The 230,686-nt window shown below is 58.3% G+C and carries 197 protein-coding genes and 3 tRNA genes (1 of these 200 cut by a window edge); 96 read left to right on the top strand and 104 right to left on the bottom strand.

Annotated features, from left to right (window positions below; genetic code table 11):
* The first annotated feature begins 5 nt into the window (after nt 1–5).
* From minC to GAL01_RS04250, 4 genes are all read left to right on the top strand, one after another.
* Nucleotides 6–734, top strand: coding sequence for a septum site-determining protein MinC (minC, locus tag GAL01_RS04265; protein ID WP_099253091.1), 729 nt, complete (start codon nt 6–8; stop codon nt 732–734).
* A 149-nt stretch (nt 735–883) separates the two neighbouring features.
* On the top strand, nt 884–1,696 hold the full coding sequence (minD, locus tag GAL01_RS04260; protein ID WP_062027254.1) for a septum site-determining protein MinD: 813 nt from the start codon (nt 884–886) through the stop codon (nt 1,694–1,696).
* Between the two features lie 4 nt (nt 1,697–1,700).
* Complete coding sequence (gene minE / locus GAL01_RS04255) at nt 1,701–1,982, top strand: cell division topological specificity factor MinE (protein WP_062027252.1); 282 nt, start codon at nt 1,701–1,703, stop codon at nt 1,980–1,982.
* Nucleotides 1,983–2,036: 54 nt separating this feature from the next.
* Complete coding sequence (locus GAL01_RS04250) at nt 2,037–2,396, top strand: YidB family protein (protein ID WP_062027250.1); 360 nt, start codon at nt 2,037–2,039, stop codon at nt 2,394–2,396.
* 73 nt (nt 2,397–2,469) lie between these two features.
* On the opposite strand, the gene GAL01_RS04245 is transcribed toward GAL01_RS04250, so the two are convergent.
* Nucleotides 2,470–3,666, bottom strand: a complete 1,197-nt coding sequence (locus tag GAL01_RS04245) for an SMP-30/gluconolactonase/LRE family protein (RefSeq protein WP_062027247.1) — start codon at nt 3,664–3,666, stop codon at nt 2,470–2,472.
* Nucleotides 3,667–3,842: 176 nt separating this feature from the next.
* Here GAL01_RS04245 and GAL01_RS04240 point away from each other — a divergent pair, with 176 nt between their 5' ends.
* Nucleotides 3,843–6,362: a TonB-dependent receptor plug domain-containing protein gene (locus GAL01_RS04240; protein WP_373317647.1), complete on the top strand. Its 2,520-nt coding sequence runs from the start codon at nt 3,843–3,845 to the stop codon at nt 6,360–6,362.
* A 53-nt stretch (nt 6,363–6,415) separates the two neighbouring features.
* Here GAL01_RS04240 and holA read toward each other — a convergent pair whose 3' ends face one another.
* From holA to GAL01_RS04215, 5 genes are all read right to left on the bottom strand, one after another.
* Nucleotides 6,416–7,417 carry a DNA polymerase III subunit delta gene (gene holA, locus GAL01_RS04235; protein ID WP_062028070.1) on the bottom strand — a complete coding sequence of 334 codons (1,002 nt, stop codon included), beginning with the start codon at nt 7,415–7,417 and terminating at the stop codon, nt 6,416–6,418.
* Nucleotides 7,418–7,420: 3 nt separating this feature from the next.
* Nucleotides 7,421–8,092 (bottom strand): hypothetical protein, encoded by a 672-nt coding sequence (locus GAL01_RS04230; RefSeq protein WP_062028066.1) that lies wholly within the window; start codon nt 8,090–8,092, stop codon nt 7,421–7,423.
* Nucleotides 8,092–10,689 (bottom strand): leucine--tRNA ligase, encoded by a 2,598-nt coding sequence (leuS, locus tag GAL01_RS04225; protein ID WP_062028063.1) that lies wholly within the window; start codon nt 10,687–10,689, stop codon nt 8,092–8,094. The genes GAL01_RS04230 and leuS overlap by 1 nt, the downstream gene beginning before the upstream one ends.
* Nucleotides 10,690–10,696: 7 nt before the next feature.
* Complete coding sequence (locus GAL01_RS04220) at nt 10,697–11,215, bottom strand: DUF3576 domain-containing protein (RefSeq protein ID WP_062028062.1); 519 nt, start codon at nt 11,213–11,215, stop codon at nt 10,697–10,699.
* Between the two features lie 132 nt (nt 11,216–11,347).
* Complete coding sequence (locus GAL01_RS04215) at nt 11,348–13,456, bottom strand: AfsR/SARP family transcriptional regulator (protein ID WP_174694438.1); 2,109 nt, start codon at nt 13,454–13,456, stop codon at nt 11,348–11,350.
* Nucleotides 13,457–13,994: 538 nt separating this feature from the next.
* Here GAL01_RS04215 and GAL01_RS15645 point away from each other — a divergent pair.
* Both GAL01_RS15645 and acs read left to right on the top strand, forming a co-directional pair.
* A complete protein-coding gene (locus GAL01_RS15645) occupies nt 13,995–14,135 on the top strand; it encodes a hypothetical protein (protein ID WP_156476371.1) in 141 nt (46 codons plus the stop codon).
* Nucleotides 14,136–14,358: 223 nt separating this feature from the next.
* A complete protein-coding gene (gene acs / locus GAL01_RS04210) occupies nt 14,359–16,266 on the top strand; it encodes an acetate--CoA ligase (RefSeq protein WP_062028058.1) in 1,908 nt (635 codons plus the stop codon).
* Nucleotides 16,267–16,286: 20 nt separating this feature from the next.
* Here acs and GAL01_RS04205 read toward each other — a convergent pair whose 3' ends face one another.
* Complete coding sequence (locus tag GAL01_RS04205) at nt 16,287–16,598, bottom strand: hypothetical protein (protein ID WP_062028056.1); 312 nt, start codon at nt 16,596–16,598, stop codon at nt 16,287–16,289.
* A 162-nt stretch (nt 16,599–16,760) separates the two neighbouring features.
* Here GAL01_RS04205 and GAL01_RS04200 point away from each other — a divergent pair, with 162 nt between their 5' ends.
* From GAL01_RS04200 to GAL01_RS04190, 3 genes are read left to right on the top strand one after another with little or no spacing between them, the layout of a single operon-like run.
* Nucleotides 16,761–17,741, top strand: a complete 981-nt coding sequence (locus GAL01_RS04200; protein ID WP_062028054.1) for an AEC family transporter — start codon at nt 16,761–16,763, stop codon at nt 17,739–17,741.
* Nucleotides 17,738–18,211, top strand: coding sequence for a low molecular weight protein-tyrosine-phosphatase (locus tag GAL01_RS04195; protein WP_062028053.1), 474 nt, complete (start codon nt 17,738–17,740; stop codon nt 18,209–18,211). Before GAL01_RS04200 ends, GAL01_RS04195 begins: the two co-directional genes overlap by 4 nt.
* A 30-nt stretch (nt 18,212–18,241) precedes the next feature.
* Nucleotides 18,242–19,174, top strand: a complete 933-nt coding sequence (locus GAL01_RS04190; RefSeq protein ID WP_062028052.1) for a 2-hydroxyacid dehydrogenase — start codon at nt 18,242–18,244, stop codon at nt 19,172–19,174.
* 2 nt (nt 19,175–19,176) lie between these two features.
* Here the strand turns inward: GAL01_RS04190 and GAL01_RS04185 are convergent, their stop codons facing one another.
* From GAL01_RS04185 to edd, 13 genes are all read right to left on the bottom strand, one after another.
* Nucleotides 19,177–19,935 carry an NAD kinase gene (locus GAL01_RS04185; RefSeq protein WP_062028050.1) on the bottom strand — a complete coding sequence of 253 codons (759 nt, stop codon included), beginning with the start codon at nt 19,933–19,935 and terminating at the stop codon, nt 19,177–19,179.
* A gap of 257 nt (nt 19,936–20,192) precedes the next feature.
* Nucleotides 20,193–22,328, bottom strand: coding sequence for a flagellar biosynthesis protein FlhA (flhA, locus tag GAL01_RS04180; protein ID WP_082790633.1), 2,136 nt, complete (start codon nt 22,326–22,328; stop codon nt 20,193–20,195).
* Between the two features lie 38 nt (nt 22,329–22,366).
* Complete coding sequence (fliN, locus tag GAL01_RS04175) at nt 22,367–22,660, bottom strand: flagellar motor switch protein FliN (protein WP_373317657.1); 294 nt, start codon at nt 22,658–22,660, stop codon at nt 22,367–22,369.
* A 16-nt stretch (nt 22,661–22,676) separates the two neighbouring features.
* On the bottom strand, nt 22,677–23,354 hold the full coding sequence (locus GAL01_RS04170) for a hypothetical protein (protein ID WP_062028047.1): 678 nt from the start codon (nt 23,352–23,354) through the stop codon (nt 22,677–22,679).
* On the bottom strand, nt 23,354–24,367 hold the full coding sequence (locus GAL01_RS04165) for a flagellar motor switch protein FliG (protein WP_082790632.1): 1,014 nt from the start codon (nt 24,365–24,367) through the stop codon (nt 23,354–23,356). The genes GAL01_RS04170 and GAL01_RS04165 overlap by 1 nt, the downstream gene beginning before the upstream one ends.
* On the bottom strand, nt 24,364–26,043 hold the full coding sequence (fliF, locus tag GAL01_RS04160; protein ID WP_062028043.1) for a flagellar basal-body MS-ring/collar protein FliF: 1,680 nt from the start codon (nt 26,041–26,043) through the stop codon (nt 24,364–24,366). The genes GAL01_RS04165 and fliF overlap by 4 nt, the downstream gene beginning before the upstream one ends.
* A gap of 176 nt (nt 26,044–26,219) precedes the next feature.
* Nucleotides 26,220–26,954, bottom strand: coding sequence for a flagellar hook assembly protein FlgD (locus GAL01_RS04155; protein WP_082790634.1), 735 nt, complete (start codon nt 26,952–26,954; stop codon nt 26,220–26,222).
* 16 nt (nt 26,955–26,970) lie between these two features.
* A complete protein-coding gene (locus tag GAL01_RS15440; RefSeq protein ID WP_145995603.1) occupies nt 26,971–28,230 on the bottom strand; it encodes a hypothetical protein in 1,260 nt (419 codons plus the stop codon).
* Nucleotides 28,231–28,356: 126 nt separating this feature from the next.
* A complete protein-coding gene (locus GAL01_RS04145) occupies nt 28,357–28,707 on the bottom strand; it encodes a hypothetical protein (RefSeq protein ID WP_062028039.1) in 351 nt (116 codons plus the stop codon).
* The gene (gene purH, locus GAL01_RS04140; protein ID WP_062028037.1) at nt 28,704–30,281 is read right to left on the bottom strand and encodes a bifunctional phosphoribosylaminoimidazolecarboxamide formyltransferase/IMP cyclohydrolase; all 1,578 of its coding nucleotides are present in this window, start codon (nt 30,279–30,281) and stop codon (nt 28,704–28,706) included. Before purH ends, GAL01_RS04145 begins: the two co-directional genes overlap by 4 nt.
* Nucleotides 30,278–30,841 (bottom strand): metal-dependent hydrolase, encoded by a 564-nt coding sequence (locus GAL01_RS04135; protein WP_082780216.1) that lies wholly within the window; start codon nt 30,839–30,841, stop codon nt 30,278–30,280. Before GAL01_RS04135 ends, purH begins: the two co-directional genes overlap by 4 nt.
* A gap of 107 nt (nt 30,842–30,948) precedes the next feature.
* The gene (eda, locus tag GAL01_RS04130) at nt 30,949–31,572 is read right to left on the bottom strand and encodes a bifunctional 4-hydroxy-2-oxoglutarate aldolase/2-dehydro-3-deoxy-phosphogluconate aldolase (RefSeq protein ID WP_062028035.1); all 624 of its coding nucleotides are present in this window, start codon (nt 31,570–31,572) and stop codon (nt 30,949–30,951) included.
* Nucleotides 31,573–31,584: 12 nt separating this feature from the next.
* The gene (edd, locus tag GAL01_RS04125; protein WP_099253087.1) at nt 31,585–33,432 is read right to left on the bottom strand and encodes a phosphogluconate dehydratase; all 1,848 of its coding nucleotides are present in this window, start codon (nt 33,430–33,432) and stop codon (nt 31,585–31,587) included.
* A gap of 389 nt (nt 33,433–33,821) precedes the next feature.
* On the opposite strand from edd, the gene GAL01_RS04120 reads away from it, so the two are divergent.
* Nucleotides 33,822–34,505 carry a YfdX family protein gene (locus tag GAL01_RS04120; protein ID WP_062029009.1) on the top strand — a complete coding sequence of 228 codons (684 nt, stop codon included), beginning with the start codon at nt 33,822–33,824 and terminating at the stop codon, nt 34,503–34,505.
* Between the two features lie 84 nt (nt 34,506–34,589).
* Here the strand turns inward: GAL01_RS04120 and GAL01_RS04115 are convergent, their stop codons facing one another.
* From GAL01_RS04115 to aroQ, 4 genes are read right to left on the bottom strand one after another with little or no spacing between them, the layout of a single operon-like run.
* Nucleotides 34,590–35,159, bottom strand: a complete 570-nt coding sequence (locus GAL01_RS04115) for an NIPSNAP family protein (protein WP_062029007.1) — start codon at nt 35,157–35,159, stop codon at nt 34,590–34,592.
* Between the two features lie 14 nt (nt 35,160–35,173).
* Entirely contained in the window at nt 35,174–36,526 is a 1,353-nt protein-coding gene (gene accC, locus GAL01_RS04110) for an acetyl-CoA carboxylase biotin carboxylase subunit (protein ID WP_062029005.1), read from the bottom strand.
* Nucleotides 36,526–36,978, bottom strand: coding sequence for an acetyl-CoA carboxylase biotin carboxyl carrier protein (locus tag GAL01_RS04105; protein ID WP_062029003.1), 453 nt, complete (start codon nt 36,976–36,978; stop codon nt 36,526–36,528). The genes accC and GAL01_RS04105 overlap by 1 nt, the downstream gene beginning before the upstream one ends.
* On the bottom strand, nt 36,975–37,424 hold the full coding sequence (aroQ, locus tag GAL01_RS04100) for a type II 3-dehydroquinate dehydratase (RefSeq protein WP_041112562.1): 450 nt from the start codon (nt 37,422–37,424) through the stop codon (nt 36,975–36,977). The genes GAL01_RS04105 and aroQ overlap by 4 nt, the downstream gene beginning before the upstream one ends.
* A 153-nt stretch (nt 37,425–37,577) precedes the next feature.
* Here aroQ and GAL01_RS04095 point away from each other — a divergent pair, with 153 nt between their 5' ends.
* A complete protein-coding gene (locus GAL01_RS04095; protein WP_062029002.1) occupies nt 37,578–38,228 on the top strand; it encodes a septal ring lytic transglycosylase RlpA family protein in 651 nt (216 codons plus the stop codon).
* Nucleotides 38,229–38,250: 22 nt separating this feature from the next.
* On the opposite strand, the gene GAL01_RS04090 is transcribed toward GAL01_RS04095, so the two are convergent.
* A complete protein-coding gene (locus tag GAL01_RS04090; RefSeq protein WP_062029000.1) occupies nt 38,251–39,300 on the bottom strand; it encodes a YihY/virulence factor BrkB family protein in 1,050 nt (349 codons plus the stop codon).
* Nucleotides 39,301–39,683: 383 nt separating this feature from the next.
* On the opposite strand from GAL01_RS04090, the gene GAL01_RS04085 reads away from it, so the two are divergent.
* Complete coding sequence (locus GAL01_RS04085) at nt 39,684–40,823, top strand: type III PLP-dependent enzyme (RefSeq protein WP_062028998.1); 1,140 nt, start codon at nt 39,684–39,686, stop codon at nt 40,821–40,823.
* Between the two features lie 38 nt (nt 40,824–40,861).
* Here GAL01_RS04085 and GAL01_RS15640 read toward each other — a convergent pair whose 3' ends face one another.
* From GAL01_RS15640 to GAL01_RS04050, 7 genes are all read right to left on the bottom strand, one after another.
* Nucleotides 40,862–41,002, bottom strand: a complete 141-nt coding sequence (locus GAL01_RS15640; protein ID WP_156474564.1) for a hypothetical protein — start codon at nt 41,000–41,002, stop codon at nt 40,862–40,864.
* Between the two features lie 74 nt (nt 41,003–41,076).
* The gene (locus GAL01_RS04075) at nt 41,077–41,667 is read right to left on the bottom strand and encodes a hypothetical protein (RefSeq protein WP_062028994.1); all 591 of its coding nucleotides are present in this window, start codon (nt 41,665–41,667) and stop codon (nt 41,077–41,079) included.
* Between the two features lie 113 nt (nt 41,668–41,780).
* On the bottom strand, nt 41,781–42,275 hold the full coding sequence (locus GAL01_RS04070; protein ID WP_062028992.1) for a molybdenum cofactor biosynthesis protein MoaE: 495 nt from the start codon (nt 42,273–42,275) through the stop codon (nt 41,781–41,783).
* Nucleotides 42,272–43,111, bottom strand: coding sequence for an NTP transferase domain-containing protein (locus GAL01_RS04065; RefSeq protein WP_062028990.1), 840 nt, complete (start codon nt 43,109–43,111; stop codon nt 42,272–42,274). Before GAL01_RS04065 ends, GAL01_RS04070 begins: the two co-directional genes overlap by 4 nt.
* Nucleotides 43,108–43,590: a cyclic pyranopterin monophosphate synthase MoaC gene (moaC, locus tag GAL01_RS04060; protein WP_062028988.1), complete on the bottom strand. Its 483-nt coding sequence runs from the start codon at nt 43,588–43,590 to the stop codon at nt 43,108–43,110. Before moaC ends, GAL01_RS04065 begins: the two co-directional genes overlap by 4 nt.
* Nucleotides 43,591–43,621: 31 nt before the next feature.
* A complete protein-coding gene (moaA, locus tag GAL01_RS04055) occupies nt 43,622–44,647 on the bottom strand; it encodes a GTP 3',8-cyclase MoaA (RefSeq protein WP_082790672.1) in 1,026 nt (341 codons plus the stop codon).
* Nucleotides 44,637–45,833, bottom strand: coding sequence for a molybdopterin molybdotransferase MoeA (locus GAL01_RS04050; RefSeq protein WP_062028986.1), 1,197 nt, complete (start codon nt 45,831–45,833; stop codon nt 44,637–44,639). Before GAL01_RS04050 ends, moaA begins: the two co-directional genes overlap by 11 nt.
* 169 nt (nt 45,834–46,002) lie before the next feature.
* Between GAL01_RS04050 and GAL01_RS04045 the strand changes: the two genes are divergently transcribed.
* Both GAL01_RS04045 and GAL01_RS04040 read left to right on the top strand, forming a co-directional pair.
* Complete coding sequence (locus tag GAL01_RS04045) at nt 46,003–46,974, top strand: XdhC family protein (protein WP_062028984.1); 972 nt, start codon at nt 46,003–46,005, stop codon at nt 46,972–46,974.
* Nucleotides 46,971–47,567 (top strand): nucleotidyltransferase family protein, encoded by a 597-nt coding sequence (locus GAL01_RS04040; RefSeq protein WP_062028982.1) that lies wholly within the window; start codon nt 46,971–46,973, stop codon nt 47,565–47,567. Before GAL01_RS04045 ends, GAL01_RS04040 begins: the two co-directional genes overlap by 4 nt.
* Before the next feature lie 37 nt (nt 47,568–47,604).
* Here GAL01_RS04040 and GAL01_RS04035 read toward each other — a convergent pair whose 3' ends face one another.
* The 3 genes from GAL01_RS04035 to rplM form a co-directional block, all read right to left on the bottom strand.
* Nucleotides 47,605–48,684: a branched-chain amino acid aminotransferase gene (locus tag GAL01_RS04035; protein ID WP_062028981.1), complete on the bottom strand. Its 1,080-nt coding sequence runs from the start codon at nt 48,682–48,684 to the stop codon at nt 47,605–47,607.
* Nucleotides 48,685–48,928: 244 nt separating this feature from the next.
* Nucleotides 48,929–49,420 (bottom strand): 30S ribosomal protein S9, encoded by a 492-nt coding sequence (gene rpsI, locus GAL01_RS04030; protein ID WP_062028979.1) that lies wholly within the window; start codon nt 49,418–49,420, stop codon nt 48,929–48,931.
* Nucleotides 49,421–49,430: 10 nt separating this feature from the next.
* Nucleotides 49,431–49,904 carry a 50S ribosomal protein L13 gene (gene rplM, locus GAL01_RS04025; RefSeq protein ID WP_062028977.1) on the bottom strand — a complete coding sequence of 158 codons (474 nt, stop codon included), beginning with the start codon at nt 49,902–49,904 and terminating at the stop codon, nt 49,431–49,433.
* A gap of 327 nt (nt 49,905–50,231) precedes the next feature.
* On the opposite strand from rplM, the gene GAL01_RS04020 reads away from it, so the two are divergent.
* Entirely contained in the window at nt 50,232–51,638 is a 1,407-nt protein-coding gene (locus tag GAL01_RS04020) for a hypothetical protein (protein ID WP_062028975.1), read from the top strand.
* Nucleotides 51,635–52,558 (top strand): SDR family oxidoreductase, encoded by a 924-nt coding sequence (locus GAL01_RS04015; RefSeq protein WP_062028973.1) that lies wholly within the window; start codon nt 51,635–51,637, stop codon nt 52,556–52,558. The genes GAL01_RS04020 and GAL01_RS04015 overlap by 4 nt, the downstream gene beginning before the upstream one ends.
* A gap of 30 nt (nt 52,559–52,588) precedes the next feature.
* On the opposite strand, the gene GAL01_RS04010 is transcribed toward GAL01_RS04015, so the two are convergent.
* Nucleotides 52,589–54,010, bottom strand: coding sequence for a mannose-1-phosphate guanylyltransferase/mannose-6-phosphate isomerase (locus tag GAL01_RS04010; protein WP_062028971.1), 1,422 nt, complete (start codon nt 54,008–54,010; stop codon nt 52,589–52,591).
* Nucleotides 54,011–54,252: 242 nt separating this feature from the next.
* Between GAL01_RS04010 and GAL01_RS04005 the strand changes: the two genes are divergently transcribed.
* On the top strand, nt 54,253–55,182 hold the full coding sequence (locus GAL01_RS04005) for a DMT family transporter (RefSeq protein WP_062028970.1): 930 nt from the start codon (nt 54,253–54,255) through the stop codon (nt 55,180–55,182).
* 29 nt (nt 55,183–55,211) lie between these two features.
* Here the strand turns inward: GAL01_RS04005 and GAL01_RS04000 are convergent.
* Nucleotides 55,212–55,287, bottom strand: a tRNA-His gene (locus tag GAL01_RS04000).
* 101 nt (nt 55,288–55,388) lie between these two features.
* Nucleotides 55,389–56,252, bottom strand: coding sequence for an SDR family oxidoreductase (locus tag GAL01_RS03995; RefSeq protein ID WP_062028968.1), 864 nt, complete (start codon nt 56,250–56,252; stop codon nt 55,389–55,391).
* Between the two features lie 177 nt (nt 56,253–56,429).
* On the opposite strand from GAL01_RS03995, the gene GAL01_RS03990 reads away from it, so the two are divergent.
* Together GAL01_RS03990 and GAL01_RS03985 are read left to right on the top strand one after the other, a co-directional pair.
* Nucleotides 56,430–57,884, top strand: coding sequence for a SulP family inorganic anion transporter (locus GAL01_RS03990; protein WP_062028966.1), 1,455 nt, complete (start codon nt 56,430–56,432; stop codon nt 57,882–57,884).
* 106 nt (nt 57,885–57,990) lie between these two features.
* A complete protein-coding gene (locus GAL01_RS03985) occupies nt 57,991–59,154 on the top strand; it encodes an OpgC family protein (protein WP_062028965.1) in 1,164 nt (387 codons plus the stop codon).
* Between the two features lie 5 nt (nt 59,155–59,159).
* Here the strand turns inward: GAL01_RS03985 and hflX are convergent, their stop codons facing one another.
* From hflX to dusB, 6 genes are read right to left on the bottom strand one after another with little or no spacing between them, the layout of a single operon-like run.
* On the bottom strand, nt 59,160–60,473 hold the full coding sequence (hflX, locus tag GAL01_RS03980) for a GTPase HflX (RefSeq protein WP_062028963.1): 1,314 nt from the start codon (nt 60,471–60,473) through the stop codon (nt 59,160–59,162).
* The gene (hfq, locus tag GAL01_RS03975; protein WP_062028961.1) at nt 60,470–60,721 is read right to left on the bottom strand and encodes an RNA chaperone Hfq; all 252 of its coding nucleotides are present in this window, start codon (nt 60,719–60,721) and stop codon (nt 60,470–60,472) included. Before hfq ends, hflX begins: the two co-directional genes overlap by 4 nt.
* A 48-nt stretch (nt 60,722–60,769) precedes the next feature.
* Complete coding sequence (ntrX, locus tag GAL01_RS03970; RefSeq protein ID WP_062028959.1) at nt 60,770–62,182, bottom strand: nitrogen assimilation response regulator NtrX; 1,413 nt, start codon at nt 62,180–62,182, stop codon at nt 60,770–60,772.
* On the bottom strand, nt 62,172–64,577 hold the full coding sequence (locus GAL01_RS03965; protein ID WP_062028957.1) for a sensor histidine kinase NtrY-like: 2,406 nt from the start codon (nt 64,575–64,577) through the stop codon (nt 62,172–62,174). Before GAL01_RS03965 ends, ntrX begins: the two co-directional genes overlap by 11 nt.
* Nucleotides 64,574–65,299, bottom strand: a complete 726-nt coding sequence (locus GAL01_RS03960; protein ID WP_062028955.1) for a sigma 54-interacting transcriptional regulator — start codon at nt 65,297–65,299, stop codon at nt 64,574–64,576. The genes GAL01_RS03965 and GAL01_RS03960 overlap by 4 nt, the downstream gene beginning before the upstream one ends.
* Nucleotides 65,300–65,314: 15 nt before the next feature.
* Nucleotides 65,315–66,430: a tRNA dihydrouridine synthase DusB gene (gene dusB / locus GAL01_RS03955; RefSeq protein ID WP_062028953.1), complete on the bottom strand. Its 1,116-nt coding sequence runs from the start codon at nt 66,428–66,430 to the stop codon at nt 65,315–65,317.
* A 132-nt stretch (nt 66,431–66,562) separates the two neighbouring features.
* Here dusB and GAL01_RS03950 point away from each other — a divergent pair, with 132 nt between their 5' ends.
* Together GAL01_RS03950 and GAL01_RS03945 are read left to right on the top strand one after the other, a co-directional pair.
* Nucleotides 66,563–67,372 carry an alpha/beta fold hydrolase gene (locus GAL01_RS03950; protein WP_062028951.1) on the top strand — a complete coding sequence of 270 codons (810 nt, stop codon included), beginning with the start codon at nt 66,563–66,565 and terminating at the stop codon, nt 67,370–67,372.
* 4 nt (nt 67,373–67,376) lie between these two features.
* Nucleotides 67,377–68,228, top strand: a complete 852-nt coding sequence (locus tag GAL01_RS03945; RefSeq protein ID WP_062028949.1) for a sugar phosphate isomerase/epimerase family protein — start codon at nt 67,377–67,379, stop codon at nt 68,226–68,228.
* A 17-nt stretch (nt 68,229–68,245) separates the two neighbouring features.
* Here GAL01_RS03945 and GAL01_RS03940 read toward each other — a convergent pair whose 3' ends face one another.
* A complete protein-coding gene (locus tag GAL01_RS03940; protein WP_062028947.1) occupies nt 68,246–68,485 on the bottom strand; it encodes a hypothetical protein in 240 nt (79 codons plus the stop codon).
* A gap of 113 nt (nt 68,486–68,598) precedes the next feature.
* Between GAL01_RS03940 and GAL01_RS03935 the strand changes: the two genes are divergently transcribed.
* The 3 genes from GAL01_RS03935 (at nt 68,599) to GAL01_RS03925 (ending at nt 72,822) form a co-directional block, all read left to right on the top strand.
* Nucleotides 68,599–69,672 carry a quinone-dependent dihydroorotate dehydrogenase gene (locus tag GAL01_RS03935; RefSeq protein WP_062028946.1) on the top strand — a complete coding sequence of 358 codons (1,074 nt, stop codon included), beginning with the start codon at nt 68,599–68,601 and terminating at the stop codon, nt 69,670–69,672.
* Between the two features lie 144 nt (nt 69,673–69,816).
* The gene (locus GAL01_RS03930; RefSeq protein WP_174694437.1) at nt 69,817–72,243 is read left to right on the top strand and encodes a DUF3772 domain-containing protein; all 2,427 of its coding nucleotides are present in this window, start codon (nt 69,817–69,819) and stop codon (nt 72,241–72,243) included.
* Nucleotides 72,244–72,336: 93 nt separating this feature from the next.
* Nucleotides 72,337–72,822, top strand: a complete 486-nt coding sequence (locus tag GAL01_RS03925) for a hypothetical protein (RefSeq protein ID WP_062028944.1) — start codon at nt 72,337–72,339, stop codon at nt 72,820–72,822.
* Nucleotides 72,823–72,870: 48 nt separating this feature from the next.
* Here the strand turns inward: GAL01_RS03925 and ubiM are convergent, their stop codons facing one another.
* Both ubiM and GAL01_RS03915 read right to left on the bottom strand, forming a co-directional pair.
* Entirely contained in the window at nt 72,871–74,055 is a 1,185-nt protein-coding gene (gene ubiM, locus GAL01_RS03920) for a 5-demethoxyubiquinol-8 5-hydroxylase UbiM (RefSeq protein WP_062029013.1), read from the bottom strand.
* Nucleotides 74,056–74,059: 4 nt separating this feature from the next.
* Nucleotides 74,060–74,662, bottom strand: a complete 603-nt coding sequence (locus GAL01_RS03915) for a nitroreductase family protein (protein WP_062028942.1) — start codon at nt 74,660–74,662, stop codon at nt 74,060–74,062.
* A 224-nt stretch (nt 74,663–74,886) separates the two neighbouring features.
* On the opposite strand from GAL01_RS03915, the gene hisB reads away from it, so the two are divergent.
* From hisB to GAL01_RS03875, 8 genes are all read left to right on the top strand, one after another.
* Complete coding sequence (hisB, locus tag GAL01_RS03910; protein ID WP_062028941.1) at nt 74,887–75,483, top strand: imidazoleglycerol-phosphate dehydratase HisB; 597 nt, start codon at nt 74,887–74,889, stop codon at nt 75,481–75,483.
* On the top strand, nt 75,480–75,881 hold the full coding sequence (locus GAL01_RS03905) for a hypothetical protein (RefSeq protein ID WP_062028938.1): 402 nt from the start codon (nt 75,480–75,482) through the stop codon (nt 75,879–75,881). The genes hisB and GAL01_RS03905 overlap by 4 nt, the downstream gene beginning before the upstream one ends.
* Nucleotides 75,866–76,504, top strand: coding sequence for an imidazole glycerol phosphate synthase subunit HisH (gene hisH / locus GAL01_RS03900; RefSeq protein WP_062028936.1), 639 nt, complete (start codon nt 75,866–75,868; stop codon nt 76,502–76,504). The genes GAL01_RS03905 and hisH overlap by 16 nt, the downstream gene beginning before the upstream one ends.
* Complete coding sequence (gene hisA, locus GAL01_RS03895) at nt 76,501–77,859, top strand: 1-(5-phosphoribosyl)-5-[(5-phosphoribosylamino)methylideneamino]imidazole-4-carboxamide isomerase (RefSeq protein WP_062029011.1); 1,359 nt, start codon at nt 76,501–76,503, stop codon at nt 77,857–77,859. The genes hisH and hisA overlap by 4 nt, the downstream gene beginning before the upstream one ends.
* Nucleotides 77,853–78,614, top strand: a complete 762-nt coding sequence (gene hisF / locus GAL01_RS03890) for an imidazole glycerol phosphate synthase subunit HisF (RefSeq protein WP_062028934.1) — start codon at nt 77,853–77,855, stop codon at nt 78,612–78,614. Before hisA ends, hisF begins: the two co-directional genes overlap by 7 nt.
* A 4-nt stretch (nt 78,615–78,618) precedes the next feature.
* Complete coding sequence (locus GAL01_RS03885; protein ID WP_062109905.1) at nt 78,619–79,020, top strand: phosphoribosyl-ATP diphosphatase; 402 nt, start codon at nt 78,619–78,621, stop codon at nt 79,018–79,020.
* Between the two features lie 14 nt (nt 79,021–79,034).
* Nucleotides 79,035–79,403, top strand: a complete 369-nt coding sequence (locus GAL01_RS03880) for a histidine triad nucleotide-binding protein (RefSeq protein WP_062109904.1) — start codon at nt 79,035–79,037, stop codon at nt 79,401–79,403.
* Between the two features lie 48 nt (nt 79,404–79,451).
* Nucleotides 79,452–79,527, top strand: a tRNA-Glu gene (locus tag GAL01_RS03875).
* A gap of 167 nt (nt 79,528–79,694) precedes the next feature.
* Here GAL01_RS03875 and GAL01_RS03870 read toward each other — a convergent pair.
* Nucleotides 79,695–80,663, bottom strand: coding sequence for a carbon-nitrogen hydrolase family protein (locus GAL01_RS03870; protein ID WP_062029341.1), 969 nt, complete (start codon nt 80,661–80,663; stop codon nt 79,695–79,697).
* A gap of 98 nt (nt 80,664–80,761) precedes the next feature.
* Here GAL01_RS03870 and GAL01_RS03865 point away from each other — a divergent pair, with 98 nt between their 5' ends.
* A complete protein-coding gene (locus GAL01_RS03865; RefSeq protein ID WP_082790688.1) occupies nt 80,762–81,670 on the top strand; it encodes a LysR substrate-binding domain-containing protein in 909 nt (302 codons plus the stop codon).
* Nucleotides 81,671–81,687: 17 nt separating this feature from the next.
* On the opposite strand, the gene GAL01_RS03860 is transcribed toward GAL01_RS03865, so the two are convergent.
* A complete protein-coding gene (locus tag GAL01_RS03860) occupies nt 81,688–83,103 on the bottom strand; it encodes an FAD-binding oxidoreductase (protein ID WP_197458976.1) in 1,416 nt (471 codons plus the stop codon).
* A 343-nt stretch (nt 83,104–83,446) separates the two neighbouring features.
* Here GAL01_RS03860 and GAL01_RS03855 point away from each other — a divergent pair, with 343 nt between their 5' ends.
* Both GAL01_RS03855 and GAL01_RS03850 read left to right on the top strand, forming a co-directional pair.
* Complete coding sequence (locus tag GAL01_RS03855; RefSeq protein WP_062029343.1) at nt 83,447–85,840, top strand: TonB-dependent receptor; 2,394 nt, start codon at nt 83,447–83,449, stop codon at nt 85,838–85,840.
* Nucleotides 85,841–85,845: 5 nt separating this feature from the next.
* On the top strand, nt 85,846–87,099 hold the full coding sequence (locus GAL01_RS03850) for an MFS transporter (RefSeq protein WP_062029345.1): 1,254 nt from the start codon (nt 85,846–85,848) through the stop codon (nt 87,097–87,099).
* Here GAL01_RS03850 and GAL01_RS03845 read toward each other — a convergent pair.
* The 8 genes from GAL01_RS03845 to GAL01_RS03810 are packed head-to-tail and all read right to left on the bottom strand — an operon-like array spanning nt 87,089 to nt 94,332.
* Nucleotides 87,089–87,742 carry an aspartate/glutamate racemase family protein gene (locus GAL01_RS03845; RefSeq protein ID WP_062029348.1) on the bottom strand — a complete coding sequence of 218 codons (654 nt, stop codon included), beginning with the start codon at nt 87,740–87,742 and terminating at the stop codon, nt 87,089–87,091. The genes GAL01_RS03850 and GAL01_RS03845 overlap by 11 nt on opposite strands.
* The gene (locus GAL01_RS03840; protein WP_169926401.1) at nt 87,732–88,568 is read right to left on the bottom strand and encodes an ABC transporter substrate-binding protein; all 837 of its coding nucleotides are present in this window, start codon (nt 88,566–88,568) and stop codon (nt 87,732–87,734) included. Before GAL01_RS03840 ends, GAL01_RS03845 begins: the two co-directional genes overlap by 11 nt.
* Nucleotides 88,569–88,579: 11 nt before the next feature.
* Complete coding sequence (locus tag GAL01_RS03835; RefSeq protein ID WP_062029352.1) at nt 88,580–90,037, bottom strand: amidohydrolase family protein; 1,458 nt, start codon at nt 90,035–90,037, stop codon at nt 88,580–88,582.
* On the bottom strand, nt 90,034–90,918 hold the full coding sequence (locus GAL01_RS03830; RefSeq protein WP_062029354.1) for a polysaccharide deacetylase family protein: 885 nt from the start codon (nt 90,916–90,918) through the stop codon (nt 90,034–90,036). Before GAL01_RS03830 ends, GAL01_RS03835 begins: the two co-directional genes overlap by 4 nt.
* 36 nt (nt 90,919–90,954) lie before the next feature.
* A complete protein-coding gene (locus GAL01_RS03825; protein WP_062029357.1) occupies nt 90,955–91,737 on the bottom strand; it encodes an amino acid ABC transporter ATP-binding protein in 783 nt (260 codons plus the stop codon).
* Nucleotides 91,734–92,570, bottom strand: a complete 837-nt coding sequence (locus GAL01_RS03820; protein WP_062029359.1) for an amino acid ABC transporter permease — start codon at nt 92,568–92,570, stop codon at nt 91,734–91,736. The genes GAL01_RS03825 and GAL01_RS03820 overlap by 4 nt, the downstream gene beginning before the upstream one ends.
* Nucleotides 92,567–93,379, bottom strand: coding sequence for an ABC transporter substrate-binding protein (locus GAL01_RS03815; protein WP_062029361.1), 813 nt, complete (start codon nt 93,377–93,379; stop codon nt 92,567–92,569). Before GAL01_RS03815 ends, GAL01_RS03820 begins: the two co-directional genes overlap by 4 nt.
* Nucleotides 93,379–94,332, bottom strand: a complete 954-nt coding sequence (locus tag GAL01_RS03810; RefSeq protein ID WP_062029363.1) for an N-carbamoyl-D-amino-acid hydrolase — start codon at nt 94,330–94,332, stop codon at nt 93,379–93,381. The genes GAL01_RS03815 and GAL01_RS03810 overlap by 1 nt, the downstream gene beginning before the upstream one ends.
* A gap of 150 nt (nt 94,333–94,482) precedes the next feature.
* Here GAL01_RS03810 and GAL01_RS03805 point away from each other — a divergent pair, with 150 nt between their 5' ends.
* A complete protein-coding gene (locus GAL01_RS03805) occupies nt 94,483–95,376 on the top strand; it encodes a LysR family transcriptional regulator (RefSeq protein WP_062029366.1) in 894 nt (297 codons plus the stop codon).
* 3 nt (nt 95,377–95,379) lie between these two features.
* Here GAL01_RS03805 and GAL01_RS03800 read toward each other — a convergent pair whose 3' ends face one another.
* Complete coding sequence (locus GAL01_RS03800) at nt 95,380–96,696, bottom strand: dihydroorotase (RefSeq protein ID WP_062029368.1); 1,317 nt, start codon at nt 96,694–96,696, stop codon at nt 95,380–95,382.
* A gap of 202 nt (nt 96,697–96,898) precedes the next feature.
* On the opposite strand from GAL01_RS03800, the gene GAL01_RS03795 reads away from it, so the two are divergent.
* The 3 genes from GAL01_RS03795 to GAL01_RS03785 are packed head-to-tail and all read left to right on the top strand — an operon-like array spanning nt 96,899 to nt 99,104.
* Nucleotides 96,899–97,774 (top strand): D-amino-acid transaminase, encoded by an 876-nt coding sequence (locus GAL01_RS03795; RefSeq protein WP_197458977.1) that lies wholly within the window; start codon nt 96,899–96,901, stop codon nt 97,772–97,774.
* A 33-nt stretch (nt 97,775–97,807) separates the two neighbouring features.
* Complete coding sequence (locus GAL01_RS03790; protein ID WP_062029370.1) at nt 97,808–98,161, top strand: RidA family protein; 354 nt, start codon at nt 97,808–97,810, stop codon at nt 98,159–98,161.
* Nucleotides 98,162–98,201: 40 nt separating this feature from the next.
* Nucleotides 98,202–99,104: a delta(1)-pyrroline-2-carboxylate reductase family protein gene (locus GAL01_RS03785; protein WP_062029372.1), complete on the top strand. Its 903-nt coding sequence runs from the start codon at nt 98,202–98,204 to the stop codon at nt 99,102–99,104.
* 94 nt (nt 99,105–99,198) lie between these two features.
* Here GAL01_RS03785 and GAL01_RS03780 read toward each other — a convergent pair whose 3' ends face one another.
* The 3 genes from GAL01_RS03780 to GAL01_RS03770 all read right to left on the bottom strand — a co-directional run bounded on the left by GAL01_RS03780 (nt 99,199) and on the right by GAL01_RS03770 (nt 104,014).
* Nucleotides 99,199–100,455, bottom strand: coding sequence for an ArsB/NhaD family transporter (locus GAL01_RS03780; RefSeq protein ID WP_062029375.1), 1,257 nt, complete (start codon nt 100,453–100,455; stop codon nt 99,199–99,201).
* A 68-nt stretch (nt 100,456–100,523) separates the two neighbouring features.
* Complete coding sequence (locus GAL01_RS03775; RefSeq protein WP_062029377.1) at nt 100,524–101,360, bottom strand: polyphosphate kinase 2 family protein; 837 nt, start codon at nt 101,358–101,360, stop codon at nt 100,524–100,526.
* 29 nt (nt 101,361–101,389) lie between these two features.
* Nucleotides 101,390–104,014 (bottom strand): plasma-membrane proton-efflux P-type ATPase, encoded by a 2,625-nt coding sequence (locus GAL01_RS03770; protein ID WP_062029379.1) that lies wholly within the window; start codon nt 104,012–104,014, stop codon nt 101,390–101,392.
* 431 nt (nt 104,015–104,445) lie between these two features.
* Here GAL01_RS03770 and pgm point away from each other — a divergent pair, with 431 nt between their 5' ends.
* A complete protein-coding gene (gene pgm / locus GAL01_RS03765) occupies nt 104,446–106,092 on the top strand; it encodes a phosphoglucomutase (alpha-D-glucose-1,6-bisphosphate-dependent) (protein WP_062029381.1) in 1,647 nt (548 codons plus the stop codon).
* A 95-nt stretch (nt 106,093–106,187) separates the two neighbouring features.
* Here the strand turns inward: pgm and GAL01_RS03760 are convergent, their stop codons facing one another.
* On the bottom strand, nt 106,188–109,067 hold the full coding sequence (locus GAL01_RS03760; RefSeq protein WP_062029382.1) for an outer membrane beta-barrel protein: 2,880 nt from the start codon (nt 109,065–109,067) through the stop codon (nt 106,188–106,190).
* Nucleotides 109,068–109,513: 446 nt separating this feature from the next.
* Here GAL01_RS03760 and GAL01_RS03755 point away from each other — a divergent pair, with 446 nt between their 5' ends.
* Entirely contained in the window at nt 109,514–110,806 is a 1,293-nt protein-coding gene (locus GAL01_RS03755) for an NAD(P)/FAD-dependent oxidoreductase (RefSeq protein ID WP_062029383.1), read from the top strand.
* A 61-nt stretch (nt 110,807–110,867) separates the two neighbouring features.
* Here GAL01_RS03755 and GAL01_RS03750 read toward each other — a convergent pair whose 3' ends face one another.
* Nucleotides 110,868–111,944: a zinc-binding metallopeptidase family protein gene (locus GAL01_RS03750; protein WP_062029389.1), complete on the bottom strand. Its 1,077-nt coding sequence runs from the start codon at nt 111,942–111,944 to the stop codon at nt 110,868–110,870.
* Nucleotides 111,931–112,809, bottom strand: coding sequence for a transglutaminase family protein (locus tag GAL01_RS03745; protein ID WP_082790691.1), 879 nt, complete (start codon nt 112,807–112,809; stop codon nt 111,931–111,933). The genes GAL01_RS03750 and GAL01_RS03745 overlap by 14 nt, the downstream gene beginning before the upstream one ends.
* 300 nt (nt 112,810–113,109) lie before the next feature.
* On the opposite strand from GAL01_RS03745, the gene GAL01_RS03740 reads away from it, so the two are divergent.
* Both GAL01_RS03740 and GAL01_RS03735 read left to right on the top strand, forming a co-directional pair.
* The gene (locus tag GAL01_RS03740) at nt 113,110–114,636 is read left to right on the top strand and encodes a circularly permuted type 2 ATP-grasp protein (RefSeq protein WP_062029391.1); all 1,527 of its coding nucleotides are present in this window, start codon (nt 113,110–113,112) and stop codon (nt 114,634–114,636) included.
* On the top strand, nt 114,633–115,667 hold the full coding sequence (locus tag GAL01_RS03735; protein ID WP_231865291.1) for an alpha-E domain-containing protein: 1,035 nt from the start codon (nt 114,633–114,635) through the stop codon (nt 115,665–115,667). Before GAL01_RS03740 ends, GAL01_RS03735 begins: the two co-directional genes overlap by 4 nt.
* On the opposite strand, the gene GAL01_RS03730 is transcribed toward GAL01_RS03735, so the two are convergent.
* Together GAL01_RS03730 and GAL01_RS03725 are read right to left on the bottom strand one after the other, a co-directional pair.
* The gene (locus tag GAL01_RS03730) at nt 115,654–116,475 is read right to left on the bottom strand and encodes a DeoR/GlpR family DNA-binding transcription regulator (protein ID WP_062029393.1); all 822 of its coding nucleotides are present in this window, start codon (nt 116,473–116,475) and stop codon (nt 115,654–115,656) included. The genes GAL01_RS03735 and GAL01_RS03730 overlap by 14 nt on opposite strands.
* The gene (locus GAL01_RS03725) at nt 116,472–117,260 is read right to left on the bottom strand and encodes a triose-phosphate isomerase (RefSeq protein WP_373317651.1); all 789 of its coding nucleotides are present in this window, start codon (nt 117,258–117,260) and stop codon (nt 116,472–116,474) included. Before GAL01_RS03725 ends, GAL01_RS03730 begins: the two co-directional genes overlap by 4 nt.
* 324 nt (nt 117,261–117,584) lie before the next feature.
* Between GAL01_RS03725 and GAL01_RS03720 the strand changes: the two genes are divergently transcribed.
* From GAL01_RS03720 to GAL01_RS03710, 3 genes are all read left to right on the top strand, one after another.
* On the top strand, nt 117,585–118,073 hold the full coding sequence (locus GAL01_RS03720) for a YbaK/EbsC family protein (RefSeq protein ID WP_062029396.1): 489 nt from the start codon (nt 117,585–117,587) through the stop codon (nt 118,071–118,073).
* Nucleotides 118,070–119,269, top strand: coding sequence for a DUF2075 domain-containing protein (locus GAL01_RS03715; RefSeq protein WP_062029397.1), 1,200 nt, complete (start codon nt 118,070–118,072; stop codon nt 119,267–119,269). Before GAL01_RS03720 ends, GAL01_RS03715 begins: the two co-directional genes overlap by 4 nt.
* A 75-nt stretch (nt 119,270–119,344) precedes the next feature.
* Nucleotides 119,345–120,469 carry an SMP-30/gluconolactonase/LRE family protein gene (locus GAL01_RS03710; RefSeq protein ID WP_062029400.1) on the top strand — a complete coding sequence of 375 codons (1,125 nt, stop codon included), beginning with the start codon at nt 119,345–119,347 and terminating at the stop codon, nt 120,467–120,469.
* 337 nt (nt 120,470–120,806) lie between these two features.
* On the opposite strand, the gene GAL01_RS15435 is transcribed toward GAL01_RS03710, so the two are convergent.
* Both GAL01_RS15435 and GAL01_RS03700 read right to left on the bottom strand, forming a co-directional pair.
* Nucleotides 120,807–122,048, bottom strand: a complete 1,242-nt coding sequence (locus tag GAL01_RS15435) for a hypothetical protein (protein WP_145995602.1) — start codon at nt 122,046–122,048, stop codon at nt 120,807–120,809.
* Between the two features lie 914 nt (nt 122,049–122,962).
* Nucleotides 122,963–123,048, bottom strand: a tRNA-Tyr gene (locus GAL01_RS03700).
* A 68-nt stretch (nt 123,049–123,116) separates the two neighbouring features.
* On the opposite strand from GAL01_RS03700, the gene rlmB reads away from it, so the two are divergent.
* Entirely contained in the window at nt 123,117–123,965 is an 849-nt protein-coding gene (gene rlmB, locus GAL01_RS03695; RefSeq protein ID WP_174694436.1) for a 23S rRNA (guanosine(2251)-2'-O)-methyltransferase RlmB, read from the top strand.
* A 44-nt stretch (nt 123,966–124,009) separates the two neighbouring features.
* Here the strand turns inward: rlmB and GAL01_RS03690 are convergent, their stop codons facing one another.
* On the bottom strand, nt 124,010–125,095 hold the full coding sequence (locus GAL01_RS03690) for an alkene reductase (protein ID WP_062029404.1): 1,086 nt from the start codon (nt 125,093–125,095) through the stop codon (nt 124,010–124,012).
* A 96-nt stretch (nt 125,096–125,191) separates the two neighbouring features.
* Between GAL01_RS03690 and GAL01_RS03685 the strand changes: the two genes are divergently transcribed.
* Nucleotides 125,192–125,491, top strand: a complete 300-nt coding sequence (locus GAL01_RS03685; RefSeq protein ID WP_062029406.1) for an ArsR/SmtB family transcription factor — start codon at nt 125,192–125,194, stop codon at nt 125,489–125,491.
* An 8-nt stretch (nt 125,492–125,499) separates the two neighbouring features.
* On the opposite strand, the gene GAL01_RS03680 is transcribed toward GAL01_RS03685, so the two are convergent.
* Nucleotides 125,500–125,976, bottom strand: coding sequence for a TspO/MBR family protein (locus tag GAL01_RS03680; RefSeq protein ID WP_062029408.1), 477 nt, complete (start codon nt 125,974–125,976; stop codon nt 125,500–125,502).
* 64 nt (nt 125,977–126,040) lie between these two features.
* Nucleotides 126,041–126,415, bottom strand: coding sequence for a hypothetical protein (locus tag GAL01_RS03675; RefSeq protein WP_062029410.1), 375 nt, complete (start codon nt 126,413–126,415; stop codon nt 126,041–126,043).
* Between GAL01_RS03675 and GAL01_RS03670 the strand changes: the two genes are divergently transcribed.
* The gene (locus tag GAL01_RS03670; protein WP_062029413.1) at nt 126,414–127,382 is read left to right on the top strand and encodes an RluA family pseudouridine synthase; all 969 of its coding nucleotides are present in this window, start codon (nt 126,414–126,416) and stop codon (nt 127,380–127,382) included. The two genes, GAL01_RS03675 and GAL01_RS03670, sit on opposite strands and share 2 nt — an antisense overlap.
* A gap of 244 nt (nt 127,383–127,626) precedes the next feature.
* A complete protein-coding gene (rpoH, locus tag GAL01_RS03665) occupies nt 127,627–128,520 on the top strand; it encodes an RNA polymerase sigma factor RpoH (RefSeq protein ID WP_062029416.1) in 894 nt (297 codons plus the stop codon).
* A gap of 322 nt (nt 128,521–128,842) precedes the next feature.
* Here rpoH and GAL01_RS03660 read toward each other — a convergent pair whose 3' ends face one another.
* Nucleotides 128,843–130,057, bottom strand: coding sequence for a phosphoglycerate kinase (locus GAL01_RS03660; RefSeq protein WP_062029418.1), 1,215 nt, complete (start codon nt 130,055–130,057; stop codon nt 128,843–128,845).
* Nucleotides 130,058–130,060: 3 nt separating this feature from the next.
* The gene (gene gap / locus GAL01_RS03655; RefSeq protein ID WP_099253085.1) at nt 130,061–131,083 is read right to left on the bottom strand and encodes a type I glyceraldehyde-3-phosphate dehydrogenase; all 1,023 of its coding nucleotides are present in this window, start codon (nt 131,081–131,083) and stop codon (nt 130,061–130,063) included.
* A gap of 106 nt (nt 131,084–131,189) precedes the next feature.
* On the opposite strand from gap, the gene GAL01_RS03650 reads away from it, so the two are divergent.
* Entirely contained in the window at nt 131,190–131,723 is a 534-nt protein-coding gene (locus tag GAL01_RS03650; RefSeq protein WP_231878089.1) for a hypothetical protein, read from the top strand.
* Between the two features lie 131 nt (nt 131,724–131,854).
* Nucleotides 131,855–132,154: a hypothetical protein gene (locus GAL01_RS03645; protein ID WP_062031057.1), complete on the top strand. Its 300-nt coding sequence runs from the start codon at nt 131,855–131,857 to the stop codon at nt 132,152–132,154.
* 12 nt (nt 132,155–132,166) lie between these two features.
* On the opposite strand, the gene GAL01_RS03640 is transcribed toward GAL01_RS03645, so the two are convergent.
* Nucleotides 132,167–133,141: an exodeoxyribonuclease VII large subunit gene (locus GAL01_RS03640; RefSeq protein WP_231865382.1), complete on the bottom strand. Its 975-nt coding sequence runs from the start codon at nt 133,139–133,141 to the stop codon at nt 132,167–132,169.
* 153 nt (nt 133,142–133,294) lie between these two features.
* Here GAL01_RS03640 and GAL01_RS03635 point away from each other — a divergent pair, with 153 nt between their 5' ends.
* Both GAL01_RS03635 and GAL01_RS03630 read left to right on the top strand, forming a co-directional pair.
* Entirely contained in the window at nt 133,295–133,693 is a 399-nt protein-coding gene (locus GAL01_RS03635) for a DUF4186 domain-containing protein (protein WP_062031053.1), read from the top strand.
* A gap of 138 nt (nt 133,694–133,831) precedes the next feature.
* Nucleotides 133,832–134,935, top strand: coding sequence for a linear amide C-N hydrolase (locus GAL01_RS03630; RefSeq protein WP_062031051.1), 1,104 nt, complete (start codon nt 133,832–133,834; stop codon nt 134,933–134,935).
* A 4-nt stretch (nt 134,936–134,939) separates the two neighbouring features.
* On the opposite strand, the gene GAL01_RS03625 is transcribed toward GAL01_RS03630, so the two are convergent.
* Both GAL01_RS03625 and GAL01_RS03620 read right to left on the bottom strand, forming a co-directional pair.
* Nucleotides 134,940–136,238, bottom strand: coding sequence for an amino acid permease (locus tag GAL01_RS03625; RefSeq protein ID WP_062031050.1), 1,299 nt, complete (start codon nt 136,236–136,238; stop codon nt 134,940–134,942).
* Between the two features lie 37 nt (nt 136,239–136,275).
* Entirely contained in the window at nt 136,276–136,737 is a 462-nt protein-coding gene (locus GAL01_RS03620; protein WP_062031049.1) for an Lrp/AsnC family transcriptional regulator, read from the bottom strand.
* Nucleotides 136,738–136,860: 123 nt separating this feature from the next.
* On the opposite strand from GAL01_RS03620, the gene GAL01_RS03615 reads away from it, so the two are divergent.
* Together GAL01_RS03615 and GAL01_RS03610 are read left to right on the top strand one after the other, a co-directional pair.
* The gene (locus GAL01_RS03615) at nt 136,861–138,336 is read left to right on the top strand and encodes an aminotransferase class V-fold PLP-dependent enzyme (protein WP_062031048.1); all 1,476 of its coding nucleotides are present in this window, start codon (nt 136,861–136,863) and stop codon (nt 138,334–138,336) included.
* Between the two features lie 80 nt (nt 138,337–138,416).
* Nucleotides 138,417–139,151 (top strand): T2 family ribonuclease, encoded by a 735-nt coding sequence (locus GAL01_RS03610; RefSeq protein ID WP_062031047.1) that lies wholly within the window; start codon nt 138,417–138,419, stop codon nt 139,149–139,151.
* Between the two features lie 2 nt (nt 139,152–139,153).
* Here the strand turns inward: GAL01_RS03610 and GAL01_RS03605 are convergent, their stop codons facing one another.
* Both GAL01_RS03605 and GAL01_RS03600 read right to left on the bottom strand, forming a co-directional pair.
* Complete coding sequence (locus GAL01_RS03605; RefSeq protein ID WP_062031076.1) at nt 139,154–140,044, bottom strand: transporter; 891 nt, start codon at nt 140,042–140,044, stop codon at nt 139,154–139,156.
* Between the two features lie 78 nt (nt 140,045–140,122).
* A complete protein-coding gene (locus tag GAL01_RS03600; RefSeq protein ID WP_062031046.1) occupies nt 140,123–142,594 on the bottom strand; it encodes a membrane-bound PQQ-dependent dehydrogenase, glucose/quinate/shikimate family in 2,472 nt (823 codons plus the stop codon).
* 429 nt (nt 142,595–143,023) lie between these two features.
* Between GAL01_RS03600 and GAL01_RS03595 the strand changes: the two genes are divergently transcribed.
* Nucleotides 143,024–143,929 carry a helix-turn-helix domain-containing protein gene (locus tag GAL01_RS03595; RefSeq protein WP_062031045.1) on the top strand — a complete coding sequence of 302 codons (906 nt, stop codon included), beginning with the start codon at nt 143,024–143,026 and terminating at the stop codon, nt 143,927–143,929.
* On the opposite strand, the gene GAL01_RS03590 is transcribed toward GAL01_RS03595, so the two are convergent.
* Entirely contained in the window at nt 143,904–144,284 is a 381-nt protein-coding gene (locus GAL01_RS03590; RefSeq protein WP_082790754.1) for an ArsC family reductase, read from the bottom strand. The two genes, GAL01_RS03595 and GAL01_RS03590, sit on opposite strands and share 26 nt — an antisense overlap.
* 17 nt (nt 144,285–144,301) lie before the next feature.
* Nucleotides 144,302–145,033 (bottom strand): SDR family NAD(P)-dependent oxidoreductase, encoded by a 732-nt coding sequence (locus GAL01_RS03585; protein WP_062031043.1) that lies wholly within the window; start codon nt 145,031–145,033, stop codon nt 144,302–144,304.
* 135 nt (nt 145,034–145,168) lie between these two features.
* On the opposite strand from GAL01_RS03585, the gene GAL01_RS03580 reads away from it, so the two are divergent.
* Nucleotides 145,169–146,848: a SulP family inorganic anion transporter gene (locus GAL01_RS03580; RefSeq protein WP_062031041.1), complete on the top strand. Its 1,680-nt coding sequence runs from the start codon at nt 145,169–145,171 to the stop codon at nt 146,846–146,848.
* Here the strand turns inward: GAL01_RS03580 and GAL01_RS03575 are convergent.
* Entirely contained in the window at nt 146,835–147,185 is a 351-nt protein-coding gene (locus GAL01_RS03575) for a zinc ribbon domain-containing protein YjdM (RefSeq protein ID WP_062031039.1), read from the bottom strand. The two genes, GAL01_RS03580 and GAL01_RS03575, sit on opposite strands and share 14 nt — an antisense overlap.
* 151 nt (nt 147,186–147,336) lie before the next feature.
* On the opposite strand from GAL01_RS03575, the gene GAL01_RS03570 reads away from it, so the two are divergent.
* The 4 genes from GAL01_RS03570 to ppk2 all read left to right on the top strand — a co-directional run bounded on the left by GAL01_RS03570 (nt 147,337) and on the right by ppk2 (nt 152,014).
* Nucleotides 147,337–148,266 carry a Dyp-type peroxidase gene (locus GAL01_RS03570; protein WP_062031037.1) on the top strand — a complete coding sequence of 310 codons (930 nt, stop codon included), beginning with the start codon at nt 147,337–147,339 and terminating at the stop codon, nt 148,264–148,266.
* A gap of 76 nt (nt 148,267–148,342) precedes the next feature.
* Nucleotides 148,343–149,332, top strand: coding sequence for a phosphate ABC transporter substrate-binding protein PstS (gene pstS, locus GAL01_RS03565; protein WP_062031035.1), 990 nt, complete (start codon nt 148,343–148,345; stop codon nt 149,330–149,332).
* Nucleotides 149,333–149,537: 205 nt separating this feature from the next.
* Complete coding sequence (locus GAL01_RS03555) at nt 149,538–150,995, top strand: carbohydrate porin (RefSeq protein WP_062031031.1); 1,458 nt, start codon at nt 149,538–149,540, stop codon at nt 150,993–150,995.
* A gap of 101 nt (nt 150,996–151,096) precedes the next feature.
* The gene (gene ppk2 / locus GAL01_RS03550) at nt 151,097–152,014 is read left to right on the top strand and encodes a polyphosphate kinase 2 (RefSeq protein WP_062031029.1); all 918 of its coding nucleotides are present in this window, start codon (nt 151,097–151,099) and stop codon (nt 152,012–152,014) included.
* Nucleotides 152,015–152,075: 61 nt separating this feature from the next.
* Here ppk2 and GAL01_RS03545 read toward each other — a convergent pair whose 3' ends face one another.
* Both GAL01_RS03545 and GAL01_RS03540 read right to left on the bottom strand, forming a co-directional pair.
* Nucleotides 152,076–153,221: an acyltransferase family protein gene (locus GAL01_RS03545; RefSeq protein WP_062031027.1), complete on the bottom strand. Its 1,146-nt coding sequence runs from the start codon at nt 153,219–153,221 to the stop codon at nt 152,076–152,078.
* Nucleotides 153,222–153,340: 119 nt separating this feature from the next.
* Nucleotides 153,341–154,615: a hypothetical protein gene (locus tag GAL01_RS03540; RefSeq protein ID WP_062031025.1), complete on the bottom strand. Its 1,275-nt coding sequence runs from the start codon at nt 154,613–154,615 to the stop codon at nt 153,341–153,343.
* 428 nt (nt 154,616–155,043) lie between these two features.
* On the opposite strand from GAL01_RS03540, the gene GAL01_RS03535 reads away from it, so the two are divergent.
* A complete protein-coding gene (locus GAL01_RS03535; RefSeq protein WP_062031023.1) occupies nt 155,044–156,108 on the top strand; it encodes a glycosyltransferase family 4 protein in 1,065 nt (354 codons plus the stop codon).
* 157 nt (nt 156,109–156,265) lie between these two features.
* The gene (locus GAL01_RS03530) at nt 156,266–157,801 is read left to right on the top strand and encodes a lipopolysaccharide biosynthesis protein (protein WP_062031021.1); all 1,536 of its coding nucleotides are present in this window, start codon (nt 156,266–156,268) and stop codon (nt 157,799–157,801) included.
* A 46-nt stretch (nt 157,802–157,847) separates the two neighbouring features.
* Here the strand turns inward: GAL01_RS03530 and GAL01_RS03525 are convergent, their stop codons facing one another.
* From GAL01_RS03525 to GAL01_RS03495, 6 genes are all read right to left on the bottom strand, one after another.
* Nucleotides 157,848–158,915: a tetratricopeptide repeat protein gene (locus GAL01_RS03525; protein ID WP_082790753.1), complete on the bottom strand. Its 1,068-nt coding sequence runs from the start codon at nt 158,913–158,915 to the stop codon at nt 157,848–157,850.
* 31 nt (nt 158,916–158,946) lie between these two features.
* Nucleotides 158,947–159,573: a phosphatase PAP2 family protein gene (locus tag GAL01_RS03520; RefSeq protein WP_099253084.1), complete on the bottom strand. Its 627-nt coding sequence runs from the start codon at nt 159,571–159,573 to the stop codon at nt 158,947–158,949.
* Nucleotides 159,566–160,969, bottom strand: a complete 1,404-nt coding sequence (locus tag GAL01_RS03515) for an O-antigen ligase family protein (RefSeq protein WP_082790752.1) — start codon at nt 160,967–160,969, stop codon at nt 159,566–159,568. Before GAL01_RS03515 ends, GAL01_RS03520 begins: the two co-directional genes overlap by 8 nt.
* A gap of 1 nt (nt 160,970) precedes the next feature.
* Nucleotides 160,971–162,119, bottom strand: coding sequence for a glycosyltransferase (locus GAL01_RS03510; protein WP_062031015.1), 1,149 nt, complete (start codon nt 162,117–162,119; stop codon nt 160,971–160,973).
* A 229-nt stretch (nt 162,120–162,348) separates the two neighbouring features.
* Nucleotides 162,349–162,939 carry a polysaccharide biosynthesis/export family protein gene (locus GAL01_RS03500; protein ID WP_231865381.1) on the bottom strand — a complete coding sequence of 197 codons (591 nt, stop codon included), beginning with the start codon at nt 162,937–162,939 and terminating at the stop codon, nt 162,349–162,351.
* Nucleotides 162,940–162,952: 13 nt separating this feature from the next.
* Nucleotides 162,953–164,338 (bottom strand): outer membrane beta-barrel protein, encoded by a 1,386-nt coding sequence (locus GAL01_RS03495; RefSeq protein ID WP_082790751.1) that lies wholly within the window; start codon nt 164,336–164,338, stop codon nt 162,953–162,955.
* Nucleotides 164,339–164,539: 201 nt separating this feature from the next.
* On the opposite strand from GAL01_RS03495, the gene wbaP reads away from it, so the two are divergent.
* The 7 genes from wbaP (at nt 164,540) to GAL01_RS03460 (ending at nt 172,580) form a co-directional block, all read left to right on the top strand.
* Nucleotides 164,540–166,027, top strand: a complete 1,488-nt coding sequence (gene wbaP / locus GAL01_RS03490; protein WP_062031006.1) for an undecaprenyl-phosphate galactose phosphotransferase WbaP — start codon at nt 164,540–164,542, stop codon at nt 166,025–166,027.
* Nucleotides 166,028–166,043: 16 nt separating this feature from the next.
* Nucleotides 166,044–168,221, top strand: a complete 2,178-nt coding sequence (locus tag GAL01_RS03485) for a GumC family protein (RefSeq protein ID WP_062031004.1) — start codon at nt 166,044–166,046, stop codon at nt 168,219–168,221.
* A gap of 14 nt (nt 168,222–168,235) precedes the next feature.
* Nucleotides 168,236–169,318, top strand: coding sequence for a glycosyltransferase family 4 protein (locus tag GAL01_RS03480; protein ID WP_062031002.1), 1,083 nt, complete (start codon nt 168,236–168,238; stop codon nt 169,316–169,318).
* Entirely contained in the window at nt 169,312–169,683 is a 372-nt protein-coding gene (locus tag GAL01_RS03475; protein ID WP_062031000.1) for a hypothetical protein, read from the top strand. The genes GAL01_RS03480 and GAL01_RS03475 overlap by 7 nt, the downstream gene beginning before the upstream one ends.
* A gap of 111 nt (nt 169,684–169,794) precedes the next feature.
* Nucleotides 169,795–170,712, top strand: a complete 918-nt coding sequence (locus tag GAL01_RS03470; protein ID WP_231865380.1) for a glycosyltransferase family 2 protein — start codon at nt 169,795–169,797, stop codon at nt 170,710–170,712.
* Nucleotide 170,713: 1 nt separating this feature from the next.
* On the top strand, nt 170,714–171,589 hold the full coding sequence (locus tag GAL01_RS03465) for a glycosyltransferase family 2 protein (protein WP_062030997.1): 876 nt from the start codon (nt 170,714–170,716) through the stop codon (nt 171,587–171,589).
* Nucleotides 171,590–171,623: 34 nt separating this feature from the next.
* Nucleotides 171,624–172,580: a hypothetical protein gene (locus GAL01_RS03460; RefSeq protein WP_062030995.1), complete on the top strand. Its 957-nt coding sequence runs from the start codon at nt 171,624–171,626 to the stop codon at nt 172,578–172,580.
* A gap of 47 nt (nt 172,581–172,627) precedes the next feature.
* Here the strand turns inward: GAL01_RS03460 and GAL01_RS03455 are convergent, their stop codons facing one another.
* Nucleotides 172,628–174,079 (bottom strand): phosphomannomutase, encoded by a 1,452-nt coding sequence (locus tag GAL01_RS03455; RefSeq protein WP_174694445.1) that lies wholly within the window; start codon nt 174,077–174,079, stop codon nt 172,628–172,630.
* A 63-nt stretch (nt 174,080–174,142) separates the two neighbouring features.
* Here GAL01_RS03455 and GAL01_RS15635 point away from each other — a divergent pair, with 63 nt between their 5' ends.
* The 10 genes from GAL01_RS15635 (at nt 174,143) to GAL01_RS03410 (ending at nt 185,578) form a co-directional block, all read left to right on the top strand.
* Nucleotides 174,143–174,304 carry a hypothetical protein gene (locus GAL01_RS15635; protein ID WP_156476386.1) on the top strand — a complete coding sequence of 54 codons (162 nt, stop codon included), beginning with the start codon at nt 174,143–174,145 and terminating at the stop codon, nt 174,302–174,304.
* Nucleotides 174,305–174,423: 119 nt separating this feature from the next.
* On the top strand, nt 174,424–176,043 hold the full coding sequence (locus GAL01_RS03450) for an FGGY-family carbohydrate kinase (RefSeq protein WP_062030991.1): 1,620 nt from the start codon (nt 174,424–174,426) through the stop codon (nt 176,041–176,043).
* Nucleotides 176,040–177,749, top strand: a complete 1,710-nt coding sequence (locus GAL01_RS03445; RefSeq protein ID WP_062030989.1) for a glycerol-3-phosphate dehydrogenase/oxidase — start codon at nt 176,040–176,042, stop codon at nt 177,747–177,749. Before GAL01_RS03450 ends, GAL01_RS03445 begins: the two co-directional genes overlap by 4 nt.
* A 3-nt stretch (nt 177,750–177,752) precedes the next feature.
* Complete coding sequence (locus tag GAL01_RS03440; protein WP_062030987.1) at nt 177,753–178,736, top strand: beta/alpha barrel domain-containing protein; 984 nt, start codon at nt 177,753–177,755, stop codon at nt 178,734–178,736.
* 185 nt (nt 178,737–178,921) lie between these two features.
* A complete protein-coding gene (locus GAL01_RS03435) occupies nt 178,922–179,731 on the top strand; it encodes a triose-phosphate isomerase (protein ID WP_082790750.1) in 810 nt (269 codons plus the stop codon).
* A 35-nt stretch (nt 179,732–179,766) separates the two neighbouring features.
* Nucleotides 179,767–180,249: an RpiB/LacA/LacB family sugar-phosphate isomerase gene (locus GAL01_RS03430; protein WP_062031069.1), complete on the top strand. Its 483-nt coding sequence runs from the start codon at nt 179,767–179,769 to the stop codon at nt 180,247–180,249.
* A 54-nt stretch (nt 180,250–180,303) separates the two neighbouring features.
* On the top strand, nt 180,304–181,236 hold the full coding sequence (locus tag GAL01_RS03425; RefSeq protein ID WP_062030985.1) for a substrate-binding domain-containing protein: 933 nt from the start codon (nt 180,304–180,306) through the stop codon (nt 181,234–181,236).
* A gap of 33 nt (nt 181,237–181,269) precedes the next feature.
* Nucleotides 181,270–182,775, top strand: a complete 1,506-nt coding sequence (locus GAL01_RS03420) for a sugar ABC transporter ATP-binding protein (protein WP_062030983.1) — start codon at nt 181,270–181,272, stop codon at nt 182,773–182,775.
* The gene (locus tag GAL01_RS03415; RefSeq protein WP_077803267.1) at nt 182,765–183,784 is read left to right on the top strand and encodes an ABC transporter permease; all 1,020 of its coding nucleotides are present in this window, start codon (nt 182,765–182,767) and stop codon (nt 183,782–183,784) included. The genes GAL01_RS03420 and GAL01_RS03415 overlap by 11 nt, the downstream gene beginning before the upstream one ends.
* Before the next feature lie 36 nt (nt 183,785–183,820).
* Nucleotides 183,821–185,578: a dihydroxyacetone kinase family protein gene (locus tag GAL01_RS03410; RefSeq protein ID WP_062030981.1), complete on the top strand. Its 1,758-nt coding sequence runs from the start codon at nt 183,821–183,823 to the stop codon at nt 185,576–185,578.
* A 68-nt stretch (nt 185,579–185,646) separates the two neighbouring features.
* On the opposite strand, the gene GAL01_RS03405 is transcribed toward GAL01_RS03410, so the two are convergent.
* The 4 genes from GAL01_RS03405 to GAL01_RS03390 form a co-directional block, all read right to left on the bottom strand.
* Nucleotides 185,647–187,068 (bottom strand): arylsulfatase, encoded by a 1,422-nt coding sequence (locus GAL01_RS03405; protein ID WP_231865379.1) that lies wholly within the window; start codon nt 187,066–187,068, stop codon nt 185,647–185,649.
* 29 nt (nt 187,069–187,097) lie between these two features.
* Nucleotides 187,098–189,446 carry an arylsulfatase gene (locus GAL01_RS03400; RefSeq protein ID WP_062031063.1) on the bottom strand — a complete coding sequence of 783 codons (2,349 nt, stop codon included), beginning with the start codon at nt 189,444–189,446 and terminating at the stop codon, nt 187,098–187,100.
* Nucleotides 189,447–189,463: 17 nt separating this feature from the next.
* Nucleotides 189,464–191,983 carry a TonB-dependent receptor gene (locus GAL01_RS03395; protein ID WP_062030979.1) on the bottom strand — a complete coding sequence of 840 codons (2,520 nt, stop codon included), beginning with the start codon at nt 191,981–191,983 and terminating at the stop codon, nt 189,464–189,466.
* A 181-nt stretch (nt 191,984–192,164) separates the two neighbouring features.
* Nucleotides 192,165–193,607, bottom strand: coding sequence for a sulfatase family protein (locus GAL01_RS03390; RefSeq protein WP_062030977.1), 1,443 nt, complete (start codon nt 193,605–193,607; stop codon nt 192,165–192,167).
* Between the two features lie 178 nt (nt 193,608–193,785).
* On the opposite strand from GAL01_RS03390, the gene GAL01_RS03385 reads away from it, so the two are divergent.
* The gene (locus GAL01_RS03385; RefSeq protein ID WP_062030975.1) at nt 193,786–195,150 is read left to right on the top strand and encodes an aryl-sulfate sulfotransferase; all 1,365 of its coding nucleotides are present in this window, start codon (nt 193,786–193,788) and stop codon (nt 195,148–195,150) included.
* Between the two features lie 48 nt (nt 195,151–195,198).
* Here the strand turns inward: GAL01_RS03385 and GAL01_RS03380 are convergent, their stop codons facing one another.
* The 3 genes from GAL01_RS03380 to GAL01_RS03370 all read right to left on the bottom strand — a co-directional run bounded on the left by GAL01_RS03380 (nt 195,199) and on the right by GAL01_RS03370 (nt 199,714).
* Nucleotides 195,199–196,596 (bottom strand): sulfatase family protein, encoded by a 1,398-nt coding sequence (locus GAL01_RS03380; protein WP_062030973.1) that lies wholly within the window; start codon nt 196,594–196,596, stop codon nt 195,199–195,201.
* A gap of 86 nt (nt 196,597–196,682) precedes the next feature.
* Complete coding sequence (locus GAL01_RS03375) at nt 196,683–198,707, bottom strand: sulfatase family protein (RefSeq protein ID WP_062030972.1); 2,025 nt, start codon at nt 198,705–198,707, stop codon at nt 196,683–196,685.
* A gap of 2 nt (nt 198,708–198,709) precedes the next feature.
* On the bottom strand, nt 198,710–199,714 hold the full coding sequence (locus tag GAL01_RS03370; protein WP_062030970.1) for a formylglycine-generating enzyme family protein: 1,005 nt from the start codon (nt 199,712–199,714) through the stop codon (nt 198,710–198,712).
* A gap of 268 nt (nt 199,715–199,982) precedes the next feature.
* Here GAL01_RS03370 and GAL01_RS03365 point away from each other — a divergent pair, with 268 nt between their 5' ends.
* Genes GAL01_RS03365 through GAL01_RS03350 form a run of 4 tightly spaced genes read left to right on the top strand, consistent with a single transcriptional unit; the run spans nt 199,983 to nt 203,765 of the window.
* Nucleotides 199,983–201,017 carry a sulfate ABC transporter substrate-binding protein gene (locus GAL01_RS03365; RefSeq protein WP_062030968.1) on the top strand — a complete coding sequence of 345 codons (1,035 nt, stop codon included), beginning with the start codon at nt 199,983–199,985 and terminating at the stop codon, nt 201,015–201,017.
* Between the two features lie 11 nt (nt 201,018–201,028).
* Complete coding sequence (cysT, locus tag GAL01_RS03360; protein ID WP_373317659.1) at nt 201,029–201,889, top strand: sulfate ABC transporter permease subunit CysT; 861 nt, start codon at nt 201,029–201,031, stop codon at nt 201,887–201,889.
* Nucleotides 201,886–202,704, top strand: a complete 819-nt coding sequence (locus GAL01_RS03355; protein WP_062030966.1) for a sulfate ABC transporter permease — start codon at nt 201,886–201,888, stop codon at nt 202,702–202,704. The genes cysT and GAL01_RS03355 overlap by 4 nt, the downstream gene beginning before the upstream one ends.
* Entirely contained in the window at nt 202,701–203,765 is a 1,065-nt protein-coding gene (locus GAL01_RS03350; RefSeq protein ID WP_062030964.1) for a sulfate/molybdate ABC transporter ATP-binding protein, read from the top strand. Before GAL01_RS03355 ends, GAL01_RS03350 begins: the two co-directional genes overlap by 4 nt.
* Nucleotides 203,766–203,774: 9 nt before the next feature.
* On the opposite strand, the gene GAL01_RS03345 is transcribed toward GAL01_RS03350, so the two are convergent.
* Both GAL01_RS03345 and GAL01_RS03340 read right to left on the bottom strand, forming a co-directional pair.
* On the bottom strand, nt 203,775–204,995 hold the full coding sequence (locus GAL01_RS03345; RefSeq protein WP_062030962.1) for a sensor histidine kinase: 1,221 nt from the start codon (nt 204,993–204,995) through the stop codon (nt 203,775–203,777).
* Nucleotides 204,996–206,204, bottom strand: a complete 1,209-nt coding sequence (locus GAL01_RS03340) for a sigma-54-dependent transcriptional regulator (protein ID WP_062030960.1) — start codon at nt 206,202–206,204, stop codon at nt 204,996–204,998. It lies immediately after the preceding gene.
* Between the two features lie 157 nt (nt 206,205–206,361).
* On the opposite strand from GAL01_RS03340, the gene GAL01_RS03335 reads away from it, so the two are divergent.
* The 9 genes from GAL01_RS03335 to GAL01_RS03295 all read left to right on the top strand — a co-directional run bounded on the left by GAL01_RS03335 (nt 206,362) and on the right by GAL01_RS03295 (nt 221,941).
* Complete coding sequence (locus tag GAL01_RS03335) at nt 206,362–207,681, top strand: efflux RND transporter periplasmic adaptor subunit (RefSeq protein WP_231865377.1); 1,320 nt, start codon at nt 206,362–206,364, stop codon at nt 207,679–207,681.
* Nucleotides 207,682–207,707: 26 nt separating this feature from the next.
* Complete coding sequence (locus GAL01_RS03330; RefSeq protein WP_062030958.1) at nt 207,708–208,391, top strand: ABC transporter ATP-binding protein; 684 nt, start codon at nt 207,708–207,710, stop codon at nt 208,389–208,391.
* Nucleotides 208,392–208,430: 39 nt separating this feature from the next.
* Nucleotides 208,431–210,863, top strand: a complete 2,433-nt coding sequence (locus GAL01_RS03325; RefSeq protein ID WP_062030956.1) for an ABC transporter permease — start codon at nt 208,431–208,433, stop codon at nt 210,861–210,863.
* Between the two features lie 5 nt (nt 210,864–210,868).
* A complete protein-coding gene (locus GAL01_RS03320) occupies nt 210,869–213,325 on the top strand; it encodes an ABC transporter permease (protein ID WP_062030954.1) in 2,457 nt (818 codons plus the stop codon).
* A 5-nt stretch (nt 213,326–213,330) separates the two neighbouring features.
* Entirely contained in the window at nt 213,331–215,766 is a 2,436-nt protein-coding gene (locus GAL01_RS03315; RefSeq protein WP_062030952.1) for an ABC transporter permease, read from the top strand.
* A 52-nt stretch (nt 215,767–215,818) separates the two neighbouring features.
* Nucleotides 215,819–217,231: a TolC family outer membrane protein gene (locus GAL01_RS03310; protein ID WP_099253081.1), complete on the top strand. Its 1,413-nt coding sequence runs from the start codon at nt 215,819–215,821 to the stop codon at nt 217,229–217,231.
* Nucleotides 217,232–217,242: 11 nt separating this feature from the next.
* Entirely contained in the window at nt 217,243–219,672 is a 2,430-nt protein-coding gene (locus GAL01_RS03305) for an ABC transporter permease (protein ID WP_062027299.1), read from the top strand.
* Nucleotides 219,673–219,898: 226 nt separating this feature from the next.
* On the top strand, nt 219,899–220,882 hold the full coding sequence (locus tag GAL01_RS03300; RefSeq protein ID WP_062027301.1) for a DUF1852 domain-containing protein: 984 nt from the start codon (nt 219,899–219,901) through the stop codon (nt 220,880–220,882).
* A gap of 30 nt (nt 220,883–220,912) precedes the next feature.
* Nucleotides 220,913–221,941: a methionine synthase gene (locus tag GAL01_RS03295; protein ID WP_062027303.1), complete on the top strand. Its 1,029-nt coding sequence runs from the start codon at nt 220,913–220,915 to the stop codon at nt 221,939–221,941.
* A gap of 53 nt (nt 221,942–221,994) precedes the next feature.
* Here the strand turns inward: GAL01_RS03295 and GAL01_RS03290 are convergent, their stop codons facing one another.
* The 5 genes from GAL01_RS03290 to GAL01_RS03270 all read right to left on the bottom strand — a co-directional run.
* The gene (locus GAL01_RS03290; protein ID WP_062027305.1) at nt 221,995–222,906 is read right to left on the bottom strand and encodes a LysR family transcriptional regulator; all 912 of its coding nucleotides are present in this window, start codon (nt 222,904–222,906) and stop codon (nt 221,995–221,997) included.
* Between the two features lie 66 nt (nt 222,907–222,972).
* Entirely contained in the window at nt 222,973–224,739 is a 1,767-nt protein-coding gene (locus GAL01_RS03285) for an amidohydrolase family protein (RefSeq protein WP_197458950.1), read from the bottom strand.
* Between the two features lie 49 nt (nt 224,740–224,788).
* A complete protein-coding gene (locus GAL01_RS03280; protein ID WP_099253098.1) occupies nt 224,789–227,293 on the bottom strand; it encodes a zinc-dependent metalloprotease in 2,505 nt (834 codons plus the stop codon).
* A gap of 97 nt (nt 227,294–227,390) precedes the next feature.
* Nucleotides 227,391–230,168, bottom strand: coding sequence for a TonB-dependent receptor plug domain-containing protein (locus GAL01_RS03275; protein WP_062029830.1), 2,778 nt, complete (start codon nt 230,166–230,168; stop codon nt 227,391–227,393).
* A 437-nt stretch (nt 230,169–230,605) separates the two neighbouring features.
* Nucleotides 230,606–230,686 carry the 3' portion of a M20 family metallopeptidase gene (locus tag GAL01_RS03270; protein ID WP_062029724.1) on the bottom strand. Its footprint extends 1,056 nt past the window's final position, so the window shows 81 of its 1,137 coding nt (coding positions 1,057–1,137); its start codon lies beyond the right edge, outside the window; the stop codon is at nt 230,606–230,608.

The following is a 230,686-nucleotide window of genomic DNA, read 5'->3' as shown; positions in this document are numbered from 1 at the left end:
TCACGATGCCCGATCCCGTTTCCGCACCCTCTTCGACTGCCCCCATGCGCATCCGCGCACGCGGCCGCTCCTTCCTCGCGCTCGTCCTGTCCCCCGAGGCGCCCCTCCCCCTCTGGCTGAACGGCCTCGACTATCAGGTCGCCCGATCCGGCGGACTGTTCACCGGAAAACCGATCATTCTGGATCTCGGCCTCCTCAACGAAAACACGCCGGGTCTGGGCACGCTTCTGGACGATATCCGGGGCCGGGGTGTCCGGATTATCGGTCTTGAGGGTGGAAGCCGGCACTGGCCGGCTGTCGCGCACTGGGACTGGCCGGAAATGCTGGATGGTGGCCGGCCGGCCGGGGAAGTCGAGATTCCGGAAGATCCTTCTACCAGTGCAGCGGGGCCGGTTTCAGGCGGCGGGACCCTCATTATCGACCAGACTGTGCGGTCGGGTCAGAGCATCCAGCATATGCAGGGCGATGTGATTATCCTCGGATCGGTGTCTTCTGGCGCTGAAATCGTGGCTGCGGGTTCAATCCACGTTTACGGAACCCTGCGTGGACGAGCGATTGCGGGCGTGGGCGGGCAGTCCCAGAGCCGTATTTTCGCAAGCCGCATGCAGGCCGAGTTGCTGGCTCTTGATGGCTATTATGCCGTTACGGAAGACATTGATCCCGCGCTTCTGGGGCACGCTGCGCAGGCCGCTCTGGATGAGGACCGGGTCCGCGTGCTGCCGCTGCCTGCGTGATCCGGGCAATAACGTGACGTAGGCTGCCATGAAAGCACCCCTATTCGCAGGTTGCCGCGGGGTGTAAAACATTCATAGAATAAGAAATCGGCCCGCGTTGACCTGTTACAGGCAGGCGCAGACCGAAGAGACGTTTTTCTGGAGTATTCATGTCCAAGGTTCTGGTTGTCACTTCCGGCAAGGGTGGCGTCGGCAAGACGACATCAACCGCCGCGCTCGGCGCCGCTCTCGCTCAGAGCGGGCAGAATGTGGTGGTGGTTGATTTCGATGTCGGGCTGCGGAACCTTGACCTGGTCATGGGCGCCGAGCGCCGGGTGGTTTTCGATCTCATCAACGTCGTACAGGGCGATGCCCGCCTGTCGCAGGCGCTGATCCGCGACAAGCGTTGTGAGACGCTGTCGATCCTTCCGGCCTCCCAGACCCGGGACAAGGACGCTCTGACCTCCGAGGGCGTGGCCCGCGTGATGGACGAGCTTCGCGAGAAGTTCGACTGGGTGATCTGCGACAGCCCGGCCGGCATCGAACGTGGCGCACAGCTTGCCATGTATCATGCCGATATGGCCGTGATCGTCACCAATCCCGAAGTCAGCTCGGTGCGTGACTCCGACCGGATCATCGGCCTGCTCGACAGCAAGACCAAAAAGGCCGAACAGGGCGAGAAGGTCGACAAGCACCTGCTTCTGACCCGCTACGACCCGGCCCGCGCTGCGCGCAAGGAAATGCTGAGCGTCGAAGACGTGCTCGAAATCCTGTCCATCCCGCTACTGGGCATTGTTCCGGAAAGCGAGGATGTGTTGAAATCCTCCAATGTCGGCGCACCTGTCACTCTGGCTGCGCCCACGAGCCTTCCTGCCCGCGCCTATTTCGAAGCAGCCCGTCGCCTGAGCGGCGAGAAGCTCGAAGTCTCGGTTCCAGTCGAAAAGCGCGGTTTCCTTGACTGGCTTTTCAAGAGGGACGCATGAGTTCATGAGTTTTCTCGCAAATATTTTCGCACGACGCCAGCAGTCCAGCAGCGTCGCCAAGGATCGGCTCCAGATCCTGCTCGCTCATGAACGCAGTTCGGGGGGAGAAAGCGGTGAGTCCGACCTGATCCGTCAGCTTCACAAGGAAATCATGGAAGTCATCGCGCGCCATGTCGCCGTCGATCAGGACAAGGTCCAGATCAAGGTTGATCGTGGCAGTGGCTGCTCCATGCTCGAAATCGACGTCGAGGTTCCGCAGGAACTCAGCGGCAAGCGGACTTCCTAACACTGGACCAACTGCGGCCCGAAACGCCGCGCCTGAAAGAACGGAACAACACGGATGAGCGGCTTTCTTGGAAACCTCATGAACCAGGCTGTGGGCGCGATCGGCGGCCAGCTTGGCGATAAATTCGGCGGCAGCATCGGCGAATTCCTCAAAGGTGACGGCCTTAACATGCTGCTGAGCCAGGCCCAGAGCGCCGGGCTGACCGACAAGATCCACTCCTGGATCGGCAATGGCGAGAACCTGCCCATCACCACTGACGAGTTGCGCAGCCTTCTGACGGACCAGCAGATCCAGACGATCGTGGCCAAGACGGGCCTGCCCGCCGGGACAATCCTTCCTGCGCTGGCACAGCTTCTCCCGGCTGCCGTGGACAAGCACACTCCAGAAGGTCAGGCACCGTCAACAACGGCCTGATATCCGGTTCAGACATACAGGTCTGCAGACGCCCCGGTGGATGAATTCTGCCGGGGCGTTTTGCGTTTCGGGTTCAGGCTTTCTGCCCTTTTGGAACCGCATCATAGGGCTGCGGCTGTTCGATCGGGAAGCGGACCAGCAGGTAGGGCGTGACCCGGCGATCCTTGCCGCCATTGAACGACGCCAGACGGTTCCACTGCCCGAACGTGCAATAGACATGATCCGCCGTTGCGAAAATTCCGTCCGGTGACAGGGCGCGTGGATCACGGAGCATCATTGTGAAAGAGCCATCCTGATCGCGTCTCAGGATGCAGTCATGTTCGTAATTGGTCGTGTAAAGACGGTCATAGTCATCCAGCGCCAGTCCGTCCGCCACTCCTTTTTCGCCTTCGTCGCGGATGGCAGGCGCCAGGACGGTATCGTCTGACGTCGGGTCTGCCAGAAGGTCCACAGGCAGGCTGTAGAGCCGACGGCTGGTCAGGGGCGAGAAATAGAGATTTTTTTCGTCTTTTGTCAGGGCAATGCCGTCCACGCCTCCAGAGACCAGTTGCGGATGTCCGGGGAGGTAACGGCGCGGCTCGCCCTCGACAATGGCCATGAACCCGGCTTCCGGAAGAATGGCAGGATGGGTGGTCAGAACCCGCCGCGCCTGCTGGGTGGCGACATCAACGATTACGAGGGCAGGTTTTGTGCCGAAAGACGAGTCCGTCACGAAAACGGTCCCCTGAACGCCGTGCGACAGTGAGACCCGCAGGTCGTTCATGTGACTGTCCGGCAGCAGGGCGGGCGTCTTGAGGAGGATGTTGTGAGCGATCCGGTTTGTCGTCGGGTCAATACAGACGATCTTGGCAGCTCCGGGCTGCAGTGGATGTCCGGCGCGCTTGCCGTCATCAATCACCCAGAGCCGTCCCTGACGGTCTGTCGTCATGCCGTGGACAGAAACAAGGCACTTTGCCGGAACGGCCCCCGGAAGGCTCATCTCGGGACTTGGATAAGGCACGACCTTTCCGTCCACCAGTTCGCCGAGCGTGGCACCCTTGTGATCCACGGCGTGGCGGGGAAAGCCGACAAAGGTCCGGCCGTCCGGAAGCACCACGATCCCGGACGGACCGGGGCCATCGAACCTGGCCACAATGTCGAGTTCTCCGTAGGGGCCGGTTCCGTTGTCCTCGTTTCCGGCCGCCTGTGCCTGAGCAGCCGGCAGGGCCGCCGAAACCGCAAGAGACGCTGGGGCTGCCGAAGCTGCCCGCAGGAAATGACGTCGTTTCATGCGTACTCTCCGAAATTCATTTTCAAAACAAACCGTTTCCATAACGCCCGAACCGTGTAAGGAACGCCACAGGCCTTGCAAAATGTGATCGGAATTTTTCCGGAACCGGAAAATTATGTTGACCTTGCGCAAATACGAACCAATTTTGTGGCTCATATAAAATACTAACTTATTGCGTGGTAAAAGTGCTGACCCAGCTTTCCCTTCGTCATCTGACCCTTCTGGGGACCTCCCTTCTCGGCTCTACGTTCCTTCTCGTCACTTCTGAAAGCCGTGCTGCCACGCCGCAGCCGGCCCCGGCGCATTCTGCTCCGAGCGCGCACAAGCCGGTCCGCGCCACTCCGGTGACCAGAAAAGCGAAGCCTGCCCAGACCCCACGGCCTGAAACCGAGGTTGCGGGGGGTACGGAAGCGGTCGTTGTGACGGGAACGCGCGAGTTCGGCAAAAAGGCGCGGGATTCGATCGCCCCGGTCGATATTGTGACGAACCGTCAGTTGACGGGGACGGGTCAGCCCACGCTGCGTGACTCCCTGGCGCTGCTGCTACCTTCCCTGACCGTTCCGACAGGGGGCTTCGATGCCGGTGCCTTGACCGACAGCATTTCGCTGCGTGGCCTCAACCCCAACGAGACGCTCGTCCTCGTGGATGGCAAGCGGCGACACACCACGGCCAATATCTACGCAGATGGCGGACCGGCGCAGGGGTCCACACCTGTCGATATCGACATGATCCCCATGGCCATGATCGACCATATCGAAGTCCTGCGCGACGGTGCGTCTGCCCAGTATGGCTCCGACGCCATTGCGGGGGTGGTCAACATCATCCTCAAGAAGCAGAATCATGGTCTGACCATGCGTTCGAACACCGGGATCACGAGCGAAGGCGACGGTTTCCAGCAGGGCGTGTTCATTGATGGCGGCCTGAACCTGAACAATCGCGGTTTTGTTCATATCGGTGGCGATTTCGTCCATCAGGACCACACCTTCCGGTCCGGGAATGACAACCGCACCCACACCGACGTCAACCAGCTTCTGGGACAGCCCGAACAGACACGCGAGAGCGTCGCCGTCAATGCGGGCTATGACATTACCGATAATGTTCAGGCCTATGCCGGTGCGACCTATGCGCATCGTCATGCGGAATCCTACCAGAACTACCGCCTGCCTTCCTCGCTCGCCAAATATCCCGGCTATGCGGCGATCTATCCTTATGGCTATTCGCCCATCGAGGCTCTGGAAGAAGACGATTACGAACTCACGGCTGGTCTGAAAGGCACGCTGGCGGGCTGGCACTGGGACGTGTCGTCGGTCTTTGGTCGGGACTATGATGCCGTGAATGCCGAAAGCACCACGAATGTGGGGCTATACACAGCCACGGGCGAGACACCAACGTCGTTCGCTGCACAGTCCTTTAACAACACGCAGTGGACAAACAGCGTCGACCTCAGCCGCAAGTTCCACACGTCGTTCTGGCCGTATGCCATCAATGTCGCGGGCGGCGCGTCCTATCGCTATGAAGCCTATGCGATCGGAACCGGCTCTCCGGCCAGCTACAACTATTCCAGTTCGGACGGTTTTCCCGGCACCAACCCGGCCAATGCCGGGAAATGGTCCCGTGATGTTGCGGCGGGCTATCTCGACATCTCCACCAACCTGATGAAACACTGGCAGGTCGATCTGGCCGGACGCCTCGAGCATTACACGGATGTCGGCAACACCAAGACTGGCAAGGTCTCTACCCGTTACGATTTCAGCCCACGCTTTGCGATCCGCGGCACATTCAGCAATGGCTTCCATGCCCCGACGCTGGCGCAGGAACATTATTCCGCGCTGTCTGTCTCGCCGACCGCTGCCAGTGGCATCATCGCGGCAAACTCTCCTGGCGCACTCGCCAACGGCGCATCAGCATTGAAATCGGAATCCTCCACGAGCGCCGAAGGCGGCATCATTGTCGAGCCGGTCAAGAAGCTGCACGTCACTGTCGATGTGTACCAGATCGACCTGCGGGACCGGATTATGCCGGGTGGGTCCATCTACGGATCTCAGGCTCATAGCGCGCTTGAAATGGACGGGTTCAATCTGCCCCCGGGATCTGAAAACTGGACGGGCAGCCAGCTTGCCACGCACTGGTTTGCCAATGTCGCCAATACGCGGACGCAGGGACTTGACCTGACGGCGACTTATCCGACCAATTTCGGGCGTTATGGCCATGCGGACTGGGATGTTGCGATCAATCTGAACCGGACGCGCCTGCGCCATCAGGCAACCAGCACGACCGGAGCGCCGCTTCTGACCGCGCAGTATATCGCTTACATCACCACCGCGTACCCACGTAGCAAGATCATCTTCGGCGGTACCTGGCATTCCGCGCGCAACAAATGGGCGGTTTCCGTCCATGAGATCCGTTATGGCGAGACGACGTCTCAGCTCACCTATTATACCGGGCCGTATACCTACTCCACGAGCCACTACCTGGAGTTCCAGAATGTGCCGAAATGGACGACGAACGCCTCCGTGACCTACAATATCAGTCCCAAATGGAGCGCCACGATCGGGGGGAACAACATTTTCGCCAAGTTCCCGTCGGTTGTTCCTGAAGGAAACCGCTATCTCGGCGTGCCCAAGTACTACATGAGCACGTCGCAGCTCGGCATGAATGGCGGGTATTATTATCTGGACGTTTCAGCACGCTTCTGAGCAGGTCGGGGGAATGCGGAAAGAATGCCGCATTCCCCGATCCAATACCTAAATCAGGCTTTCCGCACCGTACAAAGCGACGCGATATGGCGTCTGCATAGTGCCAGATCAGGCGAAGCACTCTGTTTGCATGCCAGTTCGAAAGCCTGCGTTTCCCGTGCTGCCAGTGTGAGCGCCGGGAGCGACCAGCGATCCAGTGCCTGACCGAAAGTCGCTGTACGTTTGAAGAATACAGGCGGCTTCAGGGATTTCATGGCTTCGGCCCGTCCCTGACCATCCTGCACAGCCTGCGCGACTTTCTGAAGCCGTACCAGCACACCCAGAACCGTTCGCGCCACCGCAACGGGGTTTGCGCCGTCAGCCAATGCCCGCTCGAGGGCCTGATCGGCCATCATGCGATTTCCGCATAAAGCTGAAAACGCTGCATCTTCCAGTGAATTTCCCCCGGCATCGCCAACACAGTCCTGAACGGCCGGCAGATCAAGACGGCCATTCGGACCGGCATACAGCAGAAGTTTTTCGACTTCGCCTCGCACCCCGCTCCGGTCGGCCCCCAGTACGCCCAGAAGCCAGATGAGGGCATCACGGTCGATAGTAACGCCCGCCTGAGCGAGCGCTTCCGTCACGGTCTGGGAAAGGGCCCGCCCCTCTTCCGGATAGCAGGCAATGGACGCCACCTGTTTGTGGGCCTCCGCCAGAGCACGCAGCTTCGAGCGCGCCGTCACTCCCGGAGCCTCGATAACGACCAGAGCATCCGTACTGGCGTCCAATACCCGCTTGAACAGGGGAGCGAGGCTGTCCTGCCCGTCCCGCACCCAGACGACGCGTCGCCCCCCGATCAGGGAGAGCGCAGTGGCTTCTTCTTCAAGACGATCCTGCGTTTCCCGATCAAGTTGCGCCACCTGAAACGGATCATCTGTCGTTCCGGCAACCAGCCTGACCGCCTGCGCAGCCCGCTCCCGGATGAGGCCGGTATCGTCTCCATGAAGCACGATAGCCCGCCATGAGCCGGCATCGTCCAGTGTCCGCCCGATATTCCGTGCGTCGATTTTCACCACTTACTGGGCGGATGTACTGGTCGTGCTACGGGACAGACGGCCAGTGGCAGAGGCGGGGAAGCCGTCAACGCCAGTCCGGTCCGTAGCCGCATTCCCGTTGTCGTCAGGCATACGGTCGGTGTTCAGATAACGCGGCAGTTCATCAGGCGCCGCTTTCTCTGGCATGTTGTGACTGCGGAACCAGATCGCCAGCTGCTGCGTCACGGTCTGTGCCAGCGTGTCGGAAACACGCGCCTGAAGGGTTTCATCATTCAGGGTCTGGGCGAAATACTGCTCGAAGCTCGTATTGAAACCATCCAGCGTCGTCGCATCGCCCTGCGCCAGCATGCGCGGGTTCTGCTCCACCGTGATGAGAACCCAATGCGCCGAGCCCGTGCTTCGCGTCCGGCCTGACGTATTGTCCTGGTGGATGTCGACTGCTTCCTCATTCATGCCGGAATAGACTTTCAGCATGTATTTATGAGGATCTTCCGGCCCGGCGCCTGCCAGGTTTTTCTGCAAGGCCAGACGCAGCAGCTGGCCGTAACGCCCCGGAATGTTGTCCACATAAACCTGGGCCAACTCTTCCGACATGTCGGATTTCGGGGTCAGCTTTCCGTAGAGGGGTGAGAAACCACACCCCCCCAGCAGAAGAAAAGCCGTGAGCAGAAAAGTGCCGCGCCGGTCTGACATCACCCGGCCACCACGAAGTTGACGATCCGGTTCGGAACATGGATTTCCTTCACCAGACGCTTCCCTTGCAAAAGACGGGCCACGTTCGGCTCGCGTTTGGCAGCAGCAAGCACATCGTCCTTCGGTGCATCCGGCGGAACCTCAATGGTCCCACGCAGCTTGCCGAGGATCTGTACACCGATCGTCACACTCTGGACGGCAAGCCACTGGTCCTCGGCTTCAGGCCAGGGGCGGTCCACAACCAGCGCACTTCCCGGCTCGAGAACTGCCATCATGTCTTCGGCAAGATGCGGCATCATCGGTGCGGTCAGCAGACACAGAACACGCGCTGCCTCACGACGGGCCGCCGCAATGCCGTCTCCTTCGAGACGCTCGGCCTCCGCCAGCGCCGAGGTGAGTTCATGCAGGCGCGCCACAGCAACATTTGGTGTAAAAGCCTCAAGAGCTTCACCAACCGCAGCGATTGTCCGATGCGTGATGCGGCGCAGGTCTTCACCGGTCGCACCGTGGACGCTCTCGGCGGCATCGCGAGCCGCGACCGAGGCGACAAGACGATGCAATCTCTGACCGAAACGGGCAGCAGCCGCGACGCCGGAAGCTGTCCACTCCATATCCCTCTCGGGCGGGCTATCGGACAGAACAAACCAGCGGGCCGTGTCGGCGCCATAGTGCTCAATGATATCGACGGGCGACACCGTATTGCGCTTGGATTTGGACATTTTTTCAGAGCGGCCGATCTGCACCGGCGCTCCGGTATCCCGCCGCACCACCGTGTCACCACGACGTTCGACTTCCTCGGGATATAGCCAGCCGCTCTCGTCGCGGTAGCTCTCATGCGTCACCATGCCTTGCGTGAAAAGACCGGCAAACGGTTCGTCCACATCCAGATGGCCGGTTTCATGCATGGCCCGGGTGAAGAACCGTGCGTAGAGCAGATGCAGGATCGCGTGTTCGATACCGCCGATATACTGATCAACGGGGAGCCATCCGTTCGCTGCCGCCGGCACTGTTGGGGTCTCGGCATGAGGGCTGGTGAAGCGGGCGAAATACCACGAGCTATCAACGAAGGTATCGAATGTATCCGTTTCCCGGACAGCCGCCTTTCCGCAATGCGGGCAGCTCACATGCTTCCAGGTCGGATGATGGTCGAGCGGATTCCCCGGACGGTCAAAGGTCACGTCTTCGGGCAGGATGACGGGAAGCTGATCGTCGGGAACGGGAACCGGACCACAGGTCTCGCAGTGAATGATGGGGATCGGGCAACCCCAGTAGCGCTGACGTGAAATGCCCCAGTCGCGCAGACGCCAGTTCACGACGCCCTTTCCGGCCCCCAGACCTTCAAGGCGTTCAATAACTTTCGTACGCGCTGCTGCGGGGTCCAGTCCATCCAGGAAGCCTGAATTGAACAGGGTTGCATCGCCCGAAACGGCCTTTTTGCCCAGAACAAAGGTTTCGGCATCCTGTCCGGCAGGCAACAGGACCTGCGGAACCGGCAGGTCGTATTTACGGGCAAAATCAAGGTCGCGCTGATCGCCACAGGGACAGCCGAAAACCGCGCCAGTCCCGTAATCCATCAGGACGAAATTGGCGATCCAGACGGGAGCCGTCTTTTCGGGATCGAGAGGATTGGCAACGCGCAGTCCGGTATCAAAGCCACGTTTTTCAGCAGCTTCGATCACCTCTTCCGAGGTCCCGAGACGACGGCACTCCTCAATAAAGGCGGCGGCCTGCGGGTTGGTTTCTGCAACATTGCGAGCAAGCGGATGCTCAGCCGAAATACCGACAAAGCTCAGACCGAACAGGGTGTCAGGGCGCGTGGTGAAGACCTCGATGCTGTCGAGATCCGCGTCATAGCCGACGGGAGGCTGATGAAGAGCAAAACGCACCCGTGCGCCCTCGGAACGTCCGATCCAGCGCTCCTGCATTGTCCGGACACGCTCGGGCCAGCGGTCCAGCGTTTTAAGGTCATCCAGCAGAGGCTGGGCAAATTTCGTAATCTTCAGGAACCACTGGGAGAGCTTTTTTTTCTCGATCAGAGCTCCCGAGCGCCAGCCCCGGCCCTCAACGACCTGTTCATTTGCAAGAACCGTCTCATCGACCGGATCCCAGTTGACCAGTGAGTCCCGGCGTTCAACCAACCCGGCCGCCAGCATGTCGACGAACAGCTTCTGCTGTTTGCCGTAATACTCGGGAAGACAGGTCGCGATTTCACGGTCCCAGTCCAGAGAAAAACCGAGACGCTGAAGTGTGCCCCGCATGGTTGCGATGTTGTCCATCGTCCATTTCCCGGGATGAACATTGCGCTCACGCGCAGCATTTTCCGCGGGAAGGCCGAAGGCGTCCCAGCCCATCGGATGCATGACAGCAAATCCGCGGGCCCGCTTGTAGCGTGCGACTACGTCGCCAAGCGTATAGTTCCGGACATGCCCCACGTGAAGCTGCCCGGATGGATACGGGAACATCTCCAGCACATAGTACTTCGGACGATCGGCGGGAGGAACATCAGGAACTGCAAAAGTATTCCGGCGCTTCCATTCATTCTGCCAGAAGGGTTCGCGGTTCTGGAAATCGAATGCGGGGGCTGGGGTATCGTTCATGTCTGGCTCAGTTGTCCCGCTCGCCATTTTCGGCACGCAGCTGACGTGCACGCGTCAGGATACGGGTGGTGATATCGGAGGTTGTGGTAGCGGAAACGGGGGTGTCTTCCCACTGTCCATCCTGAAGAACCTGCCGGAAGACGGAAACCCGCAGGGCATCCGAACGCAGGCGCCGGTCCAGGACGTAGGCCGCAATCTTGAAACGCTCGTTCTGACTGGCGGAAGGCTGATACCAGTCCGTCAGAATGACGCCACCCACGGCATCGGCAGATGCCAGTGGCATAAACGACAGCGTATCAATCGCGCCGCGCCACAGATAGGCATTAACCCCGCCGCGAAGCTCGTCGGCGCCGCCCTCAGCTCCCCGGTCCACGCCCAGAAGATGATTGCGCGGGGCGGTCAGGGAGCTGGGATCACGTCCACCACCGCATGCGGAAAGTGCGGTAAGAGCCAGACATCCAAGGGCAAAGCGGGCCGCTGGTCTGTGAAAGGGTCGAAGAACGGTCAACTGGATGCGAGACATCATGGGTGGTCCTGCGGGCCGCGCCAGGGCCGGTCACGAGCAAGGATACAGACTGGCGAGGCCTGTAGCCGGCAACTTCTTGAGTGTTCATATCGCGACGGCGCCATAAGGCCAAGCACCTGAGAGAAGATGTCCCTAGCCTGCGACCACACCTGCCTGACGCAGTATCTCAGCCAGTCTCGTCTGCTGCACAGGTTTTGCAAACGTAAAGCGGCTGACAACTTTGGAAATCGTCAGGTCAGGCACCAGACGAAGAAGGTGACGGCAGACCTGTTGGGCCTCTTCGGGGAAAGTCCCCACTTCAGTCAAGGCGATAAGATAGTACACCAGAGCGCTCGGGCAGGACGGATACAGGCCGGAGATCAAACGCCCCATTGCAATGACGTCCTGATACTCTTCACCCAACAGCAGAACCATCATGAAAACAGGCCGCAGAAGTTCAAGGAACTGAGAACGGCATCCATTCTCCAGGAGGACCTTCACGCTGCAGTTTGCTGATTTGATGTCTCCCTGCAGAAGATTCATGACGACACCCGCCATCAGGATGTCAGGAGAATCCAGATGATTTCTGTCGTTGCGAGCGATACCCGCCATTGCGTTCTGAACGACTGATACAGCCATGGAATGTTTGGCGGGGTCATACATGAGGTATGCGGCCAGCAGGACTTCAACCGCATGCAAGTCTGGCATCAGCGCGACAGCCGCACGCACACTTCGCAATCCACGGGTGAAAATGGCGTCAGCTTCCACACCCCATTCGTTCTGGAAGCGGATATAACAGTACATCGCATCAATAAGAGCGATTGTCCCATCATCCTTTTCAAGATCGACAGCGCATTCCAGAAGAGAATCAATCCGCCCGAAGAGCGAAGAATCATGCCGCAGCAACAGTGTGAAAGCTCTCAGCGCCATACCCAGTGGAGACAGTTCGCTGTCCGGGCGCCCCGCAATACGCCGGGCCTCCGCAACGAAAATACTCCACTGCATGGCCTGCGCAGGAGCCATGATGCTGCTTTGGGCCTGCTCTGGAGCCAAAGACGGGAAGTCATAATGCGTTCCCCAGATGATGACACCGTAGCGTCGGGCATCCAGCACGCGCAGGATAAGACGGCTCTCAGCCCCCTCAGCCCCTCCGCGCAGATTTCCGGAGATAATATAGTCCGCGCCGAGCGCCTGATACATCATCGCGGCGTTGGCAGTGTCAGACGGGGGCAGCCCGGGAGACGAAACAATATCAAAGGTTCCCATATTTACGAACATGAGTTCCAGTTGATCCCGCAAAACTTCTCCATGCTGCAGAAGCTTTTCATCGGCACATGAGGGCGCCAGAAAAACCAGAGAAATCTTTCGCGGCTCTCCCGCAGGGCCATGCGAGGAAGCATAATGCAATGGGAGGACCAGCATTGGATCTGGTCGCTGCATGGGAATGGAAACGGACGTATCCGGACCGGGTGTGGACACGGCCGTCTGGGATGAGGTCTTCAGGAGTTCGCTACTGGAACTCTCAGTGCCGATACCATTGATCAGCGTCTGGGTTGCCGGGGCAAGAACATGCCCTTCGAGGCCGCCGAAGATGCACACCATCTGATCTGCAAGCGCCGCTGCGCGTGCCTGATCTCCACGACGAAGGGCAGTCTGTACTCTGGCTCGCCAGGCGACCTCATTGAGACTGTCGAACCGCAGAAGGCGTTCAGCCATCTCTGCAACCTGATCTGGATCAGTCAGTTCCCTGACAGCGCCTTCATAAAGCTGTTGAAGATGAGCGGTCAGACGCTCCCTCTGCTGGTTGATCCACTCATCGAGCGCGGGATCCACGCCTACCAGTTCGCCAAGCAGCGGTTCGTCTGGCAAAGCCACACTGTCGATCGTCCGAAGACTGGCTGTCAGAAGCCTTTCCGCATCCACGGAGGTCAGTGCAGGCTTCAGGGCGAGGGCATGTCGCTGAACGTCGATGACGTCCACGCCCAAGGGATTCAAGGCCTCCAGAAGACGATGGATTTCCTGCCTCAGGGAGGCGCGGGCCATGTCTTCGGGACGCTGGCTCCACAACAGTTCAGCCAGCCGGGAACGCAAAACAGGCTTTCGGTCGGAAAGAGCAAGAATGGCCAGAAGGGCGCGCGTTTTGCCCCCAACAGGCAGCACGCTCTCCCCCGTCAGGGTTTTCGCCTCCATCTGGCCGATCAGCTTCAGCCGCAGGAGGGTAGGGTCAGCCTCTCGGGCATGACGGGCCGAGCTGTCCATCATCTTCATCATCCCCACGGTCAGCGCCCCGTTGCCGAAAGCACAGAACCATCAAACCGCTTCAATATATCGCCGCAAGCAACGCAGATCATGGCCATTCTTAAACCTGTCAAACCTGCACAACCCCTTAGTCAAGAGAGATATCTGTAGGATGCCAGACGCGGATGCGCTCTATCCTACCCAGGATTTGGACTACCAGAAAAAACGGATCCCCTCCCCCTTGGCAGGAAAGAGGCATGGTGCAAGGCCGTAGCAGAAGCACCGCCTCCAAGAATACCCGCAAAAGGTTTAGATAGCCTAAACAAACGCCGTCATTCTCTCTTTAACCGCACACCAATCTCATGACCGCTCCGATTGTCCAGCCTCTCATAACGCATCGCTGAGGGGGGTCGTGATGATACTTCTTCCCTGAAGATAAAACAGACATGGTTGCAGAAACAGCATACCCACTATATGATTTTGATGGTTTGTCCGCGTAGCTCAGCAGGATAGAGCACAGGATTCCTAAGGTTTTGAATTGGGCGCCATGATGGGAAACCGCATGGTGGATTTGCTCAAATTCGGGGAACGCTCTGATCGTCTCGATCGTGCCAATCCCGAGCCAAGCGTTCCGGTGCGCTGGAACGAAGGTGTAGAGACTGTACGGGCAACACCTTGGCTGCGGTTTCCGCAGTCGTGGTGAAGAGACAGTCCAGACCACGAACATGCTTCGCGGCATGGCGGTGAAAGCCGAAGTGGTAAGAATCCTGGGGCCGGAGGTTCGAATCCTCTCGCGGACACCACCATCCCTTGGGGGCTTTTCTGCAAGAAGGCAGAAATTCTCCCTGTTTTAGAACCTGTAAGCCAAATATATAACAGCAGCCTGCTCTGTGGCATCTGCTTTTTGTGCGTAAGGTTTCAGGTTCATGCCCTCCTCTTCTCACTCTCATTCGTTCCGCCTGACACCGACGGATTATAGCGCTCTGGTGGAACGGGCGACTGCCGGGCCCGAACTTTACTGGAAGCGTGAAAGCGAGAGACTGTCCTGGAACACCGCGCCGACGCACGCCCAGTGCGAGAAGCAGAGCTGGTTTGCCGGTGGGATGCTCAATGCAAGCGTCAACTGCCTGGACCGCCACCTCGAAACCCGCGGCGATCAGAAGGCCTTGGTCTGGCAGGCTGAGGACGCCGGACGCGTGCTGACTTTCACGTATAAGACCCTTTACGAACATGTCTGCCGGATGGCGAATGTCCTGCGGGATCAGGGCATTCAGGCAGGCGATCGTGTTGCCATTCATCTGCCTTCCGTTCCTGAAGGCCTGATCGCCATGCTCGCCTGTGCCCGGATTGGCGCGATCCATGTGGTTCTCTTCGGCGGGTTTTCTCCCGAAGCCATTGCTGACAGATTGGCTGACAGCGGTGCTGCTCTGGTGATCACAGCCAATGTCGGGCGACGGGGCGCCAAAAGGATTCCGTTCAAGGCCACACTGGATGCGGCCCTCGACCTCCGGCCGGAAACCCTTGCCGTCAACGCTGTCCTGGTAGTAGGCGTGACGGACGACGAGGTCGGTATGAAACCTGGGCGGGACAGATGGCTTGCCTCCCTTCTTGAAAAGGCCGCACCTGACTGCGCGCCTCAGAACATGCCATCCTCGGCTCCGCTGTTCCTGCTTTACACTTCGGGAAGCACCGGCAAGCCCAAGGGCGTCGTGCATGGCACCGGTGGTTATCTGGTGTGGGCATCCTACACGCATGAACTGGTGTTTGATCATCAGGACGGAGACATTTTCTGGTGCACGGCCGATATCGGCTGGATCACGGGCCACACTTACGGCGTTTACGGGCCCTTGCTGAACGGCGGGACGGTTCTGTTGTTCGAGGGCATGCCGTCCTCTCCGGCGCCAGGTCGCTGGTGGAATGTGATTCAGGATCACAAGGTCACGACGTTCTATACGTCTCCGACAGCCATCCGTGCGCTTATGCGGGAAGGCGATGCTGTCGTGCAGCGTTACGACCTGTCTTCGCTACGTGTTCTGGGGACTGTGGGCGAGCCGATCAGCCAGGAAGCTTGGTCCTGGTTCAATGACCATGTCGGTGGCGGGCGCTGCGCTTTCGTTGACACCTGGTGGCAGACTGAAAGCGGCGGCATCATGATTTCTCCCGTTCCGGGGGCCGTTCGTGAAAAACCTGCCTCAGCAACGCTCCCCCTCCCCGGCGTGCATCCTGTTCTTCTGGACGAAAAGGGTACGCTGCGGGAAGGCGCCACAGAGGGCGTGCTTTGCCTCAAGGGTTCGTGGCCTGGACGCGCCCTCTCCATCTGGAACGATGATGGTCTTTTCGAGCGCACCTATCTTCAGCCTTATCCGGGATACTATTTCACGGGTGACGGCGCACGCCGTGACGAAGACGGGTATTACTGGATTACCGGGCGGGTGGATGACGTCATCAATGTCTCGGGACACCGGATCGGCTCTGCTGAAATCGAAGATGCGCTGGCGACTGAAGTGACCATTGCGGAGAGTGCTGCAATCGGCATCCCGCATGACCTCAAAGGACAGGGGATTGTTGTTTACGTCGTCCCGCGCGATAACGCGCCCGACGATCTTCACATCCGGGCGGCGAAAGCGATTACGTCGAAAGTGGGTCGCTATGCGGCGCCCGAGCGGATCCATGTCGTGCCGGACCTTCCCAAGACCCGTTCGGGGAAAAGCGTCCGGCGTCTTCTCCGCAAGATCGCCTGTGGCGAGACTGAAGGGTTTGGCGATCTGTCCACTCTCGCCGATCCCGAGATCGTGGAAGCACTGATCCGCATCATCCAGACGCCCCAAGACTGACTGTTCAGAACTGGCGGGGTTCAGACATCAGTCGTTGCACTCGATGTCTGAACCGGGATGAGCGCATCGCTCAGAACGCCGAAGACAACATGCATGAAATAGACGGAAAACGCGGCCACCAGCAGAACGGCAAACAGTTTTCCAAAAACTCGGAACGCCCCCAGGATCAATCCACCCAGAAGCAGAAACAGCAGAACCGTCTGGACCTGCCCCTGTATTCCAAGACTGCCCAGCACGGAACGGGCCATGACCTCGATGATGGCCACGCCGGCCACCACAACGCCCAGCAGGCCAAGGATCAGACCCCACAACGTATCGAGTATGGATTGCATCACGTAATCTAGCACCGACAGAAAGAGGACAAGATCACTCCACAAAGCCATTCTCCGCGGCTTTGGTCAACTGTCATCTGCAGCAGGGATAGACGAATGTGAGGGTGACCGTTACGAAAGGTGATCTTTTCCTGACCGGATTTCTGATTTCATGAGTCAATTATGACGAATTCGCCTGCCCTGCTGCTGACGATCGTTCAGTCCATTCTCCCGATTCTCGTGACATTGGGCTTTGGCTATTTCGCGGCATACCGAAAAGATTTTGACGCCCAGCAGGCTGGTGTTCTGACACGTCTGGTCATGCTGTATGCACTTCCGCTGGAACTGCTGGTTTCCATCCTCAGCACGCCGCGCGGCCAGGTTCTGGCGGCAGGACCCGTTGCCGCCCTGATCCTGCTGGCCATGGTTGGGGGCTATGGGCTGATCTTTGCCATCCTGCGCGGCCTCCTGAAACGCCGCCTCGGGGAAGCGGCACTGATCGCAATGACCATAACCGGTCCATCCGTCCCTTTCATTGGCATTCCCGTTCTGGGTCAGATTTTCGGTCCTGCCAGTTCCGTGCCGATTTCAATCGCATCTTTGGCCATGAATCTGGTTCAGCTCCCGATCACACTGATCCTGATGGGGCATGACCGAGGCAGCAACCACCGCGTTGGAAATGACAGCGAAGCCCGCAATGATTTCCGCGAACTGTTCGGACATCTGATACATTCATGCCGCGAACCCGTGGTGTGGGTGCCCATGATGGCTCTTGTTCTAGTCAGTGCAGGGGCTTTCCTGCCCCAGTTTCTCAAAGGCTCGCTTCAGCTTCTTGGACGTACGACAGGCGGTGCGGCGCTCTTCGCCTCAGGTGTGGTTCTTTTCACCCGTCAGGTAAAGTTCAGCCCTCTGGTGGGGGTCATTGTCAGTGTCCGGAACGTTGTCATTCCCGGCATCATTTATGCACTGGCCCGGCTATGGCATCTGCCCCTGCCTGCACTGCAGGAGAGCGTCCTGACGATGGCCATTCCCAGCGCCTCCATCAATGTTATCCTCGCCATGCGATATCATGTTCTGGAACGTGAAATTGCATCCGTTCTGTTCTTCGGGACGTTATCTTCAATCTTCACCATGGCGTTTTTCATTTGGCTGACAGGTGCATGAACAGTTTTCTTTTTGTCTGTACGGGCAACATCTGCCGCTCTCCTCTCGCTGAACTCGTCATGCGCCGGGAAGCGCGGGAACGCGGCTTGAACCTCGATATCGACTCTGCGGGGACAGGACACTGGAATCTGGGCGAGGCTCCGGATCCACGTGCCTGTGCGATAGCGACCCTGAAAGGGCTGGACGCATCTCCGCTCCGCGCGCGCCTCGTGACAGAGCAGGATTTCAGCCGTTTTGATCATATTATTGCCTTGGACCGTTCCCACCTCACAGCTCTCAGAAAAATGCAGCCGCGTCATTCAAAGGCCCGTCTTTCACTGATGCTGGACCACCTTCCCAATCGAATCGGACAGGACGTTCTTGATCCTTATTATGGACCTGAAGAAGGCTTCATCCGAACCTGGGAAGACGTCGAGGCCGCCTGTGTCGCACTTGCAAACGCTACTCTAGGACCGCACCCCAAAGATTGATGGTGCGGCAAATCAATAACGGAGAATTTCATGTCATCCAGACCCGGCATTCTGACAATTGATCCGATTCTCCCGTTTATGAAAGAACGGCTGGAACAGTTTTTTGACCTCCATCCATACACGTCACTTGAAGAGCTGAAAGTTGTTGCTCCAGTCATTCGCGGGATCACGACAGGAGGCGGTTCAGGTGTTCCTGCCGCCATCATGAACGCCCTGCCCAATCTTGAAGTCGTTTCTGTCAATGGCGTAGGGACCGATCGCATTGATCTTCAGGAAGCAAAGCGTAGAAACATCCGCGTTGCCACGACCCAGGGCACCCTGACAGATGATGTAGCTGATATGGCCGTTGTTCTGATGATGACGGTGATGCGGGATGTCGTGAACAATGACCGGTTCGTCCGGGCGGGAAACTGGCCCAATTCGCCCCTTCCCCTGAGCCGTAGTCTTACAAAGAAAAAGGCTGGCATCGCTGGGTTTGGCCACATAGGACAGGCCATTGCTAAACGTGTCTCGGCTTTCGGCATGGAAGTGGCCTATTTCAATTCCCATGCAAAACCTGAAACCGCTTACCGTTTCGAGCCAGATCTGAAAGCACTTGCAGAGTGGTGTGATGTCCTGATCCTGGCAGTCTCAGGAGGGCCACGTTCTGCAAACATGATCAATGGCGACGTCCTGACATGCTTGGGCAAAAATGGGGTCCTGATCAATATCGCCCGAGGCACAGTAGTAGATGAAGAAGCACTTCTGGTAGCCTTGAAGGAAAAAAGGATTGCTGGCGCCGGTCTGGACGTTTTTCAGAACGAACCCAACATCAACCCTGCTTTTTTCGCTCTTCCGAACACTGTTCTGCAAGCCCATCAAGCCTCAGCGACCGTAGAAACCCGGACAGCAATGGGCAATCTGGTTGTCGAGAACCTGATCGCCTATTTCACTGATGGAAAGCTCCTGACTCCCGTCATTTGAGCTCAAGCTACAAACTGTTCGGCAATGATCCGCTCTGAAAGGCCGTGATCAGGATCGAACAGGATCGTAGCCTTCCGGCTGCGGTCTTCCCGCACCACGACCTCGGCCACATCCCGAATTTCTGTGAAATCTGCTACGGCCGCGGTCGATCGTTTTTCCGTATCCAGAAGTGTGAGCTTTACGACAGCAGTCGACGGCAAAAGAGCCCCCCGCCAGCGTCGGGGACGAAAAGCGGAAATTGGCGTGAGAGGAAGGATATTGGAGCTCAACGGCACAATAGGTCCATGAGCAGAAAGATTATAGGCCGTAGAACCTGCAGGAGTGGAAACAATAATTCCATCGCAAATCAGTTCTTCAAGACGCGTTCGGCCATCGATTTCAATTTTTATACGGGACGTCTGTCTCGTTTGTCTGAAAAGAAAAACATCATTAAACGCCAATGCGCTTCTAACCGCCCCGGAAGCGGTCGTAGCAGTCATGTGTAAAGGATGAAGAACTGAAGGCTGAGCATTTTCAAGACGACGCAACAGGTCCTCTTCATTGGCAGCATTCATCAAAAAACCAACAGTCCCGTAATTCATTCCATAGATGGCAATACTTCTATCCAGAACCTTATGAAGCGCTTCAAGCATGAAGCCATCCCCCCCCAGACAAACAACAAAATCAGCGTTATGAATCTGGGAATTTCCATATCTCTGCGAAAGCCGCTCTAGAGCTAACTGAGCAGTGTCGTTAGAGGAGGCAACAAAATGAATTTTCATACTCGCAGTCATATCAATCTGGTTTCCGCTAGGAACACTCTCGCATCAGCAAAGAGTTTAGCAGGTTCTTGCTTCCAAATGGGAGTGAGAGAAGCAGGCGCCGCACTCAGCTAACTCAAGAAGGCATTCAACACTGGGAAGCAGGAATTTTTAGAAATTAATATGTGACAAGAAAAAATATACCAAAGTTATATTGTAAAAATAATCCAATAAAAATAAAATATAATCATTCGCAAACAATATAAACTTAAATTATACTACAATATAGTCCCGGAATTTATGATTTTAGCCCTAGAAAACAGTTCTTCTTGAGATAAAACACTAACGGCAGGCTGAATTCTCTCTACTATACGCCTCAGAGGAAGCCTAAGATTACGAGACGTTAATATTACTGGTATCCTTCCTTCTTTCGAAGAGGACTCAAAAGAATACTTCAAACTTGAAACAAATCTTTGCATCTGGGAAGGCGAGAAATTAATTTGTTTTTCTTCGATCGAAGCAGACAAACTCTCATAGGCAGCCAATTCCCACTCGGGACTAAGAGATAACACTGGTATATACCCTTGGGCATTCATCACAGATGAGCTGATTTGACGCGCCAATCTAATTCGAACATGCGCGACCAGTGCTGCAACTGTTTTGAATCCTTGACCGTAACCTTCTTGAATCGCCTCCAAGATACCCGTTAAGTCTCTAATAGAAACTTTTTCATCAAGAAGAGACTGTAACACTCTTTGAATAATACTCACAGAAACCTGCGAAGGAACAAGATCAGCGACTAATTTCTGCTGATCTCTAGGCATGCCATCCAGTAATTTTTGCGTCTCAGAATAGGATAAAAGGTCTGCCATGTTCTCTTTAACCAGCTCGGTTAAATGAGTAATAATAACACTTGCTGGATCTACGACAGTATATCCTTGAATTATGGCATTTTCACGTAAATTTTGATCTATCCACAATGCAGGTAAGCCAAAGGCAGGTTCTTTGGTTTTTTCACCTTCAATATTAGGCGCTCCTCCTTGAGGATTCATAGCCAAAAGTTTGTTAATTTTAATTTCACCCCGCCCCACTTCTATTTCTTTGATACAAACTGAATAATAATCAGGAGGTAAAATTAAATTATCTTGAATGCGAACGGGCGGCAGTACAAAGCCCATATCACTAGCAATATTCCTTCGTAATATTTTAATTTTTTCGGTTAGACGAGCGCTTTCTCCATTGGCTATCGCCAACAAATTAAAGCCCAATTCCAATCTTAATAAATCAACCTTAAGGCTTTCCGAAATTGGTGCGTCAGATTGAACAGTAGTCTCAGGCACTACAATAGCGTCCGCCTCTGTATCGCTATTAGAAATAGGGGAATTATACCTGAACCACGCTCCCATTGCTGATAAAACTGCAAGGAAAAGAAACGGAAAGGTTGGCAATCCGGGCATCAGCGCTAAAACCAATGAACAACCGGCAGCTAAAGCAAGTGGCTTAGGATTTCCGCCTAATTGCCTGACAAGAGCAACATCTGCCCCCCCCTCAGTCCCTCCTTTTGTTACTACAATACCGGAGGCCGTAGAGACCAAAAGCGCTGGTATCTGGGACACTAGCCCATCACCGATCGTTAATGTTGTAAATGCGGTAGCGGCATCTGATATAGACATACCATGACGAATAATGCCTATTGTTAACCCGCCAACAATATTAATAGCTGTTATTATCAAACTGGCGATAGCATCTCCACGAACAAATTTCGCGGCTCCATCCATTGCTCCGTAAAAACCGCTTTCTTCTTCAAGTTCTTTTCGTTTTTTTCTAGCAACAACATCAGTGATGGCTCCTGAAGACAACTCGGCGTCAATTGCCATTTGTTTTCCAGGCATGGAGTCCAAAGAGAATCGAGCCGCTACCTCCGCAATTCTTCCTGATCCCTTTGTAATAACCATAAAGTTAACAACAAGAAGAATAGAAAATAATATAGCGCCGATAGCGACATCTCCCCCCATGAGAAATCCGCCAAAAGCTGCAACGACATGACCTGCAGCATATGTTCCTTCATAGCCGTGACTCAAAATCAGACGTGTTGTTGCCACTTCCAAAGAAAGACGCAGCAATGTTGTCAGCAGCAACAAGGTTGGGAAGGACGTAAAATCTAAAGGCTTATTTAAAAATAATGCCACCATCAAAACCAATATTGATGATGTAACTGAGAGAGATAATCCAATATCCAAAACAAATGTAGGTAACGGCAAAACAAGTATAGAAAGCAATGCCGCAACAGACAGTGCCAGACCGACATCAGATCCGGGGAAAAATCTCTTAAAAGAGGATAATTTCGAATTTATATTAAATTTATCAAAAATATCCTTCAATGCAGAAGAAAAATTATAATTAATACTATTCATTTTCTTCTAAGTTTCCAAAAATAAAGACGATTACAATTTTATTTTTCTGACTTAACAATTTCAGTCATTGTAACGCCTAAACGCGTTTCATCTACCATGACCACTTCTCCTCTTGCAATTAGACGGTTATTAACAAGTATATCAATGGGATCACCAATTTTACGATCCAACTCGACAACTGCTCCACGTCCCAATCTCAATAGCTGGTTTATAGGCATTGCGGACCTACCCAACACTACGCTTATAGCTACCGGAACATCGTAAATAGCCTCTAAGTCATTAGGTAATTTAACTTCGGAAACATCAGGAGAGAAAAAGTCTTCTCCTTCCATCTCAAAGTTTTTTTTATCATTCTCCAGCATTTTTTCTATTCCCTTTCTGACAAGCAAGCATGATTTCAGAAGTTATTTTTTCCATATATTTATTTGCATTCCGCGACAACGCCCCAAAATCCCAATAAATCTCAAAATCTCCATTTTCCAATGTTTCATCTAATCTAAAATTTAATCTTTCTTTAAAGAAATCCGGCAATAACTTTTCTATTTTAATGAAAAATTCTTTAGAAGAACTTAATTTAAAATTATTATTTTTATTTATTAGTGGATACAATTTTTGTAAAATAATTTCCGATTCCTCCATTCCATATTTAACGAATAAATTAGGAAACACAGCTTGTATACAGGTCAGCACTGCAAATGCTACTTCATGATAAAATTTGTTTTCTTGATTTTGAATTTTCTTCTCTATGGATGAAATTTCGGATATGAAATAATTTTTTAATTCCTTTTCTGTGTTAATTTTTTCTTTTTCTATATCGTATTCTTTTTTTCCTTTCTTTAATCCATCCTGAAAGCCTTTATTATAGTATTCATTTAAAATATCTTGAGAAATTACATTTTCTTTTTCTAAAACTGGAGATATAGATTGATCCTCTAACGTATTATTTTTTTTATTTTCTATTTCTTCAAAATCCTCAGCATATAAATTTCCTATTTTTTTTTGCGTTTCCAAAGATTGCTTAGCCATCAAACGATCATTTCATTTCCTGGCTGTTCTTGATCAATCAGATCGATCTCTCCACGATCCACCAAATCTTTAGCAACGATGAGAATTTCATTTTGTGCTATATCAACGTCCTTCACTCGGACAGGACCAAGATCTTCAATTTCATCCAACAGAATACGCCCTGCCCGATCAGACATAGATGCCAGAAATGCTTGACGCAGCCTATCACTTGCACCTTTCAGTGCTAATGGCAGACTTTCCCGAGGAATTTGATTCAACAACGTTATCAAACCCTCTCCAGACAGATTCACAAGTTCTTCAAACGTAAACATGAGGCTCTTAATTTGTTCAGCATCTTCTTGGCTACGTTGCTCCAAAGCAGTCATAAAACGATTTTCGAGCCTTCTATCAAAATTATTAAATATATCAGCTAATACTTCGTGGCTATTACGATTTACCCCTCGAGGCAGGTTAGAAACGAATTCTAACCTCAAAGTTTTTTCGATGCTCTGGATTACGCTTTTTTGTATCGTTTCTGTTTTTAGCATTCTCATCATAATATCTAGAGAGAATTCTTCCGGAAAAAGTGCCAACACTTTAGCTGAATGAGAAGGTTTTATTCTACTCAAGATGACCGATACTGTTTGCGGATATTCGTTTTTTAAGTAATTAGCAAGTACAGCTTCTGGTACATTCCCTAATTTATCCCACATTGTCCGGCCCGCAGGACCGCGAATTTCTTCCATAATCGCCGCTGCTCTATTGGCGGGAAGCGCATTCTTGAGAAGTTTTTCTGTACTTTCAAGATCCCCAACCACTCCTTCAGCAGTTCCTAAACCTTGGCTGAATTCATGACATACTTTTTCCACGATATTTGATGATATAATACCAAGCTGAGCCATTGCTGAAGAAACTTCTCTGATTTCTTCCTCATGCATTTGTTCAAATAACCTAGAGCAATTTTCTTCACCCAGCGCCATCATCAAGATGGCAGCCTTCTGCACACCTGAGATATTTTTTTCCATATCCATTATCTCGATGCTCCTTCCTGGGCAGGCATTAACCAGCCTCTCACTAAAGAAATACTTTCTGCAGGGTGTGTTTCTACGAGATCTATGACTTTTTGTACGGATGATGCTCTAATTCTGCCTTGCACTCCATTAACAGAAACAGTTTCTTCATCAACCAAGTCTCTTTCCCCATCGGAAACTGCAAGCAGTGGTAATTTTTGTCTATCCGACTGATTATCGGGGAGGTAAAGCGCGGCTTGGGAGGTTGAGGATAGAGATTGGGACCCAGCCCCAGAAATTGAAGGGGCAAGAAGCCTTTCAGGCTTATTATCCCCGACTGGTTTCAATAAAGGTCGAACAACAAAAAATAATACCATTACAAGACAAAAAGCGAATAGACTAAATCTTACGGCTTCCATTTGATTTGAGTGAGTGAAAAATTTTCCCCATCTGAAAACCTCGGGCCGCATTTCAGTTTCCATATCGGTAAATTTCATGGACATGACAGTTACCACGTCCCCGCGCCCCTGATCGAAGCCAACTGCGCTTTTAGTCAACGCTGTTAGACGAGCCAGCTCTTCTTCATTGCGCGGCTGCCAAGACGAATGACCTTTTCCATCAGCTTGAGTGATGCCATCGACCATCACTGCCATGCTGATACGTGCAATACGAGGTTGGTCCTGAATTAAAGTACGTACTGTTTTACCAATCTCATAATTGTTTGTCTGCTCCTGCCTATTGCTCTGGCTCCCGTTCTGCTGCTGTCCTGCATTCGCATTAGGAAGATTATTTGAAACTGTCGTATTAGCGGAGCCCTGAGTATTAATATTCTTTTCGCTTTTAGTTTGCTGAGAGCGTAAAACCTGCTGATCAGGATCGTAATTTTCCTGTGTTTCCCGAACGTGATCATTGTTCATGGTAACATTCGCTTCTACACGAACGTGCCCAGGGCCAAGCGATGATCCCAACAGATCCTCAACTTCGTGTGCGATGCGCTGTTCAAATACCTGACGCTGCTCTTCTAAGGACTGACCACCATTTACGCTTCCTTCTCCTTGCTTGAGCAGGACGTGGCCACGATTATCGATCAACGAGATATTGTGTGCATCCAATCCGGGAACTGCGGCGGCAACGAGGTTAACAACTGCGGCAATATTTTCTTCCTCAAGGCGGCGGCCGCCATCCATGGAAAGAAGTACGCTCGCCTGAGCGTTCTGCTCATCTGTTGAAAAAAGTTCCCTATGACGCAATACAAGGTGCACTCTGGCATTCTGCACCCCATGAATAAGGCGAATGGATCTTTCCAGCTCTCCTTCAAGGGCGCGGGTTTCATTAATAGTCTGTTCGAATTGAGTTGCGGTGAAGCTGTTACCCTTGTCAAAAATCTCATATCCAACTGAACCTCCAGACGGTAAACCTCCCTTAGCGAGAAGTAGCCTGGCACGCGCGACATCATCATCAGGTACCATGATCGTACTACCCTGATCCTGAAGACGATATTTGATATGGGCTTTTGAGAGTTGGTCTACAATTTCACCAGCTTCATGGGGCTCCAGATCACGATACAAGAGACCATTAGTGGCATTGATGCCATGCATGACCAACACGCCCAACAGGATCAGCATTGAGACGCCAACGCCACCAAGAGCTGCCAGACGTGGGAGGCCGAGCTGCTTGAGGTTTTCCAGAAGAGCTTTCACTGATTGCTCTCTTTCCAATTTTTCAGAGAATCGTAATCGTTGCGATTACTGTCAGAAAAACCTCCCTGCCCTGCCCACATGCGAATCTGTTCCTAAAACTTTACTTTTCGACAAACTCCATTGTGGGGCAAAAAGGTTAATACATGACTAACAATCGATCTCGGAGGCCCCTGAAATCAGGTACTTGAAAAGCCGGTTAGGTCGCTCATGTTGATGGTGGCACTACCCATATCAATATTAACCCCCGCGCTTCCCTTTGAAACGCCTGTAACCGTTCCTGTTACCGTAGTCGGAAGCGCAACGCTGGTCCCGTCTGTTGAACTCCCTTCTACTGCCACAGTATAAGCGCCATTGCTTAGCTGTATCCCACTGTTATTTTTACCATCCCATGTCCAGGTATTTGTTCCGACTGAAGCATCAATTGTCTCGGATTTAACGACAGCCCCCGTACTATCCGTTATAGCAATCGCGACATCTCCAGCCTGAGGTGCGGTAAAAGACAAAGAGGCCGTCCCACTTTGCAATGGGAGACTGGAAGTACTGGCTGTCGTTGTTTTTCCGATAAGACTGACAGCAGAAGCCATCTGGTTATCCTGCGTGGCTGAAATCAAGCTCGTCAGGTTTGTATTGGTTTGCACCTGCTGTTGCACACCGGCAAACTGGGCCAATTCCGCAGTAAATGAATCAGTACTTGTCGGATTGCTGGGATCCTGATGCTGCAACTGCGTCGTTAACAGTGTGAGAAACTGATTAAAGTTTCCGCCCAGAGAAGACAAGGAGGAACTGCTTGAACTGCTCGTTGCGGTGCTGGACGACGCAGCGGCATTTGTGGCGGCATTACTTTTGGCTGCGCTTATTGCCTGACTTAAAAGAGATGTACTGCCTGTTGTTGTGCCAACTGAAGAGACCATGATTTCAATCCTATTTTTAGACTGTGAGATCGACGACGCCGCGGAGAAATCGGCGTTCAGCGACAGAAGTTGAAGCTTCAGGCGTATCGCCCCGTAATGAACCTGATGAGCGGGTGTTGCCCTCCTGCCGCTCATCACGAGACGACATGTCAAGAAAAGCTGGCAGCGAAAGACTGATCTGGATATCTGCTTTCACTGTGGACTGCGCGCCAGAAACAAAAGATGAATTATCAGACAGTGCTTCAATTAGTGTACTTTTGTCTTCTTTAAGCGACTGGTAAACCTCCGGATTATCCGTATTAATATGAATCCTATGCTCTTTACTGATAGTTCCATTAATTTTTATATGTATTTTTTCGTTTTCTCCAACATTCATTTCGATATGAGTTATATTATTTCCAATACTTTCTTCTTGATAAAGCTGAACATGCGGATCAGCATGCCGGGAGATTTTCTCTTCATCACCGGGGGGTGCAGTGGTATTTTCTGCCTGTGTCTCAGGAGTTGTCTCATTCAATACTTCAGGCAGTATTTTCTCCGAAGCAATCGAATCTGAGTCAATAAAAGAGTTGTTTTCTATTTTTATAGAATTTTCAGATTTATTGAATTCTATATTTTGTTCTTTTTTATCTTTATCCAATATTCCATTATCAGAAATAACTCTTGAATTATTATTTCCAATAAGATCACTGATCTGATTTGTTTTATTTGAAACAGACTCTCCCTTACCGTCCGCCGCAGAGCTTGTTTCCTTCACAGGAAGAGACGGCGTATTGTTATCAACGAAATCATCTCCCTCCGTTTGAGATGACTCATTTTCTGCTGGGCTCAGACCATCCTTCGGCAAAGATTTATCGCTGCTTTTTTGCGCAACGGATTGGGGCGATTTATTCTGAACGCTACTATCCTGTGGCTGTTCTTTACTGCCATCAGAGGCGCCCTTCTGTACGGCAGTTGGAAGGGTCTGACTTTGAGGAGCAGCTGCGGGTTTCGAAAGGACAATATGTTCTTCCAGATGTGAGACTGCGGCTGGTCGCACAGGGGACGTCGTTGAAGTCTCGGCTTTTGGAAACTGTCTCTGAGCTGTCCGTTCGGATGCGAGAGGCTCTGCTTTTGTTGCAGACTGGGATTTGACTATTGAGGTTTTTTGGCTGGTTTCAGAGTGCCTGGGAGTTTCCGGGTGCACATAGCTTGCCAGAAAATCGTGGAACCGCTCATTGGAGGCCAGTTGTGCCCCGGGAGCAATATCAGTGCGCCCGAGGCCCGTGGTCGACATAACTGCGGATGTCGTGACATGTGACAAAAACTTGCGCCTCCGGATCCGCCAGCATCGGTAAATCCGGGAAATTTTTGCACAAGAACCGTAAAGAAAGCGTTTAACTACTGCCTAATACTATAGAGGTCAGGGATGGATCGTGTCGTATGCCGGCGATCCTGGAAAGGCGCCATGCGGGATCGCCGGCGTGCTCGGGCAGATGGGAGGATTACCATCAAGTGCCAGAGCCTGTACCGTATGGGTTGCCACCGAAATCAGTCCTCTGACGGCCAGCTTCTGGTTCAGATGGATATGCGCCAGAAACTCCTGTGGCAGAATGACAGCTGTCCCATCGCTAAGCTGTACGCCAGTAGGCGTAATGTCAGCGACAACCCCCTTGATCACAGGAAGTGGCGTCATGTCATAGACACAGGGAGCAGCTTCCGCTGTGGAGAAGGACAGAGCCAGAACCAGGCTGGCGCAAGCAAGCTTTTTCAATGTCTGAAATGCCTCATGCCGGTGAATACCATGGCGATCCCGGCCGCATCTGCCGCATCGATCACCTCCTGATCGCGGATGGAGCCACCCGGCTGAATGACAGCCACGGCACCCGCCGCAACGACGCTCTCAAGACCATCCGCGAAGGGGAAGAACGCATCCGAAGCTGCAACCGATCCGATTGTCAGCGGGGCCTGCTCTCCGGCTTCCTTTGCGGCATCTTCGCTCTTGCGCGCTGCAATCCGCGCGCTGTCTACCCGTGACATCTGCCCGGCACCAATGCCAACCGTGGCGCCATTGCGGACATAGATGACGGCGTTTGATTTCACATGCTTTGCGACGCGGAACGCGAACAGCAGATCCTTCATTTCCTGATCCGTCGGCGCCCGCTTGGTCACGACCCTGAGGTCGGCTTGCGTTACCCGACCGGCATCGCGACTCTGGGCCAGAAAACCACCTGCGACCGAGCGGAATGACAGCCCTTCAGCGGTCGGATCAGGCACGCCCTGCGTGAGCAGCAGACGCAGGTTCTTTTTCTTTGCAAGGACCTCGACGGCATCCGCATCGGCATCGGGAGCCACGATCACCTCCGTGAAGATCTTGCTGATCCTCTGGGCCGTGGCACCATCCAGCGTCCGGTTGAGGGCGACGATACCGCCGAAAGCCGAAACGGGGTCGCAGCGCAGAGCCGCAATCCAGGCCTGCTCCAGCGTTGCTGCAGACGCCACGCCGCATGGATTGGCATGCTTGACGATCACCACAGTCGGTTCATCAAACTCGGCGACAGCCTCGAACGCCGCATCCGTGTCATTGATGTTGTTGTAGCTCAGCGCCTTGCCCTGAAGCTGCCGCGCGCTCGCTACACCGGGGCGCTGGCTGCCGTCACGATAGAAAGCCGCCTTCTGATGCGGGTTTTCGCCGTAACGCAGCAGATCGTCCCGTGTTCCGCTCAGGGTCAGGACGGGAGGCAGGATTTCGCCGGCCTGTTTGGCAAACCAGCGGGAGATCATGCTGTCATAGGCAGCTGTGTGGGCGTAGGCGGAGGCCGCGTAGCCCCGTCGTTCGACCAGCACCGTACCGCCCTGCTCCAGTGACGCGATGACCGCCCCATATTGCTGCGGATCCGTCAGGATCGCGACGTGATCGAAGTTTTTGGCAGCCGCGCGGATCATGGCGGGGCCACCGATATCAATATTCTCGATGCAGTCTTCGTCCCCTGCACCCGATGCAACGGTTGCGGCGAACGGATAGAGATTTACACAGACCAGATCAATCGGAGCGATGTCATGCTTCGCCATCTGCGCAACATGATCGGCGAGATCGCGGCGTCCGAGAATGCCACCATGAACCTGAGGCACGAGGGTCTTGACCCGCCCGTCCAGAATTTCCGGAAAACCGGTATGGTCCGAGACATCCTTGACGGTCAGACCGGCGTCACGAAGAGCCTTGGCGGACCCCCCGGTCGAAAGAAGTTCCGCACCGTGGGCTGCAAGCGCACGCCCCAGTTCGATCAGTCCCGTTTTGTCAGAAACGGAGAGAAGAGCGCGGCGGACGGGGAGTCGGGTCTGTGTCATGATGAGAATGAAATATCCTTCAAAACATGTCCGCGCAACCGCGAGTGATGCGCAGAGGGGGGATGATGACCCGGAACAGGGCCATTACCGGAAAATCCTGCCCAGCCCAGAAGGCAGAGGATGGGCACAAGAAGCATGATTTCCCCGATGCCGCCAGTCCGGACATAGGGCCAGAGTGAAAGTCGCGAACGGCTGAGGGGGGCGAAAACCTGACAGCCTCCTGTCGGGAGATCGGCGGCGATATGGGTCGCAGCGCCAAGCAGCAGGGCACCCCACGGTCCGCGAAGACTTTCAGGGCCCATCAGACCATTCATGACAGCCGCAGCAACGAGCAGCATCAGGCCCGAATGCGTCAGGCCACGATGGCCGAAGGCTTTCGCCAGAAAGCGGGAGAGGATCTTCACCCGGCTTCCAAGCATGGAGCGCTCGGTATCAATGTCGGGCAGAAGACTGCCCAGCAGGCCCGTACAGACGGAAAGTGGCTCAGGGGATAGCACATGCCAGCGCATGGCACACAATACGGCAAAGCCGCCGATCAACAGATGGGAACGTCCAGTCACGCGCCCTTATGATCTGCTTCATCTCGTCCCGCAAACCATTTGTTCATAAAACGTTCACGGGGACCACGACGTGATGCAGGCCCCGTGAAGCGTCCGTGGCGGTGCGCTCAGACCTTCAGGAGGGCTGCGGCCGTTGCGCGCTGACGAACCTTGTCCGCGTCGAAGGCGCCCGCCGTAACCCAGGAGCCACCGACACAGGAAACGGTCGGAAGGGCCAGCCATTCCGGGGCGCTTTCTTCCGTAATGCCACCCGTCGGGCAAAAACGGACATTGCTGCCGAAAACACTGGCAAGGCTCTTCAGCGCGGGAATGCCGCCATTCGTCACGGCCGGGAAGAACTTGAAGCGCGACAGGCCCAGATCGAGACCGCGCATGATGTCACCCGCATTGGCAACGCCCGGCAGGAACGGAACGTCATGCGCGACGGAAGCCTTGACGAGGGCATCGGTCAGGCCCGGGCTGACGATGAAGCGCGCACCCGCTTTCACGGCACGGTCCATATCGGACGGGTTCAGAACGGTCCCCGCACCGACGAGCGCACCCGGCACCTTGGACATTTCCTCAATGACTTCGAGCGCACAGGGCGTCCGCAACGTGACTTCAAGCGTGGACAGGCCACCCGCCACCAGAGCCTCGGCCATCGGACGGGCCTGCGCCACGTCATTGACCACCAGCACCGGCATGACCGGACAGCGGCTCATGACGGCATCAAGTTTGGCAGTATCGATCATGCGAAATCTTCCTTAGTGAATATCGTCGCCGACGGCTTCGATCACGCGATCCATCTGGGCCAGCATCGCAGACCCGCCCGCTTCGGCCGGATCATGCACCGAACGCAGCAGCGCGAACAGCTCCCGACCCGTTCCCAATGCCGGGAGCGGCGGGGCGACCGGCGTGCGGCTGTCCCATTCGGCGGCATCCACCAGCACCTCGATCTGGCCGCTCACGGCGCAGACGCGGATCATGTCACCGTCCCGAACGCGGGCGATCGGACCGCCAACCTGCGCTTCGGGGCCGACATGAATGGCCGCCGGCACCTTTCCGCTGGCGCCCGACATACGACCATCCGTCAGAAGGGCCACCTTGAAGCCGCGGTCCTGCAGCACGCCCAGCGTCGGGGTCAGCTTGTGCAGTTCCGGCATGCCATTGGCTTCCGGCCCCTGAAAACGCACGACCACGACGACATCACGCTCAAGTTCGCCATTCTGATAGGCCGTGATGACGTCATGCTGGTCCTGAAACACCCGTGCAGGCGCTTCGACCGTCAGGTGTTCCGCTGCAATGGCGCTGCTCTTGTAAATCGCACGCCCCAGATTGCCCGTCATCAGGCGCATGCCGCCATCCGGACGGAAAGGCGTTGCAACGTCACGCAGGATGTCGGTGTCGGTGGAAGATTTTGCGCGGCTGTAGACGAGGTCGTCGCCTTCAAGCGAAGCGCGGCGTGCATAATCGGAAAAGCCGCCGCGCGAGACCGTCAGGATATCCTGATGCAGCATTCCGGCGCTCGACAGTTCGGCGATGACCGTTGGCATCCCCCCCACGCGATTGAACGCATTCACGTCTTCCGAACCGCTCGGATAGACGCGGGTAATCAGCGGAACAGCGGAAGACAGGCGGCTGATGTCTTCCCAGTCGATCAGAATGCCTGCAGCGCGGGCGATGGCGGGAAGATGGATTGCATGGTTGGTCGACCCACCCGTTGCCAGCAGTCCGACAGCAGCGTTCACGATAGCCTTTTCATCGACGCACTGCGCGAGCGGGCGCGCATCTTCTCCATTCAGGCCGATCTCTGCCAGACGATGGATTCCCGAGCGCGTCATGGCCTGACGCAGCTTCGTGTTGGGATTGATGAACGCCGAGTCCGGCATCATCAGACCCATGATCTCGACCATCATCTGGTTCGTATTGGCCGTTCCATAGAACGTGCAGGTTCCGGCACTGTGATAGGAGGCGTTTTCCGCTTCCATCAATTCGGCCTGCCCGACCTTGCCCTGCACATAAAGCTGCCGGATGCGCTGCTTTTCCTTGTTTGGAAGACCGGACGGCATCGGACCGGCCGGAATCAGCATGGTCGGCAGATGACCAAAGCGCAGGGCGCCCATCAGAAGCCCCGGTACGATCTTGTCGCAGATCCCGAGCAGCGCCACGCTTTCGAACATGCCGTGGCTCAGACCGACCGCCGTGGACATGGCGATCACGTCGCGGGAGAACAGGGACAGTTCCATCCCCTCCTGCCCCTGCGTCACACCGTCACACATGGCAGGTGCGCCGCCTGCAACCTGGGCCGTCGCCCCGACCTCACGGGCAAACAGCTTGATCTGCTCGGGATAGCGGCCATAAGGCTGATGCGCCGAGAGCATGTCGTTATAGGTTGTGATGATACCGATATTGGTCCCGGTGGGACGCATCAGTTCCGGCTTGTCGGGGCTGGAAGCCGCGATCGCATGAGCCAGATTTCCGCAGGCGAGTCTGGGCCGGAGCACACCTTTGGCCCGGTTGCGCTCCATCAGGGCGAGATACCGGCGCCGGGAGATTTTCGAACGCTCGATGATACGGGCAGTCACACTCTCGACGACAGGATTCAGAGACATCTGGAAATACTCGCTACTCGGCTGATGCCTGCAATGCGCTCCGGAAAGGCCGACTTTCCGGCGCAAGGCACGGTATCGTGATTGAGGCCCCGTTCATACGGAAACCCCTCCTTCAGGGCAAGCCGTTCCCCAAATGAAAACCTCAATATCCTCATTTTTATTTCAATAAATCATTTCATATCGTCGATAAGTTCCAAAAATCACATTCAGGACGCAACAAAAAGAATTGCATCTGTTAGTCACAATCCTCAAGGAAATGCCGCTCGCCAGAGTACCACTCGGAAAATCCAAAAATGGACCGACAGCCATTAAATGATCGGTAATTTGTCTGAACTACCATCATGAAATACCGATAGGGGTCAGAACAGAATATTCACGGAGATAATATCATGAAATTTATTCCAGCCATGGCTGCAATTTCATCCATTCTTTGCGCAACCCCGTTTGCCAGTGCCGATTCACTGCACACACACTGGGAAAAATTTAAGGCACACCGTGCGTTTCATCATCTTTCTGCCGACGGGCAGCGTGCTTTTCAGGATATTTTGAAGGCTCGGGACATTCTCCAGACGACAGGCAAGACCGAAGCCGCCATTCCGGCCCTGTACGATGCCCAGAAGCGCCTTGCTGCTGCGGAAAAGGCTGACAAAAAATTTCAGGCTGCCGAAAACGATCTCCATCCTGTCCCACAGCATCCTGTTATCGCCAACCACCAGCCTGTCGTTGGCCAGACGGACTGGCTTCCGGTCGGCGGTGAGTTCATCCTGAGCGAGACCCTGGCCCCCGAAAAGAAAGCCGCGATCGTCTCTGCGAATGCCCAGCTGAAGTCCGGCAACACGGATCAGGCTGCCGAGACCATGAAGGTCGTGGGAGCAGATGCGGACTTCATTATGGCGCTCGCACCCGTCACGCCGGTGCAGGGTGCGGTCTATCGGGCAACCGTCTTTACCGAAGGGCATAATCCGCAGGAAGCTGTAGCTGCCCTGAACCAGGCTCTGAATTCGGTGGTGTTCGTTTCTGAAAGCACAATCGAAACATTGGCGCCTGCCGCCCCGGCTCCCGCCAAGAAGTAATTTTTCAGACACGGGTTCAGGCATAAAAAAGAGCGGTGAAGGCCGAAGCCTCACCGCTCTTTTCTGTCCATGATTCAGAACGCCTTAACGCCAGGCGGAATCGGGAGCTGGAAGCAAAATCGCATTTTCCATAATGCTCAGATAGCTTGCGACCTTAGGCGGCCAGACCCCGCTCGCTACGGCCTGTGCCCTGATCTCCATACGAGCGTTCATGTCTGCGTAGGGCCAAATATGGGCCAGGCGCGGCGTGCCTTCGAGAGAAATCATCCCGCAGACCAGCTCGGACAGTTCCAGGCGTGGCGGGAGGGACGCCGCAAAAGCTTCCTCCACATCCCCCACCTGCCCCAGCTTCAACTCGTAGCAGCGCCATTCATAGACGCTGCCATAGGCTCCCGCGGGAAGCAGAGGCGAAATGATGCGCCAGCTTGTGACATCAACGCTCTGGATGGAGTCTTTGGGGATTGCAGCCAGAAGTTTAGGTCGTCCGTCGAGCAGACCAGCATAGGTGTCGGCTGTCCGGAACAGGATAATCCGGTTGAGCACGCCAATTTCGCTCACCCACACGGCGAGGCCGTCACGCCCCGTGAGCGCAGAAACCACTACTGGGACCTGCCCGATCCGGACATCAAGGATAATGGTTTCTGCATAACTCATGGGCTGACTCCGGGTTATTTTCCTGCCTGCCGGGCAGCAACAAAATTTTCCAGCCAATGAATGGTATAGTCCCCCTTCTGGAAAGAAGGGTCGGCCAGAATTTTCTGGTGAAGCGGAATGACCGTCTTCACACCATCCACTACACATTCGTCCAGAGCACGCTGCATGCGGGCAATGGCTTCAGCGCGCGTGGGGGCATGCACAATCAGCTTGGCGATCATGCTGTCATAGTAAGGCGGGATGCGATAGCCAGCGTAAATGGCGCTGTCCATACGAACGCCCAGCCCACCCGGAGCATGGAAGACCTTGATCGTACCGGGACTCGGCATGAAGGTTTCCGGATCTTCCGCATTGATGCGGCACTCGATCGCATGCCCGGACATTTTGATATCCGACTGCGTGTAACCAAGCGGCTCACCCGATGCGATACGGATCTGCTCGCGAACGAGATCCACACTGCAGACCATCTCGGTCACTGGATGCTCGACCTGAAGACGCGTGTTCATCTCGATGAAGCAGAACTGACCGTCCTGATACAGGAACTCGAGCGTGCCAGCGTTGCGATAGCCCATGCGTGAGAGGGCCTCGGTCGCGGTGCGGCCGATTTCCTCACGCTCGGCATCCGTCAGGGCCGGCGAACCGGCTTCTTCCAGAAGCTTCTGGTGACGGCGCTGGAGCGAGCAGTCACGCTCACCGAAATGCACGACATTGCCATGCGCATCGCCAAGGATCTGAAGCTCAATGTGACGCGGGCGATTGAGATACTTCTCGAGATAGACCTCGTCGTTGCCGAAAGCCGCACGGGCTTCGGCACGGGCGACCGACCAGGCTTCCTCAAGGTCGTCCGCCGTCATTGCGACCTTCATGCCGCGCCCGCCGCCACCGGCAGCAGCCTTGATGAGGACCGGATAGCCGACTTTTTCCGCGACTTCGCGGGCCGCCTGCAAATCGGCCAGACCGCCATCGGACCCCGGCACCAGCGGCACGCCAAGCGCGCGCATCGTGGTCTTGGCGGCGATCTTGTCGCCCATCGTGCGGATATGCTCGGCGGTCGGGCCGATGAACGCGAGACCGTGTTCTTCCACGGTTTCGGCGAACTCGGCATTTTCCGACAGGAAGCCGTAGCCGGGGTGAATGGCGTCCGCCCCCGTGATCGTTGCTGCGGAAAGAATGGCCGCAACGTTCAGATAGGAGTCGCGCGCACTCGGCGGACCGATGCAGACGGCTTCGTCCGCAAGGCGCACATGCATCGCATCGGCGTCTGCCGTTGAATGCACGGCAACGGTTTTGATGCCCATCTCGCGGCAGGCGCGCTGAATTCGCAGCGCGATCTCACCCCGGTTGGCAATGAGGACCTTGGAAATCATTACTCGATGATCGCTAGGGCTTCGCCGAACTCGACCGGCTGGCCGGATTCGACAAGGAACTTCGTCAGCGTGCCGGCGCGGGGAGCCTTGATCTGGTTGAAGGTCTTCATGGCTTCGATGAGCATGATCGTCTGACCCGCGGTAACCGGCTGTCCTTCGACTGCGAACGGCGGAGAAGCCGGATCGGGCGTCAGATAGGCAACGCCGACCATCGGGCTCGGCACCATGCCCGGATGCTTGGCCGGATCAGCCGGAGCCGCAACGGCGGCGACTGCCGGAGCCGCAGGTGCTGCGGCGGCCTGCACAGGAGCAGCAGCCTGAACCACGTTGACGTTGCGCGCCACGCGGATACGGCTGTCCGCTTCGGAAATCTCGATTTCGGTCAGGCCGGTTTCGGTCAGAATATCGGCCAATGCCCGGATGGCATCCTTGTCCACGAGCATACGGCTCATCCTTCGTCTTCGATCATGTCGGTTATTGCCTGAAGCGCGTGCGCATATCCCCTGACGCCGAGGCCACAGATCACGCCGATGGCGGCCTGCGAGACGTAGGTGTGATGACGGAACGGCTCCCTGCGATGAATATTGGAAATATGAACCTCAACCACCGGCAGCTCGACCGCCAGAAGCGCGTCGAGCAGGGCAATCGAGGTGTGCCCGTAGGCTGCGGGATTGATCACGATTCCGTCTGCACGGCCGCGACATTCCTGAACCCAGGACACAAGTTCACCCTCTCCGTTCGTCTGGCGGAAATCAATGGCGACATCAAGCCGTTCGGCAGCCTGAATGCACACCTGTTCGACATCGTCGAGCGTGGCGTGACCGTAGATTCCGGGCTGGCGAAGACCCAGCATATTGAGATTCGGACCGTTGAGAACGGTGATCAGAGGGCGTTTCATCTGGCCGCGCGATAGCACTTTCGAAGCTGTCATGAAAGCGTCATTGCCCTATTGCTGCCGTCTTCAGGGTGTCCAAAAGGCGACAGGGCCGCATTTTTGTGCTATCAGGACCAATCTGAGCCCGTCCCGTCCACTGGAGAAGAACCTGATATAGTGCGCTTCAACCTGTCTGTCCTTCGCAATCCCCTAGGCTTCATCCCCCTGCGCAGCATGACATTTGCCGTAGCGCTTGCTGGTCTGGCCGGTCATCACACCGCTCACGCGAGTGACGAGTCCGCCATTGATGGAACGCCGAGAACAAACTGGGCAGACTCCGTTCGGGCCGCACTCTCCAACCGGGCCCATCAGGCCGCACATGCCTGGTCCCAGCATGGCATGGCGAGCTGGTATGGACGGCATTTCCACGGACGGCGCACCGCAAGCGGCGCCACCTTCAACACCAATGACCTGACCGCCGCGCACCCGTCCCTGCCGATCGGGACAAAGCTTCTGGTGACGTCACAGGACACGGGGCGATCAGTCGTGGTAACCGTCAACGACCGTGGTCCTTTCAACAGCCGCATCATCGACCTGTCCCACGCTGCGGCCGCAAAAATCGGGATGCTGGGCGCGGGTACAGCGCATGTCACCATCGCGAAAATGACGGAAGTGGCACCGTCCATGCAGGCGGGCTCCGAGCCTGAAGTGGCGGAAGCCGATCCTTCGGACACCAGCGCACAGGCAATTGAAGCCGCAGGCACCAATACAGCCCCTACCTCTCCGCGGGGCAGCACATCACCACGCATCCCGCACCATCATCACTAACGCTGAACAACTGGCCTGATCCTCAGGCCAGACTTGTTCCTTCCGGCGGCACGGCCTGACTTTTACCAGCCCGGGCCTCAAGGCTGGCGTTCAGTTCCGCTCCGAACAGCACCACATATGCGCTCACGAAAAGCCACATCATGATGGCTGCGACAGCGCCGAGGGGTCCATATGTTGCGCCATAGCTGGCGAAATGCGCGACATACCATGAGAAGCCCAGAGACGTTGCCACCCACAGGATCGTCGCGAGGATCGAGCCCGGAAAAATCCAGCGCCACTCTGTATGCACGCGGCACGGCGCAAAGCGGTACAGCAGCGTCACAGCAATAAAGACGAACAGCAGCATCAGAACCGGCGCAAGCGTATGCACGATCATCGGTGCACCGTAGGACAGCAGAAAATTCACCGGAAATGGCGGATCGCTGAGGAAACTGACGTGGCGCGGCAGGTAATCCACGAGAGCGGGTGCTGCCACCATCAGCGCCAGAGTGAGCGCAGCGCCCACGATAGCCGTCAGCGTGGTTGACAGCGCGACAGCCTGAAATTTCAGGAAACTCCGCGTTTCCTGCGCATTATAGGCCATGTTCAACGCGGAGAGGATCGACTTCGTGCTTGCCGAAGCGGACCACAGGGCCACCGCAAGCGAGAAGATCAGGCCGATTGTCAGCGACGAGTGAGGCTGGGAAATCAGTTCGTGAATCCGGTCACCAATCAGGGCATAGGCCGATGGCGGCAGGAGATGCCTCAGCACTTCGAGCTGGGGCTCGACTGACTGGAGATCAAAGGCCAGACCATAAAGGGAAATCAGGCTGGAGATGGCTGGAAAAAGCGACAGCGTGGCGTAAAACGCGCATCCCGCCGCAGAGAGCGAAGTCTGGCTGGAGCCGACTTCCGCAAAGAGATGCTTGGCGATGACCCGCCAGGCGGCATGATGCAGTCTGTTCTGCGATGATGCGGCATTCGGATCAGCGGCATCCGTGACAGCAGGTGATTGTCCCGACTCCGAAGATACGGCTTGTTCCGGCACGACCCGGGAGCCGGAAAGGGTCGCAGATTCGGGTGTCAAACTCACGCAGGGTTTCCTCGGCAGTGTCCTGTTGGGGCAGCGGTCGCGCTCATGACAGTCCGGATCGAACGACATGAGCCATGTACCTACGCGGAAGATGCCTTCAGCGTTCCGAATTCGCCCAGATTCACCACACCAATATTGGCAAAAGCATCACAATGCAAAATTAGCGGTTGCACGACGGGGCATTTGGTCCCATATGCCCGCCTCACGCAGCAACGCACGTGCCACTGGCCCACTCGAGGTTACGCAACGACGTCAAGCGTTCTGGCCTTCAGGAATCCACCCGTTACGGATTCCCGCTATTCGCCGGTCCGTTCGACCGTTTCGCAACACACTCGCAGGGCGATATTGTTCCCTGACGAGTCCGGTTCTGGGAATTGAGTGTCATGACTCCCAAAATCACCCGTTTCCTTGCCGAGCAGCAGCCGGCAACTCCTTGCCTCGTCGTCGATCTCGACGTCGTGGCCGCGCATTACCGTGCCCTGCACGATGCGCTTGGGGAAGCGAAAATCTATTACGCCATCAAGGCCAACCCGGCCCCGGCCATCCTCGAGCGCCTGGTCGGTCTGGGATCGTCTTTCGATGCCGCCTCTATTGCGGAAATCCGCATGTGCCTCGATGCCGGCGCAACGCCGGACCGGATCTCTTACGGCAATACGCTGAAGAAGCCGGAGTGGATCCGTGAAGCGCATGATCTGGGCATCAGCCTGTTCGTGTTCGACAGCATCGAAGAGCTGGAAAAGCTCGGCAAGCATGCGCCCGGCGCCCGCGTTTTCTGCCGCCTGGCCGTGGAAAACGAAGGTGCCGACTGGCCCCTGTCGCGCAAGTTCGGCACCACGCTGAACAATGCCCGCACGCTCATGCTGCGCGCACGCGAGCTCGGCCTGAAGCCTTATGGCCTGTCCTTCCATGTCGGCAGCCAGCAGACCGGTGTTGCGGCTTATGATCATGCCATCGCCAAGGCGGCAGGGCTGTATCATGACCTGCGCTCGCAGGGCGTGGACCTTCAGATGCTCAATCTAGGTGGCGGATTCCCGACCCACTACCGCGAGAACGTGCCTTCCGTTCAGGATTTCGCCGACACGATCCACGCGTCCCTCAAGACGCATTTCCCTGACGACGCACCCGAAATCCTGCTGGAGCCGGGCCGCTACATGGTCGGGCAGTCCGGCGTGGTGTCGAGCGAGGTCATTCTCGTCAGCCGCCGCGGGGGTGCCGTCACCGATCCGCGCTGGGTCTATCTCGACATCGGCCGTTTTGGTGGGCTGGCAGAGACGGAAGGCGAGGCCATCCGTTACACGTTCCGCACGTCACGCGATTCAGAAGACGGCACCCGTTCGCCATGCGTCGTGGCCGGTCCGAGCTGCGATGGTGTGGACATCATGTACGAGAAGAACCGCATCCCGATGCCGGATTCCCTTGAATGTGGCGATCGCGTCGAGATCCTCGCCACCGGAGCCTATGTTTCGACGTACTGCTCCGTCGGTTTCAACGGCTTTCCGCCGCTGACCGAATATTACATCTGAAAACGGCGTCTCCGGCCCATCTGTGGGCTGGGGAGGGTTCAGCCTCTGAACGGCTCTTCCAACCCGGACTGGTACCCCAGTGCGGACAGAAGATCGTCAGCGGAAATTTCAAGGTTTACGCAGGCGAGCCAGCAAAAACCGACCACGCCCACGGACAGCAGCAACAGACAGACCGTCATGTGTTCCAGCTCCTCAAGGCCCGGAATGTGTGACGCAACGCCATTCCGGACAGTGCGCCTGCCCAGCGACATCATCAGTGCATCACCCTGTTCGCGTCAGGCGCTCTCCCCCGTTGCAGCGGTCCGCTATCCTGCGGCCACAGGACGCGCATCCGCGACGGGCTGACCGATCGCCAGCGGCTGATCGACGACAGCGCCCCGCCCCCGGAAATCGTGGTCTCGTCTTTCAGCAGTGTTTTGGGAAGCCAGTGCCCTGCCCCCGCAAGGCAATCCGCGAGCAGCGTCAGGGCCGTGGCCAGACAGCCCTGGACGAAGCGGTCCGGAAAGACTTCAGCAAGAAGAATGAAAACGTCACGCTGGCCTTCGTTCTGGGCGGCGATGATCCCGTGCAGGAAGCGCTCTTCCAGCACCGTCAGGGACTGCATGCCCGGCGCGTTCACGGCAAGCCGTGGCTGCCCCGCAACCGCCAGAAGATGCACGGCGTCCGCAAAGGCTCCTTCCGCAGCATCGAGCGCCGGGCGGAAGCAGACCGGGAACAGGCCGTCGGTCGTTTTTGTCTCGGGACAGTTCGGCAAACGGTAGTGGCTGATGAGGCAGCGGATACTCCACAGCGCCAGCCGTTCACAGCAGCAGAGATCGGACAGGGAAAGCGACAGCCGTGTCATGGGGATAACTCCGAATCAGCAGGACCGAACTTATTCTAATTGAGAATGATTTGCAATTACAACTCAAAAACACCCCGCGGAACAGAAACCTGCTGTCCCGCGGTTAGCCCCCGTCAGTGATGATGATGCCCGCAATGCCCATGATCGTGGTCATGGGCATCAGTTTCCGCGGCGCGAGGCGCCGTCTGGCAGTGATGGCACGCCACCCATTCGGCATCCCCATCCAGATAATGCTCCTTCTTCCAGACAGGAACACGGTGCTTGACCTCGTCGATGACGTAGCGGCAGGCCCGGAATGCCGCATCGCGATGCGGTGCCGAAACGCCGATCCAGACGGCGACCTCTCCGACCTTCAGGCTGCCCGTCCGGTGCATGGCCACGGCCTCGCTGATCTCGAAGCGCTCCAGCGCCTCCGCCACGATACGTTCACCTTCAAGCTGTGCCAGAGCTTCGTAGGATTCATATTCCAGACCATCTACGGGACGGCCGTCATTCCTGTTACGGACCCAGCCTTCAAAGGTGCAGAAGCCACCCGCCTCGGCCAGATGCAGATCCTCACGCAGCAGGTTCAGATCCAGCGGCGCAGACGCCATCCGAAAGCGGCTCATCCTCCTGTCACCGGCGGAATGAACACGATGTGGTCTCCGTCCTTCAGGGGCTGCGTCCAAGGCGCGAAATCGCCATTGATCGCCACGCGGAGCTTCGAGGCTTCAAAGGGAAAGGCGTATGTCTCACGCAACTCCTCATAAAGCGGCCCGACGGTGGCAAATGCCGTCTCGAGCGACTGCTCCCGCGTTCCGGCAAGCTCCCGGAGCTGGGCGAAATATTCCAGTGTCAGGCGGATCATCGGCACTCCTGTCGGGTGTTCCAGACGCCGGGCCGCATCCTCGCGTTCTCCGGGCGTATTGATGTTGTCGAGCGCACCACGGGCATGGGGCTCCAGCAGTCTGGTCGGGCTGTTGATCAGCAGCTTGCGGGGGCAGGTCCGGCCATCCAGAACCTGCTGCTCCAGACGATCGAGCGCTTCGGGTTCCCAGATGGCACAGAGCGGTTCCGGCAGACCGTCGTGCTCACTGCGATAGGCAACCGCGACGTCTGCGGCCTCCCGCCTTGCGATCAGGTTCTCCAGCGTGCCCCGATCCAGCATCGGCAGATCACAGGCCAGAACCAGCCAGGCGACATCCGGACAGGCCTGATGCGCGGACAGCAGACCCGCCGCCGGCCCGTCGATTTCCACAGAATCGACGATTTGCGGGAAAGCGGCGCGAAGAGGGTCTTCCGTCTGGTCCGCACGCACCGAGACGAAACATTTTTCCACCAGAGGCGACAGAACATCGAAGGCCGCCTGAAGCTGCGGCCTGCCGTGATAGGCGAGCGCGGCCTTGTCCGTCCCCATGCGCTTGCTGGCCCCTCCCGCAAGGATCAGGCCGTAAAGGGGCCTCACGATTCGATCCTCTGGAAGTCGCGCTTGCCACCTGCCTTGCCCATCAGCCGAACCTCGCGGATGACCATGTCGTGGGACATGGCCTTGCACATGTCATAGATCGTGAGTGCCGCCACGGACGCGCCGGTCAGAGCTTCCATTTCCACACCTGTCCGCCCCTTGCACGACACCCGACAGTCGATCACCGCCTCGTCGCCCTCGATCGTGATGTCTACCCGGCAGCCGCTGAGGGCCAGCGGATGGCACAGAGGAATGAGCTGCGACGTCGATTTCACACCCATCACGCCCGCAATCTGCGCCACGGTCAAAACCGCGCCCTTGGCCGTCATGAACCCCGCTTCAGACAATGTCTGCGCAATGTCGGACGGGAAAACCAGACGGGCCTGGGCATGGGCATTGCGCTCGGTCACGTCCTTGCCGCTGATATCGACCATGCGCGGATCTTCGCCGTGTTCGTTGACATGAGTGAGCGTCTTCATCGTCTTCGATCTCCCGGTCCGACTACCGTTTCTATCCGCCGATATAATTCATCTCGATACGGCGGCGTGCGGGTGCATCCGAAGATGCTGCCCGCTCCTCACTATACCTGTCCGTCCGCTGGCGCCACACCCCGGCCAGCAGCGCGCGCAGGGCCGTATCGTCCGCGTCGCTGCGCAGAAGCGTCCGCAGATCTGTCCCCTCCGAAGCGAACAGGCAGGTATAAAGTTGCCCTTCCGACGACAGGCGCGCGCGCGAACAGTCCCCGCAGAACGGGGCTGTGACGGAAGAAATAAACCCGACTTCTCCGCCCCCGTCGCAGTAACGGTATCGTTGTGCAACCTCTCCGCGATAGTGCGCGTCGACCGGTTCGAGCGGCCAGCGGGCGTCAAGACGTTCAAGCAGGTCACGCGACGGAACTACTTCCGCCCGCTCCCAGTGATTGCGCGTTCCGACATCCATATATTCGATGAACCGCAGCACGATACCACTGTGGCGGAAGCGTTCGGCCAGTTCTTCGACGCCCGCATCGTTCAGGCCGCGCTGGATGACGCTATTGAGTTTCACGCCGCCTGAAAAACCTGCCCGCGCAGCGCTGTCGATGGCCTCCAGAACGGGTTCAAGCTGCGCCCGGCCTCCGCTCATCCGCGCAAAAACCGCAGGGTCCAGACTGTCGAGACTGACTGTCACGCGGTTCAGCCCCGCCGCTTTCAGCTCCTGCACATGACGCTCCAGCAGCACGCCGTTCGTGGTCAGGGCAACATCTTCCACACCCTCGATGGCCGCCAGACGCGCCACGAGTTCCGGCAGCTTCGGACGCAGGAGCGGCTCCCCGCCCGTCAGCCGCAGCTTGCGCACCCCGAGCGACACCGCCACGCGCGCCACGCGTTCGATTTCATCGAAGCTCAGACGCTCTTTGGGTTCCAGAAAGCGGAAATGCTCGTGATAGGTCGCTTCCGGCATGCAGTACGGACACCGGAAATTGCACCGGTCCATGACGGAAATCCGCAGATCATGCAGCGGACGGCTGAAGCGGTCAGACAGGGCGTTACCAGCCATAAAACAACACGGCTGTCCCACGGGGCGACACGGCATCCCCGCGTGACAGCTCCACAAACCCGTCCGTGGAGGCCAGAAAGCTGAAATCCCCGGATGTTGGCATTGGACACGGCGTTGCGCGCACCTGTCCCGTCGCATCGTGATGGAGTTTTACGGGCAGAAAGCGCGTCAGTGTCGGGATCCGTTCGGCATCGGCATCCAGCACGACCGTATAGGGTTCGGGACGGCTCAATCCCTGCCCGGCCAGAAGCATCGGCATGACATAACGCACTCCGCAGGTCGTGGCGGAAACAGGGTTGCCCGGCAGCCCGAAAACGCGCTGCCCTTCCGGACCGACCCCGAACCAGAGCGGCTTGCCCGGACGCTGCGCCACCTTGTGGAACACTCGCTCGACCCCGATTTTCGACAGCGCTTTGGGAACGTGATCGAAGGCCCCCATCGAAACGCCCCCGCTCAGGATCAGAACATCATGTCGCGAGAGCTGTTCGCGCAGCGCCACGATCGTCTCCGCGAGATCGTCCGGTACGACGGAGCGTTCAATGCAGTTAAAGCCGCGTGACAGGAGCGCGCCGGTCAGGGCGAATTCGTTGGAGCGGCGGATTTCCCAGTCGCGCACAGGGGCGCCCACATCCACGAGTTCGTCGCCCGTCGCCACGATCCCGATGGAGGGAATCCGTGACACGCAGACCTGCGCATGCCCATTCCCCGCAAGAACCGCCAGCGCCGGACCATCCAGCCGACGCCCCGGCACCAGAAGCTCCGTTCCGGCCGCACAATCGGAACCCCGGCGATGGATGAACTGGCCCCTGCGCGGCTCATAGCCCTCTTCAAAGCGGATCAGTCGCCCTTCGCGGACAAGACGTTCGACCGGCACCACAGTGTCCGCCCCTTCCGGCAGGACCGCGCCCGTCATTACTTCCAGACAGACAGGGCCATCCGGTAAAGCCTGGCCCGGCGCACCGGCGCGCTGGATTCCATGCGACACCAGCGTCTGGCCGCTGCCGTGACGGTAGGCAATGCCGTCCATCATCACGCGGTCATAAGGTGGCTGGGCGCGCTCGGCATGGATCGTCTGCTGAAGTACGCGACCGGCCGCCATCGTCAGATCCACCGTCTCGGGCCCAAAGCTGCCGGCATAATCCAGCACCAGTTCCATGGCCCGTGTAACGCTCAGGAGATCACTCATTTCCGCTCCGGTCGCTGGTGCGTCTGTTGCGCTGGCTGAAATGCCCACGCCGCGTTCCCTGCCGATATAGACCTCATGGCCCACGGATCAACAGTCTACGGCTGAAAGGGTATGTCATAATTGTCTTTGGCGTTACCCTGATGCCCTCAAAGCGCATCAGGGACCCTCCATGACGGACGCGGCACAGTTCTCTCCCCTTCCCCCGTGGCCGAATTACGGCCTGACGGACGACCTGCTTCCTACGCTGCAACGCTGGTCCGCAGACGGGAAAAATGCGGCCCTGGCGACACTGGTCAGCATCACGGGCTCTTCGCCCCGCCCGCTGGGAAGTGAAATGGCGATCTGCGAGGACGGGGAGGTTCAGGGATATGTGTCCGGCGGTTGCGTGGAAGCGGCCGTGCGTGCCGAGGCGCTGGACTGTCTGAAGGACGGACAGCCCCGGACACTGGATTATGGCGCGGGCAGCCCGGTTCTGGACATCCAGCTCACCTGCGGCGGTCGGATCGGTATTTTCGTGCGCCCGATTCCTGATCTCGCGGCTCATGTTGCCGTCCGCACAGCGGCCCGGGACAGCCGCCGCCCCCTCACACTGGTCACGGACCTCGACAGCGGGAGCATGACGTTCCGGGACGGAGTGCGCCCTGCCGGACAGGAAGCAGACCGTTTCTTCCGTCCGTATCTGCCGCCCTTACGACTGGTTCTGGCGGGAGGAGATCCGGTCACCCTCGCGATCCTGAACCTGTCCACCATCATGGGACTCGAAACCATTCTCATCCGGCCCTACGGACCGCCCGAGCCTCCTCCGGGACTGCACCCGGCGCGTTATCTGCGCGGAAATCTGGAGGCTGCCCTTCCCACGCTGCCACTGGACCGATGGACGGCGGTTTATAGCCTCACCCACGACGCTCATTCCGATCTGATGCTGACGGCACATGCGCTGAAGTCTGATGCTTTCTGCGTCAGCATTCTCGGCAGCCGCCGCAAAATTCCCGGACGTCTGGAAGCTCTCAGCGCAGCGGGCGTTCCTGCCGAAACCTTTGACCGGCTGCACCTGCCCGCCGGATTGGAAATCGGCGCACATGCTCCCATGGAGATCGCCCTTTCCATTCTGGCCCAGATGATCGCGAAACAGCCTCAGTGAAACGCTATTCTGCTCTTCTTCTAGCTGCAGGGGGAAGCACACGGCTCGGACGGCCAAAGCAGTTGCTGACTGTCAATGGCGTGCCACTGGTGCGGCATATTGCAGAACTGCTTCTGGCGACGGGACCGGAGCGCCTGGTCGTCGTGACGGGTGGCGCGGCTGCGCGGATATCTCAGGCTCTCGCAGGTCTCGACATCGTTCTGGTGCAGAATGATAACTGGGAAACCGGCATGGCGTCCTCGCTCCAATGCGGATACCGGGCGCTCGGAGCAGACCCGGCCCCGCTGCTGATCGCCGGAACGGATCAGCCACGCCTGACATGCGACCATCTCCGTGCCCTCCTGAAACAGGGGGAGCAACACAGGGATGTCGTCGCAGTTTATGGAGAGGAAGGCCGGGGTATTCCGGTGCTGCTCAGCCCCGCGACGCAGCCGCATCTTGCCGACCTGCAGGGCGATACCGGGCTGCGTCAGCTCTGGAAAAACGGCGCAACCACACCGGCTTTCTTCCACGCCCCGGAACTCGGTTTCGACATCGACACGCCCGAGCAGCTTGATGCCGCAATCCGTGCCGGATGGATTGATCAAGACTGAAAAAAGCCGGGCCCGTTACGAACCCGGCGGAGCGTCTTCAGGAAATGCGGTGAATCCAGCCATGGACGTCGTTCGTCCGGCCACCCTGCACATCCGTCAGGGATTTCTTGAGCTTCTGCGACACCGGGCCGGGCGTCGTTCCATCACCGAACACGGCCTCGCCCGACGGACGGACGAACCTGCCGATGGGCGAGAGAACCGCTGCCGTGCCGCAGGCAAAGGCTTCCGTGTACTTGCCCGAAGCCGCACCCGCGAAAAGCTCGTCGATCTCGACAGGCTCTTCAATCACCTCAATTCCCTGATCGGCAGCAAGCTGGATCAGGCTGTTGCGGGTGATGCCACGCAGAATGGTTCCTCCCAGAGGCGGCGTGACGATCTTGCCGTCCTTGCGAACGAACATCACGTTCATGCCGCCCATTTCCTCGACGAAGCGACGCTCACGCGCATCAAGGAACAGGACCTGATCGCAGCCCTTTTCCTTGGCTTCGGCCTGGGCGATCAGGCTGCCGGCATAGTTGCCGCCACACTTGGCTTCACCCGTGCCGCCGATCGCAGCCCGCGTATAGTTTTCGGACACCCACACGGATACGCAACCTGAACCGAAATAGGCTCCGACCGGACAGGCGATGACGATGAACAAATATTCGTTCGCCGGCTTCACCCCGAGGAAGACTTCATTGGAAATCATGAACGGACGCAGATAGAGGCTCTGCCCCTCTCCCGATGGCACCCAGTCCTGATCCACACGCACCAGTTCATCAACGGCCTGCACGAACAGGTCTTCTGGCAGTTCAGCCATGCCCATGCGGCGAGCAGACTCGGCAAAACGCGCCGCATTGGCCTCGGGGCGGAAGGTGGCAACATGGCCGTCCTTTTCGCGATAGGCCTTCATGCCCTCGAAGATCTCCTGCCCGTAATGCAGGACCGTCGAAGCCGGATCGATACTCAGGGGGCGGCGCGGTGTGATTTTCGCATCATGCCAGCCCTTGTCCACGGAATAGCGGATGATGGCCATGTGGTCAGTGAAGACACGCCCAAAGGACGGATTGGCCAGCAGTTCCGTCCGCTTCACGGGATCGGTCGGGGTTTCGGTCTGTTCGATGATGAAAGGCGTCATGGGAAAACACTTCCGAAGATTTTGGTCTTTAAAACAGCGGACGCACTCTGCCATACATGGTTCGCGCTGGCGATATGGAAAGCTTATTTCTTTTTCAAATTCTTTGTTGAAATTAAGGTGCGTTTATAGTGCTTTTTGGGTTCTTTTCTTAAGAATAAAGGCAGATCCGATTATCCAGAAATCGGGCAAAAAAAACCCGGCCATTTCTGACCGGGTTTTTCGTCGTTCGAAAAGGCTGAAAAAATCAGCGCTTCGAGAACTGGAAGGAACGACGTGCCTTCGCACGGCCGTACTTCTTACGCTCGACAATACGGCTGTCACGCGTCAGGAAGCCAGCAGCCTTCAGGATGCCGCGCAGGCTCGGCTCGTAATACGTCAGCGCACGGGAGATACCGTGACGGACGGCACCAGCCTGACCGGACAGACCACCGCCAGCGACCGTGCAGTACACGTCGAACTGGTTGTAGCGATCGGAAATCAGGAACGGCTGCGTGAGGAGCATACGCAGAACCGGGCGGGCAAAATACGTCGTGACCGGACGGCCGTTGACGATGATGTCACCCTTGCCAGGCTTGATCCATACGCGGGCCACGGCGTCCTTACGACGGCCGGTGGCGTAGGAACGGCCCTGGGCGTCACGCTTGACTTCGTGAACCGGGGCAGCGTTGGAGGTAACGGCAGGAGCAACGCTCGCAAGGTCCTGCAGCGTGCCGGTGCGCTCTTGGGTCTCGGACATGATACAGGCCTTACGACTCGTGGGTTACGGTGTTTTTGCGGTTCATCGCAGCAACGTCCAGCTTGACGGGCTTCTGGCCGTCATGCGGGTGCTCGGAACCGGCATAGACATACAGGTGCTTCATCTGGGCGCGCTGCAGAGGACCACGGGTGATCATGCGCTCGACAGCCTTCTCGACAACTTCACCCGGGTGCTTGCCCGTGAGACGCTGCGTGATGGTGCGCTCCTTGATACCGCCCGGATGACCCGTGTGGTAATGGAACAGCTTCTGCCCGACCTTGTTGCCCGTAAGGACAACCTTCTCGGCGTTGATGACGACGATGTTGTCGCCGCAATCAACGTGCGGGGTGAACTGCGGCTTGTGCTTTCCGCGCAGGCGGGTGGCGATGATGGTGGCGAGACGGCCGAGAACGAGCCCTTCGGCGTCGATCAGCACCCAGTTCTTCGTCACCTCCGCTGGCTTCAGCGAACGTGTGGTCTTCATTAGTGACATTCCAGCTTGGGGTGCGCCCACAAAGGCCGCACCGTGGATGGCGCCTGCGGTCAAAACGATGCCCGAAAGCATCCCCTCCCCCGCAAGGCGGATCAGGTGGGGCCTTATTGCCGTCTGCGGCGCGCGCGTCAAGCCCCGTTCACACATTGAATTATGTGATTCGCAGCGGTTTTCAGCCGTTTTTGGCAATATGGTATCCTGTTACCGCAACAAAAACGACGTCCGCATTGCTCCATGTCGCGACAATGGTATCCTGCCGCAACACAGAACGTTCGCGCCCGACGCCTGTGCGGGGCCGTTTCAGACAGGAACATCAACGTGAAAAAACCCTGGCTCGCGGCGAGCCTGATTTCAGTAACGGCTGTGATCGGCCTGGCCGGTGTTCACCACGAAGCCCATATGGAACTGGTCCGCGGCCTGTCGAGCTTCCGGGCGGCCCTTCCGCCGGGAACCACATTCACTTACGGGACCGCTACGCCATCCATTCTGGCTCTTGGCGCCACCCTGACGGACATTACCCTGCGTGACGGGTCCATCACCCTGCGCGCCTCCCAAATGCGACTGGGTCATCCCCGGCCGATGCCGGATGGCAGGCTTTCCATCCGTTCGGTAGAGGTCCGTGAACCTTTCCTTCAGACACCGACCCAGATTATTCACGGCAGCACGCTCAGCCTGAGGCGCCTGTTCCTGCCACCATCAAGGGCGGCGGCAGAAGGCCATTCCCGCATTGATCTGGCGCACGTAACGCTTGCCCACGGCCAGATCGAACAGCTTTCCATCCAGAATCTGGCACAGTCCTCAGCGCCCGGTCCGGTCAATGTTCACAGCCTCTTTACCCGCCGCCTGACACTCGACAATTACGGCCCGGCCCTGCTGACGGCCCTACGGACCGACGCCGCAACCGTCGCTTATGAACGCACGCTGCAGGTCCCCGGTCATGACCCGCAGCTTGTCAGCGGACAGGCCAGTCTGGAGCGGCTTGATCTGAAACAGGTGAATCTCGCCGCACAGGTCGCAGCGCTCTGGGATCATCTTCCGCTCCCGTCGCAGATGGCCCCGCCCCAGAGTTTCGCCGCGCATAATTTCAGACTGAACATGACATCCGGTCTGTTCCGGCTGGACGATCTGCATGGCACGGGCACTTTGGAAAACCAGATCGCAACCGTGACGCAGGACCTGAAAGGCTTTCATTTCCAGAGCGACGAAAAGCTTCCTTTTCACATCAACGGGGCAGGTTCGACAGCCCATTATGTGCAGGTTTCCAACCTTGCGGATCACACGTCACGAACCAACGCCACCCTCGCAGTTCCGGGTTTCATGACCCTGACTGCCGATGCACGGACCATCCAGACGGATTTTACAGAACGGCATCCGTCACAGCAGCAGATGCTGCAATCCACGGCCTTGCAGAATGTCACAATCTCCCTGCAGGGCGACCGCCTTCTTGATGCCGGTTTTCTCCTTGCCGCACGGCAGAGCGGAAACGGCATCACCGCTGCACAGATCCGCGAACAGACCGCCCAGATCCTTCAGACTGGCCTTGCGGCCAATCCCGCCCTTACGGCGATTCCCGATTACGTGATGCATCCTGCAGGTCGTACCCTGACAGTAATTTATGCCTCGGCTACGCCCATGTCCCTCAAGGCGCTCAATGAGGCCATGTCTTCGCCCGCCGCGATGCTGACATTCCTCGCCTCCCCCGATCTGAAGGCTTTTGCACAATGACGCCCGATGACATCACACACCCCACGACCCCGACCAGCGGTCCTGTCTGCATCATCGGCGCAAGTGGACGCTCAGGGGCAGCCCTGTGCCGCACGCTTCTGGCACAGGGCCAGCAGATCATCGCCGTCGTCCGCAGCCAGGGCAATCTGGCGCCGGACATCGCGCAGGCCTGTCAGGCCGTCCGCATTGCCGACCTGACGGCCCCCGGTACGCTCGCGCTGGCTTTCGAAGGCGCTGCGATTGTCGTCAACACGGCCCATGCGCGACATCTGCCCGCCATTCTCGCGGCCACGCCAGCTCCGATCGTCGCTCTGGGCAGCACGCGCAAGTTCACGAACTGGCCGGACGATCACGGACGCGGGGTTCTCGCTGGGGAGGCCGCGCTCAAAGCGGATGGTCGTCCCTCGATTCTGCTGCATCCGACCATGATCTATGGCGCGCAGGGCGAAGACAACGTGCAGCGGCTGGCCAAGCTTCTGGAACGTCTACCTGTCATTCCGCTGCCGGGCGGGGGACGCGCCCTTGTACAGCCCATCGACCAGCGCGACGTAACACGCTGCGTCGTCGCGGCCATCCGCCTCATCCAGAGCGGAGACGTCACAGGCCCCGAGAGCATCGTTATTGCCGGCCCGACCGCTGTGGCGTACCGGACCTTCGTTCGCATGGTTCTGTATTTTGCGGAGCTTGGCGGACGCCCCATCATTTCCCTGCCGGGATGGATGCTCATGGCGCTGTCTCATGTGACGCGCCGTATCCGCAGGCTGCCCCAGATCGCCCCGGAAGAAATCCGCAGACTTCTGGAAGACAAGAACTTCGATGTCGGCCCGATGGAACATCGTCTGGGCGTGACACCCATCCCGCTTGCCAACGGGCTTCATCACCTGTTCGGACGCCGTTCCCACGAGAAGCGCAAACCCTGATCCGTTCAGGATCAGGGTTTGCGGCCTGCCTCAGTTGCGGGCGTAAACGTCTTCGATACGCACGATATCGTCTTCGCCCAGATAGGGGCCAGACTGGACTTCAATGAGAGTCAGGGGAATCCGGCCCGGATTCTCGAGACGGTGAACACAGCCCAGCGGCAGATAGACGCTCTCGTTTTCACGAACCATGATCTGGTCCGTATCGCGCGTCACGAGCGCCGTGCCACCAACGACAACCCAGTGCTCGGCACGATGGAAGTGCTTCTGCAGCGAGAGCTTCTGTCCCGGCTCGACCACGATCCGCTTGACCTGAAAACGGTCCGCCTGGATCAGGCTTTCATAGAAGCCCCACGGACGATACATGCGGTTATGCGCCACTGCTTCCTTGCGGCCAGCCTTTTTCAGACGGCTGACCATGTGCTTGACGTCCTGCGCACGATCACGATGCGAGACCATGACAGCATCCTGCGTCACGACAACGACCAGATCCTCTACCCCGGCAACCGTGGCAACGATCCCGTCCGAGCGGACGTAACAGTTCTTGGCAGCATCCAGGAAAACGTCACCGAACGTGGCGTTGCCCGCATCGTCCTTGGGAGACAGGTCCCACAGCGCATCCCAGCTTCCGATATCCGACCAGCCGAATGTTCCCGGCACCACAGCCGCACGCTTAGTACGTTCGGCGACGGCATAATCCACAGAGATGTCCGGAGCCTGACGGAAGCTCGCATCGTCCAGCCGGTCGAAGTCCAGATCGCTGTGACGCGTCTGAACGGCCTGCCCGACATGTTCATAGATCTCCGGCTCGAACGTCTTGATCTCGGAGAGGAAAACGCCAGCCTGCGTCACGAACATACCGGAATTCCACAGATACCGGCCATCACGGAAAAAGGCTTCGGCAGTTGCGGCATCAGGCTTTTCGACAAAGCGCGACACTTCAAAAACACCGTCCAGCCCCGAAAGAGGCGCGCCGCTTTCAATATAGCCATAGCCGGTTTCAACGCGCGTCGGCTTCATGCCGAACGTCACGATCCGTCCCTCGGCCGCCGCAGAGACTGCGTGTTCAAGCGAGGCATAGAGCGCGGCTTCGTCGGTAATTGCGGCGTCCGCAGCCATAATCCACAGGATGGCGTCCGGATCGGTTTCGGCCACGAGGAATGCTGCCGCTGCAATGGCCGGAGCAGAATTGCGTCCGACAGGCTCAAGCATGATCCGGGCGTTTTCGACGCCGACATCTCGCAACTGTTCCGCCACGATGAAACGGTGCTCGGAATTACAGATCACGATCGGCGCCGAGAGCTCTGCCCGGACGCCGCGCAGAGCAGTTTCCTGAATCAGAGTCCGTTCGGTCAGGAGGGGCCAGAACTGTTTGGGATAGCTGCTGCGGGACACCGGCCAGAGGCGGCTGCCTGATCCACCGGAGAGAATGACTGGAACAATCTTCTGAGACATAACTTTTTCATCCAGGAGATGGGGGCCATACAGCCTACCCGAATGGCCAGCACCATACATGAAGGTGAGAGCTATTCCAATTTCGCTTTACAGATACTTTCTCCAAATCCAATATTCACTTAATATTAATGAATTACAACGCAGAAAGAACGATCCCGGCACGCCGCGAAGATTGACTGTCAGCAATAGCAGGCTTTCTTATCCCCGCACGGGAATCAGTCCCGCCCGCGGAGAACAGATCCATGAAACAGAACATTTTCTCCTCGGGTATTCTGCTGGCACTTCTCGGATACGCCGCTTTTTCCATCAGCGATGCCTGTTCCAAAGGGCTGGCCGGACATCTCGATCCTTTTGAAGTCGCCTTTTCCGGCGGTGTTTTCGGCTTCCTGCTCCTGCCGTTCATCCGGCGCCCTGAAGAACCCTATTCCGATATTTTCGCAACCAGCCGCCCGGGCATGTGGAGTCTTCGGGCCGCTTCGACATTCGTCTCGACAGCAGCGAGCGTCATGGCGTTCATGCTGCTGCCCATGCCCGAAGCCCTATCGCTGATGTTCCTGATGCCGTTCTTCGTCACCATGATTTCCGTGACGGTCCTGAAGGAAAAGGTTTCGTTCTGGACATGGCTCTCGGTTGGAATCGGTTTTCTTGGCGTACTGATCGTTCTACGGCCCGGGGCGCGGACATTCCATCTCGGGCATGTCTGCGCCATCGTCGCGGCTCTCGCCAACGCCATCAGCGTTGTGGCTTACCGACTGGCCGGAGACAGGAGTGCACGGCTTTCCTTATTCGGGTCGAGCCTGTTCGGCCCGCTGATCGGCGATGGCCTTCTCATGATAACCCATGCTTCATGGCCACATGGGTTGCGGATCTGGGCCATCCTGTTCGGCTATGGCTTTCTTGCGGCCCTTGGTCAGCTTTTCATGATGATGGCCACGGCCGTTGCTCCTGCGAACCGCGTCGCGCTACCGCAATACAGCCAGATGGTCTGGGCCGTGGCGTTCAGCTACCTGCTGTTTCATCAACCGCTGGACAACTGGACATTCATGGGAATCATCGTCGTAACGCTGTCAGGCATGCTGAACTGGATCCGCCAGAAACTGCGTTTCGAACGCATGGCACTGGAAGAACACTGGGAACACAGACATCACACGGATGCTGCAAAGCCCAGATAGCATTCATTCAGATTTTCAGAAGAAAGTGCTGGGGCGAATGACGGGGATCGAACCCGCGACAACCGGTACCACAAACCGGCGCTCTACCGACTGAGCTACATCCGCCACACAGCGACGCATTCTCTAGAGGAAGGTGGGGGCAGTCGTCCAGTCCTTTAATGCATTTTTTTTTGCATCCTGGGTTTTTCCGCCTTCCCCCTTCCGGCTCAGATCACCGGAGTGCCCCCCGTGACCGCAATCGTGGCGCCGGAGACATAGCTTGCCTCATCGCTCGCCAAGAACACATAAGCCCCAGCCAGTTCCGCGGGCTGCCCCGGACGCTTCATTGGCGTGTCCGCGCCAAAGCGTTCAACATGCTCCACCTCCATGGTCGCGGGAATCAGCGGCGTCCAGATCGGGCCGGGCGCCACCACGTTGGAGCGGATCCCCTTTTCCCCCAGAAGTTGCGCCAGTCCCCCGCTGAAGTTCTGGATGGCGCTCTTGGTCGCGGAATAGGCCAGAAGCTTCGGCTTGGGCTGATCGGCATTGACCGAAACCGTATGAATGAGCGCGCCACCACGCGGCATGTGCGGCAGAGCCAGACGCGACAGCCGGAACGCCGACCCGGCATTGATATCGAACGTCTTGTCCCATTCCTCATCACTGACATCCGCGAGAGACGAACGCTCGATCTGAAAAGCCGCGTTATTCACGAGGATGTCGATCTGCCCGAACTCAGCGACCGTCCGGTCCACCAATTCGGCGCAGACATCCCTGTCCCGCAGGTCTCCGGGAACAAGAAGAGCGTGCCGTCCTGCCTTGCGGATCCAGGATTCGGTTTCGCGGGCATCGTCCATTTCCTCTGGCAGGAACGACAGGACGACATCCACCCCTTCGCGCGCAAAGGCGATTGCAACGGCTCGACCGATACCGGAATCGCCGCCGGTGATGATCGCAATCTTTCCGCGCAGACGGTCATGGCCGACATAGCTCTGCTCGCCATGATCGGGCTTCGGCGTCATGAGTGATGTCTGGCCGGGAATATGATCCTGATGCGGGGTATTGAACGGCGGGGTGGGATAGGTGGCCATGATCTGCTCCGGATGAAGGAAGGTCTGTTCCGTCCCAACGCAAAGACGTCGCCCCTGTTCAATTCAGGTTCTCCAGACCTTCAATCCTGAACCGAGCCGGGTTACACTGCGTGCATCATTGCCGCGCCGGGCCTGAATACGTCGCACCCCGTTCACGCCCTGCCCTCAAGGATTTTCATGACTCCCGCTCTCTATCGTCGCCAGTGGGCACAGAACCCTCTGCGCGAAGTGCTGGCCGGAATGGTCGGAACATTTGCCCTCATTCCCGAGGTCATTGCCTTTTCCTATATCGCCGGGGTCTCCCCCGCGGTCTCGCTGTTCGCGTCATTCGTCATTTCCGTTTCAATCGCCATTTTCGGCGGACGTCCGGGGATGATCTCGGGGGCCGCCGGGTCTGTTGCTCTGGTGGCCGCGCCACTGGTTCATGCCCATGGCGTTCAGGCCATGCTGCTCGCCACACTGGTTGCCGGTGCGTTTCAGGTCCTGTTCGGTCTGCTGCGGCTTCAGGCCGTCATGCGGTTCGTCCCCGCAGAAGTCCGGACAGGCTTCGTCAACGCGCTGGCCATCATGATCTTCGCCGCGCAGGTCCCGCAGATGCTGGGGGTGAGCTGGCACACCTATGCGCTCATCGCGCTGGGCCTTGTCATTATCTATCTGCTGCCGCGCCTGTCAGATGCCATTCCTTCTCCGCTGATCTGCATCGTGGTTCTCACAGCCATCACGATGTTTTATCCGATGCCGGTTCATACCGTCTCCGATCTCGGCGATCTCCCGACCGGTCTTCCCAGCCTGACCTTCCCGCATATCGCACTGGACTGGGCCACATGGTCCGTCGTGCTGCCTTATGCGCTGGCCATGGCGGCTGTGGGCCTGCTGGAATCCATGATGACGGCCTCCGTCGTCGATGACATCACCGATACCCATGGCGACCAGCGCATGGAGTGCACAGGTCTCGGCATTTCCAACATTCTCGTTGGCGCCTTCGGGGGCATCGCGGGCTGCGGCATGATTGGCCAGACCGTTGGCAACCTGCGCTATGGCGGACGCGGGCGTCTGTCGACCTTCACTGCAGGCGCGTTTCTGCTGGCGCTCATGGTTCTGCTGCACCGCTGGGTCGGGCAGGTTCCGATGGCCGCGCTGGTCGCCATCATGATCATGGTCTCCGCCAGCACATTCTCCTGGGGAAGTCTGCGCGACCTCACACGCCATCCGCGTCTGTCCAGCCTGACCATGCTTGTCACCGTGGCCGTGGTCGTCATGACCCACGATCTGGCAGCCGGTGTCGCGGTCGGCGTCATGCTTTCGGGCGTTTTCTTCGCCTGGCACGCCGCAAGTCTCCTGCGCGTTACGGAGCGGCGCTCCGGCGATGTGCTGACTTACAGCGCCTCTGGTCAGATTTTCTTTGCGTCCGCAGACAGCCTCTCGGATGCGATCGACTACCATACCGACGCACCCACAGTCGTACTGGACCTGACCGATGCCCGTCTGTGGGACATCACATCCGTTCAGACGTTGGAAAAAATCATCAGCAAACTGCAATCGCGCGGCCGCACCGTCGACGTCACGGGGCTCGATCCCGACCGACACGGCATTCTTGCTGACCAGTCGAACGAAGCCCTTCTCGCGCTGTAAAAAACGATCCGGGCGGGGCAGATTGGGTATGAATTCCGTCCAATCTTTAATCTGGCTGTAATCTGCCCCCATACCCCTGCCCGCGCTCTGACGATAAGAAGAGATTATGGAGCCGTCCCAACCCTCCCCATCAGCTTTAACGCGCAAGCTTCCCCGCGATCATCGCGTGGATGCCCTTCGCGGCATTGCACTGCTGATGATGCTGGTGGACCATGTCCCGGATGACCTGCTCAATCGCATTACGATCCGCAATTTCGGATTTGCCGATGCGGCCGAAATCTTCGTCATGCTGGCAGGCTATGCCTCCTATCTGGCTTACGGGCGCCTGATCGACCGGGAGGGCTGGAAAACCGGCATCCACCGTATTCTGGCCCGCTGCCTGAAACTGTACCTGTACCAGACCGGCATGACGCTGGTTTTCGTCTGGACGGTCCGCCAATGGCGACACTACCAGCCCCTGCCGGAATATACGATCGAGCCCCAGCTCGCACACGGCTATAGCTGGCTGTGGCGCATCCTGACCTTCGATGCGCTGCCCAGCTATCTGAACATCCTGCCGCTTTATGTCGTGTTGCTGGCGCTGTTTCCGCTGATCTACTGGGTTCTCAAGCGCAGCCTGTGGCTGCTTATTGCTCTCAGTGTCGGCATCTGGGCCATCGCCAATCTGGATCCGCGCATTACCATCCCCAACTGGCTCGATCCCAGTGGATGGTATCTCAATCCGTTTGGCTGGCAGTTTCTCTATATCCTCGGCATTCTGGGCGCTGTCTGGGCTTCAAAAAACAACGGCGACCTGCCGTACCGTCCATGGGCCAAAGCCCTGTGTCTGGCCTACCTCGCCGGCGCTTTCGTACTGTGCTTCCCCTACGAATACTGGCACGTCCCGTTCCTGCGGGTTTTTCCGGCGCCCCCCAACACGGGCAAATCCACGCTGGCCATCTGGCGACTGCTAGACATCATGGCGATCTTCTATCTGGTGCAGTCTTCTGCTGCGCTGCGCCGTATTTCCGCCGACCGGATCGGCCAGAGCCTTGCCCTGCTCGGCCGGAATTCGCTGGAAGTCTTCGCCTGCAGCACGGTGCTCGATCTGCTGGGACGGCTGATGTTCGCCAGCTTCGGCATCAACCTGTGGGAACAGCTTGTGATGAATGTGGTCGGCCTCGGTCTGACCTATGCACTGGCCATACCGCTGGACCGTGTCCGCCAACGCGCCAGAGCCGCCCGTGCCTCTTCACGCAGCGTGGCTCCTGCGACACGGGCGTCCGAGTAGAAAATTCAGGCGTCCGGCTGCACGATCCGGTCTGGATGAAGCAGTTCAAAACGCTCCAGATCCGCCGAGAACAGACGGACCTGCACATCCATCCCGTCATCCCGATCCGTGCGTCCAACCACCTCACCGTGCTGGTAAAGCCAGGCCAGCGCCGCACCGTCCGTGATCGGCAGACGGACATCGACGGATTTCATGGATCGCGTCAGGTACTGGTCCAGAACCTCGAACAGATCCGGCAGACCCTCGCCTGTGATGGCGGAAATCGCGACAGCATTCTCACGCTTCGGAACCGCTTCGACACCGCCCACCAGATCGGCCTTGTTCAGAACCTCGATCGTGCGATCCGACCAGTGTGAATCCAGCACGCCATCCCGCACCATGCCGTCCAGCACGTTCAGGACGTCCGCCCGCTGGGCCACGCTGTCGGGATGCGAAATATCGCGCACATGCAAAATCACATCCGCCTGCGCCACTTCCTCAAGCGTCGCCCGGAATGCCGCGATCAGTTCGGTTGGCAGTTCGCTGATGAACCCCACCGTGTCGGACAGGATCACATTGCGCCCGGACGGCAGACGCATGCCGCGCATGGTCGGGTCCAGCGTGGCGAAAAGCTGGTCCTGCGCGTGAACGGACGCGCCGGTCAGGGCATTGAACAGCGTGGACTTGCCTGCATTGGTGTAACCGACGAGGGCCACGACCGGGAACGGTACGCGCTTGCGGGATTCACGGTGTAGGCCGCGTGTCCGGCGCACCTGTTCCAGTTCCTTGCGGATCTTGCCGATCCGCTCGGCCAGCATCCGGCGGTCGGCTTCCATCTGCGTCTCACCCGGGCCGCCGAGGAAGCCGAAGCCGCCCCGCTGACGCTCAAGATGGGTCCAGAGCCGCACAAGGCGCGAACGCTGGTATTCCAGATGAGCCAGCTCGACCTGCAACACACCTTCACGGGTGGCAGCGCGCGCGCCGAAAATATCAAGAATCAGCCCGGTTCGGTCCACGACCTTGCAGGCCAGGGCCTTTTCAAGATTGCGCTGCTGTCCCGGGGACAGACGCGCATCAATCACGACCACATCCACATCGTCGAGCTTCACAGCCTCGGCGAGCTGCTCGACCTGACCGCTTCCCAGCAGGGTCGCGGGGCGGCGTGCACGCAGCAGAATCGCGGCCTGACGCACCACGACCAGCCCGATCGACGCCGTCAGACCCACCGCTTCCTCAAGGCGCGCATCCGCCGCACGAATTTCTTCCTGCGGTCCGGACTTTTCCCACGGCAGGATGACCGCGGCGCGTGTTGCGGGTTTTTTGGTCTCGAAACCGCTCAAAGCTCTTCTTCCACAAAATTCATCGCCGTTACCGGCATGATCGTACTGACGGCGTGTTTGTAAACAAGCTGCACATGACCATCACGCCGCAGCAGCAGGGTCTGCGCATCCGACTGGGCCAGGATTCCCTGAAGCTTTACGCCATTGACCAGAAAGACGGTCACGGAGGCTTCCGTCCGGCGCAGATGGTCGAGGAAAACCTCCTGAACGGCACGAGAACCGACAGGAGAGGAATGTTCTGAAGTCACGCTGTTATCAGTCGACAGAGGAAAGAGAAGGAAAATCGACGGGCCATTTCAACCACTCACTGGCGTGGACGACGCAGGCGCACGGTCTTCATTTGTCGTCACGCCAAGCTGCTTGAGCTTGCGATGGAGCGCACTGCGCTCCATGCAGACAAAACTGGCCGTACGACTGATATTGCCACCAAAGCGCATGAGCTGCACCTGAAGATACTGCGTCTCGAACAGGTCCCGTGCCTCACGCAGCGGCAGGCTCATGACGTCGGCCCCGGAATTGAGGCGTGTCATGGACGGCGCGCCCTGACTGATGGTGGAGGGAAGCATGTCTGCCCGGATCGGATCATTGCCGGTCCCTGGCATCATAATCAGCAGCCGCTCCATCAGGTTGCGCAACTCCCGCACATTTCCCGGCCACTCATAAGATTGCAGCGCGGCAAGTGCATCGACCGACAGCTCCCGGACCGGCAGCCCGGAAGACTGGGCGCAGCGGTCAAGGAAGTGCCGCGCCAGACCCGGAATATCTTCGCGCCGTTCGCGCAGGGAGGGAATCCGTAGCGGCACGACCGCAAGGCGGTAATACAGGTCTTCCCGGAACCGGTGCGCGGCAATCTCGGACTGAAGGTCGCGGTTGGTGGTGGCGATGACGCGGATATCCACTTTCACCCGCGTATTGCCGCCCAGACGCTCGAAGGTCTGGTCCTGAAGCGCGCGAACAATCTTGCCCTGCGTTTCAGGCGGCATGTCCGCGACTTCATCAAGCAGGAGCGTTCCGCGATGGGCGCGCTCCAGCACGCCACGACGCATCGGCTGACCGTCTTCGCCCTCAAGGCCGAACAGTTCCTCTTCGAAGCGGTTGGGCGCCAGCGTCGCACAGTTCAGGGCAATGAACGGCCCTTCTGCCCGGCGCGAGCGCGCATGGATCATCCGCGCCGCCACTTCCTTGCCCGATCCGGCCGGACCGCTGATCAGTACACGGGAATTGGTGGGCGCAACACGCTCGATCTGGGCGCGGATGGCCGAAATGACGGCCCCCTCTCCCGAAAGGGTCGTTTCCGGGCCGGCCCTCAAACGCAGTTCCGCATTCTCACGTTGCAGGCGCGCGGCTTCAAGCGCGCGCCGCACCACCACCAGCAGCCGGTCCGACTGGAAGGGTTTTTCGATAAAGTCATAGGCGCCGAGCTTGAGGCTCGACACTGCCGTCTCGATGGTGCCGTGACCCGAGATCATGAGCGTCGGCAGGCCAGGTTCCTCGGTCTGGAAAATCTTGAGCAGTTCGATTCCATCCAGCCGGGAGCCCTGAAGCCAGATGTCCAGAATCGCCAGAGACGGACGATGCGCGCGAAAGAGTTCAAGCGCCTGATCCGAGTTGGCGGCAGTCCGGGTTCTGTAGCCCTCATCGTTCAGAATACCCTCGATGAGGAACCGGATGTCCGGTTCGTCATCGACGATCAGGATCTCATGTTCCATCTGCTGTCCTCATGGTCTGAAGGTCCGTTACAATCGGGACATGGCTCTCCTGCTCCCATAACGGCAGGGACAGGGTGACGCGCGTTCCCCGCTGCCCGGATGTCGGGCCACGGGAAAGGTCTGGTTCCCGATCAGTGAGCTGAAGCATCCCGGAATGGTCCTCCATGATCTTCTTGACGATCGCAAGGCCGAGGCCGGTGCCCTTCGCCTTGTGGGTTACATAAGGCTCGGTCAGCCGGTGGCGTTCCACCGTCGGCAGGCCGATCCCGTCATCTTCTATGTCTAGCAGGACATGCCCGCCGTGAATGTGCAAGCCCACCACAATGTGTCCTATTGGCTGCACTACCTGTCCTGCGGGCTGTCCGGAGACATTTTCTCCCGGTTTTCCGCGGCCTGCCATGCTGATGGCATCGGCTGCATTCTGTAGCAGGTTTGTCAGTGCCTGTCCGATGAGTCGCCGGTCACAGCGCGCGATCGGCCCTGACGGCGGCAGTCCAGCCGTCTCGAACACAATTTCGGGATGGGCATTTCTCTGGAGCACCAACGCCTCCCGACACAGCCGCGAGAAGTCCTCCGGCTGCATGACGGGCTGTGGCATCCGTGCAAAGGCGGAGAACTCGTCAACCATTCGCCCGATATCGCCGACCTGCCGCACGATCGTATCGACAAGCTGCGTATAGGTCTCGGGATCGGAATGGATTTCCTTGAGGAAGCGCCGCTTCAGGCGCTCTGCCGCTAACTGGATCGGGGTCAGAGGATTCTTGATCTCGTGCGCCACCCGCCGGGCCACATCCGCCCAAGCGGCTTTGCGCTGGGCAGACTGAAGATCCGTGATGTCATCGAAGGTCACGACATAGCCCGCGACATCCTGCCCGCGCAGCTCTGCCACGACCCGGACAAGCAGCGTGCGGCCCGCACCCGCACCCGCACCCGCACCCTCGCCCGGTCCACCTGGACGCTGCGCGCCTTCGGTATCCACCTGGATTTCGGCCGTATGGACGCGCTCTGGCGCCATGCGTGCCGCCTCCAGCAGAGCGGAGAACTCCGGCACACGCTCCGTCAGTTTCCGGCCGATGGCGGGCTGGAGGTCACGCTGGAGGACACTGGAGGCTGCGCGGTTCGGCAGTTCGATCACCTGCGCCCGGTCAAGCCCGATCACGCCCGCCGAAACGCCTGCCAGCACGGTTTCAGTAAAGCGGCGGCGCTCGTTGATCTGGTCATAGGCCTGCATCAGCTCGGAACGCTGGCTTTCGAGCTGGTCTGTCATGCTGTTGAACGCACGGGACAGCCCCGTCACCTCGTCATCCTTGTCTTCCCCCGCATCGTCGGGAACAGGAACGCGCACCCCGAGATCCCCTTTGGAAATCCGCTGGGCCGCCAGGATGAGAAGGCCCAGCGGATTGGCGATCCGGTTGGCCAGCGCCAGACCCGTCAGCATTCCCACCGCCAGAACCAGCAGGCCCATAAGCGCGAAAATGACCGCAAACAGGACCTGCGTCTTGCCGCGATTGGCAATCAGCCGCTGGTAATCCGTAACCAGCGTGTCCGTCCGGCGCATGTGTTCGACGACATCCGGATCGACCGGACGGGTGATGACCAGCATGAGTCCCGAATTGCCGCCCAGCGCCACTACGGCGCGCACCTTGCGCTGATCCGGGCGGTCAAGAATCACGGCCTCTCCATGCCGGGCCAGTTCCACGACCGATTTCGGCGGAAGGGGGGGCGCGGTGGACATATCGGCATCGCTGCCCAGAAGGCCACCGACGGCCAGCACCTTGGATGTCAGGGGATCGAAGACCTCCGCATCCGTCAGGCCCCGTTCCGTCACTTCGTCGTCCAGAAATTCCTGAAGACGCGCTGGGTCATGGAAAAGATCGGTGCCGCGCGAGAAAAGCTCGTCGTTCTGGACCGTGATCAGCGTGTTCGCGAGCGCGAAGGCCTCGGTCCGGGCATTGTCGTTATGCTCCTGCAGGTAACCGACCGCGACCGATCGTGCCTCCGTCAGCGCATCGTTCACACGGTTGGAAAACCAGATTTCCACGCCATAATGGAAAAACAGCGTCGCCACCGCCCCCACGACGATGGTCGGGGCGACCGCCACAATGCCAAACAGCGTAATGAGCCGTACATGCAGACGCGCACCCGCCAGGCCGAGTCTGCGCTCGGCCACCATCCGCCCGATCTGCACCACGGCGGCAGCCGCAATCAGCATGAGCATGATGAAATCGAGCAGGAACACGATCGCCTGAACCTGCGGGCGATGCGCCAGAGACATGCCGCCTGACAGCACGACGAACGTGGCAAAGGCCAGCACAAGCGCCATAACCGTCAGAAGAACCGCCCCGTTGGCACTCGTCAGCCTTGCAAACAGGCGCCTCAGGGAACGAAATTTCACTCGTCGATGCCTTTCGGGATCGTGATGTCCAGTTCTCGGATACGCTTGCGCAGGGTGTTGCGGTTTACACCCAGAATGGCGGCGGCGCGCAACTGGTTGCCGCAGGTGCGGCGCAGGACCATCGTAATCAGCGGCCGTTCGACTTCCCCCACCACGCAGGCATGCAGATCGCCCGCGCCGTTTTCCAGGTCACCCTCAAGATATTCGGACAAAGGCCTTTCCAGCGCCCGCTCCAGACCGCGGGGACGTGCCGTGCCCGTACCTGCCGCCAGACGACAGACCGCGCTGATCCGTTCAGGCCCCATCCGCTGCGCCGACGGGAGTGCCGACAGCCACTGATGCAGTCCTGCCGCCAGACCACCCTGCCTCAGAAGCAGGAGCGGATCGTGACGGCTTCCGGCGATGACGCGCAGATCCGTCTGAGCAAGACAGTCCACGAACCGGTCCTGCAGCGTGGGGCACAGACAGTCGATCTCGTCCAGCAGAAGGGTTCCACCCTGCGCCTGCTGGATCCAGCCCGCCTCGGCGCTCCCGAACAGTGCTGCCTCGCGCAGTGCGCGCGGGGTGGCGGTTAGAGCCGCCACCACGAAAGGGCGCTGCGCGCGCGGGCTGTGGCCGTGCAGCCTGCGGGCCACGTCCTGCCGGTCCAGCCGGGAGGCCCCGTAAAGGAAAACCGGATGACAGCCCTGCTCGACCAGACCGGATACGGACGCTTCCGTCATGAACGGCGCATGATCTCAGGCCGCCTCACGCGTGCCATCGCGGCTCAGACTGCCGGCCGGGCCGGCTTCGCGGTTCCGGACAACACCGGCTTCGATATGACGGTCATAGAAGCCTTCAAGCAGCGCGATGGCTTCAGCGGCATTATCCACATTATTGATTGTAGAGCGGAACGTCGCAGACCCCGGCAGCCCGGCGGAATACCAGGACACATGCTTGCGTGCGAGCCGCAGACCCGGACGCTCGCCGAAATGGTCAAGCATCATGCGATAATGACGCAGGGCGATTTCTTTTTCCGTGGCCAGATCGGGATCCGGCACGTCTTCGCCTGTCCGCAGGGACTGCGCCACCTGTGCCGTGAACCACGGGCGGCCATAGCAACCCCGCCCGATCATGACGCCATCGGCCTGAGACTGGTGTAGCGCCTCACGCGCATCGCGGATGGTGTTGATATCGCCATTGACGATAACCGGCAGCGACACCGCGTCCTTCACCGTTTTGACGAAACGCCAGTCCGCCGTGCCGTTATAGAACATCTGCCGGGTGCGACCGTGGACCGTCACAAGCCGGATTCCGCTCTCTTCCGCGATTTTTGCCAGACGCGGCGCATTGAGGGAGTTGTGGTCCCACCCCATGCGCATCTTAAGCGTCACCGGCACATTCACGGCCCGCGCCGTGGCTTCCAGCAGCTTCCCGGCCAGAACCTCGTCGCGCATCAGTGCGGAGCCAGCCATCTGCCCGATCGCCACTTTCTTCACCGGACAGCCAAAATTGATGTCGATGAGGTTTGCCCCTCCATCGACCGAAATCTTCGCCGCCTGCGCCATGGCTTCGGGATCACACCCGGCAAGCTGGACCGCATTGGGACCGCGCTCGGCCATCCGAGCCATACGCATGGTGTTTTCGTTCTCACGGATCATCGCCCAGGAGGCGATCATTTCCGATACGACAAGCCCTGCTCCCAGATCGCGCGCGAGCTGACGGAACGGCAGATCCGTCACCCCCGAGAGCGGGGCGAGAATCACCGGGTCCTCGATCACCACGCCCTGCCCCAGATCAATGGGTTTCAGAACACGGTTCGGAGGGGCGGTTTCAGGCGCGTCGGGCGTGACGGAAGGTGAGGAAACAGTCATGGCCCTTCCAATTTACCGCCCTGCCCCCGCAAGCGCAAACGCTCCTTTGAACGCAACCCGCCTTACGGTCCGCGCGCTATGGCCTGTGACAGTTTCCACGCCCATCCGGCCAGTGCTTTTACGGAGAAGACCATGCCGCATATCACGACCAGTGACGGAATCCGCATCCATTACGAGGAACAGGGGCACGGACGGCCCATCGTCATGATTCATGGCTGGACGTTTTCGGGACGCTTCTTTCACCGCAATGTCGGCCCGATCTCCGAACAGGCCCGCGTCATCACTGTGGACCTGCGCGGCCACGGACGTTCGGAAAAACCATCACATGGTTACAGGATCGCCCGTCTGGCCGCCGATCTGCGGGATCTGCTGGTGGCGCTGAACCTGCGGGACGTCACGGTTCTGGGCTGGTCGATCGGCTGTCCGGTCATCTGGTCGTATCTGGAACTGTTCGGATCAGAGCGCATCCGCAACGCCATATTCGTCCAGCAGACCCCGAAACAGTATTATTCTGCTGACTGGAAGCTCGGCCATGCCGACTGTTACGACCAGGCGGGCCTGACGGCCGTACAGCAGCAGCTGACCCTTACCCCGGAAGACTTCGACCTGGCCAATCTGGAAAACTGCATCTGTCATCCGCTTGCGGACGAGGAAAAGGCCTTCCTGCTTCGGGAGATGGCGCAAAGTCCCTCACATGCCCGCAGCGCCATGATGGCCGACCACACCACGCAGGACTGGCGCGATGTCCTGCCGCGTTTCACGCTTCCGGCTCTGATGATGGTGGCCCGCAAGGACAAGGTCCTTAACCCGGAGGGGCCCGCCTGGGTCGCGCAGCACATGCCCAACTGCCAGGGCGTAGACTTTACGGACAGTGCCCACATGGTCTTTCTCGATGAGACCGAAAAATTCAACCGCACCGTTCTCGACTTCATGAAGGGCTGATCCCATGACGACACTGCCTTTCAGCTTCGGCATGAACGAATTCACGACCCAGCCCTGGTCATTCGAGGAAGACGTAACCCGTTACTGCGCGCTTGACGTGGATGCGATCGAGATCTGCGAAGCCAAGCTCGATCCAAACCGCATCGAAGAACAGATGCGCCTTGTGAGAGAGAGCGGCCTGACCGTCAGTGCCGTGCAGCCTGCTGTGCGTACATTTTTCGGCAGCGCCATGGTGCCCGAGCCCGGCGCACCCGAAGCCCGCGTCGAACGTCTGACCCGGAGTCTGAAAACCCTAGCCCCGCATGTGCCCGGCAGCGTTTTCGTCACCAATACCGGCGCCCCACCCAAGGGCAATATGCGCCGCACCATGGACGAGACGGTGCGCTTTCTGCGTGCCCTCTGCCCCCTTGCGGACGATCTGGGTGTCTCCCTGTCACTGGAACCGCTCAACCCGACCTCTGTAAACACCGAAAGTGCGATCTGGACCATCGAACAGGCGCTGGACATCATCGATGGCGTCGGACACTCCGCCATGGGTCTGTGCCTGGATTACTGGAACATCTGGCAGCAGAAAGACGTCTGCGCGGCCATCCGGGCCGCAGGCCGGAAGATCAACGTTCTTCAGGTCAGCGACTGGCGCACACCCTGGTCCGCAGCGGACCGTCTGATCCCCGGCGATGGCTGCATTCCGCTTCATGAAATGCTGCATGCCACATGGGATGCAGGTTTTCGGGGCGCCTGCACTGTGGAGATCTTCTCATCCGGCGTGCCGGACAGCCTCTATGACCGTGACCTGAACGAAGTCATCCGCTTCTGCCGCGAAGGACTGAATCAGGCCTGGACCAGTACAGCCTGATTTTCAGTCGACTATTTTCATTCGGTCGGCCCGATTTCCTCGCGATGCCGCTTCAGACCGTCCTGCGTGATGACGAAGCGTCCGTCATCTCGCAGTTCAGACAGCCCCAGCCGCTCCAGTCGCTCCAGACAGGGCTGGTCCTTCAAACCTGTCGGACGGCCCGTCGCGCCACAGAGCAGGAGCCGGTGCAGCGTCGAACGGCAGCACGTCTCAAGATAAGGCTCGTCATAGGATTCAGCGGTGAAGGCATTGGACATGCTCTCGCGTCTATCGTGTCCCCACGCCACGGCCAAGACAAAACGACGTCACCCATCGTCCAGAGCTGTGAGGCAGGTGCTTCACAGTGCGGATTGGAGTATGGAAACGATTCATGATCGATCTCGGAACGCTCGTCACCCCCCTCCTGCACCGCTTCGACACCGAAACGGCGCATGAACTCGCCATTCACTCTCTCGCTCTTGGCCTCGGTGGTCAGGCTCCGAAAGACGTCCCGGCCCTCTCGACCCGCACGCTCGGCCTGCGCTTTCCCAACCCGATCGGCCTGGCCGCCGGGTTCGATAAAGACGCCCGCGCCATCCGCCCGCTTGCCAAGCTGGGCTTCGGGCATATCGAGGCCGGAACCGTGACGCCTCGCCCCCAGCCCGGCAATCCGGGCCCACGCCTGTTCCGGCTGGTCGAGGACGGCGCGATCATCAACCGCATGGGGTTCAATGGCTGCGGCGTTGACCGCTTCTGCCGACGTCTCGCCCGTCTGCACCGTCCGATGCCCAATGGCCGGATGCGCGGCCCGACTGTGCCGCTGGGTGTGAATATCGGCATCAACAAGACCGGTTCCGACCCGCTGCGGGACTATCCCGAACTTGTAGCCCGCGTGCGCCCGTATGCCGACTACATCACGATGAACCTGTCGTCGCCCAACACACCGGGACTGCGGGATCTTCAGTCGGCGGCGATGCTGAAAGAGCTTCTCGCGGCCATCAACACGCGCAATCCCGAACGGCCGCCGCTTCTGGTCAAGCTCGCGCCGGATCTGGATGACAGCTCCTACGAACCGATCCTCGAGGCCGCCATCGACGGCGGCGCGCAGGGTCTGATCCTGACCAACACAACCATCGCTCGTCCTGGTACCCTGCGCGATCCGGCAGCCCGCGAGACCGGCGGCCTGTCCGGACGCCCTCTGGCAGCCCGCTCTCGGGATGTGCTGCGGATTGTCTCGGGGCTGAACAAGGGTCGGCTGGCGCTCATCTCCTGCGGTGGGATCGAAACCGGAGAGGACATTCTTGCCCGCATCCGCATGGGCGCGGACATGGTGCAGATCTATTCGTCCTTCGTGCTTCAGGGCCCCGGCATCCTGAGCCGCATGAAACAGGAACTTCTGGACGCCATGCGCCGCGACGGCTTCGAGTCGATCGCGGATGCCCATGGGGTCGACTGGCAGGACTAAGCATTCAGGTCCTTCCCGGTTCGGGGCATCTTTCCTGATCCGGGAAAGGTGCCCTTTTCATATCCGTACTGTCCGCAGCAATCGAACCTCTGTCTCTGCAAACCGTTGAAAACCCATCAAGACACTGAACGGAACACCCGACGCATGACCACACGGCCTGCCGCGCGCGCCTTTTCATCTTTCAGCAGACAGCGGTCCGGAGCCGTTTGTGGACGTACTCTGGGTGTTCTGTTCGTCACTGTTGCGCTGGCATTTGCCGGACTGGCTCCTCCTATCGCGCTCGCTGCACCTCAGGCTGCTTCCGCCCCGGCAGTCGCCGTGCCTTCCAAAAAAGATGTTGGAAAAGATTCACAGTCCGATCCCACCACGTCCGGTCTGGGATGGGCTGCGGTTTCCACCACCATTGCTCATCAGCTCGACGACAGCGCCACCACTCTGCGGCAGGTCTTCGCCGTTCTGAACCGCAAGGACGAAAATACGGGCAACAGCGAGCTCGACAGCCTGTCGTCCCGGATCCAGAAGGTCCAGCAGAACACGCAGGACGCCGTCACGCAGATCCAGTCCTATGACAACATCACCGAATCTTTTCTGAAGATCCTCGGCACCAGCGCGGCGGAAAACGAAGATCCCTCCGTCACGGCACAGCGCCAGCGGATGCAGCAGAATGCGCAGTCCGTGAAATCGGCCCTGATCCGCGCCAGACTCTATAATCTTCAGGCCCAGCAGCTCAACACAGCCATCAACGCGCGCCGCACACAGCTTCAGCATGCGGCACTGTCCGAACACACGGTTTCACCGCTGGCTCCGCGCTTCTGGAATACACTCCTGACCGAACGCGCCGAAAACCACTCTTCGTTTCATCCGGGCGGTGTTCTGGCGGACTGGCTCCATCTCCTGATCGGCTGCGCGATCACCTTCGTGGTCATTGGCCTTAGCTCCCCTCTGATCCTGCGTCTGCTCAAGCGTTGTGGTGCCCATTTCCGCCCCGCCACTGAAGACAGCGTGAAAGAGGCTCTCTCCGCCAGCATCATTGCCATCACGCTCAATGGTGCGCTGGAAGCCCTGATCGCTACCCTGACATGGTTCATCTGGGCTGCGGCCACCCTGCCCGATGGTGGCGGCCCGATCGGTGCGATCATTGGCGAGACCGTTCCCGTCTGCGGCTTCATCATTGGCGCCGGTCTGCCAGTATTCGGACGGAGCGGCGTTCTGGCACAGGGCAATCCCGGTGAGCGCAAGGCGCTTCGGGGAGTGGACTGGATTCTGGCGATCAGCATTCTTCTTCTGGACCTGCTGCGTGCGTTTCAGGCCCAGGATGCTTTTGGCCCAACGCTTCAGATCCTGCTGGAAATCGTGTTCTCCATCGCCATCGGCCTGTGTGCCGTGGATACGTTCCGCCGACTGGGCAACCAGAACGATACGCGCGGCTTCGCGCCGTCCGCACTCGGTGTGTCCAGCCTGCTTCTGACCGTCACGGTCATTTCCATCCTGCTGGGCTATGTGGCCTTCGCCTTCACACTCAATGGCTGGCTGCTCTCGCTGGGCACGGGCGTGGCCATCGTGGCACTTCTGGGTCTGTGCTGGCGCGATGTTCTGGAGCGGCTGTTCTCGGAAGGTAGTTTCTTCAGCCTCCGCCTGATGCAGCTTGGCCTTCCCCAACCCCGCCTGTCGCAGATCGGAGTGATCCTTTCCGGGCTTGGAAATATCCTGCTGCTTCTGCTGCTGTTTTCCATTGCACAGACAGATGGCAGCTTCAGCGTCACGGACATTACCAACAGGCTCTGGCTGCTGTTCGTCGGCAACACCATCCACGGCGTAAAGATCTCTCTCGATACAGTCGTGCTGGTCATCGTGCTGGCCGTGGCCGCCTATTACATCATCCGCCAGACCCGAAGCTGGATCAGGGACCGTTTCTTCCCCACAACCCGCCTCGACATCGGCAGCCGGACGTCGATCCTCAGCATTTTCACCTATTGCTCGTGGATCCTTGTTGGCCTTGGTATTCTCTCCATTGCCGGGGTGTCCGTGCAGAACCTGACCTGGGTGGTCAGTGCCCTCTCGGTCGGTATCGGTTTCGGTCTGCAATCCATCGTGCAGAACTTCGTCTCCGGCGTTATTCTCATGGCCGAGCGGCCGGTGCGCGTTGGCGACATGGTTGAGATTGCCGGCACACGGGGCGATATCAAACGCATCAGCATCCGCGCGACCGATATCGGGCTGAGTGATGGTTCGACCATGATCGTTCCGAACTCCCAGTTCATCACGACAAGCGTCAAGAACGCCACGCTGAGCGGAGCAACGGGCAGCCTTACCCTGACATTTCAGGTGCCGGTGGCGACCCATCCGGAAAGGGCAAAATCCATGCTGCTGGAAGTTGCGGCACATCGCGACGAAGTCCTCGCGACACCTGCCCCGAAAGTTCGGGTCAGTGCCATTACTGCAGACAGCCTGACCCTGACCCTGAGTATCGCCCTCGCCTCCGCCCGGGACGCCAGCAGCGTGCAGGATGCCATTCTTTTTGACGTCTTCCGCCGGTTTCGTTCCGAAGGTATCGCCATCACGACAGCCTGATCAAAAATACAGGGCGGGACTCCGGGAAATACTCGATTTCTGGACGGACTGACCATAATGTCAGTCCGTCCAGAGAAATCAGGATTCAGACCGATGCCGTCTCCGACACATATTCCCGGTGAAAAGTCAGGCGGACAGGTCTTTCATCTGCCTGTGCGCTCCAAAACGCTTTCCAGAGCGGAAGCAGCAGCCCATCTCGCGCTACCAGAACGCAGGATGAAGCTGCTTTCCCTTCTCGGCACGGGGCCTGCGCACACGCAGGGTCCTGATGGCAGAATTGCCTATCGCCGGGAGGATCTGGAACTCTATCTTACGGCCCTGCACGAAAAAGCCGATATTTCCGGGACTGAAATGACGCGCCGCCGGGCACAGGCGGCGCCCAGCCGTCAACGCGCGCTGGAGCTCGTGCAGATCAACAGCAAAACCGGATTTCCCGATCCTGACCCGTTCATGATGCTGGCCACCGGCGCAGATGCCCGTCACCACGCCTGTTTTTTCGTCATCAAGGTCATGGCGCTATTCGGGCTGATCATGCTCTGCATTTCGTCCACCCCGCTGCTGCGGGCGCATTTCAACTGACGAATCCTCCAGACGCTCCCCTGTCGCCTTCAGAAGGCAACAGGAGTTTCAGCCATGACGGTCCATCAGCATGTTCGTCACCGCTGCCTTGAAGGGCAGAAGGCGGTTGGCCACCGCAAGCCCGGCCCGGCGCGCCATGAGGAACGGAGCTTCGTCGCGGGTGTAAACGGTTGCAATCGCATTGGTGGCCGCAAAAAGCGGCGCCGTGGCCAGACGATGCGTGCGTTCGAAACGGGACAGAACGGATGGGTCACCCGCATCGCCCGGGCCGTCCGCAATCGCCTTGGCCAGAACCTCCTGCCCCTTGAGGCCAAGATTGAACCCGTGCGCCGTAATCGGGTGCATCCCCACCGCGGCATCCCCGATCAGGGCCAGACGCGGCGCCTGAAAGCGATGGGCGTAAACGGCTTTGAGCGGATAGACGCAGCGCGCGCTCTCCAGCGTCATTGGCCCCATACGGCCCTGCGTACGGGCGGTGATATCTTCGCTGAAGGCCTTCCCATCGAGCGCCTTGAGACGCGCGATCTCGTCCGGCTCCAGCGTCAGAACCAGCGACGAACAGGAGCCCGGACGGTCATCTGCTGCGACCGGCAGAAGAGCAATCGTCTGCCCTTCATCAAACCACTGAAGCGCCGTATTGGCATGCGGCTCGGGATGCCGCATCCGGCAGACCATGATTTTGCGCTGGAAATCGTGAACGATCGCCCCGATCCCGGCTTCGGTCCGCAGGCGTGAAAAACGCCCGTCTGCCGCGATCAGCAGATCAGCCTCAAGACGCTCGCCATTGGCCAGAACAACGCCTGCCGAGCGCGTATCGTGCCAGGAACTGGCAATGCCTTCTCCGGCCTTGATCTTCACGCCGGGCATCCGCGACACCACGCGATACAGCGCTCGCCGGATCAGATGGTTCGCCACCATATGTCCGAGCGCATCGGGGCCATCGGCTGGCGCATCGAACAGAAGCGGCGGATTTCCCGTCTTTCCGGTCTCAATCCGGGCCGTATACATCGGGCAGATGCTGCCAGCGGGGATTTCGTCCCATGCCCCGACGGCCTTCAGCCATTCCGAGGCATGATGTGTCAGCGCGATTTCCCGCCCGTCAAAAGGCGGATCGGCCAGCACATCCACAGATGACCGCTCGACAAGGCAGACCCTGCGTCCGTCCCGCGCCAGTGAGAGAGCCGCAGCCAGCCCGACCGGACCACCACCGGCGATAATAACGTCGTAACGCATCAGCTCAGCCGGCATCAGCAGCGAACTTGATGGCGTCTCCCTTCCAGACCGCCATGTAATCGTCGACTTCAGGACGTTTGCGCTCATCCGAATGCTTTCCGGGCGTTCCGACGAACAGGAAACCTGCCAGACGATGCGGCTCGGGCAGCCCGAGCGACTCAAGAAGTACGCGGTCCTCGCAGAATGGACCCGTCACCCACATGCCGCCGAATCCGGACGCATGGAGCGCGTTCAGGACGTTCATCGCCCCTGCCGCCACAGCCATTTCCTGTTCGATGACCGGGATTTTTCCTTCCGGCTTAAGATGCATCCCGAGTGCTATGATCATCGGCATGTTGGAAAAGCGGTGATGGCGCTTGGTCTTCTTGGCCTCGGGCGCATCAGGCTCCTGCCGCCCCATCGCTTCCACCACGAGATCCGCGAACGCCTCGCGATGCTTGCCCTTGATCACCGTATAGCGCCAGGGCCGCATCTTCCCGTGATCCGGGGCCCGCAGACCTGCGGAGAGAATGGTGCGGAGGTCATCCCCCTTCGGTGGAGGCTCGACGAGATGGTCCGTCGAGGCGCGGGAGAGAAGGACGTCGAGGGGAGAATGATGATGTGCCATAATCAGGAAATATGGGCCTATCTCTCCTCCCCGCCAAGGGCAATTTCCTGACACGGCCCACTTCAAGGAAACGTGACGCCCTTTCGGGCCATCTCCCGCGAGAACGTACTTTCCCCGCTCCCTTTTTCTGCCTTTGCTTTTTCTTTCTGCCTACGTACGGATTTTGCACTCATGTTGGCTGGACAACGTGGAAATCCGCGCCATGCTGGTGTAGCAGGGATGTCATGAACGACATCCGCCACGCCAGCCTGCATCGCGCCACCAGCGAAACCGACATCACCCTTGCCCTCACGCTCGACGGCGAAGGCCGCTCCGACGTGGACAGCGGCATCGGCTTTTTCGATCACATGCTGACGGCGCTGGCCAAACATGGCGGCTTCAACCTTGACCTGAAGGCCAGGGGAGACCTGCATATCGACGGGCATCATACCGTCGAGGATGTCGGCATCGTTTTCGGACAGGCCTTCCGTCAGGCCATCGGCGACAAGCGCGGCATCGAGCGTTTCGGCCATGCCCTCGTCCCGCTGGACGAAGCCCTGTGCGAAGCCGCGGTGGATATTTCCGGCCGTCCCTATCTCGCATGGAATGTCGTCTTCCCCCGCGAGAAGATCGGCACGATGGACACGGAACTGTTCGAAGAGTTTTTCCGCGCCTTCGCCATGTCCGCCCATATCGCCCTGCATCTGACCTGCAAGGCCGGCACAAACGCCCATCACATCGCCGAAAGCGGCTTCAAGGCCGTTGCCCGCGCCCTGAAGGTGGCGGTCTCGCATGATCCGCGTTCGGCGGGAGCCATTCCCTCCACCAAGGGCGTGCTGTGAAGCTTTACATTCCCTGCACAAAGCCCGGTGCTTCCGGCCCGCAGATGCCCGTCATGGTGCAGGACGGCTTTTCATGGCGCGTCCTGTTTTTCGGCTGGTTTGGTCTGCTGACCTATGGCGCATGGATTTCCGCCCTTCTGGCCGCAGCCGTGACGATGATCCTGCTGCATGTCCTGAAAGGATTCTGGTCCCGGCTGGACCTGATCGTGGCCATCCACGTTGTGCTCGCCAGCTTCACGGCTGAGATCCGTCTGTGGGAACAGCGCCTGAACGGCCGCGTCCCCGGCACGCCCATCGCCGCCCCCAGCCGGGACATCGCGCTCCTGCGCTGGATGGACCAGCAGCAATACGCCCCTTCCTACGGCACATCCCCGGAGTTTCCATGCGCGTCGTCGTAATTGACTACAATGGCGGAAATCTCGCCTCGGCCGCACAGGCTGCCCGCAAGGCCGCGACGCGCAAGGGAATCGAGGCCGATGTCGTCATCTCCCGCGACGCAGACGACATCCTCACCGCAGACCGCCTGATCCTCCCCGGTCAGGGCGCATTCGCAGACTGCGCGCAGGGTCTCGGCCCGGAACTGCGCACTATGCTGGAAACCGCAACCGCCAATGGTACACCCTTTCTCGGCATCTGCGTCGGCATGCAGCTTATGTGCGAATATGGCCTCGAACATGGACGCACCGAAGGGCTGGGCTGGATTTCCGGCAATATCCGCCGCATGGATGAAGCCGCCAGTGCGGGCCTGCGCCTGCCGCATATGGGCTGGAACACGCTGGACTTCACGCCCGGCGCGCATCTGCTGACGGACGGTCTCACGCCTGGCAATCACGGTTATTTCGTTCACTCCTATGCCCTGCATGACGGGACGGACAGCGATCTGGTCGCCACCGCGCAGTACGGCACGCAGGTTCCGGCCATCGTCGCTCGCGGGAACCGCTGCGGCACGCAGTTCCACGTTGAAAAAAGCCAGGATGTCGGCCTGACTATCCTCGGCAACTTCCTGCGGTGGACTTCATGACGATCACCTGCGAACGGGTCGTCTCGTCGCTATCACCCGAAGATCTGGATGCCCTGATCGAAGCGACATCGGCCGGCATTCTGGACGGCGGCGGCTTCGGCTGGCTCCAGCCTCCTGGCCCGCAGGCTCTCGCTCGCTATTTCGAAGGGCTGCTGCTCGTCCCTGAGCGCAGCTTCTACGTCGTACGCGAAAATGGTGTGATCTGCGGCGCGGGGCAGCTTGTGCGTCCCCCTGCAAGTTATGAAGCCCATGCGGCAACCGCCAACCTGACCGGCTTTTTCGTGGCGCCCTATGCCCGAGGCCGCGGTCTGGGACGCGCGCTTCTGGAAGCCATGCTCAAGGGCGCAAAGGCCATTGGCTGCAAGGTTGTAAACTGCGACATCCGCGAAACGCATGTCGCCGCTATCGGGCTGTTCCGGTCATTCGAATTCGAACACTGGGGCACGCATCCTTATTATGCACGGATCGGAGGGCAGACGGTGCGCGGACTTTTTCTCTCAAAACTTCTGGCAAACGAGAACGAGGCCGCCCGCTGGCAGTCCAGCATCGCGATGCCTGACGCCAGTGGTTCCGCACCCGATGCGCTCGCCGAACCGGAAGCGCACGCTCCGGCACACGGCCTGACGCTCTATCCTGCCATCGACCTCAAGGACGGCGCCTGCGTCCGCCTGCGCCGCGGGGAAATGGAAGATGCCACCCATTATTCCGACGATCCCGGGGCACAGGCCCGTCTGTTCGCCGAGGCCGGGTGCCGTCACATCCATGTCGTGGATCTGAACGGTGCCTTTGCTGGCCGCTCCACCAATATTCCGGCCATTGAATCCATCGTGAAGGCTACAAGCCTTCCCGTACAGCTCGGCGGTGGCATCCGGGATATGGCTGCGATTGAACGCTGGCTCGAAGCGGGCGTCTCCCGCGTCATTCTCGGCTCCGTGGCCGTCAAGGACCCCGAACTGGTTCGGCAGGCCGCTCGTGCTTTCCCGGGGCGCATCGTCGCTGGCATCGACGCCCGACAGGGCCGCGTCGCCACCGAAGGCTGGGCAGAAGTCTCCGAACTCGAAGCCAACGACCTTGCTTTGCGCATGGAAGATGCCGGTGTCGCCGCTGTGATCTTCACCGAGATCACCCGCGACGGCATGCTGGCCGGGCTGGATCTGGAACAGACCGCCGATATGGCCCGCCGCCTGTCCATTCCCGTCATCGCCAGCGGCGGGGTCGGCAATCTGGAGCATCTCAAGGCCCTGCGCGACATCGCACGGGACGTTCCAGGCATTTCCGGTGCCATTGTCGGTCGCGCCCTCTATGATGGTCGCATCGCGCTCAAAGACGCTCTGGACGTCCTCGGATCATGCTGAAACTGCGCGTCATCCCCTGTCTGGACGTCAAGGACGGTCGCGTCGTCAAAGGCGTGAACTTCGTCTCCCTGCGCGATGCGGGCGATCCGGTCGAACAGGCCAAGCTCTATGACGCTGCCGGCGCTGACGAACTGACCTTTCTCGACATCACGGCCAGCGTCGAAAACCGGGACACCATCCTTGATGTCGTCCGCCGCACGGCCGAGGCTATCTGCCTCCCCCTGACCGTGGGTGGAGGGGTGCGCACCTGTGAAGACATGCGCCGCCTCCTGCTGGCCGGTGCCGATAAATGCGCCGTCAACTCGGCCGCCATCAAAAATCCGGCCCTGATCCGCGAAGCTTCTGAACGCTTCGGCAGCCAGTGCATTGTCGTCGCCATCGACGCACGATCCAATGGACAGGGCGGATGGGAAGTCTATGCCAAGGGCGGCCGCGAACCCACGGGGCTGGATGTCGTGGAATGGGCGCGGAAAATGCAGGATCTGGGCGCAGGCGAAATCCTGCTCACCAGCATGGACCGCGACGGCACCCGCGCAGGCTTTGACCTCGACCTGCTGCGCGCGGTCTGCAACGCCGTGACAGTTCCGGTCGTCGCTTCTGGTGGTGTGGGCGAATTACAGCATTTCGTGGAAGGTGCAGAAGTTGGCGCAAGTGGCCTTCTGGCGGCAAGTGTGTTCCACTTCGGCCAGTTCCGGATTGATGAAGTCAAGAACGCGCTGAACAAGGCCGGCCTGCCGGTCAGGCTTGGAGAATAAGATCATGGGTAAACCCGCCACCAAACCGGCTCCAAAGCCTTCGAAGCAGCAGGACGATAAAAAGTCTGATGCCCTGCAGGAACAGGTCCTCCAGCGCCTCTATGACACGGTTCAGTCCCGTCGTGGCACTGATCCGTCGCTTAGCCATTCCGCGCGCCTGATGTCCCGCGGCCGCAACAAGATCGCCCAGAAATTCGGCGAAGAAGCCGTGGAATGCCTGATCGAAGCCGTCAACGGCAACCGCAAGGAACTGATCGGGGAAAGCGCGGACGTGCTGTACCACCTGATCGTCATGTGGGTGGACGCAGGCGTCTCACCCGAAGACGTCTGGACAGAGCTCAAGCGCCGCGAAGGCACGAGCGGCATCGCCGAAAAAGCTGCCCGCCCCAAGGAAAAGCTCGGCTGAGCAGGAGCCCGACCATGACATACGATCCCGGCAATATCTTCGCCCGCATCCTGCGCAGAGAAATTCCTGCGCATACCGTTTATGAAGACGACTTCGCCCTTGCCTTCCACGACATCGCCCCGCAGGCTCCGATCCACGTTCTGGTCATCCCCAAGGGCCCTTACGTTTCCATTGCCGATTTCGGTGCGACAGCCTCTGCGGAAGAAATCACGGGCTTCTGGCGCGCGGTCTCAAAAATCGCTGAAGAACAGGGCCTGACCCACGAAGGTTTTCGACTCATCAGCAATTCCGGCCCCAATTCCGGACAGGAAGTTCCCCATTTCCATGTTCATCTCTTCGGCGGAAAAAGCCTGGGTCCCCTCCTGACACAAAAAACTTCCTAAATAATGCTTGCCAAGATCCGAAGGGCCTCCTATTAAGCCCTTCGCCTCGTCCCATTCGTCTAGAGGCCTAGGACACTGCCCTCTCACGGCGGCAACAGGGGTTCGAATCCCCTATGGGACACCATCTGATTTATTGCAGTCTTGTGCAAATTTCACAGATGATTAAGCGGCAGGTCAACTTTTAAAATGTTGGGTTATTCCTGAAATAATCGGGAAAATACGGGCTCTGATTCAGGCCTTTACGACATGTAACCCGCTGAATTACGTCGGCATCACGCACGGCAGGTGAATTTATTCGGAAGTTTCTTTGAAAACGGACGAAGTATTTACTGCCTCAGAGAATACTACAGGACGCTGCGGGCTATCGTTAACCCGCAGGCTGAAGACGTCAGGGCGTGCATAATGGCCGGCAACGTCGAGATCGTATTTGCCGCGGATCACGTCGTCCAGATCAATATCGGCCGTAAGGACGGCTTCACGATCATAGATTGGTCCGGCAATGATTTCCCCGAGCGGACTGACGATCACGCTGCCGCCACGAATGAGCACGGTCTCCGGGTCATTGCCCTGATGGCAGGTATAATTTTCTGGCGCGTCGGCGCGCGTCATGTACTGACAGGCGCTGAGAACAAACGTCCGCCCTTCATAGGCAATATGCCGCATTGAAGCCTGCCAGATGTCGCGCTCGTCCACCGTGGGCGCGCACCAGAGATTGATGCCCCGTGCATACATGCTCTGACGCAGGTCTGGCATATAATTTTCCCAGCAGATTGCAGCTCCGATCCGCCCGATATCCGTATCGAAGACTGGAATGGTCGAACCGTCCCCCTGCCCCCAGACCAGCCTTTCGGTTCCGGTCGGCATCAGCTTGCGATGTTTGCCCAGAAGATTTCCGTCAGGCCCGAAAAAAAGCGCCGTACAGTAAAGCGTGGCGCCGTCACGCTCGATGACACCAACGACAAGATGTGCCTTCATTTTCGCTGCGAAAGAGCCGATCCGCGCTGTTTCTACCCCTGGCACATCAATTGCCGCTTTCCAGTAGCGCAGATAGTCCTCACGCCCTCCCGGGAAACGACTGCCCAGAACAGCGCCGAAATTTAGCCCCTTTGGATAGCCGCCGACATACGCCTCCGGAAAGACTGCAAGCTCAACGCCCTGTGCCGCAGCAGCTTCGCAATGGGCTTCCATCCGATCCAGTGTGCGGGGGGTGTCGAAGAGACTGGTTCCTGCCTGAATGACGGCGACGCGACGCTGGCTCATGTCCGGATCTCTTATGGAGGTGGTGGATTGCAATGGCGGAGAGAGTGGACTTCCCTGCATTATCGGGCAAATTGATTGTTTTGATAGTCAAAATCACCATGGTCGATATTTCACGCCTTGATTTCAATCTGGCCACCACCTTTCTCGCACTCTGGGAAGAACGCAGCGTCTCCAGAGCGGCACACCGATTGTCCCTGAGCCAGTCGGCTGTCAGTGCTTCTCTGGCGCGCCTGCGGGAAGCGGCAGATGATCCATTGTTCGTCCGTACGCGTGAGGGCATGCAACCCACCCTTCGGGCGATTGCCATGGCAGAGCCACTTCAGGACGGAGTGGCCCGGATCCATACAGCGTTCTCGACCGTCACGGCATTTGATCCGGCAACCAGCCGGCAGCACTTTTCCTTGGGAATGTCAGACGATTTCCAGATCGCAATCGGCCCACTGATCGCAAGGCGGCTGGCAGCGGAAGCGCCCCGTATTTCAGTAACGTTCAGGCAGGCCAACAGGCACCGGGTCGAGGCGCTTTTCGCAGCGGGCGAAATCGACTTTGCCCTGGTTGCACAGCCAAACGTGCGTTCCGGATTACAGCAGCAGGAGATTGGACAGTCCGGTTATGCCTGTCTGCTTGATCCGATCGCCTGTGGCCTTACACTTCCACTGCGTCTCGAAGACTATCTGGCTCTGCCACATCTTCTGGTGTCGTTTTCAGGCCGCGAGGGCATTGTAGATCATGTCCTGAAGAATCTTGGCCTGTCGCGACGGGTACAAACGGCTTTAACGCATTTCTCTGCACTACCACCATTCCTGACCGGGACGCGGGCTGTTGCCACACTACCAGTGCACGCCGCTCGAAGTATTGCTGCAGTTTCGGGCCTTACGGTCTGCGCGGCGCCCATTGATCTGGGCGAATATTCTGTGTCGTTACTCTGGCAGCGTACGGCAGATAATCCCTGGATACGTCAGATCATCCGCGACGCTTTCGCACAGTTTCGGAAAACAGAAAATTAACCCGTCCGGAGAGCGGACTATCCCACGTTCACACCCGGCAGGGTCTTGCCGGGATTCAGGATATTTCCAGGATCAAAAGCCGCCTTGATCGCCCGCATCATATCAAGAGCCACAGTGTTTTTGTGCCGCGCCATGGATGGCAGCTTGCAAAGACCGATCCCATGTTCTGCCGAGAATGTCCCGTCCATTTCCACTGCGAGAGCATCAATGGCTGCACGCAGGGCCGCTTCGACTGCGGGGTCACTTCCTGAGGGCCACACCGTATAATGGATGTTTCCGTCACCAAAATGCGCGACGGCAATGTCCGTAAATCCGGGATCTATTGCAGCCATGATTTCCGGAATACGGTCGAGGTAGTCTGGAATCCGATCCAGCGGAACGGCAACATCAGTATCAATGACGGGATGGCGTTGAAAGGCGAGTTCTGCGGCGGCCTCCCGGAGCGCCCACATTTCCTGACGCTGTGTGTCACTCTGGGCGACAACGGCATCCACCAGTATCCCCCTCTCCAGAGCATCAGCCAGAACTGTCTCCAGAATCTCCCCTAGCTCCTCGTTCCGCACAGTCGCCAGTTCCACAAGAAGAACCGCAGGATAGGAGACATCGAAAAACCGGCGGCCCGCCGGCACGAGGGCCTCATATCCGGCAACGTAACTGCGGGACATGAACTCATAGGCCGTCACGGCATTCCCAGAAGCATCCTGGAAAGCATTCAGCAATGCAGGTGCTACGCTCAGATCTTCAAGCGCGACCAGCGCCGTTGCATGAAACAGAGGTCGAGGATGCAGTTTCAGGATGGCCGCAGTAATGATCCCGAGCTGCCCTTCCGCTCCGATGATGAGATCACGCAGATCGAAACCGGAATTGTCTTTCTTCAGGGCCGTCATCAGATCAAGGACAGAGCCGTCCGGAAGCACAACTTCAAGCCCCAGACAAAGATCGCGCACGTTGCCGTAACGCAGGACATTCGCACCCCCCGCATTGGTGGAGAGCACGCCCCCAATCATCGCAGAACCCGCCGCTCCAAACGCAAGCGGAAACGTCAAACCGTGCTGAGCGGCCGCGGAATCAAGCGCTGCCACAATGACGCCGGCTTCGACAATGGCCACACGGGCATCATTTCTGATCTCGCGGATCCTGTTCATCCGTTCGATGGAAACCAGAATGGCCTCCGGTCCATAAGCTCCGCCATTGAGGCCGGTATTGCCGGCGATCGGAACGACCGGAACATGATACTGGCCTGCAAGACGCAGGATCGCGGCGACCTCATCACGATTTGCGGGACGGACAACGGCCAGAGGCTGTCCCTCGAACTGGCCTGTCCAATCCCGTGACCAGCGCTCCGTTGCAGACCCCGCGAAGACCTGATCCACCCCGACAATCGCCTGCAATCCGGCATGGATCGCCTCTATCCGGTTATCCATTTCCATCATCACTCCTGTCCTGACCTGACATTCAGCCGCATGCGATCCCCGGTTTCTGGGAGAGTCCTCAGATATTGGCCTGACATATCAAAGACAGCACGGAAACGGCCGCCTCCCACTGCTGTCACTTCCGTGTCCGCATCATCTTCCTGGAACGCAATCATCCCGGATCGTTACAACCGGGAACTTTCTTATAGTCAGCCTTCCCCTAGCCTCAAGGGGTATAATAAAAATAAATACCAACCGGTCCAATTCTGATTATCATGATAGATTTAGAGCAAGATTCTGCTGTTTGCATCGCTTATCGTTTCTGTATCACACCAAATTTTATGGCTGGAACGGAACTGCCGATATGCTGACGAAAAACGGTTATAAAATCCTTCTTCTGTCGGGCTGTGCGCTATACTTCCAGCCAGCGCTGGCAGCATCCAGTGTGAAAACCGGAAAACCCGCTCCTACACATCATGCTCCTCGCAGCCGGGAAACTTCCCACCCCGCTCCCAAAGCCATTCCCGCGCACAAGGACGAATATATCTCGGTCCGCAAACAGGCCGTCGATGCCAACGGCGCTACGAACACGACGCCGGGCGGAGGTCTGATGCCCGTGCAGAGCGCAGCAAAATCCGTCAGCGGCGTCTCCCGGGACTACATTGCCAAACAGTCACCGACAGCCAATGCGGTGACCCTTCTTGCAATGAGCCCGGGCGTCGTTGTTGCAGCCAATGATCCCCTGGGTCTCAGCGACCGTATGAACGTCTCCATCCGCGGCCTGAACCAGACCGAACTGGGCACGACATATGAAGGCATGCCTGCAGGCGATCGCCTCTACTACACACCATTCGCAACCGAGTGGTCCGATACTGAGAACATCAGCCATCTCGAGGTTTCACAGGGTTCGCCTGATATTGAGGCTCCTGTCTACAACTCGGTGGGCGGTCAGATCCGGGCTTCTGCGCGGCAGCCTTCCCACAAGGCGGGCGGGTACATCGACCTCAGCGGTGGCAACAAATCCCTCAACCGACAGTTTATCCGCCTCGATAGCGGCGAAATCGGCCATACCGGCATCCGGAACTACACGTCCTTTTCCCACACGGAAGTGAACAACTGGCGTGGATCGGGCAACACGAAGCGTTATCATGTCGACAGCCATTTTCTGAAGGAATGGGGCCATAACAGCATCGCCCCGTTCTTCGCCTGGAACTGGATGCGCACGGACGTCTACACCAACCCCATCCTGAGCCAGTGGAAGCAGGACGGAATTTCCTATAACTACGCCGGAAAATACTCCTACGGCACATCCAATTACTACAAGCTGCGCTTCAACCAGCGGCAGAACGTCATCGCCGCCATGCCGACGGAGTTCGAACTTCTGCCGGAACTGACGTTCAAGATCACGCCTTACATCATGTATACGCGCGGCTTCATCAACAGTGGTGCAAACGTCAACGGGAATTCGATGTTCGTCGGAGACCAGTCGGTCGGAACGGTGCAGCTACCCTACAGCATCAACAATGTCGCTACCGTGGAAAACGTCGATGCCTATACGCAGGCCGCGGGTGGCCAGAACGCAACCCTGACATGGAAGCACAAATTCAATACCCTTCAGGTCGGCTACTGGTACGATTACTTCGACCACAACGAAAACACTTCGTACACACCAGTCGAACCCAACGGCAACGTGATGAACGAGTATGGCGGCAATCCGATCAAATCGTCTTCGGGAACGGTCATCGGAACCTATAATGGTCATCTCATCCAGCAGACAAACGCCCTCTTCATCAACGATACGATGAAATTTTTCGACGATCGCCTCGTGCTGAATGTAGGGTTCAAGGAAGTCATGGTCTCCCGCCATGCCACCAGCGCGATGCCCGGCCCGACTTATGCCGTTAACAAGAACGATGCAGAGCCGCTGCCACAGCTTTCAGTCAGCTATCGGATCACCCCCCATGACCAGGTCTATTTCAGTGCGTCGACGGCCTTCAAGGAACCGGCCGCTCTGAGCGCCTATGTCGACATCTACAGCGCCACAACGGGAAGAAAGACCAGCAGCCATTCGAGCAACCTCAAGCCGGAATATTCGATCTCCGAAGAAATCGGCTATCGCCATTACGGCGCAGTCAACTTCTCGGCGGCAGCGTTTAACTACAATCTGACCAACCGCCAGATTTCCAGCATCACCTACGTCAACAACAGCCCGCAGTCCTTCTCGGTCAATGGCGGCGGTCAGACGATCCGCGGCGTACAGGCGGAACTGAGCCTCCCTGCATGGCATCATTTCTCCCCCTATATTTCGGGCCAGTATCTCCATTCCGAAATGGGCAACAACATCCAGGTCGGAAACGATTACCTGCCGACCAAGGGAAAAGCTGCTGTTCTCGCTCCCAAATTCACCGGATCAATCGGTCTGAGCTACGACGACACCCGTTTCTTCGGAAACTTCACTTTCAACTACGTGGATTCACAATACAGCACTTTCATGAATGACCAGAGCATTCCGGCATTCAAGACGGCCAACCTGTCCGCCGGTTACCGCTTCAGGAAAATCGGCCCGGCCCAGCATCCGCAGATCCAGCTCAACCTGATGAATATCGGCGACGAGCACTATCTGTCCGGCGTGAACGGCATCGCCACGAACGCCCGCGCAACAAAGGGGATTTTCGGAACAGCCGTCGCCGCCGGGACACCGACCTATTATGTCGGCGGAGATTTTGCGGTTGCCTTCTCCCTAAGCTCCGATTTCTAACAACGATGCAGAGTCCAGATGCCTTCCCGCCTGCCCGCCACGATCTGGACCACGACCTGAGGACAAGAGGATACTGGAACAGTCCCTGGTGCATTCTCGGACTGGTTCTTCTCCCCGCGACATTCCTGATGGCCATCGACAAACAGGCGATGGTCGTCATGGCGCCCCAGATCCAGAACAGCCTCGGCTGCAGTCTGGGGCAGATCAGCAATGTCATTTCCGCATACTCTTTTACCTATGCCCTCTGCCAGATCCCCGCTGGCTGGGTCTGCCGCCAACTGGGCGCGGCCCGGACCTATGCGCTGGCCTGCCTGTTCTGGTCCGTTGCCCTGCTTTCCACGGCCTTTGCCACCACGATCGCAGAACTGATCCTGTGCCGCGCGCTCCTCGGCATCGGGCAGGCGCCGGACTGGACGGCCGCACTCATCACCGTGCAGCAACGCTTCAGTTCCATTCACCGCTCTTCCGTCATCGCAATCCTGCTGGCCGCACTCTCCCTTGGAGCCGTCGTGGGCGCGCCTCTTTCCGTTTTTCTTATGACATCGCTGTCATGGCGTCTGTGTTTTGCGATCTACGGAACAGTAGGGATCCTGCTCTTCGGCATTCTTCTGGCCTACAGCCGCAAAGCGGCAGAACCTTCCGTGCCGCAGAACAGGGCCAGCATGACAGAACCCTTCGCCCTGTCCCGCCTGTTCAGTATCGGAGGGGCCTATTTCTGTCTCATGGGCGTCGAAGGATTTTTTCTGGCCCTGTTCCCCCTGTACCTGAGGAACACATTCCACCTGAACATGAGCCATGTCGCCTGGTACGTTTCTGCATCCTATCTTGTCATTCTGCTGTCGAAGCTGCTGGGCGGCGTCGCGTCGGACATGCTGCTGCGCGCGGGTTTTTCGCAATGGCGCGCACGGGTTCCGCTTGGAATCGCAGGGCTCGGCGGCGGGACAGCCTTTCTGGCCGTGGCCCTGATGATGTCGAGCGGCACAGCCATGCTCCCTCTCGCCCTCATCGCCGCAGCATTTCTGGGATTAGGCCAGATCTCGATCTGGTCCTGCGTACAGGAGTTCGGCGGGGCATCCACGGCGCAGGTGTCATCGTGGACGCAGTTTCTGGGGAACCTGTCCGTTGCGGTGGTGCCGCTGGCCATGTCGTGGAGTGTTACGCTTCTCGGGGACTGGTGGCTGGCGGATGGGATGCTGGTGTTTCTGGGGCTGGCGGGGGTTGGAGCGCTGGCCTGTGTCCGAGCACCTATCAGGGCCTGAGGGTAAGGTCTCCGATCAGGAGGGCGACGGCCGCGCGGGTGGGTTCGATCACGGGGCGTTGGCAGATGTCTTCAAGATGCGGCTGGAAATGCGCCATGCCTGCACAGCCCATGAGGATCGTATCGGCGCCCTGATCGACGAGGCGTTTTGCCGCATCAACCATCCTGTCGAGCAGCGCATGATCCGTGGCCCCGGCAGCCGTGGTGCCGATGCCGAGACTGCCGGCATAGCGCTCACCCACGCCCATTCCGCGTACCAGACGGCGCTGACGGAAGACCGATTTTTCGGACAGGGCGATGATGCCGAAGCGGTCTGCCTTCGTCAGGGCGTGCAGGATCGCGCTTTCCCCGATCCCGCGGACTGCGGCGCCCGGTGTGTTTTCGCGCGCGCCCGCAACGCCCGGATCACTGAAACAGGCGATGGCGTAGGCTTCTGCCGGGTTGTCGCGGATGGCGCGCTGCACCAGCGGCGCGACCTCGTCGGCATCGCTCTGCAACGCAACACCCGGTGGGGCTTCGGGAAGATCCATCACATCAATCCGGAAGGACGTGCGCTCGCGCATCGGAGCAAGCGCGGCATCAATCGCACGCGTCACCTGAGACGAAGAATTGGGGTTGATAACGAGAATACGGTCAGGGAGCATGATCGGTGCACTCCTTGGGAACGGGCTGCGCCGGAAGGGCAGCATTTTCGGGCAGGTGCCATTTATGGATCAGGGACAGATAGGTTCCGTCCTGCTGAAGCGCCAAAAGCGCGTTTGAGACGCGGCAGGTGAAGGCGGCGTCCCCTTTGGGTAGGCCGATGCCCAAAGGACTCAGATGAAACGGCTCACCCAGAGCCTGAAGCGTGTGGCCGCTGATTTCAACCGTCCAGGGAAGCGTCAGGCTGTCTTGCAGGGCAGCAACCACGCGGCCTTCGCGAAGCTGGAGCCGCGCATCTGCTGAGTTTTCGGTCGCGAAGAGAAGGACGGGCGGACGATTTTTGGCCACGCAGTTACGATCGCTCCAAGCCAGAAGCTCGGCGGGAACGGAGGTCACGCGGCTGGCCGCCACCCTGCGGCCGCAGAGTTCAGGCAGGCTGGACGGGGCCTGATCATCTCCGGAGAGGGTGACGAACTGAAAACCCGATTGCAGATAATCGACAAAGGACACGCTCTGGCGTCGCAGGGGCGTATCCACCATGCCGTTGAAAAACATCCTGATCCGCCCCGTCAGAAGGGAGGGGATGAGTTGCGCAAAACCCGTCTCGACCATCCGGGGCGTCATGCCCATCCGCTGGCTCAGGGCCGTTGCGAGATCGACATCGAAGCCTTCGAGCACGCCCGTCGTGGTGTCGCGCATGTCGAGCGGCGGATAGCTGGGATACAGCCCCAGCGGGAGATCAGGGGCCTCGGCTTTTGCGGCACCGAGACCCAGAAGCGCGATGACCGCGAAGAAGTGCGGCATGAACCGCGCTACAAACGGGGGCATGGCGCGGCACATCAGCGGCGGGTCGGAAAGGTGGGCGGCACGAGTGTTTCCACGGACCGGCCCAGCCGGTCACGCTGGGCAACGGAGCCGACAATCCGCGCCTGCTCCTCGACCAGACGGGAAGTCGCACCTTCATAATCCATCGTGAGCACCCTCCCCTTCTCCACGACCTTGCGGCCCGCCACGTAGACGGAATGGATGGCGCGGTCATCGGCGGAGAAAATGAGCGAGCGCACCGGATCGATCGAGGGGCGCATCATCGGATGCGACAGATCGACCAGCACCAGATCGGCCGGACCACCGGTTTTCAGACGGCCGATATCGTCCCGTCCAAGCAGCGAGGCCCCAACGCAGGTGGCGGCATCGAACACGTCGCGCGTGGAGACGGCCTCGGGGCTCTGTTCCTGCACGCGGCCCAGATAGGCTGTCAGACGCAGATCATCGAGAATGGTGTGCGGATAGGTGTCCGTCCCCAGACCGATGCGGATTCCGGCGCGTTTGTAGCGCCCGAAATCGCGCAGGACGTAGCCGCGCCGGGCGAAAACCGTAGCGCAGTGCGCGACACCCGCGTCCCGGCTGGCGAGGATGTCGAGATCGCGTTTCGTGTGCCAGGGCGTGGACGGATGGTCGTCCAGAAAGATCGCATGGCCGACGATGCTGCGGCTGGAGAGCACGCCCAGACTGTCGAGCCACTGAACGGGCGTCATGCCGTGGCGGCGGGTGATTTCCTGAAACTCGACGATTGACTGCGCCGCATGGGTCTGCCACGGCAGGTCCCGTTTTTCGGCCGCGGCGAAGGAGGCTTTCAGAATTTCGGGGGAGCAGGTGTCGATCTGGGCGGGGACGATCATGCCGGACAGACGGCCCGATGCGTGGGCCTGTGCAGCGTCCACGGTTTCCAGCGCCTCATCCATCGAGCGCTGGCCGCCGTCCTCGCTCCAGCTGTAATCGACGGTATAGCCGTTCGTAGTTTTCCACGCGGCGGAGCGGAACATCGGCCCCAGACAGACCCTCAGCCCGCTTTCCGTCGCCGCATCGAGCCACCCGGCCCATGGCGTGGACAGGTCCACGATCGTGGTCACGCCCGAGAGCAGCATTTCGCTGTAGGCCACGCGTGCGCAGTCCGGCTTGCTGGCGGCATCGGCGCGGAAGACCGGCATGTATTCGTACAGGGACGAATAGAACAGGCCGGGCGAGCCGAGTTCATCGAACATGCCCCGGCTCATGGGTTCCGTCGCCGGGTGGGAATGGACATCTACCAGCCCCGGCATGGCCATGAGATCGCGCCCGTCCACATCGACCGGCAATGCGGCATACACGTCCGGCAGTTCCGATGCGGGGCCAGTGAAGACGATTTTGTCACCTTCGATCACGAGGTCGGTGTCGGGCGCATAGACATGCCCCGCACTACGCTCGTCCCACAGGACGGCCTGCCGCAGGCCGGAAATGCGGATCGGACGGGCGGTCATGGTGCGGTCGACCCGGCCGCTTCACACGCCTCGAAGTGACGGGCGATCTGCTCTCCGGTCGCGATCCAGACGTCACGACATTCGATCGTGTAGAGCAGGAAATTGCGCAGCAGGCGCAGGCGCATCGGACGGCCGCTGACCAGCGGGTGCAGGACGGTGCCAACCATGGCACCCCAGGCGCGGGTTTCGTCCAGCTCATCCTTCCACATGGACAGGACGTGTTCCTTCGGGAAGATCGAGCGCGCGCCAAAGCGGGTGCTGAGGCCGTGCATCCAGTCATCGAAACAGGAGGATGGCGGCAGCTCGACGACGCCCGCCGTCAGGTCCGGCAGGATCTGACGGTAGGGGCGTACATCATCACGCCATGAGCTGGAATAGAGAATGCCTTCGCGCTTAAGCGCCGTGCGCAGTTCGTCACAGCTTTCGCCATAAGGCGCCCTGTAGCCCACAGGGCGCACACCATGCTTGGCCAGCGCCTCGAAACCGCGCGCCAGTTCGTCCTCGATATGCGCCGATCCGGGATCGGGCAGCAGGTGATGATAGCCGTGATGGCCGACTTCGTGGCCGTCGCGCAGAACGCTTTCCACCATCGCAGGGTAGGCATCCGCTGCCCAGCCGGTCGTGAAGAACGTGGCCTTGAGGTCCAGTTCACGCAGCAGTTCGAGGACCTTGGGCAGTCCGACACGGGCTTCATAGCCGCCATAGGACATCGAGACGAGCTTGTCCGCGTGGGACGGGTCCTTGCTGGTGATGGCACTTTCGGCGTCGATATCGAAGGACAGCATCATCGCAGCCCGCATGCCGTGGGGCCAGGGGAATTCCGGCGCTGGCCCTGCGAGGTTCGAGGGGCGGATCGGAACGTCGTCGTAACTGCGAGTCATGGGGTATCTCCGCGTGTGAAGAGTCAGGCCTAAGGATCAGGCAGTGGTTTTCTGGCCGAGAACCGCGGCGAGGAACGCGCGTGTGCGGTCTTCGCGTGGGGTTCCAAAGAAGTCGGCGGTTGGGGCATCTTCCAGAATGACGCCACCATCCATGAACAGGATGCGATCGGCGACCTCCCGGGCGAAAGAGAGTTCATGGGTGACGACCAGCATCGTCACGCCGCTGGCCGCGACGCTTTTCATGACGGCCAGCACATCACCTACGGATTCCGGGTCGAGCGCGCTGGTCGGCTCGTCGAACAGCATGACGGTGGGTTTCAGCGCCAGCGCGCGGGCGATGGCGACGCGCTGCTGCTGGCCGCCGGAAAGCTGCGCGGGATAATGATCCGCGCGATGCTCCAGCCCGACGCTGCGCAGAAGCTCCAGCGCTTCGGACCGGACTTCCGCAGCCGCGCGCTTCTGCACGCGGACCGGCCCTTCCATGACGTTTTCAAGCGCCGTCATGTGCGGGAAGAGATTGAAACGCTGGAAAACCATACCGGCCAGACGTCTCTGACGGGCAATGTCATGCGCGCTTCGGGGGACCAGTCGTCCGTTCCGCTCCCGGAGGCCGAGCAGTTCGCCGCTCATCACGATCAGTCCGTCTTCCGCTGTCTCAAGCTGGGCGATGCAGCGCAGCATCGTCGTCTTGCCTGACCCGGAACCGCCGAGGACGCACACGACCTGTCCCGGTGGGATATCGAGCGACACACCCTTCAGAACAGGGTTCGTGCCAAACGATTTGTGCAGGTTCCTGATCCAGATCGCAGGTTCGGTCATGAGGATTTTCCTCGTGAAAAGCGGCGTTCAAGCAGATGCTGCAACGGCGAGAGGGCAGTCACGGCGGCCAGATACCAGAACCCGGCGACGATCAGCAGTTCGATCACACGCGTATTGGCGTAATAGATCGTCTCCGCATTATGCAGGACTTCGGGATACTGGATGAGGCTGGCGAGCGAGGTCAGCTTGATCATATTGATGAATTCGTTGCCCAGCGGCGGGATGACCGTCCGGAACGCCTGCGGGAAAATGATGCGGCGCATGGCCATCAGGCGCGTCATGCCGATGGCGGACGCGGCTTCATACTGTCCGCGATCCACGCTCTGGAAACCGGCGCGAAAGATTTCGGCAATATAGGCGGCCTGATTGAGGCCCAGCCCGAACAGCGCCGAGAGAAACGGCGTCATGAGATCGACCGTCCGGTACGAGCCGATGCCCGGCAGGGTGACATGCGGGAAGATCAGCGCGAGGTTGAACCAGATCAGCAGTTGCAGAATGACCGGCACGCCACGAAACAACCAGACATACAGCCCCGAGACGATCCGCGGCAGCCACGCCGTGGACAGCCGGCCCAGCGCCAGAACAATACCCGCGACCATGCCCAGCGCCATGGCGCATACCGCCATCAGCAGCGTGGCGCCAACGCCGCGCAGGATGGACGGCACGAACAGGAACTGGCCGACATAGCGCCATTCGATCTGCCCGACGGCGAAGGCATGGATGATCCAAACGCAGAGGGCGAGCAGCACGACGCCCGAGGCGATCTGCGTCCATGCAATACCCCTTCCACGCGGCAGGGCAAGAAGCCGGGAAGACTCTGTCATTCTGGTCATGGTGTTGATCCGTCTGAGTCCGGGTCGGAAAGTGCGGCGTCCTGAAGGGACCAGCGCTGGAGAAGGCGTGCGTAGGTCCCGTCTGCCCTGAGATCGGCGAAGGCGTGCGCGACCTGTGCCTCAAGCGCAGTCTGTCCTTTGGGAAAAGCCATCGACAGCAGCATGTTCGACAGCGGATTTCCCAGTCGGCGGAAAGCGTGATGGGTGATGTCGATAAAATATCCGACCGTCTCGCCCCCCTGCACCATGGCCGCGACGCGCTCCTGAAGGAGCTGTATCCGGGCGTCGGCCCCGCTTTCGGACGGGTAGAACACCATCGCGGGATGTCCCTGCGCCTCGCAGTGATCGTGGCTCCACTGCCGGATCATGGACGGGAAGGATGTGGCGCGGCTGGCGGCGACCTTTTGGCCGCACAGCATCTCGGGGCTCCGGACATCGCCCTGTGACAGGACGAGGACCTGTGCGCCGGATTTGAGATAGTCCAGAAAATTCAGAAAGGCGCGGCGTTCGGGACGGTCGGAAAATCCACTGAGGATCATGTCGGTGCGGCCGCTCTGGACCGAGGGGATCATTTGAGGGAAGGCCGTCTCGACCCATTCGGCCTTCACACCCATGCGGGCCGCCAGGGCATTTCCGAAATCAATGTCGAAACCGGTCAGGCGGTCCGTGACCGGATCGCGGAATTCAAGCGGTGGATAAATCGGATTAACCGCAATCCGGAGCACTCCGGAAGACGCCTGTGCGCCCTCCACATGCCCCCAGAGGAGACAGGCCGTCAGAGACAGGAGTGTCCGGAATGTCGACGTCATCAGCCGATTTCGTCCTCCGGGTAGATGACGCCCGTCTGGCTTGTGATGCGGGTATACCATTGCGGCCGCCGATGTGCCTCGAAGTTGAACATCTTGGTCTTGCCCTGCTGGCAGAGATCAAGATCACAGTCCGCGACAATCACTTCGTCGGCAAGAGTCGTGGTCTCGGCAACAATCTGGCCGTTCGGGTCAACGATGCAGCTTCCGCCGATCAGGCAGGACCCGTCCTCGTCGCCCGCTTTTGCCACGGCTACGGCCCAGCAGGCATTCATATACGCATTGGCCTGCGCGACGAGCTGCGCATGGAAGGTGCGCAGATCCGCACTTTCGGTATCGCCGCCGTTTGGATCGTAGGCGGCGGAATTATAGCCCACGCAGAGCAGTTCCATGCCTTGCAGGGCCAGCGTGCGCCAGGCTTCCGGCCAGCGGCGGTCGTTGCAGATCAGCATGCCGATAAGGGCACCGGACCATTCCGCTCCCGCACGATAAACCGGGAAACCGAGATCGCCATATTCGAAGTAGCGCTTCTCGAGCTGCTGGAACTGCGCGCCGGGCCTTGGCTCGACCGAACCCGGCAGATGGACCTTGCGGTACTTGCCAAGGATCGTGCCGTCGCACGCAACAATAATGCTGGTATTGAAACGTTCGCCTTCGGACGTGATCTCCGCGTAGCCGACATAGAAGCCTATGCCGAGCTCCCTGGCCCGATCGAACAGAGGCTGGACCTCCGGATTGGGCATGGAACGCTCGTATTCCTTCAGGAGCTCCGCTCCCTCAAGCAGCCAGCGCGGGAAGAATGTCGTGAACGCGAGTTCGGGATAGACAACGAGCGTGGCACCTTTCGAGGCTGCCTCTTCCAGAAGGGCGATCATGCGCCCGACCGTATGGCTCCGCGCATCGGCTTTCTGTGTCGGGCCCATCTGGGCTGCGGCAATCCGAATGATCCGTCCCATAGTCATTTTCTCTCGTCCGGGTCTCATATGCAGCACGACGGCGAACCCCTTCGCACACCGGCCGGTTACAAATTCATTGCCATTTTGTTTCGGTTAGCTCAATAATCCCGCTAATCAGATATCCCACCTTCATATTCAAAAAACTTATAGATGAACCTCCGCCAGATCGAGATCCTCCGGGCAATCATTCGCCACAACACAACCGTCGCAGCCGCGCGCGTTCTGGGGCTGTCGCAGCCTGCGATCAGCAATGCCATCCGCACGATGGAGGATCAGGTGGGCTTCGCCCTGTTCCAGAGGGTCAACAACCGGATTTACCCGACGCCTGAAGCCACGATCATCGTGGATGACGCGGAGGCAATCTTCGATCTGCATGAACGGCTCGAAGGCCGGATTCAGGATCTTCGGGACAGCCGGGCCGGGCAGCTCCGGCTCGTGGCCACACCGCCGATCGGATACGGGATGCTGGCAACGGCGATCCAGCGCACGCAGTCCCTTCGGCCGAAAATCCGGACGTATTTCGACGTCCGGCGCTATGAAGGCGTCGTCAATAGTGTGGAAAGCCACAAGGCGGAACTGGGATTTGCGCTCGGCTTCAGCGGCAAGCCGGGGCTGGCGTCGGAGGTTCTGTATCGCGGCGAGATGGTCTGCGTCATGCCGCCGGGCCATCCGCTCAGCGAACGCCGGCAGATCCGCCCCTGGGACCTGCGGGACTATCATTTCATCGCCCTGGAATCCGGCACCAAGCTCGGGGAAGCCACACGCGCGGCCTTCGATCAGGAAGACGAGGGTTTCACCTTCTCTGCCGAAGTCCGCTACGCCAACACAGCCTGTACGCTTGCGGAAGCCAATGCGGGGGTCGCAATTGTGGACCCGCTGACGGCCTCGTCGGGGCGCTTCAAACTCGTCAGTCGCCCCTTTGCACCGGCCATTCCCGTCGCCGCGTATGCGATATGGTCCGAGAACCGCTCGCTTTCACGACTTGGACGCTTTTTTCTGGAGCGCGTCCGCGAGGTTGTGACCGATCTTCCCAAAGAGCCTTGAGCATCAGGAAAAGGACACGACCGCACCGCGGGGCGATCCGATGATTTCGTCCTCGCGCATGACGGCCTGACCGCGAATGACCGTCATGACAGGCCAGCCGGTGCAGGACATCCCTGCAAACGGTGTCCAGCCACAGGGAGACGTAATCCAGCTTTCCTCGATTGTCTGGCGATGCGCGAGATCGACGATCGTGAAGTCCGCGTCATAGCCCGGAGCGATATGCCCCTTCCCGACCGCGCCATAGACGCGCGCGGGACCAGCGGACATCAGCGATACCATCCGCTCAAGCGGCAGACGACCGGCGTTCACATGATCAAGCATGATGGGGACAAGCGTCTGCACGCCCGTGAGACCCGCAGAAGTCAGCGGCCAAGGGCGTTCCTTGGCCTCACGGGAATGGGGTGCATGATCGGAGCCGATGCAATCCACATCTCCCGCATTGACCGCCGCCCAGGACGCATCGTAGTGGCGCTGGTCACGGATGGGCGGGTTCATGATCGCGTAACCCCCAAGGCGATCGTAAACATCCGGTCCGACCTGCGTAAGGTGATTGACCAGAACCTCGACCGTTCCGATATCCTTGAAATCGCGCATATAGGCGAGTTCTTCCGCGGTGGAGACATGCAGGATATGCGTCTTGCGCCCCGTTTTGCGGGCCAGCGACATCAGGCGGCGTGTGCCGAGAAACGCACATTCGACGTCGCGCCATTCCATATGCGCGCGATAGGGCTGACCGACGGAAAAGAGTTTTTTGCGTTCCTGAAGGCGCGTTTCGTCCTCGGAATGGTAGCAGACGCGGCGGGTTCCGTTCCGCATCAGGGCTTCAAGGCTGGCATCGTCCTCCACAAGAAGATCACCCGTCGATGATCCAGCAAAGACCTTGATCGCGCAGACATTGTCCTGGACTTCGAGTATATCCAGCGTGTCGATGTTCTTCTTCGTCGCCCCGACATAGAGGCCGATATCACACCAGCTCTTACCCGGAATCATGGCGCGCTTGCGGTCTAGAACCTCTTGGGAAACCACTGATTCCGCCGTATTCGGCATGTCGAAAACCGCCGTCACGCCGCCAAGAATGGCGCCCCTCGTTCCGTCATGGATGGTCTCGACGCTGGCATTGCCCGGTTCGCGCAGATGGACATGCGGGTCGATGATGCCGGGCAGGACGTGCAGACCAGTACAGTCGATGACTTCGGTTGCCTCTGCGCGACCGAGATCTCCGATGGCGACGATCTTTCCGTCACGGCAGCCAATATCGGCGCGTTCCTGCGACGAGGTGACGACAGTCCCGTTTTTCAGAATGAGATCGAAATGGTCCATGAGGGTCGTCCTTGCCTGCTCTGGGAATGATATCGGGTCGAAAAATACTCCATGTCAGGCATGAGTGCGTCCAGTGTCCGCTCTATCGGCAGTTGTGGGTCACTATCACGCCCATGAATAGCCAGTCCGGATATCCGATACGCCAGCGCGGGAAACTTCTTTTATACAAGACCTCAACAGACCGGCTTGCAGTGGAGGGATCGTGTCGACTGTCGACAACCGTATCGGGTTCGTTATGGGTAAATTCGTTCCTCTTCGGGAGGCCGTCATTCCTGTCATGGATCGCGGGTTTCTTTTCGGGGATGGCGTCTATGAGGTGACGGCCGTCATTGAGGGGCGTCTGGTGGATAACGACCACCATCTCCGGCGTCTGGACCGCTCACTGGCAGAGATCGGCATTGCCAACCCGTTCAGCATCGAGAAATGGACTGGCGTTGAGACCGAACTCATGCGCCGCAATGAACTGCGCAACGGGCTGATCTATATTCAGGTCAGCCGCGGTGTGGCCGAACGGGCTTTCCAGTACAAGGACGGTCTTGAGCCCACCGTGGTGATGTTCCCGCAGTTCAACCGGGTCCAGTCCAATCCGGTCATCAAAACCGGGGGGCGGATCATTACCGTGCCCGATCTGCGCTGGGCGCGACGGGACATCAAGTCCACATCGCTTCTGGCGCAGGTCATGGCCAAGCACGCCGTGAAACAGGCCGGGGTGAACGAGGCCTGGATGCTGGATGGCGACGAGATCACCGAAGGCGCTTCCTCGACCGCATTCATCGTCAGTGCGAGCAACGAGCTGATTACGCGCAATCTTTCTCAGGATATTCTTCCAGGCATTACGCGACGCACGATCATCGAAATTGCCAAACGTCACGGTCTGACGATCGTGGAGCGGCCGTTTTCAAAGGCGGACGTTCTGTGCGCGACGGAAGTCTTTTACACGAGTGCCTCGACGATCGCCGTCCCCGTTATCGAAATGGATGGTGTGAGTGTCGGCGGCGGTGCTCCCGGTCCGGTTTTCCGCAGTCTTTATGATGCCTATCTGCAGGACGTCATGCAGCTGCCCGCAATCATTTCCTGAAATTTCCTTCCCCAAGAACAAGGACCATCAGCAATGTCGATCACACGTCTGGATCCTCACGAGCGCCTCAGCGGCGCTGTAATCTGCAATGGCATGATCCACTTTGCGGGTCAGGTGACCACCGACGAAACCTTGGACACCGAAGGCCAGACCGCCAACGTCCTCCATCAGATTGACAGCCTTCTGGCACAGGCCGGAAGCCGGAAAAGCGACATCGTCTCCGTCCAGATCTTCCTGACGGATATTTCCGAGATCGGCGCGATGAACAGAGCGTGGGACGCCTGGCTCGATCAGGACGCCAAGCCTGCACGGGCCACGGTGGAAGCCCGTCTGGTGGACCCCGCCTGGAAAGTCGAAATGACGCTGGTTGCACGCCTCGGCTCCTGAGGCAAAACTCCCCTTCCCCTGACACTGTCCCGGAGCCTCCATGCGCCTTCTCTCTGCCGATGAAACACGACAGGCCCTGCCCTTTCAGCCCCTGATCGCAGCGCTGAGAACAGCCATTACGGAATATCGGGACGGGACCATCGTCTGTCCGGAACGCCTTGTCGTGCCGACCGCCGACCGCACCGGAACGGTGCTGTCGATGGTGGCCTGTGGGCCGGACCTGATCGCACACAAGCTGTTGACCATTTTTCCCGGAAATAGCGCTCTACCGACCCTTCAGGGACAGGTGACGTGTCTGGATGGGCAAAACGGACGTTTTTTGTTCGCCATGAACGGCATTACCGCGACCGAGCGGCGCACCGCCGCGATCTCGATGCTTGGACTGTCCTGCTTTCGACCAAAACGCCTTCAACACGTTCTGCTCATCGGGACCGGCGCACAGGCACGGGTTCATCTTGAAGCACTGAATGAGCTCTATCCGGGCCTTTCCGTGACGATCCGTGGGCGGAACACGCAGCGTATCCAGTCCCTGATCGAGGGCCCTTACCCCGCTCTTCGCATTCAGGCCGAGAGAGAGACAGCAGACCGTTACGATGCGGTCATTTCCGTCACCAGCAGCCGGGAAATCCTTTTCGATCAGGAGGCTGCGCCGGAAACACTGGTGATCGGTGTCGGTGCATACAAACCGGACATGATCGAGATCGGACCGGGGATCGTCCTGAAAAGTCTTTGCGTTGTCGATGATCCCATTGGCGCACCCCACGAAGCGGGGGACATTCTTCAGGCCGGGAAAAATTGGTCAGAGGTGTGGGCTCTGGCGGATTTCCTTGAGGAGAAGCCTGAGCAGGACCAGCCGGTCTTTTTCAAAAGCGTCGGCTGTGCCGCGTGGGATCTCGCAGCCTGCCGACTTGCCATGGAATGCCTGACGAAGTCAGCCGCATAGCAAGCCAGAGCGTAACGCCTTCCCCCTATTACAGAGACGGTCAAACCGGGCGGGTATCAAAAATGGTATCCGCCCAGCCTCATTCCTCCTGGCATCAGTATGACTGGTGGCTCGTCAGGAAAATGATCCAACCTGCAGCCATCAACATACAGGCGGCAGAGATTGGGGCCCCCACGCGCGTAAAAGTCCCGAATGAAATCTTCACGCCGCAGCGCGCTGATTGCTCGACAACAATAATCCCTGCAAGGCTGCCAAAGATGATCAGGTTGCTGAAGAAACCTGTTCCCAGTGCCAAAGCAGCCCCCACGGCATTCACGTTTTCACCTGAATTCAGGAATGGGACCAGCAACATGACAGTAGGGTTGTTTCCAATAATATTACTCAAAGTTGCGCTCGTCAGAAACAGGGACAGGGGATCATTCAAATCAATTCCATAGCCATGAAGATGGTGTAGAATATTTTGTGGCAAACCTGTTTTTGATAATGCCGCGTTGACGATAAACAGACCTGATATCAACAATAAAAGATTTGCGTCAACTCTACGGAGAACATCATTCGATGAAATTTTTCTATTCAAAAGAAGAATTGCAGCAGCCGTCAACGCGACCAGCTCTTTTGGCCAAACATCCAAAACAAATGCGATAATCACGGAAATGGTTATAAATATTGCTTTGCAGGTCTCCTGAATATTTAAGGGAGTTTGCTCCGTTTTTGTTCCGGTTCTTTCCTTGGAAACTCCTGCATGTTCTAAAGTCCATTTTCCACGATACATCCAGGCAACAATCCCCCATACAATAGGCAAGGACAGCAAGGCCGGTATTCCAGCGACAGATAAAAAGCCTGTAAATGAAATCCCGAGTTCCTGGGCTGCAATCATATTTTGCGGGCTCCCAATTAAAGTCCCGGCTGATCCTGTATTGGCGGCAAAGCAAAAAGCCAGCAGAAACGGAACCGGATTAAGGCCACGCGCCAAAGTTACGGAGACCAGAAGAGGCGTCATGGCCACCACAACGACATCATTCGTCAGCAACGCTGACAGGCAACCGGACACCGCTACAAAGACGGCCAGAAGTGCTATTGGCCCTACAGAAAGCGTTGCAACCTTGCGTGCTGTCCATTCATAAAACCCGGATTCAGCGAAGGCACCCGACACGACCATCAAGCCGAAAAGCATACCGATGGTTCGATAATCGACTGCCACCCATGCAGCTTTGGCACCTATACTGCCCACAGCCATCATCGCCATGGCACCAATCATGGCCGCGCCTGTACGATCGACTTTGAAGCCGGGCAATTTGCCCAGCCCCATTGCCAGATAAACCATCAGGAAAATAAAAAGCGTTATATTCATCAATCATACCAGCCCAGAAACCGGGAATCTCAAATCCCAAACAAAAAGGCCGCCCCTGAGCCTCGGAATTAGATATTTTCCTTTTTCGCGTGATGATATTCTTTTCTGATTTTCTCAATATCAACAGTAGGTTCCGGAAATTTCAGGTCCATGTCCTGAAGGGTTTTCCAGATAATATTAGACACGGCAAGATTTCTGAACCATTTGTTATTGGATGGAATAATGTACCAAGGAGCATGCTTTGTTGAACATTTTTCCATCATGTCCTGATATGCGGCAGTATATTTATCCCAGTACTCCCGCTCCTTGTAATCAGCATCACTGATTTTCCACTGTCTGGCCGGATCATTCAGACGCTGACGAAAGCGTTCCAACTGTTCTTCCGGCGTAATATATAAGAAGAACTTCAGAATGGTCACATTGTTCGCAACCAGCATTTTTTCAAAATCGTTGATCAGGTCATAACGATTTGACCAGATTTTTTTGGGAACCAGATCATGCACTCTGGTTACCAACACATCTTCGTAATGCGATCGGTTAAACACACTGACCTGTCCTCGGGCAGGCGTATAAGGATGAACGCGCCATAAGAAATCATGGAGCTTTTCTTCTTCCGCTGGCTGTTTGAAGCCATGCACGGATGTGCCCTGAGGGTTCATCGCTTTCATGACGTGCCAACAGGTACCATCTTTACCAGCCGCATCAATTCCCTGAAGAACAATCAAAAGGGCATGCTTTTTTTCGGCATATAGTTTTTGCTGATAGGCGCTGACACGTGCCTGATGTTCTTCAATATCCTTGTCGGCGTCATGTTCTGTTTTGTAGTGAGCGTGATAAGATGCGTTGACATCTTTAAGGCGAACCGTGGTTCCCGGCTTGACGATCAATTTGCGACGCAAATCCATAACAGATATCCTTTTTTTAAATTTTATATTTAGTTGTGAATAACAGGCTGACCGAGTTTCAGGCTGTTCTCTTCGCGACGCTTTATTTGAGAACTGGAAACGATTTTGATGAGATCAATGATGACCATCCAGATCAGGGCATAGATCCAGACAACGCCAATCATGATCCATGGCAATGCGGGAACAAGAATACCAAAGACACAGAGCAACACAGCCACGATCTGCGTTCCAACCACTGCCAGAAATAGCGGACGACTGGGATAAGGCGGCCGAAAGATCATATGCCGCGTCCGCACGACGAACAGAAGCAGGTGGCCACCAGCAGCCAGCTGCAGAAAAATCATCGTTTGAAGATGAGCGGCCGTAAGAGGAACGATATCCATCAGCCAGGGCGTATGCATCCAGGCAATTCCGAGCAGCAAAAGACCAAAGCTTTCAGCCAGGGATGCAATGCCCATGATGGAAGAAAACGTAATGATGCGATGCATGTCCCAACGCACCGGCTCGGCAGAGGTTACGACGTTATCATAAGCAATCGTCATGATCGGAATATCGTCAAGCAGAGCCAGGACGACAATCATGATAGCTGTCAAAGGCTGAAAACCGAAGACGAGATACGAGGCGACAACAAGAAACATAATGTCGATCGTCATTGCGATACGATAATAGATATATGACGTAATACGCTCGAAAATCGCCCGGGCTTCCACTATCGCATTCACGATTGTCGAGAGCCCTGGCGCTGTCAGGACAAGCGCAGCTGCCGAACGGGCGGCGTCCGTTGCGCCGCTCACGGCGACACCACAGTCGGCCTGTTTGAGAGCAGGCGCGTCATTCACCCCGTCACCTGTCATGGCAACAATGTGCCCACGCTCCTGGAGGGCTTTGACAATTTCAAATTTATGCTCGGGGAAAACCCGCCCAAACCCATCTGCGGCTTCCACCGCACGTGCTGCATCAACCGGAATTTTATTCGGGTTCATATCAGATGAAAATATATCCGTCGCCTTCAGCAGATGCTCGCCCAGCCCCAGCTGGTGCGCAATTTCAGAGCCAATTGCGACATCGTCACCTGTGACCATTTTTACGGACAGGCCCAGCTTTTTCGCCTGAGCGATAGTCGCCGCCGCATCCGGACGAGGCGGATCCAGCATGGGCAGAAGCCCCAGCAAGGTCCAGCTCGTCCCGTCGTCATGCGAGACCGCCACACCCAGCGAGCGCGTACCGTGACTGGCCAGCTCCGAGACCTTGCCGAAATATTCCGTCGCTGGAGAGCTGTCGTTCGAGTCAACCGGCTCTTCTTTCATCCCGCACAGTGTCGCGATAACCTGTGGTGCCCCTTTGGCGTAACGGATCTTATGTCCGGCAGCATCCTGCACAATGCCGACTGTCTTCTTGTTGACGGGGTCGAACGGAATGAAATCCACCCGCTTGTATGCGGCCAGAGGATTGTTGTCAGGGAGTGCCTTGAGAACGGCAAGATCAATGGCATCCGTGCTTTCCGTCCGCGTCGCCAAGGCGGCGGCAATGACAAGATCGTCGGCCTTTGCGGTCCCAAAGGGAATCGGGGCTTGCAGTGTCAGCTTGTTCTGCGTGAGTGTTCCGGTCTTGTCCGAGCACAGCACATCAACGCCCGCCAGTTCTTCAATCGCGGACAGGCGTGAAACAATGGCCTTCTGTCGCGAAAGCGCAAGGGCTCCGAGCGCCATTGTCACAGACATGACCGCAGGCATGGCAACCGGCACGGAAGCCACAAGGAGCACCAGTACAAACTGTGCAATCGCCCCCGCCTCGCTCCAATGCCAGGCGCCGTTATGGGCCAGATCCCGCCAGAGCTGCGCCCCGACCAGCACAACGGCAAGCGCCGCCGCAAGGACAATCAGGAAGTCGCCGATACGCAGGACGGCCTGTTCTGCATGCGATTTACTACCCGCCGATGCGACCAGCTTTGCTGTACGACCAAAAAAGGTATTGTTTCCTGTCGCGACGACCAGACCAATCATGGACCCCTGACGCGCAATCGACCCGGAATAAGCGCCATCGCCGATTTTTTTCGAAACCGGCAAAGATTCGCCAGTCAGAGCCGCCTGATCGACAGACAGATATTTTCCGTCAATCAACAGAAGATCTGCGGGAACGATTTCTCCCGATGCAACCGTTACAACATCCCCCGGCACAAGATCAGTCGCATCGATGGCGGCCCATACCCCGTCGCGACATGCAGACGCCTTGAGAGCCAACCCTTTTTTGAGAGCAGCAAGTGCATTGGCTGCCTTGTTGTCCTGCCAGAATCCGATGGCCGCGTTGTAGAGAAGCAAGCCGGAAATAACGAAAAAATCCGGCCAGTCTGCGCGCAGAAAAGAGATAACCGCTGCAATTTCGATCATCCAGGGAATTGGTCCCCAGAAATAGCCGAGAAGCTTTTTCCAGCGGCTTTCTTCATGGGCCTGAATGGCATTCGGACCGTCTTTGGCAAGACGATCCTGAGCTTCCATCGACGTCAGCCCCTTGGAAGATGTTTTTAATTCTGAAATTTTTGCTGAAATTTCCGCTGCATCCAAAGTCGTCGAACGACCCGCCTGACCTGTCGCTTGTGCTTTCACAGACCCTTTAGGCGCAGTGGGTGCCTCAGGACTCAATGGAGGAGATGACATAACAAGCTCCAAAAAATATAAATGAATTTACTCTGCAATACCCGGAGAATATTTTATCGAAGTAGAATCATTCGTTAAAATGCGGAAAAATTTATTGCAATGACAAAAATAAATTTTTATCGGTTTGGAACTTTTATTATTAAAGTATTCCCATATATTATTGCATAGATATTTATGACTTTCATTGATTTGACTTTATTTAAGAATTCGTAAATTTTAAAAATATCTCAAAATTCCAAAAGGATATTTTCAAGTCTGGCTTCCCGTGAACCGCTTGATGTTCAATCTTCATGAAATGGGCGCATCTCTCTGGACATCGCTCCGGATACACGTTCTCCTGCCTTGAACGACACGCCCATACAGGGCGTTCATGCGTTATGACTGCCAACGAACGGCAACGCTGCAACGTGGATGCAAGGAACTCTGAAGCAATGGCCCATCTCAGTCCTCTGGCCGGAAAAACACTTTCCTCTTCCCAGCTCACCGACATTCCCACCCTGATCGCGGCCTATTATGATCGCAAACCCGATCCGGCCGTCTCCACGCAGCGCGTGTCGTTCGGAACCTCGGGCCATCGCGGCTCCTCGCTCCACACCAGTTTCAACGAAAACCATATCCTCGCTATCTGCGAGGCCATCTGTCGCCATCGCAAGGCCGAAGGAATTGATGGCCCCCTCTTTATCGGTATGGACAGCCACGCGCTTTCGGGGCCGGCACAGAAATCCGCAATCGAAGTGTTCGCGGCCCATGGCATTGACGTACGGATTGACGAACATGACGGCTATACGCCGACGCCGGTCATTTCCCATGCCATCCTGACCTACAACAAGGGCCGCACCACGGGCCTCGCCGATGGCGTGGTCATCACGCCATCCCATAACCCTCCGGCAGATGGCGGGTTCAAGTATAACCCGACCAATGGCGGCCCCGCAGATACATCCATTACCAAAGCCATTCAGGACATGGCCAACGACTTCCTCGCCAACGGCCTGAAAGACGTCAAACGCCTGCCCTATGAACAGGCGCGGCAGGAAGCCTGCATCCAGGGCTACGATTTCATCACACCTTATGTGAACGATCTGGATTCCGTCATCGACATGCAGGCCATTCGGGACGCCGGCGTTAAGATCGGCATCGACCCTCTGGGCGGCGCAGCCGTCGCGTACTGGAAGCCCATTATCGACCGCTATGGTCTCAATGCCACCATTGTCAGCGATGTGGTGGACCCCACCTTCTCTTTCATGACAGCCGACTGGGACGGACAGATCCGCATGGACTGCTCTTCCCCCTACGCCATGGCGCGCCTGATCGAGATGGGAGACCGCTTCGACGTGGCCTTCGCCAATGATACGGATGCGGACCGCCATGGCATCGTCGCCATGCCCGACGGCCTGATGAACCCGAACCACTATCTTGCTGTGGCCATTTCCTACCTGTTCCAGAACCGTCCGGACTGGAGCCCGGAACTCGGCGTGGGCAAGACACTCGTCAGCAGCGGCCTGATCGACCGTGTTGCTGCCGAGATGGGGCGCAAACTGGTCGAAGTCCCGGTTGGCCTGAAGTGGTTTGTCCCCGGCCTGATGGACGGATCTCTGGGTTTTGGCGGCGAGGAAAGCGCAGGCGCCACGTTCCTGCGACGCGACGGTTCAGTCTGGACCACCGATAAGGATGGCCTCATTCTGGGCCTGCTGGCGGCTGAAATTACGGCCAAGACCGGCAAGAACCCGAGCGTCCATTATCACGAGATCATCACCCGCCTCGGCACCCCATATTATGAGCGCATCGATGCGGCCGCCAATCCTGAACAGAAGGCCAAGCTCAGCAAGCTCGCGCCCGAACAGTTCCCGCTGGAGACGCTGGCCGGTGACAGGATCATCAGCAAGCTGACGCGCGCACCGGGTAATGATGCTCCGATCGGCGGGCTGAAAGTCGTCACCGAAAACGGCTGGTTCGCCGCCCGTCCGTCTGGCACGGAAGATGTCTACAAGATCTATGCAGAGAGTTTCGTCAGTGCGGATCACCTGCGCGCCATTCAGCAGGAAGCACAGGACGCCATTTCAAAAGTGTTCGCCGCCTGAAGCACGTTGCCCCCGGAGCAAACTCCGGGGGCAATGGCAGCGGGGCATAAGATCACGCGTCAGGACAGACTTTGTCCTGACGACGTGAATTCTCCTCAGTTGTAAACCAGTTCAAAATAGATGCTGCGGCCGTAATCTTCTTTTGCTTCCAGCCGATTGAGATGCTCGCCGTAATACATCCGCGTATGCGATCCGGCCAGATTATAGACTTCGTATTTCAGGCGAAGACTGTCCGTAATATCGTTCCAGGCTCCGATATCCAGACTTGGCTGCGAGCCGTAACCATACATCTGCGTCGGGTCGTCATTGAGGCCTTCAAGATACTTCGCGGAATACGAAAAGGACGCTTTGACGGCACCACGGATCTGCGGGATGTGCCATGTCACGCTACCATTAAAGACATATGAAGGCTGCTCGGTCAGCTGCTTCAGCTTGTATGAAACATTCACACCTTGATACGTCATCCGGCCGCGCATCCAGGTTCCGCTGGCATTGATGTCAAACGACTGCCTCCACGGTCCCTTGATGCTCTTATCCACCACCGAAACCTCGACCCCCATCAGAGACGAGTTGTTGGCGTTTCGTGGCTGCGTGACGTAGGTCAGCTCATCATTGATGATTTCCGTCGATCTGGTTGTATAGATGTCGTGTTTGATCATTTTGTCGAAGTAAGCGACACTGAAGACGCCTCTTCCACGATTGAAGAATTTATCGAGGGAAATATCGAAATTCTGCGCTTTGCGCGGCATCAGATTAGGATTTCCCCGTGACAGCGAGCAGTTGATATCTCCAGGCTGCGTATTCTGGGAGTCACCACAGCTATATTGTGCAGCCTGTGCAAGATCCGTTGGCTGCGGACGACCAACCGACTGACTATAAACTGCATGCAGAATCAGGTTCTTTGGAAATTCATGCACAAACGTCACGGAAGGGAGCGGATTGATGTAGCCACCCCGGTTTTTGTCAATTTTCCCTGTCGGGTTCGACGAACTGTCAGTACCTGGAATAAAGGCGTTGAAATTTACCGAGTCAGCACGAACACCGGCTATGATCTGTGAGTTCCGCCACTTGTAGTGCAGCGAGACATACCCATCAAAAAGCTGTTCCTGATACCGGAAATAGGCCAGCTGCGTGTAATTTTTGGATTTGGCCGGATCAAGGGTCTGCTTGTCCCAAGGGAAATTCGTCAGGTCAAAAAATGGTCCGTTCGGGTTCTGCATATCCGGAATGAACATGCTGGATGTCGCACTGCCACCGGGTTTGTACCAGAGCTGATCTGAAGAATTGGTGGCATTCAGACTTCTCCATTCAAAACCGCTCGCAAATCCAAATCCGTGAAAATCCGGACTGAGATTGCGGGTGTAATCCAGACGAACGTTCGTAACCCCTTCATGATCACGATCGTATTCCTGCTGAACTGTCTGGAACGCGTAACCGCTGTTGAGGAGTTTGTTCATGTCGATAATGTCGACGAGATTGGCCACGTTTTCCCGGTTGATCGTATAATCGGCGTAAACAGCGCCTTTCGCAGTCTCTTTCGGATACACCCGGGCAGTCACATAGGGTTCGTGATTATAATAATCTTCCCATGTGTATCCCGCACGCAATTTCAGCGTCGAGATATTGTCGTGCCAGCTCAGATTTCCCAGAACACCATTGGTATTCATCTGCCAGTTGTCTTTCCGGCCGATCGTCCGGGCACGGTAGATGTATTCACGGCCGGAAGTCGGGGTCTGGTTCCAGATCCCTGTATCATCAAGCAGGTATTCGTTGTGCTCCATAAAGGAATTTTCCCACCTCTCGTAAGCATATCCCATAACGGAGGCACTGAATCCGCTGTTTTCGGGATGCCATTCAAGACGCGCGGCGCCGCCCAGAGAATTCAGATTATTTGAATAACTTCCGCCATCGACATAGCGAGGGGCGGTCATGCCATTCCAGCCCGGCGTGCTTGGATCATTGGGGCTGAGGATTTTTCCCTTGGTATTATAATAATTGTAGCTGTCTTCCTGCCACTTCTTGGTCGTGTTCCGGGTCCGGCTCTGATACCGGAATGAGGTCATGATGCCGAATTCCTTGTGTTTCCCGAACCGGTCAGAGAAAACAGCCTTGGCGCCCTGTCCAAAATGCGGCGACATCCCGGGAATTCGGTTGGCGCCCGCCGATCCTTTTTCGGTTCCGTAAATCCCGTATGCATTGATGTATTTATAGAGCCCGTCATGGTCGAAGGCGCTGCGCGGATTCATGTTGATGACCGCACCGATAGCACCCCCATCCTGTTCAGCCGTAAAAGTTTTGTAAATATCGTCTTCCCCGGTCATTTCGGCCGGAATGTTCTGCATATTCACGCGCCTGCGGATGCTGCCGCCGTCACTGATACTTGCAAGCGTCATACCATCCAGTGTCGTCTGGTTAAGATCCGAGGAGACGCCGCGCACGCTGATATAACGCGGTTCATCGCCATTACGGATCCCCGTGACACCCGGAAGCTGCGTCAGCAACTGGGCCATGGACGTCGCCCCGCCCAGATTGGACGCATCATCATAAGTGATCGAATCAACGACACCTGCAAAATTACGCTTGGTCCGCAATTCATGGCGACTTCCCCTTACAGTCAGGTTGTCCACCATATCAGCTTCAGAACTGGTCGATTTTCTGGAAGCCCCTGCACGCAAGGTGATGTTTTTCGGATTGGATACCTCAACCTTGAAGGCATGTTTGCCAAGAAGCCTGCGCAGGGCCTTCAGATTGTCCATTTTCCCGTAAAGGGGGGCAGAGCGCAGACCGTTTGCCGCATTGGCATCGAAGGCGACATGCACACCGGTCTGCCGGCTAAAAGCCGTCAGAGCGGATGTCAGGGACTGGGCAGGGAGAGAAAAAACGTTCTGTGAATCCTGAGCGAAAGCAACAACAGGCACAAGACACGGAACGGAAACTGAAATCGCAAACGCGAAAGACCGACTTGAGAAAGACATTCTGGAGCCTTGAACTGGAATAAACGGAGATCTACTCTCGCTGCGCGGGACATTTACTGGTTTCTGATTATTTCTCTTGTTAATCTTTTGTTTCATTTAACGTTCTGTAATGACATTTTCTGTCAATTTTGCACTAGCCCACGATATTTTCTGGTTCTAGATCTTCCAAATAAAGCGTGACTTTCCCGCTACGGGGAATGCGACAGGGCGAAAAACCCTTTCAGTATATTTTGTAAAAATTTATCACGCTTATTTGAAATTACGCGAAACAGGAAAGAACTCATCGGACTTTATTACAGTCACCTGAATATGATTTTCGTCATATCCGGAATGCCCATAATAGTCTCTTCCGAACCTCACTGTTTACTGCCGTGGCGAGGCGTGAACAGCTTTTCCCCGTGTATCTTTTTCTGATGCCCGTCCCCTCAACGGAGGCCTGAAAACCGATGCTGTCTCGACCTGAAATCCTGATTGTCGGAGGTGGTGTTGCCGGCCTTTCTCTCGCAACACGCCTCGGAAAGTCGATGGGGAAACCCGGAAAAGCGCGTATCACGCTGATCGACAAAAGCTTCTCCCATGTCTGGAAACCAATGCTGCACTGCTTTGCCTCCGGCACGCTCAGCAATGAAAACGACAAGGTGAATTTCATCTCACAGGCCAGCGGTCATCATTTTGAGTTCTGGCCCGGCGAAGTTGCTTCCATTGACCGCGAAAACCGCGAAGTGATCCTCAGCCCGCTTCTGGAAGCCGACGGTTCGGTCATTCTGGAAAGCCGCCGCATGAAGTATGACACCATCGTCATTGCGATCGGCAGTTGCGCCAATGATTTCGGCACGCCGGGCGTTAAAGATCACTGCATGTCCATCGACAATCTCGTGGAGGCCAACGCTTTCAACGAGAAATTCCGTATGGAACTGCTTCGCGCGTTCGCCAACACCTCGGAACTGGACATCGCGATTGTCGGGGGCGGTGCGACCGGCGTTCAGCTTGCCGCGGAACTGCACAAGGCTCTGGAGATCGTTGGACCCTATAATCTGCACGCTTTCGGCAAGGCGCCCCCCAAGCTGCATGTCACGCTGCTTCAGTCAGGCGCGCGTATCCTTCCCGCTTTTCCGGAATCCGTTTCTGCGGCTGCCCAGAAGGAACTTGAGCATATCGGCGTGACCGTTCAGACCAATGCCCGCGTTGCGGGGGCGGATGCCCACGGCTTTATTCTGAAAGACGGATCCTACGTCCCCGCCAAGCTGCGTGTCTGGGCGGCAGGCGTCAAAGCCCCCGAAGTCACCACCGCCTATGGCGGACTGACGATCAACCGCACTGGTCAGATCCTCGTCAATCCGAACCTCTCATCCATTGATGACGAACGTATTTTCGCGCTTGGAGACTGCTCTTTCATTCAGGATGACCCCCTGCCCGCCACGGCTCAGGTCGCGGGACAGCAGGCCAAACATCTTGCCCGGTATCTCCCCGCATGGATCGAACATGGGCGGAAAGTCCCAGGCTGCGTCTTCCATAACAAGGGTGCGATCGTGGCTCTTGGAAAATATAACGGCTGGGCGGCCCTCCCCGGCGGCACCGTCTGGGGCGGAGGCATTTCACACGGCTTCTCGGCACGCATGGCGCATCTGATGCTCTACCGGCAGCACCAGATGGAACTTTTCGGCTATTACCGGGGTCTGATGTCCTGTTATTCGGACTGGGTCGAAACCTTTGTCCGCCCCTCAGTCCGGCTGGACTGAGGAGAAGCAGGCCCCCTTACATCATGACGTGCAAAACCGTTCCGTAGAGTTTTCCCGGAACTCAGGCGCTCTGGCTTCCGCGGATCAGACGATGGATGAAGGCAAGCTTGTGCATGACTCCTGCCGTCAGCACGAACGGATAGAAATCCGCTAGCCCCATCGAGCGGTTCAGGCTGTTTACCGCATAGGTCAGGGGCAGCCAGGCCTGCATGATGTCTTCGAAAGACGCTTCCGTATAAGGATCTCCCAGCGTCCGACCAGAAGCATGACCGATCCCCTCAAGCCGCGGATTCACGCTGACTCCGAAGGCACACGCAGTCTCGAGCGTAGAGACGATATGCAGGTAATGCGCCCAGGTTTCCGCAAAATCTTCCCAAGGGTGAGAGGTCGCATAGACGCTGACATGGCTCTCCTGCCATTTGGGCGGTGCAGGGCTGTCATAATAGACCTGAAGCGCCTGCTGGTAATCCGCCCTGTCATCTCCGAAGACGGCCCGGCACTCATCCAGTTTTCCGGCATCACGCACCAGAAGATTCCAATAATAATGTCCGATCTCATGCCGGAAATGCCCCAGGAGCGTACGGTAATACTCTCCCATCTCGATCCGCATCCGCTCACGGGACGCATCATCGGCTTCACGGATCGCAAGAGTGATGACGCCGTTGGAGTGCCCCGTCATGACGGATGAAGAGCCATCGGGCGCATCATCAAGGAAGTCGAACACCAGCCCGTTTTCAGGGTCCTGCCGCCGATTCCGGATGGGCAGCTTCAGGCGCAGCAGCGTGTAGAACAGGCGGTGCTTGGCGACTTCTATTTTCCGCCACCGCTCAAGGTTTTCAGCCGTATCAAGGCTTGGGATCGTACGGTTGAAACTGCACGCAAAACAGAACGGCCTGCCATTATTGGGATCAGGCTCTGTCAACCAGTTGCAGACGCCATAGTCGTGATTGGAGCAGTAGAGCACGCTTTCCTGACGGGCCGAAGGCTCCAGCGGACGCCACAAGCGTTCTCCAGCCGGGTCCAGCGCAGTCAGCAGCGACTGTTCTGGCAGATACCCGATCGGATGGCGGCAATGCTCGCAAACCGTGTTTTCAAAAAAGAGAATCTGTCCGCAGGACTGGCACTCAAAGAGCTTCATAGGATCGCATTACACCGGGTTGCCCGATCATGACCAGTTCCGGGGTATCGCTCCCGGACAGAAAAGGCTCCGCCCGCATCGTCACATCAAACGTCGCGCGGCACCGGTCGAGCATTCCTGAAATGGGCGCGGCCTCCTCAGGGCGGCCGGCAACCGCCAGCGGAATGTGATGCTGCGCCACCGTGAGCCCGGACGTGGTGTCAAAACCGACCCAGCCGCTCTCCGGAATCCAGGCCTCGGCCCAGGCATGCAGGTCACAGCTCAGGCCTTCGGCGTCATCCGGCTGGATCAGATAGCCGGACACGAACCGCGCCGAAAACCCCAGATGCCGCAGGACCGTCACCAGAAGCCATGCGCTGTCACGGCATGAACCGCTTTCCCGCCGCAACGTCTCTTCCGGTGCCCACACGCCCGGCTCAAGCCTGCGCTGATAGGTCAGACGCTCCGCCACGGCACGGTTGAGGTCCGCCACCACGGATGGGGCCCTCTGCTCACCCGCCACCCGCCAGGCCTCGACAAACCGGGACACCTGCGTCCCAGCCGCATCCACATCCCGGTAGGCCGCACAGAGCGGCATTTCCACCCCTTCGGCCGCATTCTGCCGGCTGCCCAGATCTACGTCCATGCTGACCGATACATCAAACGCCGTCACACGCTCCGGAACCCGGATTTCCGCCACGCGATTGCCATACGCATCCTGACGCCACAGCACATCCGCATTGTCCGGCGACACGTCGAGCGCATAATTCCGGATAATTGGCTCCACCCGGGACACCGGGCACAGCCGCACGGTCTGGCGTCCCAGAAAGACAGGCCGGTCATACTGATATCGGGTATGGTGGCGCAGTATGACGCGGGAATTCATGCTTGGCAGGCCCTGTGGACAATCAGTTTCAGAAACGCGTTCCAGGCACAGGATTTTCGGGCCATCCCGCTCCGGCAACCACCGGGTCTGATGGCAGTTCAGAACATTACCCTATCAGCCCTGTCGGGAACCGCAACAATTTCCACCAGACTTTTCCTGATCTGTCCAAACGCCAAATTTCACGCTTGGCAAAGCGCCGGAATCTTGCTCCGTTAATAAACTATCGTAATGAACCGGCACGGCTGATCGGATTTTCCCTCAGCACACAGGGTCGGGGAAAAACAGGGTGTGAGGCAGAGAATGAACAAGCCGGTTTTGCAGTCTCCCAATCCCTCCGCGACCACTCCCTCCACGAACAGTCTCTCCGCACTGCCCCCCGCGAAGGCTGCGGCAGGCATTTTCGCCGCCTATGACACGCCGGTTTTCTTTTGCGAACTCATGCGCCGGACGGACGAAATGCCGTCGTCGCTCAGGACCGTGCGCGACCGTCTGGCCGGTTTTGATCTGTCGGAACTGCGTCATCGCACCAGCACTGCCGAGACCCAGCTCTATCGACTGGGCATCACCTTCACCGTCTATTCCGACCGCGAAGCGATCGACCGCATTCTCCCCTTCGATATGATCCCGCGCGTTCTGACGGCCTCGGAATGGGAGCATATCGACCGCGGCGTGCAGCAGCGCGTCAGGGCCCTCAACCTGTTCCTGCGCGACATCTACCACGAGCGTCATGTCCTGCGGGACGGCATCATTCCGGCCAGTCTGGTGCTCGGCAACCCCAATTACTGCGAAGCCATGGTCGGCGTCCGCGTTCCGGGGGACGTCTACGTCCATATTAACGGAACCGACCTGATCCGCGACAGCAGTGGCCGTTTCATGGTCCTGGAAGACAATGCGCGCACGCCGTCGGGCGTCTCCTATGTCATCGAGAACCGGCACATGATGCTGCGCCTGATGCCCGACCTTGCCTCAGGCATGCCGCTGCGTTCGGTTGAGGAATACGGCCTCAAGCTGCATCAGACCCTGTGCGAGGTCGCGCCCGAGGGCGTGACCGATCCGCAGGTCGTCCTGTTCTCGCCGGGCATCTACAATTCCGCCTATTTCGAACATGTCTTTCTGGCCCGCGAGATGGGCGTGCCCCTCGTCGAAGGCCGGGACCTGATCGTCGAGAACCATCGCGTCTACATGCGCACGGTCGCAGGCCTCCGCCCCGTCCATTCGATCTATCGTCGCCTCAATGACGAGTATCTGGACCCGCTGGCGTTCAATCCGGACAGCATGCTCGGCGTGCCCGGTCTCGTAGAGGCCTATCGCCGTGGAAATGTCACCTTGGCCAATGCGCTGGGAACGGGAGTTGCGGACGACAAGGCCGTCTATGCCTACATGCCCCGTCTCATCCGCTATTATCTTGGCGAAGACCCGATCCTCGACAGCGTCCAGACTCATATCTGCGCCGAGCCGGAGGGACTGGCCTACACGCTCGCCAACATGGACAAACTCGTTATCAAGCCCGTCGGCGAGTCGGGCGGGTATGGTCTGCTGATCGGCTCGCAGGCCACGCAGACCGAACTGGACGAATTCCGCGCCAAGCTGCTCGAAGATCCCTCCAATTATATCAGCCAGCCCGTCATCGACCTCTCGGTCTCCCCCACGCTCTGTCCCAGCGGCGTGGAGGCGCGGCACGTGGATCTGAGACCCTTTGCACTGACGGGGAAAAACACATGGGTCCTCCCCGGCGGTCTGTCCCGCGTAGCCCTTCGCAAAGGCTCGCTGGTCGTTAATTCTTCACAGGGCGGCGGCTCGAAAGACACCTGGGTGATGGCCCGATGACACAGACTGGCACACGCTTTCCCGCCATGCTCGCCAATCTTAACACGCTGCTGTCGCGCTATGGCGAAAGCATGATGTGGCTCGCCCGCTATATGGAGCGGATCGAGAATCTCGCCCGTATTCTGGAAGTGACGGAAGCCTTCGTCCGCAATCCCGACGGCAGTCCGGGATGGGATTCCATCCTTCAGATCAACTCGGATGAGGAGCGCTATGCCGCCCTCTATGCGCTGCCCGCGACGGAAGACAATATCCTCGCCTTCTACATCACGGAAAATACCAACCCCACCTCCATCCGCGCCATGGCGCACATGGTTCGGGAAAACGCCCGTTCGGCGCGCCCGCTGATCTCAACTGAAATGTGGATGCAGCTCAACATCTTCACCCAGAGCATGATGGAGCTTTCAACGCCCGACATCCGCCGTAATGGCCTGTCCGGGCTGTGCAACCGCATTAAACAGGACTGCCAGACGCATTTCGGCGTCACCGAGGGCACGCTGTACCGCGATCAGGCATGGCTGTTCTATCTGCTGGGGAAATATCTGGAGCGTTCCGACCAGATCACCCGTCTGATCGACATCCGCTATCACACGCTGCTGCCCGGCGGCGAAACCTTCGGCTCGCAGCTGGATCTGACGCAGTGGGGGTCCGTCCTGCGCTCGGCCGCCGCCTATCACGCCTTCCGCCGCCTCCAGCCCGTGACAACCACACCCGCCAATGTCGTGGGATTTCTGCTCAAGAACGAGGGCTTTCCGCGGTCGCTGATGCTCAATCTGCGGCAGGTGGAAAGCACGCTGAACGCCCTGTCCACACACTACAATCTCCGCCACCAGTGCGGGCCGCTTCAGGAACGCATCATTAATCTAAGAGCCACGCTCGAAGACCAGACGGCCGAGGACATCATTTCCCGCGGACTGCATGAATATATGACCTACATCCAGGACGAACTCTCAGCCCTGCAGGCGGAAGTCTCCGTCACATTCTGGCCGGCCGCCCCGGTCATAACGCGGCAGAAGGCCCTCAGTCCGGAGTAACTCCGGAACCGGGACGGGGCACGTCCGCAATCTTCAGGGCTATGCCTGCATCCCGCAAAAGCCCGGCGCGGACGGGATCAATCCCGTCATCGGTAATCACGACATCAAATTCGGACAGGAGCGCCAGCCGGTTCATGGCCGAAGTGTCGAACTTCCGGCTGTCCGCCAGCAGAACGCGGCAATCCGCAACGTCCATAAGGGCACGCTTGGCCTGGATGATGTCCTCGACCTGATGATAGACCGCCATTCCAGAGACTGCCGCTGCCGACACGAATGCCGTGTTGATCCGCATGGACCTCACGGCCTGTTCGCAGATCCTGCCCACAAAGGCGTCGAACGTCGGACTGTAACGCCCCCCGAGACCAATCAACCCGACCGTCTCGCAAGGCCCCAGACGGCTGACGAGCCCACGGCTGTTCGTCACGACTGTCAATCCGGCAATGTCGGACAGTCTGTCTGCCATTGCTCCGGCAGTCGTGGAATCATCGAGCGCTATGGTGTCGCCCTGGCTGACCATGGAGGCGGCCAGCGTCGCAATCGCCTGTTTTTCGGCAACAGCCTGTCCTCTTCGATACATCACGCTGCCCGCTGCGCTGATGTTCGGAAGAGCCGTAATATCTGTGCCGACCCGCCGCACCAGCCCCTGCGCGCAGAGTACCAGCAGATCCCGGTTGATCGACGCCCGACTGAGCGAAAAGCGCTTCAGCAGGTCCGCGACCGGCACCACGCCATGTTCGGTGACATAATCAAGGATCCCGCGCCGGCGGCCGGACAGTGCCTGCCCTTCCGTAAGCAGGGCATTCATCATGCAGGAACCTTCGGAGACACCACGTCACGCACACTCTCGACCAGATCCATAAAATCCGCAGGATCCCAGCCTGCCCGGCCAATCAGCACGCCATCCACATCCGGCAGGGCCACATAATCGCGGATATTGCCCCGCGAAACGCTCCCGCCATAAAGCAGCGGAATCCGCACGGAGCTGCCCTGACCCACGATCCCCTGCACGACGCCGCGCAGCGTCGTATGGATCTGCGAGACGAAAGCCGGTTCGGCGGGACGGCCTGCCGCTCCAATGGCCCAGACGGGCTCATAGACCACCAGAACCCGTTCAAGGTCTTCCTGTGAAACCCCGTGCAGCGCGATTTTCGTCTGCCGCGCCAGAGTCTCCTGCGAAACGCCGAATTCATATTCGTCCAGCGTATCGCCAATGCAGATCAGGGGACGCAGACCATGCCGGAGCGCTGCGCGGACCTTCAGATTGACCGTCCAGTCCGTCTCCCCGAAGTGCAGCCGACGCTCCGAATGCCCCAATACAACAATGGACGCACCGCATTCAGCGATCATCGGCGCGGAAATTTCGCCCGTCCACGCCCCGTTCTCTTCCCAGTACATGTTCTGCGCGCCAACCATCAGGGGACTGTCCTGAAGGACCGCTCCCACATCCCGCAGAGACGTGGCGGGCGGGGCCAGAAAACACCGGACGCCTTCGGGGGGCCGAAAAAACGCGAGGGCCCGGGCGTCCGCAATGGCTGCGGCCGGCCCCTTGTTCATTTTCCAGTTCGTCCCGATCCAGATGCTTTTCTGACTCACAATGCCTCTCCCGACAGCTTTCCGACCTGCTGAATCGTCACGACGACTCTCCCGCCCCCAGAGCGGCCAGCAATCTCTTTAGCGTTAAACAATAACGAAAAAAACGTCATGTGTCTCATGAATAACGATACATCTCGCAACTCCGGGTCAGCCTAGCGCAGAACGGGCCGCCTCTTTCCAGCATCCGTCATGTTGCCAACCCGCCTCCGCGCGCCCATACAGGCAACACGATACTGCAGGTCCCACCCGGGATGGCCTCGCTGATTTTTGCTGGAATTCAGCCGCCCGGCGTATATGGCCTGCTTCTGGAAACGGAGCACGCACATGACCCGAGAAACAGCCGCAACCGTTTTCCTGATGGCCCGGAACATTCCCTTCAGCATTCATGATTATGACTATGCCCCTAATGGCGGCCTGATCGGAATGCAGGCTGCGGATGCGATCGGCGTGCCACCTGAAGACGTGCTCAAGACGCTGGTTGTCGAAGTGGACAAGAAACAGGCGGTCTGCGTCGTGGCCCCTGCGCATCAGCGCATGAATCTCAAGAAGGTCGCCGCCCTGTTCGACGGGCGCAATGCCCGCATGATGAGCCCTGAAAAGGCGCATGATCTAACCGGCTTCGAGTCCGGCGGAACCAGCCCGTTCGGATCGAAAACGCCGATCCCGGTCGTCCTGTCACAGGACGCAATGCCGCGTGCGCATGTCTATATCAATGCGGGCGGTCAGGGGTTGGTCGTGCGGATCACGCCCGCGGATGCGCAGCGCGCCACGGATGCCACGGTTGCCGATATCGCCGCAGACCGAGCCCCATGAGCGTTTCCGACAATGCCGCAACGCGCAAGCTCTCCCCCGAGCTTGCACTGTCCGGACCACAGATGGATCTGCTGCATCGCGTGGTTTCATTCTGCGAACGCCACCGAAAGGACGACAGCGCCCTTTTCATTATTGAAGGCGCGGCAGGCACAGGAAAAAGCGTCGTCCTGAATGCGATCTTCAATACGCTCCAGACCCGGGCGCGGAGCGGCTCACCTGCCGATCCACTGAAGGATCTGCGGAACATGCTGATCGTCAACCATCCGGAAATGCTCAAGCTCTATCGCAACATCGCGGCCACGATGCCAAACCTGCGCAAAAGCGATTACGAGCGCCCGACAACGTTCATCAATAAATCCGCAAAGACCGGAAAACACGCAGATATCGTTCTGGTGGACGAAGCGCACCTGCTCCTGACGCGACCGGACCGGTACAATCATTTTTCCCAGCAGAACCATCTGGAGGAACTCCTGCGCTGGGCACGGATCGTGGTGGTCGTGTTTGATCCGTTACAGGTACTGAAATTCAAGAGCCACTGGTCTACCGATCTTCTTGAGAGCTTCCGCAAAGGCCGTCCCTCCGAAACCTTCCATCTCGAAACCCAGTTCCGTGTTGCGGCCAGTGCAGCCACATGTTCGTGGATTGACGCTCTGGGACAGGGCAGGATCCTGCCACGCCCGCAAGATCCGGGCTTCGATCTGCGGATCTATGACGACTGTGCGAAGCTTTACGCGGATCTGCGTGACTGCAACGCAAAACACGGCCTCTGTCGTCTGCTCTCGACCTATGACTATCCCTACACGCTCAATGGTGAAGACCATTTTATCACCGAAGGTGCTTTCCATCTGCGCTGGGACCGCTCCCTGCCAAGCGAAAAACTGCCCTGGGCCGAGCGCCCCGATACGATTGACGAGGTGGGGTCTGTCTATACCATTCAGGGGTTCGACCTGAATTATGCCGGCGTCATCCTTGGGCCTTCACTGTTTTACGACGCAGAACACGACCAGATCGGCGTACGGCCAGAGCGGTATGAAGACACCGCGGCCTTTCAAGGGCGAAAGGGGATCACTGCACCCGAAGAAGCAAAAAAGCGCGTTATTCTCAACGCCCTGAACGTCATCCTCACGCGCGGCATTCATGGGCTGTTCCTGTATGCCCATGATCCTGCCCTGCGAAACCGGCTCCTGCAACGCTGATCTTCCGCATTCACGTGGGCGTGGGTTGTCATGGCGCAGCCATTCTGTTCCTTTACCGGTAAAGGAGACTTAACCATGGCTCGTCAGACATTTCTGGCTTTCGCTTTCAGCGTCGGTATTTCATCTCTCACCACCGCGTCCCCTCTTCTCGCCGCAGAAACCGTGGACAAAGGCACGCTTTCATCCGGCAATGTGCAGGTCATCGGACGGTTTTCCAACGCCCAGCCCTCCGGCATTGCCGTTCTGCCTGATGGGCGCATGGTGCTCGGCTTCCCCCGCAGCGCCCATGAACATTCGGGGGCCAAACTTGCGCTGTATGCGAAAGGCAAGCTGACCCCCTTCCCCGATGCCGCCTCACAGGAGCAGTTCGTCTCTCCGCTTGGCATGACGGTGGATGCCAACGGACAGCTCTGGGTACTGGATGAAGGCATGGTGTCTGGCACGGGAACCGTGGCGGGTGCACAGAAGCTGTTCCGGATAGACCCCGCCAGCGGGAAAATCGCGCAGGTTATCCCGCTTGGCGCTCCGGCACTTCTGCCAGACAGCCACCTCAATGACGTCCGCATTGACCTGACCCATGGCAAAGCGGGCAGCGCGTTCATTTCGGACACTTCCGTCGATGTGCATCCCGCACTGATTGTCGTCGATCTGGCTACAGGACATCAGCGTCGCATTCTCGCGGACACGGTCTCCGTCATGCCCGTCCAGGGCTTTGTGGCCATGATGGATGGCGTGACAGGGCGTTATGATCCATCACATGCCATCGTCCCTCAGGGCGGGGTGAACGGCATTGCCATCAGTCCCGATCAGCAGACGCTTTACTGGCAGCCGCTGAGCAGCCGCCGCCTCTATTCCGCGCCCACCGCCGTCCTGTCCGATCCGAAAACCAGCGAAACCGATCTGGAGCGGGCCGTAAAGGATGAAGGCGAAACCGGGATGAGCGATGGCATAGCCACCGGCCCGGATGGATCGCTCTACATCACGGATAACGAACGTCACGCAATCCTGAGACACCGTCCTGACGGTCAGATCTCGGTCGTTGCCCATGATCCGCGCCTGACTGAACCCGATGGCCTAACCTACGCCAATGGCGCGCTCTATGGCACAGTTGGGCAGTGGGCGCGTCTGCCGGTATTTCATGACGGTAAAGACCTCGAAGTCATGCCATATATTGTCGTGAAGATCGCGCCTCTTGACTGAAACCACATTCCCCCCGGAGGCGCTCCCCAGCCCTCCGGCACTGCCGTTCCATAACTTCTGCAATCCCCCCTTTGATCCAACCAGAGAAATGCATGAAAGAGCAATTTCAGAGAGGCCGGAGTTCTCTTCCAGAATTTTTACTGCTCTATATTCGTAAATCGTATACCTTTATCGACTGAAAATCCAAAACCAACCCGGAATAGAAAACACAGAGACACCTGCTTATACTGACAAAATCATTTTGCCATAGAGTGTTTCCTGAGGCGCTACAAAAGCACAAACTCAAAGCCAGAGAATTATCACAACATGGCATTCCGGTAACAAATATATATGTTAATCAAACACCCTTAATTCCAAATATTCTTCTGATTTTATTGCTAAAAGATAAAGAATCATTATTTTTTTGATGTTTTTTATTTAAATTTATAGCCGAAAAAATATTTATTTTATCATTGAAATTCAATTTCCCAAAATAATTTATAAAAAAATCTTCCGAAAAAGGAATTTTTATATAATTTTTTCCAATTTTGTTAACTTCCGCACTAATTATTCCGTAATCAACCTCTATATAATCACAGTCATAAAAACAAAAACATTTTCTTTGTTCAATATTTACAACAACAGGAGAAAATCTACTATCTTCAAATGGTGTCTCTGACCAGAAAAAACCCGAAATCGAATAAAAAAAACTCATCATGTAACCATGCTTATTGAGAATAAGAAATAAATCCTTACTTTCTTTATATGGAATAAAATCATAAACAAAAGAATAATAATTTTTATATACATTTTTATCATTAAAATAGATCTGATTTTTAATACATATTTTTGATTTTTCAGAAATAGTAAATTCAAGATAATAGTTAAGTATATTCTCAAGTATTTTTTTTGTAGATAATGGACTTCCCTCTTCCAATTCAGCACGAATCACAGAACTTATGATTTTTCTTTTTTCAAGATAATATAATGATAAATGACCTATACCCGGAAGAATTACTGTATTTATTTTATTTAAATATTTATCTATTAAATAAAATGTCTTGACGTCATCCTTAATCGATAAATCAAGTATTACTATAAATTTATCTTGTTTCTTTGGCGAAAGATGTGATATTTTAACGTTTTTAAGGCAATAATTTTCTATGTAACTGCTGTTTAATTTATCGAACAGTAGCCTCTCTTCACTATCATTTAAATTCATTTCGCTTTCTGATAAAGACAAATATGGGCTACATACAATACACAAGTCCACTTCTATATATGTTGAAATATAAAATGCAAAAAATCCTCCCATAGAATGACTAATTATTATTATGCGAGAAAAATTACTTAGAAATTTTTTTAGAAAATCAAGCGCAGATTCAGTGGAATTATTTATGAAGAAATCTCTTTTTTTATTAGTTATTCCCAAAATATTGAAATCTTCAAAACTATCCTCTAATAGAATATATTTATCAGCTTCATCTTCATGGCCTATACCGCTTATTGATATGATAATTGTATCTTTTATACTTTTTGCCGTTAAATTTCCTCTTGAAGGAGAAAAATTTATTGACATAAAATCATTATGGAAAATCATATTTTCTCCATTTATAAAATAAATATTGATATTATTATTTAAATAATCATTAACAATGATATAATTAAAAATTTTATTTATGCGATTTATGTAAAGATTTATGAATATCCGGCGTATTCCATAAAATGCATTATTTCTTTTTGATTATATTTGTATCTGAATCTTTCTAGATTTAGAAACGATCGTAAGGCAATCGAGTTTCTTAAAACTAGTCCATGAAAATATTTTTATTTAAATCCATGCCAATGGAAAATGGCCTCATTAAAATCCTAAATCACATGCTATCAGTTACGAGTCAAACATGAATGCTCGATTCTTTTTGGCTGCATAAGATACTGTGCACTAATTGGTATGTTATAAACACTTAAATAATAGAAAGTATATTATAATAAATACACTGTAATTTTAAATACTGATAAATTTTTCTTCACGCCTACACCACTATTGGTTTGAGCAATCAGACATCGTATAGGTCTTAGAATCTATTTTTAATCACTTATTTAAATATATGTATAAACAATTTATTATATAATGAGTGAAATTCGATATTTATTTAAGTTATTTTTATTTTGTTTATGATATAAAAATAACTAATACAGATCTGCTGCAAGGGGCATCCAGGACTTTCCTGCGTGACGCAATTGCCGAAACCGGAGACACTTCTCGCTCCCAGTAGCTTAAGAGGCGACATCGCAAAAAAGATCGCATATCACGCGTCTCATTTTCGATTTTCCGCAAGACACGCTCTTGTTTGAAATCGGCCTTTAATTGCTGAGTATTCTTTTCCAAAGTCGGCCATCTGCCCGGAAATTATTTCGGTGGAGCCATGCGGAAAAATTATAGAGCCGCCAATGTCATTATGACTAGGCTCAGCCCCCTAAGGGGAAAAATCATTAAATTAGATTGAAGAGACCTGGTGGAGAGAGTTGGATTCGAACCAACGTAGGCGTACGCCAGCGGATTTACAGTCCGCCCCCTTTAGCCACTCGGGCACCTCTCCGGGTCGGCGGTTCAGATATGGCGGATTGACGGCTATGTCAATCGCCTGTTGTCGATTATATGCTTTTTATGGCCAGAAGATCTCCCTCCCGTTCCGCCCCCGACCGTTCCACGGATCGCTCCTCCCCTCCTTCCGCACACGCTGAGCAGCCGTCCCGCTCCTCCGGTGAGCGCTCTGGCGGCCGCGGTGGCCGTTCCGGTCGTGGCCATGCCGGCAATTCCGGTTCCGGCTACTGGATTTATGGGCATCATGCCGTACAGGCGGCTCTCACCAATCCTGAGCGGGTCATCCATGATTTTCTGGCGACGCGAGAAGCTGCGGCGTCTTTTGAAGGTGCCTCACACAAGCCGCAGATCGTGGACCGTGAGCGCCTCGACAAGCTGTGTGAGCGCGATGCCGTGCATCAGGGTGTCTGCCTGCGGGTTGAACCTCTGGAGACACTTGCCATTCCCGATATCGTTGAACGGACAGGACCGGTTCTGGTGCTGGATCAGGTGACGGATCCGCGCAATATCGGCGCCATTCTCAGATCTGCCGCGGCTTTCGGCGCGGCAGCCCTCCTCGTGCAGGATCGCAATGCCCCCCAGGAAAGCGGCGCCATGGCGAAAGCGGCCTCAGGCGCGCTGGACGTCGTTCCCATCCTGCGGGAGGTCAACCTCTCCCGCGCGCTTCAGGCTCTTCAGGCCGAGGATTTCTGGGTTGTCGGCCTGGATGCCGGGGGCACACGACTGGACGGAAAGGGGTTCGCCGGACGGCGTGTGGCACTGGTTCTCGGGGCCGAAGGGGCCGGACTGCGCCGCCTGACGCGCGAGACCTGTGACGAAATCGCCAGCGTTTACATGCCCGGCGACATGGAGAGCCTGAACGTCTCCAATGCTGCGGCCGTTGCGCTGTACGAACTCGTGCGGCCGGTCTGAAAGACAATCCGGGAGCGACGATGGCTCCCGGACGCCTACAGGGTTCAGTTGGGGCCAGACGTCGCGGACGGGTAGTCGATGTATCCTTCCGGCCCCTGACTATACCAGGTCTTCATATTGTCCGGCTCAAGCGTGATGCCGCGCGCAAAACGCTCCGGCAGGTCGGGATTCGAGATGAACTTCCGACCAAAAGCGATCGCATCGGCATGACCTTCTGCCAGAGCTTCCTGCGCCGTCTCGAACGTATAGTCCTGATTGAGAACCAGCGGACGGGTAAAGACCTTGCGGATCTGCGGGGACAGTTTGGGCTGATCCGTTTTGCCGAAAGTTCCGTCCGGGCCCGGTTCGCGCAGTTCGAGCCAGGCCACGCCCAGATCCTGAAGCAGTTTTGCGGCCGGCACAAAAACCGTTTCCGGTGCGCTGTCGATACAGCCCTGCGTATCGCCATTCGGTGACAGGCGAACACCTGTGCGTTCTGCGCCGATCGCGCCAATCACACGTTCGGTCACTTCACGCAGGAGCCGGATGCGGTTTTCCGGCGAACCCCCATAGTCATCGGTGCGAAGATTCGTCCCGTCCCTCAGAAATTCGTCAATGAGATAGCCATTGGCCGCATGGATCTGCACACCGTCGAAACCCGCACGGATGGCGTTGTGTGCCGCGTTCTCGTAATCGTTCAGGATGCGGCTGATATCGGCGGCATCAATGGCGCGTGCCTGTTCGTAGGGCTTTTTGCCTTCATAGGTATGGACCTCACCCGGAGCGGTCGTCGCTGAGGCCGAAACGGGCTGCGTTCCCGTGACGGAAGAATGGACCATCCGCCCCATATGCCAGAGTTGGCAGACAATCTTACCGCCTTTGGCGTGAACCGCGGCCACGATCGGCTTCCAGGCCTCCACCTGCTCATCCGACCAGATGCCGGGGGCAAACGGCCAGCCCAAACCCTCGCGGGAAATACCCGTGGCTTCGGTGATGATCAGTCCGGCACTGCTGCGCTGGGCGTAGTATTCCGCCATGATCGGCGTCGGAACGGCATTCCTGTCGGCGCGCGCACGCGTCAGCGGAGACATCAGAATCCGGTTCTTTGCGTGAATGGGACCGAAATCAATCGAATCGAACAGCGTTGGCATCCTGTTTTTCCTTCAATGGACTGGTCATCATATTGTTCGACAAAACTCGAACAAAGCAAGTGTTGCGATAAAACTTTAGGAAAGGGATAAGATCTCATGGCTGCCTACGACCATCCTGACCCCGCGACATTCGAACTGATTCTGGTGCTGCGCGCACTGGCTGATCCTGCGCGTCTGGACATCGTGCGACATCTGGGCCGGGTCGGAGAGGCCAACTGCGCCACGCTGATCGGGACGCGGCCCAAATCCAGCATGTCGCACCATTTTCAGGTCCTGCGTGAAAGCGGCGTCCTGCGAACGCGCATTGAAGGCGTCCAGCACCGAAATTCCCTGCGCTTTGAGGAGCTCGACGCACGGTTTCCCGGGCTGATGACGGCCATTCTGAACGCGGCCTGAGGACAGCTTCAGTTCGTGCGCCAGATTTCTTCGTGAATGCAGGTGGCGAAAATCAGCCATGCTAAAAACGGCACCTGCATCGAGGCGGCCTTGCAGTCCACCTTGTGCGCCACACAGATCGAGGCCCCGGACGTCATGATCAGGCCGACACAGATGGCCAGACCCGTTCCAAGCTGTCGTTTGCGGAACACGAAGAACGGAAAGCCTGCCACACCGGCAACACACAGGGCCCAGAGGATCAGCGCTACCGTCCGGCAACAGGACTTCTCGGCCCGCAGAAGCCGATAGCCCGACCAGGCCAGAAGCCCGTCCAGAATCGTCCAGACGATGCCATAAACCGGACCGGGCGGATTGAAATGCGGCTTGTTCAGCCGGTCGTACCACCGGCGGGTAGACGCATCATCCGCCGGGCTGATTTCACGCGAGGCGTACTGCACCCCAAAAACCGTGCCGACGGCCAAGGCCGCATCAATCAGACGTCCCATTATCCGGTATCCTTTTTGAATCCTGCCGCCTTAACGCGGAAACACGGCGGCAGGTTCAGACCGGTCAGGGCGAAGACGGCGCGGGCGTTCCGAAATCCAGTTCGGCGGCAATCTTCCCGGCCTCCGGGTTCCACAACAGCACCCGGTCACTTCCGGCACCGCTGAGCGTGACCGCCATCAGACCGTCAGGGCGCGCCGTAACCGCGGTAATGTGCTCGCCCGCACCAAGCGGAAGAGCCAGACGTGAGAAGCCTCCCTCCACCAGCGGCACGGTTGCCGTGACGCTCGGGCGCGGATGCAGAAAGCGGTAGGCAATCACGCCGATCAGCCCGAAAACGGCCGCGATAATCAGCACGCCCATCAAAATTACAGCGGCCAGAAGCGCTTTTGGTGTCTGCGACTCGCTGTTCGCCATTTCCTCGGCTACACCCTGTGTCATGTCTGATCCTGCTTCCCCATTCCGTCTTGTTGTCGATGCGTCCACGGCTGGCCAGAGGGCCGACCGCGCGCTGGCGGACGCCATCGGCACGGTTTCACGCTCCCGGGTCAAGGCCCTGATTGAAAGCGGCAGCCTTTCCGTCAATGGAAAGACGGTCTGCGAACCGGCGGAAACACTGCGTGACGGCATGGACCTGCTGCTAACCTTCCCGGCCCCAACCCCCGCCCGGCCCATCGCGGAACAGATTCCGCTCACTATCCTTTATGAAGACGACGACCTGATCGTGCTCGACAAGCAGGCCGGTCTCGTCACCCATCCGGCCCCCGGAAACGAGACGGGCACGCTGGTCAACGCCCTGCTCGGCCATTGCGGCGAAGGATTTGAAGGCATTGGCGGCGAGAAGCGACCGGGAATCGTGCATCGTCTGGACAAGGACACGTCCGGTCTGATGGTCGTGGCCAAAACGGCGATGGTCCATAACGCGCTGTCCGAAGCGTTTGCCGCCCGTGACATCGACCGCGCCTATCTGGCCCTCGCCTGGGGTCTCCTGCCCTCTGAAGGCGAGTTCGACGGAAATATCGGCCGCGACAAGCGGGATCGCAAACGCATGGCGGTCGTGGGCAGTGGCGGCAAGGTCGCCCTGACACGCTTCAGGCTGATCGAACCCTATCAGGCCGCCGTCTCCCTGATCGAATGCCGCCTCGCCACTGGACGGACCCATCAGATCCGTGTTCACCTTTCGAATGCAGGCCATCCCCTGCTCGGCGATCCGGTCTATCTGCGCCGGATTCCCGGGGCAGCGCGCGGTCTGTCACAGGATGCGAAGGACGCTGCGCTCGATTTTTCCCGTCAGGCGCTTCATGCGACCCGACTCGGATTTATCCATCCGCGGACGAAAAAACAGCTTTCGTTCGAAACTGCCCCCCCTGAAGACTTCCAGGCCTTGAAAAAGCGACTGATCGGCTAAACCTTAAAAGGCTATTGACTTTTTTGGCTGAGCCTGTCATAAACCACTCATCCGACGAGCTGACGCGCCGCCGGAACGGATCGTACCACCAGAGGTCGCCCAGTCCGGGGGCTGACGGTCGGGGACGTGAAAGTCCTTCCCAATGCGTCACCTGGGTCAGACGGAACTATCCCGTCGCCGGTCCGTATGAGTCTCCATCTCATCCGGATGCGGGTTAAGCCCCGGGCGAAAGGAGTCGAAGACCATGGCATCCCCAGCCGTCATTTCAGTGGGTCCCGAGAACAATCTCACCCGCTACCTTCAGGAAATCCGCAAGTTCCCCCTGCTGACCCCGCAGGAAGAGCTCGATCTCTCCCGCCAGTGGCGCAAGAACGAGGATACGAGCGCGGCCCATCGCCTCGTCACGTCCCATCTGCGCCTCGTAGCCAAGATCGCCATGGGCTATCGTGGCTACGGCCTGCCGGTGAACGAACTCATCAGCGAGGGCAACATTGGCATGATGCAGGCCGTCCGCCGGTTCGACCCGGAACGTGGTTTCCGCCTTGCCACCTATGCCATGTGGTGGATCCGTGCCGCCATGCAGGAATACATCCTGCACAGCTGGTCGCTGGTGAAGATCGGTACGACTGCTTCGCAGAAGAAGCTGTTCTTTAACCTGCGTCGTCTGAAAGGGCAGATGCAGGCCATTGATGATGGCGATCTGAAGCCGGAGCAGGTCAACTCGATTGCGACCACTCTGGGCGTGCCGGAACAGGACGTCATGTCCATGAACCAGCGTCTGGCCGCGCCGGACCACAGCCTGAACGCGCCCCTGCGTATTGATGGCGAGGGCGAGTGGCAGGACTGGCTCGTGGACGACCACGAGAACCAGGAACAGACCTACGCTGCATCCGAGGAGTTCACAGGCCGCAAGGCGCTTCTGGATCAGGCCATGATGACGCTGAATGAGCGTGAGCGTCATATCCTGAGCGAACGTCGCCTGAAGGAAGAGCCTTCCACGCTGGAAGACCTTTCCCATCACTATAACGTCTCGCGCGAACGTATCCGTCAGATCGAAGCCCGCGCCATGGAGAAGCTCCAGAAGGCCATGGCGGCTGAAGTCGAACATCGCCGCCGCGAAAACGGGCTTCAGGCCTGAAGCGACACATCACAAAAACGCCCGTCGGGATATCCCGGCGGGCGTTTTTTGTGACAGACTAACTGAACCATACCTGTCCTGCATCATCTAACATTTCAGAAATAGGGCGTCTGGTCAGGCTTTGAGGGTGACAGAAGCATCCCCGCTGGACGCCCGCTGCGAATGGATTCTCCCGTAGACGGTGGTGCCGGCGCTGTCGGCGGCTGGTCGTAAGCCTGACAGCCCGCAAGACCACATAATAGAAGGCAGGCGGAGAGCACTCTTTTCCACATCGCCACTTCTCCATAAAAAAGGCTGGGAAGGTTTCCCCTCCCGGCTTTTTTCAGGTGAGCCCCAGATCGTGGCCCGCGGAACGAAGAACCTCGATCCCCGGAAGAATCTTGCCTTCCAGCCATTCGAGGAAAGCCCCGCCAGCGGTGGAGACATAGGTCATCTTGTCTACAACGCCTGCATGACGCAGGGCCGAGACCGTATCGCCACCACCGGCGATCGTCTTGAGCTTGCCTTCTTCCGTCAGCTGCGCGGCATACTGCGCAACCTCGACCGTTGCCTTGTCGAAAGGCGCAATCTCGAACGCACCCAGCGGCCCATTCCAGACCAGCGTCTTGAGCGTATCCAGACGCTCGCGGATCAGCGCGACCGTGCGCGGACCGGCATCGAGAATCATGGCATCGTCCGGGACTTCGCCGATCAGGCAGGTCTCGGTCGGGACATTGGCCTTGAACTCGCGTGCCACGACCGCATCGACGGGCAGAATGATCTCGCAGCCTTTTTCCTGCGCGAGATGGGCGATCTTGCGCGCCGTCTCGTGCATGTCGGCTTCCTGCAGGGACTTGCCCACATTCATGCCTTCAGCCGCCAGGAACGTGTTGGCCATCGCCCCTGTGATGAACAGCGTGTCCACCTTCTCGATGACATTCCCGATCAGGTCGAGCTTCGTCGAGATCTTGGAACCACCAATGATCGCACCGACCGGGCGCTCCGGGTTCTCCAGAGCAGCCGACAGCGCACTCAGTTCCGCCTGCATCAGACGCCCGGCAAAGGACGGCAGATCCCGTGCCACGCCTTCGGTCGAGGCATGGGCACGGTGTGCGGCTGAAAACGCGTCGTTGACGAAAATGTCGCCATTCTGTGCCAGAGCCTTGGCGAACGCCGGGTCATTGGCCTCTTCACCCGCATGAAAGCGCGTGTTTTCGAGAACGATGATGTCCCCGTCCGCCATCGCACCCACGACGGCTTCCACGGTCGGACCAACGCATTCGGCCACGAAACCGACCGGCTGGCCGAGGATCTGACCGAGCTTCAGCGCGATCGGACGCAGCGACAGAGCCGGGACGACCTGCCCCTTGGGGCGGTCGAAATGGCTGAACACCACGACGCGCGCACCTTTGTCGGCCAGTTCGCGGATGGTGGGCGCGACCCGTTGCAGGCGGGTATCATCGGTGATGACGCCGTCATGCATCGGGACGTTGAGGTCGGCGCGGACCAGCACGCGCTTGCCGCGTGCGTCCACACCATCAAGGGTGCGGAAGGCCATCACTCAGAGGCTCCCGAACAGGGCTGCCGTATCGGCCATACGGTTGGAGAAGCCCCACTCGTTGTCGTACCAAGAGCAGACGCGCACCATCTTGCCGCCATTGACGAGGACCGTCTGCGTCGCATCGAAGATCGACGACGCCTTGTCATGGTTGAAGTCGGAGCTGACGAGCGGCGCCGTGTTGTACTCGAGAATACCCTTCAGGGACCCTTCGAGCGAAGCGGCACGGATGGCTTCGTTGACGGCTTCGGCGGAAGCCGGAGCGCGCGTCGGGACGAAATCCAGAGAAACGACCGAGACATTTGGGGTCGGAACGCGGATGGAGGTTCCGTCCAGCTTGCCCTTCAGATGCGGCAGAACCAGACCGACGGCCTTGGCAGCTCCCGTGGACGTCGGGATCATGTTCAGCGCGGCGGCGCGGGCGCGGCGCGGGTCCTTGTGCAGGGTATCCACCGTGCGCTGGTCGCCCGTGTAAGAATGGATCGTGACCATGTAGCCACATTCGATCCCGAAGGCCTTGTCCAGAACGGAGGCCACGGGCGCCAGGCAGTTCGTGGTGCAGGACGCGTTGGAAATGATCTTCATGTCCGGCGTCAGGACATCATTGTTCACACCGAACACGATCGTCGCATCAACGTCTGTCGCGGGAGCGGAAATGACGACGCGCTTGGCACCGGCTTCCAGCAGGGCCGAAGCCTTTTCGCGGGACGTGAAGAGGCCCGTGCATTCCATCGCCACATCGACGCCCTGGAACGGGACCTGTGCCGGGTTGCGCTCGGCGGATACCGTGATCGGACCATAGGTGCGGCCATTGGCTTCGATGATCAGGCTGTTGCCCTCGGCGCGAACGGTTCCAGGAAGGCGGCCATGCGTGCTGTCATAAGCCAGAAGATGCGCGTTGGCCTCGACGGAACCCAGATCGTTGATGGCGACAACCTCGACATCCGTGCGACCGCTCTCGATGATGCCACGCAGCACCAGCCGTCCGATCCGTCCGAAACCGTTGATCGCGATTTTTACAGCCATGACCTGCCCTACTCCGTTTCTTGAAAACTCGGGCATCCTCCATAGCACCGCCACAGCAGAGCGACAGGGGGCATCAACAGTTTTTCATTAAGTTGACTCTATAATCTTGCTCAAACCCTCCGTTCCTGCGACGGTTCCGCGCGATATGGCACCATTCGTCCGACATTTCCGTTCGCAGCGGGGTTTTGTCCCGCACTCAGCACTCCTGATGGGTGGGCTGCTTCTGGCAACCCCCCTGCTGTCAGGGTGCAAGCTGCTGGACCAGCGCACGTTCAATCCGGACGCAGGCAAGCCCCCTCACCCCTTTATCCCGCCCGCGCCTCCGGGACCGCCGCCGCACGCTCCCTTCCTGTCCATTCCGGACGGCACCCCGGAATCCGAGTACGGCCCCATTGTCGAACGCGCCGCGAAAGCCGCCCTGTCGCGCAAGGCAAATGTCCTGTTCATCGTGCAGGCCTTCGCGCCGCCCCAGCCCAGCCCGGATACGCAGGCACAGGCGCTGACGGATGTGACCGACCATCTGGCAGCGGGCGTTGCCGCCCATATCGAAAAGGCGGGCGCCCAGTCCATCCAGATCGAAATGCATGCGATGACTGACCCGTCGGCCACAAAACCCTTCGTCCGCGTGGACGTGCGCTGAGCTTCCGCTGTATGCGAGCACTCCTTTCAATCCGGCGGGCACTGCATCAGGTGGTTTTGGTTCCAAATTGACGCACGATTGCTCCGGCTGCTACGGATTTTAGGGTTGCTCAGGAAAAGAGGTCCGAGGCCATGTCAAGAACAGACGCTCTGCTTGCCCTGACAGGAATTTCCGGTGTCATCAGCGGTTACATGGGACATATGACTGCTGCCGAACTGGCGCTGGGCATTCTGTATGCAGGTTTCATACTCCGCCTCGGTCAACGGGGCGTTCGAGGCCAACTGACCCTCTTGACCTATATTCTCGCTCTGAACACCGTGCTGTTAAAGGGCCATGGGTATGGTCGCCTGGGTCTGTGCCTGTTTCTTGGAGCCATGGTCATCGCCGTTTTGCGGATGACCGGAGCACTCCGCAAAACGTCCACCCCCTGAGACTCTCATTCCTTACAGCAGTCGGGTAAGCAGCAGGCCGATGGCTGCGCCAGTCGCAAGCAGGATCAGCCCGTTGCGCAGGCGTGTTCCGACCGATGCCCGTTCCGGCACGACATCCAACGCCACACTGTCCCGGAGCGCAGCCATTTCTTCCTGCTGCGCACGGGCTTCTTCCTGTTCCTGCCAGATCCGGCCGCTCATACGACGGATGTAGTGTCCGGCATCGGCGGGCGTTGTCGCGGCATGATCTACAACGCGCTCGGCGAGCGTACGGTTGGCCGTATGACCCAGCCCCAGAACGCGGTGCGCCGAACAGACGGCCAGCGCTTCCATCACCTGCGGGTTTTCAAACACCACGAAATCTGACGCATCTCCGCCCCCGCGGATCAGGACGATAATCTCCTCCCGGCAGGTGCCAATCGCTTCTGCCAGACGACCGGGATCGTTCATGGCCGTGGGCAGGCTTCTCACACGTTCCGGGCGCCAGGCTCCCCCGAGCGCCTGAAGGAAGTCTTCCGCCACCAATGCGCTTGAGGCCGCTGAATGGATCAGCAGAAGGCGCGCTTCCGGTCGGGCAGGATAGGGATGCGAGGCGCAGGGCAGCCCCCGCAGAACATCCAGCAGGGATCGCTCGACGCGTTCGACCTTCTGCCGTGCCGGATCATGAAGCTCAACAGCCACTGCCTCGAAACGCAGCACAATCTGCCCCCGGTATTGCCGCGCCCGCAGCATGCCGGTCACATGGACATGATCGCCAGGCCCGACACCCGCCCGCGCCAGAACGGATTTCTGCACTTCCAGCGACAGGGTGGTGCCGAACTGTGGGTCGGTCAGCGGAAGCTGGTAATATTTGGGATAGGAATTGGGCGCGGCATCGCCAAGCTGCCCGGCCACGATCAGCGGGAAGCCCCAGTCGTCGAAAGCAGCACAGATTTCTTCCAGCCGCGCAGAGAACAGGTCCTGTACCTGTAGCGGAGAAAGAACCATCAGTGTTGTCGTGTCTCCTGCCCCGGAAGATGAGCGGGAGCGTCTCGGAAAAGCGTCCATCCGTCACCATATGGAGAAAGAACAAATGTTCTTACAGGGGGCTTGCAGGCTCTCACGCGATTTTTTGCCTGTTTTTCAGAAGGTTGTGGATTAGTGAGCCGTTTCACCCCCCAGGATCTCTTCGAACGTCTCGCCCGATCCCGCTTCCGCTCACGCTTTCATCTGGACGATCAGGCCCGACTCTATCTGGAAAACCGGGGCCTTGACGCTGTCATGGATCATGGAGCGACTTTCGTCGCCGAACGCCTCGCACCCGCACACCCGCAGCGCGATGGCAAACAGACGCCCATGCGCGGTCATCCGGTGTTCATCGCCCAGCATGCCACGGGAACCTGTTGCAGAAGCTGTCTGTCCAAATGGCATGGCATGGAGCCGGGAAAACCCCTGACGACCGAGCAGCAGGAACAGATCCTGCGGACTCTCCGAAGCTGGATCGAGCGGGACTTCGGACAGGCCGTTCCCGGAAACCCGGCGCAGGGTGTGCTATTATAGAAGTGTCGTCTCCGGATCCGGAATATAACTTTACTCGGAATTAAGAAATATTCCGATAAATAACAGGCTCTTATTGAAGATAATTATTTCGGATTATCCACAAAAATAATTGCGAAACGTGCTTTTCAGGACAGAATCATGAAAATAATTTCTCTTTCCAATATTATCCTTTCCTCCGCCTTGCTGCTCCCTGCCATCGGGCAGGCCTGCTCAAGTCTGGCGATTACAGATAACAAAGGCCATGTCTTTCATGGACGCACGCTGGAATTGCCCGAAGACCTGCCGTCATGGCTGACTTTTTATCCGGCGCAGACGGCATTTCAGAAAAAATCACCCAACGGCAGTGCCGGAGCACATTACAAGTCTCTCTATCCCATCCTGGCGATTACAACGCCCATCTATGAGGATGGCGACGACCATAACATGCTTGAAGGGATGAACGGGGCGGGCCTGTCTTTCAGCGCCAATATGGTGCCGGACGCCACGCTTACTCCGCTTGCGGAGTCAGACTACCGGGAGTCCATCCCCGTGACATCGCTGGGGGAATGGGCACTGGCCAATTTCGCCACCGTGGATGAGGTCCAAAAGGCCGTTGATCAAGGGCATTTCTGGTCCCCCGTCCTGGCCAGACTGGGAGGTGTGAAATCGCCTTTCCATTTTGCGTTTTACGACAAGAACGGCGGAAGCATCGTTGTAGAAGCGCTCAATGGAAAATTCCATGTTTATGACAACCCCACCAAGGTCATGACAAACGGACCGGATTTCCCGTGGCATCTGCAAAACCTGAACAATTATACACAACTGACCAATCAGGACAGATCATGGGCCATTCTGGGAAGCATCAAGGTCGTCCAGCCGGATAGCGGAATTGCGGCTTCGGATCTGCCCTCCTCCGACACTTCTGTAGGGCGCTTCATTCGTGGCGTTTACTACACCAGCTATGCACCCGTGGCCCAGTCATCGGGGGATGCGATCAATATTCTGGCGCACATCATGAACCGGTTCGACCGCATGAAAAACATTACCACCGATACACTGGGCGGCGAGACACAGAAGGCGTCCGGTAAAACCGTTTCCGAATATACTGTCTGGACGGCACTCTCTGACCTCAGCGACGGGGCGATGTTCGTTCGGGGATACAAGGATATCAGTTACAGGAAATTTTCACTCCAGACGTTTCATGACACACCAAAACCGGTCTTTGAAAAAATCAACGACCGGGATCTGGGGGTGCCTTACTAAGTCATCAGTCCAGTCGGCGCCGTGGAACAAAGCGTTCTGCGGCGAAGATCAGCAGCAGCGCGCCGGCGCCGAGAATGATCTGTGAGCGCGTTTCGGGCTGGATCAGCATGGCGATCAGCGTACATGCGATCAGCACCAGCGCCGCATAGGCCTTCCAGGACGACTCCCGCACCAGTTTCAGACGTCCAGCCACAATCATGGTGTTGTTGAACACCATGAAGCCGCCCGTCAGACTGACGAGCAGTCCGAAGATCAGGGTTGGCGACAGTACAGCCACAGCCGCGACGAGAACGGAGGCCAGCGCACTCACCAGAATGGCCCGGCGGGGAAGTTTCGTGGATGTATCCACCGTCAGGAACAGCCCGGGCGCAGACCCGGATTCCGCCAGTTCATACAGAATACGCGACGTCACATAGATCCCGGAATTGAGGCTGGACAGCGCCGCCGTCATGACCACGACCGCAAGGGCCACGTCCGCAAACGGCACGTGCAGGCGGTGCAGCACCAGCAGGAACGGCGAATAGCCCGGTACGACATCACTCCATGGCACCAGACAGAGGACCAGCGCGATCGAGACGATGTAGAACCCACCGATCCGCAGCGCGATGGAGCGCGTGGCGCGGACGATGTTCTGTTCCGTATTGTCGGATTCTACGGCTGCAACGGTGGAAATCTCGCTGCCGCCCATGGAAAACAGAATGGTCGGGATAACCGCCAGCAGTGCCAGCCAGCCATGCGGCAGCAGGCCGCCATGCGCGAACAGGTTTTCATGCACTGGAACAGGGCGGCTCAGCAGCGCCCAGATGCCTATTCCGATAAAGCAGACGATCGCCAGAACCTTGATGGCCGAGAACCAGTATTCGAATTCCCCGTACCCTTTGACGGACATGAGGTTCACGCCCGTCATCAGGGCCATGATAAGCACCTCAATGACGGCATAAGGCAGCGGAATATAGGGGGCGAGCATTGTCGCGACCGCAATGACCTCCACTGCAATCGCAATGATCCATGTCAGCCAGTACGCCCAGCCCGCGACAAAAGCCGCCCGTGCTCCGAGCGCATACTGGATCTGCCCCAGAAATGAGGCCCGTCCCGGCACTTTCAGCGCCAGATCGCGCATCATCAGATTGACCAGAAACACCAGCGTTCCGGCCAGCGCATAAGAGAGCAGGACCGCAGGGCCACCCAGCGAGAGTGCCGCGGACGCCCCGATAAAATATCCTGCCCCGATCACCCCCCCCAGGGCGATCATGACGACATGGCGCGTACGCAGACTGTGGGCAAGCTGGTCGGGCTGGCTCATGGACAAAAAACTTCCTGCTATGGACGGGATGGGCGTTTCAGACCGGAAGGTCCCTGTTGTCCGCCAGGGTTTCCATGGTCATGTATGACGTGATGGCATCGAGTTCCACCTTGCTGATGATCTGCTGATACACACGATCGAAATCGTTCATGTCGCAGGCCACCACCTTCAGAAGATAATCGTATTCGCCCGCGATCCGATAAAAATCAACTATGTTCGGTATCGAACCGACAACCTTGCGGAATGTCTCGAACCATTCCCGCGAATGATGGCGCGTGCGCATCAGCACGAAGACCGTCAGGGTCAGGCCCAGCGCGGTCGCATTGAGACGGACCGTATCGTGAGCGATCACGCCATCCTCACGCAGGGCATTCAGCCGTCGCCAGCAGGCATTCTGCGACAGCCCGACCTTTTCGGCGAGTTCACGCTGCGAGGGCGTGCCTTGCTTTTGCAGGATTCTTAGGATCGCCCTATCCGTTTGATCGAGTTTTCTGGCCATATCGCATCATATGACCACAAAAAGGATTTTTCATCCTCAAAAAAGAAGCGGTTTTTACTCATTCCATCGGTCTATCGTTCCTTCATCACGCAGGGCCATCACGGACGGGGAAAACATCGCGCCATGGAAACGATCGGCAATCTCGACAACAGCACCGCCATTCTTGAACAGTTCGAGCAGTCCCTGCGCAGTAACGGGCTGGCCGCGCTTGCCAAGGGCGTGATCGGCGATGGTGCGAAATTTTCGACGCCGTTCGGTACGCAGTCCCTGCTTTACGCCGATTATGTCGCCTCAGGCCGTGCGCTGAAGCAGATCGAGACGTTCATCATGGACGAAATCCTGCCGTTCTATGCCAACAGCCACACCGAAGCCTCCTTCTGCGGCGCCTACATGACGCGCCTGCGCAACAGCGCCCGCGCAACCATCGCGCAGCTGTGCCACGCCCCCTCCTCCGATTTCACGACCATTTTCATGGGCAATGGCGCGACGGCAGGACTGAACCGTCTGGTGCACCTGCTGGAAATCCCGGCTCTGTGTGAGGCTGGCAAGCGGCCGATCGTCTTTATTGGTCCCTACGAGCATCATTCCAACATCCTGCCCTGGCGCGAGAGCGGTGCGGAGATCGTCGAAATTCCTGAGGCGGCGGAAGGTGGGCCGGACCTGAATGTTCTGGAACAGGCCCTGAAATCCTGCCCGGCAGATAGTCTGAAAATCGGCTCGTTCTCAGCAGCTTCCAACGTCACGGGCATCCTGACGGATGTGAACGCCGTCACGGCCCTGCTCAGGCGAAATGGTGCCCTGTCGATCTGGGACTATGCCGGAGCCGGACCGTACTGCCCGATCGACATGCAGCCCGGAACGCCGTTCGAGAAAGATGCTGTCGTGGTTTCCTGCCACAAATTCATCGGTGGCCCTGCGGCTTCGGGCATTCTGATCGTGCGCAACGCCGCGATCTCGCGCACGCTTCCCGTTCTTCCGGGCGGAGGCACCGTACGGTTCGTCTCGCCGTGGAACCACGACTATTCCGCCAATCTCGCATCCCGCGAGGAAAGCGGCACGCCGAACGTGATCGGGGACATCCGCGCCGCGCTGGCCTTTATCGTCAAGGACGTCATTGGCGACGCCTACATGGCGCAGCGCAATGCGGAACTGCGCGCCCGGGCCGTAAAAGCCTGGAGCGGCAATCCCGCCATCGAAATTCTGGGGCATCCGACCGCTGCCGCGCTTCCGATCTTTTCATTCCGGATCCGCGATGTGAAGAACAACGTGTTCATCCATCAGCAGCTTTTCACACGCATGCTGTCGGACCGTTACGGCATTCAGGTTCGTGGCGGCTGTGCGTGTGCAGGCCCTTACGCGCACCGTCTGCTGGGAATTGACGAAGATGAGTCCGATCAGATCCGCAGCGCCATCCTGTCCGGGCAGGAAATCGAGAAGCCCGGCTGGACGCGCCTGAATTTCAGCGTGCTGATGGATGACGGCAAGGTCGAGCGTATCCTCAACGCGGTCAATGAACTCGCCAGCAACCCCTGCGAAACCGCCGCCCAGTATGACTGCGACATCACCACGGCGCGTTTTCGTCCGAAGGTTGCAGCCTGAAACAGGCTTGAAATCCGTCCCGTCGCAGGTCAACGTCTTCATTGCATAAACGTTATGGGACGCCTGCGATGAGACGGTGGATGGGTGTGTGGGCCGCAGGGCTTTTCCTCGCGCTGGGCGGATGCGCGGCTGAAGGGCCCCTGCACCCGGCGACCGGGCGCCAGTTTTCGGCTTATACGCTCGAAATCGGCTGGACACCCAGCCTGCACCGGATCGGCAATACGAACCGCACCGATACTCTGACGGTTCCGGCCCAGACCCTTTATCTATGGGCTTTCAGGGGCTCTATTCCGCAGGATCTTCAGAAAACTGGCGAGTCAGCCGATGACTGGCGTGATCGGGGGTGCCGGTCCTACGGTCCAATTCACTTCCCGCCGGTTGTCCTCTCGCCTGCCCTGAGAAAAGACATCCTCGCCCTGACGCCTGAGGAAACGGACAAATTGCTGAGCTGGGACTATCAGGTCCGTGCGGCGTGTCTGGGCTTTGCGCAGGAGGATTTCTTTGAGGAAGCGGCGCGAACCTATACCGCTTTCAGCAACAGTCCAGCTGCAGCCATTCTGAGGGGAAGTGCAGGAAAGACGGTCCGTCGTGACGCGCTGATCCGCGACCTTGCCGCGTCTCTGGGGAGCCATCGGAGTGAGGCGATCCGTCTGCGGTGCGCGACAGATCAGACATCCGGAAAGGCCGTGTTCGACCGGGTCTATATCGGCATCCGTGCCCGGCGGCTGGCGCTTTTTCCTGCAGCATCCTCGCTCGCGGATGAACCGCCCACGAGCGCGCCCTGCCCGGAAAGTTTTCTTATTCCAGCACCCTGATCTCAGAACAGATAGGCGATCTTCATGTAATAGGCGTTCGTCTCCGGCACGTTCCGTCCCTCGACGGAATGAGAATAACGTGGCGTGAACGACAGGCGTTTGGTGATGTAGAACATCGCACCGACGCCAAGTGCTGTTTCGCGACTGCTCGAATTGGCGACCCAGAGGTTGGATGTATTGTCGTGCATACCGCCGCTGTTCTGCCAGTCGAGCGAAAAGAACGGCTCGAAGCGTGATGTGGCTTTCCAGCTGAAACGCAGGTTCGTGTAGAACACGTTGCCGGGTGAATAGCTGTGCTCGCCGTTGCGGTGTTTGGTGGAACTCACGACGCTGCCCAGATCGCCATCGAAGCTGAAATGCTTCCATTCATAGTCGAAAATGATGCTCGACAGGTTGGCCCAGTAATGCATTGCCATGGAATCCCGCGTGCCTGACGGGGTCTCCATGAAGGTCTGGATGCCGAGTGTGCTGTGTTTGTTGGGCTTGAACCAGGCTGCCGGCCCTACAATCGTCGTCCCCAGACCACCCCAGTTCTGCCCGTTGGCCAGAGTATAGGCCTCGGACTGGATCAGCTCGAACGCGAAACTGACATGGGGGATCGCGTCGAAGCTGCGGAAATGCACGTATTTCGTCATGCCGCTCCAGGTGTGACTGCCACCCCGCGCCCGGCGCTGGCCGCCACTGTCATAGACCGATCCGGCGGCGTTTCCATCACCGTACTGTACGACCACGTTGAACGGCTTGAAGTCCACCGGCAGGTCGTATTCGTGCGGGCCGATAATGGCCAGGGGAATATCCGCGGCATGAGCGGCAACGCCCGGAACGAGAGCAACAGCAGGCAACCAGGCTGTCAGGGCACCAAGGCGCACTCCGAGCGTGAATTTGCGACGCATGACGTGAATTTCCATAGAGATTGAGCGGGAGTGTGGAGCGTGTCCTCAGGGGGACACGCTCCGTCCGTAAGCGGATGCTCAGTGCGCGGCGGCGCCCTGGTCTCCGTTCAGGCTGTAAGCGATGATATAATCACCGCTGCGGGTGCCAAGGCCCCCATGACCACCGGCGGCGATCACAACATACTGCTTCCCATCAATTTGATAGGACATCGGTGTTGCCTGTCCGCCTGCAGGCAGACGGTCCTGCCAGATGACCTTGCCGTTCGACATGTCGAAACCACGCAGGTAATCGTCGGCCGTCGCCCCCATGAAGGACACGCCGCCCTTCGTCAGGACGCTGCCACCGATGTTGTACATCCCGGTCGGAAGCGGGAGGTTGTTATGCGTCCGGAAAGGACCCGTGTCGCGTGTGGTGCCGACGGGGTGCTGCCAGACGATCTTCTTCGTCACCAGATCAATGGCCGTGATCTTGCCCCAGACCGGTCCCTTGCAGGGGATCTGAAGCGGGTTCAGCCACGGGCTGGTATAGGCGATGTAGGGCGTGCCGTAGTCCGGGGAAACGCTCAGCGCATCGCCCTTGGCTTCAGGCTTGTCGCCCTGACCGTTCCACTTCGGCAGAATGCCGGAATTTTCGGCCTTCTGACGCTTCTCCAGACGGATCCGGAACGGCAGGTAGCTCGCATTGGCGATCAGCAGTTTGCGCTGCGGGTCAATGGAAGCACCCTGCCAGTCAACCACACCATAGAATGCCGGATAGACGATCGTCGTCTTGCCAACATGCGGCGGCGTGAACTGACCTTCGTAAGCGGACTGACGGAACTGGATGCGGCAGATCATCTGATCCAGCAGCGTCGCACCCCACATGTCGCTTTCCTTAAGGTCCGGCGGCGTCAGGGACGGCAGACCGACAGCGAAGGGCTGCGTCGGGGAGACATGGTCATCCGCTGCAACACCCGCGGTCGGAACCGGACGTTCCTCGACCGGGTAACCCGGAACCGGTTTGCCGGTACGACGGTCCAGAACGAAGAACTCACCGCGCTTCGTGCTCTGGATCAGAGCCGGAATGTTCTCGCCATTCGCGCCGGGCAGATCGACCATGGACGGTCCGATGGCCAGATCCATGTCCCACAGATCGTGATGCACGGTCTGGAAGGTCCAGCGGCGCTCACCCGTCTCGACATCGAGAGCAATCGTGGCGCTGGAAGTCGCGTCGTCGAACGGACGGCGCGAGCCACCCCAGTTATCCGGCGGCGAATTGCCCATCGGCAGGTACAGAAGACCCAGATCCGGATCAGCCGTGTAAACGCCCCATGCGTTCGGGGTGTCACGTGTCAGCTCGTCGTTCGGGCCGGGCTTCCAGTTTTCCGGATTATGACCGGCATCCCAGGCCCATTCGATCTCGCCGTTGATCGGGTTGAACGCACGGATTGCACCGGAGGGCTCGAAATTCGCCTGGTTGTCAAAAATCCAGCCACCCAGAACCACGCGATCCTTTACCACCAGCGGCGGAGACGTCACGAAGTGGAAGCCATGCGGCACATGACCGAGATACTGGCGCAGGGAAATGAAGCCGTGCTCGCCGAAATCTTCGCAGGGCTTGCCGGTTTCAGCATCAACCGCCAGAAGGCGTACGTCGCCGACCGGGGAGAAAATGCGCTTCTGGCAGGCCTTTGAGCCATCCGGAGCCGTGTAGTCGTCCGGCGCCTTGTAGAAAGAGACACCACGGCAGGCCAGATAGACGTTCGCAGCCAGATCCTCGGCAGCAGGCTTGGGATCGAACTTCCACTTCACCTTGCCCGTCTTGGCATCGAGCGCCATGACCCAGTTATGCGGCGTGCAGAGATAGAGCGTGTCATCGACCTTGATCGGGGTGACTTCAAGATTGAACTCGTGGCCCTGATCGGGACCTGCAACAACGCCTTCATCCGCCTTCTGGACGTCACCCGTACGGGTCACCCAGGCGCGCTTGAGGTTGCTGACATTCGCAGGCGTAATCTGGCCCAGCGGGCTGTAGCGGTCCCCACCCACAGTACGGCCATAAGCCGGCCAGTCGGCGTCGGGCGTGTCCTTGGCCGTGAGGTCGGACTGGTTGGTTGCGGCCATACGGTCTGCGGGAAGCGTGCCGTTGATGGAGTAGGACGTGAAGCAGCTTGCGATAATCGCAACCATCGCGATGACGGCCGAGCCGAGAAGCTCGCGCTTGTCCGAAACCCAGTTCTGACCGGTCCGCCACACCCATGGCAGCAGCATCCAGGCCGCGATGCCGACGAGCGTGAAGAGACGGACTTCCAGTCCCCAGATGTCGAACCCGACTTCAAGAACGGACCAGATGGTCGCCACCAGCAGGAGCGCGGCATAAAGACGCGCGGCCAGCAGGGGATTCCTGAAGCTGACACCCGCAGCCGCAAGCATCACAAGGCCCAGAAGGGCATAGAACCACGAACCACCGAGAACGAGGAGATATCCCCCCCCTCCCAGCAGGAAAAGCCCGACAACTGCGAGCAGGATAGAGGTTAATGGAGACATTACCCTCTGGAGTGAAGCAGACATGACACCTCGTTCTTGCGAAAAACGAAAACCATTCTCTCTGAAATGATTTGTCTTTCCTGATCATCGGCGGAACGCGATACCGTTGGCGCTCCGTCATGGCTGTGACGGACGGGACAGCTCTGTTTGTGCATCAGGAGCGGCAGTGACCGGCGCTTGCAAAAGCCCCGGCTTTCATGCCTGTGTCCCTTCCGACCCACAGCACTGAACCGGAAAAGAAAGGAGTGTTGCGTTACCGATGGCCTGCGAAGAAACACACCCGATACGCAACGCTTCGCCTTTTCCAGAACCCGTCATTCCCGAATGTCTTCGCCGCAGGCTATCCCGTATGGTTGCACCCTCACCCGATTGTGACTGTCTGCGGCGCACCTGTCGCAGATCTGCGACAGGTTTTAGGCACCGGGTGCCTTATCCCGCCGCACGGGGGGCAAAATGACCACTGCCACCGCCCGGACATGCCTGTCGGATTCCTGGACGAGATGCTCCACGAACTACAATCTGGACCCATCTGAACGCTGGGAAACGCAGGTGCTCAGCCAGCCCGAACTGCGCTTTGTCAGCGGCCGCACGCAGCGGCTGATCCAGAGCGCCCTTCCGGAAATGCAGCGCCTGCATACGCTGGTGGACCCGCTGGACTTCACGGTCATGCTGGCAGACCCGACCGGCATCGTCCTCTCGCGTCACACCCAGCGCAGCAATCTGAGCGGGTGTCGGCGGTGGCGTTTTCAGGCGGGTGCGGTCTGGGATGAAGCCAATGCCGGGACCAACGCAATCGGGACCTGCCTGCGCGAAGAACGCCCGGTTATGGTCGTTCACGACCAGCACTGGCGTCTGTGCTTCCGCAAGCTGACCGGCATGGCCGTGCCGGTTTACAATTCCATCGGGGAACTTGCGGGGGCCATCGACATCAGCTCATTCGTGGCCGAGAACGTCCTGCCCGCGGCGGCACTCCTGATGGATGCGCTCCAGACGACAGCCCGGCGCGTGGAGGAAAAACTGTTTCACGACCGCTTCCGGGAGGACATGATCCTGACCCTTGGGCCATCGACATCGTCCTCGGCCATGCTGGTTGCGCTGGATCGGGACGGCCATATCCGGGGCGCCACCCATGCCAGCCGTCGGCACATGAACTGGCCTGAAGGCGAACTGGCCGGCCTGCCCGCACTCCTGCCGCTGCTCGACAGTCAGGAAGAGCCGAATTTCCGGCGGGCAGAAGCTCAGGTCATCCGCTCCGCCCTCGGGACGGTGGGTGGCAATGTGAGCGCGGCCGCACGTCTTTTAGGCGTGAGCCGCGCCACACTGCACCGCAAGATCAGGGCACTTGGTCTGGATCACTAGGGCCAGACAGGGCTGCCGCGTAATCGTCGGGACGGAACCCGACCAGCAGCACATCCGGCCCTTCCAGCACGGGACGCCGGATCATGGCGGGATGTTCCAGCATAAGGGCCAGAGCCCGTTCCGTATCCAGAGACTCCCGAAGTTCGGGCGGAAGTTTGCGAAACGTCGTTCCCGAACGGTTCAGAAGCTTTTCCCAACCCAGTTTCGCAACCCAGCCCTCCAGCCGCGCCTGCGGAACACCGTCTTTGCGATAGTCATGGAAACTGGCCGCAACACCGTGCCCGGCCAGCCATGACCGGGCCTTGCGCATCGTATCGCAGTTGGAAATTCCATAAATCGTGGCGGATATGGGCATGAGGTCTGTCTCCGGTCTCAGGCGACGAGGCCGCCATCCACCAGAATGGATGCGCCCGTGATGTAAGAGGCATCGGGGCTGGCGAGGAAGGATACCGTGCGGGCAATGTCATTGACCTTGCCGTAGGATTCCGTAGCCGTGAAGCTGCGGATAACGGCGGCACCCTCGCCATCTTCGGGGTTGAGATCCGTTGCGATCGGGCCTGGCTCGACGACATTCGCCGTAATCCCCTGCGGTCCGAGATCCCGCGCCACGCCTTTTGCAAACCCGATCAGACCGGCTTTCGTCGCGGCGTAAAGCGAAATCCCCTGAAACGGTGCGCGCTCGCCAAAAGCCGAACCGATATAGATCAGGCGTCCGCCCGCCTTCATGTATTTAAGAGCTTCAACCGTCTCGATCATTGCCGCACGCAGGTTGAGGTTCAGAACATCCTCGATCTGCGACACACTCATCTGGGCAATCGGGCCATAGGGATAGATGCCCGCATTGCACACGAGTGTATCCAGACGCCCGAACGCTTCATGCGTCTTCGTGATCGCTGCGATGTTGCCGTCTGTGCTGCCACCATCAGCCTGCACCGCAACCGCACGACGCCCCAGTGCCTCGACCTCGGCGACAACTTTCTGAGCAGCCTTTTCATTGCGGGCATAAGTAAGGGCGATATCGAAGCCATCCTGCGCCAGTTTCAGCACAATGGCCGCCCCGATACCGCGTGATCCACCTGTAACGAGAGCCACTCTCTGGGTCATGATCCTGTTCCTTCTGAATGCGCTGACGAAAGATCCGTCTCTAGCGGCCGGATCATGCGGCATTTTCGAGCCGGACCCAACCACCTCCCTGACATTGTGAAGACATCCCTTCATCAAGAGCCTAAAACACATGTCATGTCGGAACAGCAGAACCCCACCAGAACCGGTCGCGGTTGGCCGGATATTGTCGCAGGTCTTTCCCTTGCTTCGGTGAATATTCCGCAGGTTCTGGGTTATACGCGCATCGCGGCCATGCCGGCGGTCACAGGCCTTTATACGGTCCTTCTGCCGCTTGTGGCGTTCGCAGCCTTTGGGTCCTCCCGGCATCTGGTTGTGGCGGCCGATTCCGCAACGGCGGCCATTTTCTCAAGCGCCATCGGCAAAATGGCACCGGCGGGGAGTCCACATTACATGGCGCTCATCAGCATGACAGCGCTGCTCTGCGCGGCTCTCCTGCTTGTGGCGCGGGTCTTTCGGCTGGGATTTCTGGCGGATTTCCTGTCCCGCACCGTTCTCACCGGGTTTCTGGCGGGTGTGGGCGTACAGGTCTGCATCGCCATGCTTCACGACATGCTGGGCGTGTCCGTCAGCGCGCATAACCCGCTGCTTCAGGCGTATGACACGCTTCGTCAGCTTCCGCAGGCAAGCCTTGTGGTCGCCGGGCTTTCCGCTTTTACGGTCGGGGTTCTCATGACCGGACAGCGTCTCGCCCCGCATCTGCCAGCCGGGCTTTGTGTCGTCATCGGGAGCATCGCCCTGAGCATGGGGCTGAACCTGCCGCATCACGGCGTTCCCACACTCGGCCATGTCGCAGGCGGGTTGCCGCATTTCGGCCTGCCTGGCGTCTCATGGAACGAACTTCTCGGCCTCCTGCCCGTGGCCGCGTCGTGCGTGTTCGTCATCATCGCACAGAGTGCCGCCACGTCCCGGGTCTTCGGAGAGCGGTTTCATGAAACCGTCGATGAAAACCGTGACCTTCTGGGGCTGTCCGCCGCAAATATCGCTGCCGGTCTGAGCGGTACCTTCACCGTCAATGGCAGCCCCACCCAAACCGCCATGGCTGTGCGTTCCGGTGCACGCAGTCAGATCGCGCAGGTGACGTTTGCCTGCGTGACGCTCATGGTGCTGCTGTTTCTGACACGCCCGCTGGAGGCCCTGCCCCGCTGCGTTCTGGCCGGGATCGTTTTTACTGTCGCCATTGGTATGATCGACCTGAAAAGCCTGCGCGCGATCCGGCAGGAAAGTCCGGGCGAGTTCTGGCTGGCCATGACGACCGCCGCCGTTGTCGTAGGGATTGGTGTTGAGGAAGGCATTTTCCTCGCCATCGCGCTCTCGCTGTTTCGCCATGTCCGGCACAGCTACGAGCCCCATACGGTGGTCCTGCAACAGGCCGCAGGCACAGGAATTCTGGAAGCCCTGCCTGCGAAGAAAGGGCTGGAAACAGTTCCGGGCCTCATCGTCTTCCGGTTCTGCGCGGATCTGTTCTACGCTAACTCGACGCGCTTTCGTCAGGACCTTCTGGCTCTGGTGGACCACGCCCCGCACCCGGTCCGCTGTGTCGTCCTTGATGCAAGTCCCGTCACGGACATCGACTATTCCGCCGCCGCCGACCTGCGGGACCTGATCGCGCAGCTCCAGCAGCGCGGGATTACACTGATGTTCGGGCGGGTGAGCATCTATCTGCGCTCAGACATGGACCGCCATCACATCACTCCCGCCCTCGGAGCCGATAATATCTACCCGGAACTGCATACAGCGCTGAAAGCCGCCCACGATATTCTGGGAGGCCCTGCGCCGTCCGTCAGGCTTTCCTGACGAACTCGGATTTCAGGTTCATCGCCCCGATCCCGGCGATCTTGCACGCGATATCGTGCCCGTCTCCGCCGTCCGACAGGCGGATGTTCTTCACCTTGGTCCCGCCTTTGACGACCATGGACGAGCCCTTGATCTTCAGATCCTTGATGACCGTCACTGTGTCGCCATCCGCCAGAACATTGCCGTTGCCATCACGGATCTCGCCGGAAGCCTCGCCGCTTTCCGCTCCCGTCTCGGCCGGGTTCCACTCATGCGCACATTCCGGGCACATCCACAGCGCGCCGTCCGGATAAACATGTTCGCACCCGCAGACCGGGCATTTCAGATTGCTGTCCATGATGACCTTTTTTCGTTTATGGCCGGACCCTACTGCACGCAGTCCGTATTTCAAAACGGGGATTGGCCGTTTTCATAACCTGTTCGTTTGACAGGACGCGCGCTATCAACAGCCAGACATATATTGCCACGCTGATGGAAAGACTGTTCCGATGTCCGACGCTACGCCCCAGCCCGTTGCCGCCCCCCTGACGCGCGCCGCCATTTTCCTTGTCCTGAACATCAATCCCGGCACGGAAGCGGAAAAGACCATCCGCAGCCTTTGTGCGGATCTTTCCGGCCTGCGCCGCACAGTCGGCTTCCGGGATCTGAACGGGCAGCTTTCCTGCGTTCTGGGGTTCGGATCGACCGCATGGGACCGTCTTTTTCCCGGCCCGCGTCCACAGGAACTGCATCCGTTTCAGGAAATCAAAGGCGTCCATCACGCCGTCTCCACACCTGGCGACATGCTGTTCCATATCCGCGCCACCCGCATGGACATGTGCTTCGAAATGGCCAGGCTGGTCATGGAGCGCCTGCGTGCCGTCTGCACGGTTGTAGATGAAGTCCACGGCTTCAAATATTTCGACGACCGGGACCTGATCGGTTTCGTGGACGGCACGGAAAACCCTGAAAATGCCGCAGCCTGCGAGGCCGCCATCATCGGCGACGAAGACGCAGCGTTCAAAGGCGGAAGCTACGTCATCACGCAGAAATATTTCCACGATCTCGACGCCTGGAACACCCTGCCCGTCGAGATGCAGGAAAAGATCATCGGCCGCAAAAAGCTGTCCAATGTCGAACTCGATGACAAAACAAAACCCGCCTATGCCCATAACGCCCTGAATGTCGTGACGCGCAACGGCAAACAGGTCGATATCCTGCGCGACAACATGCCGTTCGGTGAGGCTGGCAAGGGCGAGTTCGGCACCTATTTCATCGGCTATGCCCGCTCCCCGTCCGTCACGGAGGAAATGCTGCACAACATGTTCGTCGGCAAACCCGCAGGAAACTACGACCGTCTGCTGGATTACAGCCGTCCCGTCACGGGCTCACTGTTCTTTGTTCCGTCGGCCGATTATCTGGACGATATCGACGCCTGATCGTGCAAAGAAGCGTGGTCACACGCTCGCCCGTAATGATAGATAAACCGGGCCGTAAAGCGGAGCGTGGTTGAGCATGTATCACTGGGGCAAGCGGATCGCGCGCTGCGTAATGGGCGTTCTTGGAGTCCTTTTCTGCGGGACGGGCTATTCCGCTGACCTCACCGGCGGCGGGTCCAGCTTTGCCGCTCCGCTTTACCGGGGCTGGGGCAAGGGTTTTTATCACCAGACCGGCCTGTCCCTCACCTATCAAAGCGTCGGCTCCGGTGCGGGACAAAAGCTCGTTATGGCTGCGGGCGTGGATTTCGGAGCCTCGGATCTCCCTCTCGCGGACACCTTGCTGGACTCAAACAGCCTCTATCAGTTCCCGACCGCACTGGGCGCGATCGTGGTGATTATCAACGTCCCCGGCGTTGCTTCCAACCAGATGAAACTGGACGGCCCAACGCTCGCCGCGCTGTTTGACGGCACGATCACAACGTGGGCCGATCCACGTCTCCGGGCCCTGAACCCCGGCCTGCGCCTGCCGGATCTGGATGTGCTCCCCATCCACCGCGAGGAAGCCTCGGGCACCAGCCATGTTTTCGTGGATTATCTGCATAATGTCGCGCCCGACTGGAAAGCCGGGATGTGGGCTGACGGACCCGAAGCGCGGGGCAATGACGGGGTCGCGGCCAGCGTGCGCCAGTCCATCGGGGGCATCGGCTTTGTGGAATATGCGTTCGCGCGCCAGAACAGGCTCAATACCGTCCGGCTGAAAAACCATGCAGGGCAGTGCGTCACGCCCGACAGAACGTCATTCACCAGTGCCGCCACCAGCGCGGACTGGTCGCACGCTGACCATTACGCCGTGAATCTTCTCAAGGCCCCGGCGCCACAGGCCTGGCCAATCATGACCGCAACCTTTGTTCTCGTACCTGCCCATCCGACAGACAAAACGGCAGCCGTCGCCACAAAAACATTTTTCAGATATGGTCTGAAACAGGGCGACGACGTGGCGCGGGATCTGGATTACGTGCCGCTGCCAACGAACGTGAAAGACAGGATTCTCTCCGGCTGGCCCTGAACCCCGCAAAGTCATAATAACTTCACTTCCCCCGCCCCGTCCTGTGAATGGTCCGGACAATCCACGCTCTCAGGGAAGGGGAGCCGTCTTGCCAGACCGCATTCCGGATCATTGCCGATCGCCGCATGTCTCCAGCCCTGTCGGAGCGTTCGATCCGGTTTTCCCGCCGCTGTTCCTGTCCGCCTCCACCTGACGGGATACCGGCATGTCCGAAGGACATTCTCCTTCGCTCCTGCGGCTGACAGGCCGATATTTTGTTCTGGTTTTCCTGATCGGAACTGCACGGGCGGCAACAGCGCCGCTTGTCACCGATGTCCTGCCATCAGGCGTTCCCCTGCCCTCCCCGGCACCGGGGTTCGTTTTACCCCCTGAAGATACGGGGACCGAACTGCTCGGGGATGTCGGCGGCGCACGATCCTGGCTGGGCCGGAAAGGGATCCGGTTCAATCTTCAGGATGTCGAGGAAGTCTGGGGCCTCGCTTCCGGCGGCCTGCACCCCGGTCCGACCTATGACGGCATGACGGCCGCAACACTTCTGCTGGAAACACGCCGGGCCTTCGGATGGCATGACGGGCTGTTCAATATCAGCGCCATTCAGGTCCGGGGACGGTCTCTGGCCGGAGAACGTCTTGGCTCCCTCAACCCGGTCAGTGGTTATGATGCCGGCCGGACGACCCGCCTGTTCGAACTCTGGTACGGGCAGGGGTTTTTCGGAAACCGGCTGGATATCCGCGTCGGGACAATTGATCTGGATACCGAATTTCTGGTCAGCCAGAACGCGTCCCTGTTCCTGAATGCCAGTTTCGGCTGGCCGCTCTCGACATCCAGCAATCTCTATTCTGGCGGTCCTTCCTGGCCGTTTTCTGCCGTCGGAACACGGATCAAATGGTCCCCCGCCTACCCGCTCGTCCTCATGCTTGCCATCACGGACGACAATCCGACCCGAGGTCCCTTCTACAGCACCCTCAGTCCAACACGGATCGACCCGTCGGGAACAACCTTTTCCACCAAAGGTGGCACGCTTTTCATGGGAGAAGCCCAGCTCTGGGTCGATGCGGCACAGAGCCTTTCGGGAAAAGATGCCCCTGCCCTTCCGGGAACATGGAAAATTGGTGGGCTGTACGATACAGGCCGCTTTCCGGACCCGCGTTTCGACAGTCAGGGCGGCCTCCTGGGCAGTCCGGACAGTACCGGCACGCCTTTATACCACTCCGGCACCTGGCTGGGATATATCGTGCTCGATCAGACGCTCTGGCGAACAGTCGGCGATCCGGTCAAGGCCATCAACACTTTCATACGCGCTACAATGGCCAGCGGCACCCGAAACCGTCTTACTGCCGAGGTGGAAGCCGGCCTGACCTTTCAGGGCTTTGTCCCTTCGCGCCCCAATGATGTGATCGGAATTGGCTGGGGAACAGGATTTTTCAGCCATCGCGCCAAAGAAAACGCACGGGATGTCATCCGTCTTTCAGACAGCTCGGCCAGACTTCTGGTGCCGGAAAACCATATCGAACTGACATGGCAGGTTCCGGTCCGCGATTACCTCACCCTCCAGCCGGATTTCCAGTATTTCTGGAATCTGGGTGGCCAGGAACCTGTAAAAGGCACCGCATCCGCATCAAGGGGAGCGGTTCTGGGTCTGAACATGACCACGTCCTTCTAAAACCGGTTTTATGATTTCAATTAAGTTTCAAACTTCGGTTCCGCTTTGCCCGGTAAGGTTCTCTTCACGGCCTGTAAAGCCGGTGACAAAGGAACCAATTCATGACGCAGGACAAGGATTTCGGCGGTCTCTCGCCAGACGAACAGGCTCGGGAGCGCATGCGCTACGAAATCATCGATGACCTGGATGAAGAATTCGAGCTTTCTCTTGAAGAAAACGAAGGCACGAGCCTCGATCCTGCGGAGCGTGCCTTTCGTCGCCTCTATTTCCGCGAACTGATCCGCCTGCAGGGCGAACTCATCAAACTGCAGGACTGGGTCAAAGCCAGTGGCGAGCGGATTGTCGTACTCTTTGAAGGCCGGGACGCTGCTGGCAAGGGCGGCGCGATCAAACGCATCACCCAGCGTCTGAACCCCCGGATCTGCCGCGTCGCCGCCCTGCCAGCCCCAAATGACCGCGAGCGCACGCAGTGGTACTTCCAGCGCTATGTGGCGCATCTTCCGGCCGCTGGTGAAATCGTTCTCTTTGATCGCAGCTGGTACAACCGGGCCGGCGTTGAACGCGTCATGGGGTTCTGCACGGACGAAGAATATGAAGAATTCTTCCGCTCTGTTCCCGAATTCGAACGCATGCTGGTCCGCAGTGGTGTCCGGGTCATCAAGTTCTGGTTCTCAATCACGGACGAAGAGCAGGAATCACGCTTCCGCGCCCGGATCGAAGATCCACTGAAGCAGTGGAAGCTCAGCCCGATGGATCTTGAAAGCCGTCGCCGCTGGGAGAATTATACTCTGGCCAAGGAAATCATGCTGGAGCGTTCCAGCATCCCCGAAGCCCCGTGGTGGGTCGTTCCCGCCGTGGACAAAAAACGCGCGCGACTGAACTGTATCGCCCACTTCCTGTCTCTCGTGCCTTATGAACCCGTCAGCCGCACAGAAATTGTCCTGCCGGAGCGTGTATTCCATCCGGATTACGAACGCGAACCCACGCCTGAAACCATGCTCGTCCCCGAGCGGTACTAAAACACACCTCCGCTCTTCCCGTGCAGCAACACGGGAAGAGACATCCCCTGCCTTGCTTCATTCATCCGCGCGACAAAGCGGTCCTGACATGGCGCTGGAGTTTTTTTCCAAGGTCATTGAAAGGAATTTCAACAAACCGATAGGAAAAATAAGACGCTCCCAAGGAAATGGCGAGAACCGGAACCAGCATCAGGACCATCTGTACCGGAAGCGCATAAGGCAGCAGGAAAGACGACATCAACCGCGCAGTCACGACAATAACCAGAAAATGAACGAGATAGATCCCAAAGGAAATATCTCCAATCCAGACCAGCCAGCGCGCTGAAAGCAGTCGGGACATGTGGTTCTGCGTCGCAAGACCATAAATGATGAAGGCAGAAAACACTGCTTCGATCAGGCTGCAAAGCGGATCATGAAATGAAAGGTCTGCCCGGCCGGTCACCACTTCCAGAATTACCCGCGTGCATACAAGCCCGATCACCATGGCATAAAAGAAAAGATCGGAATAACGACTGGCGTAAGACTGCAAAATTCTGAAGGTCAGAATTCCCACAACAAAATCCACCGTATACAAAAGCGGCAGGGTCTTTCCACCACCATCGGCGGCGAGAAACGACAGGACCGCAGCGACGATGAAAGTCAGGAGTGCAGGCCACAGACGCTTTGTGCAGGCTTTGACAAGGAATGGCAGTATCAACGCCACCAGCAATTCGCAGGCGATGGTCCAGTTCTGGGGAACGAGAGCACTGTTCATGCCAACAAAACACTTCGCCAGAATGGATGCGGATAGCGGCACGTCATGCGGCAGCAACCCGTCGAACCAGGGACTGGTGAATGGCACTTTCCAGGTCGAAAGCGTCGATTTCACATAAAGAAGCGACAGGGCCGTCACGACAGCAAGCAGCGGAACAATGCGGAAAAACCGCCGCACATAGAAGCCGAGCAGCTCGCTCAGACTTATGGCTCTGCTGAAAAATGATGGCGACAGCACGAAACCGCTGAGGACGAAAAACACGACAACGGCAGCATGCGAATTGAGAAAAATATCCTCATACGCAAGTCCGATGGATCCGCCCACGGGAAAGCAGATAATGTAATGGCGCAACAATACGATCATGGAAGCGATTCCCCGCAGCGATTGCAGGGAGGGAATATGATCGCCGGAAGGTCTGCTCAAACGGGCGGTTTCGGACGTCCTGTCAGACATTCTTTTTGCTTCTCCTGAAACGATTTTATCTCCGATATTAAGCCATTAGAAACAAAAAAGAAGCACCCATTCCTGGGTGCTTCTTTTTCAGTCCCGAAACATGCCGTTCACCGGAGCGATCAGCAGCCCCAGTGCGACGTGTTATGCGTCACAGACACCTGGGTGTGAGACGAAGACTGTCCCGACGACGAGAAGCAGCCACGCGAACCGCTGCTCTGCTGACCCCAGCTGGAAGAGCAGTTCCAGGCGCTGCCGGACTGGTAGGAGTTGCCACCGAACCAGTTGCTGCTGCCACAGCTGCTCGACTGCCAGCCCTTGCAGGAAGAGAAAGCATTGTTCCAGGCAGAGATGATCTGCTTCAGGGAAGAGGAGTAGTCGCAACCACCCGAACCAGAACCCCAGCCCCAGCTGGATCCGTGATCGCCACAACCGGAGGAGTTATGTCCGTCATGACCGCTCCAACCAGAGTGACCGCTGTTGCCGCTCGAGTTACCGTCATGATGACCCCAGTGACCGCCATGACCGCCACAGTTGCTGCCACCCGAGTTGCTGCTGTTCGCGGACGTATCGGAAATCAGGTAGTTGCCGCTCTTGTCCTGTGTGATCGCAAGCGTTCCGGGTGTATAGCCGGAAGCCATCGTGACGTTGCTCAGGGTCAGCGTGTGATTGTCGCTTTCCTGCACGACGAGGCTGTAGCTGCCGTCCGTGTTCTTGACGTACGATGCCGAAAGCGGCGTCTCGCCAGTGTTGGCCGTGATACCGAACTGGGTCTTGGCGGAAACACCAGAGAAGCTGGTATCAACCGTTGTATCCGTACCGTTGAGGAAGAACTGCTCGCTCGACTTGGAGTCAAATGCAACAGACACGCCCGTTGCCAGGAAACCCGTGTAAACGGAGCTGGTGCCGGAAAGCGTAATGTGCATCGAATTGGCAATGTTGACGCCGTCCGTCTGGCTGCCAAACGTCGAATTGACCAGATTGAGCGTACCCTCGCCGTTCAGACGATCCCCTGCCCCCATGAAAACATTGCTGCGGTTGTTTTCGATGGTCAGCGTGCCGTTCATGACGTTGATGTCGCCAAGCTGAACTGCAGAAGCCGTATCAATCACGATGGAACCGTACTGCCCGACCTGGAAGGAACTGGTCAAAAAGACGGGAGAGGTTTCGCTGGACTGGCAGGAAGACGCCGTAATGTCGAGCGTGCCGTAGTCACCGATGGTCAGGCTTGGTACGGCCGTGGAGCTTGCCGTGCTCGCCACGGCTTCAGCCGTCGCGGTGGAACTTGTACCGGAAATATTGACATCATGATATGTGGTCGGGGACGCACCCGTCGACCAGTTCTTGACATTATAAAAATCGCCGCTGGTGCCGCCAGTCCAATAAGTCGAAGCCATGTCAAATTACCCTATACTATTGGGAGTAGTCCCAATACATTCCAAATCAATCCAAGGGCACCGAACTATTGAGTTAGCGCACTTTTGGATCGAATAATGTGCACTCACTCGCACATACAAAAAATCTTTGCTCATTAATAAGACGTTAAAGTATTTTTTTATTTATCAGCCTCCCGATCAAAGCCAGAACAAGCCGCGCACATCCGCACTGCAAACAGCCCTCCCCCAGGAAAAGGGGCAGCAAAAAACATTGCGAAAAAAATCCAGCGCAGATTCTTGGATGCAAGACTTCAGTCATTTTTGACGCGCATACTCGAACGTTAAAATGTGGTTAATTTTATTTTGTGTTCGATTATTGTTAAATCTTTAAACGCCAATGAAAAATTATGTGATAAATGGGTGGAACATTATCATTTATTAGAACCCATATGCGCATCCTTCACCTTTCCAATCACTGCCGTTTTGCCAATGGCAACGTCCATGCCGCCGTTGACCTTGCCTGCGAACAGGCTGCCAAAGGGCACACTGTCGCGTTCGGCAGTTCTGGTGGGTACTTCGAGCCTCTCCTTCAGAAAAACGGAGTTGTTCTGATTGATGTGCCACAGGAATCAATGACCGTTCCGAAGGGCATCAGGACATTCTTCTCTTTATGGAAGGTCATCCGCGACTTCCGGCCGGATGTAATTCACGCCCACATGATGACCGGTGCGGTGCTCGCCAAAGCCTGGACATGTCTTTTCAGGATTCCGCTTGTCACCACGGTTCACAACTCCTTTGACCGACATGCCATCCTCATGGGGCTTGGAGATCGGGTCATTGGGGTCAGTCGTGCTGTGTCAGAAGAGATGATCCGCCGTCACGTTCCCAGATCCCGTGTCCGGACCGTACTGAACGGCACGCGCAATGCCGTACGCCGTCAGGAATGGCCGAATCAGAACCTTGATCTTCCACGACCCAATCTAATTTCGATAGGCGGACTGCACCCGCGCAAGGGAATCTCCACCCTGCTGGACGCATTTGAGATCATATGGCGCAGTCATCCTGAAGCCACATTGAATATTCTGGGCGAAGGCCCTTTCAGGGAACAGTACGAAAAGCAGGCCGCCGCTCTTGAAGGAGGCGCCAACATCATGTTCCGTGGCGCCTTACCGGATACGGGATCGTGGCTGAACGCATCGGATATCTTTGTCCTCCCATCCCTGCGCGAACCTTTTGGACTGGTGATCTGCGAAGCACGCGAGGCAGGCTGCGCCATCGTGGCAACGGATGTGGACGGCGTACCCGAGGTCTGCAGCGTTGGAAACGCTGGCCTGCTTGTGCCTCCGGAAGACGCACCGGCTCTTGCCGCAGCCGTACTGTCACTTCTGGATAATCCCGAACTCCTCGCGCAGCAGAAAGCCGCCTCGCTCCGCGACATAGAATTCTTCGACATCAGCCGCGTCTGTGACCAGACGATGGATGTCTACCGGGAGGTCATGAAAAAACGCAGATAATTCTGCTCAGACAGCCCTGCCCGACACAAAGCCGGGCACTGAGAGTTTTACGCTTCAGGGCATGGAACAAATGCCCTGAAAGAAATAAACCTGAACATGTTCTGGACTTGTGTCACTCATAGCCGGAGTGACTGCACTGAAGGGTTGACGTACTTTCGTGACTAATAGCCTCGAACCGGAAAATGCCCCGATCCCGGAGCAGGACACCTTTACCAATGTCGGCGCAAAAGCCGCACGCGGAGCGGCGTTTCTGGTCGGCGCCAAGCTGATGGGCCGGTTTCTGGATTTTGTGTCACTTGTTGTTCTGACACATCTCCTGCTGCCAGCCGATTTTGGCGTGGTCTCTCTGGCCATGTCCGTCATTTATCTGACAGAAGCCATTTTCGAACTTCCCCTGTCTCAGGCGCTCGTCGTTCTGGAAACCATAGACAGAGACCATCTGGACACGGCATTTACGCTGAGCTTTCTGCGCGGGTCCATCATCTGCGTTCTTGTCTTCGCCATTTCCCTGCCGTTTTCAATTTTATACCACGATTCCCGCCTGTTCCCGCTGCTGATGGCGCTTAGTCTGGCGCCCGCGCTTCGCGGAATGCAGAGTCCGGGTCTGGCACTCTATGCAAAACGTCTCGATTTTTCGCGTGAATGTATCATCGACTTCCTTGGAAAATTCGGCGCTCTGATCGTTGCCGTCTGCGTGGCGGTCACAACCCGCTCCTACTGGGCCGTTGCCGCCGCAACAATCACAAGTACCGCTTTTGGAATGATCGTTTCGTATGTGATCTCCCCATACAAACCGCATTTTACGCTATCGCGATGGAGCGATTTCAGAAACTTTCTCGGGTGGAGCAGCGGAGCCCAGATCGTCAGTGCCATCAACTGGCAGTATGATCGGCTCATTCTGGGACGTCTCGTCCCTCCGCAGACGCTGGGTGCATTTTCGATCGCGAGTGATCTGGTGGGAATTCCATCGCAGGCCATCATCGCGCCCCTCAGCCGCCCCCTGCTTTCAGCTCTTGTGGCCCGCCGGGACAATCTGGATCATTTCAGAAATCTCTACCAGTTGTCGAACGCTACGGTGTTCATGATCATTCTTCCCATCTTTATTGAGATGTCGGCCCTCTCGACCGAAATCGTCCACACGATTCTGGGACCAAAGTGGGAGAAGTCCATCACCTATATTTCCCTGCTCGCCATTCCACCAATTCTGGCGGGACTGGCAGAGGGCATTTCAGCCCTGGTCATGGCTTTCAAGAAAAACCACCTTTACATGCGTCTGAACTCGCTGGAATTCGCGTTCAAGATCCCGATCGTCACAGGCGCCGCCTATTTCTTTGGAGCGCTTGGTGCGTGCTGGGGACGCATCTGTATCGCGTTCCTCATGATGCTTGTCTATCTCTCAACCACCAAGAGCCTGATCAAGGTCTCCTACGGCCAAGTCTTTTTTCAAAACTGGCGAACCTGTCTGTCTGGTTTCCTGTCGTGGCTCAGTATAGAAAGCATCAAATGGTACCTGCTGCCGCCTTCATGGCCGGGTATTGTAAAGCTATTTATTCTCGGCAGCGCTGGACTCATGGCTTATGTCCTCGCACTGCTCGCGCTCTGGTCTCTGACCGGCAAAAAACCTGGGTCTGTAGAAGCCAGGGTTGTCGGAATATGCATGTCGAAACTGAGGAGAAGCCGCGTCGCGCTTTAACGGGCGCGCCGTCTGCCCGACAGATATCGGGGACTTTCGGTTTTTCCTACGTGAGACTTTGCAGCAGTTTTTTCGCCGCAGCATTCCCACCCGATGCCGCAAATTCCAGAAGCTTCTTCGCTTCCACCGGATCAGCGGCACATCCCATTCCATTATAGACCAACTGGGCGAGCGTTACCGCAGCCCCTGTATGTCCGGATTGTGCAGCCCTACGATACCAGGAATGGGCTTCAAGAAAATTGGGCGTAGTCCCGTCGCCCTGAAGGTTGATATCCCCGACCAATGCAGTCGCTTCAACCTCCCCACCCTGCGCGGCCTTGCGCAACCATGTCTCGGCTTTGGAAACATCGCGCTCCACGCCACGCCCCTGATAATAGGCAATCCCAACCTTCATCTGCGCGGCAGGACGACCGTCTTCAGCAGCTTTCATGAAATGCCCGAAAGCCTGCACATCCTTTCCGCCTTCATACTCCAGAACAGTCCCAAGGGTCAGCTCGGCATCCGCGAGGCCACCCTGCGCGGCCTTGCGGATATAGGATAGCCCCCGTTCGCGTTCCGTAGGGTTTTTCGCGGCTCCGAGAAGATCGAGCCCATACCCATACAGCCCCTGCACGCTGCCAGCCTCGGCTGCCCTGCGATAAAGCTCCCGCCCTCTTTCAGGATCACGCAGATTGTCCGGCCCCTGCATCAGAAGATGAGCCATCATCGCCATACCGTCGGCATCTCCGCCATCAACGGACTTTTGCGCCCAGTACAGTGCGCCGTCATAGTCCGGCTCTCCCTGTTCAGGCATGCTATCAAAGACCGTCGTACGGTTTTCCGAGGCTGGACCCAGTCCCATGTAACACAACTGGGCCAGTCTCTGACACGCTGGTGCATAACCCTGTTCTGCAGACTTCTGAAACCAGCGCAGGGCTTCTCCGGGATTGATGGGAACGTCTTTATCCGCCAGATAAAGCTCTCCCAGCGCGAACTGGCCCTCTGCGTTTCCTGACGTCCCCAAAGTATGGAGTTGCCTGAGCCCCTGCCTGACCTTTCCGTTCTCCAGAAGTTTTTTTGCGCCTTGCAGTCTTGCCTCGGGCCGGAGAAATAACGGAAAGCCGAGTTTACTCATGATACTTTTCCAGATTTCAATAATAACAGGATCAGGTTGCAGAAAGTGTTACAGGACAGTGCCTGAATGGCGCAACAAAGCGGTGCGAAAAATATTCGAGCCATGCTTCTGCCGGAGAACGTAAACCGTGCAGTGACAATGCCACAATCAGAGCTGCCACAAGCATCAATGCAACCGACCAGTCGGGCTGATGCTTTTTCGAGAACGTCTGCATTTCCCGATATCGTGCAAGCGTTAGAAGCAGAACCCCCAGCAGTCCCCACGCACCTCCCACACACACCTCGGCAACGGAATGTACATGCAGCCAGACACGTGCAGCGCCGGCAAACAGCCCAATCCCCAGAGCCACCATAAAGCCCGCGATCGGCAGCCGGCCAAACAGCACAGCCATACTGCCATACACGAATGTCGTCCCTGCCGTATGACCGCTCGGACTGTAAAGGCTCTGGCCCGGAATCCGGCCGCATGCCTCAAACCGCAGTTTAAGCAATAACATTCCGCCAAATACCAGAACCACAAGCGCCAGCCATTGAAGTAACATCTTTCGTCGTGCCTGCACGATCAGCAGAACGCCGCTCAAAGCCATCACAGGCCAGAGAATGTTTTCGTCTCCGAAGTCGCTGAAAAAACCGATGAGACTCATGAGGCCGTCAGGCACGCACCTGTTTTCCCGCTCGGGTCTGGAGACGGATCAATGCCGACACCAACATGGCCAGCAGCACATAAAAATCCATCGTCCCCAGAACAGGTCCTGAAATGAGGGTTGCTACCGTTCGCCCGAGCAATGCAGTGAATGTCGCTTCGATCATCCAGGCATCAAGTGAGCGTTCCCCCGCCGCCCCCTTGATCGTGCGATATATCTTCAGAAACAGGCTTCCGTTCCAGACCACGAGCATCAGAACGCCCACGACGCCTATTGTCGCCAGAAAGCCCGGAAGAAGACTTGAAGAACGGTCACTTCCCCACCCGGTCCCAAGACCATAAGTGTCAAACGCAAGCTGATACGAGTCAGCGTCTTTCTGGGTACGTTCTTCGTAAGACGCCGACTGTTTCTTGTCCTGCGTCTCCAGCATAACCTCCGCCGCCGCCTTGATGACGTCAGGAGCAAAAGCCGCCAAAGCCAGCGTTGTCACGCCCATGCACAGTACCCCGCCCGCGATGAACATCATCAGACGTCGGAACAATCGCCTCTCACGACTTAAGATGGCGTAAACAATCAGCAACGCCAGCCCGATTATCATGGCGACATAGCCGGTTGTCGAGGTCGTCATCAGCAGACACAGGGTACACAGGAAAATCATTACCCGCGTCGCCCAATTTCCATATCCCCGAAGGGCGCACCACACCGTTGAATACAGCGTCCCGATCAGAAAAGTCGCGCAGGCCGAAGGCTCGGTAAAGGTTGCATTGATGCGGGGCACCGGGCCGCTCATCTGCGTATCCAGAACGGCCCATCCAGGATTGGAATACAAAAGCTCTTTGGGAAATGGAATGCTCCCAACCAGACGGTGCGCCATCTCCCAGAAACCGACCACACATGCCAGAGCCGCGCCCACCAGATAGGCATTGTAAAGCCGCCGCGGATCAGCTTCGCGCCGGGTCAGGAAAAAAATGGTCATGACAAACATGACGAGGTCGAGAACGAGATAGCAATCCTGGGTCATGTTTCCACGCGTTGGCGCAAGCGGAACCCGGGTTGCCACGTCGTCAAGCTTCTGCGGCCAGACCAGCACAACCCCTTCAAACAGGCGGGGCAGGATAATAGAGCCGACCAGCGCCCAGGAGAACGCGATCAGCAGCGGTGTACAAAATTTGAGAACCCGTCCAGCCGCCGGAAACTTGACCCCCAGCATCAGCTGAAGGCCCATGAACGCAATAAACAACATGCCGGGAGCCATGGCCGGCTGTAGACCAAGCCCCCCCATTACCAGAACCGCCGCCGCCTGAAGAACGCCCCCTATGAGGGTCAGCTCCAGCAGGCGCTGCGGATCCTTCCTGAAAAAGAAAAGGAAGCTGAGGGGCCAAAAAATCAGCCCCATCGCGGTCAGAGGCATGTCAGACCCTGTCGTTCGACCGGGATGGCATGAACTCCCGCCATTGCTGCGCGACAAAAGACGTAAAGCGCGAACGGAACAGGTCTTCCGAAAAGCGCAGCGCATTCTGATGGCACAGCTCGGGCGTCATATCCTTTTCATGCTCCTCGAATTCCTGCACAGCCGCAATAATGCTTTCCGCGCTCTGAGTGTCAAAAAGAAGACCCGTCACCCCTGGCTGGACAATATCACACGCCCCTCCGCGCCCATAAGCGATGAGCGGCGTTCCCGCGGCCTGGGCCTCAACCAGCGAGATGCCGAAATCCTCCTCACCCGCATAGACAAAAGCTCTGGCCGCACCGAGCGTGGACTGGAGTTCGGCATCAGAGACATGCCCCTTGATCGCAATATTCGGAGCCCCTCCGGCTTTTTCCCGAACAAGCTCCAGATCCGTTCCACCTCCAATGACAATCAGCTTTCTGTCAGGCATTTTCCGGAATGCTTCGACCACCAGATCAATCCGTTTATAGGGCACCAGTCGCGAAACCACGACGTAATGGTCCTTCTTCGCCTGCGTCACGGAAAAGCGCTCCAGATTGACGGGGGGTGCAATAACCGCTGCCTCCCGCCGCCACGTTTTGCGGATCCGGCGGGCAATGTAGTTGGAATTGGCGATGAACGCGTCCACTCCAGCCGCAGCCCGGACGTCCCAGTTCCTCAGACGATGGAAAAGCCAACGAATGTAGAGCCCACGCAAGCCGCGATGCAGCCCACTCTGGCGCAGATAGGTGTTCTGGAAATCCCACGCATACCGCATCGGGGAATGTACATAGGACACGTGCAACTGATCTGGGCCCGTAATGACGCCCTTTGCCACCGCATGATGACTGGAGATGACGATATCGAATCCACTGAGATCCCACTGCTCCACGGCAAGCGGCATCAAACCAAGATAATGCCTGAAAAGCCTGCGTGCGAAGGGCAGTTTCTGAATGAATGACGTCTGGATTTCACGGCCACCGAGCCGCGCACGGTCTTTTGGAGACAAAAAATCCACCACGGCGAAGATTTTTGCATCCGGGTAACACTTAATTAATTGCTCGATGACAAGCTCGGAGCCGGCCCAGTTTTCAAGCCATTCATGTACGATCGCAACTCGGGTGGATTCCATGTCTCTTTTTTCTCATTCTGCTGCCATCGAACGCCAGTCAATGACAGGTGCCTGCACTCATTCAACGAAACCCGCGTCGGTGGAAGATACATCGCCCATCGCTGGCAGCGGAATTGGACTTGCGGCGTTTCTGGGAACATTCATCTGGATCGCTGGCGGTTACTGGCTCTTTTCCTGAGCTGTTGCCACTGAAGACTAGCAGCCCAGTAAAAGAATCAGGCCTGCGGCATCAGAAATGCCGTTCATACACCTTGATGACATCCCCCGGCTTGACGAAATTCTGGGGATAAAGCAGCCCAGCGACCGTATATCCACCCTCCTGGCGGATGGTATACGCGTATCTCTCCCAAGACCTGTATGTGAACCCACCGGCCGCAGCAACCGCTGAAAGCATCGTCATACCCGGCTGATAGGCATACTGTCCCGGATGTTCGACTTCACCAATTATCGAAATCAAACGGTAAGCCGTAACCTGAACCGCGATCTTCGCATCCCGGAGAATGGCTTTTTTCCGCAGATCTTCCGTAACCTGCTGACCAAGCTGCTCTGTCGTCAGGCCGGACGCATGGACACTCCCAAGTAACGGGATGTCAATGTTCCCTGCACTGTCGATTCGGAAATCAGAGGTCAGCTGATCCTGCCCATAGGTTATCAGGCGCACCTCGTCATCGGTCCCGAGACGGTACTGCACTGGATCGTAGACAGGAACCGGCGAAAGTCCGCCACCTGGACTACAGGCTGCCAGAGCAAGACCCGATATGGGGAAAAGGATATATTTCCGCAGGTTCTGCAACAGCGGCATCCGGGAGATTTCTGTCATGATGAGAACTTTATCATAATTGATATTTCACGCTTATCATAGCCATATCGATGCTGTATCGGCTGCTTCCCGAAGCATTGGCATTGCGATAGACATTAGACGCCTCAAGAGACAAATGCTGGTTCAATGCCCAGTTCACTCCAACGCTGAAATTAGCGTTCAACTGTGATGTCATTGTCTGATCCAGCGGAGTATTCTGGAAAATTGCAGGGGTTTGCCCTGCCCCACCCTGCTGAATCTGAAATCCGGCATGCAACACGATATTCCGGGAGTAGACATGACGGATATCAAGGGCGGCAGTTGTATAAATAAAACCAATGACGCTCTCAAACGCACTGTCCGCAATTCCGCGCGATACGGTCAGGGAAACCCGTGTCATGCGCGTGGGTGTCCATGTGCCGCGAAGCTCTGCATAAAACGTATCAATGGTTTTGTAAGCGGCAACATTATAGGAGCGATTCTGATACCCCCCCAGTACACGGATACTGAAAGGGCCCGGCATTTCATAATCATAGCCCACTAGGGCCGAAAAGCCGTTGGAATCCCGCGAAGGAAGATGAAACCGGTTATTGGAATACCGGATCTCAACACCCTGCGTGATCATCAGCAGGTCGCTCCCCTCTGCGAGACTGTAACGCAGCCCAAGACCTTCGGAGAACAGCAACCGGTTGCGATAGGACTGCTGCAGATAGATATTATCGCCCCCAAGATCCGTGAAAAGGAAACGCTTCAGATCAAAATTCGGGATGACCGAAAGCCTGCCATGGGTCTCGATCGTGTCATCCAGACTCAGATCTTCCATAAAGTATGGAATGGGCTGATTGACGGCAAACGCCCCCAGGTCGGAGGGCATCTGCGTCATTTTCTCATGGCTGAAACGATATGAGACGCGATGACGGCCAATCTTCTCATACCCACGTAGAAATGCGGTCCAGTTTGTCTGGTTTTGCAGTTCCCGTTCAGGATAATACTGCTGGCTAACCGTAGCCCCTATATTCAGGAGCCTCCGATTTTGGGTCAGTAATCCTTCAAGGTTGGCATTGGTAATACTGGCCGCACTTGGAACTCCGCCCATCATCTGGTCGGCGTTGTTGGTATAACCCCACCCTTCGGACGCTCCCCCATTAATCGCCCAAGGTCCATACCTGAGACCCTGTGCGCCATAACGATGGTCCGTATCGGACTGGAATGCATCAACAGAGAGCCCATCTTCGGCGCTTCCCAGGGCAGAAAGATTCTGTGTCACGACCTGCGCATGCGCTACCCCACCCAGAAACAGGGAAAGCGGCGACGCAATCCCTATTTCAAGCGCGAAAAGAAGGCGCAGACGAGTTTTTTCACGACACACGAACATAAGACCTCTTCTAGCAGAAAAAGATCCATCCAGAAACGCTTCCATTGCACCAATAGCGACCGAGGAAGGCTCTATACGCTATGACGATTTATTAACCGTTAATATTGTAGACGCACATGCGGTTTTGTGTCTATAAAAAGCCTTAATTACCGCAAGATCGTTATTTTCGTACCCCGTTCGTCCGGAGACCAATTGGGAACACCGCTGCTATCGCATCCGGTAGCGTTTTTGGAATGCAGAGAGCCGATGAGCCTATTTCCTTCTTCTTTTCCGCAAGACGCTCTCGAAGCCCTCCCGAACGGCGGAACGCTAACTGCGCCCAATGGCGTTCGTTCCCGGCTGACGTCGGATCGCTCGTCAAGAATTTTTTCTGTCTTTTTTGTGAGTGACGTGATTGCTCTGTGTGTCTCCGTGCTGCTTGGCAGCTGGGTCGCCTCGGTTTTGCACAACATGTCCTCTGGTTTCCCCCTGTTTCTGGATGCCGGCACCAACGCAACGCACACGATGGGTTCTCTCATGCCCATCTGCCTCGGCGTTCTTCTTTACATGTTCGCCAGCGGCGAGTACCGCATCCGGTTTCCGTTCTGGAGTGAATTCGGCCGCCTGATCACAGCCGCTTTCTGCGCCTTGCTGGCCACGGGTTTCTGGGCCTTTGCCTTTCAGATTTCCGGTCCGCGCTCCGCGCTGCTTCTGCCCTGGATCATCTTTCCTTTCCTTGGCGAATTCATGAGGCAGTGTGGGCGACACATCCTCCATGCGCTCCGGCTGTGGCAAATTCCTACAATCCTGATCGGAAACCCGGCGGAAACTGCTCAGGTGCGTCACGTCCTGGCCAGTGAAACACTCTCCAGCTACGAAATCATAGGCTCCATCAGCCCCGAGGCAGCAATCGGATCTCTTCTGGTCACTGAAAACGCGACCGCATCTTCGAGATTCCAGTTCCTGCTTTGCCTCGACCCGACCGATACATGCTCACGCGACATCATCGAATGGCTGACGCGTCGTCGTGTTCCTTTCGCGCTGATCCCGCAAATCTCAGGAATGCCCACGCACGGCCTGACGCAGTCCTCCTATTTCAGCCACGACACCATCATTCTGTCCTATAAAAGCAATCTGGAAAATCCACTCCAGCGTAAGCTTAAATTCACCTTTGATTTCTTGGCAGCCCTGCTCCTGCTCCTTCTTGTCCTGCCAGTCTATGTAATCCTGTATGTCATGATTGCTCTTGACGGTGGTCAGCCGATCTATGGTCATCGGCGCATTGGCCAGAACGGACGTGAGTTCAAGTGCCTGAAATTCCGTTCCATGGCGAAAAATTCCGATGAACTGCTGAAACGTCTTCTGGAAACCGATCCCCTGGCAGCGGCTGAATGGCAGGAGACCCAGAAACTCCGCAACGACCCCAGAATTACCCGTGTCGGCCACTTCATCCGCAAAACGAGCCTTGATGAACTGCCGCAGCTCATCAACGTTCTGCGGGGCGACATGAGCCTGGTCGGACCCCGTCCGATCGTCCAGGCGGAAGTCCGGCATTACGGTGAAAATTTCGATTACTATCAGGCCATCCGCCCCGGAATTACCGGGCTATGGCAGGTCAGCGGCAGAAGTGACACCGGCTATGCAGAACGTGTCCAGCTTGATCGGTGGTACGTGCGCAACTGGACTTTGTGGCACGATATCGCAATTCTTGCGAAAACCCTTCCCGCCGTTTTCCTGAGACGCGGCGCACGGTGAGCAGGACACATCACTCATGAGCCAGATTTCCGGTGCAATGCCCCCACAGCAGTTCTCTCCAATGGACATTGGTCCTGCCCCAGAGCAGGAATTTGCCGGTTTCGGTCGGATTTTCTCCATTCTGCGCCAGCACCGGCTTCTGATGTGTGCTGTTACAGGCGGCACGTTCCTTCTTGGAGCGGCCGCCATTACGACGCTCAAACCCTACTACGAATCCAACGCCGAAATTGCGATCGGTGCACGGGGCATGATTTCTCCCTCGGAACTCAGCCCTTACGCTGACCGTGCTCTGGATCTGGTCGCGCTCAATACCCAGATTGATATTCTCAAAAGCCCTATTATTGCCCTGATGGTGACGCAGCGACTGCACCTCGCGGACAGTCCTGAATACATAAAGGCTCTGAGCCCATCCTTTGTGTCACAACTTAAAAAGAAGTTCGGTCTTCAAAAGGACGGTCCTCCCCTCACGCAGCAGCAGCGTAACGAGCTCGTTTCCAATCTGCTTATGGGAAAAGTCCACATCAGCAATGATGGGCGCTCCGCAATCATTGGAATTACTGCACGTTCCGCAGGTCCTGATCTGGCACCTGCCATCGCCAATGGTTACGTCAAAGCCTATCTGGATTTTGAGCAGCAGGCCAAGATTCAGGCCGCACGAAATGCAAGCGTTCTTCTGGAAGAGCAGATTGCTCCTTTGCGGCAGAGGTCAATCCAGGCCGAACAGGAACTCTCGCGTTACAGGCAGGAGCATAATCTCTATCTGCTGGGCGATGATTCGGGCGGCGATTCCGGGCGGACAGCCCGTATTGCGTTGCCCGCAACGCCCAATGACCTTCATCTGACACAGATGAATCATGAGCTCGGCGAAGCAGAAGCCGATCTGGCAAGCAAGCAGGCCATTTACAATGAGGCTGCGTCCAGCGGCAACGTTGGAACCATTACTGCAATCACAGCCTCTCCGCTCATCCAGAGCCTCAGACTTCAGCAGACCCAGATCAATGCCCGCATTTCGACGCTTGCTTCCACGGCGCTCGAGCAAAATCCAGAGCTGGTCGCAGCCCGCGCGCAGGCTGCGCGCATTGATGCCCAGATTGCAACGGAAAGCCAGAAGCTCCTCCAGAATCTGCGTTACGAAGCGGATGCTGCCCAGCAGCGCGTCAATGCCCTGAAGGAGCGTACCAACGCCCTGCAGATGAATGTCACGGAAGAAGAACACGCCGACATCCGGCTACGGCAGCTCGTTGGGGAAGCAACTGCAGCACAGACCCTGTACCGGGACTACCTCTCGCGTCTTGGACAGGTCTCAGCCGAAACCACCATACAGCAGGCCGAAGCCCGCCTCATCACACCGGCGAACCAGCCTCTGGGTCCGGCCGGGCCGCCCAAGAAACAGTACGGCGTGCTTCTCTTTCTGATTTCGCTGGGTCTGGGCGCAGGCGCGGCCCTGCTGCGCGACCGGTCCCGCAGCAGTCTGCGGACTCTGGCCGAGCTGGAGCAGCAGACACGGCTGTTCGGGCTTGGCGCACTCCCGCGTTTCCGGGGCTCTCTGCGGGAACAGCTGACATCCGGCGACTCTCTGTATGGTCGGATGCTCAATTCCATGCGGGCCATCCTGACCTTCGGTAACCCCTCGATCCGTACAAAAATCACGGTCATCACCTCCGCGGAAAACAACGAGGGCAAAACTACGCTCGCCATTTCACTGGCGGCCAGCATCGGAGCGCTCGGCAAACGCGCGCTCCTGATCGACTGCGATGCTCACCGACCCAGCGTTTTGCTGGCTCTGGACCTCAAGGCGCATGAAGACGGCTTCGTTCACGACGCGCTTCCAGGACTGGATATTTTCGTCGCCAGCCAGACAGGAGAACCCGGCGTCCTGAATTTTGGAGCTCTCGGAGAGTTTCTGGCGAAGCACCGTGACGAATACGATCAGATCATTATCGACACGCCTCCCATTCTGAGCTTTCCCGAAGCAGGCGTTCTTGCGTCTTTTGCTGAAGGCGTCATCATCGCCGTAAAATGGCACCATACCTCTGCAAGTGCTGTTATCGAGACACAGAGAATTTTGCGGACACACCACGCAAACTGTCTGGGGGCGGTCCTGACATTCGTTGATATCGAAAATCTGCGCCCGGAAGAAAGCCTTCGTATGGGTGATTACTCCCACTACCGCAAACTCGTCTCTTCCTCGTAATGGCTGTTTCTCCAATGAGCAAAATTTTCCTTAACGGACGCTTTTCCGTCCAGTCGCTCAGTGGCGTGCAGCGTTTTGCAACGGAAATTACGCGTGCACTTTCGGAAATCTGGCCCGCGGATCTGCCACGCCCCGAACTCCTGACACCCCGGACAGACCCGGCAGTTTCTATCGACCTGGGTTTTACTGCGCGGTCCTGTGGCCGCTTTCAGGGACAGATCTGGGAACAGATTGATCTCCCCAAAGCGGCAGCGTCAGGGTTGCTCGTCAATCTGGGCAATACCGCTCCTCTTCACCTGTCATCGCGGCATAGCCGGCAGCTGGTTGTCATTCATGATGCTGGCGTCTTCTCCACGCCACAGTCGTACTCACGCCAGTTTCGTGCGTATTACAAGGTTTTGCATCGCCTGCTGGCCTTGGGCAAAACACGCATCGTGACGGTCTCGGACTTCTCCAGAAACGACATTGCCCGTCACTTGAAGATCGACCCTGCACGCATCAGCGTTATCACTGAAGGCGCGGATCATGCCACGCGCATTGCGGCAGACAGGACGATTTTAAAGACCCATGGTCTGGAGAGCAGGAAATACGTTCTGGCTGTCGGCAACAAGGCACCCCACAAGGATTTTGCAGCGCTCGATCATCTGGCAGCAACACTCGCTCAACGCGGGATCAGGCTCGTGATCAGTGGTGGAATGAACGGACGGGTTTTCAGCGCAGGCGCCCCTGACCTGCAGCATGCGACCTATGTCGGCAGGGTTACGGATGCGGAACTGCACGCGCTCTACAGTGAAGCCGCCTGTTTTGTTTTTCCGTCCATCTATGAAGGTTTCGGCCTCCCGCCTGTAGAAGCGATGGAAGCCGGCTGTCCGGTCGTTGCCCGCGACATTCCCGTACTGCGTGAAATCTGCGGTCAGGCTGCTCTCTTCGGCCGAGACCCTTCCGATCTTACCGCGTGCGTCATCGAACTGCTTGATCATCCGGATCGTGCCGCTGATCTCCGTCGCGTAGGCTATGAACAGGTTCAGAAATACCGCTGGACCATCGCTGCAAAGCAGTTGCTGGACATCATGCGGGAGGAATTTGTCAAATGCTGACACCCTCCCGTCTTGTAGCGATGATGGTTGCCGCAGCCATCGTCATGCCTGCCTGTGCACAGGACGCGACTACAGGTCTTCCTTCCAGAAAGCTGGTTTTGTGGTGCACCGTCTCTGATGGTGGCTCGAAGCGTCTTTTTGCTTCCGACCCGGTTCCCACATCTGACCTCAGTCACATGGCGCTATGGAACGCCAACAGCCGTTTCATAACGATCGTCAACAGCCGCTATAATCTGACAATCCGCAACAACGATCATGCATGTGCCATTTACCCCGACATGGCACATGCCACAAAAACCCGCGATGCACTCATTTCCCTCGCACAACAGCGTGGCAGCCATATTGTAACCGTCGGATCGAACTAATTCATGACCCCCGATACAGCCCGGATGCCCTCGGCAGGTGTCTCCCATCCAGAAAATTCATCTGAGCAAAACAGAAATCTGCCGCTGACATTAACGAAAACTGGAGAGTCTGTGCCTTTAACAAAAGACATGCAGGTTGTCGTAGGCATTGCTACCAGTGGCCGTCCTGCCATTCTCGCCGAACTCGTGCGTCAACTGACCCATCAAACGGTCAGACCGACCAGGATCATCATCAGCTACGCCAAACCGGAGGATATTGCAGCTATTCCCCAGACGCTCCGGGAAATGGCTTCGGTCGAATTCGTCACCGGCCATATGGGCCTTCCTGCCCAGCGGAATGTCATTCTCGACCGTCTCGATGACGAAGATATCGTCCTGTTCTTCGATGATGATTTCTTCCCTCACCCCACCTATATCGCCCGGATTATCGAAGCCTTTCACGACAACCCCAATATTCTGGGCGTTACAGGCAACGTCCTGGCCGATGGCGCCAAAGGACCTGGTCTGTCAATTGAAGAGGCGGACCGTCTGAACACGAATGCTGGCACGTCATCGGTTTCGAAAGTCGAGGATGCCCCCAACACCTATGGCTGCAACATGGCGTTCCGCTGTGCCGCCGTAAAACGCCTCGGTGCACGCTTTGACGAAAGGCTGCCTCTTTACGCCTGGTATGAAGACATAGATTTTTCCCGCTCTCTTCTGCCTCACGGCAGAATCGTCAAGGCTCACGGCGCACAGGGCGTGCATCTGGGGAACAAGACGGGCAAAGGATCCGGCCTTCGACTGGGTTATTCGCAGATTATCAATTGTATCTATCTGGCCCGGAAGGGAACCTATCCCTGGTCTCACGCTGTGAAAAGCGCAGGGCGACACCTCGTCATCAACGCTTTGAAATCACTGAGCCCCGAGCCTTATATAGATCGCAAAGGACGTCTGTTCGGAAATCTGATCGGACTTGGCGATCTGTTGAAAAACCGTATTACGCCCGAACGGGCTGCCACACTCCATTCCAAGAAAAAGGCTTCCTGAGATGCGCTTTTCACTCGTCGTTCCGACTGTAGCCCGTCTGGCCGAAGTCGAAGCCTTCATGCAGGGTCTGGAAAAGCAGACATTCAAGGATTTCGAGGTCATTCTTGTCGACCAGAGCGGATCAGACATCTATGACGATCTCGTCGCGCGATACAGCGCCAAATGGCCCTTCAAGCATCTGCGCCCCGAGGTCAACGGACTGCGTTACGCCCGCAACTTTGGTGCGAGCGTCGCGGTAGGCGATATCATATCGTTTCCGGATGATGACTGCATCTATGAGCCCGACACGCTGCAACGGGTGAACGACTATTTCCGCAAAACGGGCGATACCGGCTTCATTACCGGTGCCGTGCTCAATCTGAACGGTGCACCGACAGCCATGGGGCGCTGGCTGACCAGCAGCCAGGTCCTGAACTCGCATAGCGTCTGGACGGGCCTGATCGAATTCAACTTTTTCATGCCGCGCAAGATGTTTGAAAAGATACATGGGTTCGATGAGGATCTGGGGATCGGAGCCCCCTATGGTTCAGCCGAAGGCCCTGACCTTGCCCTGCGTCTGATGGCAGCAGGGGCTCAAGGATATCATGATCGTGCGCTGCTGGTGCGTCACATGGACAAGCCAGCCAGTCTCAACACGGCCCGCGCCTTCGACTACGGCAAGGGACTGGGATATGTCCTGCGCAAGAACCACGCTACCCTCAAGACAGTCCTGACATTCTTTATCCGCCCCTTCGGCGGCGTCTGTCTGAGCCTTCTGCGCAGGCAATCCAACAAGGCGGCCTATTATTCCAAGATGCTGCAAGGGCGGCTTTCGGGCTATTTCTGCCGCGAAGCCGCTGAGGTCGCCCGACACAACACGGGAAAAGCTCTGTCCTGACAGACAGCTTTTCACAGATGGGAAGACGCACTCCATGACTGGTCATCTCCTGAAAGTTCTCGCGATTGCCGGCATGAGTGCGCTGGCGCTTCCCACAGCCGCGCATGCGAACGATCCCGCTGCAATGCTGGCAGCCTGCCCGTCATGGCCGACCCTGTGCCGGGTCGATCTGAAAGGGAAGGTCTACAAAATTCGGGAAACCCTGCACCTCAATCCGCTCACGACGACACTCACCAACGGCACACTGGATGCTTCCGGTCTTCCCGATGGAAAGCCTGCGATCATCATCTCGTCAGACGGTAAAGGGCAGCCTGAAAGTTACGATACGGCCGCCAACAGCATTGATCATCTTATCCTGACCGGCCAGCCCAAGGCGGACGGGATCGTTTTCGACAATGAAGACGACGACAATATCCGTGCGGCCGCAATTACTCTGGAGAACATCTCCATTTCAAATTTCCGGCGTGGGCTGACGTTCGGAAACCATTCCTATGGCTTTGGCCTCTCCCATGCCCAGATCCATAACAATGGGACAGGGATTTATACCATTCCCAATCCGGTGGATGCTGGAGAGCGCATTGCCCTGATCGACGTCGGCGTTTTCAACAACACGCTTGGCGTGGACGATCAAGGCGGCATGGAACTGGACTGGTTCTCGTCGCATCTGGATTACAATGCAACAACCGCATTCATTTCGGGTCCGTGGACGTTTGACGGGCATATAGAAATTGCCCCTCCGCACACTCCTCCAATCCAGCTGCATGCGCTAGTCGGCAAACCGGCGGGCTCTCTTTACATCACAACCGGCTCGATCATTCTCGTCAGCCAGTCCGGCGGCAAGGCCAGCAGCGACTACTGGGTGCAGAGCGACAGTTCCTATAGCGCCATCCAGTTCCCGGCCCAGACTTATGGCGTCCGTGGAAAAATCGGTATCATGAACGGCCCCGCTGCCGTTTACGGCCCTGCCCTTCCGGCCTTCAACCCCCACTGATCAGGCAAAGCTCACCGAGGATCCAAGCCTGATCGCAGACTGGTCGTCTATGCCATCCAGCGACGGACAGCCTCAAGCCCCAGTGTCAGAAGTTGCTCGGCCCGTTCGGGCGTCGCCGATTCAACATACACCCGCAGTTCCGGGGCATTGCCGGATGGCCGCAGGTGGATGATATCGCCACGTTCGAACGTCATGCGGATACCGTCCGTCTCATCGACGGTTGCAACAGGTCCGCAGGCGTCCACAAACCCCAGAGTCCCGCTCACAGCCGGAACGTCCTCACGCAGAATGGTCAGACGGGCCTTGCTCTGCTCTGTCGGAACGTCTTTCAGACGATCGCTCACGGTGAAGCGCGGCGGAAGTGTTTCAAGAAGTTCCGCAAGCCCGTTCTGCCCGCTTGTGGCCGAAACCAGCGCACAGAGCATGGGCAGGACGGCATCGCGCGTCGGTAATGCCACGAGACGTCGGCCGTCATGCTCGATATCGCTGGCAAGCAGAAAGCCCCCATTGGCTTCGTAGCCAACAGACGGAACATTTCCCTTTTCCACAGCATCCGTCATGCCTGACACGACGAATGGCGAGCCAATACGCGTTCTTTGAACGAAGGGCGCAACGCCGGATGCTTCCAGCGCCGTATTGCTGCTGACGGGCGTTGTGACGGAGACGGCGCCAAGCTTGCGGGCCGCGAGAATACCCAGCACATCACCCCGCAGCCAGCGGCCATTCTGATCCGCCAGAAGAGGGCGATCGGAATCACCATCTGTCGTCAGGATCGCATCAAACTGCCCCGTCTGCGCCCAGTCCCGCGCAAGGACGACATCTTCGGGGCGCACGGCCTCCGTATCGACCGAAACGAACACGTCGGAGCGTCCCAGAGGATGGGCTTCACCCCCAAGGGCTTCGACGACGGACACCAGAACGTCACGCCCCACGGCAGAATGCTGATAAATTCCAAGCTTCAGGCCCGAAAGCGCTGTCGGGCCGAAGAAATCGACATATCTGGCTACATATTCCCTCAGGACATCAGTCAGTGGCGGGACTGCGACGTCAATTTTCAGGGCGCCCTGCTCATCAAACCAGCCTTCCGGAAGTGTGACGTCCTCATGCCGCATGGCAGCTTCGTCGCTCTTGAGAAACTCGCCCCGGGCGCGATTGAACTTGATGCCGTTCCGGTCGTCCGGAATATGGCTTCCCGTCACCATGAGGGACGGAATACCCCTGCCAAACGCATAGAGGCTCAGAGCAGGCGTCGGCACAAAGCCGCAGTTTACCGGCTGGCCTTCCATCCAGAGAATGGCAGCCGCACAGGCGCGCAAAATGCGCGGCGTACTCGGCCGAAGGTCTCCGGCGATGGCGACGGATGTTCCGGGAGCAAACTCGCCCAGCGTCTGTAAATGTTTGAGATAGCCGACGGTATACGCAAAACAGACAGCATCCGTCATGGACGTCACAAGCCCACGCGCGCCGCTCGTTCCAAACGCAACGCCTGATTCCACCATCCAGTCAGCTATTTTCATATGTAATCAGTCCCAAACAGTTAGAAAAACAGGCTATGGATGGACATGTCAGTGCCTGATTGCGTGCAGTATGACGTGCGCTTCTTTTTGCATCCACTCAATAAGAAGCATTTCCTGTTTTTATGGCTGACCGCTGATGTGATGACAACCGTGCAGGTTATCCGCAGCAGATCAGATTTCTGGCCCGACATCGGGGCATCCGCGTGATAAGTCACACTAAATCTTAGAATATCACAGATATATGTGTTCTATATCTCGTAATCGGTGATATGGCTGTCCTTCGAATTTGCGTGTCCCTGACACTGAAGCCGTCTGGAGGGCCAGAAATGCGCCGGGATTTCATCATCGGAATCGATAGCGGTTCCACCACGACCAAAGCTGTTGTGTTTTCGTCCACAGGGGCCATCGTCGGAACAGGGCGACGCCGTGTCGCACAGCACATGGAGCGCCCGCATCATGTCGAGCGCGATATGCACGAAGCGTGGCAGGCCGTTATCGGATCCATCCGCGACGCGCTGAGGGATGCGGAGCTGGACGGAAATGCCATCGCCTCTGTCGGTGTCACGGCGCACGGAGATGGCGTTTTTCTACTTGACCGCTCAAGAAATCCGCTGGGCCGGGGCATCATGTCGCTCGACAGCCGGGCGACGGCCATTCACGAACGCTGGAAGCGTGACGGCATTTCCGATCTGACTCTCCCGATCGCGGGGCAGCGTCCGTACGTCTATTCGGCCAACACACTTCTTGCCTGGATCCGGGACAACGAGCCGGAACGGTATCAGGCGATCGGGTCCGTGATTTTTGCCAAGGACTGGATCCGTTACTGCCTGACAGGCGAAATCGCGACGGATCTGACCGAGGCCAGCACGTCTTTCACCGATCTGTACACGCAGAATTACAGCGACGACCTGCTCGATGTTCTGGGCCTTGCGGACATCCGGGCTGCGCTGCCGGAAATGCGCCTCTCCTGTGAGCAGGGTGGCGTCGTGACGGCGGAAGCCGCAGCCCTGACGGGGCTTGTTGCCGGCACACCCGTTTCGGTCGGATTGCATGATGTGACGGCCGCAGCCGTCGGTCTGGGCCATACCAGAGCGGGCGATCTGTCGATCACGGCTGGAACCTTTTCGATCAACGAGGTTTTCCGCGACCGACCTGTCGTGGGGGAAGGCTGGGCCTGTCGGGCAGGATATCGTCGCGGACTGTGGAACTGCATGGCAATTTCTCCGGCATCCTCAAGCAATCTCGAATGGCTGGCGAAAATCCTCATGCCAGGCGATCAGGACGCGGCCCGGAGCCTTTCTGCGGAAATAGAAGCGCGCCTGTCCCAGCCAGGAGCCCGTCCTGCGGTTCCGCTGTATCACCCGTTCCTGTTCGGCTCGCCCTATGACGCCCCCGCCAGCGCATCCCTGTTCGGCGTGCAATCCTGGCATGACCGGGCGGACCTGTTTCAGGCAATGGTGGAAGGAACGGTCTTCAATCATCGTGAACATGTCGATGCCCTCAAACAGACCGGGCCCGTTCGCAGGATCGGAATTTCGGGAGGTGGAAGCGGACAGCCTGCCATCGCCCAGATGTTCGCGGATATTCTGGGAATGCCTGTCCGCATCCCCGAAGTCCGCGAAGCCGGAGCTTTGGGCGCGGCCCTGACGGCGAGCGTTTCCGTAGGATTGTACGCCAGCCTTGAAGACGCCGTGGCCGCGCAGGACGTGCCGATGCACACCTACAGACCGCAGCCGGACCGCGAACGTGTCTATGAGGGAATTTATCGCCGCTATGTCGCACTGACGCAGGCCATGAGGCCGTTCTGGTCAGATCTTTATGATGGCGGAACGTCCTCCCTGAAACCTGCCACAACAGAGCATTCCCGCGAAAACGATCTCGTGGAGGCCGGACCGGTTCTGAACTACGCGATGGCCAGCACCATGACACAGGGAGCACGGCCATGAGCGGACTGAAAGATATCTGCGAGAATGCGGAGTTCGATGTCGTCATCATAGGCGCCGGCATCAACGGAGCCGGCCTGTTTCGCGAACTGGCCCTACAGGATCTGCGCGTCCTGCTCGTTGATCGGAGCGACATCTGTTCCGGCGCCTCCTGCGCGCCCTCGCGGCTGATCCATGGCGGAATCAAATATCTCGAAACGGGTGAATTCCGCCTGGTCGCGCAGTCCACTCTGGAGCGCAATCTTCTGCTGCGGAATGCGCCGCACGTGGTCAAACCCCTGCCAACGGTTCTGCCAATCCGCTCCTGGTTCGGAGGCATCGTCCCGTCCGTGCGGAAATTCCTGCGTCTGGGCGGCAAAATGACCGACCGGGGGGCTCTGGTGCTGGAAGCCGGGCTTCAGATCTATGATTTTCTGGGACGCCGCGCGCGTGTCATGCCGCGACACAGCCTCTTCCTCAATCGCAGAACGCGGGAAGAGTGGCCGCATATGGCGACGGATGTTCTCGCTACCGCACAATATTATGACGCTGCCATCACCCAGCCCGAGCGGCTTGGTTATGAATGTGTGCAGGACGGCCTGAATGTCGGGACCGGCTGCGGGGTTGCGACCTATACCGTTCCGGTTTCATTTGCCGATGGCATTCTGCGCCTCAGGGGCAGCATGACCGGAGAGACACGCAACGTCCGGGCGCGGGCGCTTGTGAATGCGGGAGGCGCGTGGATCGACCGCATCAATGCCGTCCTCGGCGAGACGACGCGTTATATCGGCGGCACGAAAGGCTCGCATCTGCTGTTACGACATGACGGGCTTCTGCGCGAACTCAAAGGACGCATGATGTATTTCGGAACACCGGACGGACGGATCTGTCTGGCCTATCCGTTTTACGGTCACGTTCTGGTCGGCTCGACGGATATCCGGATCGAAGATCCCGATACCGCCACGTGCACCGACGACGAACAGGATTACATGCTGCGGATGGTCGCGGATCTGTTTCCCGGCTTCAGCTTCAGCCCCGATGACGTGGTTTACCGCTACAGTGGCGTCCGTCCCCTCCCCGCGACCGATGCGTCCGATCCCGGAGCCATCAGCCGCGATCATATCGTGCATGAAAACCGGCTTGGAGACACGCCCCTCCTGTCCTTGGTTGGCGGGAAATGGACGACATTCCGCGGACTGGCCGAAGAGGTCGCGGACCGGTTGCTCGAAACTCTGGGCGCACCACGCCACCTCTCTACTAAGACTTTCCCGATTGGCGGCGGTCGCGATTATCCGGCGCCGGAGCGCTATTCCGCGTATCTGGACGAGTTTTTCGTAACCTATGGCATGCCGCGCCAGAGGGCCGGAATTCTGCTGGAGCGGTACGGATCGCGGGCCCGCGCTTTTGCGGTGTTCTGCCAGAAGGAAGCCGACGCGCCACTGCGGACGCTCCCGACCTACACACGGCGCGAACTGGCCTTCATCGCTTCGGAAGAACTGGTCCGCACCCTCTCCGATGTTCTCTTTCGGCGGACGCCGATTGCCCTGAGCGGGCTCCTCACACCCGACGTCGTTCTCGAAGGGGGCGGTGTCGTGGGCGCAGCTCTGGGATGGAGCGCGCAGGAAACGGACCGGCAGTGCCGCGCCGCCTGGAAAGAAGCGCAGGAGCGCCACAACCTGAAGGGCGACCTCCCCGACACATCCCCCTCACAGACAGCCCTGAGAGCCTGAACCATGAACCGTTACGAAGAAAAAATCGCGCGCATGCTGGCCGGTCAGGACGACCGTACGGATTTCATTCTCGCAGATGCCAAGGATTCCGACATGGCCGCGGGCATCAGTGCCACAGGCCTGCGTCGCGACCTCAGACAGGGTCATTCCCGTTTCCGGACGCGCCGCGAATATGTCGACGTTATCCACGGCATCCTCCAGCAGGACATCGTGGACATCATGCTGACTTCGGCCTCCATTCTGGAGACCCTGATCGCGGAAGACGGTTTTGCCGGAACCCGGATCCAGTCCGCGATCCGGGCCAATGACACGACGGATCTGTGGCGCGGGCGGGGTGGCTCCTACCAGTCCCAGAAATCCGTTCCTTTCCGCTCGGCATCTTTAAAAAAAGCGCAGACCAGCCTTGGCCTGTATTCCATGACCTTCAACGGCGACGCCGCGCAGGACAGCTTTGCGCTGGAAGAATTCGCCCGCTTTCGTGAAGAAGCCGGAGAAAGCCGCTTTTCGTATTTCCTTGAGGTCTTCAATCCCAATGAAGGCCGGATCGCACAGGCCGACCGCGGCTTTTATCTGAACGACATGATCGTTCGCTGTCTGGCAGGCCTGCGGCGTGAAGAACGCCCCGTTTTTCTGAAGGTGCCCTTCAATGGTGCGGACGCCCTGAGCGAACTCTGTGCATTCGACCCTTCCGTGATCGTGGGCATCATGGGGGGCAGCAGCGGAACAACACGCGACTGTCTGGAACTGATCCATCAGGCACAATGCTGTGGCGCGCGCGCAGCGCTTTTCGGCCGCAAGATCGTGGATGCAGATGACCCGCTTTTACTGATCGAGGCCATGCGCAGCGTGACCGACGGAGCCCTGTCGGCGAAAGAAGCAACACATCTCTATCATGAAAAACTGGGCGCTCAGGGCGTACCACCCCTCAGAGAGGCGGATCTGGATAGCGTCGTGACCGAAGCGGTCCTGCTGGAGCATGCAGCGTAACATTTTTATGTGATTATAAAACAGAGCTGATTTCCAGAGAATTCAGAAGAAAAATCACCCTCAAAGAGAATTTTTTCTCTGAACTTCCTGAATTTTGTATCGTTATTTTTGGCATTGGTAACTCTTTTATGTTATACTTTAACGCTCAAGCTAACATATGCCGTTCTGCAATACGGAGAATCGGGATGAACATTCAGCCTTTCGGAAGGTCGGAAATGGCTCAGGTCTGGATCGGAACGAGCTGGAAGATGAACAAGGGACCGGCCGAAGCCATCGCTTCGGCACAGGCCCTTGAAGGATTTGTTCCCCCGCAGGGGATCCAGCCTTTCGTCATCCCGCCTTTCACGTCCCTGAAGGATGTCTGCACCGTGCTGGAAGACAGCGCCCTGATGGTGGGCGCGCAGAACATGCACTGGGAAGACAGCGGGTCTTGGACGGGCGAAGTTTCACCGGAAATGATCCGGGGCTGCGGCGCCTCGATGGTGGAAATCGGCCACTCCGAACGTCGCCAGCATTTCGGCGAGACGGACTGGACCGTGAACCTGAAGGTTCATGCAGCCCTTCGTCACGGGTTACGCCCGCTCATCTGCATCGGCGATACGCTGAACGAGTACGAGTTTGGCGTCTCGCACGAAACGCTCGCCCGGCAGACCAAAATCGCACTTCATGGTGTGGCGCGAAAAGATCTGGCGAACGTCCTGATTGCCTATGAGCCGGTCTGGGCCATCGGAGCTTCCGGCCGCCCGGCGGACGCAGGCTTCGTCTCGGATGTTCACACCCGGCTCCGGCGCGTCGTGCAGGACCTCGCAGGTGCGGAGGGCGCGCGTATCCCGCTGCTTTATGGCGGAAGCGTCTCGCGTGAGAACATCCGCGGTTATGTCGGACTTGCGGATGTGGATGGTGTGTTCATTGGGCGGGCGGCCTGGAAGGCGACGGACTTCATGGCCCTTATCGACAGTGTGCGTGATCTGGCTTCGGACAAAATAGCGGCCTGAACGGTCGCCTGAACGCAGGAAGAGGGAAAATGACCATGCGTATTGCCATTGGTGGAGACAGCGCAGGCGAAGGCCTGGCGAGACTTCTGACCCAGCATCTCTCGACGCTTGGTCGACATGTCGTCGTCGACATGTCCCATCCCGAAGATGAACGGGGCGAACTGTATTCCGAACTGAGCGAGCGCGTATCGCTGGCGGTTCTGAGCGGTGAATTCGACCGGGGCATCCTGTGCTGTGGAACCGGAATTGGCGTGTGCATTTCCGCCAACAAAATTCCAGGCATCAGGGCGGCCCTGACCCATGACACCTATTCCGCCGAACGCGCGGCCCTGTCGAACAACGCGCATATCATCACCATGGGCGCGCGTGTGATCGGGCCGGAAGTGGCGAAGTCGATCGTGGAAGCCTGGCTGGCCTGCACCTTCGATCCCACAAGTGCATCGGCGCGCAATATTGCCGGAATTGATGCACTCGGCAGGAAATACCGGCAGCCCGTCTCCGCGGACATGAGCTGCTGAAATAAAAACTTTCAGCCCGGACAGGTTCAGGCTGATTTTCGAAAGAACAGAGTTATGAAAACGGCATTCGCTTTTGCCGCAATGCTGGCGGCTGCGCCAGTTCTGTCCTCCGGCGTCGCCTGTGCGGCGGAGAGTGGCCCGCCCCTGCATTTCGTTCTGATCCCCAAAACGGTCCATCCGTGGTTTGACAAGGCCATGACAGGGGCGAAGGCCGCTGGCGACATGATCACCAAAGCGACGGGCCGCCCGGTCGAAATCGAATATCGCGCGCCGCAGACAGCCGATGTGTCTTCGCAGAACGACATTATCGAACGCGCTGTCGCGACCCATCCCGATGGCCTGATCCTTGATCTGCTGGATGAGAAGGGCAATCGCGCCGCCATGGACGAAGCAGCGGACCAGAAAATCCCGATGACGGTGTTCGACTCCCTGCCCCCCGAAGGCATGGACATCACGGCAGTCGGCGCGGATTTCTGCGAACAGGGCACCATGGCCGCCGAGAGGCTGGCGAACCTCGTTGGCAAGAAGGGCGAGGTTGCCATCATGATGGGTGTGCCCACAGCGCCAAACCATACGCTTCGGGCCGAGTGTGAAAAGAAGGTCTTTGCGAAATACCCCGACATGAAAGTCGTCGCGACGGGGATCGACAATGACAGTATCGAAACCGCCCAGAAACAGGCCTCCGCCATCATGCAGGCCCATCCGGACCTGGTGGGCTGGGTCGCCTGCGATGCATCTGGACCGGTGGGCATCGGACAGGCCATCCGCGAGGGGGGCAAGACCGGTAAAGTCAAGGAAGTCGGCCTCGACAACCTCAATGACATGATCCAGCTCATCAAGGACGGCGTAGCGGAATCTTCCGCCTCCAGCCGCCCCGAAATGCAGGGTTACTGGGCCGTCATCTCTGCCTGGCAGAAAGCCATGGGACAGAAGACACCCAAATATATCGACACCGGAATTGATCTCCTGACCAGCAAGACCCTCTGACATCTTGCCGATCAGGACAAGGGAAACACGACCATGACAATTCTTCAGATCGAAGCCGTACGGAAGACCTATCCCGGCGTGGTCGCGCTCGATCATGTGGACCTGACGCTGGAGCCGGGGAAAATCCATATTCTCGCGGGCGAAAACGGTGCCGGAAAATCCACCCTGATCAAGGTCCTGACCGGCCTCGTCGCCCCCGATGAGGGCCGCGTCCTGATCGAAGACGGAGACGCGCTGGCGGACCGCACCCTGTTTACGAAGGTCGCCTATGTACCGCAGGAGCTGAGCCTTTTCGGTTCCATGACGGTGGCCGAAAACATGTTCATGCCGTTCGACCGCTCCGGGTTTGGCCATCTGACGGTCTCGCGGCGTGCCATGGAGAAGGCTGCGGCAGACCTCATCCAGCGCTTCGGAATTCATGCAAAACCAGGCCATCTGGTGAACCGAATCAGCGTGCCGGACCAGCAGCTTCTGCAGATCGCGCGCGCAGCCTGCCGTGAGGAATTCAGGGTTCTGATCCTTGATGAACCGACCTCCTCGCTAACGGCAAACGAAACCGAGCATCTGTTCCGGATCATCCGCAGGTTGCGCGATGACGGCTGCGCGATCGTGTTTGTCTCCCACAAGATGGAAGAGATCTTTGAGCTGGGCGACACGGTAACGGTTCTGCGCAATGGCCGTAGCGTCGGCACCTACCCCATGCAGGGCATGACGGAAGGACACCTGATCCAGCTCATGTCCGGCAGTTCTGTCTCACTGGAAGAGAAGTTCCAGCCGCGTTTCGCCATCAGCGAAAACGACACGATCTTGAGCGCTAAACAAATTTCGGGGCCGGGGTTCTCGGACGCATCCTTCACCCTGCGCCGGGGCGAGATCCTTGGATTTGCGGGGCTTGTCGGCGCGGGCCGCTCCGAACTGATGCAGACGATTTTCGGCTATCATCGGGCGACATCCGGCCAGTGCTTCCTCGACGGAGAGGAAATCCCCCGTGGCCGCACGGACCGTGCCGTAGCGATGGGGATGGTTTACCTCTCCGAAGAGCGCAAACATCATGGCATTTTCCCGCTGCTCAGCGTGCGGGAAAATATCAGCCTCTCGGTTCTGGACCGCATGAAGCGCGGCGGCGTCATTTCCTCCCGGCGCGAAAATGACGTCGTGGCGGAGACGATCCGGCAGTTCGACGTCCGGACGTCCTCCGCGGCCAAAAAAATCGTTCATCTGTCAGGCGGCAACCAGCAGAAGGCGATCATCGGACGGGCGATGGCCCGCAGGCCGCGCGTCCTGATTTTCGACGAACCTACCAAAGGGATCGATATCGGAACCAAATTCCAGATTTACCGGATCATGCAGCAGCTTGCCGAAGAAGGCGTGGGGATCATCCTCGTCTCGTCCGAAATGACCGAGCTTCAGCGCTGCGCCTCGCGGATCATCACCATGTATTCCGGCCGGATCACGGGTTCGTTCGATCAGGCCACCACCGACGTCAACACGCTTGTCGGCGCGATCATCGGCGCCCCGGAGACCCGTCATGTCGCTTGAAACCACCCTCCCCGCCACGCCGTCGAAGCCGCCGAAACTGCCGCCCATGAAGGCTCTGGTGTCGCGTCTGGTAGGCAATCCGCTGGGCGGCGTCATCGCCGCGCTCGTCATCATTTTCGGGGCGTCCTGTGCGCTGTCGCCGCACTTCCTGACGTCCTTCAACATGATGATCATCGCGCGTGCGCTGGCCTTTGTCGGGCTGGTCACGATCGGACAGTCCGTTCTCATGATCCTGGGCGAGCTTGACCTGTCCGTTGGCGCCATTGGCGGCCTGGCGGGCGTGGTGGGCGGCATTTTAATGGTGCAGCTTGGGCTGAACCCCTGGCTTTCGCTCGGGCTGTGCCTGCTGATGGGAGCCGGGTGCGGATTGCTGAACGGAGCGCTCATTACGCAACTCCGCCTGCACTCGCTGGTGCTGACGATCGGTATGGCCGGCGTTTATGGCGGCGCCAACCTCGTTGCGACCAAAGGCGTAGCCATTACGGGTATTCCCCGTGACATCTCCTTTCTCGGGCGTGGGCTCGTCATGGGTGTTCCCGTGCCGTTCGTCGTGCTTCTGGTGTGTCTGGCGGTTGTAGCGTTCGTCATGTTCCGCACGCCCGTCGGCCGCTACATCTACGCCATCGGCAGCAACCCGGACGCCGCCCGGATGCTGGGCATCCGCGTCAACGCCATCCGCATGGGCGCTTTTGCCCTCGCCGGGTTCCTGTCCGCCCTTGCCGGAATCCTGATGGTCGCCCGTCTGGGAACGGCCCAGCCTTCCATCGGTGACACATGGGTTCTCGCCCCCATCGCCGCAGCCGTCATTGGCGGTGTCGCGACCACCGGCGGCATCGGCAGCCCGGTCGGAGCGGTTCTGGGTGCGGTCATCATCGGCATGATCGAAGACATCATCGTCCTGTTCGGAATTTCGCCCTACTGGCAGTCGGTCGTCAGCGGCGGGATCGTTGTCCTTGCCATCTCCTTCGACGCACTGGCCCGTCGTTACCTCAACCGTGATGCAGCCTGACTGTCCCGCTGCGGGACACGACTGGAGGAAAAACACATGACCAAGATCTGCGGCGACGCATCCAATTTCGCAATGTCGGCCCTTCGCGGGTTCAGCCTGATCCATCATGACCTTGTGCGCCTCGTCCGTGGCGGCGTTCTGCGGGCAAAGCCAGGTCCGAAAGGCAAAGTCGCCGTCGTGCTGGGCGGCGGCTCGGGCCATTATCCCGCCTTTGCGGGCTATGTCGGCAAGGGCTTCGGCGATGCTGCCGTGGCAGGCGACATTTTCGCATCCCCCTCCACGCAGGCGATCAAGAGCATCGCCCGACAGGCCGATCTCGGCGGCGGGATCATCCTAGGATACGGCAACTACGCGGGCGATGTGCTCAATTTCGGCATTGCCGCCGACCGTCTGCGCGAAGAAGGCTATGACGTCCGCCTTCTGGCAACTGCCGATGACGTGGCCAGTTCGGACGCTTCCACCCGCGAACGCCGCCGGGGCATTGCGGGAGACCTGCTGATTTTCAAGATCGTAGGGGCCGCTGCCGAAGCCGGACTGACGCTCGATGAGGTCGAGGAAGTCGCGCATCGCGTGAACCGTCAGACCTGCACCTTCGGCGTGGCTTTCGACGGCTGCACCCTGCCCGGCGAGACTGAAAAACTGTTCGAGGTTCCCAAAAACCGCATGGCTCTGGGCCTGGGCGTTCACGGTGAGCCGGGAATTGACGAACAGGACGTCCCCAGCCCGGAAGCGCTGGCAAAAATCCTGTTCGACCGCCTGCTGGCCGAAATTCCCCACGAGGCGCCGCGCCGTGTCGCCGTGCTGCTGAACGGTCTGGGCAGCACCAAGCAGGAAGAGCTTTTCGTGCTTTGGAACGCGCTGGCGCCAATGTTCGAAAACGCCGGGCTGACCCTCGTGGCCCCGCTGGTGGGCGAGTATGTCACAAGTCTGGACATGGCGGGCTGTTCCCTGACCCTGACATGGCTCGACGAGGATCTTGAGCAGTACTGGCGCGCGCCGGTGGATTCCGCGGCCCTGCGCCACGGCACACTGGTCGGAGACGGCGTGGCCGACCTTGCCGTCGAAGATGAGGCAACGATCGTCTATATGCGCTCCGATACCGCAGCGGGCCGTCAGGGCGGGGCGTGCGTCGCGGATGTCATGGAAAATCTGGCGAAAATGCTGGCCGCCGAGGAATCCAGCCTCGGCCATATCGACGCACTTGCAGGCGATGGCGACCATGGACAGGGCATGGCGCGCGGGGCCGCAGCGTCTGCCCGCGCCGCCCGTAACGCGGCCAATGCCGGTGCCGGCCCGGCTACGGTTCTGGCCACGGCAGCCGATGCCTGGGCCGATCGTGCCGGGGGCACATCGGGCGCGCTCTGGGGCGAAGGTCTGCGGGCCTTCAGCACGGCGCTCGATGATGGCCGTCTGCCAAATGCCCGGCAGCTTTCGCAGGGTGCCCGCAACAGTATGGAGCGCATCATGCTGCTCGGCAGGGCCAGGCCCGGCGACAAGACGCTCGTGGATGCGCTGGTCCCGTTTGTGGAAACGCTGGAGCGGGAACTGGCCGCGGGCCATGAACTCGTCAAAGCCTGGATGGAAAGCGCGGAAGCCGCCTATCAGGCCGCGCAGGACACACGCAACCTGTTGCCCCGGATGGGACGTGCGAAAATGCATGGCGAGCGCAGCAAGGGCCATCCCGATGCCGGCGCCCTGTCCCTCGCCCTGTGCGTACGCAGCGTCGGCAGGGACCTGAAAAGCGGCATGGCTGCCCAGCACGGCCACGATCTGCTGCACGACCTCAGGGCCTGACAGCAAAGTCACCGGTCATCGTCTCTTCTGCTTGGGCGGACGATGACCGGTGCCCTCCTTTTCGCCAGTTAAAGGGCGATCGGATACTCACGCGACGGCCTGTGTTCCGATACAAGTCGTCCTGAGAGTTCACGGATAATCTCGGGATGCCTGGCGGCCACATCGCGCTTTTCGCCCGGATCTGCCGTCAGATCATAAAGCTCCAGCCGGGATGACCCGACGGGCCGCACGATTTTCCATCGCCCCAGACGCGCCGCCTGCCAGAAAGACGGCTCATATGTCTCCCAGTAGAGCAGTCGCTCCGGCAGCTCCCCATGCCCCAGCAGAACGGGCGTCAGATCGCGACCATCCGTCACCACAGGAACACTGCGCCCTGCCAGCCCGAGAACCGTCGGCAGCAAATCGGGATGATAAACGGGTGTCCCGTTCGTCGCGCCCGCAGCGATCCGTGAAGGCCATCGCGCAATCAGCGGAACACGGATTCCACCCTCGTAAAGCTCGCGTTTATAGCCTCGCAACGGACCATGAGAGTTGAAGAAGGTCACAACTTCCGTCTGCTCCGCCGTAGGTTCGGATCTCGGCCCATGATCGGACGACACAAACACGATCGTATCATTGTCCAGCCCGGACGCTTCAAGCGTTTGCAGAATACTGCCGACGCCAGCGTCCAGAAATTCGATCATGGCCGCATAGGCCTTTTCCCGGGCGCCCCAGGGCTCTCCTGCATAATCCCCCTCGGCTGGTGTAATATGCGGGCTATGCGGCGCATTATAGGCGACCGTCAGAAAAAAGGGCTTCTGACGATGACGCCTGATGAAGTCGCAGCTCTGATCCGTCACGATGTCGGTTTCGTAGACAGCCCGCCCCCCGCCGGCATTTCCCGCGACATCCTGTAACGTCGTGCCGTCGTACCATTTCTCCGGAAAATAGCCCTGCGTCTTTTCCGTTTGCGTCAGCCATCCGTGGAATTCATCAAACCCGTGCCGCGTCGGGATGGCGTCAGGATCGTAACCATCGAGATGCCACTTCCCCACCAGCCCCGTCACATATCCCTGCTCTTTCAGAACGGACGCGACCGTCGGTTCCTGATCGAACAGATTGGCCCTGCGGATCTGTTCCTTCCCCTTGTATCCGACCACGCCTCCGGCGAGCGCAAAATTGTCTCGGATGGACGCATGTCCCATATGGCGCCCCGTCATGAGCGCACAGCGGGAAGGCGAGCAGATAGGCGCGCCACCATAAGCCTGCGTGAACTTCATGCCCTGAGCCGCCATCCGGTCGATATGCGGTGTGCGGATTCTGGTCTGGCCGTAACAGCCCAGATCATACACACCCAAGTCATCCGCGATGATGTAAATGATGTTGGGCGCCCGCGAGACTGCCCTGGAAGCCGCCTGCGCAGCCCCCTCCGAGAGACCCAGAGTAACCGTGCCGAGCGCTGCGGTCCCGGCGAGGAGTGTCCGGCGGTTCATGCGGATTGAACGGATCAAGGCCTGCGCCTCCTTTGATGGAACGGGATTCATTGGCCGGAGGACTGCGCAGTCGTGAGGGTGACCGTGTCGATACGGCCCGTAAATGCTGCGGGCACAGTATAGGCCGGGCTCACGGCAGATCCCAGATCACGACCGATATCGAGGGTCTCGCGCGATGACAGGGCGATGTTGCTGAAACGCGCCTGCCGGGCCGGGGCTCCGTCCACGGAAAGCCCTACCGTCGCGAGAACCGGTTTCCCGCCCACCCAGCGCCGGATCATCTCCGCTGCCGCATCGCTTTTCCCCGCTGTCCGCTCCTGCTCCGGTGTGACCGTCACGACAATATGCCGCCGTCCTGCCGCCAAAGGAGCAGACGTTACGATCTGTCCTGTCCGCACACCATTTGCATTGGCTTCATAAACAAGGCGCCCCTTCGAAACATAAAGGGTGACACCCCCATATCGCCCGCCCTCGGCGAAAATCACCCCCTGCGCCCCGCCCGCAGGGACATCGACATCAGCACTCAGCGTATACGGATCATGCCCCAGATCCGGTGCAAAACGCGGCCCTACGCGATCCACGCCAGAGCGGTATGTAAAGACCGTCTGGCCTGTCGCCGTACCAAGCGGATAGGCGTCAACTCCGGGCCGGAGCGGATCTGCATGATTACGGCTGGCCTCGTGCTGGAAAAGCGCCTGAAGCTCTTTGAGTTTTTCGGGATATTTCGCAGCCAGATCATGGGCCTGACTGTAGTCATCGCTCAGCCTGTAGAGCTCCCACGGATGCGTCTGCCGCTGTGTCCCACGCGTAAGATACACGCGGTTGTCACCCACCTCCCACGTTTCCTGAGCAAGCTGGCCGGCCCACCATCCATCGGAATAGATGCCCAGATTTCCGCTCGTGGTGAAATACTGCACTTTGTGCCGCGAGGGGGCGTCGGGATGATCGAACGTATAAAGCAGGCTCCGGCCTTCAATCGGGAGTTGCTCAACGCCCGCCGTGTGGGACGGCGGTGTAATTCCGGCGGCTTCATAAAGCGTTGGCGCAATATCGTTCAGATGCCCGAATTGCCCCCGTATTCCATGAGTATCGTGGATGCGTGCGGGCCAGGAGATGACCAGCGGGTCCGTCGTCCCGCCCAGATGGGCGGCATCCTGTTTCGTGCCCTGAAACGGAGACGTCAGCGCCCATGCCCATGCGGCGGCATAATGGTTGAGATACAACTCGCTTCCCAGCGCATCACTGTCGGCCAGACGCGTCCTGACATCCGGCGTTCCGCCCTCCGCAGTCTTCGCATCCTTCCCCAGAAACCCGCCTTCGGCACTCCCCCCATTATCCCCGAACACTTCCAGGACAAGCGTGTTGTCCGCAATGCCTTCCTCCCGCAGCGTCTCCAGAAGCCGCCCGACTTCATGATCCGTCTCTTCGGCAAAAGCGGCATAAACCTCGGCCTGATGCGCGAGCAGCTTCTTTTCATCCGGAGACAGACTGTCCCATGCAGGCAGGGTGGAGGGGCGCGGTGTCAGTTCCGCATTCGCCGGGATAACGCCAAGCGCCTTCTGACGCTCAAAGCTCTGCTGCCGGATAACATCCCAGCCCTGATCGAACTTCCCTTTATATTTCGCAATCCATGCCTTGGGCACATGATGTGGCTCGTGCGTCGCACCCGTCGCATAATAAAGGAAGAACGGTTTGTCGTGCGCCACGGCGTCATGCTGATGCAGCCAGCGAACGGCTTCGTTGGTGATGTCGGTCGTGAAGTAATAGCCCTGTTCCGGCGTGGAAGACGGCTCAACAGGGGTCTGGTCACGGTAAAGACGCGGATAATACTGGTTGTCCGCTGCGGCAAGGAAGCCGTAGAAATGTTCGAACCCCCACCGCCCTGTCGGCCACAGATCAAATGGCCCCGCCGCGCTGATCTGCCAGTAAGGCGTATTGTGCCATTTCCCGAATGCCGCCGTATTATACCCGTGTTCCTTGAGAACTTCGGCAACCGGCGTCACGTTCGCAGGCAGAACGGTATTATATCCCGGATGCTTCGAAGCCGCTTCTTCGATATTTCCAAACCCCACCTGCCGGTCATTGTATCCCGTCAGCAATGATGCCCGCGACGGGGAGCACAAAGCATTGACGTGAAAATTGTCATATCGCAGCCCGGCATCCGCCAGACGTGCAAAATCCGGTGTCGAAATCGGACCACCAAAAACATTCGTCGCACCAAATCCGACATCATCAATCAGAATAACGACAATATTCGGCGCCCCCCTGGGCGCCTGTGGCGATTGCGGCCAACCCTGCGTCGCCTGGGACGGTTCTGCTGCATGGACATGCTGTGCAAGGCTGCCCCATAAAAGCGTACTGCCCAGAAGAAGGCCCAGAGACGTCTGTCTTTTCATGACCATTCCTCGCCGGTTCAGTAATTCACGCGGGCAATAAAGCCGAAATTGCGGGGCTGCGTGACATAGGCGTACCAGCTGCCATTCCCCGAAGCGGCGCTTCCTTGGGAAATCTGCGACACACGCCGCTCGTCCGTTGCATTATTGATAAAACCCGCAAGCTCCCAGCGCCCCTGATGGTCGCGAAACCCGAAATTCAGGTTCAGCGTGCCATAGGCCGGCACCCAGCCATAAACGGAGTTGTTGCTGGAGGTGTTCATACGGGTATTGTAATTGTAGCTCCCACCTGCATAGGCATCGAGAGGGCGGGAAAAAACCTTTCCGATCCCGTGCGAATACTGCACCGCAGCCGACAGCGCCCATCTCGGCACGAACGGAATCTGCGTATGGGCGAGACTGTAAGCGCCTTTCCATGCCAGTTCCGGCGGCGCACTTGTGGAATACTGGAGGAACTGGGCGTCATTATAAGACGCAGACAGAGACGTTACGAGATTGGCAAGCGGGCTGTAATGAATGTCCATCTCCGCACCACGGACCCGCACTTTTGGAGCACTGCTCAGATAGGAAACCAGCGCGCCCTGATATTCATGAACTGCCGTGACCTGATAGTTGTGGTCGTTCGTCTGATACAGCGCCCCACTGACCAGAAGACGGTTCTGAAGAAACTGCGCCTTCGCCCCAACCTCAAAGGAGTCATCCGTCTCCTTTCCGACATTCGGCGAAACTGCGCCCTGAGAAAGCTGGCTCGCAGAAAAAGAGACCAGATTGAGGCCACCGGATTTTCCGCCACGGCCATAGCGGCCATAAACAATGGCATTATCCGCCACATGGTATTTCGCAACGAATTGTCCGGTTACGAAACCATTATCGACATGCGCGCCATATCCCGTATTGCTACCATACAGGCCCCAGATTTTCTGTGCCGTAGCCACTGATGTAACGGCTGAATTATAGCTTTCGGGTGTGACCTGCCACTGGGAAAAACTTCCCGTTTTGGTGCTGTAATTATATCGTACACCCGTCACGAAATCCAGTTTGCGGGTGATGTGCCAGGTCCCGTTCGCATAAAGCCCGTAATAATTGGTGGTGGGCTGTCCATAGCTGCGCACGTCATAATTGTTCAGGACATTCGAGGCCTGTTCGGCAGAGATACCGCTAACGGGTGAGCTTCCGGTTCCATATCCATACCACGCCCCGGCATCCGGTCCGTAGCGGGTGTCACCGTAAACGCGGTTTTCCTGCCACATGTAAAACGCTCCAACCCGATAATCGAGCAGACGCCCCAGAGAACTGGAAAAACGGAGTTCCTGCGTGAACTGCCTTTGATCGACCTTGGCATTGCTGTTGAGAATGGCATTGGCCGGCCCCAGATCACCGTCATTATGCGGTGCCCAGTCCCACCACCGGAAAGCCGTGATGGAGGACAGCGTGAAATTGGCATGGTGCCAGTCCACATGGCCCGAAAGCCCCATGTCTTCCTGCTCTGCGTCAGAAAGAGAGCTTCGGTTGATGGTATAGGGCGCATTGGACGGAGCCGTCGCGCCATATCCGGCCCAGCCCAGACGCTGCGGCAGCGTTCCCGCTACGGCGCTGCCATCCGTCTTGGTTGCAACGATCTTGTAGAGCCCCCCAGAGCAGCAGTTCTCACGCAGATGGGCATAATCTCCCGTCAGCCGGACACTCAGCTCATCCGTGGGGTGATACAGAACCTGAGCGCGGAAAGAGCGGCTGGTCTGGCCGTTAATATCGCCACCACCCGCAAGGTTTTTGACCCAGCCGCTGTTGCCATATCCCAAAGCACTTAGCCGGACCGCAAGCTTGTCCTTGATCAGCGGCGTCGTAACGCCAAGGCTCCAGCGGTTATAATCATAATTTCCAACCCCCGCCTCACCATAAACATGTCGGGTATGCAGATCCGGCGCTGCCGTGGTGAGTTCGATGGCGCCTGCCGTGGCCGTCATGCCGCCTTCCGTTCCGGCCGGACCACGCAGGACAGTGATCCCGTTCAGATCGACCAGATCGCTCAGCGCTGTCGCAGGGCGTGAACGATAAACACCATCGACATACACCGCCACGCCCCCTTCGATCCCATCGGTCGCTGCCGTCCCGGCGGCTCCGAGGCCACGGATATTGATTGTGGTGTTGCGCGGATTGGAAATATTGAGCTGAACGGTAGGCAGAAGGCGCGCGGCCTGGGGCAGGGCCGTGATATGTTCGGCCTTCAGTTCCTGTGCACCGATCCGTGTCGCAGCCTGCGGAACGTTCTGAAGCGCATGCGTTTCCTGGTCAATCGTGTGCGCTGCTGCCTGCACTGGAGATGCGACCACGTGGATCAGTTCCGGATCGGAGACCGGCGCCTTGACTGCTTTGAGAGTGGGCCGGGCTGCCGGAACCGATTTTGCCGTCTGATGCCTGTGCGCGGCATGCGTGGCCGCGGGTCCTTCCGTGTGGGCAGTGTTCTGTGCCTGCGCACTGTCCCACCCCGTCACATCAACCACGGCCGCGATGGCGGTAAGCAGGACGTATTTTTTCTTCATGACCAGAATATTCCCGAAACCGCATTAACATTTATATATCGTTGTTTTTACATAAGAACGATATATCGTCGTTTTGATTCGGTCCATACGCACGTAACGGATTCGGGATGTATTTATTAGTACTATTTATTTGAGTTATATATTCCGTCGCCTGTTGTGATCAGCTGCGGTGAAGCCCACGTCAATCTGACTGGGACGCATCATAATGATCCGCAAAATCCTGGGCATCCGCTCCCCAACTGTAACTGCCCTGCGGAAAAGGCAGCATCGTTGCATTCCAGACTGCCCATTCCTTTTTCAGACGGGCAAAAAGCTCCGGTTTGCGATCTTTCAGATTGGCTCTCTCGCGCGGATCGCTGACAACGTCGAAGAGAAATTCGTTCTCCCCGATTTTCAGATATTTGTAATCGCCATCGAGATGAGCGTGCTGGTCATGGATCTTGTAACGCCAGAACAGTGAGCGCGACTGGCGTTTCTCCGGATCACTCAGGAACGGCAGAAGATTTGTGCCGTCGGACGGGAAAGTTGCGTCCGGCGTCACGCCCGCAGCAGCCAGGAAACTGGGAAGCCAGTCCATCGTGATGAGGGTCTGGTCGCTCTCGGACCCTGCCCTCACCCGTGCGGGCCACCTCAGAACCGCCGGTACCCTGAGCCCACCCTCCAGAAGCTCCCCCTTCATGCCCGTAAAAGGCCAGATCTCGGAGAAACGCTCGCCGCCGTTGTCGCTGGTAAACACGACGATCGTATTTTCCGTCAGTTGATGGCGGTCAAGTGTCGCAAGAACCCGGCCGATCTGGTCATCCATAGCTCTGACCATCCGGCCATAGGTCTTCTGCGTTCCGCCATCATAGTCGAAGATCCTGCCTTTCAGGCGCTTTGATTCGGCCTCGTCCTCCGGCCCTTCCCAGGGCCAGTGCGGCGCATTGAAATGCAGACTGAGGAAAAATGGCGACGTGTCCTGTGCGAAAGTGTCGACCAGCCGAACAGCTTCGTCCCCCAGAAGCCCCGTCAGATAACCATGATCGTGGATCAGATGGTCGTCCCGATAAAACTGGTCCTCGCCGGGTTTTCCCTGATGGGTGAAATAGTCGGCAGCGCCACCGGAAATACCGTAAAAATGGTCATAGCCGCTCTTGAGCGGCCCGAACTCCGGAGGGCTCCCAAGGTGCCACTTCCCCACCAGAGCTGTCCTGTATCCAGCCCTGTGAAGCTGCTCCGGCAGGGTCGGCAATCCCGGTGGAAGCCCGATTTTCCCGCTGGATGAGGCAATCGGTTCTTCCAGACCACAGGCAATCCGGTCCTGATAACGCCCGGTAATCAGGGCCGTCCGCGTCGCGGAACAGACGGCGGAGTTCGCATAGGCACGCGTCAGCTTGATGCCTTCATGCGCGATACGGTCGATGGAAGGCGTCGTAAAACCCGGCGTGCCGAAGCAGCTCACATCCGCGTATCCAAGGTCATCCGCGAGAATGAAAATGATGTTCGGCGCCTTTGTCCCTTCGCCGAAACGGCCCGAAATCCGGGGCTGGGCGATCGCCCGCGCTCCCAGACCCGTAATTCCGCCAAGGCCGATCCCTGCAACTGTGGAAAGGAAGGCGCGACGCCTCTGGACAAATCGGGTCATCTGCGGGCTTTCAGTCTGGATTATTAAACTATCAATTATGGTTAAAAATATTAACAACCAAAAAATAGGATGTAAATTCATAAAAACCAATATTGATGGTTGAAAGAACCCCGAAAAGCGGTTTCAGTTCGGAAGCTCCCCCCGGGAGACCATGATTCCAGATGACAGGGTAAGTGATATGGCTTCGTTCCGACTCAGGCTTTCCACCGTCGCTACGGGTACGATGGCCTTGTGCACTGCCCTCATGACCTTCCCGGACGTGGCAAAAGCCGTCCCCAGCGTAGTGCCGACCGGCGTCACCCGTTACAGCCCCGAAAAGGCTTACAACAGCTTCCTCCTGTTTTCCGGAAGCGACAATCATACCCATCTCATCGACATGAACGGTCACGAGGTCCGGCAATGGGCACAGGCCGGTTTCCCCGCCAAATACATTGATCCCGCTCTGGTCCAGGGGCAGAAAGGCATTATCGGGCTTCAGCTTTCGGAAATCCGCGGGGACGGCACCCACAAGATCCCCGGAGCCACAGCCGGTTTCCGTAACCGGACTTTCGGCTATGTGGACTGGTCCGACAAAACGCTCTGGGAATGGGGGCTTCAGTCGCCCGAAAGCAATGCCCGTCAGCATCATGACTGGGCGCGCCTGCCCGATGGCGGCACGCTTCTTCTGGCCAACCAGAACCGCTCCATCCCCGGCGGAGCCAAGCCGGTACTTGATGACGTGATTTATGAGATCGCCCCGGACGGCAAAATCCGCTGGACCTGGAAGGCCGGAGACCATCTTCAGGAATTCGGCTTTACCGACAGCCAGCTTCAACTGGTAACGCATGCTGAAAATCCGGATTACCTTCATATCAACAACATGCAGCTTGTAGGCGATAACCACTGGTACCGTGCAGGAGACAAGCGTTTCGCGCCAGACAACATCCTGATCGACTCACGGGAGGCCAACTTCATCGCGATCCTAGACCGCCATTCCGGCAAGGTCGTATGGCGTCTGGGCCCCAACCTCCCGCAGCGGCGCCGCAGCGAACCGGCTGTTCCTTTCGCCGTCGACCAGTTCGTCGGACAGCATGACGCGCATCTTGTTCCCGAAGGCCTACCGGGTGCAGGCAACCTGATCGTTTTCGACAATCAGGGCGAAGCAGGCTATCCCGCCCGTCCGTTACAGGTCGCCAACGGTTCGCGAATTCTGGAAATCAATCCCGTAACGGCACAGGTCGTCTGGCAGTACACGGGCGAGAATTCGGGCGGCCCGCCATGGTCCTTCTACAGCAGCTTCATCAGCTCCGTGGACCGGCTGCCCAATGGCAATACCCTGATTGACGAAGGCATGAACGGACGCTTCTTCCAGGTCACGCCCACGGGTGAAATCGTGTGGGAATATGTGTCGCCCTATTCAGGTGAAACGCCCGGCAGCTCTCCAGGAAAAACAACGCGCTCCAACTGGGTCTATCGTATCCAGCCCGTGCCATATGGATGGGTGCCCTCAACCGTCTCCCATACCGAAACAGTCGTGGTTCCGGCTTCAGATCCGGAAAAATAATATAACCGCAGGGCTGGCAGCCAAAGTCATGACGCCAGCCCTTCCTTCTCAGGCAGGCACCGTCGGTTCCGAAGGGGACTGACCATCGGGCGGATTGACAACCGCCCCCACCGGAGCCGCCACAGGCCCTTTGAGAAGCGGGTCCTGCGTCTCCTGCATCCAGCGCCTCAGGCGTTTTCGCATCTCCCGCAGAACGTCTCCGTACTGCGGATCGTGACACAGGTTACCGGTTTCCACAGGATCGAACGTCAGATCATAAAGAGCCTCTTCAGGCAGACGATGATCCGGCCATCCTGCCTCGACCCAGACGGACTTGCTGGGACTGTCATCGCAGTTCGGCAGTACGGGCTGCCTGCGACTTCCAAATCTGCGAATATATTTCCATCGCTGCGTCCGGACGGCCCGCATCGGCTCATAAGACGCGTGATATGTCATCTCGGCATAGACGGCATCCCGGATTTCCACCTGACTGCCCTGCAAGACCGGGAGGAAAGACTGCCCCGCAAGCCAGGAAGGACGCGGGATGCCCAGGTAATCATAAACTGTCGGAAAAACATCAATCTGCGAGATCATCACGTCCGACTGATGCCCCACGGCCAGGCCCGGCCCCCGCATGATCAGTGCCGTTCCGATCCCGTCATCCGTCAGGTTGCATTTCATGCCCGGAAAAGCGATGCCATGATCCGTGACGAAAATAACCAGCGTGTTGCGGTCATAACCATTTCTGGACAAAGCCCGCAAAACCCGCCCCACACCCGCATCCAACTGACGGGCGCTTGCTCCGAACGCCGCGAAATCATGGCGGATTTCCGACGTATCGGGTAATGGACGCGGAACGCTTCGCACACGCTCCAGATCCGCGGGTGTCGGGTCCGGATACTCCCGATGCGTCTCGAAAAATCCGACATCCAGAAAAAACGGCTGTCTGGGCCGGCTGTCCAGAAACCGCTCGGCTATGGGTGCCACCACAGAAGCTTCCGCACGCCATTTCCCGCTCTCGTCGCGATAGGCAAGGTTCCTGTCATACCCCAGCGTGTCTGGATCAGCGGCAACATGCTGCATCCCTGTCAACACGGCCTGATATCCGAATTTTTGCAGGTCCCGGAAAAGGAGCTGCCGCGGATCGTTCAGCCTGAAACCCCGATGCGCCAGCCCCATCATTCCGGAACAATGGGGAGACTGACCGGTCAGCAGAGCCGCACGACTGGGAGAGCAGACCGGTGCCGCACTGAACGCCTGCCGGAACGTCACGCCCTCACGCGCCAGAGAGGCTATTTCCGGAGTAGAGACCGCGCTGTCATAGGGCTCGAGCGCCCGCCCGCTGTCATGGGAATGAATATAGAGAATATTCGTCCACCTGCCTTTCGGAAGGGACTGCCCATATCCTTTTGTCACGAAGGCGCCTCCGCCTGAGGCAAGAAGGGTGCGACGTCTGACCTGTACCATGATATTCCTGCGGATATTCTGGCCCTGCGCAGAGCCAAAAGCTTTGCGAAAGGCATGAGAGAATTGAGATTTTCTTCCCGCAGCCTCTAGATCTGCGGATCGCTGATCCTGCCTCCCATGGCCGCCACCAGCTTCTTTCCTGCCGGGCTCTGCATGGAGGCTGCATCAAAATCGGACGGCTGTTTCAGACGCGGCGTATAGGTTCCGGCGCGTTTTTCGCTGAGATACCGCGCGGCGGCCCGTACCGCGAAAAGCCCCAGAACACCCTGCACATCAGGCGGCGAAACACGCGTCGTCAGGGCCGCCTGAACAGCCGGCGTTACGGCGGGAGAGCGCACGTTCCGCCCATAAGTCGCGGCCAGAACCGCAGCCAGGGCCCTCTCCGGATCACCCGTTTGCGCGATCTTTCCCGCAACCCAGTCGATGGCCTGAGCAGCATCGGGGCCATTCAGCAGAATTTCACCCAGCACAGCCCTGATCACCACAGACGGCTCTTTTCCAAATGCCAATGCCACATCATGAGTGGTCCGGGCATCCAGCGGCGTCTGCACCGCAAGAATACCCGTAGCCGCCCAGTACCGCACGGCTTCGCTGTCATTTCCAAGAGAGGCCCTGAACGCCGGAAGATGTTCCGCGCTACGCTGGATCACCTTCGCCCCCAGCGCCATCAGCGCAGGCAACGGATAAGCGCCAGGCTCGCGGCTTGCCTGATACCCCTGATGTCGCAGCCCTTCCGCAAGGAACGCATTATCGTTGATCGCAATCATCTGCGCATCCAGCACACCACGCAGATGTTGCAGTGCAGCTTGGTGCGCCGGATCGTCGATCAGGTTGCTGATCTGATGCGGGTCATCCGCAAGATCATAAAGCTCCTCACCCGGCTTGGCCTGCCAGAAGGCTGCCTGAACGGGATCAAGGCGCCCCGCCAGCCACTCCTCTTCCCACGACTGGTAACCGCGACCTTTCCACTCATACGCATTATGCTGTCCGTAAATGCGATGCGGCATGTAGTTGCGGATATAGCGGTAACGCCCACTCCGGACCGTTCGTATCAGATCCAGCCGTTCATCCATCCGGTTGCGACCGCTGAACACATGTTCGCGTGGCGGGGGAACGTGCTGCCCCAGAAACGGCTGTCCCTGCATATGTCGGGGAATTGCTGCCCCTGCCAGCGACAGTGTCGTCGGCGCCATATCCACCAGACTCACAAGATCCGGACTGACCTGCCCGGCCGCACGTTGCGCAAAATGCTGGAATTTCTTTGGAAACCGCACGATCAGAGGCACGTGCAGCCCCCCTTCATAACAGTAGCGCTTCGTTCTGGGCTGCACCCCGCCATGATCGGCGAAAAACATGACGATCGTGTCCTGAGCCAGACCGTCCTGTTCAAGCTCGTCCAGAATATGAGCCACAGCCCTGTCCTGCCGGTTCACCATGTCGATGTTGCGCGCAATAGAATCCCTGATATCGGGCGTGTCCGGCAGATAGGGCGGAATATGGACCTGCGCAGGATCAGTCACGGTCGCGCCCGTCTCAAACAGATGGGATTCATGCGTGATGAGATAATTGTAGACCGAGAAAAAGGGTTTCCCCGCCGGGCGGTTCCGCCAGTGCGCTATCACCGAACACTCATCCCAGATCATCGCAGGATCAAGGTCACAGTTGTAGTCGGTAAAGACGTTATTGGTGCAGTAATACCCCGCCCCACGCATCAGTTCCGGAAGGCTCTCGAACTGTCCTGCAATGCGGGCCACAGCGCGCATGTTTTCCGCCGGTCCACAGCTTTGCGGATACAGCCCCGTGACCAGCGAGAAACGCGACGGAGAGCAGACCGGGGCGGTGGCATAGACGCTGTCAAAGCGGTTTCCCTCGCGGGCCAGCGCGTCAATCGTCGGCGTCACCGCCAGAGGGTTGCCGTAACATCCCAGAAGAGGCGCATGGATATCATGGCAGACGATCCAGATAATGTTCGGCTTCCGGTCTGCCGGGGTCTCTGACGCGGCAGAGATGGTCTTCGCCCTGGCACCAGCACCGGCCGAAAACGCCACACCGGCCGCGCCCGTCGTCGCCAGAAGATGACGGCGGCTCACCGCTCTGGAGGGTCGATCCATACTCACAGATCCACCACAGCCGATGACGCACATCTGAAACCGATATGACCGAGAGAGCTGTCAGGCGTCGTATGGGTCCGTGCCGAATTGCGATACCGGTTGCAATAGGAATGATGGCACATATGCGATCCCCCCCGGATCACCCTGTCCGTCCCCTCGGGTGGTCCTGAAGGATTGCATCGCGTCAGGGCATTTTCAGCCTGATGCCAGACCGGGCTCCAGAAATCGGAGCACCATTCCCACGTATTGCCCACCATGTTGTAAAGGCCGTATCCATTCGGCGGAAATGCGGTAACGGGCACGGTCGTCACATGCCCATCCTGCCGGGTGTTCTCATCAGGGAAACGTCCCTGCCAGATGTTGCACTGCGCCTCCCCATCAGGACGCAGTTCATTTCCCCAGGGGTAACGGAAATTCTGCATCCGGCCCCGCGCGGCAATTTCCCATTCCGCTTCCGTCGGCAAACGCTTGCCCGCCCAGACCGCATAGGCGGCCGCATCATTCCACGACACATGCACGACCGGATGATCCTGCCGGGCCGAAATATGCGACCCCGACCCTTCAGGATGACGCCACTGCGCGCCACGGACCGGCAGCCACCACGGCGTCTGCGGAACAGAACCGCGCAGACGGCGCTTCTTTGCTGTCGCCGTCGCCACTCCTTCGAAAACGAACGACCACCCCTCCGCTTCAGCTTCCGTCACATACCCCGTAGCTGCGACAAAGGCCGCAAACTGCCGGTTGCTGACGGCATATCTGTCGATCCAGAAAGCATTGACCTCCACGAGCCGGACCGGCCCCTCGCCATCCGCGACATGGGTTTCGGAATCATCAGCGCCAATCTGGTGCGTCCCCTCCCCGATCAGCACCATGTCCTCATAGCCCGAGACACGGCAGGGCTGACGGTCCTGAAACACCGGAACGGACAGCGCGCGCGAAGACGCCCGTGCCGCCTGCGGAACGCAGCACGCTTTTTTCGGGTGAGCAGAAGCGGAGCCGAAGGTCATTAAACTGATCCTGATAGTTTTATTTTTTAAAAACTCTATTTCATAGTTATTGAAAACACAAACCCTTCGGCGTTTTCAATCCCGCGTTGCAGAATCGTTCTGTTTTCTTATGAAATCTTTGTTTTTCAGCCGATTTTCAAGAATCGATCCGGGACACGCTTGACGGCAATAGGCAGATCTATAATCAAAATGATATCGTTGTTTTAATTAATAACGTTTTGTTTTTGTTATACAGATCGACCCGACATTCCCCTGCTCCCGAAGGCTCATGGCCATGAAAATCCTGTCGTCCCGCCGTTACACCCTCAAAGGAACACTGGCTCTCGCCGCAGCCCTCATCGCAGGTCCGTGCCTGTCCGCCGCACATGCTGCGGATTACCACCTTCTGAATGTGTCCTATGACCCGACGCGCGAGCTTTACAGCGACATCAACCATGCCTTCCCGGCCTTCTGGTCCCGGACCCATAGCGGAGACAGCGTTGTCGTAACGTCATCACATGGCGGCTCCGGCGCGCAGGCACGCTCGGTTCTGGAGGGCGCACCAGCGGATGTCGTAACGCTGGGTCTCGCATACGATATTGATATTCTGGCCCAGAACGGCCTTCTGGCTACAGACTGGCAGAAACGCCTGCCGCACAATTCAACACCCTATACCAGCACGATCGTGTTCCTCGTGCGTAAAGGCAATCCAAAGAACATCCACGACTGGCCCGATCTGATCCGCGACGGCATTCAGGTTGTTACCCCAAATCCCAAGACATCCGGGGGCGCACGGTGGAACTATCTGGCCGCATGGGGCTGGGCACTCCATCAGCCCGGCGGGACGGAACAGTCCGCAACAGCGTACCTTAAAGCGCTCTTTGCGCATGTCCCCGTTCTTGATACGGGCGCGCGTGGCGCCACCAACAGCTTCGTCCAGCGCGGCTTGGGCGATGTTCTGATCGCATGGGAAGACGAAGCCCTGCTGGCCTCGCGCGATCTGGGGCCGGACAAATTCGATATTGTTGTGCCCCCCCTCACCATTCTCGCCGAACCTCCCGTCGCCACCGTGGACCGCAACGTGCAGGAACACGGAACCGAAGCCGTCTCTCGCGCCTATCTGGACTTCCTGTTCTCCCCAGAAGGCCAGCGGATCGGCGCCAGACACTATTTCCGCCCCGTGGACCCTGCGATTCAGGCCGAAACAGCCGCAGTCTTCCCACACACCACAACCTTCGACGTCGCCAGCCTGGGCGGCTGGACCCGCCTGCAGAAAGCCCATTTCTCGGACGGCGGCGTGTTCGACCAGATCTACAGCCACTGAGTGTGAAACCCCTGACCGTGACGGGCCTGCGTTATTTCCCGCGCCGACGCCAGACATTACCCGGCTTTTCACTGTCGCTGGGCCTGACCCTGCTCTGGACCGGGCTGCTCGTCGTGCTCCCCCTGACGGCCCTGCTGCTCCGGCCCTGGCAGCACGGCATCGGCCCGATGCTCCATGCGCTGCATGACGCACGCATGTATGCCGCCCTGCGGGTCAGTTTTATCTGCGCCTTCCTGGCGGTCCTCATTGACCTGCCGATCGGCCTGCTGCTGGCCTGGACCCTCGTCCGCTACCGCCCGCCCGGCCATCGCGCCGTAGACGCCCTGATCGACCTCCCCTTCGCAATTCCCACAGCCGTGACCGGCATCGCTCTGGCCACCCTTTACGGCCCCGGCGGATGGATCGGCGCCCCTGCAGGAAAATTGGGACTGAAACTCGCCTTTTCTCCCGCCGGGATTGTCATCGCGCTGACCTTCATCGGACTGCCTTTCATCGTCCGCTCCGTCGAACCCGTGCTTCGCAGCTTTCCCAAAGATGTCGAAGAAGCCGCTTTCCTTCTGGGCGCATCGGGATGGCAGCGTTTCTGCCGTATTCTCCTGCCCGCTCTCGCCCCCCCGCTTCTGAGCGGTGCAGGGCTCGCCTTTGCACGGGGCATCGGGGAATACGGCTCCGTCATCTTCATTGCGGGCAACCAGCCTTTCCACAGCGAGGTCACACCGCTGCTGATTGTCATGCGGCTTCAGGAATTCAACTATGATGGCGCAACCTCAATCGCGCTGATCCTGCTCGTCACGGCCCTGCTCTGCCTCGTTGCCGTCAGCCATCTGCGTCGTTCGGTTTCTTCCGGACTGGTCCGCGAGGACAGCGCATGACCAGTCAGTCTTCCCGGATAATCCCCATTGTCCTGACCCTGCTCAGCTACACCATAATCGGTCTTCTCATCGTCCTGCCTGTGGCCCTGATCCTGCACGAAGCCCTGCGTCAGGGCCTGCATACGGCTTTTGAAACACTGAAAGACCCGGAAGCCCGATCCGCCATCCGCCTGACCGCCTGCGTCACCGCCATCGTGACGGTCATCAACACGGCAGGCGGCATCGCTGCGGCCTGGACATTGACGAAGTACGACTTCCGAGGTGCCCGCCTTCTGGTGAGCCTGATCGAACTTCCCATCAGCGTTTCTCCCGTGATTGCGGGGCTGGTCTGGCTGTTGCTTTTCGGCCGACAGGGATGGTGGGGAAACTGGCTCGGCCATCACGGCCTGCACATCGCCTTCGCCGTCCCCGGCATCGTTCTTGCGACGCTCTTCGTAACCTTCCCCTACGTCGCGCGTACCCTCATGCCCTATATGGAACAGCAGGGCCGTGCCGCCGAAGAAGCCGCCTTCCTGTTCGGCGCGGGCTTCTGGAAAACCCTGATCCACGTCACACTCCCAGACGCAGGCTGGGCGCTTCTTTCGGGAGTTCTTCTCACGACAGCCCGCGCCATGGGGGAATTCGGCGCAGTCGCCGTCATCTCCGGCCACATCCCCGGCGTCACCGAAACCATGCCGCTCCATATCGAGACCCTCTATAACGGCTACCAGTCCGTAGCAGCCTTCGCGATGGCGGCCCTTCTCGTCCTTGTCGCAATGACAACGGTCCTGATCCGCATGTTTCTCGAGCGTTCTTTCAGAAAACAGCATCCATGAGCATCACTCTCGAAGCCTTCACGCAATACGCCCCCCGCTCTTCGCGCAAACTGCTCGATAACATCGCGCTAACCGTCGAAGACCGCGCGTTCGTCGCGCTTGTCGGGCCATCCGGAGCCGGAAAAACCACCCTGCTCAGAGCCATTGCAGGCCTTTCCTCCCATTCCGAAGGCACGCTTCTGATCGACGGCCTTCCCATCCACGACCGCCCCGTACAGGACCGGGGCATCGGGTTCGTCTTCCAGAACTATGCCCTGTTCCGACACATGACCGTGGCCCGGAACATCGCCTTTGGCCTCGACGTCCTGCCCCGCGCGCGGCGCCCCGATCGCGCCGCCATCCAGCGCCGCGTCACCGAACTTCTGGACCTCATCCAGCTTCCCCATCTCGCAAAAGCCTATCCGGACCAGCTTTCCGGCGGCCAGAGACAACGCGTGGCCCTTGCCCGCGCACTGGCAACCGGCCCCAGACTTCTCCTGCTCGATGAACCCTTCGGCGCCCTGGACCCTCTGGTCCGCCGTGACATCCGCCGCTGGCTCCGGGACCTGCACGACCGGATGAACCTGACGACCATTCTCGTCACCCATGACCACGAAGAAGCCATGGACGTCGCAGACACGCTCGTCGTCATGCAGGAGGGCCGCATCGTTCAGGCCGCCGAAGCCTCCACCCTGAATGCTGCCCCCCAAACGCCCTTTGTGATGGAGTTTCTGGGCGAAACCCTCAAATTTCAGGGTACCGTCCGGTCTGGTCAGTTCGTTCCGGACAACCCCGACATCGCCCCTTTCCCGTTCGAGGGGCCAGACGGAAACGCGACCGCTTTTATCCGCCCACATGACGTCTTCCTCCTGCCCGGGGCTGGACAGGCTTCCGTGGAAAAACGCCCCCATTTTTCCAACGGGCTTTTCCGCTACCAGATCGTTACCGCCGAGGCCGCATTTGAAATGATTACACCCACAGACCTCTCCCCACAGGAGATGCAGAATGTCCGCGTCGACATCAGCCGCGGAAAAATTTTCTATCCCGCTGCTGCGTCAGAAGACCCTCCGAAGCCAGCCTGAGCGGGCCATTCATATCTGCACGTCAAAGGTCGTCGTCCATTCCGATCGCTCGCCAGCCTGGCTCAGGACCAGCGTCCCGCCATGTCCCCTGACAATCTGGCGTGCCAGAGGCAGTCCGATCCCGTTGCCGCCCGCCTTGAACGAGACGAACGGCTCGAAAACCTGTTCCCGCAGCGCTGCATCAATCCCTGAACCATTATCGCGGATTCTGATCAGAACGGCATGATCGGCCATTTCAACAGCCAGTTGCACTCGGGGTGCAGACTGTCCCAGAGCAGCCTCGGCCCCGTTGTTCAGAAGATTCATGAGCGCCTGCTCCATCTGCGCGGCATCAAGCCGGACCATGAGCCGCCCCGCAGGCACCACCACGTCAAGCACCGCGCGCGCGCCCCAGCGCGCCATAAAAAGCGTGGCAATTTCACGCACCAGCGCGCCAAGGTCTGCGGGTTTCAGATCCGGTCTGGGCAAACGCGCCAGATCGCGATAGCCGCGCACGAAACGATCCAGCCCCTCTGCACGACGCCGGATCGTCCCAAGAGCCTCCGCAATCAATGGCGCGGTCTCATGGCTGCTGCCTGCCGGTCCCCGGCATTCGGAAAACAGCTCCTCGGCCGTGGCGGACAGGGAAACGATGGGTGTGAGGGAATTCATGATCTCGTGGCTGAGCACCTGAAGAAGATCACGCAGCGCCTGAGCTTCCGCAGCGTTCAACCCGGCCTCGATGTCCGTGAGCGCCAGATACGCAACAATCCCTCCTGCCCCGGCACCTTTTCCGACCGACAGCGCATAGACCCGCGGCGCACTCCCGGCGGATGGCAGACGGATCAGGCGTTTTTCCGGCCCCGACGCCTCCTTCTCCAAAGCCGCAATGAGAGCTTCGGGTGGCTCACGCAGGACCCCTTCCGTCATGAACAGACGCCGCGCCGCACGATTGGCCGCATGCAGAGTCCCATCCACATACTGGACCAGAAGCGGCACAGGCGCATGATCGAGCAGCGCCCGGTTCCGCAGCTTTTCCCGATCAACTGGACGCACGACGGAAGGCTCGTGCCGTTTCAGACGCCGCGTCACCCGGATCTGCGCCGCGACAACGGACCCCGCACAGATCAGCCCCACGCAGGCAGACAGCAGGGCCGTCGCATAAAACCCCCGCTGCCAGGCCGGAATAGTCAGCAGACAGGCCGCCACGATACCGCAAAGCCGCAGGAACGTCTCAGCCACAGCGCGCATCTAAAGCCCGTACCGTGCCATACGACGATACAGCGCCGGTCTGGTCAGACCCAGTTCCCGCGCAGCCTGCGTCACATTGAATCCATGCTTGCGCAACGCCGTCTCGATCAGGGATCGCTCGGTATCGCGCAGCGTCAGCGCTGTGTTCGGAACCGCTTCGGCCTCTTCGGAAGCCGTTTCCCATGTCCCGGTGAGTACAGCCCGCTCAACCAACGCACGCAGACCGCGCACATTCTGAGACCACTCTTCCTCACACAGCAACCGAAGCCGGCTCTCGTCCATTCGAGGTTCGGCAAGTCCATGCCGGGCCGCGAAATACCGCAGGAAATGCGCGCTCAGAGCAACGATATCGTCCGCTCGCCCGTGGAGGGGAGAAAGGGTCAGTCCGACCATTCCCAGATGCAGCATCAGCCGCGGATCAAGCATATCCTCCAGATTCGCATGATCGCGCGAGGACAGAGCAATCACCCGGGGTGCCACGCGTGCGTCCAGCCTGTCCGCCAGACGGCGCTGCATGCGCGCAGACAGCGCCTCGATATTGCGAAAGATCCACGTTCCCCGCCCTTCCGGCAAAGCCTCGCAATCCTCCGCACGGAGCATCACCGCAGGATCGTCTTCATAAGAAAGAGCATGAATGCGCCGCGCCAGCAGCATCTTCCCGACACCCGGCGCACCCGTGATGATCAGTGACGCGCGGGTCACAGCCAGACGGTCCGCTTCGGCAACGGTCCTCCTCAGATCATCGGACGCTACAATCAGAGCGGGTTCCGCCTCACTCGCCTGACAGGCCCGGCATTTCTTCAGCGTCCCCTCGACCAGCGCCAGAAGGCGCTCGTTATTCCAGGGCTTCATAACGAAATCGACAGCCCCCGCGCGCATCGCCGCAACAGCAATCGTCACGCCACTATGGCCGGTCACGACAATCACCGGCAGGTCCGGACGCAGGACCAGCATGTCCCTGAGCAGGGCCAGCCCTTCGGCACCAGCAGTCATTCCTTTCGTATAATTGAGATCGAGCAGCACGAGATCGACAGGAAACGACGCCAGCTGCGTCAACGCCTCATCCGCCCCATGCGCGGAAAGAATGTCCAGCCCGCTGCGACGGAACAGCAGACGGGCCGCAACCTGCACATCGCGATCGTCATCAACGAAAAGAAGACACGGTGCCGGAGGGGCGGATTCCCCCGATTCGTTTCGGATTGCGTTCATTATGATCTTGACAGACCTCTCAGGGGTGTCCGGTTCCGGACACCCTGTTCGAAACCGGACATACCCGTAAAATCAGAATCAATTTTATCGTTATTTATCAATAAGTTAAATTCCATTTCCACCATGATACACTGTTTGCCAACAGGAGAAACAGTGCATGGATCAACCCGTTTCCAAAGCCCCGCCGAACGCCGCACTCCGCCCTGCATCCGGTGCCGTCATGGACCGGGCAGTCGCCCCATCGCGGAGCAGGATCCTGTCCCGGCGGGCTCTGCGTTATGGTGCCCCCGTCGCGGTTGCGGGCCTGATCTGGGCCGGGTGGCGACTCGTCCCGGCATCGGGAACGCTTTCGGTCTCCCAGGACCAGTTAACAGTTGCGACCGTCCGGTCCGCGCCATTTCTCGACTACCTTCCCGTCCGCGCCACCGTGGCCCCGCTCAACGTGACCTTCATTGATGCCATTCAGGGCGGCGAAGTGTCCGAAGTCGTGGCAAAGGACGGCGCGCTCGTGAAAAAGGGAGACGTTCTGGCGCATCTGACCAACCCTCAGCTCCAGCTCGACGTCACCTCCCGCGAAGCCCAGATCGCAAGCCAGCTCGGAGCAGTCAGCGCCCAGCGCCTCGCCCTGCAACAGACGCGCACGACCGAAGAAACACAGCGCGCGGAGGCCCGCTACAATCTGCTTAAGGCCCAGCGCGAACTCTCCATCCGCCAGCAGTTGCACGATCAGGGTTTTGAATCCGACGCCAACGTCCAGTCCTACCGCGACGAGGCAGACTATTACGCCCAGCGCCTGAAACGCCTCGAGAGCGCCCTGACGCAGGACCTGAAAGTCGCGGACCGGCAGGGTGGCGAAATCGACGAGGAAGCCCAGCGCCTGCGCTCCAATCTGGACGTGGTGGAAGCCAGTCTCGGAGCGCTCGACCTCCGTGCCCCGCTGGCTGGACGCCTGACCAATTTCGATCTCCAGCCGGGACAGTCTCTCAAGGCCGGAGACAAGATCGGACAGATCGACAGCGAAGGCCAGTACAGGCTCGATGCGGATATTGATGAATTCTATCTGGGCCGCGTCGCCGTCGGCGAGCGTGCCGAAGCCGATCTGGGCGACACGAAACTGCCCATGACCGTCTCACGGGTTCACCCACAGGTTACGAACGGTCAGTTCCGCGCGGAACTGACTTTCGACAGACCGCCACCAGCCGGATTGCGGCGCGGAGAGAGCGTCGATCTGCGCATCACGCTCGGAGAAACCCATCGCGCGCTCGTCCTGCCCAACGGCGCATGGCTGGAGGCCAGCGGCGGCTCCTCCGCCTTCGTCATGGCCTCGGGCGATCATGGCGCAGACCGCGTGTCAATCACGTCAGGTCGCCGCAATCCCGAACAGGTCGAGATCACGGGCGGCGTGCATGACGGCGACCGGGTGATCGTCTCTTCCTACAATTCCTACAAGAATTTCAGTCACCTCGCGATCCACTGACACAACGCATTGCAGGACCACACACCATGCTGATCGACCTCTCCCACATCCAGCGCCTTTATCGCTCCGACGAGGTGGAAACGACCGCCCTGCACGAGATCGACCTCCAGATCGAGAAAGGCGAGTTCGTCGCGATCATGGGCCCTTCAGGCTGCGGAAAATCCACGCTGCTCAACATCCTCGGCACGATCGACCGGCCAACCGGCGGCTCATACCGCTTCGACGACCATGAACTGACAGCGATGAACGAAGCCGAACTGGCGAAATTCCGCCGCGAACATCTGGGCTATGTGTTCCAGAGCTTCAACCTGATCGACGAACTGACGATCGAGGAGAACATCGAACTCGCCCTGATCTATCGCAACATGCCCAAAGCCGAGCGGCAAAGCCGTGTGTCCCATGCCATGGACCATGTCGGTATTGCCCATCGTGCGCGACATTACCCGTCCCAGCTCTCCGGCGGCCAGCAGCAGCGTGCGGCCATCGCCCGCGCCATCGTGGGCGAACCCAGCCTGATCCTGGCCGATGAACCGACGGGCAACCTCGACACCGAAAACGGCGCACAGGTGATGGACATCCTCCAGCGCCTGAACGACGAGGGCGCCACCATCATCATGGTCACACATTCCCCAAGCCACGCTGACCTCGCCCGCCGCCGCATCGACATGCTGGACGGACAGGTCGTGGTGTCAGTCCGCAACGCGATCTGATCTGGAACCCACATACGCCTTTGGGTTGGAACCTTCACGATGACATCCGCCGCGCAAATTTCCCCTGTTTTCACGGCCTTCTTTCGCCAGATGCGCCATCATCGGCTCTATACGGCCATCAACATCGCGGGCCTGGCCCTGGGGCTTGCGACCTGCCTCACCTTTGGGCTGATCGTCCGCTACGAATTCACGTTCGACCGGTGGCTCACCGATGCAGGCAACATCTATCGACTGGACGCCGTCAATGCGTCCGACGGGAAACCGGCGGAAATCGCGGATGCCCCTTTCCGGGTTTACGACGCGCTCCGGACAGCTTTCCCCGAAATCACACATGCCACGCGCATCCGCCCGGAGGGTATTTCCATCATCACGCCGGACGATATCCACTCGTCCAATGCGCTCTATGTCGATCCCGATTTCTTCGCGACCCTGCCCTACCCTCTCATCCGCGGCAATGCGGCCACCGCGCTGTCGGCACCAAACAGCATCGTTCTTTCAGAGGAACGCGCACAGGCCTATTTCCATACTGTCGACGTGGTCGGACGCAGGCTGAGTGTCGATCACGACGGCCGTAAGGCGGACCTCACCGTAACCGGTGTTCTCGGCCCGGTCCCGGGCAATACGACGCTCAGACCCGACATGCTGATCCCGATCGACAGTACGATGCTGGCCTCCCCGGCTTTCATGGAATGGGGGATCGAGGGCGGATATCTCTTCTTTCGTCTCCGCAGCCCCTCCGACGCCAGACACATGCAGAATGCGATGGTGCAGTTTTCCAACGACCATGTCCCCACACGGGTCCGGGAGAAAGGGGAATTACGGGACTGGCGGGTCCGCGGACTGCCTTCCGTACATTTCCTTGACGGGACGCTCGGCGCGTCGGACGCCAGCCGGAGTGGGGTCATCATGCTGGGCCTCATTGGCGTTCTGGCGCTCCTTTCCGCCCTCATCAACACGATCAATCTGTCCACCGCCCGCGGGCTGCTCCGCGCACGCGAAGTGGCGATGCGCAAGACGCTCGGCGCAACACGGAGCGATCTGATCGTCCAGTTCATGGGCGAAGCGATGCTGCTTGTTCTGTGCGCAGCAATCCCGGCCCTGGCCCTGATTGAAATCGCCATTCCGACGGTCAACGCGCTGGGAGGCTGGGACATCGTGATTCCTTACAGCCTTCTGCTGCCGGCACTTATGGGGCTGACGGTCATCGTAGGCCTGATGGCGGGCGCCTATCCGGCGCTCTGGCTTTCATCCTACCAGCCCGCAAAAGTCCTTGCGGCCTCGCGTATGGCAACAATGGGCCGCCTTGGCGCCATCGTCCGTCTCGGGCTGGTGGTCATGCAGTTCGGCTTTGCAATCGGATTGAGCGCCTCAAGCATGGTGATCCTGTGCCAGTCCAATTTTGTGCGGGACATGGATCGCGGTTTCGAAAGCAGCGGGCTGGCATTCATTCCATTCATCGACAATGTCGGCCCAGCGGCCACACAACTGGCACTCATGGACGCTTTTCGCAGCATTCCCGGCGTGACGACGGTGTCCAGTCTTTATACCATGCCAGGCGGTTTCGGGTTCTCCGCCGCGGATTATTTCTTTCCCGTCAACGCTCCTGACCGTCGCCCCCATCTCGAATGGCAGGATGTCGGCCGCGACTATTTCCGGCTGTTCAGACTTCACCTGATCGCGGGACGTCTGTTCGACGACGCACATGGCGAAGATGACCAGCAGAAAGGGGATGGCACGCACTCAGTCATCATTGATGTCAGTTCCGCACGCGCACTGGGCTACGCGACGCCGGAAGCCGCACTGGGCCAGACGATCCGCAAGGATACCGGCCAGACCTCATGGCAGGTGATTGGCGTGGTGAACAACGTGCGCCTCGGCTCCGCCCGCTGGGAAAACGTCCCCTCGATTTACTTCTACTCCTCAAAACCCAAACACTTCGCAAGCGCGGGCATCCGCTTTGAAAACCGTCCGAAACAGGATGTTAAAACCGCTCTTCAGGCGATCTGGCGGCAAAGAGCACCCGGTCTCGCATTCCGGGCCTTGCTGGCCACCGATCTGCTGTCCAATGACTATCGTGACGACGAACAGCGCGGCGAGCTTCTGGCTATCGGCGCGGGCGTTGCCATCTTCATCGCGGTGATGGGCATGTACGCTCTTGCCTCCTTCACCGTCGCCCGCCGGATGCTCGAAGTCGGAATCCGCAAGACGCTGGGTGCCACGACCGGCCGCGTTCTGGCTCTGCTGATGGGCCAGTTCCTCAGGCCTGTCGTGGGTGCAGGGCTGATCGGCTGTGCCCTGGCATGGATGGCGATGCGGAACTGGCTGTCCGGCTTCGAGGCGCGCATCACCCTCTCCCCCCTTTATTTCGCCTCGGTTTTCGTGGCGGCACTGCTTGTCGCCGCCCTGACCGTCCTGTTCCAGACCTTGCGTGTCGCCCGGGCCGAGCCTGCCCGTGCCCTGCGCGCGGAGTGACCGTCATGCCTCTCGCCATCCTGCGCAGCATCCTCCGTCAGGCCCGTCGTCAGCCGCTGTATCTGGCGCTCAACGTCATCGGGCTGGGGCTCGGCATGGCGGTCTGCCTCGTGCTGACCCTTCAGGTCCGCTACGAATACAGCTTCAACGCGACCATTCCCGACGCGGCGCATGTCCTTCGGCTGGACTCCCATCTTATATTCCCGGGAAGCGCACCGCAGGAATATGGCGATGTCCCGTTCATCGCCTTTCCGTTCCTGCACACCGATTTCCCACAGGTCGTTGATGCGACGCGCTATGAGGCGGATGATTACCAGCTCCATAACGGCGACCGAAGCGTCGCGGCCGGGACGTCCCTGGTGGACACGTCCTTTTTCGATGTCATCGCCCTCCCGCTTGAGCACGGCGACCCGCGTTCGGCCCTGAGCAGACCTGACGCCATCGTTCTATCCGCCGCCAAGGCACAGGCCCTGTTCGGCACAACGGACGTGATCGGGCGCACGATCACAGCCGATCATGAAGGGCATCACACCCGCCAGACGGTTACAGGCGTGCTGGCACGTGCCGCGGGTCCGGTCACGATCGCCCCGGATGCCATCACGCCCTTCCCGTCCGATGAAATGCAGAAACCACAGTTCACACGCTGGGGCTCAAGCTCGGGCAATATCTTCCTGCGCGTGCGGAACAAAGCCGACCGTACCGCCATCGCACGGAACCTGACCCGCTTCGTGATCGACCATGCCTCTGGCACGGCGAATGACGACGTCAGCGAAGGCGTCCACCCCGAACGTCGTTTTGCCCTGTCCCTCGTCAGCCTGCGCGAGACGCATTTCAATGACCTGCATGTTGTCGCGGGCGATGACGCGACCGATCGCTCAGTGGTGAATATTCTCGCACTGATCGGCGCGCTCGCGCTTCTCCTTGCAGTGCTTAACGCCATCAATCTCGCCACGGCCCGCTCTGGCCTTCGGGCGCGGGAGGTCGCCATCCGCAAGACGCTCGGCGCCACGCGAAAGACGCTGTTTGTCCAGTTCGTCGGCGAAGCGATCGCCAGTACCGCCATTGGCGGAGCACTCGCGCTTGCGCTGTGCGAGATCGCCCTGCCCTTCACGGCCGCCCTGACGGGGACGACTCTGCATATGGATTACGGCTTCACGCTTCCCTTCCTCCTCGCGGTCGTGCTGCTCACCGGTCTCGCCTGCGGAATTTACCCCGCACTCATCCTGTCATCCCATCAGCCCGCGCATGTTCTGGCGGCCACGCGCATGCCGTCTGACGGACGCGGGGCAACGCACCTGCGGAACGGTCTCGTCATCGTGCAGTTCGCCTTCGCGGTGGCTTTCGCCATCTGCACGCTGGTGGTGAACCGGCAGGCCCATTTCATGCAGTCACAGGATCTCGGCTTTGCCCGTGACGGCATTCTCATCAGCTCCGACATCATGACGAGCGACATCGGAAAGCAGCGGGCAATTCTCGAAGCCCTGCGCCATACGCTAGGCGTCGTCTCCGCATCGCTGTCAGAGCTAACCCCGAACATCGACAACCGCCACCGCTTCAACGTGACGCCTGTCGGCCCCCATCACGAAGACATTCATGTCCTCGGCGATACGGTCGTCGGAGACTACGCCACGACCTATCGCCCCCGCATGCTTGCAGGCCGGTGGTTCGACAACAGCCATGGCGAAGACGACAGCCCCGGCGACGAAGCGTTCCACAAGTCGTCCGGAAAAACATGGAACGTCGTCCTCAACCGCACGGCCATCTCCCGGCTGGGCTTTGCCTCACCGGAAAGCGCCATAGGCACGCCCCTCAAAAGCGGTCCCGTCACGCTGCGGGTCATCGGCGTCATGGAAGACATGCGCTTCGTCTCCGCCCGCGATGACGTCTCGCCACAGATCACGTTCAATTCAACCGCCGCCCTCGATTACCCCCACGCGTCGGTCCGCTTCTCGGGCGTGCCCGAAAACATCATGAAAACGCGTCTCAAATCGGCCTGGGACCCGGTTTTTCCTAATGATCCGACCGGCTTCGGCACGGTGCAGGACCGCATGTCCACGTTTTACATTACGGAGCAGCGCCGGGGATGGATGTTCTCCATCGCCTCGGGCATCGCAATCTTCATCGCCTGTCTGGGTCTGTACGGTCTGGCTTCCTTCACGGCCCTGCAGCGGACCCATGAGGTCGGAATCCGCAAAGCGCTCGGGGCCACGACCAACAACGTGCTGACCCTCATGCTCGGTGATTTCCTGCGCCCTGTCCTGCTGGCCTGCGCGATGGCAGCCCTTCCGGCCCTGTTCGTGGCGCGCTCTTGGCTGTCCGGTTTCCATCAGCGCATCGCGCTGTCCTGGCTCGATTTCGCAGCCGTCGTCCTTGTGACGCTCCTCATCGCCGCCCTCACCGTCCTCGGACAGACCCTGCGCCTCGCCCGTGCCGAACCGGCCCGCGCGCTCAGAGCGGAGTAAACGCCATGCTTTCCCATATCGCCCTCGTTTTCTGGCGCGGCATCCTCCAGCGCCGCCTGTTCACAACGCTGAACGTGCTGGGCATGGCGCTCGGCATGGCGACGTTCCTGACGCTTGCGCTGATCGTACGTTACGAATTCACCTTCGATCGCTGGATCCCCGATGCGGAGCACATCTACCGGCTGGATGCCTTCTCCGACAAAGAAGTCCCGGTCTCCAGCATCCGGCTGATCGACGCACTCCGCGCGGAGCATCCGGACTGGAACGCAACCGCGATCCTGCGTGGCTTCTCCGGAGCGACCGTCCGCATCAATGACAACGCCTGGGACGTTTTCATCGCCCGGACGGATGCTCACCTGTTCGATGTATTCACGCTCCCGCTGGCGGAGGGCGATCCGCGCACGGCCCTTGTTCCTGAAGGCGTGGTGCTGACACGCATGCAGGCGCGGCGTTTCTTCGGCCGGGATCACGATGTTCTTGGGAAGACGCTGGACATCACGCAGAAGGGCCGGACCGAACGGCTCCATGTCACCGGCGTCCTGAAGGACCTGCCGCCGAACACCACGCCACAGTTCGATCTTCTCGTCCCGACCTCCGCATCCGAAATGCAGGCCGGGTCCTCGTGGGAAATGAGCGCAGCCGAGACCTGGGTGCGGGTTGCGCCAGCTGTTGCGTCCCAGCTGCCCGATCTTCTCAGTGGTATCGTACAGCGTCATGCCGCCGGACTGTTGTCCGACGACGCCAAGGCGTTCAAAATTCGCGTACGCCCCCTCACGACGCTCCATTTCTTCGACGCGACCCTGGGCTGGGGCGGAACAGACAAACGCCTGCCGATCATTCTCGATGTCGTCGGGCTGCTCGCACTCGGGGCGGGACTGGTCAATTTCGTCACGCTCTCCACAGCCCTTGCCGCAACCCGCGCGCGGGAAGTCGCGATGCGCAAGGTGCTGGGCGCCACGGTCCTGACACTGGGACTGTCTTTCACGGCGGAGGCCATCGGTCTGGCCCTGATCGCGGCCGTCATCGCGCTCGTCCTGACCGAACTGACCCTCCCCTGGATCAGCACTCTGAGCGGCTGGCCGGTCGGCCTCGATTTTGGTTTCGCGCTGCCCCTGCTGCTGGCTTCCGCAATCATCGGCGGGGCCTGCGCGGGCGCCTATCCGTCCTGGATGCTCTCACGCTTCCGCCCGGCGGCCGTGCTCGCCTCGGCCCGGATGCCGGGAAGCGGGCGTCTTGGCAGCCGTCTGCGTGAGGGGCTGACCGTCGTGCAGTTTGCCTTTGCCGTGACGCTGACGATCTGCACACTGGTCATCTCGCGCCAGACCCATCTGCTCCAGACGATGGATCGCGGCTTTCACCAGTCCGGCCTCCTGATGAGCTATCTGCCGAACGAACAGGCCGAGCGCCTTCGCCAGCAACGCCTGAGCGATCTCGTCCGCGGCCTTCCCGGCGTCACCGGCGTCACAATTTCGGACGACGCACCCGGCGGCGGCACCGCAGGCATGACATTCGATACGACCCGTCCGGGACGTTCAGCCCCGCCTCCCCTACTGGCCGTAATCGCAATGCAGCCCTCCACGCTGCCTGTCTGGGGCGCACATCTCCTCGCCGGTCGTCTGTTCGACACGAGCCACGACTATGACAGCCGCGCAATGCCGGTCGCACCGTTCGACAGCTTTCTGGCCGGGCAGACCTGGACATTCGGCGCCCACAACGTCGTCCTCAACGAGTCCGCCATCCGTGCGCTCGGCTTTGCAGACGCTGCCAGCGCCATCGGAACGCCCATCACGCTGCACAACAAGGACATCCAGACGATCATCGGCGTGGTCGCGGACATGCGGTTCAAAAACAGCCGCGCCAGTGTCACGCCCGCACTGTATTACGCCGTGTCCGGCCCGATCGGTTACGGCGTGCTCTCCGTCCGCTTTGACCACGCCCCCGAAAACGCTGTCCGGACTGCGATCGCCACGGTGTGGAAGCAGGTCTATCCCGAAAGCGCACTGAACCTGCGCAGTGTCGGCGACATCATCGACGACGACACACGGCCCGAACAGCAGCGCGGAACGCTGATGATCGTCGCGTCCTTCGTGACGCTGTCGATTTCCTGCATCGGTCTGTACGGCATTGCCGTGTTCAACGTGCGACGCCGCCTGTTCGAGATCGGCGTCCGCAAGGTGCTCGGCGCAACGGCACAACAGGTCACACGGCTTCTGGTGCTGCAATTCCTGCGCCCCGTCCTGATCGCAAACCTCATCGCCTGGCCGGTCGCCTGGTGGGTGATGCGGGGCTGGCTGTCCGGGTTCGACCGGCGCATCAGCCTCTCCCCGCTCTATTTCGCCCTGACCGCGCTGATCGTGCTGACGCTCGCCACACTCACCACCCTGCTCCAGATCCGCCGCGGTGCCCGAAGCGCGCCCGCCATCGCTCTCAGCTCCCAGTAACACGCCCAGTAAGCCCCCCATACACTCCGCTTCTTCCGGACCCGATACGCCCATGACCCACCGTAAAGCCCTCCTTCTCGCCCTGCTGGCCTCGGTCCCCGCTCTTCTGCCCGCTCCCGCAGAGGCCCTGACGCTTCAGGAGGCGCTGGCCCTCGCCTATCGCAGCAATCCGACATTGCGGGGAGAACAGGCCAACCAGCGCGCCGTCACCGAAAACTCCGCGCAGGCCCGGTCCGGCTGGCGACCGACCGTTCAGGTCAACATGGACGCCTCCTACCAGCAGGGGCCTTACACCAGCGCCTTCGCGCTGGGGTCCTATACGTCCAACTCCGCCGAAGGGTATCTCTCCGCGAAACAGACGCTCTATTCTTTCGGTCACGTCGCCAATCAGGTCCGGGCGGCGGATGCGCGCTCGCGGGCGGAGCAGCACCAGTTGAGGCTCGTTGAAGCACAGGTCTTCACCGGCGTCGTGACGGCCTACATGAACGTCCTGCGCGACCGGAATATTCTCGATGTGCGCCAGGCCGATCTGGACATGCTGACACGTCAGGTACAGCTCACAACATCCCGCTACAACCTTGGCGGCCAACCCTCCGAGCAGGTCACACGCACGGATGTCGAACAGGCGGAAACCCGACGTCGTTCGGCGGAAGTCGCCGTCACGCAGGCTCAGGCCACGCTCGCAGCCTCGGTCGCGCAGTTCCGTGCGGTCATCGGAACGGAACCGGACACACTGACGATGCCGGACGGCCTGCCCGGCCTGCCCGAGACACTGGATCAGGCGCTGAGAACCGCACTGGCGCTCAATCCGCAGCTGATCCAGATGCAGGAAACCAGAAAAGCCACCGCCGCCGATATCGACACGGCGCGCTCGCAATGGGGCCCTCAGATTCAGGTGCAGGGAACGTTCGGAACGATCGGCCCGGCCTCCCCCTTCCACGGCGACCAGTATGGCGAACAGGTCACGGGCCTCGTCCAGCTCGTTCAGCCGATTTACAATGGCGACCTGTACAACTCCCAGATCCGTCAGGCCCGCAACAGGGACGAACAGGCCCGCGAAAGCGTCGAACTCGCCCGGCGCACCGCGTTGCAGGATGTGGCGACCAACTGGCACGCGGTCGAAAACGGATTGCAGGCCATCCGCGCCGGAACGGCGGAAGTCCGCTCCGGCGAGACCTCCCTCAAGGGCTATCAGATCGAATATGGCTACGGCCTGCGCAGCACGACCGACGTGCTCTACGCCGATCAGAACCTGCGCTCGGCACAGGTGGAACTCGCCGGCAGCCGCCACGACACCATCGTCGCCGAAGCCACCCTTCTCGCCTCGATGGGCCGTCTGCAGGCCGACGACCTGTTACCAAACCTTCCGCATTACGACGCCGCAGCGAAGCTCCAGCGCGCCCGCACGCGCGGCTGGGAACCCCTTCAGGCTCCGATCTCCGCCATCGACAAGGCCGGCTGGTAAGGAAAAACCCGATGTTCGCAGAGACCTTCAGAGCAACCTGGCGCACCCTTACCGCCCAGAAACGCTATACGCTTCTCAATCTGGCGGGTCTGGCGCTCGGCATCGCCGTGTTCCTCACGATGGCACTGATCGTGCGCTACGAAAACAGCTATGACGCCAGCGTTCCCAACGTCTCGCATCTCTATGCCGTGGACGAAGCCTTCCGCCCGGCCGGACACGCACCGGCCGACAGCGATTTCATCAGCTTCGTGCCTTTCCCGTTCCTGAAGCAGGACTTCCCGGAAATCAGCGCCGTCATCCGGATCATGCAGGAAACGCTCGTGGTGCGGGGCGGGGCACTCCTCGCGCAGGAAAAGGTGACGATGACGGACCCGGAGTTCTTTTCCGTCTTCGCACTGCCCCTTCTCGCCGGAGACCGCGCCACCGCACTGGATGGACCCGGTAAAGTCGTCATTTCAGCCGACATGGCACGAAAATATTTCGGGACCGAACAGGCACTGGGAAAGCGGCTGCGGATTGATAACGGCCAGACGGACGCGATCGTAACCGGTATTCTCGCCCCCCAGCCGCCGAACCAGACAATGGATTTCGACTTCATCGAGATCATTCCAACAGGCTGGCTCTCCAAACCTGCCTTCACGAACTGGGGTTCGCTCTGGGGCACGATCTGGGCCCGTATCGACGACCCGCGCGCCATTCCCCGCATCCGGGCCGGACTTGCGCACTATCCTGACACACACCCCGGAAACTGGACGAAGGACATGCTCCAGGACATGTTCGGGACTGGGGGTCTGGACCTGCTACCGCTGAAAGATTTCCATTTCCACGCGGCCGACATCGGAGAAGGCGGAAACAGCCGGGCCCTCATCCGCATTCTCGGCCTGATCGGACTGGCCGCGCTGGCCACGGCCATCATCAACTACGTCAATCTGGCCACGGCACGCTCGGCCCTGCGCGCGCGTGAGGTCGCAGTGCGCAAGGTACTGGGCGCAACACGCCCGCGCCTGATCGCACAGTTCATGATCGAAGCCTATCTGATGGTCATGATCGCCGCCATCCTCGGAACGGCACTAACGGAACTCGCCCTGCACTGGGTCAATCTGTGGGGCGGCTGGACCCTCTCGATGGACTGGGGATTCGTTCTGTCCATCGACGCACTGGTCGTGCTGGGTGCCGGAACACTGGCGGGCTTCTATCCCGCTCTGGTCATTTCCGGCTTTCGTCCCGCTGCCGTCCTCGCCGCCAGCAAAACCCCCGCAGGCGGCCGGATCGAAAGTGGACTGCGCTCCCTTCTGGTCGTGCTCCAGTTCAGCTTCGCCATGACACTCGCGATCTGCAGCCTCGTCATGGGTCTTCAGGCGCGTCATGTCCGGACACTGGATCGTGGCATGACGCAGGACGGGCTGATCGTCATCCCCGCGCTCGACGACGCATCTCTCCTCAGCCGCCAGCGCGACATCATGACGCGTCTGGCCCAGGTTCCGGGTGTCCGGATCGCGACACGCTCGGACATCTATCCCTATAACGCCGTCAACAACGAAGACTGGCTGCTCGTCGGCCATCCCGAAAAACACTCGATGAACTGGGGACGCGCAACGAAGGGGTATTTCGACGCGATCGGCGCGCATCTTCTCGCGGGGCGGTTTTTCGATCCCCATCATGGACAGGACTATCCCGCCAACCCGTTCACCGCCGGCAATGGCACCAGCGTCATCCTGACGCGCCTCGCCGCCGAACGCTTCGGGTTTGCGTCTCCGCAGACTGCCATCGGAAAAGATATTCAGGAATCAGGCGCGCCTCAGACCTATCATGTCATCGGCGTCATCGACGATATCCGGATCCATTCGGCAAACGCCCCCATGAAACCGCTGCTGTTCACAGGGGCCTCCGGCTCGTTCCCCTATATCGGCGGCCTGATCCGCTATAACGGTGCCTCCGCGCAGATCGAAATGGAGCGTCTTGCAAAAGCCTGGGCCGAAATCGCACCGGACGTCGCTTTCTCTGCCCGGACAGCGTCCGACCTCTTCGCCGAGGACTATCGTGCAGATGAAAGCCACGGCGCACTGTTCGGTATCGGATCGACGGTAGCCATCGCCATTGCCTGCCTCGGACTTTACGGTCTCTCGGCGTTCAATGTCTCAAGACGGCGCCAGGAAATCGGCATCCGCAAGGTCCTCGGTGCGGGAACGCGGGACGTGTTGTGGCTTCTCCTCACACAGTTTCTCCGCCCGGTCGCTTTCGCCAGCCTGATTGCATGGCCCGCCTCCTGGGGCCTCATGCGGATCTGGCTATCCACATTCGATGACCGGATCAGTCTGACGCCCCTACCCTTCCTCGCCGTTACGGCCGCCGCCATCTTCATCGCCGTCCTGACGATCATCACCCAGACCCGGCGCATCGCAACCCTGCCCCCCGCCACCGCCCTGCGCCAAAACGGATGACAGGCCGCACAAACAGCTTCCTGACGAAACCTAACCATGAATGAAATTCATAGAACAATGAAATAAAATCATTTTTGCTCACTGACCCTCTCGGGCATAACAGCGTCCAACGCGTCTCAACATAACCGGCCTGAAAACTGCCGATTGGAAGCTGCACACACGTAAAATTCTCTACAGATCCCCGTCATGATCTGGAGAATTTCTGCCCGAGCAAGGTGAAACAGGAATGTCTGCCGAATTTACGTTCTCTATCAAAAAAACCCGGTTTGACGAAGACTACACGCCTTCGGACGACACACGCCTGACAACCAATTTCGCCAATCTGGCCAGAGGTGAACACCGGCGGGAAAACCTGCAGAGAGTCCTGCAGATGATTGATAACCGCTTCAATTCCCTCGCGCACTGGGACAACCCCAGGGCAGATCGCTATTCTGTCGAGCTCGAAATCATTTCCATCGAAATGAACATCAACGCCGATGCAAAGCGTGACGTCTTTCCGCTCATTGAAATTCTCAACACGACCATTGTCGACAAGGTTAAAAACGAGCGGATCCCGGGCCTCTCCGGAAACAGTTTTTCTTCCTATGTTCGCGATTATGATTTCAGCGTCCTGCTTCTGAACCACAATCAGGGTCGGTCAGAATTCCAGGTTCCCGAGCATTACGGCGATCTGCATGGCAATCTGTTCAAGGCGGCGATCCATTCGGCTGACTACAAGGCCCTGTTTGGCAAGACGCCCGTCATCTGCCTGAGCGTTTCCAGCAACAGAACCTATCACCGGACCGAAAACCATCATCCGGTTCTGGGGACCGAATACGAACAGCGCGAATTTTCCCTGACCGATCAGTATTTCGGGAAAATGGGCATGAAAGTCCGGTATTTCATGCCTGCTTTTGCTACCGCGCCGCTGGCGTTCTATTTCATTGGCGATCTTCTGTCAGACTATTCCGATCTTGAACTGATCAGCACGATCAGCACGATGGAATCCTTCCAGAAAATCTATCGGCCGGAAATCTACAATACGAATTTCCCTGCATCCGACTGCTATCAGCCAACCCTGACGCATCAGGACTATTCGCTGACCCGCATCGTTTACGATCGTGAGGAGCGCAGCAGGCTGGCCGTTGAGCAGGGCGTGTTCACGGAAGAACGCTTCATCAAGCCGTATCAGGACATTCTGGGGCAGTGGTCTGCCAGCTTTCCTGCCTGATCCATCAAAAACACCAAGGCCGCAATCATCATGAAAACACTTCTCCCGACCTCGACCGCCGGCAGCCTGCCGAAACCTTCATGGCTTGCAAAGCCGGAAACCCTCTGGTCCCCCTGGAAACTGGAAGGTGAGGAACTGGTCGAAGGCAAGCAGGACGCCCTGCGCCTGACGCTGGACAACCAGAACCGTGCCGGCATTGATATCGTCAGCGACGGCGAACAGACGCGCCAGCATTTCGTCACGACGTTCATCGAGCATCTGAGCGGCGTCGATTTCGAAAACCGCCAGACGGTCAAGATTCGCAACCGTTACGACGCAAGCGTGCCGTCCGTCGTGGGCGCCGTATCGCGCGAAAAGCCCGTCTTTGTCGAGGACGCCAAGTTCCTGCGCAAGCTCACGGACAAGCCGATCAAATGGGCCCTCCCCGGCCCCATGACCATGATCGATACGCTGCATGATGCGCACTACAAGAGCCGTGAAAAGCTGGCCTGGGAGTTCGCCCGCATCCTGAACCAGGAAGCCCGTGAACTTGAAGCGGCTGGCGTGGACATCATCCAGTTCGATGAACCTGCCTTCAACGTTTTCTTCGACGAAGTGAATGACTGGGGCATCGCAACATTGGAAAAGGCCATTGAAGGCCTGAAATGCGAAACCGCTGTCCATATCTGCTACGGCTACGGCATCAAGGCGAATATCGACTGGAAGAACACTCTGGGCTCGGAGTGGAGACAGTACGAAGAGATTTTCCCCAAGCTGCAGCAGTCGAACATTGATCTGATTTCACTGGAATGCCAGAACTCGCGCGTTCCGATGGATCTCATCGAACTCATCCGCGGCAAGAAGGTGATGGTCGGCGCCATCGACGTGGCCACCAGCACCGTTGAAACACCGGAAGAAGTCGCCAGCACGCTGCGAAAGGCCCTCCAGTTCGTCGATGCGGACAAGCTGTATCCGTCGACCAACTGCGGAATGACCCCGCTGTCCCGACAGGTCGCAACGGGCAAGCTGAACGCCCTGAGCGCAGGTGCCGCAATCGTCCGGAAAGAACTTCTGGGCTGACCGGTCTGACGGAGTGGAGGTCGGCACACCGGCCTTCACTCCGTCGTTCCGTTTTACGGGATCAGAACATCCTGGTCCCCGGGACTGGCCGCAAATTTTATGAAATTGGTGAGATACTGGACATCCTCATCCGTTTCGCGCCGTCCCAGAAAAATCTGCTTTGCAATGCCGTGTTTGCCAATCCTGATGGCATGCAGGTCAAAGCGCGTGGCGTATTCCTCCACCAGCCATCGGGGAAGAACGGCCACGCCCCGGCCATGCGACACCATGACCAGCATGATATCCGTCGTTTCGATCTGCTTCTGCTGACGCGGCGCAATCCCGGCGGGCTGTAGAAACTGCGTGTAAATATCCAGCCGTTCCGTCGGCACCGGGTAAGTGATGAGGGTCTCATCCGCCAGCTGCTCGGGTGTGACACATTGAACATCCCGCAGCCTGTGGCCGCTTCCGACAACAAGAACGAGTTCATAGTCAAAGACGGGTGTGAACTTCAGTTCCGGCTTGTAGAGCGGATCCGGCGTTACGAGGATATCAATCTCGTTGCCCAGCAGCGCCCCAATCCCCCCGAACTGGAATTTCTGCCTGACATCCACATCGACTTTCGGCCAGCGTTCCAGATACGGCGAGACAACGTTGAGCAGCCATTGATAACACGGATGGCACTCCATCCCGATCCTCAGCGTACCGCGCTCTCCATTGGCAAACTGCTCCAGCCGCTCTTCGGCCAGAGAAAACTGTGGGAGCAGCCGGTTGGCAAGCGAAAGCAGCCACTGCCCCGCCTGCGTCAGAACCAGCGACCGCCCTTCCCGACGCCAGATCTTCACGCCAAGCTGGATTTCGATCTTGCGGACCGCATGGCTCAGAGCAGGCTGCGTCAGGTTCAGTCGCGCCGCAGCCGCCGTCAGCGACCCCTCCCGGGCGACTTCCTGAATGATCATCAGATGATTGCGTTCGAGAATGGCCATACCCTGTCAGTCATATGCACAAAACTCATATGCCGACAGGGAAATGTTATTCCTGAAGCCCTGCGCTTAATAGAATTTGAGCGTGTCGGCCTGAAGCCACGCGGTCGTTCCCGGAGCACAGGAAAGACCGATCTCCAGATCGGTGATGTCCCGGCCTGTCCAGGCCCTATGATGCGGATTGTCCACGCTTGCCAGACTGGTGAACGGAACCCGGATCGTCTGCCAGTGTGCAGACAGCGGCAGGGATGCGCTCCAGGATGCCCCGACCGTCCCGTTGGCCGTCATGCGCGCATCGCAGGATGATCCCCGCACCTCAACGGAAATTCCATGATAGGCCGAGACATCCACGGGCAGTATCGCGCCGGTCGAAAGCGGCACGGAGACACCCGCATAAGGCGTCTTCTGCTGCGCCATGGTCGCCGTCATGAACAGCACATGCCCTTTGCCCGCCTCGCGCGGCATGACTCCGGATACCTCGACCGTTCGGTCCGGTCCGCGATCCATCGTATCGGTCCGCAGCGTATCCAGCGAGGAACGCCCATCCGTCCGTTCAAAATCATCCACAAGTTTCGCGGCAGGCATCGGCGCAGGCCATCCGGGCCGCCCGTCGGCAGGCGGAGCTTCGAGCCCGTAGAGCGGCTTTCCATCCACCATGGTCATTGCCACATGATGAATGTCGGAAATCGTCTCCCAGGGCCGTCCATCAAAAACCGTAATATCCGCCCGCAGACCCGGCGCGATGACACCGCGGTCCTTGTCCTGCCCGATCAGGACAGCACTGGAATGCGTCGCAGCCGTCAGGGCCTGCGCCGGCGTCAGACCGGCACGGACCAGAAGTTCGAGTTCATGAAGCGTTGAAAGACCATGCGGCGTCGCAGGCATCCCCGCATCCGTTCCCACGCCGATGATGACGCCCGCGCGAAAGAGCTTGCGGACATTGCGCAGTGCATTGTCGAACAGGACACTGTTCGCAACGACCTTGTGGTCGGAAGAATGAACCCATTTGTCCGGATCGAACACCGAAAGTGTCGGGATTTCACCCATACCGCTCTCCCGGATGAGACCGACTTCGCCATCGGTCAGCACCCGGTCCTGAAGACCATGCGCCAGCGAATCAACTTTTGCCCGCGCCGCAATCAGCCCCCGTTCGACGGTCAGGGTGTGGGTCATGACCTTGAGACCCTTGACATGGGCCTCCGCCACGGCCGCCGCCAGCGTCGCTTCATTCATGCTGGTATTGTCGGGCATGCGGTTGTAGCGCCAGCCATCCGAGAAAATCTTGATCAGGTCCGGATGATACGCCACCACTGCGTCAATCGCCGCTTTCGCGCTGTCCGGAGAACTGATCCAGCGCGTCGTGTTCTGGTCCGCCCAGTCCGCACCATGGCCGCCCGGCGTGCTGATCCGGGCCGCAAAATTGACATGCGGCGCATCGAGCTTCGCCAGCCACGCCCGCAAGGGCGCATAGGCTTCCGGCGCTTCGTTGAAATCGCTGACCGTCGTCACACCCGAACGCAGATAGGCGGCGGCGATGGACGGATAATCAGTGGGGTCCCCCGCCACGGTCCAGTGCGTATGAAGATCGAAAAGCCCGGGTGTGACCGCCATGCCGTGCACATCAATGACATGCGCATCGGAAGGAACCGCGATGTCCTTTCCGACCTCCGCAATCCTGCCATCACGGATCACAATGGTCTTCCGCGCCGCCGGAGCGCCCGTGCCGTCAAAAACGACGCCTCCCACAATTGCAGTCGTCTCCGCCATCGCCAGAGGCACGCTTGCGAGCATGAATGCGGCACCAAGGCTCGCGGTCATCAGGGTTCGTTTCATCATCTGCGTCTTTCAGTCCTTGGCGTTCAGTTTGGCTCGGAAATGGCCGGTTTCAGATCGGGGCATCTTCCGAAAGCCACCCTCCTTCGCCTCCGCCGATGGGCGTTCCCGGCGGAATATTGGCGGCTGGCCGCGTTGTTTTTAACGCCTCGCGCCCCAGACGCGCCTGATCATGCAGCAGGACACTCATTTCCTGACACCAGACCGCTTCATCCCCCTGCCCTTTAAACGCCGCGAAATTCCCGGCCGCCTGCCGGATAGCCCCGGAAAGAGCCAGCGCAACATCCGGCGAGGCATGCGGATCATCGCGCGTCTGGGCCATGCTGAGAATGGTCCGATAGGCAACCCGCCGTTCCAGAGCCGTCTGGTGCCGGGACGCGACATCAGCCGTCAGCCTGTTCAGCAGATCTCCAAGACCGGGCAGCGCAGGATCGCGGGCATGTTGCAGAACCATCCGCTCCAGACGGCCCGGCCCGAGCAGGGAATGCAGCGTGATCTCGGCCGCCGTCTCTGCCGCATTGAGCGGATCAAAAGTGGAAGACCCGGCCATCCGGAAGACTTCAGTATCGTATTGCGGATCAGAATTGCCATTCACGCCAGACGACAGCATGAGCGTCAGCGCTGGCGAAACGCTCAACACCTTCGGAGACAGCGTCTCCAGCAGGACATCCATCGCCGCATGCTGCCGCTTCGCATCAACCGAGACCGGCAGCGGACTCTGTCCGTCAACAACGGCATAGCGGTAATCCAGCCCACCGATCAGCTTGCCGACAGCCTCGACGTCATAACGATGCACCAGCCAGAGCGGAACGAATTTGCGACGCAGGTCGGACAGCCGCTCTCCCGGATGCAGGACATGAGGCCCAAAATGCGACAGCGCGATCTCACGCACCTTCAGCATCTGCCGCAGATCGTCCGGCGTGTCCCCACCATCCGTCCACATATTGTTGCCCGCGAGTGCGGAATCGCTGTCCCGGCCGTCGATATCGGTGCCGAAACGCATGCCCTGCGCCTCGATCGCTTTGGCCTTGAGCGCCGCGGCCTTCTCCGGATCCTCGCCAGGCTTCGGCTGACCGTACAACCAGTCGATGGCATAGCGGTCCCAGGAGCCGACACCCTTCGCATAGGCATCGGAAAAATCGAGCTTATCGCCCGTTATCCCAATCCGGGGGCCGGGATAATCCATGACGGAGGCACGGTCCTGCATGCTGGCATAAAAATTATGCACAAGGCCAAGCGTATGACCCACCTCGTGAACGCCAAGCTGCCGCAGCCGGTCCAGCGAAATCCGGACAGGATCATCGGCACGGCCGGTATTCTCGTCCTCAGTCCCCGCCAGCGCCTCGAAGATGATGAGATCCTGCCGAAGCCGAAGCCCTTCCAGCACCACGTTTCCGCGCAGCACTTCGCCCGTCCGCGGATCAATCACACTGATCCCGTAAGAATAACTGCGGGTCTGACGTTCATTCCAGTTGACGATGTTATAGCGGATATCCTGCGGATCGACGCCTGGCGGCAGGATCTTCACCTGGAACGCGTCAATATACCCGGCAGCATCAAATGCGTTGTTCCACCAGGCGACACCCTCGGCCAGAGCGCTCCGCACAGGCTCGGGTGCGGCGTTGTCGATATAATAGACGATCGGCTTCACAACCCGCGAACGCGCTGCGGACGGATCGGTTTTGACCAGCCGGAAACGGTTGGCATACTCGACCAGAACATTCTGTCCCAACGGTGCCCCGAAATCATAAACCGCCGTCCCATGACTGCCCGAGCGAATATCCAGCCTGCGCGGCACATATCCCGCCCCCGGAAGACGCACGAGCGAATGATGGACAATGAAGCTGATCTGATGCGGATCTGGGGAAAGCTGGCTGACTTCCTTTCCCGGAGCGTCGGATGCAAAGGTCAGAACGGATTCTGCCTCGATATTGTCCGGAAAAGCCTTGACGCTGGCTGAGTCCACCTGACTGAGGGCGGCAAGCTGATGAAATCCCTTCCCCCCGGCCTCAACCGTATCGGGCAGCTTCATCCCTCCGCCATTGAGCGTTTCGGCAATGGCCATCGTGTCATGGGTATAAAAAGGCGTGAGATCGACCACCGTATGCCCGGCCTGATCGACCGAAACGATATCCAGCATCGCAATCACGCTGAACGGAAAACTCCGCTTGACCCCTTTCCGAACGTCCGCATCCCCCTGGGACATGAATTTCGGATTTTCAAAAATCACCGCAACCCGCGAGCCGATCCGGCGAAAAGCCAGAATATGCGTCGGCCCGAGCATCCCGTGATCCAGCCGGATATTGGCCGACCCGATCCCTGTCCGCAGCGCACTGGCATAAAGATAGCGTCCATACAGCCCATCACTGTCCGGCGCGGGCAGCGAAACCAGTGTTTTTCCGTTATGGGCATCGACACGAACAGCCAGCAGTGGCGCTTCTTTCGTTTCCTGACCAGATGCCGACGCCCCGATCCCCAGACCCGCAGTCGCAATGGTGCTCACAAGAAGCAGAAAACGGAAATTTCGTAACGGGCGGAAAAATTTCAAAGGCAACATGAAGACTTCCTGCTTTCTCCGGGAAAGAGGGAAGAAGTTCAGGAGACCATTCCCGAACACAATCCGCCCTTTTCCGGAGGCGATAAACGGCCTGTTTTCAGAAATTCGCGGTAACGGCGACGCGGAAAACCCTTCCCAGATAATTGTAGAGGGACTCATTGGTCTGGGCATAGGCAGGCACGTTGTTTCCGTCAGGCCCGCTCCCGATCAGAACCGGTTTCGAATTGAGCATGTTGTTCATAACGAACGTCGCTCTGACAGGGTGGTTATAGGCCGTGAAATCATAGGCGATGGACGTATCGAAATAGACAGCACCCTTGATGTGGTTGTTGTTGATCGTCCGATGCTGCGGCGTCGAAACCGGGCAGTTCGTGGTGCACTGGACATAGTCGTTGCCATAAACACCCGAGCTGAAACCACGCGCCACAAGATTGAACGTATAGTTGTCCACCTTATAGAAAGAACTGATCCGGTAATTCCATTTCGGTGCGCTGTAATCGCCCGCCAGACTTCCGCCATTCACGCCAGCATAGTTGATCGGATAGACGTTATTATCAACCGTATTGGAGATGTAGTGCGTGATTTCGCCATGGACCGAGAATGTCCCCGGCAGCTTCTTCCAGATCTTCGCAAGGCGGAACCTGTAGCTCGCCTCGATATCCAGCCCCCGCTCCTTCTGGCTGGCAAAGTTGAACGGCTGTAACAGGATGCTTTGCAACACGCCATTCGAATAATGGATGTTATTGCACCATGCCGTTCCGCCGGAATAGCAGAAATCAACGGCATTCTGGCCCGTGACGGTCCCGATCGCATTACTGATATTGATGCTGTAATAATCAACCGACGCCATGAAACCGGGCAGGAAACGCGGGCTGAGAACCGTTCCCACGGTCCAGGTGTTCGAGGTTTCCGGTGAAAGACTGGTATTGCCAGTCCGGATCTGCGTGAACGGCTGTGAACCTGGATCAGGGGAATTGGCCGGCAGAACCACGGTATTGTTCAGCGAAGTGCCTGCGGCATAAAGCTCATTCAGATTGGGCGCGCGGATATCATGGCTGTACGTCCCACGGAACTTGATGTCCTGAATGGGCGCATAGGTCGCACCCGTCTTCCAGGTCTCGACACTTCCGGATGTGGAATAATCCGTATAACGCCCGGCACCATTGATATCGACGCCCTTCAGAACTGGCAGATCAAGCTCAACATAGCCTTCCTTGACGTTATAGGAGCCTTTGTTGGCCAGGAAGTTACCGTACTGCCAGCCTGACTGATATGCGGAGTTCACATAACCCGACACCGATTCACGCCGCCAGTCGCCACCTATGGCAATGGCTGCATTTCCGCCCGGCAGATGGAACATGTCTCCCCCGATATCGAAGGAGGCGACATGCTGCTGAAGCACCTGCTCACGCGCCGGCTGCCCCGTCTGCCCGCCATAGATGTAATTCAGCGCCGCAGCGGAAGGACCGCTCGTACCAAGACGGTCAATCGGTACACAGCCATTGCCGGGATTGCTGATGGTTGAACGGCACATGATCTGGCCGTTATGCATCACGGCATCCTGAGCCAGAGCCATCCGCGACACATTCCAGGTATTCTTCAGCCGGATATCATCCAGCGTCCGTCCATACTGGTAATACCAGTCCCAGTGCCAGTTATTCCCCGCAAACTTGAACTTTCCGTTCATCCCGCCGACATAACGAAACACCTGACGGCTCACATCACTTCCCGGCACCGGAAAGCCTGCATTGCTCGTCCCCATATTGAACGAGTTTAAACCGGCAGCCGCCATCTGGCTGGCGACCTGTGAATAGTCGCGGTTCAGATAGGCATTGTCGCGATTGATCGTAACCCCGGTGCTGGGGGTCTGCTGGTAATAGCTGCTCCCGCTATATTTGTTCCAGGAAAACTGGCCGAAGATCTCGGTATGCTCACTGATGTCGTAGGACGTGCGGTTAAAAACGCTGATGCGCTCCTCGCTCGGGGTCAGCGAGTTGGTCCCCACATGCCCTTTCAGCGTCTCCTCCGTATCCCCACCAATCATGTAAGGGCTCGAAGCCGAGCTTCTCACACCATATTTGAGCTGCCCGGTCTGCCCCGGTGCTCCAAAATACGTTCCCGCAAGCGGCCCCGAACTGATCAGACCACCCGACGTATAGGTCGAGGGACCAAACCCTGACCCCACAAGCCGCTGCGGCTGACCATTGGTTGCGGTATAGGCCGGGTTGTTGATCTGGAAATATCCGCTGTCGTTCCAGGAACGATCAATCGTATCCACACCAAACTGCTGGTAATACTGTGCATCCAACAGCACATGGAGCTTCCCGTTCAGGAAAGTCTTTCCCATGGTTGCGTTCAGCGTGTAATTCGGATCGTCTGCATAAGTCGTAAAGCCGGTATTGGCCGAGAGCTTCACGCCTGAGAATTTCTTGTTCAGAACGAAATTGACGACACCGCCTACCGCATCGGAACCATACTGCGCGGAAGCGCCCCCCGTCACAACTTCCACACGTTCGACAAGGTTCTGCGGAATGGTGTTGACGTCCACCAGCCCCGTGATGGACGAGGGCACCGACCGCTGACCATCAATCAGGATCAGCGTCCGGTTGGCCCCCAGACCGCGAAGATTGACGGAGTTGATCCCGGCCAGCCCCGAAGACAGAAAGCCCGAACTGGTCGCAGACGTACTCCCCTGCGTCACAGCAGGAAGCTGGTTCACCAGTTCAGAAATATTTGCCGGAACCTGGGCCGCGATATCCTCATGTCCCAGCACCGTCACCGGCGTTGGAGAACTGAAGCCGTTACGGACAATATGGCTCCCCGTAACCGTCACCTGTTCCGCCGCGCTGCTTTTGACAGACGTGACTTTCTGCAATTCCTTCTTTTTTGCAGAAGCCTTTACGCTGGTTCCAGAAGATGATCTATGTTCGGTACCGGAACGTTCCGGAGAATTTTTTTTAACATCCGCGGAAGATGCGGTAACATCTTTCACATCAGCCGCACATACAGCCGTCATCGGGAAAACACACAGGATCGACGTTGACAGAAGAGAGCGGGAAAAGCGGCCCAGCGGAAACTCTATTTGTGCCATACGAAAGGTTCCTGTGTGATGTGTGTAAAGAAAAATTTACAAAAGTTGCCTGATTGAAACAAGAAATTTTTCAGACATTCGCGTTTTGTATTATTCGGATCCCCGGCGTTTCAGGCACCGGCACGGCCCGGAAAAAACAATACTCAAAAATCCCGGTCAGAACGCGATTTCCCATACTGCGCAGGATCTCTGAACGTTCTGACGGGCGCCTGAAACACTGCTCAAAGCTGCATGATCAACTCTGTCAGCAGGTTCCATCTCACAGGAATACTGGAAATTTCTATATATTCCTGCAGGGTATG

The sequence above is a fragment of the Gluconobacter albidus genome (genome assembly GCF_002723915.1).
In the GTDB taxonomy this organism is placed as follows: Bacteria; Pseudomonadota; Alphaproteobacteria; order Acetobacterales; family Acetobacteraceae; genus Gluconobacter; species Gluconobacter albidus.
This window is presented reverse-complemented; position numbering and strand designations above follow the sequence as displayed.

Excerpts from the sequence above, each read along its gene's own strand:
- minC (WP_099253091.1), top strand. The coding sequence starts at position 6 with ATGCCCGATCCCGTTTCCGCACCCTCTTCGACTGCCCCCATGCGCATC.
- minD (WP_062027254.1), top strand. The coding sequence starts at position 884 with ATGTCCAAGGTTCTGGTTGTCACTTCCGGCAAGGGTGGCGTCGGCAAG.
- minE (WP_062027252.1), top strand. The coding sequence starts at position 1,701 with ATGAGTTTTCTCGCAAATATTTTCGCACGACGCCAGCAGTCCAGCAGC.
- GAL01_RS04250 (WP_062027250.1), top strand. The coding sequence starts at position 2,037 with ATGAGCGGCTTTCTTGGAAACCTCATGAACCAGGCTGTGGGCGCGATC.
- GAL01_RS04245 (WP_062027247.1), bottom strand. The coding sequence starts at position 3,666 with ATGAAACGACGTCATTTCCTGCGGGCAGCTTCGGCAGCCCCAGCGTCT.
- GAL01_RS04230 (WP_062028066.1), bottom strand. The coding sequence starts at position 8,092 with ATGTCAGACCGGCGCGGCACTTTTCTGCTCACGGCTTTTCTTCTGCTG.
- leuS (WP_062028063.1), bottom strand. The coding sequence starts at position 10,689 with ATGAACGATACCCCAGCCCCCGCATTCGATTTCCAGAACCGCGAACCC.
- GAL01_RS04220 (WP_062028062.1), bottom strand. The coding sequence starts at position 11,215 with ATGATGTCTCGCATCCAGTTGACCGTTCTTCGACCCTTTCACAGACCA.
- GAL01_RS04215 (WP_174694438.1), bottom strand. The coding sequence starts at position 13,456 with ATGATGGACAGCTCGGCCCGTCATGCCCGAGAGGCTGACCCTACCCTC.
- GAL01_RS15645 (WP_156476371.1), top strand. The coding sequence starts at position 13,995 with ATGGTGGATTTGCTCAAATTCGGGGAACGCTCTGATCGTCTCGATCGT.
- acs (WP_062028058.1), top strand. The coding sequence starts at position 14,359 with ATGCCCTCCTCTTCTCACTCTCATTCGTTCCGCCTGACACCGACGGAT.
- GAL01_RS04205 (WP_062028056.1), bottom strand. The coding sequence starts at position 16,598 with ATGCAATCCATACTCGATACGTTGTGGGGTCTGATCCTTGGCCTGCTG.
- GAL01_RS04200 (WP_062028054.1), top strand. The coding sequence starts at position 16,761 with ATGACGAATTCGCCTGCCCTGCTGCTGACGATCGTTCAGTCCATTCTC.
- GAL01_RS04195 (WP_062028053.1), top strand. The coding sequence starts at position 17,738 with ATGAACAGTTTTCTTTTTGTCTGTACGGGCAACATCTGCCGCTCTCCT.
- GAL01_RS04190 (WP_062028052.1), top strand. The coding sequence starts at position 18,242 with ATGTCATCCAGACCCGGCATTCTGACAATTGATCCGATTCTCCCGTTT.
- GAL01_RS04185 (WP_062028050.1), bottom strand. The coding sequence starts at position 19,935 with ATGAAAATTCATTTTGTTGCCTCCTCTAACGACACTGCTCAGTTAGCT.
- flhA (WP_082790633.1), bottom strand. The coding sequence starts at position 22,328 with ATGAATAGTATTAATTATAATTTTTCTTCTGCATTGAAGGATATTTTT.
- fliN (WP_373317657.1), bottom strand. The coding sequence starts at position 22,660 with ATGGAAGGAGAAGACTTTTTCTCTCCTGATGTTTCCGAAGTTAAATTA.
- GAL01_RS04170 (WP_062028047.1), bottom strand. The coding sequence starts at position 23,354 with ATGGCTAAGCAATCTTTGGAAACGCAAAAAAAAATAGGAAATTTATAT.
- GAL01_RS04155 (WP_082790634.1), bottom strand. The coding sequence starts at position 26,954 with ATGGTCTCTTCAGTTGGCACAACAACAGGCAGTACATCTCTTTTAAGT.
- GAL01_RS15440 (WP_145995603.1), bottom strand. The coding sequence starts at position 28,230 with ATGTCGACCACGGGCCTCGGGCGCACTGATATTGCTCCCGGGGCACAA.
- purH (WP_062028037.1), bottom strand. The coding sequence starts at position 30,281 with ATGACACAGACCCGACTCCCCGTCCGCCGCGCTCTTCTCTCCGTTTCT.
- eda (WP_062028035.1), bottom strand. The coding sequence starts at position 31,572 with ATGATCGATACTGCCAAACTTGATGCCGTCATGAGCCGCTGTCCGGTC.
- edd (WP_099253087.1), bottom strand. The coding sequence starts at position 33,432 with ATGTCTCTGAATCCTGTCGTCGAGAGTGTGACTGCCCGTATCATCGAG.
- GAL01_RS04120 (WP_062029009.1), top strand. The coding sequence starts at position 33,822 with ATGAAATTTATTCCAGCCATGGCTGCAATTTCATCCATTCTTTGCGCA.
- GAL01_RS04115 (WP_062029007.1), bottom strand. The coding sequence starts at position 35,159 with ATGAGTTATGCAGAAACCATTATCCTTGATGTCCGGATCGGGCAGGTC.
- accC (WP_062029005.1), bottom strand. The coding sequence starts at position 36,526 with ATGATTTCCAAGGTCCTCATTGCCAACCGGGGTGAGATCGCGCTGCGA.
- GAL01_RS04105 (WP_062029003.1), bottom strand. The coding sequence starts at position 36,978 with ATGAGCCGTATGCTCGTGGACAAGGATGCCATCCGGGCATTGGCCGAT.
- aroQ (WP_041112562.1), bottom strand. The coding sequence starts at position 37,424 with ATGAAACGCCCTCTGATCACCGTTCTCAACGGTCCGAATCTCAATATG.
- GAL01_RS04085 (WP_062028998.1), top strand. The coding sequence starts at position 39,684 with ATGACTCCCAAAATCACCCGTTTCCTTGCCGAGCAGCAGCCGGCAACT.
- GAL01_RS15640 (WP_156474564.1), bottom strand. The coding sequence starts at position 41,002 with ATGACGGTCTGTCTGTTGCTGCTGTCCGTGGGCGTGGTCGGTTTTTGC.
- GAL01_RS04075 (WP_062028994.1), bottom strand. The coding sequence starts at position 41,667 with ATGACACGGCTGTCGCTTTCCCTGTCCGATCTCTGCTGCTGTGAACGG.
- GAL01_RS04070 (WP_062028992.1), bottom strand. The coding sequence starts at position 42,275 with ATGAGCCGCTTTCGGATGGCGTCTGCGCCGCTGGATCTGAACCTGCTG.
- moaC (WP_062028988.1), bottom strand. The coding sequence starts at position 43,590 with ATGAAGACGCTCACTCATGTCAACGAACACGGCGAAGATCCGCGCATG.
- moaA (WP_082790672.1), bottom strand. The coding sequence starts at position 44,647 with ATGGCTGGTAACGCCCTGTCTGACCGCTTCAGCCGTCCGCTGCATGAT.
- GAL01_RS04050 (WP_062028986.1), bottom strand. The coding sequence starts at position 45,833 with ATGAGTGATCTCCTGAGCGTTACACGGGCCATGGAACTGGTGCTGGAT.
- GAL01_RS04045 (WP_062028984.1), top strand. The coding sequence starts at position 46,003 with ATGACGGACGCGGCACAGTTCTCTCCCCTTCCCCCGTGGCCGAATTAC.
- GAL01_RS04035 (WP_062028981.1), bottom strand. The coding sequence starts at position 48,684 with ATGACGCCTTTCATCATCGAACAGACCGAAACCCCGACCGATCCCGTG.
- rpsI (WP_062028979.1), bottom strand. The coding sequence starts at position 49,420 with ATGTCCGAGACCCAAGAGCGCACCGGCACGCTGCAGGACCTTGCGAGC.
- rplM (WP_062028977.1), bottom strand. The coding sequence starts at position 49,904 with ATGAAGACCACACGTTCGCTGAAGCCAGCGGAGGTGACGAAGAACTGG.
- GAL01_RS04015 (WP_062028973.1), top strand. The coding sequence starts at position 51,635 with ATGACGCCCGATGACATCACACACCCCACGACCCCGACCAGCGGTCCT.
- GAL01_RS04010 (WP_062028971.1), bottom strand. The coding sequence starts at position 54,010 with ATGTCTCAGAAGATTGTTCCAGTCATTCTCTCCGGTGGATCAGGCAGC.
- GAL01_RS04005 (WP_062028970.1), top strand. The coding sequence starts at position 54,253 with ATGAAACAGAACATTTTCTCCTCGGGTATTCTGCTGGCACTTCTCGGA.
- GAL01_RS03995 (WP_062028968.1), bottom strand. The coding sequence starts at position 56,252 with ATGGCCACCTATCCCACCCCGCCGTTCAATACCCCGCATCAGGATCAT.
- GAL01_RS03990 (WP_062028966.1), top strand. The coding sequence starts at position 56,430 with ATGACTCCCGCTCTCTATCGTCGCCAGTGGGCACAGAACCCTCTGCGC.
- GAL01_RS03985 (WP_062028965.1), top strand. The coding sequence starts at position 57,991 with ATGGAGCCGTCCCAACCCTCCCCATCAGCTTTAACGCGCAAGCTTCCC.
- ntrX (WP_062028959.1), bottom strand. The coding sequence starts at position 62,182 with ATGGAACATGAGATCCTGATCGTCGATGACGAACCGGACATCCGGTTC.
- GAL01_RS03960 (WP_062028955.1), bottom strand. The coding sequence starts at position 65,299 with ATGACGGAAGCGTCCGTATCCGGTCTGGTCGAGCAGGGCTGTCATCCG.
- dusB (WP_062028953.1), bottom strand. The coding sequence starts at position 66,430 with ATGACTGTTTCCTCACCTTCCGTCACGCCCGACGCGCCTGAAACCGCC.
- GAL01_RS03950 (WP_062028951.1), top strand. The coding sequence starts at position 66,563 with ATGCCGCATATCACGACCAGTGACGGAATCCGCATCCATTACGAGGAA.
- GAL01_RS03945 (WP_062028949.1), top strand. The coding sequence starts at position 67,377 with ATGACGACACTGCCTTTCAGCTTCGGCATGAACGAATTCACGACCCAG.
- GAL01_RS03940 (WP_062028947.1), bottom strand. The coding sequence starts at position 68,485 with ATGTCCAATGCCTTCACCGCTGAATCCTATGACGAGCCTTATCTTGAG.
- GAL01_RS03935 (WP_062028946.1), top strand. The coding sequence starts at position 68,599 with ATGATCGATCTCGGAACGCTCGTCACCCCCCTCCTGCACCGCTTCGAC.
- GAL01_RS03930 (WP_174694437.1), top strand. The coding sequence starts at position 69,817 with ATGACCACACGGCCTGCCGCGCGCGCCTTTTCATCTTTCAGCAGACAG.
- GAL01_RS03925 (WP_062028944.1), top strand. The coding sequence starts at position 72,337 with ATGCCGTCTCCGACACATATTCCCGGTGAAAAGTCAGGCGGACAGGTC.
- ubiM (WP_062029013.1), bottom strand. The coding sequence starts at position 74,055 with ATGCGTTACGACGTTATTATCGCCGGTGGTGGTCCGGTCGGGCTGGCT.
- GAL01_RS03915 (WP_062028942.1), bottom strand. The coding sequence starts at position 74,662 with ATGGCACATCATCATTCTCCCCTCGACGTCCTTCTCTCCCGCGCCTCG.
- hisB (WP_062028941.1), top strand. The coding sequence starts at position 74,887 with ATGAACGACATCCGCCACGCCAGCCTGCATCGCGCCACCAGCGAAACC.
- hisH (WP_062028936.1), top strand. The coding sequence starts at position 75,866 with ATGCGCGTCGTCGTAATTGACTACAATGGCGGAAATCTCGCCTCGGCC.
- hisA (WP_062029011.1), top strand. The coding sequence starts at position 76,501 with ATGACGATCACCTGCGAACGGGTCGTCTCGTCGCTATCACCCGAAGAT.
- hisF (WP_062028934.1), top strand. The coding sequence starts at position 77,853 with ATGCTGAAACTGCGCGTCATCCCCTGTCTGGACGTCAAGGACGGTCGC.
- GAL01_RS03885 (WP_062109905.1), top strand. The coding sequence starts at position 78,619 with ATGGGTAAACCCGCCACCAAACCGGCTCCAAAGCCTTCGAAGCAGCAG.
- GAL01_RS03880 (WP_062109904.1), top strand. The coding sequence starts at position 79,035 with ATGACATACGATCCCGGCAATATCTTCGCCCGCATCCTGCGCAGAGAA.
- GAL01_RS03870 (WP_062029341.1), bottom strand. The coding sequence starts at position 80,663 with ATGAGCCAGCGTCGCGTCGCCGTCATTCAGGCAGGAACCAGTCTCTTC.
- GAL01_RS03865 (WP_082790688.1), top strand. The coding sequence starts at position 80,762 with ATGGTCGATATTTCACGCCTTGATTTCAATCTGGCCACCACCTTTCTC.
- GAL01_RS03860 (WP_197458976.1), bottom strand. The coding sequence starts at position 83,103 with ATGATGGAAATGGATAACCGGATAGAGGCGATCCATGCCGGATTGCAG.
- GAL01_RS03855 (WP_062029343.1), top strand. The coding sequence starts at position 83,447 with ATGCTGACGAAAAACGGTTATAAAATCCTTCTTCTGTCGGGCTGTGCG.
- GAL01_RS03850 (WP_062029345.1), top strand. The coding sequence starts at position 85,846 with ATGCAGAGTCCAGATGCCTTCCCGCCTGCCCGCCACGATCTGGACCAC.
- GAL01_RS03845 (WP_062029348.1), bottom strand. The coding sequence starts at position 87,742 with ATGCTCCCTGACCGTATTCTCGTTATCAACCCCAATTCTTCGTCTCAG.
- GAL01_RS03840 (WP_169926401.1), bottom strand. The coding sequence starts at position 88,568 with ATGCCCCCGTTTGTAGCGCGGTTCATGCCGCACTTCTTCGCGGTCATC.
- GAL01_RS03835 (WP_062029352.1), bottom strand. The coding sequence starts at position 90,037 with ATGACCGCCCGTCCGATCCGCATTTCCGGCCTGCGGCAGGCCGTCCTG.
- GAL01_RS03830 (WP_062029354.1), bottom strand. The coding sequence starts at position 90,918 with ATGACTCGCAGTTACGACGACGTTCCGATCCGCCCCTCGAACCTCGCA.
- GAL01_RS03825 (WP_062029357.1), bottom strand. The coding sequence starts at position 91,737 with ATGACCGAACCTGCGATCTGGATCAGGAACCTGCACAAATCGTTTGGC.
- GAL01_RS03820 (WP_062029359.1), bottom strand. The coding sequence starts at position 92,570 with ATGACCAGAATGACAGAGTCTTCCCGGCTTCTTGCCCTGCCGCGTGGA.
- GAL01_RS03815 (WP_062029361.1), bottom strand. The coding sequence starts at position 93,379 with ATGACGTCGACATTCCGGACACTCCTGTCTCTGACGGCCTGTCTCCTC.
- GAL01_RS03810 (WP_062029363.1), bottom strand. The coding sequence starts at position 94,332 with ATGGGACGGATCATTCGGATTGCCGCAGCCCAGATGGGCCCGACACAG.
- GAL01_RS03805 (WP_062029366.1), top strand. The coding sequence starts at position 94,483 with ATGAACCTCCGCCAGATCGAGATCCTCCGGGCAATCATTCGCCACAAC.
- GAL01_RS03800 (WP_062029368.1), bottom strand. The coding sequence starts at position 96,696 with ATGGACCATTTCGATCTCATTCTGAAAAACGGGACTGTCGTCACCTCG.
- GAL01_RS03790 (WP_062029370.1), top strand. The coding sequence starts at position 97,808 with ATGTCGATCACACGTCTGGATCCTCACGAGCGCCTCAGCGGCGCTGTA.
- GAL01_RS03785 (WP_062029372.1), top strand. The coding sequence starts at position 98,202 with ATGCGCCTTCTCTCTGCCGATGAAACACGACAGGCCCTGCCCTTTCAG.
- GAL01_RS03780 (WP_062029375.1), bottom strand. The coding sequence starts at position 100,455 with ATGAATATAACGCTTTTTATTTTCCTGATGGTTTATCTGGCAATGGGG.
- GAL01_RS03775 (WP_062029377.1), bottom strand. The coding sequence starts at position 101,360 with ATGGATTTGCGTCGCAAATTGATCGTCAAGCCGGGAACCACGGTTCGC.
- GAL01_RS03770 (WP_062029379.1), bottom strand. The coding sequence starts at position 104,014 with ATGTCATCTCCTCCATTGAGTCCTGAGGCACCCACTGCGCCTAAAGGG.
- pgm (WP_062029381.1), top strand. The coding sequence starts at position 104,446 with ATGGCCCATCTCAGTCCTCTGGCCGGAAAAACACTTTCCTCTTCCCAG.
- GAL01_RS03760 (WP_062029382.1), bottom strand. The coding sequence starts at position 109,067 with ATGTCTTTCTCAAGTCGGTCTTTCGCGTTTGCGATTTCAGTTTCCGTT.
- GAL01_RS03755 (WP_062029383.1), top strand. The coding sequence starts at position 109,514 with ATGCTGTCTCGACCTGAAATCCTGATTGTCGGAGGTGGTGTTGCCGGC.
- GAL01_RS03750 (WP_062029389.1), bottom strand. The coding sequence starts at position 111,944 with ATGAAGCTCTTTGAGTGCCAGTCCTGCGGACAGATTCTCTTTTTTGAA.
- GAL01_RS03745 (WP_082790691.1), bottom strand. The coding sequence starts at position 112,809 with ATGAATTCCCGCGTCATACTGCGCCACCATACCCGATATCAGTATGAC.
- GAL01_RS03740 (WP_062029391.1), top strand. The coding sequence starts at position 113,110 with ATGAACAAGCCGGTTTTGCAGTCTCCCAATCCCTCCGCGACCACTCCC.
- GAL01_RS03735 (WP_231865291.1), top strand. The coding sequence starts at position 114,633 with ATGACACAGACTGGCACACGCTTTCCCGCCATGCTCGCCAATCTTAAC.
- GAL01_RS03730 (WP_062029393.1), bottom strand. The coding sequence starts at position 116,475 with ATGATGAATGCCCTGCTTACGGAAGGGCAGGCACTGTCCGGCCGCCGG.
- GAL01_RS03720 (WP_062029396.1), top strand. The coding sequence starts at position 117,585 with ATGACCCGAGAAACAGCCGCAACCGTTTTCCTGATGGCCCGGAACATT.
- GAL01_RS03715 (WP_062029397.1), top strand. The coding sequence starts at position 118,070 with ATGAGCGTTTCCGACAATGCCGCAACGCGCAAGCTCTCCCCCGAGCTT.
- GAL01_RS03710 (WP_062029400.1), top strand. The coding sequence starts at position 119,345 with ATGGCTCGTCAGACATTTCTGGCTTTCGCTTTCAGCGTCGGTATTTCA.
- GAL01_RS15435 (WP_145995602.1), bottom strand. The coding sequence starts at position 122,048 with ATGATTTTCCATAATGATTTTATGTCAATAAATTTTTCTCCTTCAAGA.
- rlmB (WP_174694436.1), top strand. The coding sequence starts at position 123,117 with ATGGCCAGAAGATCTCCCTCCCGTTCCGCCCCCGACCGTTCCACGGAT.
- GAL01_RS03690 (WP_062029404.1), bottom strand. The coding sequence starts at position 125,095 with ATGCCAACGCTGTTCGATTCGATTGATTTCGGTCCCATTCACGCAAAG.
- GAL01_RS03685 (WP_062029406.1), top strand. The coding sequence starts at position 125,192 with ATGGCTGCCTACGACCATCCTGACCCCGCGACATTCGAACTGATTCTG.
- GAL01_RS03680 (WP_062029408.1), bottom strand. The coding sequence starts at position 125,976 with ATGGGACGTCTGATTGATGCGGCCTTGGCCGTCGGCACGGTTTTTGGG.
- GAL01_RS03670 (WP_062029413.1), top strand. The coding sequence starts at position 126,414 with ATGTCTGATCCTGCTTCCCCATTCCGTCTTGTTGTCGATGCGTCCACG.
- GAL01_RS03675 (WP_062029410.1), bottom strand. The coding sequence starts at position 126,415 with ATGACACAGGGTGTAGCCGAGGAAATGGCGAACAGCGAGTCGCAGACA.
- rpoH (WP_062029416.1), top strand. The coding sequence starts at position 127,627 with ATGGCATCCCCAGCCGTCATTTCAGTGGGTCCCGAGAACAATCTCACC.
- GAL01_RS03660 (WP_062029418.1), bottom strand. The coding sequence starts at position 130,057 with ATGGCCTTCCGCACCCTTGATGGTGTGGACGCACGCGGCAAGCGCGTG.
- gap (WP_099253085.1), bottom strand. The coding sequence starts at position 131,083 with ATGGCTGTAAAAATCGCGATCAACGGTTTCGGACGGATCGGACGGCTG.
- GAL01_RS03645 (WP_062031057.1), top strand. The coding sequence starts at position 131,855 with ATGTCAAGAACAGACGCTCTGCTTGCCCTGACAGGAATTTCCGGTGTC.
- GAL01_RS03640 (WP_231865382.1), bottom strand. The coding sequence starts at position 133,141 with ATGGTTCTTTCTCCGCTACAGGTACAGGACCTGTTCTCTGCGCGGCTG.
- GAL01_RS03630 (WP_062031051.1), top strand. The coding sequence starts at position 133,832 with ATGAAAATAATTTCTCTTTCCAATATTATCCTTTCCTCCGCCTTGCTG.
- GAL01_RS03625 (WP_062031050.1), bottom strand. The coding sequence starts at position 136,238 with ATGAGCCAGCCCGACCAGCTTGCCCACAGTCTGCGTACGCGCCATGTC.
- GAL01_RS03620 (WP_062031049.1), bottom strand. The coding sequence starts at position 136,737 with ATGGCCAGAAAACTCGATCAAACGGATAGGGCGATCCTAAGAATCCTG.
- GAL01_RS03615 (WP_062031048.1), top strand. The coding sequence starts at position 136,861 with ATGGAAACGATCGGCAATCTCGACAACAGCACCGCCATTCTTGAACAG.
- GAL01_RS03610 (WP_062031047.1), top strand. The coding sequence starts at position 138,417 with ATGGGTGTGTGGGCCGCAGGGCTTTTCCTCGCGCTGGGCGGATGCGCG.
- GAL01_RS03605 (WP_062031076.1), bottom strand. The coding sequence starts at position 140,044 with ATGCGTCGCAAATTCACGCTCGGAGTGCGCCTTGGTGCCCTGACAGCC.
- GAL01_RS03600 (WP_062031046.1), bottom strand. The coding sequence starts at position 142,594 with ATGTCTGCTTCACTCCAGAGGGTAATGTCTCCATTAACCTCTATCCTG.
- GAL01_RS03595 (WP_062031045.1), top strand. The coding sequence starts at position 143,024 with ATGACCACTGCCACCGCCCGGACATGCCTGTCGGATTCCTGGACGAGA.
- GAL01_RS03590 (WP_082790754.1), bottom strand. The coding sequence starts at position 144,284 with ATGCCCATATCCGCCACGATTTATGGAATTTCCAACTGCGATACGATG.
- GAL01_RS03585 (WP_062031043.1), bottom strand. The coding sequence starts at position 145,033 with ATGACCCAGAGAGTGGCTCTCGTTACAGGTGGATCACGCGGTATCGGG.
- GAL01_RS03580 (WP_062031041.1), top strand. The coding sequence starts at position 145,169 with ATGTCGGAACAGCAGAACCCCACCAGAACCGGTCGCGGTTGGCCGGAT.
- GAL01_RS03575 (WP_062031039.1), bottom strand. The coding sequence starts at position 147,185 with ATGGACAGCAATCTGAAATGCCCGGTCTGCGGGTGCGAACATGTTTAT.
- GAL01_RS03570 (WP_062031037.1), top strand. The coding sequence starts at position 147,337 with ATGTCCGACGCTACGCCCCAGCCCGTTGCCGCCCCCCTGACGCGCGCC.
- pstS (WP_062031035.1), top strand. The coding sequence starts at position 148,343 with ATGTATCACTGGGGCAAGCGGATCGCGCGCTGCGTAATGGGCGTTCTT.
- GAL01_RS03555 (WP_062031031.1), top strand. The coding sequence starts at position 149,538 with ATGTCCGAAGGACATTCTCCTTCGCTCCTGCGGCTGACAGGCCGATAT.
- ppk2 (WP_062031029.1), top strand. The coding sequence starts at position 151,097 with ATGACGCAGGACAAGGATTTCGGCGGTCTCTCGCCAGACGAACAGGCT.
- GAL01_RS03545 (WP_062031027.1), bottom strand. The coding sequence starts at position 153,221 with ATGTCTGACAGGACGTCCGAAACCGCCCGTTTGAGCAGACCTTCCGGC.
- GAL01_RS03540 (WP_062031025.1), bottom strand. The coding sequence starts at position 154,615 with ATGGCTTCGACTTATTGGACTGGCGGCACCAGCGGCGATTTTTATAAT.
- GAL01_RS03535 (WP_062031023.1), top strand. The coding sequence starts at position 155,044 with ATGCGCATCCTTCACCTTTCCAATCACTGCCGTTTTGCCAATGGCAAC.
- GAL01_RS03525 (WP_082790753.1), bottom strand. The coding sequence starts at position 158,915 with ATGAGTAAACTCGGCTTTCCGTTATTTCTCCGGCCCGAGGCAAGACTG.
- GAL01_RS03515 (WP_082790752.1), bottom strand. The coding sequence starts at position 160,969 with ATGCCTCTGACCGCGATGGGGCTGATTTTTTGGCCCCTCAGCTTCCTT.
- GAL01_RS03510 (WP_062031015.1), bottom strand. The coding sequence starts at position 162,119 with ATGGAATCCACCCGAGTTGCGATCGTACATGAATGGCTTGAAAACTGG.
- GAL01_RS03500 (WP_231865381.1), bottom strand. The coding sequence starts at position 162,939 with ATGACAGAAATCTCCCGGATGCCGCTGTTGCAGAACCTGCGGAAATAT.
- GAL01_RS03495 (WP_082790751.1), bottom strand. The coding sequence starts at position 164,338 with ATGGAAGCGTTTCTGGATGGATCTTTTTCTGCTAGAAGAGGTCTTATG.
- wbaP (WP_062031006.1), top strand. The coding sequence starts at position 164,540 with ATGAGCCTATTTCCTTCTTCTTTTCCGCAAGACGCTCTCGAAGCCCTC.
- GAL01_RS03485 (WP_062031004.1), top strand. The coding sequence starts at position 166,044 with ATGAGCCAGATTTCCGGTGCAATGCCCCCACAGCAGTTCTCTCCAATG.
- GAL01_RS03480 (WP_062031002.1), top strand. The coding sequence starts at position 168,236 with ATGAGCAAAATTTTCCTTAACGGACGCTTTTCCGTCCAGTCGCTCAGT.
- GAL01_RS03475 (WP_062031000.1), top strand. The coding sequence starts at position 169,312 with ATGCTGACACCCTCCCGTCTTGTAGCGATGATGGTTGCCGCAGCCATC.
- GAL01_RS03465 (WP_062030997.1), top strand. The coding sequence starts at position 170,714 with ATGCGCTTTTCACTCGTCGTTCCGACTGTAGCCCGTCTGGCCGAAGTC.
- GAL01_RS03460 (WP_062030995.1), top strand. The coding sequence starts at position 171,624 with ATGACTGGTCATCTCCTGAAAGTTCTCGCGATTGCCGGCATGAGTGCG.
- GAL01_RS03455 (WP_174694445.1), bottom strand. The coding sequence starts at position 174,079 with ATGGTGGAATCAGGCGTTGCGTTTGGAACGAGCGGCGCGCGTGGGCTT.
- GAL01_RS15635 (WP_156476386.1), top strand. The coding sequence starts at position 174,143 with ATGTCAGTGCCTGATTGCGTGCAGTATGACGTGCGCTTCTTTTTGCAT.
- GAL01_RS03450 (WP_062030991.1), top strand. The coding sequence starts at position 174,424 with ATGCGCCGGGATTTCATCATCGGAATCGATAGCGGTTCCACCACGACC.
- GAL01_RS03445 (WP_062030989.1), top strand. The coding sequence starts at position 176,040 with ATGAGCGGACTGAAAGATATCTGCGAGAATGCGGAGTTCGATGTCGTC.
- GAL01_RS03440 (WP_062030987.1), top strand. The coding sequence starts at position 177,753 with ATGAACCGTTACGAAGAAAAAATCGCGCGCATGCTGGCCGGTCAGGAC.
- GAL01_RS03435 (WP_082790750.1), top strand. The coding sequence starts at position 178,922 with ATGAACATTCAGCCTTTCGGAAGGTCGGAAATGGCTCAGGTCTGGATC.
- GAL01_RS03430 (WP_062031069.1), top strand. The coding sequence starts at position 179,767 with ATGCGTATTGCCATTGGTGGAGACAGCGCAGGCGAAGGCCTGGCGAGA.
- GAL01_RS03425 (WP_062030985.1), top strand. The coding sequence starts at position 180,304 with ATGAAAACGGCATTCGCTTTTGCCGCAATGCTGGCGGCTGCGCCAGTT.
- GAL01_RS03420 (WP_062030983.1), top strand. The coding sequence starts at position 181,270 with ATGACAATTCTTCAGATCGAAGCCGTACGGAAGACCTATCCCGGCGTG.
- GAL01_RS03415 (WP_077803267.1), top strand. The coding sequence starts at position 182,765 with ATGTCGCTTGAAACCACCCTCCCCGCCACGCCGTCGAAGCCGCCGAAA.
- GAL01_RS03410 (WP_062030981.1), top strand. The coding sequence starts at position 183,821 with ATGACCAAGATCTGCGGCGACGCATCCAATTTCGCAATGTCGGCCCTT.
- GAL01_RS03400 (WP_062031063.1), bottom strand. The coding sequence starts at position 189,446 with ATGAAAAGACAGACGTCTCTGGGCCTTCTTCTGGGCAGTACGCTTTTA.
- GAL01_RS03395 (WP_062030979.1), bottom strand. The coding sequence starts at position 191,983 with ATGAAGAAAAAATACGTCCTGCTTACCGCCATCGCGGCCGTGGTTGAT.
- GAL01_RS03390 (WP_062030977.1), bottom strand. The coding sequence starts at position 193,607 with ATGACCCGATTTGTCCAGAGGCGTCGCGCCTTCCTTTCCACAGTTGCA.
- GAL01_RS03385 (WP_062030975.1), top strand. The coding sequence starts at position 193,786 with ATGGCTTCGTTCCGACTCAGGCTTTCCACCGTCGCTACGGGTACGATG.
- GAL01_RS03380 (WP_062030973.1), bottom strand. The coding sequence starts at position 196,596 with ATGGTACAGGTCAGACGTCGCACCCTTCTTGCCTCAGGCGGAGGCGCC.
- GAL01_RS03375 (WP_062030972.1), bottom strand. The coding sequence starts at position 198,707 with ATGGATCGACCCTCCAGAGCGGTGAGCCGCCGTCATCTTCTGGCGACG.
- GAL01_RS03370 (WP_062030970.1), bottom strand. The coding sequence starts at position 199,714 with ATGACCTTCGGCTCCGCTTCTGCTCACCCGAAAAAAGCGTGCTGCGTT.
- GAL01_RS03365 (WP_062030968.1), top strand. The coding sequence starts at position 199,983 with ATGGCCATGAAAATCCTGTCGTCCCGCCGTTACACCCTCAAAGGAACA.
- GAL01_RS03355 (WP_062030966.1), top strand. The coding sequence starts at position 201,886 with ATGACCAGTCAGTCTTCCCGGATAATCCCCATTGTCCTGACCCTGCTC.
- GAL01_RS03350 (WP_062030964.1), top strand. The coding sequence starts at position 202,701 with ATGAGCATCACTCTCGAAGCCTTCACGCAATACGCCCCCCGCTCTTCG.
- GAL01_RS03345 (WP_062030962.1), bottom strand. The coding sequence starts at position 204,995 with ATGCGCGCTGTGGCTGAGACGTTCCTGCGGCTTTGCGGTATCGTGGCG.
- GAL01_RS03340 (WP_062030960.1), bottom strand. The coding sequence starts at position 206,204 with ATGAACGCAATCCGAAACGAATCGGGGGAATCCGCCCCTCCGGCACCG.
- GAL01_RS03335 (WP_231865377.1), top strand. The coding sequence starts at position 206,362 with ATGGATCAACCCGTTTCCAAAGCCCCGCCGAACGCCGCACTCCGCCCT.
- GAL01_RS03330 (WP_062030958.1), top strand. The coding sequence starts at position 207,708 with ATGCTGATCGACCTCTCCCACATCCAGCGCCTTTATCGCTCCGACGAG.
- GAL01_RS03325 (WP_062030956.1), top strand. The coding sequence starts at position 208,431 with ATGACATCCGCCGCGCAAATTTCCCCTGTTTTCACGGCCTTCTTTCGC.
- GAL01_RS03320 (WP_062030954.1), top strand. The coding sequence starts at position 210,869 with ATGCCTCTCGCCATCCTGCGCAGCATCCTCCGTCAGGCCCGTCGTCAG.
- GAL01_RS03315 (WP_062030952.1), top strand. The coding sequence starts at position 213,331 with ATGCTTTCCCATATCGCCCTCGTTTTCTGGCGCGGCATCCTCCAGCGC.
- GAL01_RS03310 (WP_099253081.1), top strand. The coding sequence starts at position 215,819 with ATGACCCACCGTAAAGCCCTCCTTCTCGCCCTGCTGGCCTCGGTCCCC.
- GAL01_RS03305 (WP_062027299.1), top strand. The coding sequence starts at position 217,243 with ATGTTCGCAGAGACCTTCAGAGCAACCTGGCGCACCCTTACCGCCCAG.
- GAL01_RS03300 (WP_062027301.1), top strand. The coding sequence starts at position 219,899 with ATGTCTGCCGAATTTACGTTCTCTATCAAAAAAACCCGGTTTGACGAA.
- GAL01_RS03295 (WP_062027303.1), top strand. The coding sequence starts at position 220,913 with ATGAAAACACTTCTCCCGACCTCGACCGCCGGCAGCCTGCCGAAACCT.
- GAL01_RS03290 (WP_062027305.1), bottom strand. The coding sequence starts at position 222,906 with ATGGCCATTCTCGAACGCAATCATCTGATGATCATTCAGGAAGTCGCC.
- GAL01_RS03285 (WP_197458950.1), bottom strand. The coding sequence starts at position 224,739 with ATGATGAAACGAACCCTGATGACCGCGAGCCTTGGTGCCGCATTCATG.
- GAL01_RS03280 (WP_099253098.1), bottom strand. The coding sequence starts at position 227,293 with ATGTTGCCTTTGAAATTTTTCCGCCCGTTACGAAATTTCCGTTTTCTG.